The organism is Roseomonas sp. OT10 (assembly GCF_020991085.1).
Taxonomy (GTDB): domain Bacteria; phylum Pseudomonadota; class Alphaproteobacteria; order Acetobacterales; family Acetobacteraceae; genus Roseomonas; species Roseomonas cutis.
This window is the reverse complement of record NZ_CP087719.1, coordinates 3,275,638-3,503,108: the sequence shown is the minus strand read 5'-3', so window position 1 is coordinate 3,503,108 and position 227,471 is coordinate 3,275,638. Positions and strand designations below refer to the sequence as shown.

The following is a 227,471-nucleotide window of genomic DNA, read 5'->3' as shown; positions in this document are numbered from 1 at the left end:
GGCGAAGTCGTCGGCGGTCTCGGCGATTCGCACGATGCCGGGGAAGCGGCGCGCGGCGGGGACGTCGGCGCTGACCACGGCGCGGCCGCCAGCCAGGTATTCGTAGAGCTTCAGCGCGTCGCCGTTGCGGGTGATGTCGTTCAGCGGGAAGGGCATGATGCAGGCGTCCATCCCCTTCAGGTAGCCGGGGAAGTCCTCGTAGTCCTTCGGGCCGAGCACGTGGATGTTGGGCGTGTCGGCGAAGGTGGCGGCGTCGAAGCCGAACCAGACGTAGCCGACCAGGGCGATGCTGCGCTCGGGGAAGCGTCGCGCGATCTGCTTGAGCAGGTCGACGTTCATCTTCCACGGATCGACGCCGCCGAGGTAGCCGAGCACGGGCTTCGGCAGGCGGGCGATGTCGTCCGGCACCACCGTCTCGGGCAGCAGCGCGCGGCCGAAGAACTCCATGGCGGCGCCGCAGTACACCGCGTGGGTCTTCGGGTTGTGGGCGCGGCGCGGCTCGGCCAGCTCGTCGGTGACCGCGAAGACCAGGTCGGCGGCGCGGCAGGTGTCCGCCTCATGGGCGCGGACCATGCGCCGCTGCGCCTCGTCCCGCGCCAGGGCGGCGTCGTGGTCGCCGCATTCGTAGATGCTGAGCCGCGAGGGGAAGTGCCTCAGCACGGTCGCCGTGTTGTAGAGGTAGGACCACAGCAGCGGCCGGCGGAAGCCCAGCTCCTTCACCACGCCGCGCAGCAGCCGGTCGAGGATGCGGTCGTTCACGCGCGACGCCCAGCGCCAGCGCGAGATCCCGGGCAGGCCGATCGGCGGCGGGCGATAGATCCAGAGGTTCTCGTCCACCTGTTCCAGCCGCGGCTTCTTCTCCCGCTTGCGCTTCTGCCACCGCGCCATGCGGCGCAGCGTGATCCAGGAGCCGAAGGGCTCGACGAACAGCACGCGGTTGCTGCGCGCAAAGCCCTGCATCGTGTATTCGGCGACGCTGTGGACGACCAGCCACTCGACGGTGCCGAGGCAGATGATGTCCTGACCTTCCAGCCCCGGACCGTTCTCGTACATCGCCATCTCCCGGCATTCCCCCGCCGGTCGAGGCCCTGGGGCGCCGGCTGCCAGGACTTGTTACCATCGCGGACCGAGCGGGGACACCCACCAGACGGGTGGGCGCGGAGGGGCCCGGTTGGGGGGAGCCGGCGCCGCCCGGTTCCGCCGCGCCGCCTGGCCGTGGCGCGCGGCGGCCTTATGGCATGTCGACGTAGATCTGCCCCTCGCGTTCCTCCACCGGCACGGTGGTCGCGCCCAGGCTGGCCACGTCGGGGCGCGCCTCCTCCACCCCGACCGGGTAGGTGCGGGTGCGGAGCTTCCCGGGCTCGGCGCGTGACAGGCCGGTGCGGATGTCGAACTCCCAGCCATGCCAGGGGCAGCGCAGGATCTCCCCCTCCCGCGTGTAGCGCATCGCGCCGGGGCGGGCGGGATCGGCCTCCACCAGCCCGATGGCGGTTCCCTGGCACAGCTCGCCCCCCTGGTGCGGGCAGCGGTTCAGCAGGCCGAACAGCTCCCCGCGCAGGTTGAAGAGCACGATCTTCTTCCCCGCCGCCTCGACCAGCAGCCGCCCGCCCGGCGGCAGGGCGGAGGCGGGGGCGACGGGATGGCGCGCCACCTCAGCCCACCCCGTAGAGCGCCCGGGCATTGTCCAGGAACAGCCCGCGCCGCGCGGCATCGGGCAGGCGTACCGGCACGGACCATTCCGGGTCGTCGAAATCCCAGTGCGGGTAGTCGGTCGCGAAGAGCAGCCGGTCGATGCCGATCCAGTCGATCACCTCGTTCAGGTGGCGGCGCTTCTCCGGCTCCTCCATCGGCTGGGTGGTCAGCCAGACATGCTCCCGGATCACCTCCGAGGGGGCGCGGACGAGGTGCGGCACCTCCTCGCGCAGGCGCGACCAGTGCTTGTCCAGCCGCCAGGCGAGGGCGGGGAGCCAGGCGAAGCCCGCCTCGATCAGCACCAGGCGCAGGCGGGGGAAACGCTCGAAGACGCCCTCGATCACCATGCTGGTCAGCAGCGCCTGGCAGCACTGGGCATGGCCGACCATCTCCTCGATGTAGAAGGAGGGCCAGCCGCCGCCGGTCACGGGATAGCCGCCATAGCCGAAGGCATGCACGCCGACCGGCAGCCCCGCCTCCTGCGCCGCGGCGTAGACGGGCCAGTAGCGGCGCTGCCCCAGCGGCTCGGCGGTGCGGCTGAGCAGGAGGACCTGCACGAAGTCCGGATGCCCCGCCCAGTGCGCGATCTCCGCCGCCGCCGCCTGCGGGTCCTCGTAGGGGACGACGACGGAGGCCTTCAGCCGGCGGTCCTTCGCGGTCCATTCCGCCACCTGCCACTCGTTCAGCGCGCGGGAGAGCGCCGCGCTGAAATCCAGGTTCTGCGCCGCCGCGGCGGCCGGGGCGATCACGTTCAGCACGCCCAGCGCCACGTTGTTCGGGTCGAGGTGTTGCGCCTGCATGAAGCCCAGGTCGCTGCCGGGGCGGCCGCCGGGCGGCCAGGAATCCCGACGCGCGGCGTCCGGCTGCCCCTTGGGATAGGCCGGGCCCGACTGGTAGCCGTGGCGCGGCAGCATCCCGAAGGTGTCCATGTGCCGCCGCCAGCGTTCGGAGAGGTAGGGGTGGATATCGCTCGCCCGGGCCAGGCAGGGGTGGATGTCGCAATCGGCGATGGCCGGCTTGCTGGCCGGGACGGCCGCCGCCACCGGGTCGCGGAGCTCGACGTTCATGCGGAAGCCTCCTCCAGCCGGGGATAGGTGGCGCGCGGGTTCTCCACCGCAATCTTCCGCGCGAGGGATTCCGGCAGCGCCGCCGGCAGGGCGTCGTCGCCGTCGAACTGCCAGTGGGGATAGTCGGTGGAGAAGAGCAGGAGGTCCTCCGACCCCATCTGCTCGATCACCCGCAGCAGGTCGGCGGCCACGGGCGGCCCGTCCACCGGCTGGAGGGTGAAGCGCACCTGCTCGCGGATGATCTCCGGCGGCGGGCGGTCCACCCACGGGATCTCCATCCGCAGGCCCCGCCAGTACTTGTGCAGCCGCCAGAGATAGCCGGGCAGCCAGGTGAAGCCGCTCTCGATCATCACCACGCGCAGGCGGGGGAAGCGGCCGAAGACGCCCTCGCAGACCAGCGAGGTGAGCTGCGTCTGCATCCCCTGCGCCTGGTTCACGTAGTCCTCCGTGTGGTAGGAGGGCCAGCCGACCGGCGTGACGGGGTGGCGATAGGCGGAGCCGGCATGGATGCCGATGGGCAGCCCGTGCTTCTCGGCAGCGGCGTAGATCGGCCAGTGCTGCCGCTTCCCCCAGGGCGCGTCGTGCATCGCCGGCAGCAGCACCTGGACGAAGCGGCGGTCGGCGGCGCAGCGCTCGATCTCCGCCACCGCCAGCTCTGGGTTCTGCACCGGCACGACGATCGAGGCGCGCAGGCGTGAGTCGCGGTCCAGCCATTCCCGCGCCAGCCAGTCGTTCACCGCACGGGCGAAGGCGGCGGCCATGTCCTCGCTGAACAGCACGGTGACGCCGTAGAGCACGTTGCAGATGGCGAGGCTGGTGCCGAAGCCGTCCAGCGCCTGGGCCCGCACCTGCGCGAGGTCGGAACCCGGCTTGCCCGAGGCCGGCCGCCAGTCCGGCCGCGCGGTCAGCGGGCTCTTCAGCGGATAGGCGATGGTGTCCAGCTCGTGCACCCCGCGCTCCGCCACCATGTCGCGCCAGAGCGGGTCGAGATGCGGCAGCAGCGCCTTCAGCGACGGCACCGCCGGGTGGATGTCGCAGTCGACGGCCCCGTGGGGGAGCGGGATCATGCCTCCTCTCCCTCCAGCAGCAGCCAGATGGCCGCGGTCCAGGAGAAGGTGCCGCCGCCGATGCCCTGGCCGGTCAGCGGGTCGAAATACTCGCTGAACCCCTCCGCCGCGATCAGGCCACGCGTGTCGCCCGCCACCCGGTCGGCCATCGCCTCCTGCCCGCAGCGGCGGAGGCCCTCGGCGATCATCCAGTTCACCACCGCCCAGACCGGCCCGCGCCAGTAGCGCAGCGGCTCGAAGAGCGGGTGGCCGGGGTCGGTCGAGGGCACCAGGGCGCGCACCGACCGGCCCCACTCCTCCAGCCGCTCCGCCAGCTCCGCCGCATGCCGCGCCTGGCCCGCGAAGAGCGGCAGGAAGCCGGCGGAGCCGCGGAGGGGGATCGGCTCCCCCGCGATCAGGTCACGCGCGAGGTAGTGGCTCAGCCGCCCGTCCCAGAGGCGCTCCAGCGCCGCCTCCATCCGGGCGATCCGGCCGGCGATCTCCGCCGCCTCCTCGGGCGTGCCGAAGCGGATGGCAAGGTCCAGCAGGTCCTGCTCGGCCCGCAGCAGGATGGCGTTGGTGCCCACATCCGCCACCCGGAAGGGGGAGGCCGCCAGCATCCGCGCCGGGTCCCAGCCGGTGTCGCAGAACACCTCCACCAGATGGATGAAGCGCTGGTAGTCGATGGCGCGCGGGCGGAAGGCGGGGTCGACATGACCGGTGTCGCGGCGCCGGATGTCCGTGCGCGTGGCGGTCGGCACCCGGTCCAGCGCGCGGTCCCAGGCGGGGCTGTTGTCCATCCCCGTCTCCCAGGGATGCAGGGTCGCCACCAGCCCCGTCCCGTGGGGATCGCGCGCGGCGGCCCACCAGCGGTGGTTGTCGCGCAGCCGGGGGTAGATGGCCGCCATCCGCGCCTCGCCCTCCTCGTGGGCGGCAGCGGCCAGCACCCGGCGCGCGGCGGTGGCCAGCACGGGCGGCTGGGTGATGCCGGAGGTCGGCGGGCTGCGCCCGACTCCCCAGACCTCGGGGCCGGGGAAGTAGTCGTCGGAGGGCGCGTGGAAGACGATCTGCGGAATCAGCCCGTCCTCCCACTGGCCGCGCAGCAGCCACTCGATCTCCGACCAGGCGCGGGCCGGGTCGAAGGTGGCGAAGCCCATCGCGACGAAGGCGGAATCCCAGTTCCACTGGAAGGGGTAGAGCCGGTCGGTCGGCACGGTGTAGCCGCCCCGGTCATTCGCACGCAGGACCTGCCGCGCTTCCTCCCGCCGGCTCATCGCGCCTCCTCCAGCACCCGGCCGCTTTCCGCCGCCATCCAGTTCAGCCGGTCCGGGTGCGGCCGCAGATGCAGGACACGGCCGGGCGAGAGGTCCTCGGCCGGCGCATAGGGCACCACCACCCGGAAGACCTGGCCCGCCGTCCGTCCGGTCATCAGCACGTGCGAGCCGAGCGGCTCCGCCACGCGCAGCGTGAAGGCGAAGCCGTCGCCCGGGGTGGTGGGGGTGAGATCCTCGGCCCGCAGGCCCAGCAGGACCTCGCCCGCCGCACCGGGCGGGGCGGGCAGGGAGAGGCCGCCGAGATCGACAGCGCCGTCCTGCACCGCCAGGCGCAGGAAGTTCATCGGCGGGCTGCCGACGAAGCCGCCGACGAAGCGCGAGCGCGGATGGTGGTAGATCGCGGCCGGCGGGCCGATCTGCTCGATCCGCCCGGACTGCATCACCGCGATCCGGTCGGCGAGGCCCATCGCCTCCGTCTGGTCGTGGGTCACGTAGATCGTGGTGGTGCCCGCCTCGGCCAGCACCGCCTTCAGCTCCGCCCGCATCTCCAGCCGCAGCAGCGCGTCGAGGTTGGACAGCGGCTCGTCCATCAGCAGCACCTCCGGCTCCACCGCCAGGGCGCGCGCCACGGCGACCCGCTGGCGCTGCCCGCCGGAGAGCTGGCCCGGGTGGCGGGCGAGGTAGGGCTCGATGTGCAGCAGCGCGGCGGCGCGCTCCACCTGGCGCTGCACCTTCTCCTTCGGCGCCTTCGCCATGCGCAGGCCGAAGGCGACATTCTCGAACACCGTCAGATGCGGGAAGACGGCGTAGTTCTGGAACACCATGGCCAGCCCGCGCCGACGCGGTGGCAGGTCCGTCACGTCGCGCCCGCCGATCCGCACCCGCCCCGCCGTCTGCGTCTCCAGCCCCGCGATGATCCGCAGCAGCGTCGTCTTGCCGCAGCCGGAGGGGCCGAGCAGCGCCAGGAACTCGCCATCCTCCACGCGCAGCTCCACCGCCTGCAACGCCTGCACGGCGCCGAAGCTCTTGCGGATGCCGTCGATCTCGATCGTGGCCATTCAGGTCCTTCGTGTGGTCGTGCGTCGCAGGTGACACCGTCGGACCGGGGGGAGGCGCCGCCTCCCCGCCGGGCCCCCCTCCGCCGGGGCCACAAGCTGGCCCCGGACCCCGCTGGCGGTCTGGCTCTGCGTGGCGGGCGTCAGCCGGCGGGCTGAACCCAGGGAGCGTGTGGACAGGCGGGGCGCAGGGAAGGAATCGAAGGCTGCGCGCGGTGAGGCCGCAGTCGCCGGAGGCCGATAGCCTCCGGCGCGCGACGGATCGGTGAACGGGGGTCCAGGGGCTCTGCTCCTGGCTGATGGGGGGTACGGGGGGAAGGCAGCGCCTTTCCCCCGGGGGACAGCGACCCGTGTCATCGGTTCCCGATCCCCCACATCGCGAACAGCCGCCGGCGGACCAGGAAGATGAACAGGACGGACGGGACGATCAGGATCAGCCCGCCGGCGAACTGCACGTGCAGCGGCGATTCCGACAGCACGGAGAGCAGGTAGGCGGTCAGCGTGCGGTGCCGCACCGTCAGGACGGAGGCGGCGAAGACCTCGTTCCAGCTCAGCACGAAGGCGAAGATCGAGGCCGCCGCGATACCCGGCAGGGCCAGCGGCAGCACGACCTTCACGAAGCCCGTCAGGCGGGAGCAGCCGAAGACCCAGGCGGCCTCCTCCAGCTCCGCCGGGATGCCCTGGAACAGGCTGGCGCAGACCAGGGTGGCGAAGGGCGTGGCCAGCACCGCGTGCAGCAGCGCCACGCCGAAAGGCGTGTCGTAGACGCCCAGCCGGATGAAGCCCACCGTCAGCGGCAGGGCGAGGATCGCCACCGGGAAGGCGCGGGTCATCAGGATCAGCACGCGATAGGCCCCGGCGCCGCGGAAGCGGAAGCGCGCCAGCGCATAGCCCGCCGGCACGCCCAGCAGCAGGGCCATGGCCATGCACAGCGCCGCCGCCTGCACGCTGACCCAGGTGGCGGCCCAGACGCCATCGATGGCCAGGAAGGCGCGCAGCGTGTCCAGCGAGAAATCCCCGGCCACCAGCGATTTCGGCCAGCGCGTGGCGAAGGGCTGCCCGCCCAGCGCGCCCAGCGCCAGCAGGGCGATGGGGATCAGCGTCCAGGCGCAGAGCGCGGTGACGCCGCCCAGCACCAGGAAGCGGCGCAGCGGCCGCGCCGCGCTCACGCCCGCTGCTCCGGCGGCGAGCGCAGCGCCACGAGGTAGACGACGGTGGCGGCGAGCGAGATCAGCATCACCAGCACCGCATAGGCGGCGGCGACGCCGTAATCCTGGCTGGCGTACTGCCAGTTGAAGGCCTCGCTGACCAGGACGGGGAAGTTCCGCCCGCCCAGCGCCAGCGCCATGGCGAACATCTCGAAGGCCAGCACGGTGCGCAGGATCAGCGCCGTCTGGATGGAGGGCTTGAGCAGCGGCAGTGTCACCTTTAGGAAGCGCTGCCAGGGCGAGGCGCCGAAGACCTCCGCCGCCTCCTCGTACTCCTTCGGCAGGAGCTGCGCGCCGGCCAGGATCACGACGAAGACGATGGCGGTGGCGCGCCACAGCTCCGCCACCACGATGGCGGCGAGCAGCGCCAGCGGCGTCTCGTAGGTCAGCCAGCTCTGCGGCCCGGAGGTCAGCCCCAGGCGGAACAGGGCGGAGTTCACCCAGCCCAGGTCGGTCAGCAGCGCCAGCCAGACCAGCCCGGCGGCGAGGTCGGAGATGCCCAGCGGGATGGACCAGACCCACAGGATCAGGTCCCGCCCGCGCTGCACCTGGCGCAGCAGCATGGTCATGCCCAGCGCCGCGGCGAGCTGGAGCGGCACCACCAGCAGGACGACCGAGAAGGTGTTGCGCACCGCCTCCTCGAAGTTGATGTCGTCCGTCATGCGGCGGAGGTTGTCCAGCGACCACCCCCCGCCCCCTCCTGTCTGGAAGGCCAGCACCGCCGTCTGGAACAGCGGCAGCAGGAACAGCACCCCCAGGAAGATGACCGAGGGCGCGACCAGCAGGTAGGGCAGCGCGGCGCCGCGCCGGGCGGGCATGGATCGGCTCACCGGGCGTCAGATCACCTGGCACGCCCCGGTGGAGGCCGGGTCCGGCCGCCAGCACGGCGCGCCCGTCTCGGCCATGATGCGGCGCATCGCCTCCGCCTGGCGGTCCAGCGCGGCGCGCGGCGCCTCGCCGCGCAGCACGATGCGCTGGAAGGTGTCGATGAAGACCTTGTCGAACTCGCCGCCCTTCTGGTCGAGCCCCACGGGCAGCAGGCTGACCAGCGCGTCCGGCGCCGCCGCCATCCGCGCGATGGCATCCGCGGCCAGCTTCAGCCCCGGCTCCAGGTCGGCCGGCAACTCCGTCTGCACCACGGGGAAGAAGGCGGTGGCGCGCAGGGTCGCGATCTGCACCTCGGGCCGCGTCAGGTACTCGATCAGCGCGGCGGCGCCGGCGGCGTCGGGCGCATTCGCCGGGATGGCGAGGCCCGCCACCACGGGCATGAAGCCGCGCCCCTTCGGCCCGGCGGGGGCGGGGAAGGCGACGAACTCGTCCGGCTTCTGGTTCAGCGCGTCGATCACGCGCGCGACGTGGTCGAAGGCGATCCAGACCTCGCCGCTCAGCAGCGGCTCCTGCATGAAGCCGTACTTGGTCGAGTTCGGGTGGACGCTCTTCCACAGGTCGCGGAACTGCGTCCACATCGCCTCCGCCGCCTCGGAGCGGAAGGTCGTCACCACGCCCCCCGTGAAGGAGGGGTAGAGGTAGCCCTCGAAGAAGCGCGGCATCAGCCCGGTCGGGCCGGCGGGGAAGCCCAGGCGGCGCTGGCCGGTCTTCTCCTGGATCGCCGCCGCCCACTGGCCGAGCTGGGCATAGGTCAGCGCGTTGAGGTCGGCGCCGGCCGGCAGGAAGGGCAGGGCCTGCTTGTGCGCGACCATCAGGTAGGTCGCCTGCATCCAGGGAATGTAGCGCTGCTGCGTCCCGCCCAGCTTGCCGGATTCCAGCATCGCGGCGTTGAAGGTGCGGTTGGACAGGCCGGACAGCACCTCGTCCACCGGCGCCAGCGCGTTGGTCGAGAGCAGCGGCAGGATCTCGCCGTGCAGCCCGCCGATCAGGCTGGTGGTGCGTGCCCCCGCCTGCTGCTCCGCGCGCACCCGCACGCCGAGCTGCGGTGGCTGCTCGGTGACGAAGTTCACCGGGCGGCCGAAGCCCGCGAGGATCTTCTGCCGCATCGCCTGCGCGGATTCGATCGGACGCAGCTGGGTGGAGAGGAAGACCAGCTCCTGTCCTTGCGCGCGCGCGCCGGCGGCCGGCAGCGCCGCGGCGAGCAGCGCGCCCAGCCCCAGCCGCCCCGCGTCGCGGCGGGACAGGGTGGTGGAGTCAGCCTTCGGTATCGTTCCCATGGATCGCTTCTCCCTTGCTTGGCGCCTGCTTCCGGCGCTGCGTGCGGCGCATTCCGGCCGCGGGCGCCGGCCCGTCCGAGGAACGCGCCACCAGCTGCGCGGCCAGGATCTCCGCCATGCCGGCGGGCGGCGCGCCGCGCAGCAGGGCGACCAGCATCCCCACCATCCGCTCGGCCGCGTCGTCCACCCGGGGCTCGAAGGTGGTCAGCGGCGGATCGGTGAAGGTGCCGAAGGAGAGGTTGTCGTAGCCGAGGACGGAGACGTCGCGCGCCGCGCGCAGCTCCGCCGCGGCGAGGGCGTGCAGCACCCCGACCGCCAGCCGGTCGGTGGCGCAGAGCAGCGCGGTGGGCGCCGTCCGCCCCCGCAGCATCGCCTGCGCCAGGCGGAAGCCGTTCTCCTCCGTCGCCACCGCCTCGGCGCGCGGGCCGGGCGGCAGGCCGGCGGCCTCCAGCGCGCCGCGCCAGCCGGCCTCGCGCGCCTGGGCGAAGCTGTAGGTGCCCGGGGCGTTGATCAGCCCGATGCAGCGATGGCCGAAGCCCAGCAGGCGCTCCGTCGCCTGGCGGAAGGCGGCGGCGCCGTCCACGTCCACATAGGCGTAGGGCCGCGCCTCCTCGGTGCGACCATGCAGCACGAAGGGCACGCCGCGGTCGAGCAGGAAGCCGACGCGCGGGTCCTGCCGCCGCGCGCGTGCCACCAGGAAGCCATCCACCCGATGGTTGTCGACGAGGTGGCGGTACAGCGCCATCTCCTCCGCCCCCGGGCGTGCGGCGCCGACCATCAGGTCCAGCCCGGCCGCGGCGAGGCGCGGGCCGATGCTGCCCAGCAGGCGCAGGAAGAAGGCGTCCTCGAGCTGTCCGGGGCCGGTCGGCAGGATCACGCCGATCGCGTCGCTGACCCCCGCCCGCAGGCGCCGGGCCGAGGCGTTGGCGCGGTAGCCCAGCCGCTCCGCTTCCTCCCGCACGCGCTGGCGCGTGGCCGCCGACACGTCGGCATAGCCCCCCAGCGCCCGCGACACGGTGGTCACGGAGAGGCCGAGCGCGGCGGCGATGCGGGCGAGCGACACGGTCCTGGACGCGCTTCCTGCGGGTTGGCGGCAGGGTGATCCGAAACGTTTTGGGGGTCAAGGATCGGGAAGGGCCGGCGGGTTTCCCCTCCGTCGCGGCGGCCGGGCCCGGGTCAGCCGACCCGGTCGGTCTCCGGGATGGGCTCGCCGGCCGCGTGGCGGGCGATGTTGGCGAACATGCGCCGCACCGTCGGCTCGAAGGTATCGGCGGAGAGGGCGGCGATGTGCGGCGTGACCACGACGTTGTCCAGGCGCAGCAGCGGGTGGTCCGGCGGCACCGGCTCCGTCTCGTAGACATCCATGGCGGCGCCGAGGATGACGCCCTCCCGCAGCGCCTCCACCAGGTCGCTCTCCACCACCACGCCGCCGCGCGCGACGTTGACGAGGATGGCGGTCGGCTTCATGCGGCGCAGCGCGGCGGCGTCGATCAGGCCACGCGTCTGGGGCGTCAGGGGGCAGTGCAGGGAGACCACGTCGGCCTCGGCCAGGATCGTGTCCAGGCTGGCATAGGCGACGCCCTTGGCCGCCTCCTCCGCCGCCGGCAGGGGGCGGGTCTTGTTGTACAGGATGCGGCAGCCGAAGCCGGCGAGCAGGCGCGCCAGCGTCTGGCCGATCGCGCCGAAGCCGACGATGCCCACCGTCTTGCCGGAGAGCAGCAGGGCGGGACGGGCGGCGTTCAGCCCGCGCCACTCCCCCTGGCTCAGCCGCGCATGGGCGGAGGCGAGGTTGCGCAGCAGGGCGAGGGTCAGCGCCAGCGCGTACTCCGCCACCGGCACGGCGTTGCTGCCCGTGGTCCGGGCCACGGCGATGCCCTGCGCGCGCGCGGCGTCGAGGTCGAAATTGTCGACGCCGACGCCCCATTTGTGCAGCAGCCGGGCTTTCGGCGCGGCGCGCAGCAGCGCGGCATCCACCTCCCGCTGGCCGGAGATCAGGAAATCCGCGCCGGCCAGCAGCGCATGCAGATCCGCGAGGTCGCGCGTCGCCGGCGCCTCCAGCGTGAAGCCGGGCGGCAGCAGGGCGCGCAGGCGCTCGACCGTGGCAGCGGGCAGGGCATCGACGACGACGATCCGGGAAGGGGAGGGGGCGCTGGTCACGCGGGCGGGGCTCCGGAGGCAAGGCAGGGGCGGCGGCCAGGCCGCCGGCGGGTCAGGCGGGGATCTTCGCGGCGTAGTGCGCGACGAAGCGGGCGCCGAGATCGGTCAGCTTCTCCGCCAGCAGCACGCCCGTCTCGGCCGAGCAGAGCGTCGGATCGCCCTTCGCCACGCCCTGGTGGTAGGTGTCGTCGTACTCCATCGGCAGGCCGATCTCCGCCCCCTCGAAATCCGCGGCCCCCAGGCCGGTGTAGCGCAGGCCGAGCACGCTGTCGGACTTCAGCGGCTGCGCCTGAGGCACCAGGTCGGGGCGCAGCAGCTCCGGGAAGAGGTGCAGGCCCAGGCTGGTCAGCGGATCGGCGCCGTGGCCGGAGACGGCCTTCGCCTTCTCCGCCCCGATCAGCCCGGGCAGCAGCGCGTAGGCGATGCGCCACAGGTACAGGCTGGGGATCACCTGCCCGCGATCCTGCCAGATCTGGCGCGCCACCTCCGCGACCGGGCCGACATTGCCGCCATGGCCGTTGATGACGACGATCCGCGTCAGCCCGTTGCGCCCCAGGCTCTCCACCATGTCCGCCAGCACGGCGGTCAGCGTCGCCTGGCTGATGGCGATGCCGCCGATCATCGGGCCGAACCAGTCGGCGCCGCCGAAGGGCAGCACGGGGGCGACATAGGTGGGCGTGCCGGCGGCGGTGGCCCGCAGCGCGATCAGCTCGGCCATCTTCTCGGCCAGCAGGTAGTCGCCCATGGGCGCGTGCGGGCCCTGGTCCTCGTGGCTGCCGAGCGGCAGCAGGATCACCGGGTTGGCGGCATAGGCCTCCCGTCCCTCCCCGCCGGTCAGGGTGCCCATGTGGACCTTGGGGCTGGTCAGTGCAGCCATGTGCCTTCACTCCGTATCCGGGTCCCGCGCCACGCGGCGCCCCGCCCGCCCCCCTGCAGCGGCGGCGGGCCGGGCCCCGGGGCCGGCGACGGCACGGGAGCGTCGCGCCGACCCGGCCCCCACGGCAAGGGGGCGGGGCGGGCCTGGCAAGCGGCGGGCCAGGGAGCGGGCCAGGGGGCAGGCCAGGGGGCAGGCCAGGGGGCGGGGCGGCCCCTGGCCCGGCTCAGCCCATGCGGGCGCCGCTGGCCTTCACCGCTGCCGCCCACTTGCCGCGCTCGGCGGCCACGAAGCCGGCGAAGTCCTGCGGCGATTCCAGCGGCGCCACCTCCGCGCCGCGGGCGCGCAGCCGGTCCACCGTGTCGGGCTTGCGCAGCCCCTCGCGGAAGGCGGCGTTCAGGCGGCGGATCGCCGGCTCCGGCGTGCCGGCCGGCACGAAGATGCCGTCCCAGGCCGCGACCTCGAAGCCCGGCAGGACGGAGGCGAGGGTGGGCAGCTGCGGCAGGCTGGGCAGCGGCTGCGGGCTCGTCACCCCCAGGGCGCGGATCAGCCCACCCTCGACCAGCGGATAGGCGGCGGGGATCAGGTCGATCGCCATGTCCACCCGGCCGCCGCCGAGATCCGTCATGGCCGGGGCATTGCCGCGATAGGGCACGTGGACGATCTCCACCCCGGCCGCGACGCGGAACATCTCCGCCGCGATGTGGCCCGTGGTGCCGTTGCCGGCCGAGGCGTAGGTGACCTTGCCCGGATGGGCCTTCAGGTACCGGATCAGCTCCGGCACCGACTCCACCGGCAGGTCCTTGCGTACCACCAGCACCAGCGCGATCCGGGTCAGCGCGGCGACGGGGCTGAAATCCGCGTCCGGGCGGAAGGGCAGCCGGGGATAGAGCGCCTCGTTGATCCCGTGCGTGCCATTGGTCCCGTAGAGCAGGGTGTAGCCATCGGCCGGGGAGCGCGCGGCCGCCTCGGCGCCCAGGTTGCCGCCCGCCCCGGCGCGGTTGTCGATCACGAGGGTCTGGCCCAGGACCTCCTGCGCCGGCTGCGCGGCGAGGCGGGCCAGGGTGTCGCCGCCGCCGCCGGGCGGGAAGGGGACGATCAGCTTCACGGGACGGTCCGGATAGGCGCCCGCCTGGCCTCCTCCCTGGGCGAGCGCGCCGCGGCCGGACACCGGCGTGGCCAGCAGCGCGGCGCCGGCGCCGAGCAGGCGCCGCCGCGATGCCGCGGGCATGCGGGATGACGGCGCGCATGCGCCGGAACCATGGGACATTCTTCGGACTCCTCCACCCTTGCATCCGGCCGGCGGGCATGCCCCCGGCCTGCGCGCGGCTTCGGGGCCGCGCGCCATCCTGTCTGGCCGCGCCGGCCGGATCAGACCGGATAGGCCTCCAGCAGCTCCACCGGGTCGCCATAGGTCTCGGCCAGGGCGCGCACCGCCGGGTCGCGCAGGGACATCAGGTAGCCGTCCTCCACCATGGTGCGGTTCCCCGCCATCACCGTGCTGTCGAAGGTGACGAGGTCCATGTGGATGTGCGGCTCCTCCCAGTTCGGCATGACGCGGCGGAGGTACTCGGAGGGCTGCAGCGCGTTGATGCCGAAATGCAGCGCACCGGGCGAATTCGGGCCGGCGGGGTAGATGTCGAAGCGCGGGGCCTTCGGGTTGTGGCCGCAGCCCACCTCCTCCAGCGTGCCGCCGATCAGGTAGTCGCGCATCACCTGCGCCTCCCAGCTCTCGCCGTGGACGGCCTTCACCACGTCGTTCTCGAACTCGACGCCCAGCGGCTCCTGGAAGGGCTCGTCGAAGCCCACCGCCCATTGCGGCCAGATCGTGCCGGTGACGCCGATCTTCTCCTCCGGCTGCAGCCCGACCATGCTCGGCTCGAACAGGTTCGGCCCGTGCGTCGGCAGGTAGTGGACGTAGCAGCCATCCTGGTCCGCCACGTTCTGCCCGCGCCAGCGGTTGTGGCGGCGCAGGTGCTGCAGCATCCGCTCGCTGAACGGGACGCGGAAGTCCGTGCCGCGCGGGTCGGTGATGCGAAGCGTGAAGTCGCCGGCTTCCGGGAACATGCGGCCGGTGGCGCGGATGATCTCGCCCAGCAGCTCCACCGGGAACTGCGCCTGCGGCGTGTGCAGCAGGTCGAGGTCGCGGAAGAAGGTGATCTTCACCCAGCGCTGCCCCTTCTTGCGACGCAGGCCGATGCAGAACGGGTCGAGCACCGAGGCGAACCAGGTGGAGACGACGAAGGTCGCCCGCTCCAGCAGCGCCTTGGCCTCGTCCGGGACGGTCACGTAGCGGGTGGACTCCCCCATGTACGAGATGAAGCTCGCCCCCCGCCCGCGCGCCAGGCCCTGCACCGCCTGGATCACGCGCGGGTCGAGCAGCGGGTCGGTCAGCATCACCACGTGGTCGCCCGGGCGGATCGCCATGACGCGGCAGAAATTGTCGATCCCGCGCATGTAGCTGGCGGTGTCGGACGGCGTGATCTGCACCTTGCGCGGCAGGCCGCGGCGGGTGGACGAGGCGAGGATGTCCTCGACGCTGCTGTGGAAGCTTGGCACGGTTTGCGTTTCCTCCCTGGGTGATCGGTGGTCAGCGCCGGCCACGGCGCGGCGGCGGCGCGGCGGCGGCCTCCACCAGGTCGAGCCCGGGGATATCGCCGGCCGCCTTGCGCGCCTTGATCTCGGCGAAGTTGCGCCGCTTGTTGCGGATGTTGAGCAGCGCATGCTCGCGCAGCAGCGCCTCGGCACGGCTGCCCTGTCCCGTCGCGACGGCATCGAGGATGTCGGCGTGGTCGTCCTGGGCCCGGCGCAGCCGGTGCAGGTCGGCGGCGCGGTCGCCGGTGCGCAGCACGACGGCGGTGGGGGCAGTGAGGGGGATGCGGTTCAGCGGCTCCAGCGCCGCGGCGATGGCGCGGTTGCGCGCGGCGCCGACGAGGGCGGCATGGAAGGCGGCGTTGTTGCGGGCCCAGGCGCGGCCCCAGGCATCATCCGCGCGGGCCTCGTCCTCCCGCGCCTCGGCCAGCAGCGCCGCCCCCGCCTCCAGGCCTGCACGCAGGGATGCGGCATCGGCCGGGGACAGGCCGCGCTCGGCCAGGTGGCGCGCGGCCAGCCCCTCCAGCGCGCCGCGCGCCTCGATCGCCTCGAACACCTCCTCCAGCGAGAAGGAGTTCACCACGAAGCCGCGGCGCGGGCCGCCCGCCACCACCAGCCGCTCCGCCTGGAGCAGCGACAGGGCCAGGCGGATCGGCGTCCGGGAGGTGCCCAGCATCTCCGCCAGCGGCACTTCCATCAGCCGCTCGCCCGGTTCGAAGGCGCCGGAGAGGATATGGCCGCGAAGGAGGGCGGTGACCTGCTCGAGCTGGCTGGTGCCGGAATCCGGGGCGGCCAGGGTGTCGTCCATGCATGCATGATACGCAACCTGCTACCGCCTGCCCAGGGGCAATTAGACTTCTAAGGTCTTCTTTGCATGCATCGCCGGCCTCGGCCTCAGCGCCTGACCCCCAGCCGGACCTCCCGCCACCAGATATAGAGCCCCGAGCCGACCAGGACGGCGATGCCCGCGGCATCCCAGCCATCCGGCAGCTCTGACCACAGGATCGCGCCCAGCCCGGTGGTCCAGAGGATGGCGGAGTACTCGAAGGGCGCGATCAGCGTCGTCTCGCCGCTGCGATAGGCCGCCGTCATCATCAGCTGCGCCACGGCCGAGATCAGCCCGACGAAGAGCAGCAGCGCCCATTCCTGCGGCGAGGGCCAGACCCAGACGGGGATCGCCGCCAGCAGCGAGACGGCGAAGGCGCCCACCGCGAACCACAGCACGATCGTCACCCCGGGCTCGCCACGCTCGCCCATGCGGCGGATCGAGATCATCGCCATGGCCCAGCCGAAGGCCGCCGCCAGCACCCAGCCGGCGGCCACGAGGTCGATGGCCTCCTGCGCGCCGCTCCAGGGCCGCATCACCAGCACCACGCCCAGGAAGCCCGCCACCACGGCGGCCAGGCGGCGCGGCCCCACCGTCTCGCCCAGCAGGGGGATGGACAGGGCGGTGAGGAAGAAGGGCATGGTGAAGTTCAGCGCCGTCACCGTCGCCAGCGGCAGGTGGGCATAGCCGTAGAAGCTGCCCCACATGCCCAGCAGGCCCCAGGCGCAGCGCTGCGCATGGCCCCAGGGGTCGCGCGTGCGGAAGACCTGCCAGCCGCCCCCCTGCGCCAGCCCCATCGGCAGCAGCAGCGGCAGGGCCAGCAGGTTGCGGAAGACGATCACCTCCGCCACGGGGATGGTGCCGCCCAGCGCCTTGATCGCCGCCGCCGCCAGGGCGAAGGCCAGGGCGGAGCCGAGGACGCAGAGGATGGCGCGGCGGCGCGCGTCGCGCAGCGCCCCGGTGGGGGAGGGGGGTGTGTCGGGGGTCATGTGGACGGCGTTTCGGGGCAAGGGTAGGGTCCGCGCCGCATGAAGGCCAGACCGCCTGCCCCCGGCGATGCGGGGACGCCGCCCGCGGATGCCGGTTCCGCCCCGCCTGCCCTGCCGCGCCCCGGCCCGGCGCATCCCGATGCCCGTCCGCTGCCCACCCACCCGCTCTACCACCCGGAGGAGGAGGCGACGGTCCATGCCGGGCGCTTCGCGCTGCAACAGGTGCGCTTCCGCTACACGCGGCGCGACGGGGCGCTCTCCGGCGAGCTGACCTGGGAGCTGTGGCGGCGGGGCAGGGGCGGGGTGCTGATCCTGCCCTGGGACCCCTGGCACGACCGGGTGGCGCTGATCCGGCAGTTCCGCCTCGCCGCCCTGGCGGCGGGGGGCGAGCCGATCCAGACGGAGTTCCCCGCCGGCCTGCTGGACGGGGATGAGCCGCGGGAGGAGGCGGCCCGGCGCGAGCTGGCGGAGGAGACGGGGCTGTCGGCCGACCGGCTGGTGCCGATGGGACGCTGGCTGCTGATGCCGGGCGGCTGCGACGAGGTGCTGCACTACCACCTCGCGCGGGTACGGCTGGAGACGCTGGGCGAGGGGGCCTCGGCCGGGCTGGACAGCGAGCACGAGGAGACGCAGGTGGTGGTGGTCCCGTTGGAGGAGGCGCTGGCGATGGTCGCGGACGGACGGATCTTCGGCGCCCCCGCTGCGCTCGGGCTGCTCTGGTTGCAGGCGCATCGCGAGCGGCTGCGCCCCGAATGGCAGGCGGGGGAGTGGCAGGCATGAGCGGTGCCCTGTTCCGCGACGACGCCTATGCGCGCGACTGCACGGCGACCGTGCTCGCCGCCGGGCCGGAGGGCGTGGTGCTCGACCGCAGCGTCTTCTACCCGCGCGCCGGCGGCCAGCCGGGCGATGCCGGGACGCTGCGCTGGGAGGGCGGCGAGGCGATCGTCACGGAGGCGGTGAAGGGACCCGACGGCGCCGCGCTGCACGTGCTGGCGCCGGACTCGCCGCTGCCGCCCGTGGGCGCGGCGGTGACGGCGACGCTCGACTGGGAACGCCGGCACCGGCACATGCGGATGCACACGGCGCTGCACCTGCTGTGCAGCGTGATGCCCGGCATCGGCGTGACCGGTGGGCAGATAGGCGCCGACCGCTCGCGGCTGGACTTCAACATGCCGGAGCCGCCGACCAAGGAATGGTTGACGGAGCAGCTCAACGCCCTCGCCGCCGGCAACCACGCGGTGGGCGAGCGCTGGGTGGACGAATCGGAGCTGGACGCCAATCCCGGCCTGGTCCGCACCCTCTCGGTGCAGCCGCCGCGCGGGACGGGGCAGGTGCGGCTGGTCCGCATCGGGCCGGAGGAGGCGCCGGTCGACCTCCAGCCCTGCGGCGGCACGCATGTGCGCGCCACGGGCGAGATCGGGCGCATCGAGGTCACGAAGCTCGAAAGCAAGGGCAAGCAGAACCGGCGCGTCTACCTCGTGCTGGCGGAGGGACAGGGATGAGCATGGGACCGCTGGTTTCCACGGAATGGCTGGCCGGCAGCCTGGGCGCGCCGGACCTCGTGGTGCTCGACGCCACCTACTACCTGCCGACGGAGAAGAAGAACGGCGCGGAGGAGTTCGCCCGCGGCCACATCCCCGGCGCGCGCTACTTCGACATCAACGCCGTCGCGGACCAGGACACGGACCTGCCGCACATGGCGCCCACGGCCGGGCGCTTCGCGAAGCTGGTCGGCGCGATGGGCATCTCCAACGCCTCGCGCATCGTCTTCTACGACCAGACGGGCACGACCCGCGCGCCGCGCGGCTGGTGGCTGTTCAAGCTGTTCGGCCACGATGACGTCGCCGTGCTGGATGGCGGCCTGCCGAAGTGGCAGGCGGAGGGGCTGCGCGTCGAGAGCGGCGAGCCCCCCGCCCCCACCCCCGCCAGCTTCGTCCCCGACCTGCGCGCGCACCGGATGGTGGGCATCGGCGACGTGAAGCGCGTCGTCCGTCAGGGCGGCGGCGAGGCGCTGATCCTCGACGCCCGCGCCCGCGGCCGCTTCGACGGCACCGCGCCGGAGCCGCGCCCGGGCCTGCCCTCGGGCCACATGCCCGGCGCCGCCAACGTGCCGGCGACGGAGCTGATGGGCCCCGACGGCGGCTACCTGCCGCCCGAGCGGCTGCGCGAGATCTTCGCCGCCGCCGGGGTGGATGGCGAGCGCCCCGTCATCACCAGCTGCGGCACGGGCGTCACCGCCTGCGTGCTCGCGCTGGGGCTGGAGCGCGCCGGCCTGCCCGAGGCCGCCGTCTATGACGGCTCCTGGACCGAATGGGCCGCCCGGCCCGAGACCCCGAAGGTTTCCTGATGCCCGACGACCGCCATCCGCCCAGCACCACGATGGGCTTCTCCACCCGCATGTCGCATGCGGGCCGCCCCTCGGTGCGGACGCATGGCTTCGTCAACACGGGGGTGCATCGCGGCTCGACGGTGCTGTACCCCTCCTGCGAGGCGCGGCGGGAGCTGGCGAAGCACCGCTTCGAGCAGGTGATGACCTACGGCACCGCCGGTGGTCCCACCCACTACGCGCTGGAGGACGTGGTTGCCGAGATCGAGGGCGGCAGCCACGCGATGATCGTGGGCACCGGCCTCGCCGCCATCGCCGTGCCGCTGCTGGCCTATCTCAAGACGGGCGACCACATGCTGATGCCCGACAGCGTCTACGGCCCCGCGCGCGGCCTGGCCGAGGGGATGCTGCGCGGCTGGGGCATCGAGACGACCTTCTACGACCCGCTGGTGGACGAGGCGGGCACGACCGCGCTGATCCGCCCGAACACGAAGGTCGTCTTCACCGAGAGCCCGGGCTCGCACACCTTCGAGGTGCAGGACGTCCCCGCCATCGCCCGCGCCGCGCATGCCGCGGGCGCGAAGGTGCTGATGGACAACACCTGGGGCATCCACCACTTCCAGCCGTTCCAGCACGGGGTGGACGTGTCCATCCAGGCGCTGACCAAATACGTGGTCGGGCATTCCGACGTGCTGCTGGGCAGCGTCACGGTGAACGACGAGACGGACTGGCACATCGTCCGCTCCGTCGGCGCGGCGATGGGGCATTACGCCAGCCCGGACGATTGCTGGCTGGCGCTGCGCGGCGCGCGCACCATGCCCGTGCGGCTGAAGCAGCAATCGGCCAACGCGTTGCAAGTGGCGTCCTGGCTGGAGCGGCAGCCGCAGGTGCAGCGCGTGTTGCACCCCGCCCTGCCGTCGCATCCGCAGCACGCGCTGTTCCGGCGTGACTTCACCGGCGCGTGCAGCCTGTTCGGCGTGGTGCTGCGGCCGGGCGTGACGGAGGCGCAGATGTTCGCCGCCATCGACGGGCTGAAGCTGTTCGGCATCGGCGCCTCCTGGGGCGGCTACGAGAGCCTGGCGCTGCCGACCACGGGCTTCATCAGCCGCACCGCCACCAGCCCCGACCTGGGCGGCCCGGCCTTCCGCCTGCATATCGGGCTGGAGGACCCGGCGGACATCATCGCCGACCTGAAGGCGGCGCTGGCGACGCTGCCGGGCTGACCGCTCCGCGCCGCCGCGCTCCGGCCGCGGCGGCGCAGCCCCTCCATCCGGCTGCATCCGTTCGGAGGGTGTCACGATCCGGCGCGGCCGGTAGGAGCGCGGGCCCGGAGCGGCCGGCGGGTCCGGCAGCTCCCCCCAACCGGATCGATCCGCCACCGATGACCGCCACCCTGCGTCGCCTCCTGCCGCTCTTGCTGGCCGGGCTGCTCGCCGCCTGCGGCACCACCCAGGTCGCCCTGCCCTACGCGCCCACGGCAGTCCCCGCTCCCGTCGCAGGCGCGCGCCCCGTCGTCGCCGTGGGCAGCGTGACCGACAACCGCGAGGGCGGGCGCGAGGACCCGGCCTGGATCGCCACCATCCGGGGTGGCTACGGCAACCCCGTCAAGCGCCTCGATGCCGGGCAGCCGGTGCGCGAGGTGGTGGCGAAGGCCTTCGCCGACGCGCTGGCCGCGCGCAGGCTGCTGGCGGCGGGCGCGCCGCGCTACCGCCTCGCCGTGGTCATCGAGCAGCTCAGCGGCAACCAGTACCTCCGCCGCGAGGCCACGGCCGAGTTCCGCGTCACCCTGACCGATGCCGCCGGCGGCGCCACGCTGTGGAGCGAGACCGGCCGCGCGACCGTGGTGGACGGCAGCGTGCTGTCCCTCTCCGTCGGCGTCTTCGCCTCCACCGACGACATGCGCGAGGTGGTGCAGCGGGCGATGACCCAGGCGATCGACGAGGTGCTGGGCAAGCCGGGCCTCGTGGCAGCCCTGCGCTGACGCCTGGCCGCGTTCAGGCCGCCTCGGCGCAGCGCGCGCAGAGCCCCTCCACCTCCACCGTCGCATGCGCCGGGCGGAAGCCGGCGCGGGCGGCGGCGGCGGCCACGGCGCGGGTCACCGCCTCGTCCGCCATCTCCCGCGTCGTGCCGCAGCGGCCGCAGATCAGGAACTGGTGCGGGTGGTCGTGGCCATGGCCGTGGTCTGCCTCGACGCAGCCGACATAGGCGTTCAGCCGCTCGACCTTGTGGATGAAGCCCTGCTCCAGCAGGAAGTCCAGCGCGCGGTACACCGTGGGCGGCGCGGCGCCGGGGCGCTCCGCCTTCAGCCGGTCGAGCAGGGCATAGGCGCCGATCGGCTGCTCCGCCGCCAGCACCAGGGCCAGCACCTGCCGCCGCAGGGGGGTGAGCTGCGCCCCCCGCGCCTCGCAGGCCGCCGCCGCCCGGTCCAGGGCCGCCTCGCCCGTCGCTGCCGCCATCGCCCCCGCCTCTCCCGCCCTGCCGGTTCGGTCGTTATATAGTAACGCATGGCCGATCCCACACCGACCCTGGCACCGACCCCGGATGCCGTCGCCCGCTTCGCCGACGCCTTGCGCTTCGACGCGAACGGGCTGGTCGCGGTGGTGGCGCAGCAGCACGACACGGGCGAGGTGCTGATGCTCGCCTGGATGAACCGCGAGGCGGTGGAGGAGACGCTGCGCACCGGCCGGGTCACCTACTACAGCCGCTCCCGCAAGGCCCTGTGGCGCAAGGGCGAGACCTCCGGCCAGGTGCAGCGGCTGCGCGAGCTGCGGCTGGACTGCGACGGGGATGCAGTGCTGGCGCTGGTGGACCAGCTCGGCGTCGCCTGCCACACCGGCCGGCGCTCCTGCTTCTCCTGGGGGCTGCGCGACGGGGTGGTGGTGCCGCTGGCGGAGCCGCTGGCCGATCCGGATGCGCTCTACGGCGGGCACGCCCACCCGTGACGGGGGACCGCATCCCGGTCACCGTGCTGACCGGCTTCCTCGGCGCCGGCAAGACCACCCTGCTGAACCGGCTGCTGCGGCACCCGGACATGGCGGACACCGCCGTGCTGATCAACGAGTTCGGCGAGATCGGGCTGGACCACCTCCTCGTCGGCCGGCTGGACGAGGACACGGTGCTGCTGAACGCCGGCTGCCTCTGCTGCACCGTGCGCGGCGACCTGATGCGCGCGCTGGAGGATCTGGCGGCCCGCGACCGGCCGATCCGCCGCGTGCTGGTGGAGACGACGGGCCTCGCCGATCCGGCGCCCATCCTCCAGACCCTGCTGGGCGAGCTGCCCGCGCTGCGCCGCTTCGTGCTGGAGGGGGTGGTGACGGTGGTGGATGCGGTGAACGGCATGGCGACGCTGGATGCCCAGCCCGAGGCGGTGAAGCAGGTGGCCGTGGCCGACCGGCTGGTGCTGGCCAAGGCGGACCTCGCCCCCGACCATGCCGCGCTGCTGGACCGGCTGCGGGCGCTGAACCCCGGCGCGCCCGTCCTGGCGCCGGGGGCGGGGCCGGAGGCGCTGCTCGGCGCGGCAGGCGACGGCGGCTACGACCCCGGCCGCCGCATCGCGGAGGTGTCCGCCTGGCTGGCGGAGGAGGCGCGGCCCGGCGACCGCGCGGGGCACGGGCATCACCACCATCGGCATGACCACGACCGCAACCGGCACGATGCGCGCATCCACGCCTTCTCCGTGACCTTCGACGAACCGCTGCGCTGGCAGGGCATCGCCGCCTTCCTGGAGATGCTGACCGCCACGCGCGGGGATTCCGTGCTGCGGGTGAAGGGGCTGCTGAACCTCGCGGACGACGACCGGCCGGTGGCGATCCACGGCGTGCAGCATGTCTGGCACACGCCGGAACGCCTGCCCGCCTGGCCCGAGGGGGACGACCGCCGCTCCCGCCTCGTCTTCATCCTGCGCGACCTGGACCGCGCCACGGTGGAGACGGGGCTGCGCGCCTTCGCCGCGGCGGCGGGCTGACCTTCCCTGGTGACAAGGTTTGCCGGCCACGGTAACCGTCCCTGGAATGACCGTCCCGCGGCGCCCGGCGACCTGGATGCTTGCGCTCCTGCTCGTCCTGCAGTGGGGCGGCGGATTGTGGCCGCATCTCCAGGCCAGCTTCGGCGCGGGCGACATGGCGGTCATCTGCACGCCCGAAGGGATGAAGACCCTCCGGCTGGGCGCGGACGGCAAGCCGCTGGATGCGCCGGGCCAGGGCCTCGACTGCTGCCAGCTCTGCCAGGGACCGAACCTTGGCGGCGATCTGCCGGCGCCCGCCGGGCTGCCTGCGCCGCGCGAGGTGCAGCAGCCGGGCACCGCCGTCATGGCGGCGGTCGCCACCCTGTCCTTCCTGCCGCCGCCGCGCACGCGGCACTCGCGCGCCCCGCCCCTCTCCTGAAGCGCCGACCGACCGGAACCATCCCGGCCGGACCCCGCCCCCTTCCGGAGAATTTCCCGTGCCTGATCCGTCCCCTGGGCGGGACCGCGCCGCCGCGCGCCCGAACGCCCCTTCCGCCGAGCTGAAAGCCTTCATCGCCCGGCTGCATTTCTATATCGGCCTCTTCGTCGGTCCCTTCCTCCTCGTCGCGGCCGTCACCGGCCTGCTCTACGTACTGACGCCGCAGCTGGAAGCGATGCTCTACCGCGACAGCCTGCGGACCGCCTCGACCGGCTCGGCGCACAGCCTCTCCGCCCAGGCCGAGGCCGCCCGCGCCGCCATCGGGCCCGGGCCGCGCCTCTTCGCCATCCGCCCCGCCACCGGGGAGGGTGCGACGACGCAGGTGATGTTCCTCCAGCCGGGGCTGGCGGAATCCGAGAGCCGGGCGATCTTCGTCGACCCCGTCACCCTGGCGATCCGCGGGGACATGACCGTCTACGGCACCAGCGGAATCCTGCCCCTGCGCACCACGCTCGACTACCTGCACCGCAACCTGCTGCTGGGCGAGTTCGGCCGCCTCTACAGCGAACTGGCCGCCTCCTGGCTCTGGGTGCTCGCCCTGGGTGGCGTGCTGCTCTGGGCCTGGCGCCGGACGGGCGCGCTGTCGCGGCAGAACCCGAGGAACGCGCGGCTGCGCGCCCGGCGGCTGCATGGGCTGGCCGGCGTCGCCGTCTCGCTCGGGCTGCTCTTCCTCTCCGCCACCGGGCTGACGTGGTCGCAATGGGCTGGCGGGCGGATCGACGGGCTGCGGGAGGCGCTCGGCTGGGTGACGCCCGCCGTCGTGCAGGCGCTGAACGCCCCGGCGGACACCATGGGCGGGCATGACCACCATGGCCAGAACCACCACGGCGAGGCGCCGCGGGAGGCGGCCGCGCCCCGACCGGCATCCCCAGCGGACCCCGGCCTCCTGGCCCGGCCGCCGGAGGCGCAACTGGACGCGGTGCTGGCGGTGGCACGGGCCGCTGGGATCGACTCGCCGCTGGTGGAGATCCGGCTGCCGCGCCCGGGCCGCACCTGGCTGGTGCGGGAATACGACCGCTCCTGGCCCACGCAGGTGGACACGGTGGCGATCGACCCGCGCGACCTGGCGGTGACGAGCCGGGCGGATTTCGCGACCTTCCCGCTGGTGGCGAAGCTGATCCGCTGGGGCATCGACCTGCACATGGGCATCCTGTTCGGCTTGCCGAATCAGGCGCTGGTCGCGGCCATCGCGCTGGGGCTGATCGGGACCATCGTCTACGGCTACCGGGTCTGGTGGCAGAACCGCCCCGCCCCCGGCGCCTTGCCGCGCACCCTGGTCCAGGCGTGGCTGCGCCTCGGCCTGCCGCTGCGCCTCGTCGTGCTGCTGGTCCTGGCGGCGCTGGGCTGGGCCCTGCCCGTCGCGGGGGGCAGCCTGCTGGCCTTCCTGCTGGTGGACCTGGCCCGCTGGCAGCGGGCGAGCCGCCGGATGGCCACGCCCCCGCTGCCGGCGGAGTAGCGGAGCGCCCGCCGGGCGGGGCGTGCCAGGAGGGGAACGCCAATCCCGCCCGGCGCGCCCCAACGCTGCTTACGCCGCAAGCAGCGCGTCGGCCGGGCCGAAGAACTCGTGGTGGATGCGCCCGGCGGGCACGCCGGCCGCGGCGAGCCCGCCGACGAGGGAGCGGAGGAAGGGCACCGGGCCGCAGAGGTAGACATCCGCCTCCGCCGCCGGGGTGTGGCGCAGCAGCCATTCCGGGGTGATCAGCCCGGCGACGTCGTAATCCGCGCCCTCCAGATCCTCGGGACGCGGGCACTGGTAGAAGGTCGTGGCCGTGATCCCCGGCGCAGCCGCGGCCAGCGCCCTCACCCGCGCGCCCATGGCGTGGGTGGCACCGTCCTGGGTGCCGTGGACGTAATGGACCGGCAGGTCCGGGTGCCGCGCGGCGATCTCCTCCAGCATGCTGACCATGGGCGTCAGCCCGACGCCGCCGCTGACCAGCACCACCGGGCGGGCCGGCCGCTCCGCCAGGAAGAAGTCGCCTGCCGGGGGCGCGACCTGCAGCACGGTGCCGGGCGCGGCGTGGTCGTGCAGCCAGCCGGAGGCGACGCCGTGCGGCTCCCGCTTCACGCTGATCCGGTAGGTCTCCCCGCCCGGCACGGAGGAGATGCTGTAGTTCCGCTTCAGCCCCGGTACCTGGCCGGGGATGTCCAGCCGGAAGGTCAGGTACTGGCCGGCGCGGTGGCGCAGCACGGGGCCGCCATCCTGCGGGCGCAGGGTGAAGGAGGTGATGACGGCGCTCTCCCGCTCCACCCGCTCGACCACGAAGGGGCGCCAGCCGTTCCAGCCGCCGCGGGCCTCGGCCATGGCGCGGTAGATCTGCGCCTCGCGGCCGATCAGCAGCTCGGCCAGGAACCAGTAGGCCTCGCCCCAGGCGCCCAGCACCTCCGCCGTCGCCGCATCGCCCAGGACGTCGCTGATCGCGGGCAGCAGGGCGTTGGCCACGGCCGGGTAGTGCTCCGGCAGGATGTTCAGTCCGGCATGCTTCTGGGCGATCCGCTCGACGGCGGGGGCCAGCACCTCCAGCCGGTCGATGTTCTGCGCATAGGCCAGGATGGCATCGGCCAGGGCGCGCGGCTGGGAGCCGGCATCGCCATGGTGGGACTGGTTGAACAGCGCCGCGATCGCCGGGTCCTGGAACATCCGCTGGTACATGCGGCGGGTGATGGCCAGCCCGTGCTCCGCCAGGGCCGGGACGGTGGCCTTCACGGTGGCGATGGTCTGGGCGCTCAGGGGGGCGGGCATGGTGGCTCCAAAAGATGTAATTGAAATACACCTTATATCGCTGGCCTGATTCGAAGATGCATGGGAAATACATCTCTGCCATGCGCCTGACCCTGCACGCGGACTATGCCCTTCGCACCCTGATGTACCTGGGCCTGCGGCCGGACCGGCTCGCCTCCATCCAGGAGATCGCGGCGGCGCACCGCATCTCGGAGAATCACCTGACCAAGGTGGTGCACCGGCTGGGCAGGGCGGGCTTCATCGAGACGCTGCGTGGCCGCGGCGGCGGGCTGCGCCTTGCCCGGCCGGCGGAGGCGATCAACATCGGCGCCGTGGTCCGCGCCACGGAGGACGACCTGGCCCTGCTGGTCTGCTTCAACCCGGACGGCACGCCGGCCGGCGACGGGCTGGAGGGCGGCGGCTGCATCATCGCCGGCGCCTGCCGGCTGCGCTCCGTCCTGGCGGAGGCGCTGGACGCCTTCCTGGCCGTGCTGGACAGCAAGACCCTGGCCGACCTGCTCGGCCCCCTGCGCCGCCCGATGGCCGAGCGGCTGGGCGTGCCGCTGGAGCGGGCGTGACGGCCTTTCCGCGATCCCCCGCCGCCCCTATCAGACACGGATGCCCGACGCCGCCCCCCTGCCGGAGATCCGCCTCGTCACCCTGACCGGCGAGGCGCTGCAGCCTCACCTGCGCGACCTGGCGCGGCTGCGCAGCGCCGTGTTCCGCGACTGGCCCTACCTCTACGACGGCGACCCGGATTACGAGGGCGACTACCTGCGCAGCTATGCGAGGAGCCCTGGCGCGGCGGTGGTGCTGGCGCTGGCTCCGGGCGGGGAGGGCGAGCGCGCCGTGGGCGCCGCCACCTGCCAGCCGATGGCGGAGGCGTCGGAGCCCGTCCGCGCCGCCTTCGCCGCCGGGGGCATCGACCCGGCCACCGCCTGCTACTTCGGGGAATCGGTGCTGCTGCCGGAATACCGCGGCACCGGGATCGGCCTGGGCTTCTTCGCGCATCGCGAGGCGCATGCGCGGGTGCTGGGCGCGGCCACCGCCGCCTTCCTCGCCGTGCGGCGCGATCCCGGCGACCCGCGCCGCCCGGCCGATGCGGTGCCGCTGGACGGGTTCTGGCGCCGGCGCGGCTATGCCCCCCGGCCCGACATCGTCGCGACCTTCCGCTGGAAGGAGATCGACGGCGTGGGCGAGGTGGCGAATGCCCTCACCGCCTGGGTGAAGCCGCTGTGACCGGGGCTCCTCCGGGCGCCCCGCCCTCGGCCACGCTGCGCCTCGCCCTGCTGCAATATCCTGTGGAACGTCCGGAGGGCGTCGCCGCCTTCGCCGCCAGGCTGGACCGCTGGCTGGCGGAGGTCGCGGGCCGCGCCGACCTTGCCGTGCTGCCGGAATACGCCTGCGTCGAGTTGGGAGCCGGCCTCGCCGAAGCCGCCGGCCATGGCGCGGTGGACGAGGCGGGCGAACTGGCCGTGATGGTGGAGGCCGCCCCCGCCATCCTGGACGCCATGCGGGGCGCCGCGAGGCGGGCGGGGCTCTGGCTGCTGCCCGGCACCCTGCCGATGCGCGATGCGGAGGGCCGCGTGCGCAACCGCGCCCCGCTGATCGCCCCGGACGGGCGGATGGCCTTCCAGGAGAAGCGCATCATGACCCGCTTCGAGAAGGAGCGCTGGCTGGTCTCGCCCGGGGACCCGCCCGGGGTGTTCGACACGCCCTGGGGGCGGATCGGCGTCTCCGTCTGCTACGACGTGGAGTTCCCCCAGCACGTCCGCGCCCAGACGGAAGCCGGCGCCTGGCTGATCCTCGCCCCCTCCTGCACGGACACGATGCACGGCTTCCACCGGGTCCGGGTCGGGGCGGCGGCACGGGCGATGGAGAACCAGTGCTACGTCGCCATCACCCCCACCGTGGGCGAGGCGCCCTGGTCCGCCGCGCTGGACGTGAACCGGGGGCATGCCGCCGTCTTCGGCCCGATCGACCGCGGCTTCCCGGAGGACGGCGTGCTGGCGCGCGGCGCGCTGGACCAGCCGGGCTGGGTGCTGGCGACGCTGGACCCGGTGCGGCTGGAGACGGTGCGGCGCGACGGCGGCGTGCGCAACTTCGCCGACCGGCCGCGCGCGCCCATCCCGGACGCGCGTCCGGTTCCCTTCGCGTGAGCGGCGTCTACCTCGTCGCCGGCGAGGCCTCCGGCGACGTGCTGGGCGCGCGGCTGATCGCCCGGCTGCGCGAGCACCGGCCCGACCTGTCCTTCGCCGGCGTGGGCGGCGAGCGCATGGCCGAGCAGGGGCTGGAGAGCTTGTTCCCGATGCGGGAGCTGGCGCTGATGGGGTTGCTGGAGGTGCTGCCGAACATCCGCAGCCTGTCGCGCCGGCTGGACCAGACGGTGGCCGACATCACGGCCCGCCGCCCCAGCGTGCTGGTGACCATCGACAGCCCCGGCTTCGCCCTGCGCGTCGCGGCGCGGGTGAAGCCGCTGGGCATCCCCGTGGTGCACTACGTCGCGCCGCAGGTCTGGGCCTGGCGGCCCTGGCGCGTGCGCAAGATCGCGAAGCGGGTGGACCGCATCCTCGCCCTGCTGCCCTTCGAGGCGCCCTTCTTCGAGAAGGCGGGCATTCCCGTCACCTTCGTCGGCCACCCCGTGCTGGAGAGCGGCGCGGATGCGGGCGACGCCGCCCGCTTCCGCGCCGCCCACGGCATCGGCGGCGACGAGCGCGTGGTGCTGGTCATGCCCGGCAGCCGGCGCACGGAGATCGGCCGCCTGCTGCCCGTCTTCGGGGAAACCCTGCGCCGGCTGGGCGGGCGCATCCCCGGGCTACGGCCGGTGGTCCCGCTCGCCGGCCCGGTGGAGGAGGCGGTGCGCGCCGGCACCGCCGGCTGGGCCACGCCGCCGCTCCTGCTGACCGGCGTGGCGGAGAAGCACGACGCCTATGCCGCGGCCGAGGCGGGGCTGATCAAGTCCGGCACCTCCTCGCTGGAGGTCGCGCTGGCCGGGGTGCCGATGGCCGTGGGCTACAAGGTGAACCCGCTCACGGCGGAGATCGTGCGCCGGCTGATGACGGTGAAGCATGCTAGCATCGTGAACCTGCTAGCCGATGCGCCCGTCATCCCGGAGTTCCTGCAGGAGCGCTGCAACCCCACCCTGCTCTCGGCCGAGCTGGAGAGCCTCCTGACCGATCCGGCGGCGCGGGCGGCGCAGCGGGAGGGCTTCGCGCGGGTGATGGGCCTGCTGCGCCCGCCCCCGGAGGCGGCGCCCGACGGCCGCCCCAGCGAGGCAGCGGCGCGGGCGGTGCTGGCCGCCTTGCGCTGAACCCCCGGGGGGCGCCCACTCGTCCCGGTCGGGATCCGGTGGGAATCGTGGGGAGCCTTCGGCCATGGCATCCTGGCTGCACCTGAACCGTCGCCCCGGGCTGCGCGCGGCGCTGCTGGTCGGCCCGCTGGTCTGGACCGGGCTGGCGTTGCTGCTGCATCTGCGCGCCTCCACCGCGGCGCTGATCGCCTGGGACGCGGCGGTGCTGGCGCATCTGGGCTTCTCCCTCCACGCCCTGCTCGGCGTCAGCCCGGAGCGGACCCGCGCCCAGGCCGAGGCGCTGGACGAGGGACGCTGGGGCGTGCTGAGCGGCACGATCGCCGCGGTGCTGATGTCGCTGGTCGCCGTGGGCGTCGACCTGGCGGGCGCGAAGAACGGTGTCTCGCCCTGGAGCGCGGCACTGGCGATCGTGACGGTGCTGCTCTCCTGGACCATCGTCCACGTGCTCTTCGCCATCCACTACCTGCACGAGCACAGCCTGCGCGGCGGGATCGACTTCCCCGGCAACGACGATCCCGACCTGCTGGAGTTCCTCTACCTCGGCTTCACCGTCGGCATGACGGCGCAGGTGTCGGACGTCACCACCGCCTCCGCCGGGATGCGCCGGCTGGTCCTGGCGCATGGCATCGTCTCCTTCCTGTTCAACGCGGCGGTGGTGGCGGGGGCGGTGAACATCGCGGCCGGGCTGATCTCGTGAGGACCGGCGCGGCGCCTCCGTGATGCTGCAGCGCAAGAAGCCGCCGCCTTAGCCAGCCCCTATCGCCCCGAGAGGATTTCCCGATTGGACGCCCCCGGGGGCGGGTGCAATCATCCCGCGCAGCCCGATACCGAACGCACAGGACTGGGGGAAACATGAACGTCGAGAGCGGATGCCCGATGCACCAGGGCAAGGCGGAGAACCCCAAGATGGAGGGCGCCGCCGTCCTGTTCGAGATGACGAACCGGACCTGGTGGCCGAACCAGCTCGACCTGTCGATCCTGCATGCCAACCCGCCCGCGCTCGACCCGATGGGCCAGGGCTTCGACTATGCGGCGGAGTTCAGGACGCTCGACCTCGCGGCGGTCAAGCGCGACATCATCGCGCTGATGACGGTGTCGCAGGATTGGTGGCCCGCCGATTTCGGCCATTACGGCCCGCTCTTCATCCGCATGGCCTGGCACAGCGCCGGCACCTACCGCATCGGCGACGGGCGCGGCGGCGGCGGGGCCGGAACGCAGCGCTTCGCGCCGCTGAACTCCTGGCCGGACAACGCGAACCTGGACAAGGCGCGCATCCTGCTCTGGCCGATCAAGCAGAAATACGGGCGCAAGCTGTCCTGGGCGGACCTGCTGATCCTGACCGGCAATTGCGCGCTGGAATCCATGGGTCTCCAGACCGCAGGCTTCGGCGGCGGCCGCGCCGACGTGTGGGAGCCGGAGGCGGGCATCTCCTGGGGCCCCGAGCGCGAGTGGCTGGGCGACGAGCGCTACAGCGGCAACCGCGACCTGGCGCATCCGCTGGCGGCCGTGCAGATGGGCCTGATCTACGTGAATCCCGAGGGGCCGAACGGCAACCCGGACCCGCTCGCCTCGGCGCACGACATCCGCGACACCTTCGGCCGCATGGCGATGGGCGACGAGGAGACGGTGGCCCTGATCGCGGGCGGCCACACCTTCGGCAAGACCCACGGCGCCGCCGACCCGTCCCAGTACATCGGGCCGGAGCCGGAGGGCGCGGGCGTCGAGATGCAGGGCCTCGGCTGGGCCAACAGCTTCGGGTCCGGCAATGCCGGCGCGACCATCACCAGCGGGCTGGAGGTCACCTGGACCTCGAAGCCGACGCAGTGGAGCAACGACTACTTCGACAACCTCTTCGGCTTCGAGTGGGAGCTGACGAAGAGCCCCGCCGGCGCGCACCAGTGGGTCGCGAAGGACGTGCCGCCGGAGCGCATGGTGCCCGACGCACACGACCCGTCGAAGAAGCATCGGCCGACCATGCTGACCAGCGACCTCGCGCTGCGCTTCGACCCCATCTACGGCCCGATCTCCCGCCGCTTCCACGAGAACCCGGAGGAGTTCGCCAAGGCCTTCGCCGAGGCCTGGTACAAGCTGACCCATCGCGACATGGGCCCGCATGGCCGCCTGCTGGGCCCCGAGGTGCCGGCCGAGCCGCGCATCTGGCAGGACCCGGTGCCGGCGGTGGACCATCTGCTGGTCGACGCGGCGGACATCGCCGCGCTGAAGCGGAAGATCCTGGATTCCGGCCTGTCCGTCTCCCGCCTCGTCGCGACCGCCTGGGCCTCCGCCTCGACCTATCGCGGCTCCGACCGTCGCGGCGGGGCGAACGGGGCACGCATCCGCCTCGCGCCGCAGAAGGACTGGGCGGTGAACGAGCCGGCCGAGCTGGCCAAGGCGCTCTCCGTGCTGGAGCGCATCCAGGCGGAGTTCAACGGGGCGCAGGCGGGTGACGGCACGGGGGGCAAGAAGGTCTCGCTGGCCGACCTGATCGTGCTCGGCGGCTGCGCGGCGGTCGAGGCGGCGGCGAAGGCCGGCGGCCACGACGTCACGGTGCCCTTCACCCCGGGTCGCACCGACGCATCGCAGGAGCAGACGGATGCGGAATCCTTCGCGCCGCTGGAGCCCAGGATCGACGGCTTCCGCAACTTCGTGGGCGAGACCTCGATCCGCGCCGCCGAGGAGATCCTGGTCGACCGCTCGCAGCTCCTGACCCTCTCGGCGCCGGAGATGACGGTGCTGGTGGCCGGGCTGCGCGTGCTGGGCGCCAATGTCGGCGGCTCGAAGCACGGCGTCTTCACCGACCGGCCGGGCACGCTGAGCAACGACTTCCTGCGCAACCTGCTGAACACCAGCACCGCGCTGAAATGGGAGGCCTCGCCCGAGGCGGACGGCACCTACACGGCCAGGGACCGCAGGACCGGCGAGGCGAAGTGGTCCGGCACGCGGGTCGACCTGATCTTCGGGTCCAACTCGCAGCTCCGCGCCCTGTCGGAAGCCTATGCGACCGACGACGCCGGGCCGGCCTTCGTGGAGGCCTTCGTCAAGGCCTGGACCAAGGTGATGAACGCCGACCGCATCGACCTCGTCTGACGGTCGTCGGCGTCCGTGGCCCGGGGGAAAGGCGCTGCCTTTCCCCCGCTACCCCCTTTCCGCCAGGACCCTCTGATCCCCTTTGGGGGCCCTGGACCCGATCCGTGCTGCCGCGGGACAGCCTGCGTCGGGGTCGCGTCGCCGGAGGTCATCGACCTCCGGCGGGCCACGTCGCCCCGCCTGCTGACGGCTTCCTGATTCTTCCGCGACCCGCCTGACAGCGCGATCCTTGGGTGCAGCCCGCGGGCTGCACTTTCACCGCGGAGAACCAGCCGCCCGGCGGGGTCCGGGGCCAGCCTGTGGCCCTGGTGGAGGGGGCATCGGGGGGCCGACGCACTGCGTCGACAAGCCTCCCCCGGGAAACGGGCGCGACGCGGCGGCCCGCGACCGCCTCAGCTCTTCGGAATCTTCCGCACCGCGCCCTTGGCGGCGCTGGTCGCCAGCATGGCATAGGCCTGCAACGCCGTGCTGACCTTGCGCGCGCGCGGCGCCGCGGGCTTCCAGCCGGCGGCGTCGCGGGCGGCGCGGCGGCGGCCCAGCTCCGCCTCGTCCACCGCCAGGTGGATGCGGCGGTTGGGGATGTCGATCTCGATGCGGTCCCCCTGCTCGACCAGGCCGATCAGCCCGCCCTCGGCCGCCTCGGGCGAGACATGGCCGATGGAGAGGCCCGAGGAGCCGCCGGAGAAGCGCCCGTCCGTCACCAGGGCGCAGGCCTTCCCCAGCCCCTTCGACTTCAGGTAGCTGGTCGGGTACAGCATCTCCTGCATGCCCGGCCCGCCGCGCGGCCCCTCGTAGCGGATCAGCACCACCTCGCCCGCGACCACCTTGCCGCCGAGGATGCCCTCCACGGCCGCGTCCTGGCTCTCGAAGACATGGGCGGCGCCGGTGAAGGTCAGGATGCTCTCGTCCACCCCGGCGGTCTTCACGATGCAGCCGTCGAGGGCGAGGTTGCCGAACAGCACGGCGAGACCGCCATCCTTGGAATAGGCATGCGCCGCCTCGCGGATGACGCCCGTCTCGCGGTCCAGGTCCAGCGCGTCGTAGCGGGCGTCCTGGCTGAAGGCGACCTGGGTGGGGATGCCGCCCGGGGCGGCGCGGTAGAACTCCTTCACCGAGGCGCTCTCGGTGGTGCGGATGTCCCAGCGCGCCAGGGCCTGGCCCAGCGTGCCCTCGGCGACGTTGCCGACGGAGGTGTCCACGAGGCCCGCGCGGTCCAGCTCGCCCAGGATGCCCATGATGCCGCCGGCGCGGTGCACGTCCTCCATGTGGACCTGCGACACGGCGGGCGCGACCTTGCACAGCACGGGGACGCGGCGGGAGAGCCGGTCGATGTCCGCCATGGTGAAGGGCACCTCGCCCTCGTTCGCGGCGGCCAGCAGGTGCAGCACCGTGTTGGTCGAGCCGCCCATGGCGATGTCGAGCGTCATCGCGTTCTCGAAGGCGGCGAAGGAGGCGACGTTGCGCGGCAGGACGGAGGCGTCGTCCTCCTCGTAGTAGCGCTTGGCGAGATCGACGATCAGGTGCCCCGCCTCGACGAACAGCCGGCGGCGATCGGCATGGGTGGCGAGCGTCGAGCCGTTGCCCGGCAGCGCCAGGCCCAGCGCCTCGGTCAGGCAGTTCATCGAGTTCGCCGTGAACATGCCGGAGCAGGAGCCGCAGGTCGGGCAGGCGGAGCGCTCGATGACCTTCACCTCCTCGTCGGAGACGCGGTCGTCGGCGGCGGCCACCATGGCGTCGATCAGGTCGTACTTCTTCGTGACGCCCTTGGCGACGACCTTGCCCGCCTCCATCGGCCCGCCGGAGACGAAGACGACGGGGATGTTCAGCCGCAGCGCCGCCATCAGCATGCCCGGCGTGATCTTGTCGCAGTTGGAGATGCAGACCATGGCGTCGGCGCAGTGCGCGTTGACCATGTATTCCACGGAATCCGCGATCAGCTCGCGCGAGGGCAGGGAGTAGAGCATCCCGTCATGGCCCATCGCGATGCCGTCATCCACCGCGATGGTGTTGAACTCCTTGGCGACGCCGCCGACCTGCTCGATCTCCCGCGCGACGAGCTGGCCCAGGTCCTTCAGGTGGACATGGCCGGGGACGAACTGGGTGAAGGAGTTGACGACGGCGATGATCGGCTTGCCGAAATCGCCGTCCTTCATGCCGGTGGCGCGCCAGAGGCCGCGGGCGCCGGCCATGTTGCGGCCATGGGTGGTGGTGCGGGAGCGATAGGCGGGCATGGTCTGGCTCGTTTCCGTGGGGCGGCGGGGCCGTTTCCCTGGTCCTCTCCCACGAACCGGCGGGGCAGTTCAACGCATGGCACCCCCGCGATGGCCGGGGGGCTGGCCGGGGGGGCTGGCCGGGCGCCCGGTGGTGCCCCGTTACTTCCGCGCCTCCTTCCCGGCCCGCCGCCCACCCTCCCGCAGCGCCTCGATCCGCGCCGGCAGGCGGCGGGCGATGCCCGGCTGGGTCTCCGGCCGGCGCTTCCAGTCGCGGCATTCCCCGCGCGTGCGGCCGCAGGCCAGGCACCAGCCCGTGGCGGCGTCGAAGCGGCAGATGCTGGTACAAGGGCTCTTCATGCTGGCATCGTCCTGGCCTGGGCGTTCCTGGAATGATACATTATAACGCATCCTCCCTGGCTCAGGATGCCTTCATGCGCCGCCGCTCGCTGCTGACCGCGACCCTGCCGGCCCTGCTGCCCTGGCCGGCGTTGGCCGGACAGGTTCCGGAGCGGCCGCTGCAGATCGGGCAGGCCTTCCTGGCCGAAGGACTCGACCCGGTCCAGGGCAGCGCCGGCTGGGCGCTGCAGTCGCATGGCGTGGCCGAGACCCTGTTCACCGTGGACCGGCGGGGCACGGCGGTGCCGAATCTGGCGACCGGGGCGCGGGCGGAGGGCGAGTCCTGGCTGGTGAGCCTGCAGGCGGGGCTGCGCTTCTCCGACGGCACGCCGCTCGACGCCCAGGCCGCCGCGGCCAGCCTCTCCCGCGCCGTCCGGGGCAATCCCCGCGCCGCGACCGGGCTGGGGCGGGAGGCCGGGTTCGAGGCGGTGGATGCCACCACCCTGCGCATCCGCCCCGCCCGCCCGGTGGCCGCCCTGGCACCGCTGCTGGCCGAGTTCCCGCTGGTGATCCATCGCCCCACCGCCGCCGCCCCGGTCTTCACCGGGCCCTGGCGCGTCACCGGCTTTCGCGCCGGCGACCGCATCACGCTGGAGTCCAACCCGCACCACCGCGACGGCGTGGCGCGCCGCCCGGCGGTGATCCGGCGCGTGGCCGATCCGGCGGCCCTGGCGATCGGGCTGGAATCGGGGGAGCTGGACCTGGCCTTCGGCCTGGTGCCGGAGACGCTGGATCGGCTGCGCCGTGTCGCGGGGGTGGCGGTCCGCTCCTTCCCCGTCGCCTACCAGTACATGATCATGGCCAATACCCGCCGTCCCGCCCTGGCCGACCCGCAGGTACGCCGTGCCCTCTCCCTGGCGCTGGACCGCGGGCAGCTCGCCCGCGCCCTGCTGGGCGGGGCGCCAGCCAGCGGCCTGTTCCCCGCCTGGATGCCCTGGGCCCTTCCCGATCCCCTGCCGCATGATCGCGCCGCCGCCGCCGCGCTGCTGGACGGGGCGGGGTGGCCGTTGCAGGGCGGGCTGCGCCGGCGCGACGGCCAGGTGCTGGAGGTCACGCTCGCCGCCTATCCGCAGCGCCCGGACTTCCTCGCCCTGGCGCCCCTGGTGCGGGCGCAGTGGGAGGCGCTGGGCCTGCGCGTCGCGACGCGGGTGGTGGAGAACGGCACGGCGGCGCTGCAATCGGGGGATTTCGACCTTCTGTTCTGGACGACCCATGTCGCGCCCGGCGGCGACCCTTCCTTCGCGTTCGAGCAGTATGCCCGCACCGGCGCGCCGCTGAACGGGATGGGCTTCTCCGATCCGGCGCTGGACGGCGTGCTCGACCGCCTGCGCTCCGAGCCCGGCACCGAAGCCCGCGCCACCCTGGCCCGCGAGGCCGGGGCGCGGCTGAACGCGTTGGCGCCGGTCCTCTTCCTGCTCACGCCGGAATGGCACCTCGGCACCTCGGCGCGGCTCGGGACCTACGAGCCCTTCCCCTCCGACTACTACATCCTGCACGCCGGGGTGCGTTGAGCGCGGCGCTCCGCCTCGCGCTGCTGTTCCTGACCGGCAGCCTCGCCGCCTTCCTGGCCACCCGCGCGGCGCCGGGCGACCCCGCCCTGCTGGTCCTGGCCGAGGCCGGGCTGGGCGGCGAGGCCGCGCCCGCCCTGCGTGCCGCCTTCGGCACGGAGCTTCCCTGGCTGTCGCAGTATCTCCGCTTCCTGGGCGGGCTGCTCCGCGGCGATCTCGGCCTCTCCTTCCGCACCGGCCTGCCGGTGCTGCCGGAGCTGCTGGGGCGCCTGCCCGTCTCCCTCGGCCTGTCGCTCGGCGGGCTGGCCGTGGCGGCGCTGGGCGCCCTGCCGCTCGGCCTCGCCGCGGCGGCCCGCCCGCGCGGCGCGGCCGATCGCGGGCTCGGCCTGGCTACCCTGGCGAACCAGGCCCTGCCGGGCTTCTGGCTGGGCTCCGCCGCGCTCTGGCTGCTTTCCGCCCGGCTGGGCGCGTTCTCGCCGCTCACCGGCACCGCCTGGGAGCGGGCGGTCCTGCCGGTGGCGCTGCTGGCCTTCGCCGCGCTGCCGCCCCTGGCCGGCGCCGTCCGCGCCGCCTACCGGGAGGTGGCCTCCAGCCGCCACCTCCGGGCCGCACTGGCCCGCGGCGAGCCGGTCGGCGCGGTGCTGCGCCGCCAGGGCGCCCCGGCGGCCCGCCTCGCCCTGCTCGCGGCCGCGACCGGGGAGGCTGCCTTCGCGCTCGGCGGCGCGGCGGTGCTGGAGGCGCTGCTGGGCCTGCCCGGCCTGGGAAGCTGGGCGGTGGAGGCGGCGCGGGCCCGCGACTGGCCGGTGCTCCAGGCGACCATCCTGGCCGCCTTCCTCTGGGCGCTCGCGGTGCAGCTCGCCGCCGGCTGGCTGCGCGTCCGGCTGGACCCGCGCCTGCGGGCCCTGTGACGCGCCCCGCCGCCCGGCTGGCGCGGCGGGTGGTGCCGCTGCTGCTGCTGGCCGCCGCCGCGGCGCTGGCCCCCGCCGCCGACCGGCCCGACCTCGACCGCCGCCTGCTGCCCCCGGGCCTCGCGGCGCCGCTGGGGACGGATTCGCTCGGGCGCGACCTCCTCGGGCGGGTGCTGGCGGGGGGCTGGCCGACCATCGAGGCGACGGCGGTCGCGCTCGCCGCCGCGATCGCCCTGGGCCTGCCGCTGGGCCTGGCCGGGGCCCGGGCGGAGGGGGCCGGCGCCTGGGCGCGGGGGCTGGCCGCGCTGCTCTCCGCCCTGCCGGGCCTGCTGCTGGGCATCGTGGCCGCGGGGCTGCTCGGCGGGCTGTCCCCCGCCGGGGCGGGGCTGGCGCTGGCGCCGCCCGCCGCGGCACAGGTGGCGCTGGTCACGGCGAGCTGTGCCGCGGCGCAGCTCGCGGAGCCGCATGCCCGCGCCGCCGTGGCGCTCGGGGTGCCCCTGCCGCGCCTGCTCTGGCGCCATGTCCTGCCGATGCTGTCGGGGCCGCTGCAGGGCTGGGCGGCCGCGCGCCTGCCGCGGCTGGCCCTGGCCTATGGCGGGCTGGCCTTCCTGGGCCTGGGCGCCGATCTGGGGCGGCCGGACTGGGGGGCGATGGTCTGGGAGTACCGCACCCATGCCTGGACGGCGCCCTGGCTGCTCGTCGGGCCGGCACTCGGGCTGCTCGCCCTGGCCCTGGCGCTCCGGGCCCTGCTTGCCCCCTCTCCGGCCGCGTCGTAACCGCTGGGAGGCGCCGACCCGACCGAGGAGTACCCGCCCCGCATGGCCACCGACCTCGAGATCGCCCGGGCCGCCACCCTGCAGCCGATCCTCCGCATCGCCGAGCGGGCGGGCATCCCGGAGGCGGCGGTGGAGCCGCACGGGCGCTTCAAGGCCAAGCTGGACCCCGGCCGCATCCCGGATTCCGGCAGGACGGGCGCGCTGGTCCTGGTGACGGGCATCAACCCGACCGCGGCCGGCGAGGGCAAGACGACCACCACCATCGGGCTGGGCGACGCGCTGAACGCGCTGGGCACGCGGACCATGATCTGCCTGCGCGAGCCCAGCCTCGGCCCCTGCTTCGGGGTGAAGGGGGGCGCCACGGGCGGCGGGCGGGCGCAGGTGGCGCCGATGGAGGACATCAACCTCCACTTCACCGGCGACTTCCACGCCATCACCAGCGCCAACAACCTGCTCTCGGCCATGGTGGACAACCACCTCCACTGGGGCAACGCGCTCGGGCTCGACCAGCGGCGGATCACCTGGCGCCGCGCCATCGACATGAACGACCGCGCGCTGCGCGACGTGCTGGTGGGCCTCGGCGGCATGCCCAACGGCCTGCCGCGCGAGGACGGGTTCGACATCACCGTGGCGAGCGAGGTGATGGCGATCCTGTGCCTGTCGAACGACCTCGCCGACCTCCAGGCCCGGCTGGGCCGCATCATCGTCGGCCAGAGGCGCGACGGCACCAGCGTGACGGCGGCCGAGCTGAAGGCGCACGGCGCCATGGCGGCGCTGCTGCGCGAAGCGATGTTCCCCAACCTGGTGCAGACGCTGGAAGGCAGCCCGGCGCTCGTCCATGGCGGCCCCTTCGCCAACATCGCGCATGGCTGCAACTCCGTCGCCGCCACCCGGCTCGGGCTGCGGCTGGCCGACGTGGTGGTGACGGAGGCGGGCTTCGGCGCCGACCTGGGCGGCGAGAAGTTCTGCGACATCAAGTGCCGCCTCGCCGGCCTCTCGCCCGAGGCCTGCGTCGTCGTCGCGACCGTGCGCGCGCTGAAGCTGAACGGCGGCGTGGCGCGCGGCGAGCTGGACCGCGAGGACGTGGCCGCCGTGAAGCGTGGCGTGGTCAACGTCGTGCGGCACGTCGAGAACATGCGCCTCTTCGGCCTGCCGGTGGTGGTGGCGCTGAACCGCTTCACCTCCGACACGGAGGCGGAGATCGCCGTGGTGCGCGAGGCGCTGGCGCCGCTGGGCGCGGAGGTCGTGCTCTGCACCCACTGGGCCGACGGCGCGGCGGGGGCGATGGAGCTGGGCCGCGCCGTGCGACGGCTGATCGAGGACGGCACCGCGCGCTTCGCCCCGATCTACGAGGACTCGCTGCCGCTGGAGGAGAAGATCCGCACCATCGCGCGGCGGATCTACCGCGCCGCCGACATCGCCGTGCCGCCCTCCGTGCATTCCCGGCTGAAGCGGTTCGAGGAGGCGGGGTTCGGCCAGGTCCCCGTCTGCATCGCCAAGACGCAGTACTCCTTCAGCGCCGATCCCGCCGCCCTCGGCGCCCCCACCGGCCATGTCCTGCCGGTGCGCGAGGTGCGCCTCGCGGCCGGCGCCGGCTTCGTGGTGGCGATCTGCGGCGACGTGATGACCATGCCCGGCCTGCCGCGCAGCCCGGCCGCCGAGCGCATCGGCCTGGATGCGGAGGGCAACATCGAAGGGTTGTTCTGATCCCCGGGGCGGGCTCCGGGCCCGGCCATGCGGTGCGGGCGGGGCGCCACGGCTTTGGTCTGGGCCCCGTCGCGCCCGGGGCGGTATGCTCGGCCCGGTCCCCGGTCCGGCTCGGAACGGGCATTCCGATCGGTGGTTCTTTCGGCAACCGAATAGCGATGGCAGAACAGTCGCTTACAGGAAAGGTGTTCCCCGCGCTCGCGGGGATGAACCGACCTTCTTCGTGACTGACCTGTCCCTGGCCGTGTGTTCCCCGCGCTCGCGGGGATGAACCGCGTGTCGCCTGGGACTACCTCAAGGCGTTGTCGTGTTCCCCGCGCTCGCGGGGATGAACCGGCGGCGCTGCGCGAGGATGGCCGGCCCATCATGTGTTCCCCGCGCTCGCGGGGATGAACCGCGCCTCTTCCACCAGGTCGGTCGCGGTTCCGTGTGTTCCCCGCGCTCGCGGGGATGAACCGCGATAGGCGCTGCCGCTGTCCGTCGCGAGCACGTGTTCCCCGCGCTCGCGGGGATGAACCGCGTCGCTCATCCATCGCGCGAATGTGGCGCGAGTGTTCCCCGCGCTCGCGGGGATGAACCGGTCGGCGGGCCGCTGATCGGCATGCTGGTCGGGTGTTCCCCGCGCTCGCGGGGATGAACCGCCGGCGATTGTCTCCGGGCGGCAGGCGGAGACGTGTTCCCCGCGCTCGCGGGGATGAACCGTGCGCCCGGATGTCGTCATCCCATTCCGCATGGTGTTCCCCGCGCTCGCGGGGATGAACCGCTGCATCGCGAGGACGGCCCTGCCTACATCGAGTGTTCCCCGCGCTCGCGGGGATGAACCGTCGATGCGCATCGTGCAGGTGCCCGCCGACTGGTGTTCCCCGCGCTCGCGGGGATGAACCGGCGACGCGGGGCATCAGGCGGGCTCCCGCCGGGTGTTCCCCGCGCTCGCGGGGATGAACCGACCTGGCCGCCTGTCGCGCCGCCAGTGCTGATGTGTTCCCCGCGCTCGCGGGGATGAACCGTGGAAGAATCCAGGCGGCATCAGGCGGACAGCGTGTTCCCCGCGCTCGCGGGGATGAACCGGCGAGGGGATAGGGCGCGCAGGACTGGCGCGCGTGTTCCCCGCGCTCGCGGGGATGAACCGCACGAGGACTGGCTGCGCGAGCGCAGCGACGCGTGTTCCCCGCGCTCGCGGGGATGAACCGGCTGGACGCTTCCCTCCGCGCGCACGGCGCAAGTGTTCCCCGCGCTCGCGGGGATGAACTGGGGTCGACGACAAGATGTCCTGTGTCGCCGGCGTGTTCCCCGCGCTCGCGGGGATGAACCACGAGTTGGCCGCCGCTCACACGAGTCTCGTAGGTGTTCCCCGCGCTCGCGGGGATGAACCGATAAGCCAACGGCCGCCTGGCCGGGACCGGCCATGCGGCGCGGCGGCCGGCTCTTCGCGGCAAAGGCTCGCCCCGTCTAGCATGCCCGCCAGGAAAGAATGCCGGAGACACGTCCATGACCCTTCCGCTGCCGCGGCGCGCGGCCTTGCTGGCCCTGTCGGCACCCCTGGTCCTGCCGCGTGCGGCGGCCGCGCAGGGGGCGGGCTGGCCTGACCGGCCGCTGCGGCTGATCCTGCCCTATACCCCCGGCGGCGGCACGGATGGCGTGGCCCGCACCCTCGCGGCGCGCCTCCAGGCGGAGCTGGGCCAACCCGTCGTCGTGGAGAACCGCCCCGGCGCCGGCGGCAACCTGGCCACCGAGCTGGTCGCGACGGCGAAGCCCGATGGCTACACCCTGCTGATGGGTAACCAGGGGCCCATGACGGTGAACCCGACGCTGTTCGGCCGCACCCTGAAGACCGACCCGGCGACGGCGCTCGACCCGGTGGCGATGGTGGCGGAGACGCCGCTGGTGCTGGTGGTCGGCCCCGGCACCCGGGCGAAGACCCTGGCGGAGCTGCTGGAGGAGGCACGGGCGAGGAAGGGCGAGCTGAACTACGCCTCGCCGGGCAACGGCTCGGCGGGACACCTGGCCATGGCGCTGCTGCTGCTCCAGGCCGGCGTCACCGCGACGCACCTGCCCTTCCGCGGCGCGGCGCCGGGGCTGACCGACGTGGCGGCGGGGCACATGGCGGCGATGATCTCCACCCTGCCTTCCGTGCTGGGGCTGGTGCAGGGCGGCACGCTGCGGGCGCTGGCCGTCACCGGCCGCAGCCGCGTCGCCGCCCTGCCGGACGTGCCCACCGTGGCCGAGACCCTGCCGGGCTACGCCGTCACCGCCTGGTACGGCATCCTCGTGCCGCATGGCACGCCGGAGCCGGTGCGCGCCCGCCTCGCCGGGGCGATCGACACCGCGCTGGGCGCGCCGGAGCTGCTGGACCGGCTGCGCGCGGATGGCACCGAGCCCTTCCGCATGGACGCCGCCGCCTTCGGCCGCTTCATGGCGGAGGAGCGGACCCGCTGGGCGGAGGTGATCCGCAAGGCGGGGATCGAGGTGGACTGACCGCGCCCCGGCCCCGCGGCGCCCGGCCTATTCGTCGCGGGGCGGGCTCTCGATGATGCGGTCGGCGATGGCCATCAGCATGTAGCCGATGATGAAAACGACGTTGATCACCACCAGCCAGGTGAGCTGCGTCACGCTGACCGTGTCCTCCAGCTTCATCAGCCCCTTGGCCAGCGCGACCGCGGCGATGGCGGCGAGCGAGGCGAAGAGCTTCCGCTTCAGCCCGGAGAAATCCACCGTGGTCAGCCAGATCGGCCAGTTCGGCCGCTGCTCCGGGCTGATCCGGGTGACGACGTTCTCGTAGCCCGAGAAGATCACGATGATCACCAGCCCGCCGACGAAGGTCATGTCGACCAGCGACAGGATGCCCAGGATCACCTGGTGCTCGCTCAGCGTGCCGATGCTCGCCACCATGCGGAACAGCTCGATGGCGAAGGTCGCGAGCAAGACCACCAGCGCCACCACCAGCCCGAGGTAGAAGGGCGCCATGATCCAGCGGCTGGCGATGATCAGCCGTTCGACGAACTGGTGCACGCGAATCGCCTCCGAGGGTTCCGGCCGCCGTCCGGCCCCTGTCTGGCACGGCGCGGCCCGCCCCGTCCCGCCGGCCCGGCGCATGGCACGCTGCCGGGCCCGCGTGCCGGATTTTCCCGCATGCCGGGTGGTCCCATCTTCTCTTTCGCGCCATCCTGCGGAACGCCCGGAGCCGGCCCCCGCATGCGTCGCACCCTTCTCCTCCTGCTGCCCCTCTGCCTTCCCCTCGGGCTGGCGGGCTGCGGCGACACGCCGTTCAGCGACGTGCTGCGGATGAGCCTGCTCCTGCCGCCACTCGGCCCCTCGGGCCCGCCGCAGCCCGAGGAACTGGCGCCGCCGCCCGACACCCTGCCCCCGGCCACCGAGTCGGCGCCCGGCGAGCCGGCGCTGCTGGTCAGCATCGGCAGCCGCCGCGCCACCGCCACCCTGCTGCAGCAGAACGGCGAGCAGCGGCTGTGGCGAAGCGCCAGCGGGCTGGTGGTGGCGACCGACGGGGCGCGAGTGGTGGCGACGGCCGGGCTGCCGGTCTGGCTGACGGCGACGCGGCTGGACGGGCCGGACCCGCTGGACGATCCTGGCGCCCTGGCCGAGCGGCCGGCGGTGTTCCGACGCTCGGTGGACCTGATGCGCTCCAGCCGCTCGCCGGACGGGATGCGCTTCGGCGTCTCGCTGGAATGCCGCCTCCGCGCGGTGCGCCAGGAGGAGGCGCTGCTGATCGAGGAGCGCTGCGGCGGCGGTGCCTCCTTCACCAACCGCTACTGGGCGGTGCCGGAGACGGGTTCGATCTGGCGTTCCGAGCAGTGGGTCGGCGGCGACCGCGGGTTGATGGTGATCGAGGTGCTCACCCCGCCCGCCAGCTGAGCCCGGCCTGGCGCACGCGCCGCGCTACCCAGGCCAGCCAGAGCAGCTGCACGCATAGCGCCGGCACGACGACCAGCGGCTTCATCCAGGGCGAGAGCTCGCGGAACAGCAGCGCCAGGGCGAAGTGGAACAGCGCGAAGCCCCAGTGGATCGCGGCGACCCGCGCGGTCGGCACGCCGCTGCGCTGGGCCATCTGGTAGAGGTGGGTGCGGTGCGGCCTGCTGGCCCGCTCGCCCATGGCGATCCGGCGCAGCAGGGTGAAGCCGGTGTCGAAGAGCAGGGCGAAGAGCAGCAGCGGCACGATCAGGAACGACACCTGGTTCATGTCGAAGCGGGAGGCCGCGACCGCCAGCACCGCCATCATGAAGCCCAGGAACTGCGAGCCGACATCGCCCATGAAGATCCGGGCAGGGGGCAGGTTGAAGGGCAGGAAGCCCGCGAGCCCCGCGGCGAGGAACAGCGAGGCGGCGTAGACGAAGCCGCCCCCCTCCAGCGCCGCGATCAGGCAGAGCCCGGCGCAGGCGATCAGCAGCGTGCCGCCGACCAGCCCGTCCAGCCCGTCCATGAAGTTCACCGCGTTGGTGCAGGCCAGGATCCAGAACAGCGTCAGCGGCAGGCCGACCCAGCCGAGGCTGACGGGGCCGATCCAGGGCAGGGCCAGCCGGTCCACGACCAGCCCGCTGCCGATCGCGACCAGCGCCGCCCCGCCCTGGGCCGCGAGCTTCACCACGAAGCGGAAGTTCACCACGTCGTCGGCCAGCGACACGGCGGCGATCACCAGCGCGGCCAGGATCACGCCGACGAACTGCGGCTCGGCGATCCGGGCCAGGGCGGCGACGTGGTAGAGCACCAGCATCCCCGCCACGAAGGCGCCCACCACGCCCACGCCGCCGCCGCGGGGCGTCGGCACCGCATGCGCGCTGCGGGCGTTGGGCCGGTCGAGGATGGGGAAGGCGATCATCAGGCGCACCAGCGCGCCCGACAGCACGGTGAGCAGCAGGGCGAAGCCCAGATGCTCGAGGATGTTGGCGAACTGCATCGTCGGGTCAGGTCAGGGCTGCAACCGGTCGGCTTCGAGGCTGGCGTAGACGTCGCCGCTGTTCGCCCCGGCCGGCAGGGCGAGCAGCCATTCCGCCATGGCCGCGTGCCCGGCCGGGCGGGGCAGGGCGAAGGCCGGCGTCTCGCCCAGGCAGGCGTTGAAGCGGTAGGGCCCGAGCGCCGCCAGGCGGTCCAGGCAGGCCAGCGCCACGGGGCGCTGGATCGTCGTGAACTCGAAGGAGAGGGCGCGCAGCGGCTGCGACAGCCCGGCCAGCACCTGGGCCTCGTAGCCCTCCACGTCGATCTTGGCGAAGGCGGGCGCGCCGTGCCGCGCGACCAGCGCGTCCAGCGTGGTGACGCGCCGCGCCAGCCTGCCGTCCCAGACCTGCCCCTCCCAGCCCGGGGCGCCCTGCGCGGCGGCGACGAAATCATCCGAGGCGGTGGCGACGGTCGGGTTCGCGGTGTTCAGCCGCAGCACGCCCTCGCCCGGTGCGGCGCCCACCAGGGCGCAGACCACCCGCACCTTCGGATCGGACCGGAAGAGCAGGCGCAGCAGCCGCGCCAGCCGGGGCTGCGGCTCCACCGCCACGGCCCTGGCGCCGAGCCGCCGGAAGGAGGCCGTGCGGTCGCCGACATGGGCGCCGAGGTCGAAGCCGGTCTCGCCCGGCCCGAGGAAGCGGCCGAGCAGCGCATCCAGCCCCTCCGCCCGGCCGGGGGCGTAGTAGGTGCGGAGCGAGCGGCCGATGGCGGCGGCCGGGCTCGTCGGCGCCGCGTCCCCGGCCCCGGGCGCTGCGGCGCCCCTCCGCCGGGCGACGTGCGGACCGCTCACGCCGCGAAGGCCAGGGCCACGCCGCCTGCCCGGTCCGGCGGCACGGTCAGGCCCAGCGGCCCGTCCGCGGCGACGCCAGCCAGCAGCCGGCGCGCTGCCGCGTTGCCGTCGCCGGTGCGGACCACGATCCCGGCAAGGAAGGGGAGGGAGGGCGGGACGACGCCCGGCAGCACCGCCTCCAGCGAAGCGGGCGGCAGGATGCGGACGCGGCCGTGCCGCAGCGGCAGGGCGTAGCCGCCGGCCGGATCGGGCTCCAGCGGCAGGCCGGCGAGGCGGGAGAGGCGGGCGGCGCTTTCGGCCGGGGCCTCGCTGGCCAGCACCACCGTCTCCAGGGCGACGGCGTTGTTCGGGTGCTCCAGCCAGCGCGGCTGCCAGAGCAGTTCCGGCGTCAGGTGCTGGATGAGCTGGATGCGGCCCTCCGGCGCGTCGGGCAGGGGCAGGCGGGAGAAGGCGGCGCGCGGGCCGTCCGGCGCGTCCACCGGGCGCTCCAGATGCGAGACGCCGGGGATGTCGAGCCCGGCGGCGCGCAGCCGGGCCAGGTTGGCCCCCGCATCCGCGATGGCCAGGGCGAGGATGTGCATCCCCTCGTAGCGGTCCAGACGCTGGCCCATGCCGTTGTCCGGCAGGCTGGGGTCCAGGATCGCCAGCAGCTCCAGATAGCCCTGGCGCAGCATCGCGCAGCGGTTGCCGGTCGCCATCGGGACCGCCGGGCCGCCGGGCACGGCCGGGGCGGAATGGCGGGCCAGCGGCGTCAGGGCGAAGCCCAGCGCCTCCCACCGCGCCCAGAGGGCGGGGCCGTCGCGGGTGCAGACGCCGACATGGTCCAGCCCCGTGGCGACGCCCTCGGTCACGCGAGGGACTCGTATTTCGGGAGGAGCCATTCCTTTGGCTCGGCCGCGGCCTCCGCATACCAGCGCTCGACCAGCGGATGCGCCCGCACCGCCGCGCAGTAGCCCTGCGCCGCCGTGCCCAGCTCGGGGCGGTAGGTAAGGAAGCGGGCGACGACCGGCGCGTACATGGCATCCGCCGCGCCGAGCTCCGCGCCGAAGAGGAAGGGCCCGCCATGAGCGGCGAGGCATTCGCCCCAGATGGCCTCGACCCGCGCGATATCGGCCAGGCTCTCCGGGTTGCGGCCCAGCCCGGCATAGTCGCGGCCGAGGTTCATCGGCATGGCCATGCGCAGCGCGCGGAAGCCGGCATGCATCTCCGCCGCGACCGAGCGCGCCTGGGCCCGTGCGACGCGATCGGCGGGCCAGAGGGCGGGGGCGATCTCGGCGCAGTACTCGGCGATGGCCAAGCTCTCCCAGACCTTCGCGCCGCGGTGCTCGAGATAGGGGACGAGGCCCGCCGGGGTGGCGTCCCGGATCGCCGCCGTGCCGCCGCCGCCGGCCAGCGGGATCAGCACCTCCTCCACGTCCAGCCCGGCGAGATGCACGGCGAGCCAGCCGCGCAGGCTCCAGGAGGAGTAGCGCCTGTTGCCGATGATGAGGCGGCCTTCGGCCATGTCCCGCTCTCCTTGGTCGCGTCGCCCGGCGCCGCTCAGGCGGCGGGGACGCCCTTGCTGGTCGAGTACTCGAAGTGCAGCGCCACGTCGGGGAAGACGCGCGGGTGGATCGCATGGGCGGCCATCGCCGCCTCCGAGAAGCCCTGCAGGATCAGCTTCAGCTTGCCGGGATAGGTCGCCACGTCGCCGATCGCATGCACGCCCGGGACGTTGGTGGCGCAGGTCGCGGGATCGACGGTGACATGGTGCTTGTCCAGCCCGAGCCCCCATTCGGCGATCGGGCCCAGTTCCATCGACAGGCCGAAGAAGGCGAGGAGGTGGTCCGCCTCCACGTCCCGCTGCTCGCCCTTCAGCGTGGCGAGGGTGACGTGGGACAGGGTGGCGCCGTCGCCCTTCAGCCCGTGCAGCTGGTAGGGGATGGCCAGCTCGATCTCGCCGCGCGCGGCCGCCTCCTCCATCTGCGAGACGGTCTCGGGCGCCGCGCGGAACTTCGGCCGGCGGTGGACCACGGTGACCTGCGCTGCGACCTGCTTGAGCGAGAGCGCCCAATCGACCGCGGAATCGCCGCCGCCCGCGATCACCACCCGCTTGCCGCGGAAATCCTCGCGCCGCGCCACCAGGTAGCGCACGGCGCCGCTGGCCTCGTAGCTTTCCAGCCCCTCGAGCGGCGGGCGGTTGGGGCCGAAGGCGCCGGCGCCGGCGGCGAGGATCACCGCCTTGGCCACCACCGTGTCGCCCTGGCTGGTGGTGAGCGTCAGCGTGCCGTCCCCGTCCCGGGCCAGCGCCTCCACCCGGCGGCCGAGCAGCAGGATGGGGGCGAAGGGCTCGGCCTGGGCGCGAAGCTGGTCGATCAGCTCACCCGCCGGGATGCGCGGGTGGGCGGGGATGTCGAAGATCGGCTTCTCGGGGTAGAGCGCGGTGCACTGGCCGCCGAGGGCCTCCAGCGCGTCGATCACCACGCAGCGCATCTTCAGCATGCCGCATTCGAAGACGGCGAAGAGGCCCGCAGGCCCGCCGCCGATCACGGCCACGTCCGTCTCGATGCGCGCCACCATGCCGTCCTGCCCTCGCCGATCCGCCGGAGCGGGGGTGATACAGGCAAGCGGCGTCGGAAACAAAGCCGGGTCCCCCCCATGGCCTGGGCGGGCGGCCCGGGCGGGCCGGCGCGGCCGCCCTGCGCGTGGGGGAGGGTTGGGCCGCTCAGCCCACCATGTCGTGGATCAGCTGCCGGATCTCGGCGGCGGACATGGCCAGCGGCTCCGGCTGGCGCGGCAGGCCCTGGACCGGCGCGATGCCGGCGGGGCGACGCGGCGGGACGGGGTGGTGGGCGGCATGCGGCGCGCGGGCGCCGCGGGTATGTGTGTTCATGAGCTTATCGTTCCTTGGCCGGGGCGCGCCGTAGGACACCGTCGGCGTTGATATGGATGAGCGGCGGGTGGCCCGGGGGGGCCATCCGCTCCGCCAGGCTACGGTCCTGGAGGAAGGGTCTGCACCGGCTGCGCCCGCGGGACCCGCGTCGGCGGGCTGGTGCGGGGAAGTCCCGGTTGGTTGTCGTGGAGGGCCGGCCCTGCTGGTCTGCCGGCGGATGGTCCGGAACGCTATCCCGGACGGCCGGGCGCGCCGTGGCCCGAAGGCCGGGGCGCACCCGGACGGGGGAGGCGCGGAGGCGCCCCCGATGGCCGGGCCCGGCCGCTGTCGCGGCGGGCTGACCGGCCACAGATCAGGCGCGGCGGAGGTTGCCGGCCGAAACCTTGCCCTGGTTGCCCTTCTGGAGGTCGAACTCCAGCTTGTCGCCCTCGCGCAGATCACCCACGCCAGAGTTCTGGACGTCGGTGATGTGGACGAAGACGTCCTTGCTGCCATCCTCGGGCTGGATGAAGCCATAGCCCTTGGTCGCGTTGAACCACTTCACGGTGCCGATCGCCATGCGTCCGGACCCTTTCGTCGCAATAGGCCACCGGGCGACGCTGCCCGGCGGATCAAGGCTCGATGGGGGACGGTCACTCGGCTCGGCGCTCGAAGACGACGACGGAGCAGGCCGAAACCACGACTTGACGTGATCCAAATGGGCCCTCGGCGCCCGGAATGCAACCATTCCCTGTCGGAGGTGCCGCATGGCAGCCCCTCCTGGCGCCCCGGGGGAGGGGAAGCCGTGGCGTGGCGGGCACACCGGCCGGCGGGACGCAGGGCTGCGTCCGGACCGGTTCGGCCGCGCTTGTCCGGGCCGGCACCGCCGGGGCAAGGTGCGGCCGCGCCATGACTCCTGCCATCGACCTCGTGCTGCCCGACCTGGCGGCCACGGAAGCGCTTGCCGCCCGTGCCGCAGCCCTGTCGCGGCCGGGGGACACCTTGCTGCTGGAGGGGCCGCTGGGGGCGGGGAAGTCCGCCTTCGCCCGTGCCTTCCTGCGCGCCGCGGCGGGCGATCCGGGGCTCGAGGTGCCCTCTCCCACCTTCACCCTGGTCCAGGGCTACGCGCTGCCACGCGGCACGGCGCATCACTTCGACCTCTACCGCCTGGACGGCCCGGGGGGACTCGAGGAGCTGGGCTGGGAGGAGGCACGGGAGGGCATCGTGCTGGTGGAATGGCCCGACCGCCTGGGGCCGCATGCCCCCGCCGACGCGCTGCGGCTGCGGCTGGTGCCGGAGGGGGAGGAGCGGCGTGCCCTGCGCCTCGCCGGCTGGCCCGGCCGGCTGGAGCGCCTCGCCGCCGCGGGGGCCGCGGCGTGAGCGCGCCGCACCCCGTTGCCGAGTCCTTCCTCGCCCGCCACGGCTATGCCGGCGCCGCGCGGGAGGCGCTGCCCGGCGATGCCGGCCGCCGCCGCTACACCCGGCTGCGCGGCGGGCCGCGCCCGGCGCTGCTGATGGACTGCTCCGCCGAGCCGGAGGTCGACCTGCACCCCTTCCTGCGCCTCGCCGCGCCGCTGGCGGCGGGGGGGCTCTCCGTCCCCGCCATCCTGGCGCGGGAGGCGGCGGCGGGCCTGCTGCTGGTCGAGGATCTGGGCGAGGAGACCCACGCCGCCCTGCTGGATTCCGGTGCCGACCCTGTGCCGCTCTACGCCGCCGCCGGGGGGGCGCTGGCCGTCCTGCACGGCCTGCCGGTGCCGCCCGGCCTGCCGCGCTGGGGGGCGGCCGAGATGGCGAAGGCGGCCGCTGCGACCTTCCTCGACTGGTGGTGGCCGGCAGCGCTGGGCCATCGGCCCGATGCGGCCGCCCGTGCCGGCTTCGAGGCCGCCCTGCGCGAGACGGTCGCGCCCTTCGAGCCCGCCGGGGCGGCGGACGGCGTCATCGTCCACCGCGACTACTTCCCCGCCAACCTGACCCGCGTGCCGGGCCGCGAGGGGGTGGCGGCGGTCGGGCTGCTGGACTTCCAGGACGGCGCGCTGGGCAACGGGGCCTACGACCTGGTCAGCCTGGTCGAGGATGCCCGGCGCGATGTCGCCCCCGCCGCGCGGGAGGCCGCGATCGCCGCCTACCTCGCCGGCCGGCCGGGCGAGGAGCCGGCGCGGCTCGCCGCCGCCATGGCCGCGCTGGGGGCGGTGCGCCACCTGCGCGTCGCCTCCCTCTGGGTGCGGCTGGAGCGGCGCGACGGCAAGCCGCGCTACCTCGTCCACGGCCCGCGCTGCTGGGCGCTGCTGGCCCGCAGCCTGTCGCATCCCGCCGCGGCGCCGCTCGCCGCCTTCCTCGATCGTCACGTGCCGCCGGAGGCACGCCGCAACCCCCCGCCCGAAGGTCTGGCCGCGTGATCGCATTGCAGGACGCCATGGTGCTCGCGGCCGGCCTCGGCCAGCGCATGCGCCCGCTGACGGAAACCACGCCCAAGCCCCTGCTGACCCTGGAGGGGCAGTCGCTGCTGGATCATGTGCTGGACCGGCTGGCGGCCTCGGGCGTGCGGCACGTGGTGGTGAACGCCTTCCACCTGGCGCCGCAGATCGTCGCGGCCTGTGCGGCGCGGACCGATCTCGCCGTCGAGGTGGTCGTCGAGGACACGCTGCTGGAGACGGGGGGAGGGGTGCGCAACGCCCTGCCGCGGCTCGGCGGGGCGCCCTTCGCGGTGATCAATGGCGACGCCTTCTGGCTGGACGGGCCGACCCCCGCCCTGACCCGCATGGCCGGGGCCTTCGAGCCGGCGACGATGGACGTGCTGCTGCTGCTGGTCCGCACCTCCCTGGTCGAGGGCGATGTCGGGCGCGGCGACTTCCTGCTGGACCCGCTGGGCCGGGTGCGGCGGCCGAAGGAGCGGGAGGTGGCGCCCTACCTCTTCGCGGGGGTGCAGATCCTGCGGCCCGAGGCCTTCGAGGGCACGCCGGAGGAAGGGCCCTGGTCGCTCAACCGGCTCTACGACCGGGCGATCGAGGCGGGGCGCTGCTTCGCCGTGGTGCATGACGGGGCGTGGTTCCACCTCTCCACGCCGCCGGACCTGGAGCGCACGGAGCGCCGGCTGTCGCATGGGCTGGTGCGGCTGTTCTGAGCGCGGGGGCGCGGACCGGGCGATGTCGAAGGCCACCCGCGCGACGCAGGCCCTGGCCAGGGCCGGGGCGGACTTCACCCTGCACGAATACGCCTACGACCCGCAGGCCGACCGGATCGGGATGCAGGCGGCCGAGGCGCTGGGCGCCCCGCCATCCCGCGTGCTGAAGACGCTGATGGCGCTGGTGGACGGCAGACCGGTTTGCGTCGTTGTGCCGTCGGACCGCGAGGTGTCGATGAAGCGCCTCGCGGCCGCGATGCAGGGCCGGTCGGCCGCCATGATGAAGCCCGCCGAGGCGGAGCGGGTCACCGGCTACCATGTCGGCGGCATCTCGCCCTTCGGGCAGCGGCGTGGCGTTCCCGCCGTGCTGGAGGAGTCGGCGCTGCGGGAGGACAGGGTCTTCGTCAATGGCGGGCAGCGGGGGCTCCAGCTGGAGCTGAGCCCCGCCACGCTGCGCGACCTGCTCGGCGCCCGGGTCGCCGCGGTGGTGACCTGACGCGATGCCCCCAGCCGGGCTGGCCCGGTCAGCCCGCCTCCGCCGGGACCTCCTGGCACACATCCACCCATTCCGCCCCCACCAGCTCCGCCATCCGCACCGGCGCCACCCGCACCGCCGCATGGGTCCCGCCGGCCGCCGGGATGACCTCGGCGAAGTCGCGCAGCGACACGTCGCAATAGACCGGCAGAGGTGTCGCTAGGCCGAAGGGACAGACGCCGCCCACCGGATGGCCGGTGAGCGCCGCGACCTCCTCCGCCCCCAGCATCCGCGGCTTCGTTCCGAAGGCGGCCTTCATCTTGCGGTTGTCCAGCCGGGCGTCGCCCCGGGCCACCACCAGCACCACCCGTTCGCCCAGGCGGAGCGAGAGGGTCTTGGCGATCTGCCCCGGTTCCACCCCATGCGCGGCGGCGGCGAGCGCCACGGTGGCGCTGCTGGCCTGCGTTTCCAGCACGGTCAGCTCGGGCGCCCGCTCCGCCAGGAAGGCGCGGACGGATTCGACGGTCATCGGCGGGGGCACCTCCGGTTCGGGCAGGGGAGGGCGCCTTCTCTCACGGCCGCCGCCGCCCGCCCAGCGCTCCGCGCCCGGATCGCCTGAAGCAGGCCACCCCAGGGCTACCTCAAGCCGGGCCGCGCCCGCCGCGGGGCGGGGCGACGCAGGCGACGGGTGCGCGGCCCGGGCTTTTCCGGCTATGGGACGGAGGGTGAACCTCTACGAGATTCCCGCGCACCTGCCCTTCCTCGACGCGCTCGCGCGCGGGGTGGTGGCGCTCGCCGGCACCGGCCGCGCCGACCCGGCGGCGCTTGCGCGGACCACCATCCTGCTGCCGACCCGCCGCGCCGCCCGCAGCCTGCGCGAGAGCTTCTTGCGCGCTTCCGGGGAGACCGCGCTCCTGCTGCCGCGCATGCGCCCCCTGGCCGGGCTCTCCGTCGAGGATGCGGAGGAGCTGTCGCTGCCCGCCCTGATGGACATCCCCCCCGCCGTGGATGCCGCGAGGCGGCTCGCGGTGCTGACGGAGATGGTGATGCGCCTGCCGCCGCATTTCGGCGGTCCGTCCCACCCCGACCAGGCCTGGCGCCTGGCGCTGGAGCTCGCGACCCTGCTGGACGAGATGGCGCTGGAGGGCTGCGACCCGGAACGGCTCCCCGGGCTGGTGCCGGAGGGGCTGGCGCAGCACTGGCAGGTGACGCACCTCTTCCTCGGCGGCGTCATCCGGGAATGGCAGTCCTGGCTGGAGCGCCAGGGCCTGTCCGACATCGGCGCCCGCCGCGTCGCCGTCCTCCGCGCCCAGGCGGAGGAGTGGCGCGACGCCCCGCCCGCGCATCCGGTGATCGCCGCCGGGATCGGCGTCGGCGGCACCATCCCGGCCGCGGCCGAGCTGCTCCGCATCCTGGCGCGCACGCCCAACGGCCATGTCGTGCTGCACGGGGCGGGGGAGGAGCTGTCCCCCGAACTGTGGCCGGAGCTGTGCGGCAGCCACACCCACCCGCTGCACGGCCAGTGCCGGCTGCTCCAGGCGATGGACGCCACGGCCGCGGACCTGCGCCCCTGGCCGCACGGCCTGCCCGACGACCGGGGCGGCGAGGCCCGCGCCGCGCTGCTCTCCCGCGCCCTGCTCCCCGCCGCCGCCATCTGCTGCTGGCAGGAGAAGGAGCCCGGCCGCTGGGCGCCGGCGCTGGCCGGCCTCTCCCTGCTGACCGCCCCGGACGAGGCGGGCGAGGCCGCGGCCATCGCCCTGCTCCTGCGCGAAACCCTGGAGACCCCCGGCCACCGCGCCGCGCTGGTGACGCCCGACCGCGACCTGGCCCGGCGCGTGATCGTGGAGCTGGCCCGGCACGGCATCCTGGCCGATGATTCCGCCGGCCAGCCGCTGGGCATGACCTCGGCCGGCGCCTTCCTGCGCCAGATGGCCCGGATGGTGGCGGAGGATTTCGCCCCCGTTCCCACGCTCGCCTGCCTGAAGCACCCGCTCTGCGCCGCGGGGATGGCGCGGCAGGACTGGATCGGCGGCGTGCGCCTGCTGGAGAAGCACGTGCTACGCGGCCCGCGCCCCGCCGCCGGGCTGGCCGGCCTGCGCCTCGCCGCCCAGGCCGCCTTCGCGGCGGAGGAGGACACCCCGCGCGACGAGGCGGCGGAGGGCGACGCGCCCCCGGCCGATCCGCGCGGCGCGGCCGGGCGCGCCGCGCGCCGGCGCGACGGCGCCCGGGTGCTGGCGCTGCTCGACGCGCTGGGCACGGCGCTGGCCGGATTCGACTCGCTGCACGATACGGTGCGCCCGCCCGCCGACCTGCTCGCCGCGCATCTGGCCGCCGCCGAGGCCCTGGCCGCCACCGACGAGCGCCCCGGGGGCCTGCGCCTCTATGCCGGGGAGGAGGGGGAGCCGCTGGCCGTCCACCTCGCCGGGCTGGAACCGGCCATGGCCTGCCTGCCGCCGATCGCCGCCGCCGCCTGGCCCGGCCTGTTCGACGCGCTGCTGGAGGGGCCGCTGGCGCCGGGCGTGCGGCAGATGCGCGGGCGCAAGGGCGGCAGCCACCCGCGCGTGCAGGTGCTGGGCCTGCTGGAGGCCCGGCTGCAATCCTTCGACCGGGTGGTGCTGGGCGCGCTGGAGGAGAGCGTCTGGCCGATCGCGACCGACCCCGGCGCCTGGATGAGCCGGCCGATGCGCCGGGAGTTCGGCCTGCCGGAGCCGGAGGAGCGGATCGGCCGGGTGGCGGCCGACTTCCTCCTCTCCGCCCTCTCGGCGCCCGAGGCCATCCTGTCGCGCGCCCGCAAGCGCGGCGGCAGCCCGACCGTGCAGGCGCGCTGGCTGACCCGGCTGGAGACCTTCCTGGATGGCCAGTCCGGGGAGGGACGGCGCCTCGCCCTGCGCCCCTCGCCGGCCATGGGCTGGGCGGCGGCGCTGGACGTGCCGGTGGCGCCGCGGCCCTGCGCCCGCCCGGCCCCGGCCCCGCCCGCCGATGTGCGTCCGCGCCGGCTGACGGTGACCGACGTCTGGACGCTGAAGGCGGATCCCTACGCCTGGTACGCCAAGCGCCTGCTGAAGCTGAGCCGGCTGGACGAGCTGGATGCCGAGGCCAGCGGCGCCGATTACGGCAGCATCGTGCACGACGCCGTCGCCGCCTGGACCCGTCGCGCCGCTGGCCGCCTCGACGCGGACCAGGCCGCGGAGTGGTTCGAGGAGGCGGCGCTGGAGGCGCTGCGCCGGCACGCGCCGCGCCCGGGCCTCGTCGCCTTCTGGCGCCCGCGCCTGGCGCGCATCGGCGAGTTCCTGCGCGAGCAGGAGTTCCAGCGGCCGCATGTCGCCGCCCGCCATGCCGAGGTGGAGGGCGCGCTGACGCTGGCCTGCGGCGTGCGGCTGGAGGGACGCGCCGACCGGGTGGACGTGCTGGAGGACGGGCGCATCGCCCTGCTGGACTTCAAGACGGGCGCCTTGCCCAGCCACAGCGAGATCCAGGACGGGCGCAAGCCGCAATTGCCGCTGGAGGCGGCCATCGCCGCGCGCGGCGGCTTCGCGGGCATCGGCGGCGCGCCGGTCGCGGTGCTGGAGCACTGGAAGCTCTCCGGCGGCTACGAGGCGGGCGAGACGCGGGTCTTCCAGCCGGCCAAGGGCACGACGCTGGAGGCCCTGGCCGAGGACGCGCTGCACGCCGTGGACGACCTGGCCCGCGAGTTCCTGCTCGGCGAACGGCCCTTCCTCGCCCGGCCGCATCCGGGACGGGCGCCGCAGGGCAGCGACTACGACCACCTCGCGCGTCTGCGCGAATGGGGCGGGGCCGAGGAGGGGGCGGGCGAATGAACCTCCCCCTCTCCAACCGCGAGCGCGCGGCGCAGCTCCAGCGCCTCGCCTCCGATCCCTCGCTCTCCGCCTGGGTGGGCGCCTCGGCCGGCTCGGGCAAGACCAAGGTGCTGACCGACCGCGTCCTGCGCCTGCTGCTGCGCGAGCAGGCGGAGCCGGGGCGCATCCTCTGCCTGACCTTCACCAAGGCCGCCGCCGCCGAGATGGCGACGCGCCTCGCCCGCCGCCTGGGCGAATGGGCGGTGGCCGACGCGGCCGCGCTGCGCGGGAAGATCGAGGCGCTGACGGGCAAGGGCTGCACCGATGCGGAGCTGGATCGCGCCCGCGCCCTGTTCTGCCGCGTGCTGGAGCAGCCGGGCGGGATGCGGATCGCGACGATCCACTCCTTCTGCCAGTCGCTGCTGCGCTCCTTCCCGCTGGAAGCCAACCTGCCGCCGCAGTTCGCTTTGCTGGAGGACGCCGATTCCGCCACCCTGCTGGCGGAGGCGCGGGAGGCGGCGCTGGGCGGCGGCCGCGTGCCGCCCGAGAGCCTGGCGGCGCTGGCCCGCCTCGTCTCGGCGGATTCCATCGCCGGCGCCCTGCGCGAGCTGGCGCGGCACCGCGAGCGGCTGCGCCCGCTGATCGAGGCGCCGGGCGGCAGCATCGCCATCGCCGACCACCTGCGCGACGGGCTCGGCCTGCCCGATGGCGAGCGCGAGGAGGACATGCCGCGCCTCCTCGCCAGCCCGCCCGAGGGAATCCGTGCCGTCTGCGAGACGCTGCTGGGCCACAAGACCAAGACCCAGCGCGACCTGGGCCAGCGCATGCTGGACTTCCTCTCCCTCGACCCCGCCGCGCGCGCGCTGGAGGCGGAGGAGTGGTGGTCCTGCCTGCACACCGACAAGGGGGATCTGCGCAAGGCGCTGGCGGAATACGACGCCCTCGCGCGGGAATCGGAACGCCTCGCCGCGCTGCGCGAGCGCTGGAACGCGCACCGCCTGCTCGGCGCCACCCATGCGCTGCTGACCGCGACGAAGCCCACGCTCGCCGACTACGCCGCGCGCAAGAAGCGCCTCGGCGCGCTCGATTTCGACGACCTGATCCAGTACGCCCAGGCGCTGCTGCGCGATCCCGGCTCGGCCTGGGTGCTGTTCAAGCTCGATGGCGGGCTGGACCACCTGCTGCTGGACGAGGCGCAGGACACCAACCCGACGCAATGGGGCATCGCCGCCTCGCTGGCGGAGGAGTTCTTCGCCGGCTCCGGCACGCGCGCGGCGGGCGAGCGCACGCTCTTCGTCGTGGGCGACGAGAAGCAGTCGATCTACGGCTTCCAGGGCGCCGACGCGCGCGGCTTCGAGCGGTGGGAGCGCCGCTTCGCCGCCCAGGTGGAGCGCGGCGGCTCGCGCTTCGAGCGGGTGCCGCTGGACGTCTCCTTCCGCTCCTGCGCGCCCGTGCTGTCGCTGGTGGACGCCGTCTTCGCGGAGGGGCCGGCCTGCGCGGGCGTGGTGCGGCCGGAATCCCACCTCGCGCACTTCCCCGATCGCGTCGGCCAGGCGGGCATGGTCGAGGTCTGGCCGCTGCTGGAACGCGCCGCCACCGAGGACCCCGAGCCCTGGGTGGTGCCGAAGGAACCCGTCCCCGCCCAGGACCCGGATGCGCAGATGGCGGAGATCCTCGCCGCGCGCATCGCCCACATGATCGCCCGCGAGACCCTGCCGGCGCGCGGCGGCCGCCCGGTGCGGCCGGGCGACATCCTCGTGCTGGTGCGCCGCCGCACGCGGCTGACGGAGCTGCTGGTGCGCCACCTCAAGCGGCGCAACGTGCCGGTGGGGGGCGTGGACCGCATCGCGCTCGTCGAGCAGATCGCGGTGCAGGACCTGCTGGCGCTGTGCGACGTGCTGCTGCTGCCGGAGGACGACCTGCAACTGGCGGCGCTGCTGAAGTCGCCGCTGGTCGGGCTGGACGAGGAGGCGCTCTTCGCCCTTTGCCATGGGCGCGAGGGGCGGCTGTGGCACGCCCTGGTCAAGCACCGCGGCGAGGAGACGGCGCTGGGCCGGGCGGCGAGCTGGATCGCGGACCTCTCCGACCGGGCGGACATCGTCACCCCGCACGCGCTGCTGAGCGAGGTGCTGGGCGAGCATGGCGGCCGCGCGAAGCTGTTGGCCCGCCTCGGCTCCGACGCCATCGACGCGCTGGACGAGCTGCTGAGCGCGGCCCTTCGCCACGAGAACCGCCACCCGCCCTCGCTCCAGGGCTTCGTCCACTGGCTGCGGCGCGGCGGGGCGGAGGTGAAGCGCGAGGCGGAGAATGCAGGCGATGCCGTGCGCATCATGACCGCGCACGGCTCGAAGGGCCTCCAGGCGCCGGTCGTCATCCTGCCGGATGTGGGGAAGGGGGGGATGCGGCCGGTGCTGCTGTGGGACACGGCTGCAACGCCGGGTGGCACGCCGAACCGGCCGGACCTCCCGCTCTGGGCGCCGCGTAAGGAGTTCCAGGCGCCCGCCTGGAAGGAGGCGGACCGCCGCCGCCAGGAGGCCGAGGCGGAGGAGGAGAACCGCCTCCTCTACGTCGCGCTCACCCGCGCCGAGGACCGGCTTCTGGTCTGCGGCCAGGAGCCCAAGCAGCGCGCGGGGCGCGAGACCACCTGGCACGCCCTCGTCCGGCAGGGCATGGCCCGCTGCCCCGGCGTGGAGGAGGAGGCGTTCGACCCCGCCGGCTTCGGCGCCCCGGCCGGTGCGGCCTTCGCCGGGCCGCTGCTGCGCCTGCGCTCCGAGCAGACCGCGCCGCCGCGTGCCGAGCCCGCCCCCGCCCGCATCGACCCCGCCGCCCTGCCGGGCTGGGCGCACCGCCCCGCCCCGCCCGAGGCGTCGGAGGACCCGATCGCCCCCTCCCGCCTCGCCGGCGAGGAGGTGGAGCCGGCGGCCGCGCCGCACGGGGCGGGCGATCCCTCCGGCCGCCGCTTCCGGCGCGGGCTGCTGATCCATGGCCTGTTGCAGCACCTGCCGGACCACCCGCCCGCCGCCCGCGCGGCCCTGGCCCGGCGCCACCTCGCGCGACCCGGCCATGGGCTGACCCCGGAGGAGCAGGATGCGACGCTGGCCGAGGTGATGGGGGTGCTGGACCACCCGGCGCTGGCCGATGCCTTCGGCCCGGACAGCCTAGCCGAGGCGCCGCTCGCGGGCCGCGTGGACGGCATGCCCATCGCGGGGCAGGTGGACCGGCTGTGGATCGGCCCCGACCGGGCGCTGATCGTGGACTACAAGTCGAACCGCCCGCCGCCGAGCCGGGTGGAGGACGTCTCGCCCGCCTATCTGCGCCAGATGGCCGCCTACCGCGCCGTGCTGCGCGCCGCCTGGCCGGGGCGGACGGTGGGCTGCGCCCTGGTCTGGACCTGGTCGGGGCGGGTGATGGAACTGCCGGCGGCGCTGCTGGACGCGCACGCCCCGCGCCGGGAGGCACCGCCCTGACGGCCGCCGGGCCTTCCCTGCGCCAGCATCGGCCGCCTGGGCCAGGCTGCTCGGCGTCGGGCCGTCATCCGGTCGTGCTTGCGGGATGATGGCCGGGCGCGGCCAAAGCCGGGATGAGGGCCCGTCACGGGGAACGAGGCGGCCAATCGGCTCCGACTGAAGTTGCAACTGCAAGTGAGTTGCTTTAAGTTATTGATATAGCTTGATAATTATGGCGGGGCGTGAGAAGCCCGCCGTCATGCAGCGGTTCGACGACCTGACGGAGCGGGAGATCCTGGCCGTCGCCATCTCCAGCGAGGAGGAGGACGGGCGCATCTACCGCGACTTCGCGGAGACCCTCCGCCCGACCCATCCCGATACCGCCGGTGTCTTCGACGAGATGGCGACGCAGGAGGAGAGCCACCGCCGCGCGCTGCTCGACCTCTATGCCGGGCGCTTCGGCCACCACATTCCGCTCATCCGGCGCGACCACATCCACGGTGCCCCGCGGCGTGCCCCGGCCTGGCGTGTCATGGCCCAGGGCATCGAGGCGATCCGGCGCCACGCGCAGCAAATGGAGGCGGATGCGGGCCGCTTCTACCTCCAGGCCGCCGCGCGTTCCGGCGATACCGCCACCCGCCGCCTGCTGGGTGACCTGGCCGCGGCGGAGGGCGACCACCTCCAGCGCGCCGGCGCCATCGCCGACCGCCGCCTGGACCTGCCCGCGCGCCAGGCCGAGGACCAGGAGGCCCGCCGTCGGCTGGTGCTCCAGATCATCCAGCCCGGGCTGGTGGGGCTGATGGACGGCTCCGTCTCCACCCTCGCGCCGGTCTTCGCCGCGGCCTTCGCGACCCGCGAGCCCCGCGACGCCCTCGTCGTCGGTCTGGCCGCGAGCCTCGGTGCGGGGATCAGCATGGGCTTCGCCGAGGCCCTGGCCGATGACGGCAGGCTCTCCGGCCGCGGGGCGCCGCTGCTGCGCGGGCTGGTCTGCGGGCTGATGACGACGCTGGGCGGGCTGGGCCACACGCTGCCCTTCCTCATCCCGGACTTCCGCCTGGCCATCGGCCTGGCGGGCGCGGCGACGCTGGTCGAGCTGGCGGCTATCACCTGGGTGCAGGCCCGCTTCATGGGGACGCCGCCTCTCTCCGCCGCCGCCAAGGTGGTGCTGGGCGGGGCGCTGGTGGTGGCCGCCGGCATCCTGATCGGCAGCGGCTGACCCCGGGGGCGGGGCCGCCGTCCCGGCCCGGAAAGCGGGGGGCCGGGGGCAACGGGCACCGGGCGGCCCGCATCGCCGCCTCCGCCGGCCCTGGCGCTGGGCCGCGAAGCCGGGTAACCGCCCGCGGGATGCACGCGCACCGCTTCCCCATCCGGGTCTATTTCGAGGACACCGACGCGGGCGCCGTCGCCTATCATGCCAGCTATCTCCGCTGGGCAGAGCGGGCACGCACGGAATCCTTGCGCGACATGGGCTTGCCGCACCAACTTCTGATCGAACGTCACAATTTGTTCCTCGTGGTGCGGCGCATCGAAGTGGAGTATCTGCGCCCGGCCAGGCTGGACGACGCCCTGGTGGTCGAGACGCGGGTGACGCGGCTGGGCGGGGCGTCGCTCGATCTGGCGCAGGACGTGACGGATGAGGACGGCGGGGTGCGGGCGCGGCTCAGGGTGGGGCTGGTCTGCGTCAGCCGGGAGGGGCTTCGCGCGGCGCGCATCCCCGAGCCCTGGTCCTCCGCCCTGGCGGATGTCGTGGTCCGTCCGGCCTGATCGCCGGGGGATCGAGAGGGGAAGGATGGCCCGGTGGGTGACGGAGTGACGGCGAGCAACCTCGCCCCCATGGCGCACGACCTGTCGCTCTGGGGCCTGTTCCTGCAGGCCGACTGGGTGGTGAAGGCGGTGATGGTCGGCCTGCTGCTGGCCAGCGTCTGGGTCTGGGCGATCGTCTTCGAGAAGGTCACCTCGATCCGCCGCGCCAACCGCGCCGCCGATGCCTTCGAGGAGAAGTTCTGGTCCGGCGGCTCCCTGGAGGAGCTGCAGCGCAGCGAGGGCGACCGCCCGACCCATCCGCTGGCCGCCGTCTTCGGCGCCGGGATGCGCGAGTGGCAGGCGAGCACCTCCGGCTCCGTCGGCGCCGCCGTCGCCCTGATGGGGGTGAAGGAGCGCGCCGACCGCGCCATGGCCGTGACCATCGGCCGCGAGATGGAGCGGCTGGAGCGCTGGATGGTCTTCCTGGCCTCGGTCGGCTCGGTCGGCCCCTTCGTCGGCCTGTTCGGCACGGTCTGGGGCATCATGAACTCCTTCAGCGCCATCGCCGGCAACAACAACACCAACCTCGCCGTGGTGGCGCCGGGCATCGCCGAGGCCCTCTTCGCCACCGCCATCGGCCTCGTCGCCGCCATCCCGGCGGTGCTGGCCTACAACAAGATCAACACCGACCTGTCGCGCTACGCCGCGCGGCTGGAAGCCTTCGCCGCCGAGTTCGGCACCATCCTCTCGCGCCAGGCCGAAGAGGTCCCGGCCGCCAGCCCGGCCTGACCCCGTGGCCGTCTCGCTGAACGCGCCGGGCAAGGGGCGCTCCCGCTACCGCCCGATGGCGGAGATCAACGTCACGCCGCTGGTCGACGTGATGCTGGTGCTGCTGATCATCTTCATGGTGGCCGCGCCCCTGATGACCTCGGGCGTCGCGGTCGACCTGCCCAAGACCAGCGCCGCGCCGCTGAACCAGGAGCAGGAGCCGCTGACCGTCACCGTCGACCCGCAGGGCAAGATCTTCCTGCAGGACACGGAGATCGACCTTGCCGCCCTGGTGCCCAGGCTGGAGGCGATCCGCGCCGAGCAGCAGCCGGGCGCGCCGGAGCGGCGGATCTTCGTGCGTGGCGACCGCACCAACTCCTATGGCCGGGTGATGGAGGTCATGGGTGCCGTGGTCTCCTCCGGCTTCACCCGCGTCGCCCTGCTGGCGGAGCAGCCGGCCGGCGGCGCGCGCCCGGCGGGCCAGCCCGCATCCGGCAGCCGGCCGGCCGCCGCGCGCCCGCCGGCGCGCTGAGGGCCGCCGGGTCGGGGAGGGGATGCGAATGCGCTGGCCGCGCGGATTGCGCGCCTGGGCCTGGATCTCGGCGGGACTGCACGGCCTCGTCATCCTGGCGCTGCTGCTGAAGCTGCCGGGCCGCGAGCTGCCCGAACCGCAGGAGATGGGGATTCCGGTCGAGGTCGTCTCCGACCTGCCGACGCAGCTCGCCCACGCCCCGGCCCCCATCGCCGCCCCCAACCCGCCCAGCGAGGACCAGGCGCCGCCCGCGACCGCGCCCGTGCCGCTGCCGCCGCCCCCGGAGCCGCCGCGCGAGGCGCCGCCCGAACCGCCGCCGCCCCCACCCCCGCCGCCGCCCGCCCCGGCACCGACGCCGACCCCGCCGGCGCCGACCCCACCGCCGCCACGTCCCACGCCGCCCAGCCCGCCGCCCCCGCCGCCGGCGCCGACGCCGGAGCCGGTGCGCCAGCCCCCGCCGCCGCCGCCACCGCCCACCCCGCCGCCGCCCCGCCCGCCGGAGCCGCCGCGGCCGCAGACCCCGCCGCGCCCGACGCCGACCCCGCCGGCGCCGACCCCGCCGCCGCGCCAGCCGCCACCCCCGCAGCCCAGCCAGCAGGCCGGCACCGGGCGCACGCCGCCGGTGCAGCGGCCGGAGGAGCGAAGCAGCACGGTGCAGAACACGCTGGAGCGCCTGCGCGCGCAGCAGCAGGCGCAGCAGACGCCGCCGCGCGGCCGCCCGAACTCCGCGCCCGCCGCTGCCGCCGGCGCGCCCGCGGCCGGGGGCAGCCCGGGTGGCGGTGCACCCAGCGGAACGGCGGCGCTCTCTGCCGGCGAGCGCACGGCGCTGGCCAACACCATCAGCGAATGCTGGGCGGTGGACAGCGGCGCGCTGAACGTCTCCTCGATCGTGGTGGAGCTGCGGGTGGAGGTCGATGCCGGCGGCACGGTGCGCAACGTGCGCCCCAACGGCTCGGCGCCGAGCGAGCCGCGGGCGCGGGCCGTATTCGACGCCGCGCGCCGCGCGCTGATGGACCCGCGCTGCAACCCGCTGCCGCTGCCGCGCGAGCGTCTCGCGGCGTTGCGCGACACGGTCTTCCGTTTCAACCCGCGCGACTTCGCGCGCTGAGCGATGCCGGGCGCCACGCTTCGTGACACGCGCGGGGCTTGATTTGACGGGCGATCCGGGGATGTTCCCGTCGCTCATGGGATCTTGGGGGAACCACGGGATGGACAGCCGCGTGACACGACGCGCCGCACTTCTGGGCGCCGCCACGGTGGCGGCCGGCGTGCCGGGGCTGCGCGCCTTCGCCCAGCCGGCCACGCCGGGCGAGACCTCGGTGGTGGACGTCACCCGGGCGCGCACCGATCCGATCCCGATCGCCGTGCCGGCCCTGCCCGGCCCGCAGGGCGCGCAGATCGCCCAGGTGATCCAGAACAACCTGCGCAACTCGGGCCTGTTCCGCCCGATCCAGAACGCCGCCTTCGTGCAGAGCGCCGAGGCCGCCTCCGCCACGCCGCGCTTCCAGGACTGGCGCGTGATCAACGCCAAGGCGCTGGTCACCGGCCGCGTCGCCGACCAGGGCGGACAGCTGCGCGTCGAGTTCCGCCTGTGGGACGTGCTGCCGGAGCAGCAGATCCAGGGCACCGCCTTCACCGCGCCGGCCGCGCAGTGGCGCCGCATCGCCCACCTGATCTCGGACGTGATCTACGAGCGGCTGCTGGGCGAGAAGGGCTATTTCGACACCCGCATCGTCTATGTCGGCGAGAGCGGGCCGCGCGACCGCCGCACCCGGCGGCTCGCCATCATGGACCAGGACGGCGAGAACAACCGCTTCCTGACCGATGGCAGCTTCCAGGCGCTGACGCCCCGCTTCCACCCGAACGCGCGGCAGATCGCCTTCATGTCCTACTACCAGAACCAGCCGCGGGTGTACCTGTTCAACCTGGACAGCGGCCGGCAGGAGGTGCTGGGCCAGTTCCAGGGCATGACCCTGTCGCCGCGCTTCTCGCCGGACGGGCGCTCGGTGGTGCTTTCCTCGATGCGCGGCGGCGACGCCAACATCTTCGTGGTCGACCTCGGCTCGCGCCGGGAGCGGCAGCTCACCTCCGGCGGCGGGCTCGACGTCTCGCCCTGCTTCAGCCCGGACGGGTCGCAGATCGTCTTCAACTCCGACCGCGGCGGCGACCAGCAGCTCTACGTCATGGATGCCGGCGGCGGCGGGGCCCGGCGCATCTCCTTCGGCCGCGGCCGCTACGCCACGCCCGTCTGGTCGCCGCGCGGCGACCTGATCGCCTTCACCCGCTTCGGCGGCGGCCAGTTCGCCATCGGCGTGATGCGTCCGGACGGCACGGGCGAGCGCATCCTGACCGAGGGCTGGGGCATGGAGGGCCCGACCTTCGCCCCCAACGGCCGGGTCCTCGCCTATTACCGCGAGAGCCCGGCACGGGATTCCCGCGGCAACGGCTATGGCGCGCGGATGTCCATGATCGACATCGCCGGCTTCAACGAGCGGCAGGTCGTGACCCCCACCGACGCCACCGATCCTTCCTGGTCGCCCCTGCTCTCCTGATTCCGCTCGGCTCGTGCGCTTGACCGTGGCCAAGATGCAACTGTAGGGGCGCAGCGTGCTTGTGCCGGCGCCACGCCGCGTCGGATGGCCCTGAAAAGACCCCCCGCAAGACCAAGGAGATCGGGACATCATGCAGACCAAGCTTCTGGGCGCGCTCGCCGCCATTGCCTTGCTGGGCGCCTGCTCCAGCAACGACGACCAGGCCGGCGCCGCGACCGGCGCGGGCTCCTCCGCCGGTGCCGGCGGCATGGGCAGCGTCCGGCCGGGCAGCCAGGAGGATCTGGTGGCCAATGTCGGCGACCGCGTCTTCTTCGACTTCGACTCCAGCGCCGTCCGTTCCGACCAGCGCGACGTGCTGGTGCGCCAGGCCTCCTGGCTGGGCCGCTACCCGCAGGTCGCCGTGACCCTCGAGGGCCATACCGACGAGCGCGGCACCCGCGAGTACAACCTCGCCCTGGGCCAGCGCCGCGCCAATTCCGCGCGCGACGTGCTGGTGGCCTCCGGCGTGGCCGGCAGCCGCATCCAGACCATCTCCTACGGCAAGGACCGCCCGGCGGCCCTGGGCTCGGACGAGTCGGCCTGGGCGCAGAACCGCCGCGCCGTGACCGTCGTCCGCTGATCCGACGGACGGCCTGATGCGCGGCGCGCTGCTCGCCTTCCTCCTGCTGGCCGCCCCGGCCGTCATTCCCCCTGCGCAGGCGCAGGTGGAAAGCCGGGAGGGGATCATGCTGCAGAACCAGATCCTGCAGCTCCGCCAGGAGATGGAGATGCTGCGCCGCGGCGGCGTCGCCGCCCCCGTCGCCCCCCCGCCCGTCGCACGCGGCGGGGGAGGCGGGGGCAGCGAGCTGATCGGCCCGCTGCTCGACCGCGTGAATGCCCTGGAGGAGGAGGTCCGTCGCCTGCGCGGCCAGGCCGAGCAGGCGGACTACCGCCTCCGGAACCTGCAGCAGGTGGTGGAGAAGCTGCAGGGCGACATGGACTACCGGCTGCAGCAACTGGAGGCCGGGCGCGCCGGCGGCGGGGCGCCCGCCACGCCGCCCCCCGCCCGCCCCGCGGCGCCGGCCGCCAGCCCGGTCCCCACCCCGGCCCCGGCTCAAGCGGCCCCTGCCCCCCGCACGCCCGAGCGGGCCCTGTCGGATGGCCAGGCGGCGCTGGGGCGGCGGGACTACCCCGCCGCCGAAGCGGCGGCCCGGGAGGCGCTGGCCACCCGCAACTCCCCCCGGACGCAGGACGCGCAGCTCCTGCTCGGCGAGGCGCTGCTGGGCAGGCGCGACTTCCAGAACGCGGCGCTGGCCTTCGACGACGCCTATCGCCGCAACCGCCAGTCCAGCCGGGCACCCGAGGCGCTGGTCGGGCTGGCCAGCGCCTTCAACGGCTTCGGCGCGCGGCGGGAGGCCTGCCAGACCCTGGACGACCTGCGCAGCCAGTTCCCGCGCCTGTCCGGCGGGCTGAACGACCGGGCGACGCGGGCCCGGCAGCAGGCCGGCTGCCGCTGACCCCAAACGCCGCCTCGATCGGCGAGGCGGAGTTCGCGGCGCTGATGGCGCCGCTCGGCCCCTTCGGCCCGTCCCCTCGCCTCGCGGTGGGGGTGTCGGGCGGACCCCATAGCCTGGCCCTGCTGCTGCTCGCCGCCCGCTGGGCGACGGCCCGTGGCGGCGCGGCCACCGCGCTGGTCGCGGATCACGGGCTGCGGCCCGGCAGCGATGCCGAGGCGGCCGGGGTGGCGGCGATGCTGCGGGCCCGCGGGATGCCGGTGCTGTCCCTCGCCCTTGGCCTGCCCGGCGGCGGCGCCCTGCATGAACGCGCCAGGGAGGCCCGCTTGGCCGCCCTGGCCGACGCCGCAGGCCGGCTGGGGGCGCCCTGGCTGTTGCTGGGCCACCATCGCGCCGACCAGGCGGAGACGCTGCTGTTCCGCCTGCTGCGCGGGTCCGGCGAGGCCGGGCTCGCCGCGATGGCGCCCGCCCGCCCGGCCGGGCCGGTGCTGCTGCTGCGGCCCCTGCTGGGAATGCCGCCCGCCCGGCTGGAGACGGTGGTGGCGGAAGCGGGTCTGGTCCCCCTCCGCGATCCTTCCAACGATGCCCCGCGCTTCGCCCGTGCCCGGCTGCGCGCCGCCCTGGCCGACCCGGACGGCACCGGCCCGGGCATGGCCGCCCTGGCCGAGGCCGCCGCCGCCTTCGCCCGCCGCCGCGGGCGGGAGGAGGCGGCCGTGGCGGAGCGGCTGGCCGGCTGCGCCGTCTTCCGTCCCGAGGGCTGGGTGCGGCTGGACCCGGCGGCGCTGGGGCGGGACGCCGTGGCGCGGGCGGCGCTGTCGCGCCTGCTGCGTGCCGTTTCCGGCGCCCGGCACCCGCCGCCGCGGGCGGGGGTGGCGCACCTGCTGGAGCGGGGCGGCGGCACCCTGGCCGGAGCGTTGTGGCGGGGCCGGGTGCTGGGCCGGGAACCGGCGGCCTGTGCCCCGGCGGTGCCGGCGCGGGCGGAGGCGGTCTGGGACGGGCGCTGGCGCGTCCCGCCCGCCCTGGCCGCCGCCCTCCCGCCCGGCGCGACGATCGGCGCGCTCGGGGAGGGCCGGGTGGGGGAACCCTCCGGCCTGCCCGCCCTCGTGCGGCGGGGGCTGCCGGCGCTGCGGGTCGCGGAGCGCCTGCGCCCCTGGCCGCAGCCCGGCCCCGAATTCGCCCCTCTCGGGGGCGCCGTGGCCTAGAATCCCTCGGTTACATGGCGAAATGGTCAGGTTGAGGTTCCAGAAGGCGCCTCTTGTCCCTATCTTGTGCACCGTGCCGGGTCTGCCCGGCGGCAGGACGGAAACCCCCCAGTGAACAATTTCGGCCGGAACCTCGCGCTCTGGGTCATCGTGGCGCTGCTGCTGGTGGCGCTGTTCAACCTGTTCCAGCCTTCCACCGGCAGCCAGGCGCGTGGTCAGCAGGTCGCCTATTCCGACTTCCTGAACGAGGTCCAGGCCGGCCATGTGCGGGACGTGCGCATCCAGGGACGGATCGTCTCCGGCCAGCTCTCGGACGGGCGGACCTTCCAGACCTACACCCCCGAGGATCCGCAGCTGGTCCAGCGCCTGACCGAGAAGGGCGTGCGGGTGGAGGCGCGGCCGGAGGAGAGCGACATCAACCCGCTCTTCCACTACCTGCTGTCCTGGTTCCCGATGCTGCTGCTGATCGGCGTCTGGGTCTTCTTCATGCGCCAGATGCAGGGCGGCGGCGGCCGGGCCATGGGCTTCGGCAAGTCCCGCGCCAAGCTGCTGACCGAGAAGCAGGGCCGCGTCACCTTCGACGACGTCGCCGGCATCGAGGAGGCCAAGGGTGAGCTGGAGGAGATCGTGGAGTTCCTCCGCGACCCGCAGAAGTTCCAGCGCCTGGGCGGCAAGATCCCCAAGGGCGTGCTGCTGGTCGGGCCCCCGGGCACCGGCAAGACGCTGCTCGCCCGGTCGGTGGCCGGCGAGGCCAACGTGCCCTTCTTCACCATCTCCGGCTCCGACTTCGTCGAGATGTTCGTGGGCGTGGGCGCCTCGCGCGTGCGCGACATGTTCGAGCAGGGCAAGAAGAACGCCCCCTGCATCATCTTCATCGACGAGATCGACGCGGTGGGCCGCCACCGCGGCGCCGGGCTGGGCGGCGGCAATGACGAGCGCGAGCAGACGCTGAACCAGATGCTCGTCGAGATGGACGGCTTCGAGAGCAACGAGGGCGTCATCCTGATCGCCGCCACCAACCGCCCGGACGTGCTGGACCCGGCGCTGCTGCGCCCCGGCCGCTTCGACCGGCAGGTGGTGGTGCCGAACCCGGACGTGAACGGGCGCGAGAAGATCCTGCGCGTGCACATGCGCAAGGTGCCGCTGGCCTCCGACGTCGATCCGAAGGTAATCGCGCGCGGGACCCCGGGCTTCTCGGGTGCCGACCTCGCCAACCTCGTGAACGAGGCGGCGCTGCTGGCCGCCCGCACCGGCCGCCGCACCGTGGGCATGCTGGAGTTCGAGCAGGCCAAGGACAAGGTGCTGATGGGCGCCGAGCGCCGCAGTCTGGTGATGAGCGAGGCGGAGAAGCGCATGACCGCCTATCACGAGGCGGGCCATGCCCTGGTCGCGCTGAACGAGGAGGAGTGCGACCCCGTCCACAAGGCGACCATCATCCCGCGCGGCCGCGCGCTCGGGCTGGTGATGTCCCTGCCGGAGGGCGACCGCTACTCCAAGCACAAGTCCAAGCTGAAGGCCGAGCTGGCCATGGCCATGGGCGGGCGCGTCGCGGAGGAGATCATCTTCGGCGCGGACAAGGTGTCCAACGGCGCCTCGGGCGACATCAAGATGGCGACCGACCAGGCGCGCCGGATGGTCACCGAATGGGGCATGTCGGACAAGCTGGGCATGATCGCCTATGGCTCGAACGACCAGGAGGTCTTCCTGGGCCACAGCGTCACCCAGTCCAAGAACCTGTCCGAGGCGACGGCCCAGGCGATCGACAACGAGATCCGCTCGATCATCGATTCCGCCTATGCCCGCGCCACGCACATCCTGACCGAGAACATCGAGGGGCTGCATGCCCTGGCGAAGGGGCTGCTGGAATACGAGACCCTCTCGGGCGACGAGATCCGGCAGGTCCTGCGCGGCGAGACCGTGGTGCGCGACCGCCCCGACGAGCCGGTGAACCAGGGCCGCGGTTCCGTCCCGACCTCCGGCCGGCCCAATCCCCGGCCCAGCCCGGGTGGGCTGAACCCGGCGCCCTCCGGCGCCTGAGGCCGGACGGCCGGTCTGATCGCACGGGGGCCCTCGCGGCCCCCGTATCATGTTCGGGGGGTGGGATGGCGGAACGCTGGCTGGAGCCGCTGGCGCTGCTGCACGGTCATGGCGCGGCGCTCGCCGTGGCGGCAGGGGCGGCAGTGCCGCTGGGCGGGGAGGGCGCGGCCTTCACCCTCGCCCGGCTGGTCGAGGAGGGCCGCACCATCGCCGTGCTGCCCCCCGACCGGCTGCCGCCCGGCTGGGATGGCGCCCTGGCGGCGCTGGCCCGGCCGCTGCCGTCCTTCGCCGGGATCGTCCCCCGTGCACCCGGGATGCCGCTGGTCATGGGCATCCTGAACGCCACGCCGGACAGCTTCTCCGATGGCGGCCGCCATCTGCGGGCCGAGGCCGCGGTCGCCGCCGGCCATGCCATGCTGGAGGCGGGCGCGGACATCCTGGACGTGGGCGGGGAGAGCACCCGCCCCGGCGCCGCCCCGGTCACGCCGGAGGAGGAGGCCGCGCGCATCCTGCCGGTGGTCCGCGCCCTGGCGCCGCACGCCCCGGTCAGCATCGACACCCGCCATGCGGCGGTGATGCGGGCGGCGCTGGAGGCGGGGGCGGCCATCGTCAACGACGTCACGGCCCTGCGCCACGACCCGGCGGCGCTGCCGCTGGTGGCGCAGGCACGGTGCCCGGTGGTGCTGATGCACATGCCCGGCACGGACCCGCGCACCATGCAGGCGCAGGCCCGCTACGGCGACGTGGCGCTGGAGGTGGCGCGGCACCTGGCCGGACGCCTGGAGGATTGCGCAGCCGCCGGCATCCCGCGGGAGCGCATCGCCCTCGATCCCGGCATCGGCTTCGGCAAGACGCTGGAGCACAACCTGGAGCTGATCGACCGCCTGCCGCTGCTGGCCGGGCTGGGCTGCCCGGTGCTGGTCGGCGCCTCGCGCAAGCGCTTCGTCGGCACCCTGTCCGGCGTGGCGGAGGCGGGACGGCGCGGGCCCGGCAGCATCGGCGTGGCGCTGGCCGCCGCTGCCCGCGGCGCCGCGATCCTGCGCGTGCACGACGTGGCGGAGACGGTGCAGGCGCTGCGCGTCTGGCACGCGGCCGACCGGGGCGCGGCCTGACCCTCGCCGCCGTCCGGCGCGGCGGCCCCACCCCATGGACCCACCCGCCGCCGCCGCGCTACAGCAGCGGTTTCTGCCGGCGGCCAGCCCGCCCCTGAGCGGAGCCGTTCCCGATGTCCCATGTCGCCGCGACCCCTGCCCGCCGCCTGTTCGGAACCGACGGCATCCGCGGCGTGGCGAACCGCAGCCCGATGGATGCGGGGACGGCGCTGCGCCTCGGCCAGGCCGCCGGGGGCTACTTCAACCGCGGCACCCACCGCCACCGGGTGGTGATCGGCAAGGACACGCGCCTGTCCGGCTACATGCTGGAGCCGGCGCTGACCGCGGGCTTCATCGGGGCGGGGATGGATGTGGTGCTGGTCGGCCCGCTGCCGACACCGGCCATCGCCATGCTGACGCGCTCGCTGCGCGCCGATCTAGGCGTGATGATCAGCGCCTCGCACAATCCCTTCGAGGACAACGGCATCAAGCTGTTCGGCCCGGACGGGCTGAAGCTCTCCGACCAGCAGGAGGCGGAGATCGAGGCGTTGATGGCGGGCGACCCCGGCGCCGGCCTCGCCGCACCGAAGAAGCTCGGCCGCGCCAGCCGGCTGGACGACGCCCCCGGCCGCTACATCGAGGCGGCCAAGCAGACCTTCCCCAAGGGCTCCACCCTGGCCGGGCTGCGCATCGTCGTCGACTGCGCCAACGGCGCCGCCTACCGCGTCGCGCCCACGGTGCTGTGGGAGCTGGGGGCGGAGGTGGTCTCGCTCGGCGTCGCGCCGGACGGGTTCAACATCAACAAGGATTGCGGCTCGACCGCGCCCTCCCGCATGGCGGAGCTGGTGCGCGAGCGGCGCGCCGACCTGGGCATCGCGCTCGATGGCGATGCGGACCGGCTGGTCCTGTGCGACGAGCAGGGGGCGATCATCGACGGCGACCAGATCCTCGCCCTGGTCGCCGAGACCTGGGCCGCGCAGGGACGGCTGCGCGGCGGGGCGGTGGTGGCGACGGTGATGTCGAACCTGGGGCTGGAGCGCCGGCTGAAGGCGAAGGGGCTGGAGCTGCTGCGGACCAAGGTGGGCGACCGCTACGTCGGCGAGCGGATGCGGGAGACGGGCTGCAACCTGGGCGGCGAGCAGTCGGGCCACGTCATCCTCTCCGACCACGGCACCACCGGCGACGGGCTGGTGGCCGCCCTGCAGGTGCTGGCGGCGCTGGTCGAGGAGGGGCGGCCCGCCAGCGAGGTCTGCCGCCGCTTCGAGCCGCTGCCGCAGAAGCTGGTGAACCTGCGCCATGCCGGCGGCGACCCCCTGGGCGACGAGGCGGTGCGCGCCGCCATCGCCGAGGCCGAGGCGAGGCTGGGCCGCCGCGGCCGCGTGCTGATCCGTCCCAGCGGCACCGAACCGGTGATCCGGGTCATGGCCGAGGCGGAGGAGGAATCCCTGGTGGAGGAGACGGTGGCGGGGCTGGTGGAGGCCATCCGCGCCGCCGTCGCGCCGAAGCGCGAACTGGCCGGAGCCGGGGCGTGAAGGGCCGCGTCCTGATCGTTGCCGGCTCGGATTCCGGCGGCGGGGCCGGGATCCAGGCGGACATCAAGGCCGTCACCGCGCTCGGCGCCTACGCGGCCACGGCCATCACCGCCTTGACCGCGCAGGACACGCGGGGGGTGCATGGCGTGCACCCCGTGCCGCTGGACTTCCTCCGGCAGCAGATGCGGCTGGTGCTGGAGGATATCGGCGCCGACGCGCTGAAGACGGGCATGCTGGCCGATGCCGGCACCATCGAGGCGGTGGCGGAGGTGCTGGGCACCCATGCGCGCGGCATCCCGCTGGTGGCCGACCCGGTGATGGTGGCCAAGGGGGGCCACAAGCTGCTGGCGGAGGAGGCGGTGGAGACACTCAAGCGCGCCCTGCTGCCCTTCGCCGCGGTGATCACGCCCAACCTGCCGGAGGCCGAGGTGCTGTCCGGCATGGAGATCCGCGACCTGGACGACATGCACCGCGCGGCGGAGGCGCTGTTGACGCTGGGCGTGCCGGCGGTGCTGCTGAAGGGCGGCCACATGCCCGGCGTGGTGGTGCATGACCTTCTCGCCACGCCCGACGGCACGGAGGTCTTCCACAGCCCGCACATCGACACGCGCCACACCCACGGCACGGGTTGCACCCTGGCCAGCGCCCTCGCCGCCGGGCTGGCGCAGGGCCTGCCGCTGCGCGACGCCGTGCTCCGCGCCCGCGCCTATGTCCGGGCCGCGATCCTCGCCGCGCCCGGCTACGGCCATGGCCACGGGCCGCTGGATCACGGCGTGACGATCGATCCGGCGCGCCTGGCCGCGCTGCGCTGACGCGCGCCGGAAGATCGACGCGCAGCGCCGACGCGCCTCCGGAGGGCACGGCACGGCGCGGGGTCATACGGACGGCAGGATGCCATGATCCGTGTCGGCGTGGTGCCCGTGGCCCGGGGGCGAGGCGCTGCCTCGCCCCCGTACCCCCACTCCGCCAGGACCCTGCGGGCCCTGGACCCGATCAGCGCTGCCGCGCGGCTGGCTGTGACGGGGTCGAGGCGCCGAGGAGCCATGCTCCTCGGCGGGTACGGCCGCAGCACTTGCTGACGCCCTCTGACGCTTCTTCAGAGTCCCACCTGTCCGCGCGCCGTCAGGGATCAGCTCGCAGGCTGACGCCCACCGGAAGCACCAGACTCCCAGCGGGGACCGGGGCCCGCTTGTGGCCCCGGCAGGGGAGGGTCCGGGAGGGGACGGCGTCCCCTCCCGGTCCACCGCCGGAACACGGCAGCACCAAGGGTCAGGTCATCCCGCCGTTGGTGTCACCCCGTCCGGGCCACGCCTTCCGCCGGGGTTTCCGGGCCGGCGGGTGGGGTGCTGGGTCCATCCGGGCCGGCCATGCCAAGCCGCCCCAGCCCCGGCAGCTTGATGGCGGGGCGGCGCAGGTCCAGCCCGGCGACGCCGCCCAGGATGTTCAGCTCGATCCCCTCCACCCAGGCCAGGGTGAGGCCGCCATAGCCGCCGAGGGTAAGGCGGAAGCCCGTCCCGGACGGGGTGGGGCGCAGCCAGCGCCCGTCATAGGGGTAGTCCTTGCCGATGGCGGTGGGCGGCAGGACGGCGCCGGCCTCGGGGATCGCATCCAGCACGGCGGCGACGAAGGTGTTGGAGTTCGGCCCGGGCCAGGCGCGGTAGTCGCCCTGGTTCCTCCAGGCGTAGTCGGCAATGGCCGCCTGCATGCGGGGGATCATCGCCTCGGCGGCCGGGCCATCCACGGCCAGCACCACCTGCGGCGCGTGGCCGAACCAGCGCCCGTCCGGCTCGAAGCCGTCCATCCGGATCGGGTCGCCCCAGGCGGTGTAGTCGTAGCGCGTGTAGCGCCGTGCGCCGGCCGGCTTGAAGACGATCCAGCAATGGGTGGCGAAGATGCCGCGCCAGCGCACCGTCTGCGCGGAGAAGACCCGCACCGCCGCCTGAGGCGTCGAGGCCGCGGGCGGCAGCAGCCCGGCCGAGGAGCGGTCGGCGGTGCGCCACCCGGCGCCGACGCCGCTGGACTGGTAGCGCAGGGCCGAGACGCCCAGGGGCAGCAGGAAGAGAACCACGAAGAGCAGCAGGCCGAGCTTGAGCGGATAGGGCATGCGGAACAGATTTGTTGCGCCGCAGCGTGCCGCAAGCGTCCGGCGCTTGCGGCACCGGTCACTCCGCCTCGAGCTTGCCCTCCACATAGGCGGTCTTGACCACGGTGACGGCCACCGCCGCGAGCGGCGCCGCGAGGGCGATGCCCAGCATCCCGCTCAGCAGCCCCATCACCGTCTGCGCCATCAGCAGCAGCGCCGGGGAGAGGTCCGCGGTGCGCCGCTGCACCATCGGGGTCAGCACGTTGCCCTCGATGGTCTGGCCCAGGAAGTAGACCCCCAGCGCCCAGGGCAGCAGCGAGGGATCGTGGCCCAGCGTCACCAGCGCCGCCGGGACCGCGGCGATGACCGGGCCGATATAGGGGATGAAGCCCAGCAGCGCCGAGATCGCCCCGAGCAGCGGCGCCAGCGGCACGCCCAGCAGCCATAGGCCCAGCCAGGTGATGGTCCCGGTGAAGGCCATGGCGCAGAGCGCCCCCACCAGCCAGCCGCGCAGTGTCACCCCCGCCATGTCGAGCACGTACATGGCGCGGGGGCGCAGGTCCGGGGCGAGGAGGGCGGTGAAGCCGCGCCGGTACTGCGAGGGCTCGGAGGCGAGGTAGAGCGCCAGCAGCAGCACCAGCACCAGGTCGCCCAGCACGCCGAAGGTGCCGGTCAGCCCGCTCGCGGCCATGTTCGCCGCGTCGCCGGCGCTGGGCAGCATCTGCTCCGGGTTCAGCCTCTCGAAGGCGGCCTGGGCCCAGGGGTAGTCGACCAGGCGCTGCTGCAGGCCGCGTAGCGTCTCCGGCAGGCTGGCGGCGAATTGCCGCGCCTGCTCGGTCAGCGGATCGGCCGCCACCCAGATGCCCAGGCTGAACAGCACGGCGATGGCGGCCGCAACCACCAGCACCGCCCAGCCGCCGGTCAGCGGCGTGTGCAGCACCAGCGGCGCGGCCAGGGCGCGCAGCCCCACGGCGATCAGCGCGCCGGCGAAGCCGATCAGCAGCGCATGCGGCACGAACCAGACCGCCAGCGCGACGACGACGAGCAGGACGACCAGGGAGAGGGTATGGCGGCTCATGGTGACCGTGGGGTTGTCTCGCGTCATCTCATGCGCAGGACAGGCGAGGCCGGGCAAGACGGCGGCCGGTCAAGAGGTCGGGGGCAGGGGCCCCGGCCCGGCTTCGGGGGGGAGCAGGCGCCCGCGCGCCTCGACCCAGCGGCGGACATAGCCTTGCTGTCCCAGCACCAGCAGGATCGCCGCCAGTGGCGCCGCCACGGCCAGGCCGAGCAGGCCGAACACCGCCCCCATGAAGAGCTGCGCCGTCAGCAGCAACCCCGGCGGCAGGGCGGTGACGTGGGACTGGATCATGGGGGTGAGCACGTCGCCCTCGATCACGTGCAGCGCGACGTAGAGCGCCACGACCCAGAGCGCGACGTCCAGCCCCTGCGAGGCCGCGAGCAGCACCGCCGGCACCGCCGCGATGATCGGGCCGATGATCGGGATGAAGCCCAGCAGCGCGGAGAGCGCCGCGAGCAGCCCGAAGAGCGGCACGCCGAGCAGCCAGAGGCCCAGGGCCACGAAGCTGCCGATGAAGGCCATCGAGAACAGCTGCCCGCCGAGCCAGCCGCGCAGGGTCGCGCCGACCTCGTGCAGCAGGCGCACCGCCTCCGGTCGCAGTTCCGGAGCGAGCAGCCGCAGCAGGCCGCCGAGGTAGGTCTCCGGATGCAGCGCGAAGTAGATGCCCAGCAGCACGGTGAAGAGCGTGCTGCCCAGCCCGCCGAAGACGCCGCCGACCGCCGCGACGGTCAGCCCCGCCGCGCGGCCGCCGCCCTGCAGCAGTTGGCCGAAGGACAGGTTGCGCAGGGCATCCGTGTCGAGGTTGCCCAGCAGCCAACGGCCCCAGCCCCGGGCCTGCAGCCGTTCCTCCAGCTCTGACAGTGAGCTGGGCAGGAGCTTCCCGAGCTGCTCGGCCTGGGCCGCCAGCGGACCGCTGGCCAGGCGGGTGCCCAGCCCCAGCAGCAGCAGCAGCGCCAGCACCACGAGCAGCACGGCGGCGACCTCCGGCAGGCGCAGCCGGCGGTGCAGCGGGTCGGCCAAAGCACGGATGGCGACGGCGATCAGCGCGGCGACCAGGACGGTCAGCGGGACGCTGGGGGCCAGGATGAGCGCGGCCAGGATGGCGCCGAGCAGGAGGAGCAGCGTCAGCCGCGCGTGATGCGTCATGGCCGCGCAACGGACCCCTGGCGGTGCGGGTTGCTTGGCGCCGCCCGCCTGTCCCGAGGCGGACGCATGGCCGCCCCGCCCCGCCGTGGCATTTCCCTTCCCGCGCCCTCCTGTTGCATATCGCTTCCCGCGGCCGGCCCCGACCGGGCCGCCGACGACGCACAGGAGCGCCCTCGCCATGACGGCCCCCGCGAAGCCCGCCCCCCGGAAGCCCACGCGGCGGCCGGCCAACCCGTGTTTCTCCTCCGGCCCCTGCGCCAAGCGGCCCGGCTGGTCGCTCGCGGCCCTGGAGGGCGCGCTGGTCGGGCGCAGCCATCGCGCGACGGACCCGAAGGCGCGGATCGCCGAGGTGATCGAGCGGTCGAAGGCGGTGCTGCGACTGCCGCCGGGCTGGCGGCTGGGCATCGTGCCCGCCTCCGACACCGGCGCGGTGGAGATGGCGCTGTGGTCGCTGCTCGGCCCGCGCCCGGTGGACGTGCTGGTCTGGGAGTCCTTCTCGAAGGAATGGGCGACAGACATCATCGGCCAGCTTCGCCTGGACGGGGCGCGGGTGCTGGAGGCACCCTATGGCAGCCTGCCCGACCTCGCCGCGGCCGACTGGTCGCATGACGTGGTCTTCGTCTGGAACGGCACCACCTCCGGCGTGCGCCTGCCGCACGGGGACTGGATCCCGGCCGACCGGCAGGGGCTGGCGATCTGCGACGCGACCTCCGCCGCCTTCGCCATGGACCTGCCCTGGGACCGGCTCGATGTCGTGACCTGGTCCTGGCAGAAGGTGCTGGGTGGCGAGGCGGCGCACGGGATGCTGGCGCTGTCGCCGCGCGCGGTGGCGCGGCTGGAGGGCTTCCGCACCGATCGGCCGCTGCCCAAGATCTTCCGTCTCACCAAGGGCGGGAAGCTGATCGAGGGCATCTTCCAGGGCGACACCATCAACACCCCCTCGATGCTCTGCGTCGAGGATGCGCTGGACGGGTTGCGCTGGGCCGAGTCCGTGGGCGGGCTGCCGGGGCTGGTCGCGCGATCCGAGGCGAACCTGGCCGCGGTGGCGCGCTGGGCGGAGGCGAGCGGCTGGGCGGCGTTCCTGGCCGAGGCACCGGAAACCCGTTCCTGCACCTCCATCTGCCTTCGCATCAAGGCACCCTGGTTCACGGCGCTGGACGCCGCCGCCCAGGCCAGGGCAACGAAGGAAATGGCGGCGATGATCGAGGCGGAGGGCGCGGGCTTCGACCTCGCCCCCTATCGCGATGCGCCGCCGGGCTTCCGCCTCTGGGGCGGGGCAACGGTGGACACGGCCGATGTCGAGGCGCTGCTGCCCTGGCTGGATTGGGCAGTGGCCCAGGTCGAGGCACAACAGGCGCGCCGCGCGGCCTGATACGGACGGCGGGATGCGCCGGTCCATGCCCGCGTGGGGTGCGCCCGTGGCCCGGGGGCAAGGCTCTGCCTCGCCCCCGATACCCCCACTCCGCCAGGACCCTGCGGGCCCTGGACCCGATCGGCGCTGCCGCGGGACAACCTGCGACGGGGTCACAGCGCCGAGGAGCCATGCTCCTCGGCGGGTACGGCCTCTACACTCGCTGACGCCCTCTGAAGCTTTTTCAGAGTCCCGCCTGTCCGTGTTCCGTCAGGGTTCAGCCCGCAGGCTGACGGCAGCCACGAAGAGCCAACTCCCAGCGGGGACCGGGGCCCGCTTGTGGCCCCGGCAGGGGAGGGTCTGGGAGGGGACGGCGTCCCCTCCCGGTCCGACGCCGGAACACGGCAGCACGACAGGCCAAGCTATCCCGAGGGGCGGGCTCCGTGCGGCGGTTTCCCTGCCCGGGCGTCTGGAGGCTGCGCCCGGCCTACGGTTTCGCCGTGCCGTTGACCCGGCGGCCGATCTCCTGTGCCGCCTGTGCCTGCTCCGCCACGAAGGCGGCGAAGCGGTCGGGCGGCATGGCCACTCTCTCCAGCCCCAGCGTGTCGAACTGCTGCCGCACCTCCGGCCGGGCGACCGCCTCGGCGACGGCGCCATGCACCCTGGCCACGATCTCCGCCGGCGCGCCGGCGGGCATCCAGAGGCCGAACCAGTTCACCACCTCGAAGCCCGGCAGCCCCGACTCCTCCATGGTCGGCACCTCCGGCATGCCCTTCCAGCGGCGCCGGCCGGTCAGCGCCAGGGCGCGGAGCTGGCCGCTCTGCACGAATTGCAGCGCGATCTGCGTGCCGACGAAGAACATGTCCACGCGGCCGCTGAGCAGGTCGCTGGTCGCCTCCGCCACGCCGCGATAGGGCACGGAGAGGATGTCCGTCCCCGTCATGCTCTTCATCACCTCCGCGGGGATGTGGCTGGCGGTGCCGTTGCCCGCATTGGCGTAGGTGAGCTTCCCCGGCTCCTGCCGCGCCAGCGCGACCAGCTCCCCGACGCTGCGCGCCGGCAGGTCCGGGCGCACCACCAGCGCCTGGCCGAAATTCTGCGCGGCGAGGGTGACGTGGGTGAAGTCGCGCACGGGGTCATAGCTGACGTTGTCGTTGAAGGGCGGGATGTTGGTGTGCGAGGCGGTGGTGAAGAGCCAAGTGTAGCCATCCGCCGGCTGGCGGGCGACGAAGGCGGTGCCGACCAGCCCGCCGCCGCCCGCGCGGTTCTCCACCACGATGGGCTGGCCCAGCGACGCGGTCATCGCCGGGTTGATGGCGCGCAGGATCAGGTCGGGCGGCCCGCCGGGCGGGGAGGGGACCACCACCCGGACCGGGCGGCTGGGATAGGCCGCGGCGCCGGGCGCCTGGGCCCGGGCGGCGGCCCCTCCCGATGCGGCGGCGGCCATGGCCAGCAGCCAGTGCCGCCGTCCGGCGCGCGGCATCGCGGGCGCCTCGGACGCGGGGGCGGAGCGCGGCGGCATGTCGCGCATCAGCCGGCGACGGCCTGGACGCGCACGGGCGCCTGCGCCGTGGCGGAGGCGAGGATCGCCTCGAGCACCGCCACGTTGTGCACGGCATCGCCGCCCGGTCGCACGATCGGCCGGCCTGCCGCGACCTCGCGCGCGAAGTGCTCCAGCTCCGCGCGCTCCGTGCTGGTCTTCGGGAAGCTCCGAACCTCGGGCCGCTGCTTGTGCCCGATATTGTCGCGGTCGATCCGGCAGAGCCGCAGATCCCAGGTGTGCAGGTGCTCGACATCGCCGACCTCGGCCCAGCCCTCGCTGCCGAAGACCTGCAGCCGCCAGGTTTCCGCCGTGGCGATCACCGTGCCCAGGTAGCCGGTGGCGCCACCGGCGAAGCGGAAGAGCATCGAGGTGGTGTCGTCCATCCCGAAATCCTGCACCAGCCGGACGCTCTGCGCCGTGACCTGCTCGATCGGCCCGGCGAGGTAGAGCATCGCATCCACCACATGCACGCCGCGCCCGGTCATGCCGCCGGCCGGTCCCTCCCGCCGGTCGTGGCGCCAGTGCCCCTGGGGAAAGCGATAGGCGCTGGGGCCGCAGAAATTGCCCTCGATGTGCAGCACGCGGCCCAGCGTGCCGTCGTCGATCAGCCCGCGGATCGCCTGCAGCGCCGGCTGGAAGCGCCAATTGTAGCCGACGCCCAGCGTCACCCCCGCCTCGGCGCAGGCCCGGGCGGCGCGCTGCGCCTCCGCCGCGTTCACGCCCAGCGGCTTCTCGCTGAAGACGGGCTTGCCGGCCCGCGCCGCGGCGACGATCTGCTCCGTGTGCTGGGTGTGCGGGGTGGCCAGCACCACCGCGTCGATCCCGGGATCGGCCAGCACGTCCTCGTAGCGCGGCAACAGGCGCAGGCCGTTCGCCTCCGCGAAGTCCCGCGCCTTCTCCGGCGTGCGCGTCGCGCCGGCGACGAAGCGGATCTCGGGACTGACGCCCTGCACGCTGCGGACCAGGTTCTGCCCCCAGGTGCCGAGGCCGATGATGGCTGCCCGGATCATGTCGTCACGCCGTCCTCCTGCCCGGCCCCGGCAGCTGATTCGCATGGCCGTCGCGCAGCTTGGGGCAGGGTGGCGGCGCTGTCATCCCGTCGCCCCGCCGCGCGGCGCCGTTCCGTTGCGCGTCACGCCATCCCCGGCTGCCGTGCCAGCCGGGGCACGGGCGAGGCGAGCAGGATCGCCGCCTGCGCCGCGAAGCCCGCCGCCGCGGCCCAGAGACAGGCTTCCGTCCCGAAGCGCGCAGCCAGCAGCGCGCCCAGCGCGGCGCCGAGCGGCCGTGCGCCGAAGGTGGCGGTCATGACCACCGCCGAGACGCGCCCCAGCAGCCGGATCGGCGTCACCGACTGCCGCAGCGTGGTGGTGGCGATGGTCCACAGGATCGGTCCCGCGCCGAAGAGCAGGAAGGCCACGCCCGCCAGCACCGCGGCGATGCCGGGACAGGCGAGCGTGGCCAGCATCAGCAGCGCCGCCGCCAGCGCGCTGAGCGGCCCGGCGGCGACCAGCGCGCCGAAGGACAGGCGGCGTGCCAGCACCGGCGCCAGCGCCGCGCCCGCCACCATGCCGACGCCGTAGAGGCCCAGCGTGGCGCCGATTCCGGCCGCGCCCAGCCCCAGCCGCTCCACCGCATAGGCGACGTAGACGGCCTGCAGCACGAACCAGGCGGCGTTGAAGCAGACGGCCGTGGCCAGCACCGGCCGCAGCAGCGGATGGCCGAGCACGAAGGCCGCGCCCTCGCGCAGCGCCGCCGCCACCGGCTGGCGCGGGCCCGCGGATGCGGGTGGCTCCGGCAGGCCGGACAGCAGGCCCGTCGCCAGCAGCGACAGCCCGGCCGCCGCGGCATAGGCCGGCGCCGCGCCGGCCCAGCCGACCAGCGCACCGCCCAGTGCGGGACCGGCGGCAAAGGCGGTGCTGCGCGCCAGCTCCAGCCAGCGGTTGGCCTCGGCCAGCCGGTCCCGCGCCACGATGGTCGGCAGCAGCGCCGGGGCCGCGATGCTGTAGGCCACCGTCCCCACGGCCCCCAGCGCGCCCAGCCCCGCCAGCAAGGCCAGGTCCAGCCCGCCCGTCAGCAGCAGCGCCAGGAGCAGCAGCAGCGACAGCGCCCGCAGCGCTTCCGCCCCCGTCATCAGCCGCCGCCGCGAGGAGCGGTCCGCCAGCACCCCGATGGGGAGGGAGAGCAGCAGGAAGGGCAGGGTCTGCGCCGTCTGCAGCAGCCCCGTCTCCGTCGCCCCGGCGCCCAGCAGCAGAACTGCCGCCAGCGGCGCCGCCGCCAGGGCGAGCTGCTCGGAGAGCTGCGCGGCCAGGTTGGAGGCGGCAAGGCGGCGGAAGGGGGCGGGAAGGGGCGGCACGGGGCGGTCCTCGGCGTTGGGGGCCGCAGCCTTAGGCGCTCCGTCGCCCCGCCGCTTTCCGCGGGTTGCGCCGGCATCCCTGACCCGGGGCCGGCCCCGCCGCCGCGCATCGCTCCCCGATGCCCCTCATCCGGGAGGAGGGGAGCCCCGGCCCCCTCCGTCGCGGCTGCGGCGGCGCCTACTCCTCCGTCCCCGTCAGGAAGTCGAAGTCGCAGCCCTGGTCGGCCTGCAGCACCGTGTCGTGGAACAGCTTCGCATAGCCCCGCTTCGGCGCCGGCCGCGCCGGGCGCGGCTCGGCCCGGCGGCGTTCCAGCTCCGCCTCATCCACGAGCAGCTCGATGCGTCGCGCCTCGACGTCCAGGCGGATCCTGTCGCCGTCCCGCACCAGGCCGAGCGGTCCGCCCACCGCGCTTTCCGGCGTGACGTGCAGCACGATGGTGCCGAAGGCGGTGCCGGACATGCGCGCGTCGGAGATGCGGACCATGTCCTTCACCCCCGCCTGGGCCAGCTTCTTCGGGATGGGCAGGTAGCCCGCCTCCGGCATGCCCGGCGCCCCCTTCGGCCCGGCGTTGAGCAGGACCAGCACGTCGTCGGCCGTCACGTCCAGATCGGGGTCGTCGACACGGCTGGTCATGTCCTCGATGCTCTCGAAGACCACGGCGCGGCCCGTATGCTGCAGCAGCGCGGGCGAGGCGGCGGCGTGCTTGATGACCGCCCCGCCCGGCGCGAGGTTGCCGCGCAGCACGGCCGTCCCGCCCATGGGCTTGAGCGGCGCCGAGCGCGGGCGGATCACCGTCTGCCCCGGCACCTCCTCGGCCGCGTCGGCATAGTCGCGCAGCGTGCCGCCGGTGACGGTCGGCGCGTCGAGGTCGAGGAAGGGCGCCAGTTCCCGCAGCAGGCGCGGCACGCCGCCGGCATGGTGCAGGTGTTCCATGTAGTGGTCGCCGGAGGGCTTGAGGTCCACCAGCACGGGCACCTCGCGCCCGATGGCGTCGAACGCCTCCAGGTCGAAGGGAAGGCCGACGCGCCCGGCGATGGCCGCGAGGTGGACGATGCCGTTGGTGGAGCCGCCGATCGCCTGGAGCACGACCATGGCGTTGCGCAGCGAGGCTTCGGTGATGAGCTGCGCCGGGCGCGGCCCCTGGCGCAGGGCCATGGCGACGGCGGCCTTGCCCGTGGCCTCGCCGCAGCGGAAGCGCTCCGCATGCGGGGCCGGGATGGCCGCGCTGTTCGGCAGCGACAGCCCCATCGCCTCGATCAGGCAGGCCATGGTGGAGGCGGTGCCCATCACCATGCAGGTGCCGACGGAGGGCGCCAGCCGGCCGCTGATCACCTCGATCTCCGCCGCGTCGATCCTGCCGGCGCGGTGCTGGCCCCAGAGGCGGCGGCAGTCGGTGCAGGCGCCCAGCACCTCGCCGCGGTGGTGCCCCACCACCATCGGCCCCACGGGGATGACGATGGCGGGGATGCCGGCCGAGGCCGCGCCCATGATCGCCGCCGGCAGAGTCTTGTCGCAGCCGCCCAGCAGCACGGCGGCGTCCATCGGCTGGGCGCGGAGCATCTCCTCCGTGTCCATCGCCATCAGGTTGCGCAGGTACATGCTGGTCGGGTTGGCGAAGGATTCCCCGATGGAGATGGTGGGGAAGTTCATCGGCAGCCCGCCCGCCAGCATCACCCCGCGCCGCACCGCCTCGATCAGTTGCGGCGCGTTGCCGTGGCAGGGGTTGAAGTCGCTGGCCGTGTCGGTGATGCCCACGATCGGCCGGTCCAGCGCGTCGCCGGAATAGCCCGCCGCCTTGATGAAGGCCTTGCGCAGGAACAGCGAGAACCCCGCATCGCCGTAGCTCGTGAGACCCTTGCGCAATCCGCTGGCCATCCCCTGTCCTCCCCGTGGCGCCGGCACGATGGGCCGGGGAGGGCGGGGCCTGTCAACCGCTGCCCCGCCCAGGAGCGTGGGGTCAGGACAGCATGCGCGTGTCGCCATCCACCGCGATGGCCTGGCCGGAGATCGTCCGGCCGCGTGGCGAGCAGAGGAACAGCACCTGGTCCGCGAGCTGCCGGGCGGTGACGTACTCCTTGATCGAGGTGAAGGAGAAGGCGGTCCGCTCCATCTCGGCGAAGCTGACGCCCTTCTGCTGGGCCTTGGCCTCCAGCACGCGGCGCTGCCGGTCGCCCGCGACCAGCCCGGGCAGGATGGCGTTCACCCGGATGCCCGCCTCGCCCAGCTCGATGGACAGCGACTTGGTGAAGCCGATCACCCCCCATTTCGCCGCCGCATAGGGCGAGCGCAGGGCGAAGCCGAAGCGCCCCGCCGCGGAGGAGAGGTTCACGATCGACGGGTTGGCGCTCTGCCGCAGATGCGGCACCGCCAGGCGGGCGCAGTCGAACTGGCTGGTCAGGCAGACCTGCAGGCAGCGGTCCCAGTCCTCCGGGTTCAGCTCCTCCACCCGGCCGGTGGGCCCGGCGATGCCGGCATTGTTCACCAGCACGTCCAGCCCGCCTAGGAAGCCCAGCGCCGCGTCGAACAGCGCCGCGACCTGGGCGCGGTCGGCCACGTCCACGGCCATGCTCCCCACCCCCTCCGGCAGGGTGGCGAGCGAGGCGGCGTCGATGTCGCAGGTGAAGACCTTCGCCCCCTCCTCGACGAAGGCGTCCACGATGCCGCGGCCGATGCCCGCGCCTCCGGCGGTGACCAGCACCCGCAGCCCGGCGATTCCCATGTCCATGCGTCGTTCCTCCCTGTTCCGTGTCAGTTCCCGCCGGGGGCCTCGTCGGGCAGCCCGCCGCGCGAGACGATGAAGGCGGCCGCATCGGCGATGTCGGCGGCGATGGCCGCGCGCGCCGCGTCGCCGTCGCCGGCCTCGATCCCGGCCAGCGCCAGCGCATGCCAGCGCAGCGCCGTGCCCTGGCGCAGCCGTTCCGGATGCTGGCGCAGGTCCAGGTTCAGCACCGGCCCGATCTTCAGCCACAGCCCGGCGATGATGTCGCGCAGCGGCGGCAGGCCGCAGGCCTCGTAGATGCGGAAGTGCACGTCGCGATTCAGCGCGACCGCGCGCCGCCGGTCCGGGCGCGGGCGCGCGGCCATGGCGCGGAAGGCGGCCTCCGCCCGGCGGATGGCGTCGAGCTGCGCGGGGCTGCGGTGCGTGGCGGCGCGGGCGGCGGCAAGGCCCTCCACCTCCGCGCGGGTCTCGGCGAGGGACAGGAAGCGGCCCGCCGTCATCACCGGAACCCTCACGGCGCGGTTGGGTGCCACCTCCAGCGCGCCATCGGCCACCAGCCGCGCCACCGCCTCGCGCACCGGCATGACGGAGACGCCCAGCGCCGCCGCGGTGTCGCGCAGGGAGAGCCGCTCCCCCGGGGCGAGCCGCCCGGAGATCAGCAGCTCCGCCAGATGGCCGTGCACCGTCTCGCCGAGGGTGCGGCGTTCCAGCAGCGGCAGGGATTCCAAGGCTTCGGCGGCGGTCATGGCGTGCGGTCTGCCGGGGGTGGTCGTTCCGGGGGCTGGACAGGGGCGGGTCGGCCCTGGCATCGTGCCTGTGATCACAGATCACGACAAGGCCGCATGACCGGCCGCGCCGTGACGCAGGGGTCGCGACACAGAGCCGTTCAGGCCGGTTGGGAGGACGTATCAGACCATGATCCATCGCCATGCGCTGTCGCGCCGCGGCCTGCTCGCCGCGGGCGTCGCGACGCTCGCCACGCCCGCCCTGTCCCAGGGGCAGCCCGACGTGCTGAAGATCGGCCACCTGACGCCGCGCACCGGCTTCCTCGGCCCGCTGGGCGAATTCGCGGTCCAGGCGGTGCAGCTCGCCACCGAGGAGATCAACGCCGCCGGCGGCATCAACGGCCGCAAGGTCGAGGTGATCTACGAGGACAGCGTGAACCCGCAGACCGCCTCGCAGAAGGCGGAGCGCCTGGCGCAGCGCGACCGCGTCGCCTGCATCGTGGGCGAGATCAACTCCGCCTCCGCGCTGGCCATCGGTCAGGTGGTGCAGCGCGAGCGGGTGCTGTTCTTCAACACCGGCGCCAACTCCGACGCGCTGCGCGGCTCCGACTGCAAGCGCTTCATGTTCCACACGGAATCGCAGAACAGCATGATGGTGCGCGCTGCCGGCCGCGCCCTGCTGGACCAGGGGCTGGTGAAGGGGAAGAAGTACTACGCCCTGACGGCCGACTACGCCTTCGGCCACGACCTGCTGCGCGTGGCGAAGCAGTTCCTGGGCGCCAACGGCGCGACGGTGGCGGGCGAGGACCTGATCCCGACGGAGCTGACCGACTTCTCCCCCTTCCTGCTGAAGCTGCGGCAGGCGCGGCCGGACCTCGTGATCTGCAACCTCGCGGGGGCGCAGATCACCAACTTCCTCAAGCAGTACAGCGAGTACGGGCTGCGCTTCCCGGTCGGCGGCTTCGGCTTCGACACCGCCCTGGCCTGGGGCGCCGGGCCGGGCAACTTCCTCGGCACCTGGCCGGTGGTCTGGCACCACCTGGTCGAGGCGCCCTCCGCGAAGGCCTTCGTCGCCGCCTACCAGAAGAAGTTCAACCGGCCGCCGGAGAACCAGGCCTGGGGCGACTACACCACCATGAAGGTGATCGCCGCCTCGATGAACGAGCTGCGCTCGGTCGAGCCGGCCAAGGTGGTGGAGCACCTGGAGAAGGGCGCGCGGTTCGACATCGCCAAGGGCCGCGAAGGCTTCTACCGCGCCCGCGACCACCAGCTGATCGGCGAGATGTACGCCATCACCGCGCTGCCGGCGGCGGAGGTGAAGAACCGCTGGGACATCTTCCGCTCCTCGCCCCCGATCCCGGGCCCGAACGAGGACCCGGAGGTGCTCGCCGCCACCGCGGAAGAGAACGCCTGCGTCTTCCGCGACTGAGGGAGCTGGCCGCGCCCGGCAGGTCCGGGCGCGGCCGCGTGGGAGGGAGCGCCGTGGAGCTTGTGTTCATCCTGGAGCAGGTCCTGAACGGGCTGCTCATCGGGGCCTACTACCTGCTGATCGCCCTCGGCCTGTCGCTGATCTTCAGCCTGGGCGGCATCGTCAACCTGGCCCATGGCGCCTTCTACGCGATCGGCGCCTACCTGACGGTGGCGCTGTCGCCCAGCATCGGCTTCGGCGGCGCGCTGATCGCCTCGCCCCTGCTGGTGGCGCTGCTGGGGCTGGTGATCGAGCGCGTCCTGCTGCGCCGCTTCTACCGCGGCGATCCCATCCTCAGCCTGCTGCTGACCTTCGGCCTCGCCATGGTGGCGGAGCAGACGCTGCGCATGGTCTTCGGCGCGGCGCCGGTGCCCTTCTCCATTCCGACCTGGCTGCGCGGGCAGGTCTTCGTGGGCGAGTTCATCTACTCGCAATACCGGCTGATCATCCTGGCCGTGGCCGTGCTCTGCGTCGCCGGGCTCTGGGTGCTGCTGACGCGGACCGCCTTCGGCCGCGTGGTGCGGGCGGGGGTGCAGAACCCCGACATGGTGGCGGCGCTCGGCATCTCGCTGCGCCCCTACATGACGGCGGTGGTGATGATCGCGGTCGGGCTCGCCGCGCTGGCCGGGACGATGATGGCCCCGGTCACCGGCGTGACCCCCACCATGGGGGCGGAGATCCTGACCTTCGCCTTCGTCGTGGTGGTGATCGGCGGGCTCGGCTCCTTCTGGGGCGTGGTGCTCGCGGCGCTGATCGTGGGCGTGGTGCGCGGCCTCGCCGCCTATGCCTATCCCCCCGCCACCGAGGCCGCCGTTTACCTGCTGATGGTGCTGGTCCTGCTGCTGCGCCCGCGCGGCCTGCTGGGCGAGCGCATCCAGCGTTTCGAGTGAGGCGCCCCGTGCCGCTGGACACCTCTTCCCCCCCGTCGCCCGGCGAGGCGCTGCGCCGTCCCGGCGCGCTGCGCCCGGTGCAGCCGCTGCTGGTCGCGCTCGGCGCGCTGCTGCTGCTGCCTCTACTGCTGGACGCGCTGGGGCTGACGCTGACCACCGCCACCGACGTGGTCATCATGGCGATCGCCGTGATGGGGCTGAACATCCTGGTCGGCTGGACGGGCCTCGTCTCCTTCGGCCACGGCGCCTGGTTCGGCATCGGCGCCTATGCCGCGGCCCTGCTGCAGCGCCATGTCCTGCCGGGCGGCATGGTGCTGCCGCTGCTGGGCGCCCTGCTGATCGTCGCCGCCGCCTCGCTGGTGGCGGGCGCGCTGATCCTGCGGCGGCGCGGCGTGTACTTCTCGCTGCTGACGCTGGCCTTCACCGCCATGCTCTTCGCCATCGCCTTCCGCTGGACGGACCTCACCGGCGGCGAGAACGGGCTGGGCGGCGTGGCACGCTGGGCGGTGCTGGACGATCCGCGGTTCTTCTACGGCGTCGTCGCCGCCATCGCCTTCGCCGTGGTGGCGGGGCTGTGGCGGCTGCACCGCTCGCCCTTCGGCACCACGCTGGTGGCGATCCGGGAGAACGAGCAGCGCGCCGGCTTCCTCGGCTACGACACCAACCGCTACAAGCTGCTGGCCTTCGTGGTCTCGGCCACCGTCACCGGCCTCGCGGGGGCGCTGGGCGTGTTCAACCACCGCTTCGCCTCGGCCGACCCCATCACCATCGCCTTCTCCGGCGAGCTGCTGGCGATGGTGGTGATCGGCGGCATGCGCTCCTTCCTCGGCCCGGCGCTGGGCGCGCTGTTCTACATCCTGTTCCGCGAGTTCCTGTCCATGTGGACGTCGAACTGGCTGCTGATCTTCGGTTTGCTCTTCGTCGGCTTCATCGTCTTCTCGCCCGACGGGCTGGTGGGGGTGGCGCGGCGCGTGCTGGCACCCTTCCGCCCGAAGCCGCCGGCCGAGGGAGCCGCCATGGCCGCGCGCCGGACCGGGGCCAGCGGCCGCATCCCGTCGCGCTTCATCCGCGAGGGCACGGCGGCGGGGCCGGTGCTGGCGGCGGAGGCCATGCGCAAGAGCTTCGGCGGCGTGAAGGCGGTGCGCGGCGTCTCCTTCGCCGTGGAGGACCGGCGGCTGCATGCGCTGATCGGGCCGAACGGCGCGGGCAAGACCACCGCCTTCAACCTGCTCTCCGGCATGTTCCCGCTGGACGAGGGGCGGGTGACGCTGGACGGGCAGCGGGTGGACGGGATGGAGGCGCACGCCATCACCCGGGCCGGGCTGGGCCGCAGCTTCCAGATCACCAACCTCTTCGCGGGGCTGTCGGTGGAGGAGAATATCCGCCTGGCCGTGCAGGCGCGGCACCCGCACCGCTTCGCCCTGTTCCGCGACGCCCATGCCATCCCGGAGCTGCGCGCCGACACGGCGGAGCTGCTGCGCTGGACCGGCCTCGCGGGCGTGGAGCAGGCGGAGGCGGGCAGCCTCTCCTATGGCGGGCAACGCCTGCTCGACATGGGGCTGGCGCTGGCGACGCGGCCGCGCATCCTGCTGCTGGACGAGCCGCTGGCCGGCCTCGCCGCCGCCGAGCGCGAGCGGGTGGGCGACCTCATCAAGACCCTGTCCGCCGACATCCCCGTGCTGCTGGTGGAACACGACATCGACCGCGTCTTCCGCCTCGCCGACCGGGTGACGGTGATGGCGGACGGGCAGGTGCTGGTGGATGGCAGCGTCGCCGACGCGCGCGACGATGCGGGGGTGCAGGCGGTCTACCTCGGCTCCGGCGCCTCCGCCGTCGCCGCAAAGCCGCGCGCCAGCGCCGCAGTGGACCGCGACCTGCTGGTGATGGAGAAGGTCAACACCTTCTACGGCAAGTCGCACATCCTGAACGACGTGACCCTGGCCGTGCGGCAGGGCGAGATCGTCGCGCTGCTGGGGCGCAACGGCGCGGGCAAGTCCACCCTGCTCAAGACGCTGATCGGCACGGCCCGCCCCGCCTCCGGGCGGATCGCCCTGGGCGGGGACGAGATCGCCGGCCTGCCGCCCGACCAGGTGGCCCGCCGCGGGGTGGGCTTCGTGCCCCAGGGGCGGGGCCTCTTCGCCGGGATGACGGTGGCCGAGAATCTCGGCCTGGGCCGGCTGAAGCGGATCACCGGCGCCGGGGTGCACTGGGAGGAGGAGCGTATCCTGCAGTTCTTCCCCCGGTTGCGGGAGCGCTGGAACGTCGCGGCCGACCGCCTCTCCGGCGGCGAGCAGCAGATGGTGGCCGTCGCCCGGGCCCTGTCCGGCGACACGCGGCTGCTGCTGCTGGACGAGCCCTTCGAGGGCCTCTCGCCGGCCGTGACCGAGGAGCTGTTCGAGACCTTCGACCTGCTGCGGCGGGAGGTGTCCATCATCATCGTGGACCACCACCTCGACCTCGCCCTGGCGCTGTCGGACAGGACCGTCGCGCTGGAGCGCGGCGCGGTGCAGTGGACGGGCGAGTCCCGCCTGCTGCGCGAGGATGAGGAGCTGCGTCGGAAGGTGCTGTGGCTGTGAGCGAGACCGTTGCCATCGTCGGGTCCGGGCTGATCGGCCGGGCCTGGGCCGCCATCTTCGCGCGGGCCGGCTGGACCGTGCGCCTGTGGGACCCCGCCGAGGGGGTGGCGGGGAAGGCCGTGGGCCTCTGCGCCCAGGGGCTGCGCGACCTCGCGGAGCAGGGGCTCTGCGACGACCCGGAGGGCGCCGCCCGCCGGATCGCCGCCGTCGCCACGCTGGAGGAGGCGCTGGCCGGCGTGGATTTCGTGCAGGAGAACGGACCGGAGACGCTGGAGGTCAAGCGCGACCTCTTCGCCCGGATGGATGCGGCGGCGCCCCCCGGGGCGATCCTGGCCTCCTCCTCCTCGGCGATCCGGGTCTCGCTCTTCGCCGGGGCGCTGCCGGGGCGGGCGCGCTGCCTGATCGGGCATCCCGTCAACCCGCCACACCTGATCCCGCTGGTGGAGCTGTCGGGGGCCGAGTGGACGGCGCCGGAGACCATCGCCCGGGCGCGCGCGGTCTACGAGGCGATCGGGCAGGTGCCTGTCACCGTGCTGAAGGAGGTGGAGGGGTTCATCCTCAACCGCCTCCAGGGCGCGCTGCTGGCCGAGGCCTTCCGGCTGGTGGCGGAGGGCTACGTCACGCCGCAGGACCTGGACCGGACCGTGGCGGACGGGCTCGGCCTGCGCTGGAGCTTCATGGGGCCGTTCGAGACGATCGAGCTGAACGCGCCCGGCGGCATCCCGGACTACTGCGCCCGCTACACGGGGTTCTATAAGCGCCTTGCCGCCGCGCCGGCGGCGCCCGAGGTCTATGGCGAGGCGGCGGTCCGGGCCATCCTGTCGCAGTGGCGGGCCGCCCCCGACCTGCCGGCGAAGATGGCCTGGCGCGACCGGCGCCTCGCGGCGCTGCGGGCGCACAAGGTCCAGCAAGAGCGGGCGCAACAGGAGAAGGACGTTTGAGCATGGCGAGCAAGCGCAAGGTCATCATCACCTGCGCGGTGACGGGGGCGATCCACACGCCGTCCATGTCCCCACACCTGCCCGTCACGCCGGAGGAGATCGCCGACGCTGCCATCGGCGCGGCGGAGGCCGGGGCGGCCATCGTTCATCTGCACGCCCGCGACCCGCGGGACGGGCGGCCCGACCAGTCGCCCGAGGCCTTCGCCAAGTTCCTGCCGGTCATCAAGCAGCGATCCGACGTGGTGGTGAACCTGACCACGGGCGGCGCGCCCACCATGACGATCCAGGAGCGCGTGCGCCCCGCCGCGACCTTCAAGCCGGAGGTGGCGTCGCTGAACCTCGGCTCGATGAACTTCGGCCTGTTCGGGATGCTCGACCGCTTCAAGGAGCTGAAGCACCCCTGGGAGCGGGAGTACCTCGCCAACAAGGACATCATCTTCCGCAACAGCTTCGGCGACATCGAGCACATCCTGACCACCTGCGCCGGGAACGACACGCGCTTCGAGTTCGAGTGCTACGACACGGCGCACCTCTACAATCTGAAGTACTTCTTCGACCGCGGGCTGGTGAAGGCGCCGCTGTTCATCCAGACCGTCTTCGGCCTCCAGGGCGGCATCGGGGCGCATCCGGACGACGTGATGCACATGAAGCGCACCGCGGACCGGCTGTTCGGCGACCAGTACAAGTGGTCCGTCCTCGGCGCCGGGCGGAACCAGCTCCCCATCGCGGCCATGTCGGCGGCCATGGGCGGCAATGTCCGCGTCGGGCTGGAGGACAGCCTCTGGGCCGGTCCCGGCCGGCTGGCCGAGACCAATGCGGAGCAGGTGCGCTCCGCCCGCCAGATCATCGAGGGGCTGGGGCTGGAGGTCGCGACGCCGGACGAGGCGCGGGAGATCCTGTCGCTCAAGGGCGGGGACAAGGTCGAGTTCTGACCCGGGGGCGCCGGCCGGGGCAGACCGGCCGGCGCCGCCCATCGCCCGCCGGCGCCAGGACCTGGCCGGGCGCGGCCCCGGCATTGCGTCCGGGTGCGGGATCCACCCGATTCGGGGTCGCCCCAACTTCATGAGGGACCGTGTCGCCGGAGGCACGGCAGACGCAGTATTGCGCCGTTTGGCCCGAAACTTGCCTTCCATTCCCTGCGGGCTTCGTTGGACGCAAGGGTGTTGCGCCGCGCCATGGCGCGCACGATCCTGCGAGCCAACATCACCGAATGTATCGAGGTTCCCGTAATCAAAGGAATTCCGTGCAGCCCCGGGGTGTGTAGGCTACAGTCCCAGAGGTCGCCGAGGATGAGGGAAGCAGATGGAGCCGGGAGGATCGTAAGTATTGCGCCCCGGATCGCTCATGGGTGCGACGCTTACATTTGACCGGGTTTGCGCCGACATCACCGGCTCTTTCGGAGAGCATGCTGGATGGATCGACCGGACGACGTCTTCGAGCTGCATGCGAGCCTTCACGACCGCACACGCGAAGTGGAGATGAGCCTCGCCGAGTATCTGGAAGCGTGCCGCGACGACCCGCAATGCTATGCCAGCCCGGCGGAGCGCATGCTCCGCGCGATCGGCGAGCCGGAGGTGATCGACACCTCCCGTGATCCGCGGCTGGGGCGGATCTTCATGAACCGCACCGTCCGCATCTATCCCGCCTTCTCCGAGTTCCACGGCATGGAGGAGACGATCGAGCGGATCGTCGGCTTCTTCCGCCACGCGGCGCAGGGGCTGGAGGAGCGCAAGCAGGTGCTCTACCTGCTGGGGCCGGTCGGGGGCGGCAAGTCGTCGCTGAGCGAGCGGCTGAAGGCGTTGATGGAGCGCGAGCCGATCTTCGTGCTCAAGGCGGGCAAGGACCTCAGCCCCGTCTTCGAGAGTCCGCTCGGCCTCTTCGATCCGGAGACGATGGGGGAGGCGTTGCAGGGGCGCTACGGCATCCCCCGCCGCGTGCTGACCGGCATCGCCAGCCCCTGGGCGCTGAAGCGGCTCGCCGAGTTCGACGGCGACATCTCCCGCTTCCGGGTGGTGAAGCTCTACCCCTCCCGCCGCCGCCAGATCGCCGTCGCCAAGACGGAGCCGGGCGACGACAACAACCAGGACATCTCCGCCCTGGTCGGCAAGGTCGATATCCGCAAGCTGGAGATGTACAGCCAGAACGACCCGGACGCCTACAGCTTCTCCGGCGGGCTGAACCGCGCGAACCAGGGCATCCTCGAATTCGTCGAGATGTTCAAGGCGCCGATCAAGATGCTGCATCCGCTGCTGACGGCGACGCAGGAGGGCAACTACCTCGGTACCGAGAACATCGGCGCCATCCCCTTCCAGGGCATCCTGCTGGCCCATTCCAACGAGGCGGAGTGGCAGTCCTTCCGCAACAACCGCACCAACGAGGCCTTCCTCGACCGCGTCAGCGTCATCAAGGTTCCCTACTGCCTGCGCGTGACGGAGGAGCGGAAGATCTACGAGAAGCTGCTCTCCGGCTCGGCCCTGGCCGATGCGCCCTGCGCGCCGCACACGCTGGAGATGCTGGCGCGCTTCGCCGTGCTGTCGCGCCTGAAGCCGCACGCCAACTCGCGGCCCTTCGCCAAGATGCGGGTCTATGACGGGGAGAACATCCGCGAGACCGATCCCAAGGTGAAGACCATGCAGGAGTACCGCGACGCGGCCGGCGTGGACGAGGGGATGGACGGCATCTCCACCCGCTTCGCCTACAAGGTGCTCTCGGCGACCTTCAACCACTCGCCCAGCGAGGTGGCGGCCGACCCGGTCCACCTGATGTACGTGCTGGAGCAGGCGATCCGGCGCGAGCAGTTCCCGCCGGAGACGGAGGCTGCCTACCTCACCAGCATCAAGAGCGAGCTGGCGACGCGCTACGCGGAGTTCATCGGCAACGAGATCCAGAAGGCCTATCTGGAAAGCTACGGCGACTACGGCCAGAACCTGTTCGACCGCTACCTCGACTATGCCGATGCCTGGATCGAGGACCAGGACTTCAAGGACCCCGACACGGGGCAGATGCTGAACCGCGAGCTGCTGAACGCGGAGCTGACCAAGATCGAGAAGCCCGCGGGCATCGCCAACCCCAAGGACTTCCGCAACGAGGTGGTGAAGTTCGCCCTCCGCACCCGGGCGGCGAATGGCGGGAAGAATCCCTCCTGGACCAGCTACGAGAAGATCCGGGAGGTGATCGAGAAGCGCATGTTCAGCCAGGTCGAGGACCTGCTGCCGGTCATCAGCTTCGGCTCCAAGAAGGACAACGAGACGGAGCGCAAGCACAACGAGTTCGTCGCCCGCATGGTCGCCCGCGGCTATACGGAACGGCAGGTGCGGCGGCTCGTCGAGTGGTACATGCGGGTGAAGCAGTCGGCCTGAGGACGCCCCTTGGACATCATCGACCGAAGACCGAACCCGCACGGCAAGAACCTCGAGAACCGGCAGCGCGTCATCGCCCGCGCCCGTGCCGCCGTCACCCAGGCGACGCGGGACGCGGTGGCGAAGGGCACGCTGCGCGAGGTCGGGCGCGACCAGGCGGTCACCATCCCCGCCGACGCGCTGAACGAGCCGAGCTTCCACACCGTCTTCACCGAGGGAAAGCGCCACTTCGTCCTGTCCGGCAACCGCGAGTTCTCGGTGGGCGACCGGATCAACCGGCCGCCCGGCGGCGGTGGCGGCGGGTCCGGCAGCGGCGACGGCCAGGGGAGCGGCAGCGGCGAGGAGGGCTTCCGCTTCGTCCTGACGCGGGAGGAGTTCCTCGACTTGTTCTTCGACGACCTGGAGCTGCCGGACTTGGTGAAGGGCCAGGTCATGTCCACGGAGATCAGCGCGCCGATCCGCACGGGCATCAGCGTGGACGGCACGCCGTCGCAGATCGACATGGCGCGCACGATGCGCCAGTCCATGGCCCGCCGCATCGGCCTTCGCCGCCCCAAGAGCGAGGAGGTGCTGGCGCTGGAGCTGGAGATCGCGGCGCTGGAGCAGGCGGGCGAGGAGCCGGAGCGGCTGCGCCTCCTGCGGCTGGAGCTGGAGCAGGCGATGCGCCGCATGGCCCGCGTTCCCTGGGTCGATCCGGTCGACCTGCGCTACCGCCGCTTCACCCAGCTTCCGAAGCCGTCGCCGCGCGCGGTGATGTTCTGCCTCATGGACGTCTCCGGCTCCATGTCCGAGACGATGAAGGACCTGGCCAAGCGCTTCTTCCTGCTGCTGCACGTCTTCCTGGAGCGGCGGTACAAGCGCGTGGAGCTGGTCTTCATCCGCCACACGGAAACCGCGGAGGAGGTGGACGAGAACACCTTCTTCACCGACCCGCGCACCGGCGGCACCGTCGTCTCCACCGCGCTCGCCGAGATGGCGCGCATCCAGAAGGAGCGCTACCCGGAGGACAGCTGGAACATCTACGCCGCCCAGGCCTCGGACGGAGACAACTCGCTCAGCGACACGCAGCAGGCGGTGTCGATGCTGGAGAAGGACATCCTGCCGCTGGTCCAGCACTTCGCCTATATCGAGGTCTCCGCCTCGGCGGCGATGATCCGGGGCGAGACGGACCTCTGGCGCGGCTACGAGCCTCTGTCGCGACGCGCGCCGAAGCTGGCGATGAGCCGGGTGGGCGACAAGCGCGACATCTTCCCCGTCTTCCGCCAGCTCTTCGGCCGCAAGCCGGCCGCCGCCGCGGGGGCCGCCCCGGCATGAGCGACGGGCTGATCTACCAGGGCACGGACTGGGATTTCGGCACGCTCCGCCGCAGCTACGACGCGATCGAGGAGATCGCGGCGAAGGAGCTGGGGCTGGAGGTCTATCCCAACCGGATCGAGGTCATCACCGCCGAGCAGATGCTCGACGTCTACGCCGCGCACGGCATGCCGATCACCTACCGGCACTGGTCCTACGGCAAGCGCTTCCTGCAGAACGAGACCAGCTACCGGCGCGGGCACATGTCCCTCGCCTATGAGGTGGTCATCAACTCCAACCCCTGCATCAGCTACCTGATGGAGGAGAACACGGCGACGATGCAGGCGCTGGTGATCGCCCACGCCGCCTTCGGCCACAACCACTTCTTCCGCAACAACCACCTGTTCCAGCAATGGACGGATGCCGCCTCCATCCTCGACTACCTGGAATTCGCCCGCCGCTACATCGCCGCCTGCGAGGATCGGCACGGCGTCGTCGCGGTGGAGCGGGTGCTGGACGCGGCCCATGCCCTCTCGCGCCACGGCGTTCACCGGCACGGCGGCGCGCGGCCGCTGAACCTCAAGACCGACCAGAAGCGCGAGCGCGAGCGGCGCGAATACGACGAGCGCATGTTCGACGACCTGTGGCGCACCTTGCCCACCGCGAAGACGGACACCGGCCCGGACCAGGTGGCGGAGCGGCGGCGCCGGCTGGGGCTGCCGGAGGAGAACCTGCTCTACTTCATCGAGAAGGTCTCGCCGCGCCTGCGCTCCTGGGAGCGCGAGATCGTGCGGATCGTGCGCCAGATCGCACAGTACTTCTACCCGCAGATCCAGGCCAAGCTGATGAACGAGGGCTGCGCCACCTGGGTCCACCAGCGCATCATGACGCGGCTGCACGAGACGGGGCGGATCGACGACGCCGCCTTCCTGGAGGTGCTGCACTCCACCAGCAACGTCATCCTCCAGCCCGGCTTCGACGAGCCGGGGGGCGGGCCGGCCTTCAACCCCTATGCGCTCGGCTACGCCATGATGAACGACATCGAGCGGCTCTGCACCGATCCGACGGAGGAGGACCGGAGCTGGTTCCCCGACATCGCCGGCAATGGCGACCCGGTCGGCACGCTGCGCCACGCCTGGGCCAACTACCGTGACGAGAGCTTCGTGCTGCAGTTCCTGTCCCCCGCTGTCATGCGGCGCTTCCGCATGTTCCGGCTGCTGGACGACACCTCGGACACCGCCCTGGTGGTGGATGCGATCCATGACGATGCGGGCTACCGCGCCATCCGCCGCAGCCTGGCCCAGACCTACGACCCGTCGGAGGCCGATGCGGACGTGCAGGTGGTGGATGTGGACCTCTCCGGCGACCGCCGGCTGATGCTGGAGCACCGCACCCGCCCCGGGCAGCGGTTGGCCCGCAAGGATGCCGAAGCCACGCTGCGCTACGTCGCAGCCCTCTGGGGCTACGAGGTGCGGTTGCAGGAGATCGACGCGGAGACTGGAACGGTCCTGGGCAGCCACAGCGCCGGACCCGCCGCCGCCGCGGCATGATGCGTTGACGCCTGCCGGGTGGTGCCCGTGTCCCGGGGGCAAGGCTCTGCCTCGCCCCCGTACCCCCACTCCGCCAGGACCCTGCGGGCCCTGGACCCGATCAGCGCTGCCGCGGGACAGCTTTCGACGGGGTCGTGGCGCCGAGGAGCTTGGCTCCTCGGCGAGCACGGCCTCCGCACTCGCTGACGCCCTCTGAAGCTACTTCGGAGTCCCGCCTGTCCGCGCGCCGTCAGGGTTCAGCCCGGAGGCTGACGCCCACCGGAAGCACCAGATTCCCAGCGGGGACCGGGGCCCGCTTGTGGCCCCGGCAGGGGAGGGTCTGGGAGGGGACGGCGTCCCCTCCCGGTCCGTCGTTGAACCGCCAACCGCGCCTGGACGTCAGCGCGCGGGGATTCCTGCCACCATCCGTGGCCGCGCCACGCGGCGGAGTCGGTCGGCGGCGACGGTGGCGATGCCCACCAGGGTCACGCCTGCCACGTAGTGGGCCGGCCCCATGCGGTCCACCGCCAGCAGGGCGGAGACGACCATCGGCGTCACGCCGCCGAAGATGGCGTAGGCGACGTTGTAGGAGAAGGACATGCCGGTGAAGCGGATCGCCGCCGGGAAGGAGCGCACGATCACGTAGGGCGTCACGCTGATGACGCCGACGAACAGCCCGGCCAGGGCGTGCAGCGGCAGCAGCAGGGCGGGGTTGGCGGCGGTGCCGATATAGAGCGCGTAGGTGCTGGCGATCAGCCCCAGGCCGCCCAGCACCATCACGGGCAGCGGACCGAAGCGGTCGATCGCCACCCCGGCCAGCGGCGCGGACAGGCTCAGCACCAGGGTCGCGGCGACGCTTGCCATCAGCGTATCGGCCGCCGGGATGCCGTGCAGCTTCTGCATCAGGGTGGGCGTCATCAGGATGACCACCACGATGGCCGCGGTCAGCATCCAGGTGATCAGCATGGAGATCACGGTGCCGCGGCCGTGGCGGTGCAGCACCTCCTTCAGCGGCATCTCGCTGGTTTCGGCGCGGGCGCGGATCGCTTCGAAGACGGGTGTCTCCTGCAGCCAGCGGCGCAGGATCATGGCGATGAAGCCCGCGATGCCGCCGACGACGAAGGGAATGCGCCAGGCCCAGCTGGCGATCTCGGCGGGGGTGTAGATCAGGTTGATGGCGGTCGCCATGATCGAGCCGAGCAGGATGCCGGCGATCAGCCCACCCGCCAGCAGGCCGCAGGCGAAGCCGACATGCCGGTCGGGCACGTGCTCGGACACGAAGACCCAGGCGCCCGGCGCCTCGCCGCCGATGGCCGCGCCCTGTAGCAGGCGCAGCGCCAGCAGCATGACGGGGGCGGCATAGCCGGCCGTCGCATAGGTGGGGATGACGCCCATCAGCAGCGTCGGCACGGCCATCAGGAAGACCGAGAGGGTGAACATGCGCTTGCGGCCGAACAGGTCGCCGAAATGCGCCATGACGATGCCACCCAGCGGACGGGCGAGGTAGCCCGCGGCGAAGATGCCGAAGGCCTGTGTCTGCTGCAGCCAGTCCGGCATGCCGGGCGGAAAGAAGAGGTGCGCGATGACGGAAGTGAAGAAGACGAAGATGATGAAGTCATAGAATTCGAGCGCCCCGCCCAGCGAGGCGAGGGCCAGGGTGCGCGCGTCCTGACGGGTCAGCGGGCGATGGGCGTCGGGATCGGCGCGTGTGGTCATGGTGGTCCAGCTTCCTGCACGGGGTGCCCCCTATGCAGTTCCTTTCTCCATGGGGGCCGGCTGCGACAGATTGCATCGCGACCCCTCGGCCACCAGCCGGCGCTTCTCATCCCAGCCTTGTGCACAGGACGTGGCAATCCGGCGCAGGTCTTGTGCATGACGCAAGACCATGTGCCTTGTCATTGGGCATACGGCATCAACGCCCCTGCTGCGGCGGATCAGCGGAATGCGATCGGCGGATGCCGGGGCGCGCGGCAGCCTGCGGGGCCGTGCTGATCGATCCCGCCCTGCTGCTTGCCGATCTCGCCGCCTGCGAGGCTCTAGGCGGGCTTCCTGACGTCCCAGAAGACGGGCATCGGCGCCGAGACGATGCCGTCCATCCCGTTGCGCCAGGCATGCTTGTTGAGGAACAGGCCGGTCGGCACGAACACCACGTCCTCCATCGCATGCGCGTTGATGCGCTGCGCGATCGCCTTCTCCGCCTCCAGGTCCGGCGCATCGAACCAGTCGCGGATGTCCTCCTCGACGCGCGCGCTGTCAGGCCAGCCGAACCATGCCCTGTCCCCATTCGCGCGAAGCCCGAAATACGCGGCGGGATTGATGCAATCGATCCCCGAATGGGTGGCCGAGAAGGCGCTCCAGCCTCCCTGCGATACGGGGCCCTTGTTGCCGCGCCGGACCTGGATGGTGGCGAAGTCCGTGGCGACCAGCTCGACATTGAAGCCCAGCTGCCGGAACAGCTCGGCCGAGACGTCGCTGGCGGCACGCATGTTGTGGATGTCCTGGGCCGACAGCAGGACCAGGGGCTCGCCCTTGTAGCCGGCATCGACGATCGCCTTCCGTGCGGCCGCGAGGTCGCGCGGCCGCTTCAGGAGGTCGGACCCCGCCTCGGTGTAGAGCGGGGTGTCGGGGGTGAAGAAGCTCATCATGCGCTTGCGCATGGCGGGGTCGTCGCCCGCGATGGAGATCGTGTAGTCGTCCTGGTCGATGGCCATGAGCAGGGCGCGGCGCAGGGCGGGGTTGTCGAAGGGCGGTTGCTTGTGATTGAGCCGGATGGCCGTCACGGTCCCCAAGGGATTGGAAATCCCCGTCCGCACCGCGCGGTTGCCGGCCAGCAGCGGCAGGAGATCCGGCTGCGGGCTTTCGACCCAGTCGACCTCGCCCGTCATGAGCGCGTTCGCGGCGGTCGCGGCGTCCGGCAGGACGCGCCATTCGATGCGGTCGAAATGGATGCGCTTTCCCCCCGCCATCCACGATCCCGGCTCGTCGCGCGGAACGTAGTCGGCGAAGCGCTCGAAGGCCGCGCCGGAGCCGATGACCCACTCGTCCTTCACGAAGCGCATCGGACCGCTGCCGACGAACTCGGTGATCATCTTGAAGGGGTCGGTCTGGGCGACCCGTTCGGGGAAGACGAAGGTGCAGGGCGTGTTCGACTTGGCCAGGGCGAACAGCATCTTCGGGAAGGGCCGCTTCAGGGTCCAGCGGAAGGTGCGGTCGTCGAGCGCGGCCAGGCTGTCCTGGATCGATGCGATGCGTTGCCCCATGGTATCGCGCACGGCCCAGCGCTTGAGGCTGGCGACGGCGTCCTGCGCGCGGACCGGGGCGCCGTCATGGAACCGCAGGCCGGGGCGCAAGGTGAAGGTCCAGCGCAGGCCGTCCGGCGAGACCTCCTCATGCCCGACCATCTGGCGCTGCGGACGCATCTCGCTGTCGACGCCGTAGAGCGTGTCCCAGACGAGAAGTCCCGCGTTGCGCACGACGAAATTGCTGGACCACACGGGATCCATGTTGGAGAGGTCGCTCTGCGGGACGAAGCGCAGCACGCGCGAGGCTGGATAGGTCGCTGCCCTCGACGCCTTGCCCTGCAGCATGGCGGCGGCTGCGGCCGCCGTTCCGGCAAGCATGCTTCTACGCTTCATCAACACCGTCCCCGATCGCACCTTGGACAAGGCCGCAGGCCTGCCGCCATCCTGAGTCGGAGAGCCGGTCTCGACCAGCCGGAAAGCGCTCGCTCCGTGGCCACGGATGTCCCCGCGCTTCCGGCTGGAGGCGAGTTGTTGTGCAGGTTGCACTCGCGGGTGCAAGGCCGCGGCCGTCACCGGGAAGCCCCGGGCTTCGGCCACGAGGTGTCGCGTCCGGTCGCCTCATCCCGGACTCGGCACACGACGTCCCGACCGGCTGGCGAATCCGCCCCTGCCGCACGGCCGAACAGCGTGCGCTTCCCGCGAAGCCGATGTCGGGCTTCAGTCTCCCGGCGCACGTCCGCGGGGACGTGAAGCGGTTCAGGCGTCGAAGCCGGCCATCTCCCGCCAGTCCGCCTCGCTCAGCACGCGCAGCCCCAGCTCCGCCGCCTTGGTCGCCTTGGAGCCGGCATCGGTGCCGACCACCACGAAATCCGTCTTCTTCGACACGCTCTTCACCACCTTGGCGCCCAGCACCTCGGCGCGCGCCTCCGCCTCCTGCCGCGTCATGGTCTCCAGGCTGCCGGTGAAGACGACGGATTTCCCGGACAGCACGCCCTCCGCCACCGCCTCGGCCGGCTCGGGCGTCACCTCCGTCAGCAGGTCGTCGAGCGCGTCGAGGTTGCGCGGCTCGGCGAAGAACTCCACCAGCTCCTGCGCGATGGCGGGGCCGATGCCCTGGATGCTGCCCAGCGCCTCCCGCGCCTCGGAGCCGACGACTCGCGCGGCCAGCATCGCCTCCCGCCACGCCTCCACCGTGTGGTAATGGCGCGCCAGCAGCTTGGCGTTCTGCTCGCCGATGCGGCGGATGCCCAGCGCGAAGAGGAAGCGCTCCAGACTCGGCCTCCGACGCGCCTCGATCGCCTTCAGCAGGTTCTCCACCTTGCGCGAGGCGCCGCCCTTGGTCTTGGCGCCCCAGCCGGGCCAGGCGCGCATCGCCTCCGCCTTCGGGGCCAGGCGGAACAGGTCGGCCGGCGTCGCGACCAGCCCCTCGCGGTGCAGCTGCTCGACGTTCTCGATGCCCAGGCCGTCGATGTCCATCGCGTTGCGGGCGGCGAAGTGGATCAGCCGCTCCACCTGCTGCGCTGGGCAGATCAGCCCGCCGGTGCAGCGCCGCACCACCTCGCCCTCCGGCCGCACCGCGTGGCTGCCGCAGGCGGGGCAATGGGTCGGCGGCACCCAGGGCACGCCCCGGCCGGGGCGGTCGGGATCGACCACGCACAGGATCTGCGGGATCACGTCGCCCGCGCGTTGCAGCTCCACCGTGTCGCCCACGCGCACGTCCTTGCGGGCGATCTCGTCCTCGTTGTGCAGGGTCGCGTGGCGGACCAGGACGCCGCCGACGCCGACCGGCTCCATCACCGCGCGCGGGGTCAGGGCCCCGGTGCGGCCGACCTGGATCTCGATGGCGAGCAGCCTGGTCGTCGCGACCTCGGCCGGGAACTTCCAGGCGATGGCCCAGCGCGGCGCGCGGCCGACGAAGCCCAGCCGGGCCTGCCAGTCCAGCCGGTCCAGCTTGTAGACGACGCCGTCGATGTCATAGGCGAGGCCGGAGCGCTCCCGCCCCATCTCCGCCTGGAACCCCGCCGCCGCCGCCTCGTCCGGCAGCAGGCGGGAGAGCGGGTTCACCTGGAAGCCCCAGTCGCGGAGGCGTTGCAGATAGCCGGAATGGGTCTCCGCCACCGGCTCGCTCGACTCGCCCTGGGCATAGGCGAAGAGGCGCAGCGGCCGCTTTGCCGTCACCGCCGGGTCGAGCTGGCGCAGGGAGCCGGCGGCGGCGTTGCGCGGGTTGACGGGCACGCGGATCGCCTCGCCCACGCGCTCGCCCGCCTCGCGCCGGCGCTCGCGCTCCTCGAACAGCCGGGTCTGCTCGGCATGGAAGGCGAGGAACTCCGCCTTGGTCATGAAGACCTCGCCGCGGATCTCGATCCGGGCGGGGTAGGGGGCGGGGAGGGTTTGCGGCAGCTCGTCCAGGGTGAGCAGGTTGCGGGTGATGTCCTCCCCCACCGTGCCGTCGCCGCGCGTGGCGCCGCGCACGAAGCGCCCCGCCTCGTAGAGCAGGTTCACCGAGAGCCCGTCGATCTTGGGCTCCGCCACGAAGCGCAGCACCTCCTCGGCCGGCAGGCCCAGGAAGCGGCGGATTCGGGCGGCGAACTCGGCGAAGTCTTCCGCGCCGAAGGCGTTGTCCAGCGACAGCATCGGCGTGAAGTGGCGGGACTTGGCGAAGCCGGCGGCGGGCGGGGCGCCGGGGGCCGCCTCGGTCGGGCTGTCGCCGCGCTTCAGCTCGGGGAAGCGTGCCTCGATGGCGGCGTTGCGGCGGCGCAGCGCATCATAGGCCGCGTCCGTCATCACCGGCGCGTCGTGCTGGTGATAGGCGATGTCGGCGGCGGCGATCTCCCCGGCCAGGGCAGCCAGCTCGGCGGCCGCCTCCTCCTCGGTCAGGCTGGCCGGGTCGGCGGCGCGGAGGTGGTCGGCGCGGACGGCCTCGCCGGTGATGGCGGGCTCGTCGGCGGAGGGAGTCTCTGGCGGGCGACGCATGGGCCGAGGCTTAGCCGGGCCGGGCGCGGGCGCGCCAGGGGGGCGGCGGCGCCGGCTTCCGTCTCAGCGGCCCTCGCCGCGCAGATGCGCCAGCATCGTCTCTGCGTCGGAGACGGTCAGGCTGACGCCTTCCGGACTGTCGCGGATGCCGGGCTCGGCGAAGAACGCCGTGATGGCGCCGTCCTCCACCAGCATCGCGTAGCGCCAGCTCCGCATCGCCATGCCCTGCTGCGAGCGGTCGACGAGCATGCCCATGCGCCGCGTGAAGTCGGCATTGCCGTCGGGCAGCATGAAAACCTTCTCGATGTTCCGGCTCCGCGCCCACTGGAACATCACGAAGGCGTCGTTCACCGCAAGGCAGATCACCTGGTCGATGCCCAGGTCGCGGAAGTCGTCGTGGTGCCGCTCGTAGCCCGGCAGGTAGCTGTCCGAGCAGGCGGGGGTGAAGGCGCCGGGCAGGGTGAAGAGCACGATCCGCCGGCCGCCGAAGACCTCCTGGCTGGTGAGGCGCTTCCACGCATAGGGGTTGGGGCCGCCCAGCGCGTCGTCCCGGACGCGGGTGTGGAAGACGGTGTCGGGGACACGGTTCGGGCTCATCGGCTCGGCTCGGTCCGGCGTGGTCTGAGGGTGGGGCGCCGCGCGGGGAAGGCCCGGCGCGGCGTCCCTGGCCGTGCTCAGGCGCGGGTGGTCGTCTGGACGTCCACGCTGGCCTTGATGGCGTTGGAGTAGGGGCAGATGCCGTGGGTCGTCTCGACCAGCTTGCGCGCCTCCTCCTCCGCCAGCCCGGGCAGATAGACGTCGAGCGCGGCGGTGATGCCGAAGCCGCCCTCCGAGCGCGGGCCGATGCCAATGGTGGCGGTCACCGTCGTGCCCTCGGGGACCTTGATCTTGGTCTGGTTCGACGCGACCCGCATGGCGCCCAGGAAGCAGGCGGAATAGCCGAGGGCGAACAGCTTTTCCGGATTGGCGCCATCGCCGCCGGGGCCGCCCAGCTCCTTCGGCACGGTCAGTTGCAGGGACATGGTGCCATCGGCCAGCGCGGTCTTGCCGTCGCGGCCGCCGCCGCTCGCCGTGGCCGTCGTCTTGTACTTCGCGTCAACCGGCATGATCAGTTCCTCACCTTCAGCCAACAATATCGTGCGCGATATTGTTGGGCACTATTTAGAAGACGGGCGCGGTGGTGTCAACGCTTGCGACACGGTCGCGTGCGACATATTTCCGGCCCATGCCCGAGCCTGATCCGCCCCCCGATCTCGACGCGATGCTGTGCTTCGCGATCCATTCCACGGGCTTCGCCTTCAACCGCCTGTATAGGCGCCCGTTGCAGCGCCTCGGTCTCACATACCCGCAGTACCTCGTGATGGTTGCGCTCTGGCGCGAGGACGGGGTGACGGTCGGGCGGTTGGGCGAGCAGCTTTCGCTCGACACCAGCACCCTGACCCCGCTGCTCAAGCGGCTGGAGGCGCTGGGTCTGCTCACGCGCCGGCGCTCGGAGGCGGATGAGCGGCGGGTGATCGTCAGCCTGACGGAGAGGGGGCAGAGGCTGCGGGAGGAGGCCGCGGCGGTGACGCGCTGCGTCGCCGAGGGCACCGGCCTGCCCCTGGACCGGCTGGTGCGGCTGACGCGGGATATCCGCGACCTGCGCACCCGGCTCGAACGCGCGGCCGCCGAAGGAGCCTGATGCGGCCGGCCGCGCCGCCACGGCGTTTCCCGGACATGGAGGCGACCGTCATGACCGACCCCCCGCGCGACTGGCTGCAACCCGCCACCCTGGCTGAGGCCACGGTCGCCCAGCGCGAGATCGCGGAGCGGGTGGTGGCGGAGGACCGCCCGCTCTCCGGCGCCCCGCCGGGCCTGGTCGCGGGCGTGGACTGCTCCGGCGCCCCGCGCGGCGGGCCGGACCGGGTGCGGGCGCTGGCCGTGCTGCTCCGGCCCCCCGCCGGCGGCCGCCCCGTCGCGCACGGGCTGGCGGCGGGCGTGCCCGCCTTCCCCTACGTCCCCGGCTTCCTGGGCTTCCGCGAGGTGCCCTTCGTGCTGGAGGCCCTGTCCCGCCTGCCGCAGCCGCCGGACCTGGTCTTCGTGGACGGGCATGGCATCAGCCACCCGCGCGGCTGCGGCATCGCGGCGCATCTGGGCGTGCTGATCGACCGGCCGACCATCGGGGTGGCCAAGTCGATCCTGGTCGGCCGTCCGGAGGGCGAGCTGGGCGAGGCGCCCGGCAGCACGGTGCCGCTGGTCTGGAAGGGGCGCCGGATCGCGACCGTGCTGCGGACGAAGCGCGGGGTGCAGCCGGTCTACGTCTCGGTCGGGCACCGGGTCTCGGAGGAGGGCGCGGTGCGGCACGTGCTGGACTGGCTGGCTGGCTACCGCCTGCCGGAGCCCACGCGCTGGGCGGACAAGGTGGCCGGCGAGGCCCGCCGGGCCGGCGCCGAGCCGTCGTTGCTGTAGCCCGTGAGGGTGGCAGGGGCCCGGCGCCTGCCGGGCCGGGGGCAGCGACGGTCAAAGGCGTACCGCGATGGCAGCGCCTGTGCCCGGCGCCATCCCGCACCGGGCTCCCGCTCTGGACGAGGCGCGCCGCCTCAGCGACCCAGCACGCGGGCCCGGGCAGCCTCCTCCTGCATCCGGTTGGCAGCGTCGATGTCTTCCTGCTGACGCCGGGTCTGGTCCTGCATCTGCTGGAAGCGCCGCTGGGCCATGTAGTCATCCGTGGCGCGGCTGCCGGCGGCCGTGTTCATGCACTGCGCCATCGCCATGGAGCCCGGTGCGAAGCCGGCGGCGGCACAGCGCTGGGCGTCGTGCTGCATGGGATCGCCCGGGCCCGCGCAGCCCCCCAGTACGGCAGAGAGGCCCAGGAGGGCGGACAGAAGGCGCATCGGGCGATTCCGGACCTGACGCGCAACGATACGTTCGCATCCGGGGCGGGACAAGCGCGGGGGCTGCCCCGGCCGGAGGGGCGGGGCCGGGAGGAAGGCTGCGCCTTCCTCCCAGATCGCCCTAGCCCACCGCCTCCAGCTCCCGCGCCTCCACCCCCGGCAGGGCGGCGGCGAGGGCGTCCTCCACCGTCTCCAGCCAGACGAAGCGCAGCTTCTCGCGCGCGCTGGCCGGGATGTCGTCGAAGTCGCGGCGGTTGCGGGCGGGCAGCATCACCGTGGTGATGCCGGCGCGCGCCGCCGCCACGACCTTCTCGCGGATGCCGCCCACCGGCAGCACCAGCCCGCGCAGGCTGATCTCGCCGGTCATGGCGATGGCCGGATCGACCGCGCGCCCCAGCATCAGCGAGGACAGCGCCAGGAACATCGCCACCCCGGCGGAAGGCCCGTCCTTCGGCGTCGCCCCGGCCGGGACGTGGACGTGGATGTCGCGCTTCTCGAACAGGGAGGGGTCGATCCCCATCGCCTCGGCGCGGCCCTTCACCAGGGACAGCGCCGCCTGGGCGCTCTCCTTCATCACGTCGCCGAGCTGGCCGGTGAGGATCAGCCGCCCGCTGCCGGGCATGCGGCTCGCCTCGATGAACAGGATGTCGCCGCCCACGGGCGTCCAGGCCAGGCCGGTCACCACGCCGGGGAGGGGGGCGCGCCCCGCCACCTCCGGATCGAAGCGCGCCGGGCCGAGGATGGCCGGCAGGTCGGCACGGTGGATGCGCAGCGGCGGCGTGGCGTCCTCGGCCAGGCGCACCGCGGCGTGGCGCATCACGCCGCCGATCTCCCGCTCCAGCGAGCGCACCCCCGCCTCCCGCGTGTAGTCCTCGATCACCGCCGGCAGCACGTCCGGGTCCAGCGCGACCTCCGCCTCGCCGATGCCGTTCTGCTTGAGCTGGCGGGGCAGGAGGTAGCGGCGGGCGATCGCCTCCTTCTCCTCGGCCGTGTAGCCGGAGAGGGCGACGATCTCCATGCGGTCGCGCAGCGGCCCCGGGATCGTGTCGAGCTGGTTGGCCGTCGCGATGAACAGCACCCGGCTGAGGTCGAAGGGCACGCCCAGATAGGCGTCGCGGAAGGTGCCGTTCTGCTCCGGGTCCAGCACCTCCAGCATCGCGGAGGCCGGGTCGCCCTGGAAGCCGCCGCCGCCGAGCTTGTCGATCTCGTCCAGCATCATCACGCAGTCCCGGGCGCCGGCGCGCCGGATGCCCTGGATGATGTTGCCCGGCAGCGCGCCGATATAGGTGCGCCGGTGCCCGCGGATCTCCGCCTCGTCGTGCACGCCGCCCAGGCTGACCCGGACGAAGGGCCGCCCCAGCGTGTGCGCGATGGACTGGCCGAGCGAGGTCTTGCCCACGCCCGGCGGGCCCACGAAGCACAGGATCGGGCCGCGCCCCTCCGGGTTGCGCCGCCGCACCGCCAGGAACTCCAGGATGCGGCGCTTCACCTTCTCCAGGCCGAAATGCTCGTCGTCGAGGATCTTCCGCGCCTCGGGGATGCTGATCTCCGGCGCGTCGCCCAACTGCCAGGGCAGCTCGGAGAGCCATTCCAGGTAGGTCCGCACCATGCCGGATTCCGGGCTGCCCTCGGGCATCCGCTCCAGCCGGCGCAGCTCGCGCCGCGCCTGCTTCTCCACCTCCTCGGGCAGCTTCGCCTTGTCGAGGGCGGCGCGCAGGTCGTCCAGCTCCGGGCCGCGCTCGTCGCCCTCGCCCAGCTCCTTCTGGATGGTCTTGAGCTGCTCGCGCAGCATGAACTCGCGCTGGCGGCCCTCCATGGTCTCGCGCGTCTGCCGGCCGATATCGGCCGAGAGGCGCAGCACCTGGAGCCGGTAGGCGAGCTGCCACAGCACGCGGTCCAGCCGCGCGCGGATGTCCAGCGTCTCCAGGATCTCCTGCTTCTGCGCCAGCGGCAGGTCCAGCAGCCCGGCCACCATGTCTGCCAGCACGCCCGGCTGGTCGATGGACTGGACGGAGGCCAGCAGCTCCTGCGGCACCTGGCCGATCAGGCGCAGCGCCTCCAGCGCCTGCTCGCGCAACTGGTGCATGCGGGCGTCCAGCTCCGGCCCGGCGCCGCCGGCGGGCTCGGCCAGGCGCTCCACCCGCACGGTCAGCGGATCGGTGCCGGTGCGCTCCAGCAGCCGGACGCGGCCGGTGCCCTGGACGATGGCGGTGTGGTTCTTCCCGTCGGGCGAGGTGACGTAGCGCAGCAGCCGCGCCTCCACCCCGATGGGGTACAGCTCCTCCAGCTCCGTGCCGCGCGCGGCCGGGTCGCGCTGGAGCACGACGGCGACGGGACGGCCCTGGCGCGCGGCCTCCTGCAGGCCGGCCAGGGGCTCGGGCCGCTCGGCGGCCAGGGGGACGACCATGCCGGGGAAGAGCACGGCCTCGCGCAGCGGGACGAGGATCAGCTCGTTGGGAGAGGTCTCGTTGATCACGGGGTCGTTGTCCGGGGTGCCGGTGCCGGCACCGCTATTCTGGATGTCCATCAGCCGAGCTTCCTCAGGATGACGGTGAGACAGCCCTCGGTGAGGTCGCGTCGGGCGAGTTCGTAGGTGCCGGCGGGCAACCGCACGCGGCGTTCGAAGCGGCCGTGCGGCAGCTCCAGCCGGTGGACCCGGGCATTGCGGAGGGCGGGCGGCAGGCGGCGGTGGCCTGCCACCACCAGCTCCCCGCCACCGATCACCAGCTCGACATCCGCGGCGCGGACGCCGGGCAGGGCGGCGACGAGGATCAGCTCCTGCGGGGTCTCCAGCAGGTCGACGGGCGGTTCCCAGCCGGCCTGGACGGGCTGGAAGAAGCTGCGGTGCAGCTGTTCGGTACGGGCGAGAAGCGCGAGGGCATCGGCCCACATGAGGTTCGTGGCATGGCGCGGCACGGGCGAAGTTCCTGAAGCGTCGCGGATTGGCGCTCCATGTCGGGTCGTCGCCGGCCCCGCCCGATACACAAGCCCGTGCGAGCCGCCCCGCGCCGGCCGCATGACGGAATTCCTATCAGCTACCCTATATGCGGAAGAGGTGCGCCCGCTTTACAGCCCCAGCCGGTCCGCCAGCCCGGTGAGGCTGTCCGCCACCACCTCCCATTCCTGCTCCGGGTGCAGGTCGGTGGTCTGTCCCGGCCCGTGCTCCATGGGGCGGGGGATGAAGGCGGTGCGCAGGCCGCAGTTCCGCGCGGCGGCCAGGTCGCTGTTATGGGCGGCGACGAGGCAGACCTCCTCCGGCGCCATCGCCAGGATCTCGGCGGTGCGGAGGTAGGCATCCGGCGTCGGCTTATAGGCCCGCGCCACCTCCGCCCCCAGGATCGCGTCCCAGGGCAGGCCGGCGCGCTTCGCCATGTCGATCATCAGCACGATGTTGCCGTTGGAGAGCGGCGCCACGATCGCCCCCGCCTTTAGCCGCGTCAGCCCCTCCACCGCATCCGGCCAGGGGTCCAGCCGGTGCCAAGCGAGGTTCAGCGCGTCCAGCTCCTCCCCTGGCACGTCCATCGCGTCCAGCCCGAATTCCGGCAGCACGCCCTCCAGGTTCTCCCGGTGCAGCACGTCCAGCCGGGTGAAGGGGCGGCGGCCGCTGCGCACCTCCTCCATCGCGGGCTGGTAGCGCTTCCGCCAGGCATCGGCGAAGCGCGCCGCCTCGGCCGGGTCGGCGCCGTGGTTGGCGAGGAAGGCCGCCGCCTCCCGCGCCACGCCGCCGCGCCAGTCCACCACCGTGCCGAAGACGTCGAAGACCAGCGCCCGCACCCCCGCCAGTGGCTCGCCCAGCGCCATACCCGTTCCTCCTGCCCAAGCCGGCCCAGGCAAGCGCGGCACGGGTTGGGCAGCAAGGGGCGGCATGTTGCCTGTGGCCACGTCCCGGGAAAGGCTCCGCCTCTCCCGGACCCTCTCCGCCGGGGGCGAGCCGGCCCCCGGACCCCGGCAGGAGTCTGGCTCGGGGTGGGGGGGGGGTCGGTCTGCGGGCTGAACCCTGAGAACGCGCTGTCGGACGGGATTCAGAGAAGCGGGAGGCCGTCAGAGAGCGTGTCGGCCGAACCCGCCCGAGGTCCAGGACCTCCGGCGCATCGACCCCGACACAGGCTGTCCCGCGGCAGTGCCAAACGGGTCCAAGGGCCCCCGAAGGGGATCAGCGCGTTCTGGCGGTTAGGGGGTATCGGGGGCGAGGCAGCGCCTTACCCCCGGGTCACGGGCAGGTCCGCCATGCCGTACCCGTCATGCCTGCGGCGGCTGGCCGTTGGAGGCGCTGAGCCCCCCATCCACCGGCAGGATCACGCCGTTGACGAAGCGCGCGTCGTGGCTGGCCAGGAAGGCAATGACGTCCGCGATCTCCTCCGGCTCGGCGCCGCGGCCCAGGGGGATGCGCTCGGCGAACTTCGCCAGCAGTGCGTCGTCCGACTTCATGTCCCGGGTCAGCCCGGTGAAGGTGAGGGACGGCGCCACCGCGTTCACCCGCACGCCCTGCGGGCCCAGCTCCAGGGCCAGGGAGCGGGTGAAGTTGCTCACTGCCCCCTTGGCGGCGTTGTAGAAGCTCATGTTCCAGTCCCCGCCCAGCCCGGAGACGGAGGAGGTGTTGACGATGCACCCTCTGGTCTTCAGCAGGTGCGGCAGGGCGGCGCGGGTGCCGAAGAACACGCCGTCCACATCCACCGCCATCACCCGGTGCCAGTCCTCGACCGAGGCTTCCAGGATCGGTCCGGTGGGGGCGATGCCCGCATTGTTCACCAGCACGTCCAGCCGGCCGAAGCGGCCGATGGCGGCCTGGACCATCCCCTCCACCTGCTTCAGGTCGGAGACGTCGGCCACATGGCCCAGCGTGCGGTCGGCCGGCAGGCTGGCCACCACCGGGTCGAGGTCGCCGTGGTGATGGGCGACGAGCACCACCGCCGCCCCGTCCCGCGAGAAGCGGCGCGCGGTCGCCTCCCCGATGCCGGAACTCGCGCCGGTGACGAGGACGACCTTGCCGTCGAACTGGGCCATGGCGGGCCCTCCCTTGCTGAGGATGCCCTCCTGCAACGCCGCAGACGGCGCCGGGTCGCCTCCGGCTACGCCGCCCCGGCCAGCAACTCGTCCGCCGCGGCGCGGGCGGCCTCGGTGATGCGCTCGCCGGCCAGCATGCGGGCGATCTCCTCGCGCCGGGCCTTGCTGTCCAGCGGCTCCACCCGGGTCTCCGCGCGCTCGGCCCGCACGCCCTTGGCGACCCGGAAATGCGCCGCCCCCCGCGCCGCCACCTGCGGGCTGTGGGTGACGACCAGCACCTGCAACCGATCCGCCACGCGCGAGAGCCGGTCGCCCACCGCGGCTGCCGTGGCGCCGCCGATGCCGCTGTCCACCTCGTCGAAGACCAGGGTCGGCACGGGCGAGCCGCGGGCGAGGACCACCTTCAGCGCCAGCATCAGCCGCGACAGCTCGCCGCCCGAGGCGATCTTGGCGAGCTGCCCGGGCTGCTGCCCCGGATTGGTCGAGACGAGGAAGGTCACCCGGTCCATGCCGTCCGCCGCCCAGCCCGCCTCCTCGCGCGGGGCGATCTCGATGTGCAGCCGGGCGCGGTCCAGCTTCAGGGGCGCGAGCTCCTTCGCCACCGCCTTCTCCAGCGCCCGGGCGGCGTCGGTGCGCGCCTCGGTCAGCGCCACGGCCTCGGTGGCATAGGCCTCGCGCGCCGCCTCGGCGGCCTGCTCCAGCGCCGCGACCCGGCCGGTGCCGGCATCCAGCGCGCCGAGCCGCTCCCGCAGCCGGGCGAGCAGCCCGGGCAGCTCCACCACCGGCACGGCATGCTTGCGGGCGGCGGCGCGCAGGGCAAAGAGCCGCTCCTCCACCTGCTCCAGCCGGCGCGGATCGGGGCCGAGATCGGCGGTCAGGCGTTCCAGCAGCGTCTCCGCCTCGGCCAGCGCGTCCTGGGCGGCGGCGATGGCGGCCAGCGCGGGCGCGGCCTCCTCGTTCGGCGGCGGCAGGCGCTCCAACGCGCGCGCGGCGTTGCGCAGCGCGGCGGCGGGGCCGGTGGAGCCGCGGCGGTCGCGCGGCTGCAGCTCGGAGAGGGCGGCGGCGATCGCCTCAGCCCGGCGCTCGCCCTGCTGGAGGCCCTGGCGCTCGCGGGCCATCTCCTCCTCCTCGCCTTCCTCGGGGGCGAGGTCGGACAGCTCGCCCACCGCGTGGCGCAGCCATTCCTCGTCGCGCTGGGCGGCGGCGATGGATTCGCGCGCCTCGGCGAGCGCCCGGGCGGCGGCGCGCCAGGCGCGGTAGGCGTCCCCTACCTTGGCGCGGCGCCGCTCCAGCCCGCCGAAGGCGTCCAGCAGCCCGCCATGGCTCGCCGGGTCGGCCAACCCCACCTGGTCGTGCTGTCCCTGCACCTCGACCAGCAGCGTGCCGAGGCGGCGGAGGAGCGAGACGCTGACCGGCTCGTCATTGACGAAGGCGCGGGAGCGGCCGTCGGCCGAGACGACCCGGCGCAGCACGATCTGGTCCTCCGCCTCCATCCCCTGCTCGGCCAGCAGGGCATAGGCCGGATGGTCCGGGGCGGGGGCGAAGGCAGCCACCACGCTGGCCTGGGCCTGGCCGGCGCGGACCATGCCGCTTTCCGCCCGCTGCCCCAGGGCGAGGCCCAGGCTGTCGAGCAGGATGGACTTTCCCGCACCCGTCTCGCCCGTGAGGACGGTCAGGCCGGGGCCGAAGCGGAGATCGAGGCGCTCGATGAGCACCACGTCGCGGATGAGGAGAGAGGCGAGCACGGGGCTCCCCGAGATGGTCACGGCACCGGGTTCATACCAGCGGCCGAATCCCCCGTCCGCCGGTATTCCCGTTTTGTACACGTAAACCGGCGCCGCGATAGGGTGGCAGGTGCCGTGTGATTGTCGGGCGGGGGAGGCGCCGCCTCCCCCCGGGGTACGGGGGGCCGTACGCCCGCGGCGTCAGAACACGGCGTTCCAGGCGCGACGGAAGAAGCCGGGACGGTCCTGCGCGGAGGGTTCGGCGCCCGTCTCCAGCAGGGCGTAGCTGTCCTGGTACCAGGGGCTGCCCGGGTAGTTGTGGCCCAGCACGCTGGCGGTGCGGCGGGCCTCCTCGGTCAGTCCCATGGCCAAGTAGATCTCGGTCAGCCGGTGCAGCGCCTCGGGGACGTGGTTGGTGGTCTGGTAGTTGTCCACCACGGTGCGGAAGCGGTTGATCGCCGCCGCGTAGAGGCCGCGCTGCTGGTAGAAGCGGCCGATGTTCATCTCCTTGCCGGCGAGGTGATCGCGGGCGAGATCCATCTTCAGCCGGGCGTCGCGGGCATAGGTCGTGTTGGGGAAGCGGTTGATCACGTCCTGCAGCGCGGTCATCGCCTGCTGCGTGCTGGTCTGGTCGCGCTGCGCGTCGTTGATCTGCTCGTAATAGCTGAGCGCCCGCAGGTAGTAGGCATAGGCGATGTCGCGATGCGCCGGGTGGAGCTGGATGAAGCGGTCGAGCTGCGCCAGCGCCTCGGTGTAGCGGTTGCGCGAATACTCGGCATAGGCCCCCATCAGCCGCGCGCTGGTGGCCCAGGTCGAATAGGGATGCTCGCGCTCCACCGCGTCGAACAGATCCACCGCCTGGCCGTAGCGCTCCGCCTTCAGCGAGTCGATGCCGGCGGCGTAGAGCGCCTCCGGGCTCTGGGTCGAGGGATCGGTCCGGGCCCCGAGCGAACTGCTCTTCCCGTCCCAGCTTCCGAGGCCAAGGCTCTCGCAGCCGGGAAGCAGGAGCAGCGGCGCCAGCAACAGGACGGCGAGCCGGGCGGGGGAGGAGGTGCGCATGGTCGCCCCTTATATCACGGGCTCGGGTGGCCGGCAGGGGCCGGAAGCCACCGAAGGGCAGGGAAGGGAATGCGGTCCGGACCGGGACCTTCCGGGCGGCGCCCCGGCGGGTGGCCGGTCAGGCCCCGAGAGGCAGGGGCCAGGGGAAGGGGAGCGGGAGGAAGGGGGTCGGCGCGGGCGGCACGGCGCGGGGGAGCGCCGCCGATACGCGGGGGGACGCGACCGGGGGGAAGCGCGCCCGCGCCGGGCCGTGGGCCGCCTCAGGCGGCGACGGGCAGGGCGTGCTCGATGGGGCCGGTCTCGGCGACCAGGCCATCCTGGACCCGCCACGCCATGGGGTCGGCGAAGAGGGCGCGGAGCAGGCGGTTGTTCAGCGCATGGCCCGAGCGGTTGCCGGCGAAGCGGGCCTTCAGCGGGGCGCCGGCCAGGGCCAGGTCGCCCACCACGTCCAGCAGCTTGTGGCGCACGAACTCGTCCGGGTGGCGCAGGCCGCCCGGGTTCAGCACCAGCGGGCCGTCCACCACCACCGCATTGGCCAGGCTGCCGCCGCGGGCGAGGCCGGCCGCGCGCAGCCGAGCCACATCCTCGGCCAGGGTGAAGGTGCGGGCATCGGCCAGCAGGGCGCGGAAGCTGTCCTGCCCCACCACGACCGACAGGCTCTGGCGGCCGACGGCGGTGCCGGGGAAGTCGATGGACAGGCTGGCATCCAGGCCGGGGCGGGTGGCGGGATGCAGCTCCGCCCAGGCTTCGCCATCCTCGACCCGGACGGGGCGCAGAACCTCGATCACCTCGCGGGCGGTTTGGGTGGCGGTCACGCCGGCGCAGTCGATCAGGAAGACGAAGGGGGCGGCAGAGCCGTCCAGGATGGGGATCTCGGGGCCGTCCACCTCGATGATGGCATCATCGACGCCGCAACCGGCCAGGGCGGCCATCACGTGCTCGATGGTGCCGATCCGTGCCGCGCCCTCGCCGATGGCGGTGCAGAGCCGGGTGTCGGTGACCAGGTCGTAGCGGGCGGGGATGTCCACGCCCAGATCGGTGCGGCGGAAGACGATCCCGTCGCCGGCCGCCGCCGGGCGCAGGGTGAGGGACGTCCGGGCACCGGAATGCAGGCCGATCCCGACGCAGCCGATCGCTGCCTTCAGGGTCCGCCGCCGTCCCGTGCTCAAAGGAAGAAACCCATCCATCGCCTGTATCCCATCAGCGGCAGGGCACCGCCTCACCGGCAAAGTGACACCCGCCCAGGCAAGGGGCCAGTCAAGCGTTATTTCCCGATGTTTCGTTCCAAGCTATTGTTCTTCAAGGAAATTCGCACCGCAAAACACAACCCCCGCCCAGGGACCTGGGCGGGGGTTGCGCAGACTCGGCAGGCTGGGCGGGGCCTGGCCCCGCGCCCGTCAGTTCTTCTGGCGGCGCAGGAACGCCGGGATATCCAGGCCGGTTTCGGCCGGGGCGGCGGCCCGCGGCGCGGCCTGCGGCTCCATCGGACGGGCCAGCGGCGCCGTCTGCGGCCCCGCATCGTCGCCCAGCTGACGCTTCATCAGCCCGGTCGCCTGCCGGAACAACCGGTTCAGGCTGCCGCCCGCGGCCGTGGGCTGGGAGCCCATGGCCGAAGGCCGTGGCGCGGCGGCCGGGCCGCGCAGCACCGGGTCGGGGGTGGGGACGGGGTCGTGCCCCGTCTCCTCCCGCCCCACCGGCTCGTCATGCACCAGCGGCGCCTCCGTCACCGTCGCGGCGCGGCGGATCGGCAGACGGACGGGGGCGGGGGAGACGGGGTGGCCCGCCACCGGGGCGCCGATCGTCACCGGGCCGCTGGGCGTGGCCGGCATGGGGGCGCCGGCCCCCGGGCCGGTGGGGGTCAGGCCGACGGGACGGCCGAAGCCGGGCCGCAGGAAGCCGCCCGCCGTGGCAGGCTGGGCAGCCGGGGCGGCATGGGCGGACACGGCCTGGACCGGCGCGCCGCCGCCGATGGCGACGACCTTCGGCGCCTCGGCCTCGGCTTCCTCATGGGCCGCGTCGATGCCCGTCGCCACGACGGAGACCCGCAGCCGGCCGTTCATCGTCTCGTCGACCGAGGAGCCGAAGATGATGTTCGCTTCCTCGTCCACCTCGCGGCGGATGCGGTTCGCGGCCTCGTCGACCTCGAACAGCGTCATGTCCCAGCCGCCGGTGATGTTGATCAGCACGCCGCGGGCGCCGCGCATGGAGGTGTCCTCCAGCAGCGGGTTGCTGATCGCGGCCTCGGCCGCCTTCACCGCGCGGTCGTCGCCCTCCGCCTCGCCGGTGCCCATCATCGCCTTGCCCATCTCCGCCATCACGGTGCGGATGTCGGCGAAGTCGAGGTTCACCAGGCCGGGGTTGACCATCAGGTCGGTCACGCCGCGCACGCCCATGTAGAGGACGTCGTCGGCCATCTTGAAGGCCTCGGCGAAGGTCGTGCGCTCGTTCGCCTTCCTGAACAGGTTCTGGTTCGGGATGACGATCAGCGTGTCGACGTACTGCTGCAGCTCCTCGAGGCCCATATCGGCCGCGCGCTTGCGCTTCGGGCCCTCGAAGTCGAAGGGCTTCGTCACCACGCCGACGGTCAGCACGCCGCGCTCGCGCGCCATGCGGGCGATCACCGGCGCCGCCCCCGTGCCGGTGCCGCCGCCCATGCCGGCGGTGATGAAGACCATGTGCACGCCTTCGAGGTGGCGCGCGAGGTCCTCGGTCGCCTCCTCCGCCGCGGCACGGCCGATCTCGGGCTTGGCGCCGGCGCCCAGGCCCTGCGTCAGGTGCGGGCCGAGCTGCACGCGGCGCTCCGCGCGGCTGTTCACCAGCGCCTGCGCGTCGGTGTTCGTCACCAGGAACTCGACGCCGTCGAGCCCCATCGCGATCATGTTGTTGACGGCATTGCAGCCCGCGCCGCCCACGCCCACCACGGTGATCCGCGGCGAGAAATCGGTATGCTGCTGGCGCGGCATGGTCAGGTTCAATGTCATTGAGCGTGGCCCCCCTCTGGCAACGCGAAGCGTTCCGATCGACACAAGGCAGAAAGTCCCCCGGCCGGACTTTGCCTCAGACTCGATCCCTTAGCCAGTTCACGAATCGCGCAAATCGACCGCGCGGCAACGAAGCGCCCATATCGATGTCGAGCACGGGCCGCCCCTCGCCCGCACCCCAGGCGAGAAGTCCCAAGGTCGTGGCGAATCCCGGCCCATGCGCCGCCTCGGGCAGGCCGCGCACCGGATGCGGCCGCGCCAGGCGCACCTGGCGCTCGAGGATCCGTGCCGCCAGCTCGCGCACGCCGACGAGCTGGCTGGCGCCGCCGGTCAGCACGACGCGCGAGCCCACCTGCTGCCCCAGCCCCGCCGCGTCCAGCCGGTCCCGCACCATCTCCAGCGTCTCCTCCAGCCGCGGGCGGATGATGTTGACCACCATGGCGCGCGGGACGCGGGCGAGCTGCTCCTCGTCCTCGCCGACCTGCGGGACGTGCAGCATCTCCTTCTCGTCCTCGGCCGTGCCCAGGACGCCGCCGTGCAGCGTCTTGATCCGCTCCGCCTGGGCGATCGGGGTGGCGAGGCCGCGGGCGAGGTCGTTGGTCACCTGCCAGCCCCCCACCGGCACCTGCGCCGTGTGCAGCAGGTGTCCCTCCTGGATCACGGCGAGGCTGGTGCAGCCGCCGCCCATGTCCACCACCGTGGCGCCCAGCTCCTTCTCGTCGTCCACCAGCACCGCCAGCGCCGCGGCGAAGGGGGAGGAGACCAGCTCCTCGACCTCCAGGTCGCAGCCGGCGAGGCAGGCGCCGAGGTTGCGCAGCGAGGCGCTGGCCGCGCCCACCAGGTGCAGCCGCGCCCCCAGCGTCTCGCAGACCATGGCGCGCGGGTCGTCCACCCCGGGCGTCGCGTCGATGGTGAAGCCCAGCGGGACGGCGTGGACGCTCTCCCGCCCCTCCTCCGCGGCACGCCTGCGGCCGTCCACGATCACCGCGCGCAGGTCCGCCTCGGTGACGGCGCGGCCGCCGATGGTCCATTGCAGGTTCTGCACCCGGCTCTCCGGCTGGCCGCAGGAGAGGTTGCAGATCACGCCGGAGAGCTTGTGGTCCGCCATCTCCTCGGCCTGGGCGACGGCGCCGCGCACCGCATGCTCCGCCTCCACCAGGTCGACGACGTTGCCGCCCTTCACCCCGTGCGAGCGCTTCCAGCCATAGCCGAGCACGCGCGGCCGCCCGTCGCCCTCGATGCGCGCGATCAGGCAGACGACCTTGGTGCTGCCCAGGTCGAGCACCCCGAAGGTGCCGCTGCGCGCCCGCCGCCGCCGCGCGCCGGGCGAGGGCGGATCCAGCGTGACGGGCAGGCGGATCATCTCGTTCATCCGCGACCGCTCCCGCGCCGGTTGCCGGCATTCTCCGCCGGCTGGGCCGAGGGCAACTGCCGCAGCACCAGCCGGTCCGGCAGGCGCAGGTCCACTGCCGCCAGCGGCCGGTCGAGCAGGGCGTTCTGCTTCTGCAGCTGCTTCAGCCGGGCGATGGCCGGCGCCTCCTGCCCCTCGGGCAGCAGCACGTCGGCGCCGTTGTGCAGGTGCAGGTTCCAGCGCCGCTCGCCCACCCGCACCAGCGCCTGGGTGCGGGCCAGCACCTCCGGCGCGTCGCGCAGCAGGTCGTAGAGCTCGGCGGCGGCCTTCTCCGCCCCCTGGCCCACGATCAGCGGCAGCGGGCCGAAGGCGTCCAGCCGGTCGGTGGTGACCACCCGGCCCTCGCGGTCCACGATGGCGAAGCGGCCCTGGTTCTGCCAGATCGCGAAGGGCCGGCGCTCGGTGACGCGGACCAGGATGGTGCCGGGCAGGCGGCGCTCCACCTCCGCGCTCTCCACCCAGGCCAGGGTTTCCAGCCGCTCCCGCGCCGCCTGGGGCGAGAAGGCGAGGATGGGATCGCCGAGCTTCGTGCCCAGGGCCGTGCGTATCATCGGGCGGGGGGTGTTGGCCGCGCCCTCGATCTGGATCTCGCGCACCATCAGCCCCGCCTCGGCGGCGTCCCCGGTTAGCCCGTCCGCGACATGGTAGAGGCGGCTGGCCGGGTCGAAGGCGGCGACGCCGGCCAGCACCACGCCGAACAGGCCGAAGGCCACCAGCACGCGCACGGCCGGACGGACCAGCCCGCGCCGGCGGCGAAGCCAGAGCCGCAGCGCCGAGGGGCGCCTGGCCTCACGCGGCATGGCGCGACTCGGGGCTGGCCGCGGGGCGCAGCCCGTCGTGCCGGGCGTGGCGCACCATCCAGTCGCACAGGGCGGGGAAGGCGATGCCGCAATGCGCCGCCTGCTCCGGGACCAGGGAGGTGGGGGTCATGCCGGGCTGGGTGTTCACCTCCAGCAGCACCAGCCTTCCGTCGCCGCCGGCGGTATCGTCGCCCGAAGGGGCGCCGGTATCGTCGTACCGGAAGTCGGAGCGGGAGACGCCGCGGCAGCCCAGCGCCTGATGTGCCTTGAGCGCAACCGCCATCGCCTGCTCGCGGATCGCGGCCGGGATCGGGGCCGGCAGCACGTGGTGCGAGCCGCCCTCGGCATACTTCGCGTCGTAGTCGTAGAACTCGCCCCGCGCGGCGATGATCTCCGTCACCTCCAGCGCGCGGTCGCCCATCACGCCCACGCTCAGCTCGTGGCCAGGGATGTAGGGCTCCGCCATGATCGCGCCGAAGCGCCAGCCCCGCGCGATCTCGGCGCGGCGGTTGTCACCCGCGCGCAGGATGTGGACGCCGACCGAGGAGCCCTCCTCCACCGGCTTGACCACATAGGGGCGCGGGAAGGGGTCGGCCGCCGCCAGCGCCTCCGCCTCCAGCAGCGCGTGCGGCGCGACCGGCAGGCCGGCGGCGGTGAAGATCGACTTGGCGACGGCCTTGTTCATGGCCAGCGCCGAGGCGCGCAGCCCGGAATGGGTATAAGGCAGGCCCAGCCAGTCCAGGATGCCTTGCACCGACCCGTCCTCGCCGAAGCGGCCGTGCAGGGCGTTGAACGCCACCTCCGCCCGGCACTCGCGCAGGGCGGCGATCAGCGCCGCCGGGTCCGCGCCCACGTCGATGCGGGTGACGGCATGCCCCGCCTGCTCCAGCGCCGCGGCGCATTGCGCGCCGGTCGCCAGGGACACCTCACGCTCGGACGACACCCCGCCCAGCAGCACCGCGACGCGCATTCAGACCCCCCGTTCCCCGATCCGGCGGATTTCCCAGGCCAGCGACACGCCCGTCTCCCGCAGGACACGCTCGCGCACCGCTTCCCCCAGCCCTTCGATCTCCGCAGCGGTTGCCGTACCCAGATTGAGCAGGAAGTTGCAATGCTTCTCGCTCACCTGCGCGCCGCCCATCGTCATGCCCCGGCACCCCGCCGCGTCGATCAGCGCCCAAGCCTTGTCGGCGGGCCGCGTCCCGGCGGGCGGGTTGCGGAAGGTGCTGCCGCCCGTGCGGGCGCGGACCGGCTGGGTCGCCTCGCGGCTTTCCCGGATCCGGGCCATGCGCGCGGCGATGGCGTCCGGATCGCCTGGTGCGGCATGGAAGCGGGCGCGGGTGACGACCCCCCCCGGCGGCAGGCTGGCGTGGCGGTAGCGCAGGTCGAGCCCCGCGGCGTCCAGCCGGACCAGCCCCTCGGGGGTGGCGACCTCCGCCCAGTCCAGCACGTCCTTCACCTCGGCCCCATAGGCCCCGGCATTCATCGCGACGGCCCCGCCGATGCTGCCGGGGATGCCGGAGAGGAACTCCAGCCCCGCCAGCCCGGCGGCGGCGGCGTGCTGGGCCAGCGTCGCATCCAGCACCGCCGCCCCGGCCACCACCCCGTCCGGCTCCACCGCCACCTCGGCGAAGCCACGGCCCAGCCGGATGACGATGCCGCGCACCCCGCCGTCGCGGATGATGAGGTTCGAGGCCGCCCCGATCGCCGTCACCGGCATCCCCGCCGGCGCGTCGCGCAGGAGGAGGAGCAGGTCCGCCGCATCCGCCGGCCGCACCAGCCACTCCGCCGGGCCGCCCACGCGGAACCAGCTCTGCGGCCCCAGGGCCGCGCCGCGCTGCACCCGCCCGCGCAGGGGGGGCAGCACGGTCGGGGGCAGCGCGGCCTCCGGCAGGGTCGCGGCATGGCTCATGCGCGGCGGCTCAGCTCCCGACCGCGAGGCGGCGCGGGCCGGACTTCGCCTGGAGGGCGGCGAGCTGCTCCGGCAGGGCATGCGCCCAGCCGGTGATGGAGCCCGCGCCGAGGCAGACCACGTAATCCCCCGGCCGGGCGATGGCGTGCACCATCTCCGCGAGGCTGTCCGGGCCGGGCAGGGGGACGACGCTGCGGTGGCCATGGGCGCGCAGCCCCTCCACCAGCCCGTCCTTGTCCATGCCCTCGATCGGCGCCTCGCCGGCCGCATAGACGTCGGCCACGATCACCGTGCCCGCGTCGTTCATGCACTTGCAGAACTCGTCGAACAGGCTTTCCAGCCGGGTGAAGCGGTGCGGCTGCACCACCGCCACCACGTCCCGCGCGCCCGCCTGCCGCGCCGCCTTCAGCACGGCGGCGATCTCCACCGGATGGTGCCCGTAATCGTCGATCACCTGGATGCCGCCCGCCTCGCCCACCCGGGTGAAGCGGCGCTTGACGCCCTTGAAGCCGGCCAGCGCGGAGCGGATCGTCTCCTCCGGCACCTCCATCTCCACGCCGATGGCGATGGCGGCCAGGGCGTTCTGCACGTTGTGCTGGCCCAGCATCGGCAGGCGGAAGGGCTTGAGCTGGCGGGTGCGCTTGTTCAGCCGGTCCTGCACCACGACCTCGAAGGTCGCGCCCATGCGGTCGGTGATGACCCGCTCCGCCCGCACATCCGCCTGGGGGGAGAAGCCGTAGGTCACGATGCGCCGGTCGGACAGGCGCGGGATCATCGCCTGCACGTCCGGATGGTCGGCACAGAGCACGGCGAAGCCGTAGAAGGGGATGTTGCCGACGAACTGGGCATAGCCCTCGCGCATCGCATCGCCCGTGCCCCAGTGGTCCAGGTGCTCCGGGTCCATGTTGGTCACCACCGCGACCACCGCCGGCAGCTTGAGGAAGGAGCCGTCGCTCTCATCCGCCTCCACCACCATCCAGTCGCCCTCGCCGAGCCGGGTGTTGGTGCCATAGGCGTTGATGATGCCGCCGTTGATGACGGTGGGATCGAACTTCGCCGCCTCCAGCACCGCGGCGACCAGGCTGGTGGTGGTGGTCTTGCCGTGCGTGCCACCGATGGCGACGGACCACTTCAGCCGCATCAGCTCGGCCAGCATCTCCGCGCGCCGCACCACCGGCAGCAGCCGGGCGCGGGCGGCGGCCAGCTCCGGGTTGTCGCGCTTGATGGCGGAGGAGACGACGACGACCGCCGCCTGTCCCAGATTCTCCGCATCGTGGCCGATGGCGACATGGACGCCGGCCTTGCGCAGGCGGGCGATGTTGGTGCCCTCGGCCACGTCGCTGCCCTGAACCTGGTAGCCCAGGTTGTGCAGCACCTCGGCGATGCCGGACATGCCGATGCCGCCGATGCCGACGAAGTGGATGGGACCGATGTTGAGCGGCAGGGCACGCATCAGGCGGCCTCCCCCTGAAGGTGTGACTGCGAGAGGCGGGACCGGGCCAGCGCCTGCACCCGGTCGGCCAGCCGCATGGCGGCGTCGGGGCGGGCGAGGGAGGCGGCGGCCGAGGCGGCGCGAAGCAGCAGCACGGGCTCCTGCAGCCGTTCGGCCAGCGCCTCGGCGAGGGCCGCCGGGGTGAAGGAGGGCTGCGGCATCACCAGCGCCCCGCCGGCCCGGGCGAGGGCGGCGGCATTGGCGCTCTGGTGATCGTCGATGGCGTGCGGCAGCGGCACCAGGATGGCCGGCCGGCCGGCACAGGCGATCTCCGCCACGCTCGACGCCCCGGCGCGCGAGACCACCAGATGGGCCGCGGCATAGAGCGCGGCGACGTCCGTGAAGAAGGGCGAGAGCTCCGCCGCGACGCCGGTCGCGTCATAGGCGGCGCGGGTGCGCTCCAGATCCTCGGCGCGGCACTGCTGCGTGACCGAGAGCCGGGCCCGCAGCTCCGCCGGCAGGGCGGCGACGGCCGCCGGCACCACGTCGGCGAAGACCCGGGCGCCGAGGCTGCCGCCCAGCACCAGAAGCCGGAAGGATTCGGCCGGGGCGGTGTAGATGGCGCGGGAGAGCTCGGCCAGCGCCGGGCGGACGGGGTTGCCCACCACCTCGGTCGCCACCTGCTCGGGCACGCGCGCCGTGCCGGCGAAGCCCAGCGCCAGCAGGTCCACCCGGTCCGCCAGGAAGCGGTTCGCCCGGCCCAGCACCGCGTTCTGCTCGTGCAGCAGCAGCGCCGGCCGGCGGGCGGCGGGCAGGCTGCGCGCGGCCAGGATCGGCGGCACGCAGGGGTAGCCGCCGAATCCCACCACGGCGGCCGGATGCAGCTCGGCCAGCAGGGCACGGGCGCGCCAGGTTCCCCGGGCCAGGGCCAGGGCGCCCCTGGCCGCCCGCAGCACCCCGCGCCCCGCCAGCCCGGCGCCGGGCAGCACGAAGCGCTCGGCCCCCGCGAAGGCGGCCGAGCGCAGCGCGCCGGAGCGCGCATCGGTCATCAGCACCACGCGCTCGCCGCGCGACACCAGCGCCGCGGCCAGCGCCTCGGCCGGGAAGACGTGGCCGCCGGTGCCCCCGGCGGCGATGACGTAGGGTCGGACGGCCGGTCCCCTCATGCGGTCTCCTCCATCCGCCCCATCCGCCGCCGGGTCAGGGCGAGGAGCATGCCCATCCCCATGGCGATGGCGATCACCGAGGAGCCGCCATAGGAGACGAAGGGCAGGGTCATGCCCTTGGTGGGGATCAGGTGCAGCGAGGAGGCCATGTTGATGAAGGCCTGCAGCCCGAACTGGGTCAGCAGCCCGGCCGAGGCCAGGACGATGAACATGTCCGTCTCGGCCAGCAGCTTCAGCAGCCCGCGCACCACGATGAAGACGAAGACGGCGATCAGCGCCAGGCAGAGCACCATGCCGAACTCCTCGCCCATCACGGCGAAGACGAAGTCGGCATGGGCGTCGGGCAGCACCGTCTTGATCCGCCCCTCGCCCGGGCCGACGCCCAGCAGCCCGCCATTGCCGAAGGCCTCCAGCGCCACGTCCACCTGGTAGCTGTCGCCCGAGGCGGGGTCGAGGAAGCGCTCCACGCGGGAGCGGACGTGGGGGAGGGTGATGTAGGCGCCGATCGCCCCCAGCACGCCCAGCCCCGCGAGGCCGCCGACCAGGATCATGTTCAGCCCGTTGACGAAGAGCTGCGCCAGGAAGACCGCGGTCACCACCAGCAGCATGCCGATGTCCGGCTGGCTCTTCAGCAGCACCCCGATCACCGCCCAGAGCCCGATCGCCGCCCCCCAGCCGAAGACCTTCGCCCCGAAGGGGCCGCGCGCCTCGCTCAGCAGCTTCGCCGCCACCACCGCGAAGCAGGGCTTGAGGAACTCCGAGGGCTGCAGCGACATGCCGGGGACGGAGATCCAGCGCCGGGCGCCCTTGACCTCCGCCCCCACCACCAGCGTCGCCGCGGTCAGCAGCAGCCCGACGGCGCAGCCGAGCAGCGCCAGGCGCCAGATCTGCCGCGGCGAGAGCAGCGAGACGAGGACCATCACCAGGGTGGCGGCGCCGAGATAGAAGATCTGGCGCGCGAAGAACATGTTGCGCGAGGAGGCGCCAATGCGCTCCGCCACCGCCGGGGAGGCCGCGAGCATCATCATGTAGCCGCAGAAGACGAGGACCAGCAGCGCCCCCAGGGTCCAGCGGTCCACCGTCCACCACCAGCGCCCCAGAACCGAGGAATCCGCGCGCGAGAGCGCCATCAGCCCGCCTCCCCCTGATCCGGCAGAGATCGCACCAGGGCGCGGAAGGCATCGCCCCGCGCCTCGAAGCCGGTGAACTGGTCGAAGGAGGCGGCCGAGGGGCTGAGCAGCACCACCGGCGCCCCCGCCTGCCGCGCCGCGGCCAGTGCCGCGGGCACCGCCGCCGCCAGCGTGCCGACCGTCTCGTTGGCCACCCCGGCGGCATCCAGGGTCGCGGCGAAGTCCGGGGCGCAGCGGCCGATCAGGACCGCCTTCGCGACATGGCCGAAGAGAGGGACCAGCGGCTCGATCCCGCCCTCCTTCGGCACGCCGCCGGCGATCCAGACGACCTTCGGCCAGGTGGCCAGCGCCCAACGGGTGCTGTCGGCATTGGTGGCCTTGCTGTCGTTGATCCACAGCACGCCGCCCGCCTCGCCCACCCGCTCCTGCCGGTGCGGCAGGCCGGGGAAGGAGCGCAGCCCGGCCGCGGCCTCCTCCCGCGACAGGCCGAGCGCCAGGGCCAGCGCCACGGCGGCGGCGGCGTTCTGGGCATTGTGCTCGCCGGCCAGGGCAGGGGCCCCGGCGAGGTCCAGGATCGGGCCGGCCTCGTCCTGCAGCAGCCCGGCCTCGGCCCAGACGCCGTGGCGCTGCCGCCGCTGGCCGGAGATGCGGACCAGCCTCCCCTGGGTCCAGGGCTCCAGCGAGCGCGAGGCGGTGTCGTCCATGCCCAGGACGGAGACCTCCACGCCGCGGAAGATCCGCGCCTTGGTGGCGACGTAGCCCTCGAAGCCGCCATGCCGGTCCAGGTGGTCGGGGCTGAGGTTGAGCATCGCCGCCATGTCGAAGCGCCCCGTCTCCAGCCGGTCCAGGCTGTAGGAGGACATCTCCAGCACCATCGTCCCCTCGGCGATCAGCGGCAGGGACAGCGCGGCGGGGCCCAGGTTGCCCCCCACCTCCGCCGGGCGCCCGGCGGCGGCCAGCAGGTGGTGCAGCAGCGCCGTGGTGGTGGACTTGCCGTTGGTGCCGGTGATGCCGACCACCTTCGCCTTCGAGCCGGAGGCGCGCAGCGCGAGCAGCAGGAACTCCACGTCGCACAGCACGGGCGCCTTCGCCGCCGCCGCCCGCGCCGCCGCCGGGTGGGGCTTGGGCAGCCGGTGCGGGATGCCGGGGGAGAGCAGCAGCGCGTCGTAGGGGAAGGCCTCGGCGCCCACGTCGCGCACCGACAGGCCGGCGGCCGCGGCCTCGGCCCGGCGCGGCTCGGCATCGTCCCAGGCGATGACCTCCGCGCCCCACTCCCGCAGGCGCAGCGCGGCCGGCAGCCCGGCCTTGCCCAGCCCGACCACGGCGACGCGCCGGCCCTCGAAGGGCAGGAAGGGGGCGGCGCCGCTCATCGGATCTTCAGCGTCGAGAGCCCGACCAGGGCCAGCACCATCGCCACGATCCAGAAGCGGATCACGATGGTCGGCTCCGACCAGCCCTTCTTCTCGTAGTGGTGGTGCAGCGGCGCCATCAGGAAGACGCGGCGGCCGGTGCGCTTGAACCAGAAGACCTGGATGATGACGGAGACCGTCTCCACCACGAAGAGCCCGCCGACGATGGCCAGCACCACCTCGTGCTTGGTCGCGACCGCCGTGGCGCCCAGCGCGCCACCCAGGGCGAGGCTGCCGGTATCCCCCATGAAGACCGCCGCAGGCGGCGCATTGAACCACAGGAAGCCAAGGCCCGCCCCCACCAGCGCTGCCAGGAAGACCGACAATTCGCCTGTTCCGGGGACATAATGCAACTGCAGGTAGTCAGCGAACACCCTGTTGCCGACGAGATAGGCAATCAGCGCGAAGACGCCGGCCGCGATCATCACCGGCACGATGGCCAGCCCGTCCAGGCCGTCGGTCAGGTTCACGGCGTTGGAGGCCCCCATCATCACCAGCATGGCCACGATCGGGAAGAGCATCCCCAGCGGGACCAGCGCCTCCTTGAAGATCGGCATGGCGAGGCCCTGGCTCAGCCCGGCCGGCATCAGGGACGACAGCCAGAACGCCGCCCCCAGCCCGATCCCCGCCTGGACCAGCAGCTTCATCTTCCCCGAGACGCCCTTGGTGTTGCGCTTGGTGACCTTCAGCCAGTCGTCCCAGAAGCCCAGCGCGCCATAGCCCAGGGTCACCGTCAGCACCGCCCAGACGATCCCCGAGCGCAGGTCGGCCCAGAGCAGGGTGGACAGGCCCAGCCCCAGCAGGATCAGCACCCCACCCATGGTGGGGGTGCCCTTCTTCTCGATCAGGTGGCGCTGCGGCCCGTCCGCGCGGATCGGCTGGCCCCCGTTCTGGAAGCCGCGCAGCCAGGCGATCACCCGCGGGCCCAGCAGCATGGCGACGAGGAGGGCCGTCATGCAGGCCGCCCCGGCCCGGAAGGTCGTGTAGCGGATGAGATTGAACAGGATGAACTGCTCGCCCAGCGGTGCGACCAGATTGTAGATCACGCAACCATTCCCTTCAGCGCCGCCACCACCACCGCCATGCGGCTGCCGAGCGAGCCCTTGACCATCACCGTGTCGCCGCCGCGCACCGCCCCCGCCACGATCGGTGCCAGGGCGGCGGAATCCGGGGCATGGGCGCCGCGTTTCCCTTGCGGCAGCGCCTCCATCAGCCCCCGCGTCAGCGGGCCGCAGCCATACACCACATCGGCGGCCGTCGCCGCCTCCGCGGCCAGCCCGGCATGCAGGGCTGGCCCGTGTTCGCCGAGCTCCAGCATGTCGCCCAGCACGGCCACCCGCCGTCCAGGCTGGAGCGCCAGCACCGCCAGCGCCGCCCGCACCGCGGCGGGGGAGGCGTTGTAGCTCTCGTCCAGCAGCAGCGCCTCGCCCCCGTCCGGGGTCCGCAACACCTGTCGCTGCCCGCGCCCGGCCCCGGCGGCGAAGCCCTCCAGCGCCCTGGCCACCACGGCCGGGTCGGCCCCCAGCGCCTCGGCCGCGGCCAGGGCGGCGAGCGCGTTCATCGCCATGTGCCGCCCGGGCTGGGCCAGGCGCAGGGTGAAGGGCCGGCCGTGCAGCGCGACCTCCGCCACCGAGCCTGTGGCGTCGCCGGACCAGGAGAGCAGCCGTGCCTCGGCCGCGGCCGCCTCGCCGAAGCGGATCGTCCGCGCGCCGGCCTGTCGCGCGCGCTCGGCCAGCCGGGGCGCCATCTCCCCCTCCGCCGGGATCACCGCCGCGCCGCCCGGCTCCAGCCCCGCCAGGATGTCCGCCTTCTCCTCGGCGATCGCCTCGATCGAGCCGAGGAAGCCGACATGCGCCGGCGCCACGGTGGTGATGACGGCCACATGCGGCCGGGCCATGCGGGCCAGGGGGGCGATCTCGCCCCGGGCGTTCATGCCGATCTCGACCACCGCGAAGGCCGCGTCGCGCGGCTGGCGGGCGAGGGTGAGCGGCACGCCCCAGTGGTTGTTGTAGCTCGCCACCGCCGCATGGGTCGGGCCGCAGGCCGCGAGGCCCCGGCGCAGCATCTCCTTGGTGGTGGTCTTGCCGACGCTGCCCGTCACGGCCACGACCCGGGCGGCGGAGCGGTCCCGCGCCGCCCGGCCCAGCGCCGCCAGCCCGGCCAGCGTGTCCGCCACGCGCAGCAGCGGCGCCGCCTCGGCCACCTCCGGCGGCTGGCGGTCCACCATCGCGGCGGCGGCGCCGGAATCCAGCGCGGCGGCGACGAAGTCATGCCCGTCGCGCTGGTCGCGCAGCGCCACGAACAGGTCGCCCGGCTGGAGCGTGCGCGTATCGATGGACAGGCCCGCGACCGCGACCCCCTCGGGCAGCGTCCCCCCGGTGGCCGCGCGCAGCTCCGCGGAGGTCCAGAGCGGCGGGACGGTCACGCCCCCACCCCGGCCCCGATGCCGGCGAGCCGGCGCACCACCGCCACGTCGTCGAAGGGGGTGGTCACCCCGCCGACGGTCTGGCCGCTCTCGTGTCCCTTGCCGGCCACGGCCAGCACGTCGCCCTCGCGCAGCTCGCCCAGCGCGGCGGCGATGGCGGCCTCGCGCGCGCCGGCATCCACCACCCGCGCCCCGCCCTCCCGCGCCCCGGCCATCACCGCCCTGCGGATCGCCGCCGGGTCCTCGGAGCGCGGGTTGTCGTCCGTCACCCAGGCCACGTCCGCCAGCCGCGCGGCGGCCTCGCCCATCAGCGGCCGCTTGCCCGGGTCGCGGTCGCCGCCGGCGCCGAAGACGACGTGCAGCCGCCCCCAGGGGCCGACATGCGGGCGCAGCGCGGCCAGCAGCCGCTCCAGCGCATCGGGGGTATGGGCATAGTCGACATAGGCCGCGGCCCCGTTCGGCAGGCGCGCGGCCAGCTCCATCCGGCCGCGCACGCCGGTCAGGCGCGGCAGCAGGGCGAGCGCCCGGCCGGCCGCCATCCCCGTGGCGGCGGCGAGCGCCAGCGCCATCAGCACGTTGTCCGCCTGGTAGCGGCCGGGCAGGGCGAGGCGCACCTCCTCCCGCCGGCCCCAGGCGTCCAGGGTCAGCACCTGCCCCTCCGGCAGGGCGGCATGGGAGAGCAGGCGCACCGCCTCCCCCGCCTCGCCCACGGTGGACAGGCGCAGCCCGCGCCTGGCGGCGATGGCGCGCAGCATGGCCAGCGTCGCCATGTCCATGTCCGCATTGGCCACGGCCGGCGCGCCCTCGGGCAGCACCACGTCGAACAGGCGCAGCTTGGCCGCGCGGTAGGGGTCCATCCCGCCGTGGTAGTCCAGGTGGTCGCGCGTCAGGTTGGAGAAGCCCGCCGCCGCCAGCCGCGCGCCGTCCAGCCGGCGCTGCTCCAGCCCGTGGCTCGACGCCTCCATCGCCGCATGGTCCACGCCGGCCTGGGCCAGCGCGGCGAGGCTGGCGTGCAGCGTCACCGGATCGGGCGTGGTCAGCGACGGGCCGGGCGGGAAGCCCTCCGCCCGCAGCCCCAGCGTGCCCAGCGAGGCCGCGCGCATCCCGTCCAGCGCCCAGAGCTGGCGCAGGAACTCCACCGTGCTGGTCTTGCCGTTGGTGCCGGTGACGGCGACCAGCGTCGCGGGCTGGGGGCCATGGAAGGCCGCCGCCGCCAGGGCCAGGGTCCGGCGCGGGTCGGGAACGGCGATCAGCGGCCGGGCCGGCACCCCCTCCGGCCAGGCGGTCCCCTCGGGCGCCAGCACCGCCGCCGCCCCGCGCGCCACCGCCTCGGCGATGTGCGCCCGGCCATCGGCGCGGGCCCCGGGCAGCGCGGCGAAGAGGAAGCCGGGCGCGACCTGCCGGCTGTCGGCCGTCAGGCCCCGGATGTCGGGAAGCGGGGCGCCGTCCGGGCGCGGGAGGGACAGGTCGCGCACGGGCTCATCGGGCCTCGGCGAAGGCGGGGCCTCGCGTGGCCGGGGCCGGGGCCTCGGTGACGCGCAGCGGGACCGGCGGCGGCAGGAAGCCGGGGGCAGGTGCCGGCACGGGGGCGGGTGCCGCCGGTGGCCGGGCCGCCGGGACGTGCGGGCGCGTGGGGGTGGAGGCCGGGCGGGTGGTCGCCGCCGGTGGCGTCGCATCCGCCTGGCTGGGGCGGGCGGGGGCGGCGGGCGCGGCCGCCTGGGCGGGGCGCGGGGCGCGGCCGGGCTGCAGCGGCACGGTGATGGCGGCGTTGATCGCCGGGTCGCGCGGGTCCTCCGGCACCAGCCCCAGGATCGGGGCGATGCGCGAGATCACGCTGCCGGCAGCCGGCGCCGCCACCCAGCCGGCGGTGGCATAGCCGTGGGAGCGCGCATTCGGCCGCGGCTCGTCTACCATGACGTAGATGGCGTAGCGCGGCGCGTTGATCGGGAAGGCGCCGACGAAGGCGGCGATGCGCTTGTCGGCCAGGTAGCCGCCGCGCGGGCCGGTCTTCTGCGCCGTGCCGGTCTTGCCGCCGACGAAGTAGCCGGGCACGTCCGCGCCCTTGGCCGAGCCTTCGGTGACGACCAGGCGCATCAGCTTGCGGATGTTGTCCGAGGTGGCGCGGCTGACCACCTGCCGCCCCTCGCGCTGCGCCCCCGGGGGCTGCGCCAGCAGCGTCGGCTGGCGCAGGATGCCGCCATCGGCCAGCGCCGCGACGCCGGTGACGACGTGCAGCGGCGTCACGCTGATGCCGTGGCCGAAGCCGATGGTGAAGGTGTTAATCTCCTTCCAGGCCGAGGCCGGGGGGGACAGCGTCCCCGCCGTCTCGGGCAGCTCGATCTGCAGGCGCGAGAGCATGCCCATCCGGCCCATGAACTCGCGGTGCCGGGTCGGGCCCACGGCGGCGGCCATGTGCGCGGCGCCGAGGTTGGAGGAATAGGCCAGGATCTCGGGCACCGTCAGCCAGCGGTTCTTGCCCTTGAAGTCGCTGATGGTGAAGCGGCCGTAGCGGATGGGACGGGAGGCGTCGTAGCCCCCGTTCATCGTCGTCGTCCCCGCCTCGAAGGCCATCGCCGCCGTCAGCAGCTTGAAGGTCGAGCCGGGCTCGTAGGTGCCGACGGTGACGCGGTTGAAGCGCTGCTCGGGCGCGGCGGCGCCGATGTCGTTGGCGTCGTAGTCGGGCAGGGACACCATGGCGATCACCTCGCCGGTGTTGATGTCCAGCACCACCCCCGCGCCGCCGATGCCGTTGTAGTCCGTGATCGCGGCCTGCACCGCGTCGCGCATGGCGATCTGCACGCGCACGTCGATGGACAGGCGCAGCGCGTCCTCGGGCCGCAGCCGCAGCCGCTCCTCGAAATAGCGCTCGACGCCCGAGATGCCCTCGCCGTCCACGTCCACGTTGCCGAGGATGTGCACCGCCGCCCGGCCCTGGGGGTAGTAGCGGCGCTCGGCGTTGCGGAACTCCAGCCCGGCCACGCCCAGGTCGTTCACCTGCTGCGTCTCGCGCGGCGTCAGCCCGCGCGAGATGTAGGCGAAGGAGCGGTCGCCCGAGAGGCGCTGGATCAGGCGCTCGCGGTCCAGGTTCGGCAGGATGCGGATCAGCCGGTCCGCCAGCTTCGCCGGGTCCTCGATCACCCGCGGGTTGGCGACCAGCGCGGTCACCGGCAGGGAGACGGCCAGGATCTCGCCGTTGCGGTCGGTGATGGTGCCGCGCGTCGTGCTCGCGGTGGCGTGCTGCACCGTCGCGGAGGTCCGCACGGCGATCCGCCGTGGCTCGCGCGGGTCGATCAGCGTGGCGAAGGTCAGCTTGGCGGCGACGGCGGTGAAGAGCAGGCCGAAGCCGGCGGCCGCCAGCACCAGCCGGCCACGGGAGCGCTCGAGCGCCGCGCGCCGCGCCAGGTCGGGCTGCCCGGCGCGCGGGTCGCCGGCGCGGACGGCCTGCCGGCCGCGCGGCAGCGGCGGCGCGACCGGCCGATCCGCCGGCAGGTCATCGGAGAGCGGGGGGCGGGGCGGCCTCATCGGGTGCCGTACCCGGGCGGGAGGGTGCCGGCATTGGCCGAGGAGACCGGCACCGGCGGGGCCAGGAAGCCGCGCGATCCGCCCAGGGCGGAGCCTCCCAGCGCCGAACCGCCCAGGACGGAGCCTGCCGCGCCCGAGGCCGGGGGCGGCGGGGCGGCGGTCGCGACCACGGTGCGGGCGGGGCGGTAGACTGCCGGGGCCTGCGCCACCGCGCGCGGCGGCTCCACCAGGCGCGGGCGGGCTTCGGCGACAGGCCGGGGTTCGGGCACCGGGCGGGCGGCGAGGACGCGCGGCTCGGCCTGGTGCGTTTCCGTGGGCCGGCTGTCGGCGAGGTGGCTCTCGGCCGGGCGGGGCGTCGGGCGCGGCGCCGGGGCGGCGAGCTGCGCCGGGGCCGGGCGGGCGGCGGGGCTGGGGCGGGCGGGCTCGGCCGCGGCCACCGCGGCCGGGCGGCCGGACGCGGCGGGGGGCGGGAAGGGCGCCGGCTCCGGCGGCAGCGGCAGGTCGTCATCCACCGCGGCGAGGGCCTGCGGCGGCGGGGCGGCCAGGGTCGGGTTCGCCGCGATCGCCGCGGGCGAGGGAGCGGCCGGTGCCTCGGCGGGTTCGGCGCTCGCCACCGCGGTGCGCGGCGCGAAGAGGCTCACCGGGCCGGCGAAGGCCACCGCCTGCGGCAGGCGGCGGTCGAGCTCGGCCAGGCGGATGAACTGGCCCGGCTGCATCTGCTCCAGCGGCAGATACATCTGCGCGTGGCGACGCAGGCGCTCCGGATCGTTCAGCAACTGCCATTCCGCCCGCAGCACCCCGGTGCGGGCCCGGGCCGCCTCGGTCTGGACCCGTACGTCGCGCAGTTCCTTGTCGAGCAGCGAGACGGAGTGCTTGAGCTGGTAGAGGTGCAGCCCGGCCCCCCCGGCCGCGATCAGCGTGAGCAGCGTCAGGGGGCGGATCATGCGGCGAGCCTCTCCATGGCGCGCAGCCTCGCGGAGCGGGCGCGCGGGTTGGCGGACGTCTCCGCCGCGCCGGGGCGCAGGGCGGAGCCGGTGAGCAGTCGGAAGGCCGCCGGGCGCCGATCCGGCCGCAGTGCGGCGGGATCGTGGCGCGAGGCGCTCGGGGCGCGGCCGGTGGCATCGCGCAGGAAGCGCTTCACGATCCGGTCCTCCAGCGAATGGAAGGAGACGACGACCAGCCGCCCGCCGGGGGCCAGCAGGCTGGCCGCGGCGGCCAAGCCGCGCTCCACCTCGCCCAGCTCGTCGTTCACCTTCAGGCGCAGCGCCTGGAAGGAGCGGGTGGCGCCGTCGATGCCCGAGGGGTCGCGCGGCACGGCGCCGCGCACGATCTCGGCCAGCCGCCCGGTGGTTTCGATCGGCGCCTCCGCGCGGGCGGCGACGATGGCGCGGGCGACGCGGCGGGAATGCCGCTCCTCCCCCAGCTCCCACAGGATGTCGGCCAGCTCGCGCTCGGGCAGGGTGTTGACCAGCTCGGCGGCGGAGGGGCCGGCGCGCTCCATGCGCATGTCCAGCGGCCCGTCGAAGCGGAAGGAGAAGCCGCGCTCCGGCTGGTCGATCTGGAAGGAGGAGACGCCGAGGTCGAAGACGATGCCGTCCAGCGGCGGTGCGTGCCCTTCCCCCCGGGGGCCCTCCAGCAGGGCGAGCAGGTCGCCGAAGCGGCCCTCGACCAGGTGCAGGCGGCCGGGAAAGCGCGCGGCCAGCGCCGCGCCGCGGGCGATCGCGTCGGGATCGCGGTCCACGGCCCAGACGGTGCAGGCGGCCGCCTCCAGGATGGCCGTGGTGTAGCCGCCGCCGCCGAAGGTGCCGTCCAGGTAGGCGCCGCCGTCGCGGGGCGCGAGCGTCTCCAGCACCTCGGCCAGCATCACCGGACGGTGGCCGGCCGGCACTGGGCGGATGGCCGCATCCTGGGGCGCGCTCATGCGCCGGGCCCCGCGGCGGGCCCGGCCGCGCGCCGGGCGGCGAGATCGGCCTTGTAGCGGGCGAGGGCCGCCGTCTCCCAGATGCGGAACTTCGCCCCCATGCCGACGAACTCGACCGTGTCGGTCAGCCCGGCCTTGGCGATCACCTTGGCGGAGAGGACCACGCGCCCCTCCACGTCGGGGCGCAGCGGCTCGGCATCGCTGAACAGGTCCATCAGCAGCGCGTCGTTCTCCGCCTCGAAGGGCGAGGCGGGGTTGGCGGTGGCGGCATAGGCCTCGAAGGAGGTCTGCGGCCAGCCTTCCACGCAGGGCAGGGTGTGGTGCGGGTTCAGGATGAGGTCCTGGGTGCCGAGGCGTTCCAGGGCGGCCCGGAAGGAGGCGGGAATCGAGACTCGCCCCTTCTTGTCCAGCTTGTTGGAATGGGTGCCGAGGAAGTGGGTCATGCGCCGGCAGAGCGTCCCCCTCCCCCCAGAGGTCACCGGATGCGATGGCGCCCTGGCCATCGAACCCTCTGTCCGGCCGGGCAGCGGCCGGTAGGACCCCCCGATCCCACCGGCTCGCCCGACCACCCCGTGTGCCCCTTGCCCCCCTCAGAGTTCCGGGCCTCACGGGATAAGGCGGGATATCATGGGCGGAAGAGCCACAACAAGGGAGAAGAGCAGGGTTGCGCGGGTGATCGTGACGCATCGTGACGGTGTTGCCGCAGCGCCACGCAAGCCATATCAAGGCCTTGTGCCGCATTTCTCAGGCGTGAGGCCAGGAAAACAATGCCTTAGGGGTTAAGGTGCCAGACGGCCTGTAAGCCGGGTTCTGTCAGCCCGAATGACTTCGGACCGGACGACCATTCCTCTGCGGCACGCCTTGCGGCGTGCCTGACGCGGCCAACCCGGGCGATGGGGCGGAAAAACCCCTGCGTCCGGCCGGGACTCGGCCCACGCTGATCGCCCCTATTCGGCCTTGCTCCCGGTGGGGTTTACCGTGCCGCCCCTGTCGCCAGGGGCGCGGTGCGCTCTTGCCGCACCCTTTCACCCTTGCCCACCGCCGAGTCCCGGAAACCCGGGGTCCCGGGGGCGGGCGGTCTGCTCTCTGTGGCACTGTCCCTGGGGTTTGACCCCCGCCGGCCGTTAGCCGGCACCGTCTTCCCGTGGAGCCCGGACTTTCCTCGACCCCGGGCTCTCGCCCCGGGCCGCGGCCGTCCGGCCGTCTGGCCGGCGGCATATGCGCCTCCCGGAACGGCGGGGCAAGCGCAAGGCGGCCGATTCAGCCGGCGCGGCGCGCCACATCCTCCAGCCCGTCCAGCGAGTCGCAGAGCCGGGCGACCGCCTCCAGCCGGGCCAGGGTGCCGGCATCGGCATGGCCGGTCACCGCCTCCTGGCGCCAGTGGCGCTGGAAGGCGGCCAGGGCGATGTCGGGGCGGGCGGGGTCCAGCGGGTAGCCGATGGCGCCGAGCAGCGGCAGGGCGCGGGCGGCCCCGTCCGGCACCGGCTCCAGCGAGCCGCCCGGCACGCCGTCCGGCCAGAGCCCGACGCCGTTGGCCGCCAGCCCCTCCCAGTCGAACAGCTCCCCCGGGTCGCGCTTGCGGTCCGGCGCCACGTCGGAATGGGCGACGACGTTGCGGGCGGGGATCGGCCAGCGGCCCAGGATCTCCAGGCAGAGGTCGCAGACGGCCGCCATCTGCAGCGCGGGGAAGGGGCGGTAGCCGCAGGAATGGCCGGGGTTCACCACCTCGATGCCGATGCTGCGGGCGTTCAGCAGGCTGTGGCCGCGCCAGGAGGAGATCCCGGCATGGAAGGCCCGCCGCTCCTCGGGGACCAGGCGGAAGACCGCGCCATCCTCCTCCACCACGTAGTGGGAGGAGACGCGCGCCACCGGGTCGCGCAACCGGTCGATGGCCGCCTGGCCGGTCTGCATGTCCGTGTAGTGCAGGATCAGGATGTCCACCGGGACGTCGCCGGGCCGGTCGTCCTGGTTCGGGCTGGGCAGGTCGCGGATGCGCAGCCCGCCGCTCATGGTGCCCGCCGCCCCGCGCCCGCCGTTCCGCTCACAGCCCGCGCTCCCGCTTGATCCGGTCCCAGGCGGCGTTGATCTCGGCGACCCGGCGGGTGGCGCGCTGCACCAGCTCCGCCGGCACGCCGCGCGCCGTCAGCCCGTCCGGATGGTTCTCCCGCACCAGCCGCTTCCAGGCGGCGCGGATGTCCTCGTTGCTGGCCCCGGCGGTCAGGCCGAGCGTGGAGTAGGCATCGGCCGTCCCGACGGCCGTCGTCTCGGCCCGGGCCCGTGTGCCGCGTGCGCGTTCCCAGGCGGCCGTCTCCAGCCCGAGCAGGCGGTGCACGGTGCCGAGGTAGTTCAGCTCCGCCCGGTTGGCCGGACCGTCCGCCTCGGCGATGCGGAACAGGGCGCCGAGCACCTCCTCCAGCATGCCGCGGTTGTCGGCGAAGGCCTCGCCCAGGCGCTGGGCATAGGGCTCGAAGCCTTCCATCGAATCGCGGGCGCGGTCGAAGAGCTCCGCCACCTCCTTCATGTTGGCGGGCGGGATGCGGAAATGCGTCTTGAAGGCGTCGATCTCCGCGCGCCGGACCGGCCCGTCGCACTTGGCCAGCTTGGCGGAAAGCACCACGACGCAGACGGCGAAGACCGTCTCCCGCGAGCCGATCATGGCGGCGATGCTGGCGCCGTTCGGCAGGGCGCCCTTCACCGCTCCCTCGTCGGCGGCATGGCCCAGGGAGGCGCCGAGAACCGCGCCGAACGGCCCGCCCATGGCGAAGCCGACGGCGCTGCCGATGATCTTGCCCCAGAAGCCCAAGGGAGTTCCGCGCGTCCTCATATGGCCGGCCGGCCCGGCGGGCGGCGGTGCGGCGCAGTATGGCGCGTCGGCGGCCGGGACGCGACTCTGCCGGAGCGGGCGCTGCCCCGGTGGCCGGGGCGGCCCGCCGTCCGGCTGGGACAGCGTTCTGCTCTGCAACACCGTTCCCGGAGCAGACCCACGCCTCCGGGCGCGTCTGCTCCCGGCGAGCTGCGCTAGCCGTCCAGTTCCGGGTAGTGGCGGAAGATGCCCTGCTCGTTGAAGGGAAGCCGGCGCGGGCTGTCCAGATAGGCCCGGATGCGCGGCCGCCCAGCCACGGTGGCATGCAGCGCCGCCACCTTCGGCGCCGTGGCCAGGACGCGGGCGGTCGCGACGGGGAAGGCGTGGTGCAGCCCCGCCACCACCTGGAACAGCGACAGGTCGGCATAGGTCAGGGCGCCGCCGACCAGATGCCCCGGACCGGCGGGATTGACCGAGAGCACGCGCTCCACCCAGCCGAGGAACTTGGGCAGGCGGGTCTCGCGGAAGTCCTTGGCCCGGCGGGCCGCCTCCTGCTTCTGGTCCTGGTAGTAGAGGGCGGCGGCGATGGGGTGGTGGGTGTCGTGCACCTCGCCCACCAGGTCGCAGAGGGTCAGCTGGATCTGGTGCGTCCAGATCCGGTCCGCCTCGTCCTCCGGCGCCAGGCCGTGCGTCGCCCCGAGGTAGAGCAGGATCGCGGCGGTCTGGCCGATCGTCCGCGTGCCGGTGCGGAGGAAGGGTGGCGCGAAGGGCGGGTGGGGCTCGTGCCGGTCGCGCAGCGCGGCGGCGAGGGCGGAGATGCCCTGGCCCTGGGCATCCTGGCCGCGCGCGACGTCCACATAGGGAAGGGCCGCTTCCTCCAACGCCAGGCGCACGAACTCTCCCCGTCCCGGGATCTCCGGCCAGTAGTAGAGCTCATAGGTCATCACCGGCTCCCGTCCGCCCTGCCGGTGCAGAACGCCGCCGGGGGGAGGCGGCTGCGCGGCGCCGCCCCCCCCTGGCGGGATCGGGAAGTGGCCCCGGGGCGGGTTGCCGCCGCCCGCGCCGCCGCGCATCGTGCCGCGACCCCGCGGGATCGGGTCTGCAATACGGGAACAGGCATGGCGGGCTGGCAGTTCTGGATCGATCGAGGCGGCACCTTCACCGATGTCGTCGCCCGGGACCCCGAGGGCCGGCTTTCCACCCGCAAGCTGCTGTCGGAGAACCCGGAGCATTACCGTGACGCGGCGGTGGCGGGCATCCGCGCCTGCCTCGGCCTCGCGCCCGATGCGCCGATCCCGCCCGGGACCGTCGATGCCGTGAAGATGGGCACGACCGTCGCCACCAACGCCCTGCTGGAGCGCAAGGGCGAGCGGGTGCTGCTGCTGGTCAACCGGGGCTTCGCGGACATGCCGCGCATCGGCAACCAGGCGCGGCCGCGTCTCTTCGACCTCGACGTGCGCCTGCCCTCCCTGCTGCACGAGCGGGTGGCGGAGATCGGCGGGCGGCTGGACGCCACGGGGGCGGAGATCGAGCCGCTGGACGAGGCGGCCGCCCGCGCGGCGCTGCGCGAGGCGAGGGCGGCGGGCATCCCGGCCGTCGCGGTCGCGCTGCTGCACGCCTGGGCGAATCCGGCGCATGAGCGGCGGATCGGCGAGATCGCGCGGGAGGAAGGCTTCGCCCAGGTCTCCCTCTCCCACCAAGCCTCGCCGCTGCCGCGCCTCGTGCCGCGGGCGGATACGGCGGTGGTGGACGCCTACCTCTCGCCGATCCTGCGCCGCTACGTGGAGCAGGTGGCGGGCGAGCTGCCGGGGGTGCGGCTGTTCTTCATGCAGTCCAGTGGGGGGCTGGCCGAGGCCGGCTCCTTCCAGGGCAAGGACGCCATCCTCTCCGGCCCGGCGGGCGGCATCGTGGGGGCGGCACGCACGGCGGCGATGGCCGGGCTCGACCGGATCATCGGCTTCGACATGGGCGGCACCAGCACGGACGTCGCCCTCTATGCCGGTGCCTTCGAGCGCGCCTTCGAGACCCAGGTGGCGGGCGTGCGGATGCGCGCGCCGATGATGGCGATCAACACCGTGGCGGCCGGCGGCGGTTCCATCCTGCGCTTCGACGGCGCCCGCTTCCGGGTGGGGCCGGAAAGCGCGGGCGCCGTGCCCGGCCCCGCCTGCTACCGGCGCGGCGGGCCGCTGACGGTGACGGATGCCAACGTCATGGTGGGCAAGGTGCAGCCGGCCCACTTCCCGGCGATCTTCGGCCCTGGCGGCGACGAGCCGCTGGACGCGGCGGTGGTGCGGGAGAAGTTCGCCGCCCTGGCCGGGGAGATCGCGGCCGCGACCGGCGAGGCGCCGATGGACCCGCGCGCCGTGGCGGAGGGCTTCCTCCGCGTCGCGGTCGCCAACATGGCGCATGCGATCCAGCAGGTCAGCCTGCAGAAGGGCCACGACCCGTCGCGCCACGCGCTGCAATGCTTCGGCGGCGCGGGCGGGCAGCATGCCTGCCTGGTGGCCGATGCGCTGGGGATGGAGACGGTGTTCCTGCACCCCTTCGCGGGGGTGCTGTCCGCCTATGGGATGGGTCTGGCCGACCAGAGCGTGATCCGCGAGGCCCCGGTGGAGAAGCCGCTCTTGCCAGACCTCATGGTGGAGCTGGCGGCGCGGCTGGACGCGCTGGCGGCGGAGGGCCGCGCGGAGCTGGAGCGCCAAGGGGCGGAGCCGGGCCGGATCGCCGCGAAGCGCCGCCTGCACTTGCGCTATGCCGGGACGGACAGCGCCCTGCCGGTGGAGTTCGGCGGGTTCGAATCCGTGCGGGATTCCTTCACCGAGGCGCATCGCCGCCGCTTCGGCTTCGCCACCCCCGACCGCCCGGTGATCGTGGAGGCCGCCATCGCCGAGGCCATCGCGGCCGGCGAGGCGGTGGAGGAGCCGGCCCTGCCGCCCCGCCCGGCGGGCGAGGCGCCGGAGGTGCTGGACAGCGTGTCGCTCTGGACCGGCGGCGAGGCGCGGGAAGCCCCCGTGCTGGACCGCGACGCGCTGCTGGCGGGCGACCGTATCCCCGGCCCGGCGCTGATCCGCGAGCGCACGGCGACCACGGTGGTCGAGCCCGGCTGGACGGCGGAGGTGACGGCGCTGAACCATGTGATCCTGCGCCGGACGGAGCCGCGGCCGGGCAGCGTGGCCGCCGATTCCTCCCGCCCCGACCCGGTGATGCTGGAGCTGTTCAACGCGCTGTTCATGAGCATCGCGGAGCAGACGGGCACGGTGCTGCAGAACACCTCGCTGTCGGTGAACATCAAGGAGCGGCTGGACTTCTCCTGCGCCCTCTTCGACGCGGAGGGGCGGCTGGTGGCCAATGCCCCGCACGTGCCGGTGCATCTGGGCGCGATGGGCGAGAGCGTGCGGACGGTGATCCGCTCGCGCGGCGCCGCGCTGCGGCCCGGCGACGTGGTGGCGCTGAACAACCCCTACAATGGCGGCACGCACCTGCCGGACGTGACCGTCATCACGCCGGTCTTCGACGAGGCGGGAGCGGAGATCCTGTTCTTCGTCGGCTCGCGCGGGCACCACGCGGATATCGGCGGGCTGACCCCGGGCTCCACGCCCCCGAACTCCGCGACGCTGGAGGAGGAGGGGGTGGTGATCGACGACGTCCTCCTCGTCGAGCAGGGCCGCTTCCGCGAGGCGGAGTTCCGTGCCCTGCTGGCGGGCGCGAGGTATCCCGCGCGCAGCCCGGACGTGAACGTCGCCGACATCAAGGCCCAGGTCGCGGCCAACGAGACGGGCGTGCAGGAGCTGCACCGCGCCGTGCGCGAGTTCGGCCTGGGCACGGTGCGCGCCTACATGCGCCACGTCATGGACAATGCGGAAGCCGCGGTGCGGGCGGTGATCGACCGGCTGTCGGACGGGGCCTTCGACTACACCATGGACGATGGCAGCCCGCTGCGCGTCGCGGTGCGGGTGGACCGGGCGGCGCGCTCGGCGGTGGTGGACTTCACCGGCACCGGGCCGCAGCGGGCGGACAACTTCAACGCCCCCCCGGCGGTCACGCGGGCCTCGGTGCTCTATGCCTTCCGCTGCCTGGTGGGCGAGGAAATTCCGCTGAACGACGGCTGCCTCGTGCCGCTGGAGATCGTCGTGCCGGAGGGCACCTTCCTCTCCCCCCGCCCCGGCGGTCCCGGCGGCGGCCCCGCCGTGGTCGCGGGCAACACGGAGGTCTCCCAGGCGGTGGCGAACGCGCTGTTCGGCGCGCTGGATGCCTGCGCCTGCGCCCAGGCGACGATGAACAACGTCATCTTCGGGAACGCGACGCTCCAGTACTACGAGACGGTCTGCGGCGGCACGGGGGCAGGTCCCGGCTTCCACGGCACCGGCCCGGTGCAGACGCACATGACCAACACGCGCATGACCGATCCCGAGATCCTGGAGATGCGCTACCCCGTGCGGCTGGAGGAGTTCTCCATCCGGCGCGGCTCCGGCGGCGAGGGCCAGTGGCGCGGCGGCGACGGCGCCCGCCGCCGCATCCGCTTCCTGGAGCCGATGCAGGCGGTCATCGTCTCCTCCCGCCGCGCGGTGGCGCCGCACGGGATGCATGGCGGCCAGCCCGGCGCTCGCGGCCGGCAATGGGTCGAGCAGCTCGACGGCATCCACCAGGCGCTGAAGGGCTGCGACAGCGCCCAGCTCCGGGCCGGCGAGGTTCTGGGGCTGGAGACGCCGGGCGGCGGGGGCTGGGGCGGGTGACGTCGCGCGCGTGGCCTCCCAGGGGGCTCTGCCCCCTGGATCCCCGCCAGGAGCAGAGTCCCTGGGCCCCCGTTCATGATCGCGCTGGCAGACAGGGGGTATCCTCGACGGCGGAGCCGCGTCGAGGATACCCCCTGTCTGCCAGCGCCACTCTTTTACGAATGGAAGGTCCAGGAAACTCAGTGTCCTGGCGGGGGGTCCCAATGGGGAACTGGGGGGGCGGAGCCCTCCCTGGGGCCACGCGCGCGACGCCACGACCATGACCCGTTCCACCCGCTTCGGCCTCGCCGCCGCCGCGCTGCTGCTGGCGCTGCTGGCCGCGCTCTATGCCGCGCCGCGGCTGACGGACTGGACGGCGCGGCGGGACCAGCTCGCGCTGATCGCCAGCGGCTGGCTGGGCATGCCCGTGTCGCTGAGCGGGCCGGTGCGGCTGGAGCTGCTGCCGCGGCCGATGCTGGAGGCGGAGGGGGTCGCGGTCGGCGGGCCGGAGGATTCGCTGACCTTCGGGGCGCGAGCGCTGCGGCTGCGCCTCGACGGCTGGTCGCTGCTGCTGGGCCGGCTGGCGCCGCGCGAGGTCTCCGTGGTGGGGGCGGACATCCGCCTGCCCTGGCCCCCGGTGCCGAGCCTGGACCTCGCCGCCAGCCTGTCCTCCTTCGCCGCCGAGGTGGTCGAGGGGCGGGTCACCATCGGGAGCGTGGTGCTGGAGCAGGTGCGCGCCCGCCTCTCCGCCGGCGCCTATTCCGAGGCGCTGCGGGCGGAGGGCACCTTCACGGCGCCGGGGGTGCTGCCGGGGCGGGAGGTGCGCTTCAGCACCACCCTGGGCCGGCCGGGTTTCGACGGCGCGGTGCCGCTGGACCTGACCCTGACCTCGGGCGGCGCCAGCCTCTCGACGCGCGGGCTGCTGCCGGCGGGCGGCGGGCTGGAGGGCATGGCGGAGGCCTCGGGGCCCGACCTGTCGCTGCTGCTCCCGGGGCCGCCGGGGCCGTTCCGGGCACAGGGCCGGCTGACCGCGAGCAGCGAGCTGATCGTCGCCGACGAGCTGAACCTGGACGTGGCGGGCAGTCCGGCGCGCGGGGCGCTGACCCTGCGGCTGCGTCCCGCGCCCCGGCTGGACGTGGCGCTGGCGGCGGGGCGGCTGGAGCTGGAGCCCTGGCTCGCCAACCTGCGCGGCGGCAGCGGCATTCCCTTCGGGCTGGACCTCTCGGCGGAGGCGGCGTCCTGGCGCGGCATCGCGCTGCGCCGGCTGCGCGCCTCGGTCTTCCGCGAGGGCGACCGGCTGAGCCTGACCGACGGCTCCGCCATCCTGCCGGGCGACACCACGGTGGAGATGTCCGGCGCCACGGCGGCCGGCCGCCTGGAGTCGGTGTTGCATTTCGAGGGCGCGGACCTGCGGACCACCCTGGCGGCGCTGGGCTACCCGCTGCCGAGCCTAGCGCCCGGCCGGCTGCGGCGGGGCGAGGGACGGGCGCGGCTGGTGCTGGAGGAGGGGCAGGCGAGCCTGCCGGAGCTGGCCGCGACGATCGACGGCACCCGGCTTTCCGGGGCGGGGGTGCTGCGGCGCGGGGCGCGCCCGGCGCTGGGCCTGGGGCTGACGCTGGATACGCTGGACCTGGACGGGCTCTGGGCGCCGGGGCGGTCCTGGGAGGATCTCTCGGCGGACCTCGCCGCCTTCGATGCCAACCTGCGTCTCTCGGCGGATGCGGTGCGGCTGCATGGCCTCCTGGCGGAGCGGACCAACCTCGACGCCGCGCTGGAGAATGGCCGGCTGACGGTGCGGCAGGCGGCCGGGCGGCTGGCGGGGCTGGAGGCCACGGCCTCGGGCGGCGTGCTGCTCGGGCCCAGCCCGCGCCTGGCGGACCTGTCGCTGGAGGCCTCGGGCCCGGATGCGCATGGCCTGCTGGAGCTGCTGCCCGGAAGCTGGCCGGACGACACCAGCCTGGCGGGGCAGCCGGTGACGCTGTGGCTGACCGGCAACGGCGCGCCCGATGCCCTGGCGCTGCGGCTGGAGGCGGATTGGGCGGAGGTCCGGCTGGAGGGCACGGCGGCCCTGAACCTGCCGGCGCGGCGCGGGACGGGGGCGCTGACGCTGCGCCATCCCGGGGCGCCGCGGCTGCTCTCGGCGCTGCTGGGGCCGGGCAAGGCGGGCTGGCTGGGGGATGGCTCGCTCTCCCTGGTGCTGGGCTTCGCCGCCAATGCCGCACCCGGTGCGCTGGGCCTGGCCGCGGACCGGTTCGAGCTGGTGGCCGGCACGCTGCGGGGCGGCGGGCAGCTGGCGCTCGGGCTGGGGGGCGACCGCCCGCGGCTGACCGGGCGGCTGGCGCTGGAGAGCCTGCCGCTGCTGCTGCCAGACTGGCGCGACCCGGCGCCGCTGCCGCTGGGGCTGCTGCGTGCGATGGATGCGGAGCTGGCGCTGGGCATCGGGCGCGCCGGGCCCTGGGGCCTGCCGGTGCTGGAGGAGGCCGAGGGCGCGCTGGTGCTGAAGGATTCGGTGCTGCGCATCGGGCTGAGCCAGGGCCGGCTCGGCGAGGGGCAGCTGGAGGGGAGCCTGGCGCTGGATGCCTCGGGAGCGCTGCCGCGTCTCAGCGTCTCGGGGCAGCTGGCCGGCGCGGCGGTGACGGAGGCGCTGCAGGGGCCGGGCCTCACGCTGAGCGGCGGGAGGCTGGGGCTGCAGCTGGATGTCGCGGCGACGGGCAACAGCCCGGCGGCCATGCTGGCGACGCTGGGTGGCACGGCGCGGCTTTCGGCGGTGGACGGGTCGCTGGCCGGGCTTGACGCCCGCGGCGCCGTGGAGGCGGCACGGACCGGCGGGGGCGAGGCCGAGGCGGCGCTGCGCGCGGCGCTCGGCGGCGGCGAGACGCACTTCGCCACGCTGGATTCGGAGCTCCGCCTGGAGCAGGGGCGCGCCGTGCTGGGCCCGACCCGGCTGCTGGGGGAGGGGGTGGACCTCTCCGCCCAGGGCGAGGTCGACCTCGCCCGCGCCGTGCTGGATCTGCTGCTGTCGCTGCATCCGGCCCAGGGGCCGGAGATCGGGCTGCGGCTGACCGGCTCCCTGGCCCAGCCGCGCCGCGTGCCGGAGCTGGCGCCCTGGCTGCGCTGGCGCGCGGAGCAGGGGGGATAGGGCCGGCAGGCCGTCCCTTCCTTGGGGTGGCCTACCGCGGCGCGGAGGCGTGGATCGGCCCTAGCGGTCGGCCATCCAGGTGCCGAGGCGTTCCAGGATGGCCGGGTCCACCGGGCCGTCCGGGCCGGTGCCGGGGGCCTTCAGCCCGTGCCCGACGCCCGGCACGACCAGGGAGGCGCTGCCGTCGCCGCGCCCGGCCAGGGCCGTGGCGATGGCCGCGGCATCGCGCGCCGCCGTCACCTGCACGTCCTCCGCGCCGGAGAGGGCCAGGACGGGCACCGGCACGCGGCGCAGCAGCGCCGCCGGATCGAGCGCCAGCAGCGGCGCCAGGAAGGGACCGAGCCAGGGCTGGTACAGGGCCCGCAGTCCCGGCGGCACGTCTCGCGGAACCCGGCCGGTCGCGAGGATGGCGGCCCGGATGCGGCGGTCCTCGGCCAGGAAGCCCTCCGCCACCTCGGGCGGGGCGCCTTGCAGCGCCAGCAGGCGGCGGAGCTGGTCCTCGATCACCTCGCCCAGCGGGCGACCGGTCGTGGCCAGCAGGACCAGATGCGCCGGCCGGACGCGCCCGGCGGCGGCCAGGGCCAGGGCGACAACCCCGCCCTCGCTGTGGCCCAGCAGGCCGAGCCGGCCGGGCTCGACCTCCGGGCGGGCCGCCAGGGCGCGGAAGGCGGCCTCGGCATCCGCCAGCGTGTTCTCCCAGGCGAAGAAGCGGTCCCATTCGGCGCGGGCCGGCAGGGTGGCGGCATTGCCGTGCTGGCCACGCTTGTCCAGCCGCAGCGACGCCACGCCCCGGACGGCCAGGAATTCCGCCAGCAGGCGCAGCAGGGCACCGGCATCGTGCGGCGGCTGGCTGCCGTCGCGGTCCGTGGGGCCGCTGCCCTGGACGAGCAACAGGGCCGGGACGGGACCGGGGCCGGCCGGCAGGCGCAGGGAGCCGGCCAGCGGCACGCCCCCCGCGCCGGTCACGACCATGGGCTCGTCGGCGCGCTCCAAGGGGCCTTCCGAGGGGCTGGCGGCCGGGGTGAGGGCGGTGGCGGCCAGCCGCAGCGCCTCGCGCCGGGTCATTCCCAGCAGGGCTCCTCGGGGTAGCGGACGAAGCGCAGGCAGAGGCCGTCCGGCGGGGCGGTCTGGCCGGCGAGGGTGCGGTCGCGCGAGTCGAGCACCGCGCGCGGCCATCCCACCGGCTGCTTTCCCAGCCCCACCTGCACCAGCGTGCCGACGAGGTTGCGCACCTGGTGGTGCAGGAAGGAGCGGGCCTCGGCCACGATCTCCACCACCTCGCCGTCGCGGGTCACCTCCAGCCGGTCCAGCGTGCGCCAGGCGTCCCGCGCCTGGCAGGAGGAGGCGCGGTAGGCGGAGAAGTCGTGCCGCCCCAGCAGCCCCTGCGCGGCCGTCGCCATGGCCCCGGCATCCAGCGGGCGCGGGACGTGCCAGGCGCGCCCTCCCTCCAGCGCCGGACGGGCGTGGCGGTTCAGGATGCGGTAGCGGTAGCCGCGCAGCACGGCCGAGAAGCGGGCGTTCCAACCCTCCGGCGCAAGGGCGGCGCCAGTCACCGAGACCGGCAGCGGCCGGGTGCGGACGTTGATCGCCTCCCGCACCCGGACCGGCGGCAGGGTGGCGGCCAGCTCGACCTGCGCCACCTGCCCGGAGGCATGCACCCCCGCATCGGTGCGGCCGGCGACGATGCTGCCGGGCACGGTGCCGCCGTTCAGCGCGGCGGCCGCCTCCTCGATCGTCTGCTGCACCGTGCGCTGGCCGTCCTGCCGCTGCCAGCCGGCGAAGGGGGCGCCGTCATACTCGATCCGCAGGGCGTAGAGCGGCATCAGCCCAGCCGCGTGCCGGGCGGCAGCGGGAAGCCGCGCAGGAAGGCGTCCGCATCGAGCGGCCCGCGCCCGGCCCGCTGCAGCCGCAGCAGGCGCAGCGCGGTGCCGCCGCCGCAGGCCACGCGCGGCTGCCCGTCCAGCACCGTGCCGGGCGGCGAGGACTCGTCGCCACGCGCGACCTCCGCCGCGAGCACGCGGATCGCCTCCGTGCCCAGGCGGCACTGCGCGCCGGGCCAGGGGGTCATGGCCCGCACCCGGCGCTCCAGCGCCGCGGCCGGCTGGCTCCAGTCCAGCGCCGCATCCGCCTTGGTCAGCTTGGGGGCGTAGGTGACGCCGTCCTCCGGCTGCGGCACGGCGGGCGGGTCCTCCTCCAGGGCGCGCAGGACCAGCCGGGCGCCGATCGCGGCCAGCCGGTCGTGCAGGTCTGCGGTGGTGTCGCGGGAGCCGATCGGCGTCGCCTCGCGCAGCAGCATCGCGCCCGTGTCCAGCCCCGCGTCCATCCGCATGATGGTGATGCCCGTCTCCGCATCGCCCGCCAGCACCGCGGCATGGATCGGCGCCGCCCCGCGCCAGCGCGGCAGCAGCGAGGCGTGGATGTTCAGGCAGCCGCGCCGGGGGGCCGCGAGCATCTCCGGCGGCAGGATCAGCCCATAGGCCGCGACCACGGCGGCATCGAGATCGAGCGCGGCGAAGGCGGCATGCTCGGCGGCGTCCCGGCGGACCCGCGCCGGGGTGCGGACGGGCAGGCCCAGCTCCAGCGCCGCGCGGTGGACGGGGCAGGGGGTCTCGCGCTGGCCGCGCCCGGCGGGACGGGGGGGCTGGGCATAGACCGCCGCCACCTCGTGCCCGGCCGCCACCAGCGCGCGCAGCGCCGGCACCGCGAAATCCGGGCTGCCCATGAAGGCGAGGCGCAGGGGGCGGGTCACCGGGGTTCAGTCCTCGCGCCGCTTGTTCTTCTGGTCCTTGTTGTACCGGCGCAGCAGCATGTTCCGCTTCAGCGGCGTCAGGTGGTCGATGAACAGCACGCCGTCGAGGTGATCGATCTCATGCTGCAGGCAGGCGGCGAGCAGCCCGTCCGCGACCACCTCGCGGCGCGCGCCCTCCAGGTCGTGCCAGCGCACCTTCACCACCGCCGGGCGCTCGACATCCGCATACTGGTTGGGAATGGAGAGGCAGCCCTCCTCCCGCACCGCCTGCTCGGCGCTGGCCTCCACGACCTCCGGGTTGACCAGCACCAGCGGGGCGCGCTGGTCGTCCGGCTGCAGGTCCACCACCACCAGGCGCAGCGACTCGCCGACCTGGGGCCCGGCCAGGCCGATCCCCGGGGCGGCGTACATCGCGGCGAGCATGCGCGGCGCCAGGGCGCGGACCCGGTCGGCGTCGCCCGGACCCACTGGGCGGGCCTTCGCGCGCAGCTTGGGGTCGGGCAGGAGCAGGATCGGCAGGGAGGGGGTCGCCATGGCGCGGCCCATCTAGGGCCCCGCCCTGCCGCTGTCCATGCAACGGGGCCATGCGCTGTCCGCGCGGAGGCCCCCGCCGTGCCCCACCCCTTGCATCGGCCCGGCGCAGACCCGAAATTCGCCATGCGTTCCGGTGCTTCGGGCCGGGGCGCGCGTCTCGCTCATCCACGAGGAGGCACCTGAACCGTGTCCCGTTCGCCCGTCTTCGGCTCGCCCCTGTTCCTGGGCTTCGACCACCTCGAGCAGATGCTCGACCGGGTGCAGAAAGGCGCCGACGGCTACCCGCCCTACAACATCGAGCAGATCGCGGCCGACCGGCTGCGCATCACCCTGGCGGTCGCCGGCTTCTCGATGGAGGACCTGCAGATCACGCAGGAGGGCGAGCAACTGGTGATCCGCGGGCGGCGGGAGGATGACGGCGACGGCCGGGTCTTCCTGCACCGCGGCATTGCGGCGCGCCAGTTCCAGCGCGCCTTCGTGCTGGCGGAGGGCATCGAGGTCGAGGGCGCCTGGCTGGACAACGGCCTGCTGCACCTGGACCTGCGGCGCCCGCAGCCCGAGACCAAGGTCCGCACCATCCGCATCAACGGTGCAGGCCGCCCCGTGGTGGACGGGGACCGCGCCTGAACCCGCACGCCGGATGGCGATGCAACTCTAGGAGGCTTCCCGCCTTGGAAAGGGGGAGCCCGGGAGAGATACCCATGCCCCAGACCCCTGAAGTATCCGGACTGCGCGGCCTGTCCCCGGCCGACTGGGCCAGCTTCGGCGCCGAGCAGATCGCCTATATCCGCCCCGTCGTGGTCGATGGCGTCCGCACGGTCGCCATCCATTCCGCCGACGGCACGCCCATCGGCGCGGCGCCGACCGAGGCCCTCGCGGTGGCGGCCATCCTCCAGCACGACCTCGCGCCCGCACGCGTGCACTGACGCTACGGCGTCGGCCGGGCGGCCCGCCGCGCGGTCGACACCGGTCGGAACCGCTTCCTTTCGTTCCCTGTGATGGAACGGAGATAAGGCGGGCGAGCGGCCTTGTCTGGATCGAACAGTGCCGAGGCGCAGCCGGTGCGGATACGCCACAGGATCACCAGGGCGGAAAGGGGCGGCACGCCGCCCCTCCCGCACGGGCCGTCAGTTCCGGGTCAGGCGATCCTCGGCCAGCAGGGCGTCCGCCTCGGCGGATTCCTCGGGTGTCAGCTCGGCTCCGCCATTCAGCACCGTGCCTTCCGTCACCCGGCCTTCGGCCAGGCTCCGGCCATGCTCGCTCATCCTGCGCCGGGTGCGCCGCAGCCGTTTCGCCATGTGTTCCGCCGCCACGCTGAAGGCGCGGTGCGCATCCGTGCTCTCGCCCTCGGCCTGCATCGACAGGCCCCGGGCCGCATGGAGGTTGATGTCACAGGCGAAGAAGCCACGGTTCCGGCGGAAGGTGACACGCGCCTCGATCGCATGATCGAAGTACTTGCGGGCGATCTCGGACAGCCCATCGGCCACGTGGACCTTCAGGGCCTCTCCGGTTTCCACCTGCTTGCCGGCGACGGTGATGTGCATGATCGGAGCGAACCTCCTCTGCTGGCGCGGGAGGGACCGTTCCGGGGCGTTCAGAAGGCCGGAACGGCCTTTTCCCGCTTGCGCTGCACGGAACTCGGTATCCGCAGCGCCTCCCTGTATTTGGCCACCGTCCGCCGGGCGATGTCCACCCCTTCCGAACGCAGGCGCTCCACGATCGCGTCATCGGAGAGGATCTCCTCCGACCGCTCCGCCCCGATCATGTCGCGGATGCGGTGGCGGATCGCCTCCGCCGAGAAGGTCTCGCCGGTCGTCCCGGCGATGGCGGTGGTGAAGAAGAACTTCAGCTCGAAGGTGCCGCGCGGGGTGGCGATGTACTTGTTGGCGGTGACGCGGGAGACGGTGCTCTCGTGCATCTCCACCTCCTCCGCCACGTCGCGCAGGATCAGCGGCCGCAGATGCGCGATGCCGTGGCGGAAGAAGCCGTCCTGGCGACGCACGATCTCGGCCGAGACCTTCAGGATGGTGTTCGCGCGCTGCTCCAGCGACTTCACCAGCCAGTTCGCGCTCTGCAGCCGCTCCGCCAGGAAGGCGCGATCCTCGCGGGAGCGCAGGGTCGTGTGCGCCGCAGCATGGAAGCCGCGATTGACTAGCACCCGCGGCAGCGTCTCGGGGTTCAGCTCCAGCAGCCAGCCGCCATCGGGGCCGCGGCGCATCAGCACGTCCGGCACCACCGTCGGGGCGGGGTTGCCGTCGAAGGACGCGCCGGGCTTGGGATCGAGGCGGCGGATCTCCGCCACCATCTCCGCCAGGTCCGCCATGTCCACGCCGCAGATCCGCAGCAGCGCCGGCATGTCCCGCCGGGCCAGCAGCTCCAGGTTCTGCAGCAGCGCCTGCATGGCGGGGTCCAGGCGGTTCTTCTCGGCCAGTTGGGCGGCGAGGCATTCCGCCAGGTCGCGGGCGAAGAGCCCCACCGGCTCGAAGCGCTGCATCCGGGCGCGCACCGCGGCGACGTCCGCCTCCGCGCAGCCCAGCGCGCCGGCGATGGCGGCATCGGGGAGCGACAGCCTGCCGGCGGGGTCGAGCAGGGCGATCAGCTGTCCGGCGATCAGGCGCTCCTGCGGCGTGTGGAAGCTCAGCCGCGCCTGCTCCGCCAGCTCCTCGCGCAGGGAGCGCGGGCGCTCGACGGCCAGGTCGTCGATGCCGCGCTCGTCCTCCTCGAAGCTGCCGCCGCCGCGCGGGCCCTGCGGCGCCTCGGACGCCTCGTAGAGGTTCTGCGTATCATGCAGGTCGAGCGGCGCCTCCGCCCCGGTGGGCATCAGCAGGGCGAGGTCGGCAGCCGCCTCGCCGCCCGGGCCCGCCGTGGCGATGCCCGGTTCCTCCCCGGCCTCGCCGGGACGCTCGCGCTCCCCCTCGTCGCGCTCCAGCAGCGGGTTGCGCTCCAGCTCCTCCTCGACGAAGGCGACGACCTCCATGTTCGATGACTGCAGCAGCTTGATGGCCTGCCGCAGCTGCGGCGTCATCACCAGCGACTGGGTCTGGCGGAAGTCGAGCCTGGGACCGAGGGAGAAGGACATCTAGAGGCTGAACCGCTCCCCGAGGTAGACGCGGCGCACGCCCTCATGCGCCACGATGTCGCGGGGGCTGCCCTCCATCAGCACCTGGCCGTCGTGCAGGATATAGGCGCGGTCGATGATCTCCAGCGTCTCGCGCACGTTGTGGTCGGTGATCAGCACGCCGATGCCGCGGTTCTTCAGGTGCTTGACCAGATCACGGATCTCGCCGACCGCGATGGGGTCGATGCCCGCCAGCGGCTCGTCGAGCAGGATGTAGTCGGGATGCGTCGCCAGGGCGCGCGCGATCTCGCAGCGCCGCCGCTCGCCGCCCGACAGGGCCAGCGCGGGCGCGCGGCGCAGGTGGCTGATGCCGAACTCCGCCAGCAGCCCGTCCAGCATCTCCTCGCGGCGGTCGCGCTTGGGCTCCACCACCTCCAGCGCGGCGCGGATGTTGTCCTCCACCGAGAGGCCCCGGAAGATCGAGGCCTCCTGTGGCAGGTAGCCCAGGCCCAGCCGTGCCCGCCGGTACATGGGCAGCAGCGTGACGTCGTGGCCGTCGAGGAAGACCTGGCCCTCGTCCGGGCGGACGAGGCCGGTCATCATGTAGAAGGTCGTGGTCTTGCCCGCGCCGTTGGGGCCGAGCAGCCCCACCGCCTCGCCCCGCCGGAGGTTGAGCGAGACGTTCCGCACCACGGGCCGCTTCTTGTAGCGCTTGCCCAGCCCCTTCGCGACGAGGCCGCCTTCCGCGACCACGCGCAGGTCCTTCTCCCTCGCCGCGGCGGCACTCATCGCGTGGCTCCCCCGCCGCGGTTCTGGCCCTGGCCGCCCTGCTGGCCCCGTCCGCCGGGTGGCGCCTGCCCCGACTGCGGCAGCACCAGCCCCTGCACCCGGCTGCCGGGCGCGGAGACGAGGCGGGAGATGCCGCTGCGCAGGTTCACGATCGCCTCGGAGCCGTTGAGCTGGTTCTCGCCGCGGGTGATGCGGACATTGCCCAGCAGGCGCGCCACGCCGGTCACGGGGCTGTAGACGCCGCGGTCGCCGCGCACGACCTCGTCGGCAGTGCGGATCTCGACATTGCCGAAGATCTCCACGCGGTCGAGCTTCGAGCCCTCGCCGGGCACCGCGCGCGCCGCCGGAGCGGGCGCGCCGGGGCGGGCCGCCGGCCGCGCGGCGGCGGTCTGCGGCGCCGGCGGGTTCTCCAGGAAGTAGCCGACCAGCGTGTCCGCCTGGATCCGGCGGTTGTCCTCGGTGGTCACGGTGGCGGCGCCACGGGCCACGGCCATGCGCTTCTGCGGCCAGTATTCCAGGCTGTCGCGGGCGCGGATCGTGTCCTGCGGCGTGTTGAGCTGCAGGTTGCGGCCGGTCAGCACCATGACCGCCTGGTCCATGTCGTAGATGGCGCGGTCACCTTGCGCCCGGTCGGTGGCGGTGGAGATGCGGACGTTGCCCTCCGCCTCCAGGCGCCAGATCTCGCCGCCCGACATGGGATTCTCGCCGGGCTGGGCCGCGGTCGGCTGCGCCCCGCCTCCCCCCGATCCACCACGGTTGCGGTAGCGGGCGATCAGCCGGTCCGCCTCCAGCGTCACGCCGTCGCGGATGGCGCGGGCGTTGCCGCGGGCGATCACCACCTGCTCCTGCTGGCGCCATTCGATGCCGTCGGTGGAGGTGACCTCGGTGGGGCCGCCTTGGGTCATGTCCAGCGACTGCGCCGCGGCGGGACGCGGCGGCGGGCCGGCCAACAGCACCGCCAGCAGGGCGACGGCGAGCCGCGGGGCGCCCTTCCGCGGGATGCCGGGGGAGGGGGAGCGGGTCATCGGCTGCCTTCCAGCATGGCATGGGCATTGCCGGTGAAGACGACCACCTTGCCGCGGTCCTCCAGCCGGAAGCCATCGGCGGTCAGGGTTCCGAAGGGGCCCTGCGCCGCCACCGGCCGGTCGCCCTCGGCCCGGCCCTGGTCGATGCGGATCTGCGCCGCCTCCGTGCGCAGGGTGGAGCCGTTGTCGTGCCAGAGGGTCACGTTGCCCTCCAGGTCCAGGCGGGCGGCGGCCTTGTCGTACACGCCCCGGTCGCTCTCCAGCAGCACCCAGGCGCCGTCGGACATCAGCACGTCCGCTCGCGGCTGCTCCAGCGCGATCGGCGAATCGGCGACGGCCTGCGTGGCGGTCGCGGCGGTGACGTTGTAGGGGCGGCCCTGCTCGTCGATCCCCTGGTAGCGCGGCGAGACCACCCGCGCGCTGCCCGCCACGTCGCGGGTGACGCGGCGGAAGGAGAGCCGGGCGCGGTCCTCCGCCCGGTCGAATTCCGGCCAGAGGGCGATGGCGGAGAGCAGCGCCAGGGCCGCGAGCGGCAGCAGCCACTTCACCCCGCGGATCAGCCAGCGGCGGCGCAGCATGGCGCCGCGGCTGTAGCGCCGCCGGACGCGCGAGGGCTCCGGCAGCGCCCCGGCCGCCGGGCCGCGGCCGGGGAAGGGCACGGGGTCGGCGGTGCCGCTCATGCGCGGGGTGCCGGCCTCGGAGCGGAGCGGGTCTGGGGTGCCCATGGCGTGCGGATCGCTCCGGCCATTCACGCGATGCCGGCGCGCAGCAGGTCGTGGACGTGCAGGATGCCCAGCGGCGCCCGCGCCTCGTCCACCACGAACAGGGTGGTGATCGGCCCCTCGTTCATCTGCCGCAGCGCCTCGGCGGCCAGCGCCTCCGGCCCGATGGTGCGCGGGCCGCGCGTCATCACCTCTCCCGCGCTGAGGGAGAGCAGGTCGGCACGGCCCGAATCGAGGGCGCGGCGCAGGTCGCCATCCGTGATGATCCCGGCGAGGGCTCCGTCCTCCACCACGCCCAGGCAGCCGAAGCGCTTGGCGGTCATGGTGACCAGCGCGGCGTCCATGCGGGTTTCCGGGGTGGTCAGGGGGATGTCCGCCCCCTTGTGCATCAGCTCGCCGACCCGCAGCAGCCGGGCGCCGAGCTTGCCGCCCGGGTGGAAGACACGGAAATCGGCCGCGGTGAAGCCGCGCCGCTGCAGCAGCGCCACCGCCAGCGCGTCGCCCAGGGCAAGCTGCAGGGTGGTGGAGGTGGTGGGGGCGAGGCCCATCGGGCAGGCCTCGGGCGCGGGCGGCAGCACCAGCGCCACGTCGGCGGCGCGGGCGAGGGTGCTCTCCGCCCGGCCGGTGATGGCGACGAGCGGCAGGGCGAAGCGGCGGGTGTGGCCGACGAGGTCGGCCAGCTCGCTGGTCTCGCCGCTGTTGGAGAGCGCCAGCACCGCGTCGCCAGGCAGGATCATGCCCAGGTCGCCATGCGACGCCTCGGCCGGATGGACGAAGAGGGCGGGCGTGCCGGTCGAGGCGAGGGTGGCGGCGACCTTGCGCCCGACATGGCCGGACTTGCCCATGCCGGAGACCACCACCCGCCCCGTGGCCTGTGCCAGCAGCGAGACGGCGGCCCGGAAGCGGTGGTCCAGGGCGGCGGAGAGGGCGCGCAGGCCCTCGGCTTCGGTCTCCAGCACCCGCCGGGCGGCGGCCAGGTCGGTATCGGGGTGTGGAGCGTTCACCGCCCCGTTATGGGGTGCCCCGCCCTGGGGGTCAACGTGAGCCTGCGACGCCTTAACAAGAAGCATGCCACAACCTCCGGGGCATCCCAGTGGCCTGCGAGGATCAGTGCGCGAAGATGTCGGGCGCGTCGTAGCCCAGCAGGTCCAGGCGGCCCCGCGCGGGCAGGAAGCGGAAGCAGGCCTCGGCCAGCTCCAGGCGCCCCTCGCGGCGCAGCAGGGCCTCCAGGCGCTCCCAGAGCGCATGCAGGTACAGCACGTCGGAGGCGGCATAGGCGAGCTGCTCGGCGCTCAGATCCGGCGCGCCCCAGTCGCTGGTCTGCTGCTGCTTCGAGATCTCCACGCCCAGAAGCTCGCGGCAGAGGTCCTTCAGCCCGTGCCGGTCGGTGAAGGTGCGCACCAGCTTGGCGGCGACCTTGGTGCAGCGGACCGGCGCCACCTCGACCCCCAGCGCCTGGTAGAGGATGGCGACGTCGAAGCGGGCGAAGTGGAACAGCTTCACCGTCGCGGGATCGGCAAGCAGCCGCTTCAGGTTCGGGCAGTCGGCGCCGCGGCCGCCCAGCGCGTCCGGCACGATCTGCACGCAATGCGCGGTGCCGTCGCCGGAGGAGAGCTGCACCAGGCAGAGCCGGTCGCGATGCGGGTTCAGCCCCATCGTCTCCGTGTCGATCGCCACGACGGGGCCGAGCGACAACCCGGCCGGCAGGTCGCCGCGATGCAGGCGGATGGTGGCGTTCGGCATGAAGAGGGTGCTCCCCATCAGGGTTCTCTCGGTCGTCGGGGGAGCGGAGGAGAAATGCCCAGGAAAGGACTCGAACCTTCACGACCTTGCGGTCACTGGCACCTGAAGCCAGCGCGTCTACCAATTCCACCACCTGGGCACAGGCTGCGGTCTCGTTGGCGCGGCTTCTACGGGCCCCCGCAGAGGTCGTCAAGACACCCCCGGACGGGGTTCCGCAACGGTCCCCTGCGGCGGCGAGGAGCCCGCCGCGGGGGGCATGCCTTGGCGCCCGCGGGGCCGCCCCATATGGTCCGGCGTAGCACGATACCGGGCCGCCTGGCGGCGCCGGCACGGATGCAACAGGCGGAGATGGCGATGCGGCGCGTGGCGACGGTCTTTGGCGGCAGCGGCTTCATCGGGCGCTACGTCGTCCAGCGCCTGGCGCATCGCGACATGATCGTCCGCGTCGCGACGCGCGACAGCGAGGCCGCGCGCCAGCTTTCCACCCAGGGGCGGGTGGGACAGATCGTGCCGCTCTCCGTCAACCTGGCGGAGGAGGCGGCGGTGGCCCGCGCCGTGGCGGGCGCCGGGATGGTGGTGAACCTGGTGGGCATCCTGGCCGAGAGGCGGGAAGGCGACTTCCGCCGCGTGCATGTCGAGGATGCGGGCCGCGTCGCCCGCCTCTCCGCGGCTGCCGGCGTGTCGCGGCTGGTGCACCTGTCCGCCATCGGCGCCGACCCGCAGGCGGCGAGCCTCTACGCCAAGACCAAGGGGGAAGGGGAGGCGGCGGTGCGCGCGGCCTTCCCCGGCGCCACCATCCTGCGCCCCTCGGTGGTCTTCGGGCCGGAGGACCATTTCTTCAACCGCTTCGCCGGCATGGCGCGGATGCTGCCCTTCGTCCCGGTGATCGGCGGCGGGACGAAGTTCCAGCCGGTCTATGTGGGCGACGTCGCCGACGCGGTGCTGGCGGCGCTGACGCGCGAGGACGCGGTGGGCCAGACCTACGAGCTGGGCGGGCCACGGCAGGCCAGCTTCCGCGAGCTGATGGAGTACATGCTGGAGGTGACGCGCCGCCGGCGCCGGGTGGTGGAGCTGCCCGAGGGCCTGGCGCGGCTGCAGGCCCGGCTGGGCGAGTTGCTGCTGGGCCAGCCGCTCACCCGGGACCAGCTCCTGCTGCTGAAGCGGGACAACGTCGTCTCGGGCAGCCTGCCCGGGCTGGCGGAGCTGGGTGTCAGCCCGCATTCGCTGGAGGCGATCCTGCCCCGCTACCTCACCCGCTTCCGCCCCGGCGGCGGAAGGCGGGCGGTTCCAACCTGAAAAGTCCGTATCGGACCTATTCAGCGGCATGGATGAGAGTTGAAAATCAATCGCAACTAGAGAATGGGGGATAAAGGACAGCCAAACTGTCCTAGCGGTAAAATTTGCCCTCGCCATACCCATTACGGCATGTCATCTAGCGGTCGAACAGCCGCATAGCCCCGCCTTGCCTGCGGGTTTGCCAGGGGATCCGCGATGGCCGAACGCATGCTCCAGTTTGTCCGCCTCCAGCAGCAGCAGCCGGACAAGCGCTCGGCCAACCAACGCCGCGAGGATTTCGACGAGATCTACAAGCGTTTCGAGCCGTCGCGGGCCGCGTCCCAGGCCAGCCGCTGTTCGCAATGCGGCGTGCCCTTCTGTCAGGTGCACTGCCCGCTCAACAACAACATCCCCGACTGGCTGAAGCTGACCGCCGAGGGGCGGCTGGAGGAGGCCTATGAGATGGCCGCCTCCACCAACACCTTCCCCGAGGTCTGCGGCCGCGTCTGCCCGCAGGACCGGCTGTGCGAAGGCAACTGCGTCATCGAGGCGGGCTTCGATTCCGTCACCATCGGCGCGGTCGAGAAGTACATCACCGACACCGCCTGGGAGCGCGGCTGGGTGAAGCCGCCGAAGCCGTCGCGGGAGCGCGAGGCGAGCGTGGGCATCATCGGCGCCGGCCCCGCCGGCCTCGCCGCCGCCGAGCGCCTGCGCCGCCGCGGCTGGCAGGTCACCGTCTACGACCGGCACGACCGCGTGGGCGGCCTGATGATCTACGGCATCCCGAACTTCAAGCTGGAGAAGGAGGTCGTCCTCCGCCGCTGGAAGTCCTTCGAGGAGGCGGGCATCCGCTTCGAGCTGGGTGTGGCCATCGGCAAGGACATCTCCTTCCACGAGCTGCGCGCCCGCCACGACGCGGTGCTGGTCGCCACCGGCGTCTACCGCGCGCGCGACGTGAAGGTGGACGGCAACGAACTGGCCGGCGTCGTCCCGGCGCTGGACTTCCTGATCGCCTCCAACCGCAAGGGGCTGGGCGACGAGGTGGCGGAATTCGAGAGCGGCGCGCTGAACGCCGCCGGCAAGCGCGTCGTCGTCATCGGCGGCGGCGACACGGCGATGGACTGCGTGCGAACCTCGATCCGCCAGGGCGCGGCCTCCGTCACCTGCCTCTACCGCCGCGACAAGGCGAACATGCCCGGCTCGATGCGCGAGGTCTCCAATGCGGAGGAGGAGGGCGTGCACTTCGCCTGGCTCTCCGCGCCCGACGCCTTCGAGGGCAAGGATGGCGTGGTGACGGGCGTGCGCGCGGTGAAGATGCACCTGGGCCTGCCCGACGCCACCGGCCGCCAGCAGGTCGAGCCGATCGCCGGCAGCGAGTATGTCGAGGGCGCGGACCTGGTCATCAAGGCGCTGGGCTTCGACCCGGAGAACCTGCCGGCGCTGTTCGGCGAGAGCGCGCTGACCGTCACCCGCTGGGGCACGCTGAAGGTGGACCACCGCACGATGATGACCTCCATCCCGGGCGTCTTCGCGGCGGGCGACATCGTGCGCGGCGCCTCGCTGGTGGTCTGGGGCATCCGCGACGGCCGCGACGTGGCCGACCGCATCGAGCGCTGGGTCGCCGAGCGCGACGCGGTGCCGGCGGCGGCCGAGTGAGGGAGCGAAGGAGGATGGACGAGATGATGCACGAGACCGGTTCCGCCTTCGCCGCCTCCTATGTCACGGAGGCGGCGCGCCTGGCGCGCGAGGCACAGATCGACCTGACCGAGCACGATGCCTGCGGCGTCGGCATGGTCGCGGCCCTGGACGGCGTCGCCCGCCGCTCCGTGGTGCAGGCGGGGATCGACGCGCTGCGCGCCGTCTGGCACCGCGGCGCGGTGGACGCGGACGGCAAGACCGGCGACGGCGCCGGCATCCATGTGGAGATTCCGCAGGACTTCTTCGCCGAGGTGGTGGAGCGCGGCGGCGACCGGGTCCGCCCCGGGCGCCTCGCGGTCGGCATGGTCTTCCTGCCCAAGACCGACCTGGGCGCGCAGGAGCGCTGCCGCCAGATCGTGGAGACGGAGATCCTGGCCGGCGGCTATGCCATCTATGGCTGGCGGCAGGTGCCGATCGACGTCTCCTGCATCGGCGAGAAGGCCAACGCGACCCGCCCCGAGATCGAGCAGATCCTGATCTGGGACCCGGAGCAGCGCGAGGCGGCGACGGTGGAGCGCGACCTCTACGTGATCCGCCGCCGGATCGAGAAGGAGGCGATCGCCGCCCAGGTGGCGGAGCTGTACCTGTGCAGCCTCTCCTGCCGCTCGGTCATCTACAAGGGCATGTTCCTGGCGGAGAGCCTGACGCAGTTCTACCCGGACCTGCTGGACGAGCGCTTCGTCTCCCGCTTCGCCATCTTCCACCAGCGCTACTCGACCAACACCTTCCCGACCTGGCGGCTGGCGCAGCCCTTCCGCATGCTCGCCCATAACGGCGAGATCAACACGATCCACGGCAACATCAACTGGATGAAGAGCCACGAGACCCGGCTCGCGCATCCGTTGCTGGACCCCTACATGGCCGACCTGAAGCCGATCGTGCAGGCCGGCGGCTCCGACACCGCGACGCTCGACAACGTCTTCGAGCTGCTGGTGCGCGGCGGCCGCGACGCGCCGATGGCCAAGTCGATGCTGATCCCGGAGAGCGTGAGCAGCAACGCGACGATGCCCGAGACACATCGCGACCTGTTCATGTACTGCAACGCGGTGATGGAGCCCTGGGACGGGCCGGCCGCGGTCTGCGCCACCGACGGGCGCTGGGCCGTGGCGGGGCTGGACCGCAACGGGCTGCGGCCGCTGCGCTACACCATCACCGCCGACAAGCTGCTCTTCGTCGGCTCCGAGACGGGCATGGTCCGCATCGCCGACGAGCAGGTGGTGGCCAAGGGCCGTGTCGGCCCGGGCCAGTGCATCGGCGTGGACCTGGACGAGGCGAGGTTCTTCACCGACCACGAGCTGAAGGACGTGCTCGCCGCGCGCAAGCCCTTCGGCCAGTGGGTGAACCGCACCACCCGCATCGACGGCATCGTCCGCGCCGACCAGGGCGAGCCGGCCGCGCCGGCGGTGGAGGGGCTGCGCCGCCGCCAGCTCTCCGTCGGCTACACGCTGGAGGAGCTGGAGCAGATCCTGCACCCGATGGTGGAGGACGCGGCCGAGGCGATCGGCTCCATGGGCGACGACACGCCGGTCGCCGTGCTGTCGGAGCAGTATCGCGGCCTGCACCACTACTTCCGCCAGACCTTCAGCCAGGTCACCAACCCGCCGATCGACAGCCTGCGCGAGACGCGGGTGATGACGATCAAGACCCGCCTGGGCAACCTCGGGAACATCCTCGACGAGGACCCGACCCAGTGCGACATGCTGATGCTGGACAGCCCCGTGCTGTCCAACGCCGAGTTCGCGGCGATGCGCGGCTACATGGGCGGCACCGCCTGCGAGGTGGACTGCACCTTCCCCGCGGCCGAGGGCGAGGCGGGGCTGCGCCGCGGCCTGGACCGCATCCGGCGCGAGGCGGAGGAGGGCGTGCGCTCCGGCTGCGCCCATGTCGTCCTGACGGACGAGGCGCAGGGCTCCGAGCGCTGCGTGATTCCCGCGATCCTCGCGGTGGGCGCCGTGCACACGCACCTGACGCGCCACTCGCTTCGCACCTTCACCAGCCTCAACGTCCGCACCGCCGAGTGCGTGGACGTGCACACCTTCGCCGTGCTGATCGGCGCAGGGGCGACCACGGTGAACGCCTATCTGGCGCAGGACAGCATCGCCGACCGGCACCGGCGCGGGCTGTTCGGCGAGCTGACCCTGAAGCAGTGCATCGAGCGCTACCGCAAGGCGGTGGACAAGGGCCTGCTGAAGATCATGGCCAAGATGGGGATCGGGGTCCTCTCCTCCTATCGCGGCGGCATGAACTTCGAGGCGATCGGCCTCTCCCGCGCGCTGGTGGCGGAGTTCTTCCCCGGCATGCAGTCGCGCATCTCCGGCATCGGCCTGCACGGCATCGCGCGCCGCCTGCTGGCCCTGCACGAGAAGGCCTGGGCGCCCGAGGCGGTGATGCTGCCGGTGGGCGGCCTGTACAAGCTGCGCCGCCGCGGCGAGGCGCATGCCTTCGACGGGCCGCTGATCCACACGCTGCAGAAGGCGGTGGACACGGAGAGCTACTCCACCTTCAAGCGCTACACCGAGGCCGTGCGGCGCCAGCCGCCCGTGGCACTGCGCGACCTGCTGGACTTCCGCACCGAGGCGGCGCGCCCCGTGCCGCTGGAGGAGGTCGAGAGCGTGACCGAGATCCGCAAGCGCCTGATCGCGCCCGGCATCTCGCTCGGCGCGCTGAGCCCCGAGGCGCATGAGACGCTCTCCATCGCCATGAACCGGATCGGCGCGCGCTCCGATTCCGGCGAGGGGGGCGAGGACCCGGAGCGCGCCAAGCCGCGCCCGAACGGCGACAACGCCTCCTCCGCGATCAAGCAGGTCGCCTCGGGCCGCTTCGGCGTCACGGCGCAGTACCTGAACGACTGCCGCGAGCTGGAGATCAAGGTCGCCCAGGGCGCCAAGCCGGGCGAGGGCGGCCAGCTTCCGGGCTTCAAGGTGACGCAGCTGATCGCGAAGCTGCGCCACTCCACCCCCGGGGTGACGCTGATCTCGCCGCCGCCACACCACGACATCTACTCGATCGAGGATCTGGCGCAGCTCATCTACGACCTGAAGCAGATCAACCCGGATGCCTCCGTCTGCGTGAAGCTCGTCTCCCGCTCGGGGATCGGCACCATCGCGGCGGGTGTCGCCAAGGCCAAGGCGGATGCGATTCTCGTCTCCGGCCATTCCGGCGGCACGGGTGCGTCCCCGCAGACCTCGATCAAGTATGCCGGCCTGCCCTGGGAGATGGGGCTGACCGAGACGCACCAGGTGCTCCAGCTCAACCGGCTGCGGCACCGGGTGAAGCTGCGCACCGATGGGGGCCTGAAGACGGGGCGCGACGTGGTGATCGCCGCCATGCTGGGCGCCGAGGAGTTCGGCATCGGCACGGCGAGCCTCGTCGCCATGGGCTGCATCATGGTGCGGCAGTGCCACTCCAACACCTGCCCGGTGGGGGTGTGCAGCCAGGACGAGGCGCTGCGCGCCAAGTTCACCGGCACGCCCGAGAAGGTGATCGCCCTCTTCTCCTTCGTGGCGGAGGAGGTGCGGGAGATCCTGGCCTCGCTCGGCTTCCGGCGGCTGGCCGACGTCATCGGCCGCACCGACCTGCTCAAGCAGGTCAGCCGCGGCGCCGAGGACCTGGACGACCTCGACCTCAACCCGCTGCTGGTGCAGGCCGATTCCGGGGGGCAGAAGCCCTACTGCACGATCGAGGGCCGCAACCCCGTCCCCGACACGCTGGACGCGGACATGGTGCGCGACGCCGCGCCGCTCTTCGAGCGGGGCGAGAAGATGCAGCTCCAGTACACCGTCCAGAACACGCACCGCGCCATCGGCACCCGCACCGCGGCGATGATCGTGCGCCAGTTCGGGATGACCGGCCTCCAGCCGGGGCACCTGACGGTGCGGCTGCGCGGCTCGGCCGGGCAGTCGCTGGGCGCCTTCGCGGTGCAGGGCCTCAAGCTGGAGGTGCGCGGCGACGCCAACGACTATGTCGGCAAGGGCCTGTCGGGCGGCAGCATCGTCGTGCGGCCGCACGCCGTCTCGAACCTCGTCTGGAACGAGAACTCCATCATCGGCAACACCTGCCTCTACGGCGCGACGGCGGGCGAGCTCTTCGCGGCGGGCCAGGCGGGCGAGCGCTTCGCCGTGCGCAACTCCGGCGCCGACGCGGTGGTGGAGGGCGTGGGCGCCAATGGCTGCGAGTACATGACCGGCGGCACGGTGGTGATCCTGGGCCAGGTCGGCGACAATTTCGGCGCCGGCTTCACCGGGGGCATGGCCTTCGTCTGGGATGCCGACGGCAGCTTCGAGCAGCGGCTGAACCCCGAGACCCTGCTCTGGGGCCGCCTCGCCTCCGCCCATTGGGAGGAGGTGCTGCGCAGGCTGATCGGCCGGCACGTGAAGGAGACGGATTCCCGCCTCGCCGCGCGGCTGCTGAACGACTGGGCGGTGGAGCGCGGCGCCTTCTGGCACATCGTGCCGAAGGACTACGCCAAGCTGCTGCCCCGCCCGATGTCGGAGATGGCCGCCGCGGCGGAGTGATCCGGCCCGGGCGGGCCCCTCCCGCCCGGCCGCTCCCCTGCCCACCGGCGCGCTGGCGCCGTTGCGGGGCCACGCGACACGCCGTGGCCCTGCCGCATCGCGGCAGGGTTAAGGTCGCGCAATGCGGTGTGCGGGCCGGCTCAGGTGGTTGGCGTGTCTCACCGCGTGACGTAAGGGACGGGTCGTGCGTGTCCTGTATCACCTCCCCCTCTCGCCCCATTGCCGCAAGGTTCGCCTCGCCCTGCAGGAGAAGCGGATCCCCTTCGATCTGCGTGCGGAACGTGTATGGGAGAGACGCGAGGACTTCCTGGCGCTGAACCCGGCCGGCATGGTGCCGGTGCTGACCGAGGAGAACGGGCTGGTCCTGGCGGATTCCTATGTGATCTGCGAGTACCTCGACGAGGCCTACCCGGATACGCCGCTGCTTGGCCGCACCCATGCGGAGCGGGCGGAGGTCCGGCGCCTGGTCGCCTGGTTCGACGGCAAGTTCGACCAGGAGGTGACGCGCAACCTGCTGCACGAGAAGCAGTTCAAGCGCCTGCTCAGCCGCGGCAACCCGGATGGCGGAGCGCTGCGCGCGGGCTACGCCAACCTGAAGCCGCACCTGGACTACCTCGGCTGGCTGGCCGAGACCCGCACCTGGCTGGCCGGCAGCCACCTGTCCCTGGCCGACCTGGCCGCGGCCGCGCATCTCTCGGCCCTGGACTATATCGGCGACGTCGACTGGTCGACGAACGAGAGCGCCAAGGACTGGTACGCCCGGATCAAGTCCAGGCCGTCCTTCCGGCCGCTGCTGGCGGAGCGGGTCAGCGGCGTCACCCCGCCGTCGCACTACGCCGACCTGGACTTCTGAACGGCGCGGTCCCGGGTCTCCGGGGCCGGCGGCGTCAACGCCGTGTCGGCCCGGCCTCGCTCAGCTCCAGGTTCTGCTGCGCCAGATCGGCCGCGGCGCTGTCCGGCGCCACCTCCATGGCGCGGGTCCAGTCCAGTCGTGCGCCCTCCAGGTCGCCGTTGAGCTGGCGGAGGATGCCGCGCTCCAGCAGCGCCTCGGCATTGTCCCCGTCCAGCGCCAGGGCGCGCTCGATGTCGCGCAGCGCCTCCTGCGCCCGGTCCAGGTGGCGCAGCGCGGCGGCGCGATAGACCCAGGCATCGGGGCGGTCGGGATCGATCTCCGTGGCCTGGCTGGCATCCGCCAGCGCCTCCGTGAAGCGGCCCAGGGCGCCGGCGGCCACGGAGCGGTCCACCAGAAGGTCCGGGTCGTTGGGGGTGATGGCGAGGCCGAGGGTCACGGCGGCATAGGCGCGCTGCGGCTGGCCTGCCGCCATCCAGGCCTGGGCCGCCTGGTCGTAGACGGCGGCGCGGGCGGCCGGCCCGGCGGCGGATTGCGCCGCCAGGGCCTCCAGCCGCGGCGCCGCGCGCTCCGGCTCGCCCATGGCGGCCATCGCCAGGGCCTGGCAGTGGCGCGCCCCCTCGCCGCCGCCACGGCCCTGCCAGCCCTCGGCGAAGGCCAGAGCGGAGGCCGGGTCCTCGCGCAACTGGTCCAGGCAGGAGGCGTATTCCGGGCTTTCCAACAGCCGTGGCGATTCGGGTGGCAGCGGCAGCGCCTCCTCGATCCCCTCCAGCGGAGCGACCGGCCGGTGCAGCAGGTACCAGGCGCTGCCCCCGGCCGACGCGGCCAGCAGGGCGGCCGCGAAAGCGCCCAGCAGGGTCCGGCGGAGGGGGGAGCCACGCATCGCGCGCAATCTACTCCCGTTGTCGCCGCCGCGGGAATCCCGGCCTGCGCGGGGAGGTCGCCCGGCGGTGGACGCGGCGCGCCCGACGGGCCACATCGCGGGGATGAGCGACAGGATGCTGGTGATCGGCCTGGGCTACAGCGGCGCGGCCATCGCCCGGGCGGCGGCGGCGGGCGGCTTCGACGTCACGGGCACCTGTCGCGACCCCACCCGCGTGCCGGCAGGGACCCCCGCCATCGCCTTCGAGGAGGCGGCCGCGGCGATCGCGGCGGCCACGCACCTGGTCGTCACCGCCCCGCCCGGCCCGGAGGGCGACCCGGTGCTGGCCCGGCATGGGGCGGCACTGGCCCGCGCCGGGGCGCTGCGCTGGATCGGCTACATGTCCACCACCGGCGTCTACGGCGACCATGACGGAGGCTGGGTGGACGAGACGACGCCGGCGATGCCGGCCAAGGGCCGGTCCCTGACGCGGCGCGCGGCGGAACGGGGCTGGGAGGCCGTGGCCGCGGCGCGGGGGGTGGCGCTGGACCTGTTGCGCACCGGCGGCATCTACGGGCCCGGCCGCAGCGTGGTGGAGGACCTGCTGGCCGGACGGGCGCGACAGGTGGTCAAGCCGGGCCACGCCTTCTCCCGCATCCATCGCGACGACATCGCCGCGGCCGTGGTCGCCGCGGCCCGGCGCCCGGGCCCGGCCGGCGTGGCGCGGGTGCTGCACCTCGTCGACGACGAGCCGGCGGAGAGTGCCAGCGTGGTCGAGGCGGCGGCGGAGCTGCTCGGCCTGCCCGTCCCGCCCGCGATCCCTTATGCCGAGGCGGTGGAGGCCATGTCGCCCATGGCCCGCTCCTTCTGGTCGGAGAGCCGGCGGGTGGCGAATGGCCGGACCCGGGCGGCCCTCGGCCTGTCCTGGCGCTATCCGACCTACCGCGAGGGCCTCCGGCAGATCGTGGCGGAGGCGGGCCGCTGACCGCCGGCCGTGGGATGCGGCCGCGCCGTCAGCCCGGCAGGCGCGGCGGCTCCGCCCGCACCACCCGTACCGGGACAGACTTCGCCGCCGGGGTCTTGCTCTCCTCCGCATGGTGCCAGACGGGGATCAAGGGGTTGCATTCCGGGTAGTAGCCGCCGAGGCAGCCCTCCGGGATCTCGTAGGGGGTGACGCGGAGCCCCGGCACCTCCCGCCGGATCTGGTCGTGCGCATGGGCGGCCAGGGTGACCTCCTCGCCCTCCTTCAGCCCCATCCGGTCCATGTCGGCCGGGTTGATGAACAGCACCATCCGCGTGCCCTCCACGCCGCGGAAGCGGTCGTGGTAGCCGTAGATGGTGGTGTTGAACTGGTCGTTGCTGCGCAGGGTGACGAGACGGAAGACATCCGCCTCGTCCGCGAAGCCCGTGGCGTTCAGCCTTGGCGGCGTGCGGAACTCCGCCTTGCCGCTCCTGGTCTTCCACTCCCGCTCGCGCGCCGCGTTGCGGCGGTGGAAGCCGCCGGGGACGAAGAGCCGGTCGTTGAAGGCGGCGAACTGGTCCGGGTAGGTCTGCTCGATCGCATCGCGGACCCGCGCGTAGTCGCCCACCCAGGCATCCCAGTCGAGCTTCGGGTTCGGCGGCAGCGTGGCCTTGGCGATGCCGGCGACGATCGCGGGCTCGCTCCGCAGGTGCGGGCTGGCGGGCTCCCGCTGCCCCACCGAGCCGTGGATGCAGGAGGTGCTGTCCTCCACGCTCACCGCCTGGTCGCCGCCGGCCTGGGTGTCGCGCTCGATGCGGCCGAGGCAGGGGAGGAGGAAGGCCACCTCGCCGTTGACCAGGTGGCTGCGGTTCAGCTTGGTCGCGACCTGCACCGTCAGCCGCATCCGCCGCCAGGCCTCCTCCATGCGCTTCGTGTCGGGGATGGCGCGGACGAAGTTGCCGCCGAGGCCGATGAAGCCCCGCACCTCGCCGGACAGGATGCCTTCGCAGGCCTCGACCGTGGTGCGGCCCTTGTGGCGCGGCGGCTCGAAGCCGTACTGCTCGGCCAGCTTGTCCAGCGGCACCAGCTCCGGCTTCTCCGAGATGCCGACGGTGCGCTGGCCCTGCACGTTGGAATGGCCCCGCACGGGGCAGAGGCCGGCGCCGGGCTTGCCGATGTTGCCGCGCAGCAGCATCAGCGCCGTCAGCATGTACAGGTTCTGCTCGCCCAGCACATGCTGCGTCAGGCCCATGCCGTAGATGGCCATCACCGCCTTCGAGCGTGCGTAGACGCGCGCCGCGTCCTCCAGCGCCGCGCGCGGCAGGCCGGACTGGGCCTCGATCTCCGCCCATGGCGTGGCGCGGGCGGCGGCGGCGAAGGCCTCGAAGCCCGTGGTGTGCGCGCTGACGAAGGCGTGGTCGATGACGGGGGCGCCGCCTTCGGCCCGGGCCCGGTCGTCCGCCTCCACCACCCACTTGCACAGCCCCATCAGCGCCGCGATGTCGCCGCCTGCCTTCACCTGGTGGTACTGGGCGGAGATCACCGTCTCCTGCCCCGTCATCATCTCCACCGGGTTCTGCGGGTTGGTGAAGCGCTGCCAGCCCCGTTCCTTGAGGGGATTGAAGGTGATCACCGTGCAGCCGCGCTTCACCGCCTCCTGCAGTTGATGCAGCATGCGCGGGGCGTTGGAGCCGACATTCTGCCCGAAGGACAGGATGCAGTCGGTATGCCCGAAATCCTCCAGCACCACCGTGCCGACCGGCGAGCCGATCACGTTCTTCAGCGCCACCGAAGTGGTCTCGTGGCACATGTTGGAGCTGTCGGGCAGGTTGTTGGTGCCGTACATCCGCGCGAGCAGCGCGTACATGTACGAGGTCTCGAGCGAGCCGCGGCCGGAGGCGTAGAAGATCACGCCGTCGGGATCGAGCGCCTTCAGCTCCCGCCCGATCTCGGCGAAGGCGTCGTCCCATTCCACCGGCACGTAGCGGTCGGTGCGTGCGTCGTAGCGCATGGGATGGGTCAGGCGGCCATGCTGCTCGAGAGCGTGATCCTCCCAGCCGAGCAGCTCGCCCACCGTGTGCTGCGCGAAGAACTCCGGCGTGGTGCGTTTGGTGGTCAGCTCCCAGGCCGTGGCCTTGGCGCCGTTCTCGCAGAACTCCAGCGGATGCGGCCGGGCCGGCTTGGGCCAGGCGCAGGAGACGCAGGCATAGCCTTCGGCCTTGTTCTGCTGTGCCAGCCCGGCGACCGTGGCGGGCGTGACCTTCTCCTTCAGCAGGATGCCGCTCACCGAGCGGGCGGAACCCCACCCGCCGGCCGGGCCCTCATAAGGTTCGATCCGGACCGTACGTCCCATGGCCACTCTCCCGCCCGCTGAAGGAGACGGAACGCGGGGGGAGGGGGAGGGTTGGCGGACGCCGCCCGTCCCGGGCTCCGTCCGGCCGGCACGGCCCTCGTCAGACGGCCGCCTCGGCGAAGATGCGGGACAGGTCGCCGTTCCAGGCGCCCTCGTAGCGGTTCAGCCAGTGCTGGGCCTGGGTGATGCCGGTGGCGGCAACCTCCTCGGCGGGGGCGAGGAAGCGTTCCTCGCCCAGGCCGCGGGCGCGCAACCCGTCGCGGGCGATGGCCAGCGCGTCCGCCGCCACCGCGCGCAGGGGGCGGCCGGCGATGGTGGCGGAGAGGCCCTCGACCGGCACGGCGCGGCGCAGCGCCTGCATCGCCTCCACGCTCCAGCCGCGCACCAGCTCCAGCCCCGCCTTCTGCGCCGCGTCGTCGTAGAGCAGCCCGGCCCAGAAGGCGGGCAGGGCCAGCATCATCGCCGGGCTGCCGGCATCGGCGCCGCGCATCTCGAGGAATCGCTTGAGGCGGACGTCGGTGAAGACCGTGGTCACGTGGTCGGCCCAGTCGCCCATGGTGGCACGGATGTCGGGCCGCCCGGGCAGGCCCTCGGCCATGAAGCGGCGGAAGGTGGTGCCGGTGGCGTCGACGAAGGCGCCCTCGCGCATCACGAAGTACATGGGCACGTCGAGCACGTGCTCGGCGAAGCGCTCGAAGCCGAAGCCCGGCTCGAAGACCACGGGCGGGATGCCGGTACGGTCGGGGTCGGTGTGGGTCCAGACCTCGCCGCGCAGGGTGAGCGCCCCGGTCGGCCGGCCCTCGCGGAAGGGGGAGTTGGCCCAGAGCGCGGTGGCGAGGGGTTGCAGCGCGAGCGAGAGGCGCAGCTTCTCGACCATGTCCGCCTCGTCGCCGAAATCGAGGTTGGCCTGCACGGTGCAGGTCCGCAGCATCATGTCGAGGCCCATCTCCCCGACCCGCGGCATGTAGGCGCGCATGATCGCGTAGCGCTGCTTGGGCATCCAGGGCATGGCGTCGCGGGTGGCGAGCGGATGGAAGCCCAGCGGCGCGAAGGCGATGCCGAGCGGCCCCGCCACGTCGCGCAGCTCGGCCAGGTGGTTCTCCAGCTCCGCCGCCGTCTCGGCGATGTCGGCCAGCGGCGCGCCGGACAGTTCCGTCTGCCCGCCCGGCTCCAGCGAGACGGAGGCGTCGCCGCGGGTCAGGCCGATCGGGTTGCCGCGGTCCAGGATGGGCTCCCAGCCGCGGGGCTCCAGCCCCTCCAGGATGGCGCGGATGCCGCCGCGCGGGTCGTCATAGGCGGGGGCGGAGAGGTCGTCGCGGCGGAAGCCGAACTTCTCGTGCTCCGTGCCGATCCGCCAGGCGTCGCGCGGCTTGCTGCCGGCGGCGAACCATTCCGCCAGCTGGCGCAGGGAATGGATCGGCGTCGGATCGGCCTCGCCGGGATTGGACATGCGCTTCGCTTCCGACGCTCAGGGGGCGCGCAGGGGCGCGCGCCGTTCAGGACCTTCCCTTGACCCAGTCGCCGCAGACGGCCTGCAACACCGCGAGTCCCGAGACCGCCGCCGTCTCGGCCCGCAGGATGCGGGGCCCGAGGGCAGCCGGCACAACAAAGGGACGACGTTGCAGTGCGTCAAGCTCTGCAACGGTGAAGCCGCCCTCCGGCCCGACCAGCAGGCCCACGGGGCCGGCCCGGCCGGCCGCCGCCGCGGCGAGGCCCGGGGCGGCGCCCCGCTCGGCGGCCAGGAACAGCGGCACCGCCGGGTCCCAGGAATCGAGCGCCGCGTGCAGGGCCAGGGCGGGCTCCAGCACGGGCAGGTCCAGGCGCTCGCACTGCTCGGCGGCCTCCCGGGCGATCAGGCCGAGGCGGTCGAGGTTGGGTCCCTGGGCGACGCAGCGGGCGGTCAGCACCGGGCGGAGGGTGGCGACGCCCAGCTCGGTCGCCTTCTCCACCGTCCACTCCATGGCGTCGCGCTTCAGCGCGGCGAGGAGGAGACGCGGGCCGGCGGGGGTGTCCTGGGCGCGCAGCCGCCGCCCCACGGCGAAGCGGGCGGCATCCTTGCGGATCGCGGCCAGGGTGGCGGCGAACTCCCCGTCCCGCCCGTTGAACAGCACCACCGCATCCCCCACCCCCTTGCGCAGCACGGAACCGAGGTAGCGGCCCTGGCCGGGGAGCGAATCCGCCTCCGCCCCCTCGGCGAGCGGCGCGTCGACATAGAGGCGGGGCGTGGTCATGGGGGCATGGTCTGGACAGGAGGGGGCTGGCCGGGGAAGTAGCATGCATGGCCGGCCACACCGATATCCGGACGGAGGGCTGGGTGGCGCGCCTGCCCGCCGCCTTCCTCCCCTATGCCCTGCTCGCCCGGCTGGACCGGCCGATCGGCTCCTGGCTGCTCTTCCTGCCCGGCCCCTGGGCCTTCGCCCTCGCCGCGCCGGACTGGGCGACCGGCATCCGGCTGACCCTGCTGTTCGGCATCGGCGCGGTGGCGATGCGCGGGGCAGGCTGCGTGGTGAACGACCTGTGGGACCGCGACCTGGACCGCAAGGTGACGCGCACCGCCGGGCGGCCGCTGGCCTCGGGCGCGGTGACGCCGAAGCAGGCGCTGGCCTGGCTCGGCATCCTCTGCCTGGTCGGGCTGGTGGTGCTGCTCCAGCTCAACGGCCCGGCGATCCTGTTCGGGCTGCTGTCGCTGGTGCCGATCGCCCTCTACCCGCTGGCCAAGCGGGTGACGGACTGGCCGCAGGCGGTGCTGGGCTTCGTCTTCTCCTGGGCGGCGCCGACCGGCTGGCTGGCCTGCACCGGGCAGCTCTCGGCGCCCGGGCTGCTGCTGTGGCTGGCGGCCTTCTTCTGGATCCTGGGCTACGACACGATCTACGCCCACCAGGACCGGGAGGACGACGCGCTGGTCGGCGTGCGCTCCTCCGCCCGGACGCTGGGCGAGCGGACGCGGCCCTTCCTGGCGGCAGTCTATGGCGTCGCGCTGGTGCTGCTGGCGCTCGCCGGGTGGCTGGCCGGGCTGCGCTGGCCCTTCCTGCCGGCGCTCGCCCTGCCGGCGGCGCTGCTGGCGCGGCAGGTGATCCGGCTGGACATGGACGACCCCGCCGGCTGCCTGCGCCTGTTCAAGTCGAACCGCGAGGTGGGCATCGCGATCGCCCTGGCCTTCCTGCTCGGCCGCGGCTGATGGACGCGCCAATGGGGGCGCCCGACGCGGAAGCCTTCGTCGCCGCCCACACCGCGCCGGACCGGCCCGTGCTGGTGCCGGAGATCGTCCTGCACCTCGCCACCGAGATCACGCCCATCTGGCAGGCGACCGAGGCCTGGCTGGACCGCGCGGGGATCGAACCGCCCTTCTGGGCCTTCGCCTGGCCGGGCAGCCAGGTGCTCGCCCGGCTGGTAATGGACGAGCCCGCCCGCGTCGCCGGCAAGCGGGTGCTGGACTTCGCCGCCGGCGGCGGGCTGGCGGCCATCGCCTGCCTCCGCGCCGGGGCGGCGGGCGTGGAGGCGGCGGAGCTGGACCCGCTCGCCTGCGCCGCCATCGCGCTGAACGCGCGCGCCAACGGCGTGGCGGTCACGGCCACCTGCGGCGACGTGGTGGGGCAGGCCCGCCGCTGGGACGTCATCCTGGCCGGCGACGTCTGCTACGAGGCGCCGATGACCGGCCACATCCTCCCCTGGCTGCGGCGGATGGCGGCGGAGGGGGCGGAGGTCTGGCTGGCCGATCCCGGCCGCGCCTACCTGCCGAGGACCGGGCTGGAGCCCATCCTGCGCCGCGCCGTGCCGGTGACGCGGGAGCTGGAGGACCGCGAGGTGCGGGAAGTCACGGTCTACCGGGTGCTGGGCCCCTGACGCGCATGGAACGCGCCGCGAGCGATCCGCCGCCGGGGCGGGACTTCGAGATCTTCCTGGCCGCCGTGCCGGGGCTGGAACCCGTCCTCTGCGACGAGGTGCGCGGCAAGGGCTTCCGGCAGCCCCGGCCGGTGCCGGGCGGCGTCGTCCTGCGCGGCGGCTGGCCGGAGGTCTGGCGCGCCAACCTGTGGGTCCGCGGCGCCGGGCGCGTCCTGGCGCGGCTGGATTCCTTCCGCGTCACCCACCTGGCGCAGCTCGACGCCCGGGCGCGCCGCGTGCCGTGGTCCGCCGTCCTGCGGCCGGACGTGCCCGTCCGGGTCGAGGCGAGCTGCACCGCCTCGCGCCTCTACCACAGCGGCGCCGTGGCCGAGCGGATCGGGACGGCGATCCGCGAGACGCTCGGCGCGCCCGTCTCGCCTGAGGCCGGCATCACCGTGATGGCGCGCCTGGACCACGACCTCTGCACCCTCAGCGTCGACACCTCGGGCGAGCCGCTGCACAAGCGCGGCTACAAGCAGGCCGTCAACGCGGCCCCGATGCGCGAGACCATGGCCTCGCTCTTCCTGCGGCAATGCGGCTACGACGGCACCGAGCCCATGCTGGACCCCATGTGCGGCTCCGGCACCTTCGTCATCGAGGCGGCGGAGATCGCGGCCCGGCTCAACCCCGGCCGTGCCCGCGCCTTCGCCTTCGAGCAGCTCGCCACCTTCGATGCGGAGGCGTGGCAGCGCATGCGCGCGGTGCGGAGCGCGCGCGTCCCGGCCGCCCGCTGCCACGGCCGGGACCGGGATGCCGGGGCGATCGCCATGAGCCTTGCCAACGCGGCCCGTGCCGGCGTCGCCGAGCACACGGAGTTCCGGCAGGGCACGATCGGCGAGCTGCTGCCGCCCGAAGGCCCCCCCGGCCTGGTCATCCTCAACCCGCCCTACGGTGCCCGCCTGGGCGAGAGCGGGGCCCTCGCACCCCTCTACCGCGCACTGGGCCAGGTGCTGCGGGGCCGCTTCGCCGGCTGGCGCGTCGGGCTGGTCACCAGCGAACCCCGCCTGGCCCACCTCACCGGCCTGCCCTTCCTGCCCAACGGCCCGCCCGTCCCGCATGGCGGCCTGCGCGTGTCCCTGTTCAGGACCGGCCCCCTGCCCTGATCCCGGTAGGGCCCTGTTGCCTCGCCGGCCAGGGGAAAGGCGCCGCCTTCCCCCTGGACCCCCGTCCACGGACGCCGTCGCGCGCCGGAGGCCAGGGGCCTCCGGCGACTGCGGCCTGTGTGCGATCATCCTGTGCCTTGGCGCCCCGCCTCCCACCCCGGACCAGCCTCCCGGCGGAGAGGGAAGGAGGGAGGCGGCGCCTCCCCCGGTCAGGCCGGCTCCAGCGCCCGCAGCCGGGTGAGGGCGGCGCGGACCAGGGGCAGGCCGATCTCCTCCGGCCCGGTCATCAGGCTCTCCGGGTGGAACTGCACGGCGGCCAGGGGCAGGCGGGCGTGTTCCACCGCCATGACCACCGCGTCCTCCTCCGTCTCCGCCGTGACCACCAGCTCCGCCGGCAGGACGACGCGGCGGGCGTGCAGGGAGTGGTAGCGGCCGACGGCGAAGCGCTCCGGCAGCCCGTCCAGCAGCCTCCCGCCCAGGCGGCGGATGGTGGAAGGCTTGCCGTGCATCGGCTGGGCGAGGACGTCCAGCGCGCCGCCGAAATGCTCCACCATGCCCTGCAGCCCGAGGCAGACGCCGAAGGCCGGCAGGTTGCGGCGGGTGATGAGGTCCAGCGTCTCGGACATGGCGAAGTCCGAGGGGCGGCCCGGGCCGGGGGAGAGCACCACCAGATCCGCGGCACGGCCCTGTCGCAGCTCCTCCCGCGCCAGCTCGGGGCGCAGGGTCGTCACCTCCGCGCCGGCGGCGCGGAAATAGCCGGCCAGGGTGTGGACGAAGCTGTCCTCGTGGTCGACCAGCAGCACGGCGGGGCGCCCGCCCGCGGGCAGGGCGGCCACGGCGGGGGCGGGGGGCTTGCGGGGGCCCTCGCCGCGGATGGCGGCGAACATGGCGCTGGCCTTCAGCCGGCACTCCGCCTCCTCCGAGGCCGGGTCGCTGTCGTGCAGCAGCGTGGCGCCCGCGCGCACCTCGGCCACGCCGTCCTTCAGCCGGATGGTGCGCAGCGTCAGGCCGGTGTTCATGTTGCCGTCGAAGGTGACGCGCCCGATGGCGCCGCCGTACCAGCGGCGGGCGGAACGCTCCTCCGCCTCGACATGGCGGATCGCCCAGGTCTTGGGCGCGCCCGTCACCGTGACCGCCCAGGCGTGGGAGAGGAAGCCGTCCAGCGCGTCGAATTCGGGGCGCAGGGTGCCTTCCACATGGTCCACCGTGTGGATCAGGCGGGAGTACATCTCGATCTGGCGGCGGCCGATGACCTGGACGCTGCCCGGCTCGCAGACGCGCGACTTGTCGTTGCGGTCCACGTCCGTGCACATGGTCAGCTCGCTCTCCTCCTTGGCGGAGTTGAGCAGGGTGCGGATGTTCTCCGCATCCTCCAGCGCGTCGCGGCCGCGCCGGATGGTGCCGCTGATCGGACAGGTCTCGATGCGCCGGCCCTCGACGCGGACGAACATCTCGGGGCTGGCCGCGACCAGGAACTCGCCCTCGCCCAGGTTCATCAGCGCACCATAGGGGGCGGGGTTCACGCGGCGCAGGCGGTCGAAGACCTCGCTGGGCGCGTCCGGGCAGGCGGTGGCGAAGGTCTGGCCGAGGACCACCTCGAACAGGTCGCCGCGGGCGAAGGCCTCCCGCGCGCGCTCGACCATGGCGGCGTACTCGCCGGGGCCGTAGTCGCTCTCCGGCGGCGCGGCGCCGGTGCCGGGGCGGAAGGGGTCGGGCGCCGTGCCGCGCGGCAGGCCGACGGTGCTGCCGGCGTCGTGCGAGACCTCGTAGCGGTGGATCTCCGCGACCTGGCGGACGTGGTCCACCACCAGGATCTCGTCGGGCAAATAGAGCACCAGGTCGCGCTGGTCCGCGCCGCGCGGCAGGCGGAGCGCCATCGGCTCGAACTGGAAGACGAGGTCGTAGCCGAAGGCGCCGTAGAGGCCGAGATGCGGGTCCGCCTCGCTGCCGAACAGCTCGCCGATGGCGCGCAGGACGGAGAAGGGGGAGGGCTGGCGCGAGCGCTGCTCCTCCGGGAAGCGGGTGGAGGGGCGGGCCATGGTGACCGTGGCGCGGGTGGCGCCGCCTTCCAGCGAGGCCACCTCCGGCAGCTCGGCCAGCACGGGCAGGATGGCGGAGAGCAGCACCTCGCCCCGGGCGTTCAGCGCCTCCAGCGTCACCACGCCGCCGCGCGAGGTCAGCACCAGCGGCGGGTCGGAGAAGCCCATGTCCCAGCGGGTGTAGCGGCCCGGGAACTCGAAGGAGGAGGAGCACAGCACGCCGCGCTGGCGGTCCAGCTTCGCCGCCAGCAGGGTGGCCCCGTCCGCATAGGGGTTGCGCGTCGTCCCGCGCTGGACGGTCAGGCCGCCGCGCGTTCGGTACGTGGTGCTTTCCGGGGCTTCGGGGCGGGTCATCGGGACATCTCCAGGGATCTTGGGGCCTGGGAGGTCCGGGTCAGCGTGGGTGCAGGAAGAACGACCGCCCGGAACTCCGGGGCGGCGCTGCGAACAGGGTTACGCGGGCCGCCCGTGTGAGACGGGCCGCCACCAGCGGACGGTGGGGGTTGGGCGCGGAACCATACCGCAAGCTTAGGGGAGCGGAACCCGCCAGGCAAGCGGGCGCTCCGGCCGGATGCGGCGATGGTGACACCACCCCGCGGTAGGGGTATGGTTTCGAAATCGGATCGAAATGCCGCAGTGTCCGCGGAGGGGCAAGGCCATGCGCTACCACGTTCCGTTGATCGGGCAACTCACGCCCATGTCGTGCTGGGCGGCGTCCATCGCCATGATCCTCTCCTGGGCGCAGCGTGCCTCCGTATCGCCGGACAGCGTGCGGCAGCGCATCGGCTACGACGCCCAGTACGTCCAGTCCGGCATCACCATGCAGGACAAGACGCCTTTCGATTCGGTCGGCATGGTGGCGGAGCCGGCGCAGAACTACACGGTCGAAGGCTTCATGCAGCTGTTGCAGCACTATGGCCCGCTCTGGGTCCGGCGCGGCTTCCGGCAGAACGTCACGGGCAACATCCGGGGCGGCTTCCATGCCGTGGTGGTGACCGGCTTCGACCCGCATCCCGATCCGCGCCGGGCCATGGTGCACGTGAACGACCCCTGGGCCCGCGGCATGACCACGTTCAGCCTGCCCAACGCCGGGTCGCGCCACCAGTACAACTACCACGACTTCGTCCGGAACGCCCTGGAGGTGCCGGAAATGGTGCGGCAGGTCATCAGCCGGGCCCAGACGGCGCAGACCGGCGTCGCCACCGATTTCCAGCCCGACGCCTTCTACATCGTCCATCTGCGCCAGCGGCCCCACACCGACTGATGCGAGCGGTGCTTCCGGCGGCTCGTCGACCGCCACTGCGGCCCCGTCCCGGCTCCGCCAAGTCCGGCCGGTACGGCCGCGCGCCGGGCCGGGCCATGCCGGCCCGCCGCGGACGGGTTCTGCTTCCGCCGGCCGGCATGACGGCGCCCACCGCTTAGCCGTTCCGATCCTCCCGCGCGAAGAGGTAGCCCAGCAGGCCCAGCCCGAGCGTCGCCCCCAGCGCCAGGAAGCCGAGGCGATAGGCGCCTTCCGGGCGGATGCCCTCGGCCGCGGGGACCGCGCCCACGACCGCCCCGACCAGCAGCGGCAGGGTGGCGGAGCCCACCACCTGGGCCAGGTTCATCGTCGTCGCCCCACGTCCCATGAGATGATCCGGGAACAGGCCCCGCGCCTGGGCCATCAGCACGGTGGGGATGCAGGAGGCGAGGCAGAGCAGGATCAGCAGCGTCACCGCCAGCCACAGGGGTGGGTGCGGGAGGGCGGCGAGGGCCAGCAGGCTGGTCACCGCCAGCCCGGCGCAGGCGATGGCAAGGGGCTTGCGGCGGCCCAGGGTCCGTTCCAGCGGCGCCACCGCCAGCAGGCCCAGTGGGAAGGCCAGGGACATGGCGGTCAGCACCCAGCCGCGGCCTTCGGCGCCCAGGCGATGGATGTCGGCGAGGTAGGGCCCGGCCCAGATGGTGGAGAGCGTCGCCGCCCCCGCATAGCCGACCGAGAAGAGCGACAGGATCGGCAGCAGGCCAGGGGTGCGCCAGATCCGTGCCTGGCCGAGCAGGGCCTCGCCCAGGCTCTCGCGCCGGTGCTGCGGCACCGGGCCGGGCGGGCGGTCGCGCACCCAGCCCCACCAGAGCACGCCCATCGCGCCCGTCAGCAGGGCGGAGCCCAGCAAGGCGCCACGCCAGCCCAGCGCCGCGGCGGCCGCCCCCATCGGCCAGGCAGCCAGCACCAGCCCGAGCTGCGAGAAGGCGGTGATGCGCGACAGCGCCCCGGTCAGCGAACGCCCGGCGAACCAGCGGCTGCACAGCACGACGCTGGCCATGAAGGAGGCGCTGCACCCCAGCCCGAGCAGGAAGCGTGCGGCGAGCAGGGAGGGCCCGTCCCAGGCCAGCCCCTGCGCCGCCGCCCCCAGCACGGCGAGGCCGGTCAGCCAGCCCACCGTCACGCGCGGCCCCACCCGGTCCAGTGCCAGCCCGACGGGGATCTGCGCCACGCCGAGGGCCAGGAAGAAGGCGCCGGTCAGCGCGCCGGTCTGCCCGGGGGTGAGCGAGAGCTCCGCCGTCAGCTCGGGCGAGACCACCGCCAGGGCGGCACGGTGGAACTGGCTGAGCGTCACCGCCGCCGCGAGGGCGGCGAGCATCCGCCACATGCGTCAGCCGTTCCCCGGCGTCCCCCTGGCCTGGTCGCGCAGCCGGACCTTCTGGATCTTGCCGGTGGAGGTCTTGGGCACCTCGCCGAAGACCACCCGCTTGGGCGCCTTGAAGCTGGCGAGCTGCGTGCGGGCGAAGGCGATCAGCTCCGCCTCGGTGGCCGCCGCGCCCGGCTTCAGCTCGACGAAGGCGCAGGGCACCTCGCCCCATTTCTCGTCGGGCAGGGCCACCACCGCGGCGATGGCGACGGCCGGGTGGCGGTACAACGCCTCCTCCACCTCGATGGAGGAGATGTTCTCGCCGCCGGAGATGATGATGTCCTTGGCCCGGTCGCGCAGCTGCACATAGCCGTCCGGGTGCTTCACGCCGAGGTCGCCGGTGTGGAACCAGCCGTCGGCCAGGGCCTTCTCCGTGGCGGCGGGGTCCTTGAGGTAGCCCTTCATCACCACGTTGCCGCGCATCGCCACCTCGCCCATGGTCGTGCCGTCGGCGGGGACGGGGCGGCCCGTCCCGTCCAGCACCTCCAGGGCTTCGAGCACGATGTAGCGCACGCCCTGCCGCGCCATCAGCGCCGCGCGCTCGGCCGGCGGGCGGGCGGCATGGGCGGCGGTGAACTCGTTCACCACCGAGGGGCCGTAGCATTCCGTCAGGCCGTAGAGGTGCGTCACCTTCACCCCCGCCGCATCCGCCGCGGCCAGCACCGCCTCGGGCGGCGGCGCCCCCGCCACCATGAAGCGCAGCGTCCCGCCGGTGTCCTCGCGTTCCGGCGCCTGCAGCAGGGTGGAGAGGACGATCGGCGCGCCGCACATATGGGTGACGCCGTGGCGGGTGATCGCCTCCCACATCGCCGCGCCGCGCACCGCGCGCAGGCAGACATGGGTGCCCGCCTTGGCCGCGACGGTCCAGGGGAAGCACCAGCCGTTGCAGTGGAACATCGGCAGCGTCCACAGGTAGGTCGGCGGCTCGCCCATCGCGCAGGACAGCACGTTGCCCATCGCCAGCAGGTGCGCGCCGCGATGGTGGTAGACCACGCCCTTCGGCCGCCCGGTGGTGCCGGAGGTGTAGTTCAGCGCGATGGCGTCCCATTCGTCGCGCGGCCAGGGCCAGGCGAAGCCGGGGTCGCCCTCGGCCAGGAAGGATTCGTAGTCCTGGCCGCCCAGCGTGCTCTCCGACGGCGCCTCGGGATCGTTCACCTCGATGACGAAGGGTTGGCTCGTGCTGATCTCCAGCGCACGGCCCAGCAGCGGCGCCAGCTCGCGGTCCACGATCACCGCCTTCGCTCCCCCATGGTCGAGGATGTAGGCGACGGTGTCCGGATCGAGCCGCGTGTTCAGCGTGTTGAGCACGCCGCCGGTCATCGGGATGCCGTAGTGGCATTCGATCATCGCGGGCGTGTTGGGCAGCAGCGCCGCCACCGTGTCGCCGCGCCCGATGCCGCGCCGCGACAGCGCCGAGGCCAGCCGCACGCAGCGATCGCGGTGCTGCTTCCAGGTGTAGCGCAGCGCGCCATGCACCACGGCGAGGCGGTCCGGGAAGACCTGGGCCGCGCGCTCCAGGAACAGCAGCGGCGTCAGCGGCTGGTGGTTCGCCGGGGTCTGCGGCAGGGCGTCGTAATCGGCGGCGGCCATCAGCGGTGGCTCCAGACGGGGGGTCGCTTGCCCAGGAAGGCGCCGATCCCCTCCGCCGCGTCCTGCGCCAGAAGGTTCTCGACCATCGTCTCGGACGCCATGCGATACGCCTCCTCCAGAGGGGCCCCGTATTGCCGCACGAAGCCGCGCTTGCCCAGGCGGATGGCGACGGCGGAGCGCGCGGCGATTCCCCCGGCCAGGGCACGGGCCGCCGACAGCGCCTCGCCGGCCGAGACCACCCGGTTGACCAGCCCGAGGCGATGCGCCTCGGCGGCTCCGATCATCTCTCCGGTCAGCAGCATCTCCATCGCCGCCTTGCGCGGCACGGCGCGGGAGAGCGCCACCGCCGGGGTCGAGCAGAACAGGCCGATCTCCACCCCCGGCGTGCAGAAGCGCGCGGCCTGCCCCGCCACGGCGAGGTCGCAGGCGGCGACGAGCTGGCAGCCCGCCGCGGTCGCGACGCCCTCCACGGCGGCGATCACCGGCTGCGGCAGGGCGGGGATCGCCGTCATCACCCGGGCGCAGGCCTCCATCGTCTCCGCGAAGACGCCGCGCCCGCCATCGGCATCGGCGAAATGCGCCGCGATCTCCTTCAGATCGTGCCCGGCGCAGAAGGCGGGGCCGTTGGCGGCGACGATCACGCAGCGCACGGCATCATCGGCCGCGAGACCGGCCAGCTCCTCGCGCAACCGGCCGAGCAGGGCGAGGGAGAGTCCGTTGCGCGCGGCGGGGCGGTTCAGCGTCAGGGTCGTGACGCCGTCCGCGTCGTCGCGCAGCAGGACGGGGGTGGCGGCGTCCACGCTCAGCGCTCCGCCGACCGCAGCACGTCCGCGATCTCCTCCAGGCTCAGCGGGTCGTCGATCGTCGCCGGCATGGCCCAGTCGTCGCCATCGGCGATCTTGCGGATGGTCGCGCGCAGGATCTTCCCCGAGCGCGTCTTCGGCAGGCGCGCCACCACCCGCGCCTCCTTGAAGGCCGCGACCGGCCCGATGCGCTCGCGCACCATCGCCACCAGCTCGGCGGAGAGCACCTTCTCGGTCGTGTCCACGCCGGATTTCAGCACCACCAGCCCCAGCGGCACCTGGCCCTTCAGGCTGTCGCGCACCCCCACCACGGCGCATTCCGCGACGGCGGGGTGGGAGGCCAGCACCTCCTCCATCGCGCCCGTGGAGAGGCGGTGGCCGGCGGTGTTGATGATGTCGTCCGTGCGCGACATCACCCAGACATCGCCCTCCGCATCCACCATCCCCGCATCGCCCGTCTCGTAGAAGCCGGGGAAGGTGGCGAGGTAGGAGGCGCGGAAGCGCTCCTCGTCGCCCCAGAGCGTCGGCAGGCAGCCCGGCGGCATCGGCAGGCGGATGGCCAGCGCCCCGATCCGGCCGCGCGGCAGGTCCTGCCCCTGCTCGTCCAGCGCCACGACGTCGTAGCCGGGGGAGGGGCGGCCGCCCGAGCCGGGCTTGGTGGGGAACAGGCCCAGGCCGCGGAAGTTCGCGGTGATCGGCCAGCCGGTCTCCGTCTGCCACCAGTGGTCGATCACCGGCTTGCCGAGGAGGTCGGCCGCCCAGACCGCCGTGTCGGGGTCGCAGCGCTCGCCGGCCAGGAACAGCGCCTCCAGCCGCGAGAGGTCGTGGCGGGCCAGCAGCGCGCCCTGCGGGTCCTCCTTCTTGATCGCACGGATCGCGGTGGGGGCGGTGAACATCGCCTTGACGCCATGCTGCGCGCAGACGCGCCAGAAGGCGCCGGCATCGGGCGTGCCGACGGGCTTGCCCTCGTACATCACGGTGGTGCAGCCGGCGAGGAGAGGGGCGTAGACGATGTAGGAATGCCCCACCACCCAGCCGACATCGGAGGCGGTGAACATCACGTCGCCGGCTCCGAGCCCGTAGATCATGCCCATGGAGGCGTGCAGCGCGACCGCATAGCCGCCCGTGTCGCGCACCACCCCCTTGGGCTTCCCGGTCGTGCCGGAGGTGTAGAGGATGTAGAGCGGGTCGGTCGCCGCCACGGTCACGCAGGGATGCGGCGCGGCGGCCGCCTCGGCCTCCGCCCAGTCGGCATCCAGGCCCGGCGTCAGCGCGCAGGGATGCTGCGGCCGTTGCAGGATGAGGCAGAACTCCGGCCGGTGCGGCGACAGGCCCAGCGCCGCGTCCAGCAGCGGCTTGTAGGGGACGATCCGCCCCGCCTCGATCCCGCAGGAGGCGGCGAGGATCGCGCGCGGCTTCGCATCGGCGATGCGCGCCGCCAGCTCCGCCGCCGCGAAGCCGCCGAAGACGACGGAATGGATCGCGCCCAGCCGCGCGCAGGCCAGCATGGCGATGGCCGCCTCCGGCACCATCGGCATGTAGACCACCACCCGGTCGCCCTGGCCGACCCCGCGCGCGGCGAGCGCCCCGGCCAGCCGCTCCACCCGCGCCAGGAGCTGCGCGTAGGTGAGGGTGGTCACGCTTCCCGTGACGGGGCTGTCGTGGATCAGCGCTGGCTGCGCCCCGCGCCCGGCGGCCACGTGCCGGTCCAGCGCGTTGTGGCAGAGGCTCAGCCGCCCGTCCGGGAACCAGCGGCCATAGGCGCCCTGGTCAGGGTCGAAGGCGCGGGCGGGCGGGGTCTGCCAGTCGATGCCGCGCGCGGCGCGCAGCCACCAGCCCTCCGGGTCGCTCCGCCATCCGGCATAGGCGGCCTCGTAGCCGCCGGCTTCGCCCGCCATGATCCGTCTCCCCACCCTTTCCGGGGCAGGGTGGCAAGTCGGGCGGCAAAGGCAAGGGCCGTCCGTCCCACAGGAAAAAAGGCGCCGGGGGATGGTCCCCCGGCGCCCGGCCCGCATTCCCTCCGGTGCGGAGGGGGCGGCGGCTCAGCGGCGTCCCACGCCGAGGTCGTCGGCGAAGATGTCGCGGTCCTTGGTCTCCGGGACGAACAGCGCCCCGATCACCACCGTCATCAGGGCGATCACGATCGGGTACCAGAGGCCGTAATACACGTCGCCCGTCTGCGCGATCATCGCGAAGGCCGTCGCCGGCAGCAGCCCGCCGAACCAGCCGTTGCCGATGTGATAGGGCAGCGACATGGAGGTGTAGCGGATGCGGGTCGGGAACAGCTCCACCAGCGCGGCGGCGATCGGGCCGTAGACCATGGTGACGTAGATCACCAGGATCGTCAGGATGCCGATCAGCACCGCCGGCTGCTCGCGGAAGATGTCGAAGGGGTGCGCGATCTTCACCACCGTCGGGTTCGACGCCGCCGGATAGCCCGCCGCCGTCAGCGCCGCGCCGAGCTGCGCCGCGAATTCCGGCGTCCCGGCGGTGATCGGCGCCCCGCCCGCGATGGTCACCGTGGTGGGCGAGCCCGCCGGCGCGCTCTCGACCCGATAGTTGACCGAGGCCCGCGCGAGCGCCGCCTTGGCGATGTCGCAGGGCTGGGTGAAGCGCGCCGTGCCCGTCGGGTTGAACTGGAAGGAGCAGGTGCTGGTGTCGGCGTGCACCACCACGGGGATGTTGGTGTGGGCGGCGTGCAGCGCCGGGTTGGCCTCCGCGCTCATCAGCTTGAAGAGGGGGAAGTAGGTCAGCGCGGCGATCAGGCAGCCGCCCAGGATGATCGGCTTGCGGCCGATCTTGTCGGAGAGCCAGCCGAAGAGGACGAAGCCGCCCGAGCCCAGCAGCAGCGACCAGGCGATCAGCAGGTTGGTCGTATAGGCATCGACCTTCAGCACCGAGCCCATGAAGAACAGGGCGTAGAACTGGCCCGTGTACCAGACCACCGCCTGGCCGGCGACGAGGCCCAGCAGCGCGAGCAGCGCGATCTTCGCGTTCTTCCACTGGCCGAAGGCTTCCGACAGCGGCGCCTTGGAGCCCGTGCCCTCGTCCTTCATCTTCTGGAAGGCGGGGCTCTCCTGCATCTGCAGCCGGATCCAGACGGAGACGCCGAGCAGCGCGATGGAGACCAGGAAGGGAATGCGCCAGCCCCAGTCGCGGAAGGCGGCGTCGCCCAGGGCGAGCTGGGTGAAGAGGATCACCAGCAGCGAGAGGAACAGGCCCGCCGTCGCCGTGATCTGGATGAAGGAGGTGTAGAAGCCGCGCCGGCCGTTGGGCGAGTGCTCCGCCACGTAGGTCGCGGCGCCGCCGTACTCCCCGCCCAGCGCCAGCCCCTGGAGGCAGCGCAGGAGGATCAGGATGACGGGGGCGGCGAGGCCGATGCTGTCGGAGGTGGGCAGGATGCCGACGACGAAGGTGGAGATGCCCATGATCAGGATGGTGACGAGGAAGGTGTACTTCCGCCCCACCAGGTCGCCGAGCCGGCCGAAGACCAGCGCGCCGAAGGGCCGCACCAGGAAGCCGGCGGCGAAGGCCAGCAGCGCGAAGATGTTGCGGGTGGTCTCGTCGAACTGGCTGAAGAACTTCACCGCGATGATGGCGGCGAGGCTGCCGTAGAGGTAGAAGTCGTACCACTCGAAGACGGTGCCGAGGGAGGAGGCCAGGATGACCTTCCGCTCCTCCCGCGTCATGGGCGGGTGAGCCGCCCGTGTCCCTGGCGGCGCGGTGGTCGCGCGGGTGCTGCTCATCGTCCTTGGTTCCCAGATGGCCGCTCGGGCCGGGTTGCTTCCTCGTGTCTCGGCGGGGCTTGCCGCTCGCCTTGCGGAGCAGCCTGCCCGGACGTGCCGCAGCGTGGAAGGGGATTCTCCCAACTTCCCCGGGCCGGGGCATTCCCCCCGCCCCGCCCCGATGCGAAAGCGGTGCGGCAGCCGAGGGACGCCGCCGCCGATGACCGCCGCTACCCCAGGAGGCGCCTCTCCCCCGGCCGGTGGTGCGGCCGCCGTGCCCGGCTGGATGGCGGCGCTGGCCTTCGTCGGCCTGGGCGGGGCCCTCGCCCTCTCCGATCCCGGCGGATGGGTCCTGCCGCTCGGCTGGTGCGCCGGGCTGTGGCTGGCCGGCCTGTCCCGGCGCGGCTGGCCCGCGGGCTGGCCGGCCCGGCTGGCGCAAGGCTGCGGCGCGCCGGCCGCCCGCGCGGCCTGGCTGGTGCGGGCCGTCGCCGCGCTCTTCCTGACGGCCGGCCTCGTCTCCGTGGCCGCGCTGGCGGTGCAGCGGGCGCTCGAAACCTCCCGCCTGCTCTGGGGGCTGCCGCTGGGTGCCCTGCTCCTGCTCGCCGGCATGCCGATGGCCCGGCGCGGCGGCTGGCTGCTGCTGGCAGCGGCGGTGCTGCCGTTGCCCTTCCTGGCCGTCGCGGGGGGATGGTCCTGGCCCGCCCCATCCGCCCTGCTGCGTCCGCCGGCCGCGCCGGAGCTGTCCTCCGGCCTCCTGGCCGGGCTGATCGCGGCGCTCGGCGCGGCGATCCTGGCGCCGGCCGGCCCTCAGGCAGGCGAAGGGCATGGCCGCGGGCCGCGCCGGCTGCTGGCGGCCGTGCTCCTGGGCGGGCTGGCCGCCGCCATGGTGGGGGCAGGGGAGCTGCGACGGCTGGAGGGGGCGGCCATCGCCCCCCTGCCGGCCTGGATCGAGGCCTGGCGCCTGGACGGGGCGCGCGGCCATCCCTGGGCGGAGCCGGTGGATGTCGACGGCGACGGGCGGCTGGGGACGGGCGAGCTGATCCTGCACCCGGACGCCCTGGCCCTGGCGGCGCCGCAAATCGCGGGGCTGCCCTGGCCCTTCACCGTCCTGGCCCTGGCCGGCGCGCTGGCGGGGGCCTGCGCCGCGATGCGGGGCGTCGCCCGGCTGGCCGGTGGACGCCGGATGGCCCTCCTCCTGGTCCCGCCGGGGATGGTGCTCGCCTTCGTGACCGGGGGCGGGGTGCTGGCCTTCGCCGAATGGGCGGGGGCGGTCGCCGCGGCCGGGCTGGGGCCCGTGCTGGCGCTGCTGGCCTGGGGTCGACCGCCGCCGCCACGGCAGGCGGCGGCGGCCATGCTGGCGGGGCTGCTGGTGGCGGTCGCCTGGCTGGCCGCGGCGGAGCGCAACGGGGTGGACCTGCTGCGCTGGGGTGGAACGCGCGAGGCGGTGGCGGAGGCGGCCCGGCTGACCCTGGCGCTGCCGCAGGCCGGGCTATGGGACAAAGCGGAGGCGCAGCGCCTGCTGGCCGCCCCCCCGGCGGAGGACGGGCCGCTGGCCGGGCTGCTCGACCTGCGCCCGGCGATCGCGCGGCAGCGGGTGGCGGCGCGGCTGCACGGGCTGGGCAGCGGCGCGGCGGCGGGGGCGCTGGGCCTGGGGGCGGGGGTGCTGGTGCTGCTGCCGGGTGTCCTGGCCCGGCGCCGGGCCGCCGCGGGGCCGGCTACTTCTCGACGAAGGCCTTCTCGATGACGTAGTGGCCGGCCGCGTGCTGGCTGCCCTCGACGAAGCCGCGGCCTTCCAGCAGGACCTTGGCGTCCGCCAGCATCTCCGGGCTGCCGCACAGCATCACCCGGTCATGCTCCGGCGACATCGCCGGCAGGCCGAGATCGGCGAAGACCTTGCCGCTGGCGATCAGGTCGGTGATGCGGCCCTGGTGGCGGAAGGGCTCGCGCGTAACGGAGGGGTAGTAGACCAGCTTCTCGCGGACCATCTCGCCCAGGAACTCGTGCTCCGGCAGCTCGCGCTCGATCAGGTCGCGGCAGGCCAGCTCCGCCACCTGGCGCACCGTGTGGCACAGCACGATCCGGTCGAACCGGTCATAGGCCTCCGGCTCGCGGATCAGCGACAGGAAGGGCGCGAGGCCGGTGCCGGTGGAGAGGAACCACAGGGTCTTCCCCGGCAGCAGGTTGTCGAGCAGCAGCGTGCCGGTCGCCTTGCGCCCGACCAGCAGCGTGTCCCCCTCCTGCAGGTGCTGGAGGCGGGAGGTGAGGGGACCGTCCTGCACCTTGATCGAGAGGAACTCCAGCTCCTCCTGCCAGGGGGCGGAGGCCATGGAATAGGCGCGCAGCAGCGGCCGCCCCTCGACCATCAGGCCGATCATCGCGAACTGCCCCGCCTGGAAGCGGAAGCCCGGGTCGCGGGTGGTGCGGAAGGAGAAGAGCCGGTCCGTCCAGTGATGCACGGACAGCACCGTCTGCTCGAAGAAGGCGGTGTTGGGGCGGGCGGGGGCGTTCATGGCGCAACGGCTATGGGCATCATTTCTCGCAGGTGCAACAGGCGATGCGGGAAAGGACCCCTGCGCCCGCGTCGGGGCGGCGGGGAGGGCAGCCGCCCGGCGCGGCTCCGTTCTCGCGGGCCGTTCCGGCGGCATGGCGCCGCCGTGCCGGGCCGGCGGGACGGGGGCCGTTCCGGACACCCCCTTGGACCTGGCGCGCAAAGGCGCCAGCCTGGGCCGCATGAGCGACCGATACGTCCCGCCCGCCGATCCGGCGACCAGCCCGCCGGTGGGGCCCCTGGTGGACTCCACCCCTCGCCCGCTGCCGGCCCGGGTGCCGCATCGCGGCGCCTCCGTCACCCTGGAGCCGCTGCACCCGCGCCATTCGGAGGAGCTGTTCGCGGCCACCCGCGGCGCGGACGGTTCCTGGGCCTATCTCGGCTACGGCCCCTTCAGCGATGCCGGGGCGATGCGGCGCCACGTCGCGACCTTCTCCACCCAGCACGACCCGATGGCCTGGGCCGTCCGCCAGCACCGCACCGGCACGGCCGACGGCTGGCTGACGCTGATGGAGATCCAGCCGGCCAACGCGCATATCGAGCTGGGGCACATCTGGTTCGGCCCGCGCCTGCAACGCACGCGCGCCGCCACCGAGGCGATGTTCCTGCTGATGCGCCACGCCATGGACGATCTCGGCTACCGGCGGCTGACCTGGAAGTGCAACGCGCTGAACGCGCCGTCCCGCGCCGCCGCCGCCCGGCTGGGCTTCACCTACGAGGGCACGCTGCGCAACGTGATGGTGGTCAAGGGCCGCTCCCGCGACACCGCCTGGTTCTCCATCCTGGAGGATGAATGGCCGGCCCGGCGCGAGGCCATCGCTGCCTGGCTGGACGATGCCAACTGGGACCCCTCCGGCCGGCCACGCCGCTCCCTGGTCCGGCCTGGCGGATAGCGCGGGCGCCCCGCCGGTCGGCCCGGCGGCTCAGATCACCGCGGTCTGGCGGGGATTGCCGATCATCGCCAGGAATTCCTGCCGGGTGCTGCGGTTGTCGCGGAAGGCGCCGAGCATGCGGCTGGTGACCATGGTGACGCCCGGCTTGTGGGCGCCGCGGGTGGTCATGCACTGGTGGGCCGCCTCGACGACGACGGCAACGCCCAGGGGCTGGAGCACGTCCTGGATGGCGTTGGCGATTTGCGCCGTCAGCTTCTCCTGGATCTGCAGGCGCTTGCCGTAGGCGTCCACCACCCGGGCGAGCTTGCTGATGCCCACCACCCGGCCGCTGGGCAGGTAGCCGACATGGGCGCGGCCGATGATCGGCGCCATGTGGTGCTCGCAGGTGCTCTCCAGCCGGATGTCGCGCAGCACGACCATCTCGTCATAGCCCTCGACCTCCGAGAAGGAGCGCTGGAGGAGGGCCATCGGATCCTCCTCGTAGCCGGAGAACCACTCCCGGTAGGCGCGGGCCACGCGCTTGGGGGTATCGGCCAGCCCTTCGCGCCGAGGGTCGTCGCCCGCCCAGCGCAGCAGGGTGCGGATCGCATCCTCCGCCTCCTCGCGGGTCGGCCGCGGCGGCTCCCCGGCGACGGTTGGGGGGACGGCAGGCTCGGTGGGCACGGAGGCGGGATCCTCTCTCGGCGGTGGAGGGGTCATCTGGTCGACAAGGGTGCGGCGCACAAGCGGGAGGGTGGGAGACCGGAACTCTTGTCTTATAGAATTTACAGATGTATGGCTTGGCCTGGGACGGATCGCTGGCCGGGAGCATCGGCGGGGCGGGAATCCGCTCCCCGGACATCGGCCGGGCGCCGGCGCGGCATCGCACCGCCGAACGGACTCGCCCAGGCCGCAGGTTGCACGGGGCTGCCGACGCTGTGACCAAGGCTCTCTACCTGCACGGGGCGCATGATGCCCGGGTCGCTCCCTTCAACCTGCGGGAGGGGCGGCCGGACGAGGCATTGCTGGAGGTGGCGGCGGTCGGCCTCTGCGGCAGCGACCTGCACTACTACAAGGATGGCGGCATCGGCTCGGCCCAGATCAAGGCGCCCTTCGTGCCGGGGCACGAGTTCGGCGGCTGGCTGGCGGAGGACGTGGCGGAGCGGGGCCTGCGGCGCGGCACGCTCGTCGCCGTCGATCCGAACAAGGCGTGCGGCGACTGCCCCTATTGCCATGCCGGCCATCCGAACCTCTGCCCCCATGTCGAGTTCATCGGCGCCCCGCCCTTCGACGGTGCGATGACGCAGCGCATCTGGGTGCCGCGCAGCCAGATCGTCGCCATCCCGCAGGGCTTCACGCCGCTGGACGCGGTGATGCTGGAGCCGCTGGGCGTGGCCATCCATGCCGTGGACCTGGCCAAGCCGCGCCTGCTGGAGCGCGTGGCCGTGCTCGGCTGCGGCCCGATCGGGCTGCTGCTCCTCCAGGTGCTGAAGGCCGCCGGCGCGGGCGAGGTACTGGCGGTCGACCCGCTGGAGCACCGCCGCGCCATGGCCGCCCGGCTCGGCGCCGACCGGGCCGGCAGCTCCGTGGGGGACATCCAGGGCTGGACCGGGGGCGAGGGCGCGCCGCTGGTGATCGAGGCGACCAACAACCCGCTGGGCTTCCGCGACGCGGTGCTCTCCGCCCGGATCGGCGGGCGAGTCGTGCTGGTCGGCATCCCCGATGGCGACACCTACACCCTGCCGGCGGCGGATGCGCGGCGGCGCGGGCTGAAGATCAAGTTCTCCCGCCGGATGGGCGAGGTCTATCCGCGCGCCATCGCCCTGGTGGCCGCGGGGAAGGTGGACGTGGCCGCGCTGGTCACGCACCACGTCGCGCTGGAGGAGGGGCCCGAGGCCTTCCGCCGCCACGCCGCCGATGCGCCGGGGGTGATCAAGACGCTGATCTATCCCAACGGGGGCGGGGCCGCGCCGCACGGGACAGGGCGGCCGTAGCGCCGCGCGCGCCGGCGTCGCGATCTGAGATACCCCCCCTCTGTAATCGCCATGCCCGCCGCTACCGCGTCCGGCGACAAGCTGTGGCGCGAGAGGGCAGCACCACGGTGGCGGACAGGTCGGGACGGGCCGGTCCGCGCCGCGGGGGCGACCCGGATCGGGCGGCAAGCCCGGCCGGGGCAGGGGAGGAACGAGGACCGCCGTGACCATGCGGATGCTGACGCCCGACGGGATCTCCTTCGTCGGCCAAGACCTGAACCGCGCCGAATGCGTGATGACGACCCGCTCCGGCGACCTCTTCGTGCCGGACGGGCGCGGCGGCATCTCCGTGATCGCAGCGGATGGCGGCATCACCCGCCTCCTGGCCCGCGACGCGCCGGAGGGCTTCCTGCCCAACGGCATCGCCCTGCTCCCCGACCGTAGCGTCCTGATCGCCAATCTCGGCCCCGCCGGCGGCGTCTGGCATCTGGCGCGGGACGGCGCGCTGACGCCCCGGCTGCGCGAGGTGGACGGCCGCGCCCTGCCGCCCACGAACTTCGTCGGCATCGACCGACAGGGCCGCACCTGGGTGACGGTCAGCACCTGGGCGGTCCCGCGCGAGCAGTCCATGCGCAAGGGCTACGGGGACGGCTTCATCGTGCTGATGGACGGGCGCGGCGCGCGGATCGTGGCGGAGGGCATCGGCTTCACCAACGAGGCGATCGTCGATCCCTCCGGCGAATGGCTTTACGTCAACGAGACCATCGGCCGCCGCACCAGCCGCTTCCCGATCCGCCCCGACGGCTCGCTGGGAGAGAAGGAGGTCTTCGCGCAGTACGGCGCGGGCACCTGGCCGGACGGCTTCGCCTTCGACGAGGAGGGCGGCGTCTGGATCGTCAGCGTCATCAGCAACCGCGTCATCCGCGCCACGCCGGACGGGCGGCAGGAGCTGATCCTGGAGGATGCGGACGCGGCGGATGTCGCCGCGGCGGAGGCGGCCTTCCAGGAGGGGCGCTTCGGCCGGCCGCAGATGGACCTCGGCCGCAGGCGCGGGCTGCGCAACCTGTCGGGCATCGGCTTCGGCGGGCCGGACCGGAGGACGGTCTACCTCGGCTCGCTCTTCGGCGAGAGGCTGGCGAGCTTCCGCTCGCCGGTCGCCGGGGCGCCGCCGGTCCACTGGAATTTCTGATGCGCCGGGAGTTCTGATCCCGGACCGGGCGGCCCCTGGCGGGACCGCCTCCCGCGGACCACAGTTCGGATGACGGGCCAGAGAGCCCGCGCAGGAGGACGACGTGAAGAGAAGGCAGCTTCTCGCCGCCGGGCCGCTGGCCCTGGCGGCCATTCGCACCACCCCGGCCCGGGCGCAGCAGCGCACCATCCGGCTAGCGACCATCGCGCTGAACAACAGCCCCTGGCACCACGCCATGATGCGCTTCAAGGAGGTGGTGGAGACCGAGAGCCAGGGCCGGCTGGAGGTCAACCTCTACACCGACGGGCAGCTCGGCGACATCGGCGGGCTGATGTCGGCCATGCAGCTCGGCACCGTCGAGCTGTCCTACTACGGCGCGCCCTCCATCGTGCAGCTGCGCGGGGCGGAGGCACTGAACATCATGTACATGCCCTACCTGTTCCGCAGCGCGGAGTGGGCGGAGCGCATCCAGAACAGCGACGAGTTCCGCGCCATCTACGACCGCATCGCCGGCACGGCCGGGGTGCGGCTGGTCGGCGCCTGGGGCCAGCGCTCGCCGCGCGCGCTGCAGACCATCCGGGGGCCCGTCACCAGGCCCGAGGAGGTCCGCGGCATGCGGATCCGCGTGGCGCCGATCCTGATGCTGCGCGCCACCTTCGAGCGGCTGGGCGCGCAGATCACCCCGATGGGGATGCTGGAGATCTACAACGCCCTCTCGCGCGGCGCGATCGATGGCCAGGACAACGGCTTCGACCTGTCCATCCCCGCCCGCTTCCACGAGGCGGCGAAGTTCTGGTCCGCCACCGACCATGCTTACGAGCTGGTGGGCCTCTTCGCCTCCGAGCGCTTCTGGAAGGGCCTCTCCTCCGCCGACCGCGAGCTGATGGAACATGCCGGCAAGCAGACGGGCGAGGTGACCACCCGCCTGACCCGCAAGCTGGACGGGGAGGGGGTGGAGCTGCTGCGCAATGCCGGGGCGAGCTACGTCGTGCCCGACCGTGACGCCTTCCGCGCCGCCCTGGCCGGGCTGGAGCAGGAGCATGACGGCAAGTCCTGGCCGGCGGGCATGGCCGCCCGCATCCGCCGCGCGCAGGAGGCGGGGTGAGCCGCAGCGTCCCGGCGGTGGCCGGGCGGCAGGCCGAGCCCGCGGCGGGCCGCCTGCTGCGCGGCTTCGCGCGGGGGCTGGCGTGGGTGGCCCGCGCCTGCGTCATCCTGGCGATGGTGGCCCTGGTGGTCCTCTCCGTGGGGCAGGTGGTGGACCGCTACCTCGTCAAGAGCACCTTCGACGCCTATGACCAGCTCTCCCGGCTCTGCCTGGTCTGGCTGACCTTCATCGGCATCGCGCTGGGCATCCGCGAGCGGGCGAACATCCGCATCGAGCTGCTGGAGCATCTGCTGCCCGGCATCGGCACCCGCGCGCTGGCGGGGCTGCTGGACGTGGTGGTGCTGCTGACCTCCGCCTACCTGGTCTGGAGCGGCTGGGTGCTGCTGGAGGTCGGCGCCTACCAGGCCATCATGAACACGCCGCTGAGCTACGACGTGGTCTATGCCGGGCTGCTCGCGGGGCTCGCGCTGCTGGCCGTCTTCCTGCTGCTCCGCCTCTGCGGCGTCGGCGGGGAGATGGAGGGGCGCGGGGAGCACGGGCCATGATCCTGCTCAGCGCCGTGCTCTTCTTCGGCCTGCTGCTGCTGGGCCTCGATGTCGGCTTCTCGATGATCCTCGCGGCGCTGGCCGGGCTGCTGCTGCGCCACGATGGCGGCGGGGATGTGGTGATGGCGCCGCTGACCCTCGTCTCCAACGTCGACACGGCCGTGCTGATCACCGTGCCGCTCTTCGTCCTGGCGGGGGAGCTGATGAACCAGGGCGGGCTGACGCATCGCCTGATCGGCTGGTCCTCCGCCATGGTCGGGCACATGCGCGGCAGCCTGGGGCAGGTCGGCATCCTGACCAACCTGGTGATGTCGGGCATCTCCGGCTCGGCGGTGGCGGATGCCACCGCGACCGGCGGGCTGCTGATCCCCGCCATGAAGCGGGAGGGCTACCGGCCCGGCTTCGCCGCCGCGGTGATCGCGGCCGGCGCCATGCTGGGGCCGATCATCCCGCCCTCCATCCCGATGATCGTCTATGCCGTCACGGCCAACGTCTCGATCGGCAAGCTGTTCCTGGCCGGCATCGTCCCCGGCCTGCTGATGGCCGCGGGCTACATGGTGCTGTGCGCGATCATCGCGCGCCGCCGCGGCTACGCCGCCCGGCCACGGTCGAGCTGGGGCGAGCGGATCACCGCCACGCGCACGGCGATCTGGGCGCTGGCGATCCCCGTGCTGATCATCCTGGGCATCCGCTCCGGCATCGTGACGGAGACGGAGGCGGCGGGGGTGATCTGCGCCTATGCGCTGGTGGTCGGCTTCCTGGTCTACCGCGACCTGAAGGGGCGCGAGCTGGGCCAGGTGCTCTACGCGGCCGGGCGGACCTCGGCGGTGATCCTGTTCCTGCTGGCCGCGGCCGGTCCCTTCGCCTGGCTGCTGAACGAGGCGCATATCGCCACCGCCATCTCCGGCGCGATCCTCTCCCTCTCCTCGGACCCGCTGGTGATCCTGCTGGTGGTGAACCTGGTGCTGCTCGCGGTGGGCATGATCCTGGAGCCGCTGCCGGCCCTGGTGATGTTCGTCCCGACCCTGCTGCCGATCCAGGCCCAGCTCGGGCTCGACCCGGTCCACTTCGCCATGGTGGTCATCATGAACCTGATGATCGGCATGCTGCACCCGCCGATCGGGTTGCTGATCTTCGTGACCAGCGCCGTCGGGCGCGTGCCGATCTGGCCGGTTGCCATGGAGGCGCTGCCGTTCCTCGGCTGGTCGCTCGCCGTGCTGGGGCTGATCACCCTCTTCCCGGCCCTGGTCACCTGGCTGCCGGGGGTCGCCCTCTGAAGGCCGCATGGTCCGGATGCGCGACGCGCAGCGTTTCCGTCCGGCCGGGGACCAGGGACCGGGCGCGAAGGTGTTCGACGAAGTCGCGGGCGGCGCAGGACAGGCTATCGACGTCGCGGACCATGATGCAGATCTGCGGCCGGGCCCAGTGGTCGGTCAGCGGGATGAAGCGCAGCCCGTACCGCCCGCCCAGGCTCGCCTCCATGACCGAGGGGGCAAGCCCGATGCCCATGCCCGCGCCGACCATGCGGCAGAGCGTGTCGAAGCCGCGCACGCGGATGCGGGTGCGCTTCATGACGGAGGCCTGGCGGGCGACGCCGTCCATCAGCTGCGCCAGCACGCTGCCGGTGGTCTGCTCGACCTGGTCGTATTCCAGCGTCTCCAGGTAGGAGACGCTGGGGCGCTGCGCCAGCGGGTGCCCCTCCGGCACGGCGACGCAGAGGTCGTAGCTGCGGTAGGGAAACAGCTGCAGCGTCCCCGGGATGAAGAGGTTCGGGCCGATGCCGATATCGGCCCGTCCCTCCGCCACGTCGCGGACGATGCCGGGGGTCTCGATCTCCTCGAGGTCGAGCCGCAGATGCGTCCGCTCGCGCAGGAAGTCGCGGATGTCGGCGGGCAGGCCGGCGGTGAGGGAGGACGCGCTGGCGCGGACCCGGACATGGCCGCGGACCCCTTCCGCATAGTCGGACATCTCGTCCTCCATGCGGTCGAGCATGCGCAGGACCATGCGGGCATGATGCTCGAAGGCCTCGCCGGCGGGGGTGGGACGCACGCCCCGCAGGCCCCGCTCGAAGAGCGGCGTGCCGACCAGCGCCTCCAGCTCCGACAGCCGCTTGCTGACCGCGGAGGGGACGATGTGCTCCCGCTCCGCCGCCTTGGCGATGCTGCCCGTCTCGATGGTGGCCACGAACAGCCGGGCCGAGACCGGGTCCATCCGGCGCGCCATCCTGCCGTCCCTGCTCACCGGTCCTCCTCCCTGATCCGCTCTTCCCGGGGCCGGCGGGCCTACGCCGCGGCCGCGCCCCTTCTAGAGCAGATTGCCGGCGGACGGACACGCCCGGGGGGCGTGAATCGCCCCGCGAACAGGGGTCTGGACCAGGACGCGGCCCCAGGCGGACGGCATCCTGCCCCAGTCTCCCCGGCCCGGCCGGCCCCGGCCGCACGGCACCGTGCCGCCCGGCATCCGGGCCGGACCGCCCATCTCCGCCCAAGAGGGGGGGAGGCGCCATCCAGCGCTTGGCCTGGGCGCTGCCAGGCGCCAGCCTGCGGGCAAAGGGCCGCCGCATCCCGGCGGGGCCGCTGACGGCCCCGCAGGCAGGTCGGCCCGGCCACGGGAAGGAAACCGTCCGATGCTGCGCCGCTCGCTCCTCGCGCTCCTGGCTGCCCCGCCGCTTCTTTCCGGCGCGGCGCGGGCGGAGACCTTCCCCTCCCGCCCGATCCGCATCGTCTCGCCCTTCCCGCCGGGCGGGGGCACCGACCTGCTCTCCCGCGCGGTCGGGCAGCGCCTGGCGGAGGCGAAGGGCTGGACGGTGGTGGTGGAGAACCGCGCCGGTGCCAACGGCACGATCGGCCTGGGCGAGGTCGCCCGCGCCGCGCCGACCGGCTACGACCTGGTGCTGGCGCAGCAGGACAACATGATCCTGTCGCCGCTGCTGACGAAGGTGCCCTTCGACCCGGCGCAAGACTTCAGCCCCGTGGCCTTCATCGGCACCACGCCGCTGATCCTGCTGGTCGCGGCCAACTCGCCCTATCGCAGCATGGCGGACCTCGTCGCCGCCTCGAAGGCGCGCAAGGGCGAGCTGAGCTTCGGCAGCTCCGGCGCCGGCAGCAACTCCCATATCATCCTGGAGATGCTGCGCCGCCGCGCGGGGCTGGAGATGCAGCACGTGCCCTATCGCGGCTCCGGCCCGGCGCTGGCCGACCTGCTCGGCGGGCATGTGGCGGCGATCGGCACCTCCATCGCCTCGGCCAAGGGGGCGCTGGATGCCGGCACCGCCCGGGCGCTGGCGGTCAGCGGGCCGGCGCGCAGCCCCTCGCTGCCCCAGGTGCCGACGCTGATGGAGGGCGGGACGCAGGTGAACGTCACCACCTGGTGGGCGATGCTGGGGCCGAAGGGCCTGCCGGAGCCGGTGGTGGGGCAGCTCAACGAGGCGATCAACGCGCTGCTGGCCCAGCCCGGCCTGATGAAGGTCATGGCCGACAGCGGGGTGGAGCCCAACGCGATGACGCCCGCCGCCTTCGACGCCTTCCTCAAGCGCGAACTGGCGACCTGGAAGGGCATCATCGCCGAGATCGACCTGAAGCTCGACTGAGAACGGAATTCCCATGAGCACTCCCGAATCCGACCCGCGCTTCGTCGAGGTCGTCGAGGTCGGCACCCGCGACGGGCTGCAGATCGAGCGCACCATCCTCTCCGCGCGCGACAAGATCGACCTCGTCGACAGCATGCTCGACAGCGGCATCCGCCATGTCGAGGTGACCTCCTTCGTCTCGCCCAAGGCGGTGCCGCAGCTCGCCGATGCGGAGGAGGTGCTGCGCGGCATCCGCAAGCGGCCCGACACCAACCTGATGGCGCTGGTGCCCAACCTGCGCGGGGCGGAGCGCGCGTTGACCACGCCGGTCGATGGCGGCGTGCTGCTGATCTCCGCCTCGGAGACGCACAACCGCAAGAACCTGAACCGCGGCGTCGGCGACAGCCTGGAGGCCTTCCCGGCCGTCGCCGCCCGGCTGCGCGAGGGCGGCAAGGAGGTCCTGGGCGCCATCGCCGTCGCCTTCGGCTGCCCTTTCGAGGGCGACGTCCCGGTGGAGCAGGTGGTGCGCATCGCCCGCGCCTATGCGGAACTCGGCGTGGGGCATGTGACGCTGGGCGACACCACGGGCATGGCCACGCCCAACAACATCCGCGCCACGCTGCGCGCCCTGAAGGCGGCGCTGCCGGGAATGGGATTCACCCTGCACCTGCACAACACCCGCGGCGTCGGGCTGGCGAACGTGCTGGTCGGGCTGGAGGAAGGCGTGCGGCGCTTCGATTCCGCCGCGGGCGGGCTGGGCGGCTGTCCCTTCGCGGCCGGGGCCACGGGCAACATCTGCACCGAGGATCTCGTCTACCTGCTGGCCGAGAGCGGCTGGGAGACGGGGGTCGACCTGGAGAAGACCATCGCCATCGCCCACCGCATGGAGGCGCTGCTGGGCAAGCCGCTGGCGGGGCAGGTGATGCGCGCCGGGCCGCGGCTGCGCCTGCATCCGGTGGATGCCGTGCCCACGGCGGCGGGCTGAGGCGCATGGGCGCACCGCCGCTCGCCGGGATCCGCGTGCTCGACCTGACGCGGATCCTCTCCGGCCCCTTCTGCACCATGATGCTGGGCGACATGGGCGCCGACGTGGTCAAGCTCGAGGACCCGCGGGAGGGCGACCCGATCCGTCACATCGGCGCCGGGCGCGAGGGGCTGAGCTGGTACTTCGCCTCCTTCAACCGTAACAAGCGTTCCGTGGCGCTGGACCTGCGCTCGCCGGAAGGGCTGGAGACGCTGGCGCGCATGATCGGGCGCGCCGACGTGCTGGTGGAGAACTACCGCCCCGGCGTGCTGGCGAAGATGGGCTTCGACGAGGCGCGCCTGCGCGACCTCAATCCCCGCCTGGTCGTGGCCAGCATCAACGGCTATGGCGCCACCGGTCCCTATGCCGGCCGCCCGGCCTTCGACTTCGTCATCCAGGCGATGAGCGGCTTCATGAGCGTGAACGGCGAGCCGGAGGGCGTGCCGCTGCGCAGCGGCCTGCCGATCACCGACCTGGTGGCCGGGCTCTATGCCGCCTTCGGCGTGGTCAACGCGCTGCGCGCCCGCGACCGCGACGGGGTGGGGCAGCGGGTGGAGGCGGCGATGATGGACGGCATCATGAGCATGTTCGCCTACCTCGCCTCCGACCACCTCGCCACCGGCGCCCTGCCGCCGCGCACCGGCAACGACCACCCGATCGCCTCGCCCTACGGGCTGTTCCGCACGCGCGACGGGGCCATCGCCGTGGCACCCAGCACGGATGCCATCCTGCGCCGCCTGCTGGGCGAGCTGAGGCTGGGACACCTGCTGCAGGATCCGCGCTTCGCCACCAACAGCGACCGGGTGCGGCACCGGGCCGAGATCAACGCGCTGATCGAGGAGCGGCTGGCCGAGGACAGCCAGGAGAATTGGGTGCGCCGCCTGAACGCCGCCGGCGTGCCCTGCGGGCTGGTGCAGGACATGCGCCAGGCCCTGTCGGACCCGCAGGTGCTGCACCGGGAGATGGTGATGGAAGTGGAGCATCCGGGGCACGGCACCGTGCGCATGCTGGGCTTCCCGGTGAAGCTGTCCGGCACGCCCTGCGCCCTGCGCCACCCGGCGCCGGACCATGGCGCGCAGACGGCGGAGGTGCTGGCGGAGTGGGGCGTCGCGTTGCCCGCCCACGGCGCGGAGCGCGGCGTCGCGCCGGCCGCGGAGTAGCGCCGCGGACAATGCCGTCCGGGGGCCCGTGCTCCCGGCAGCCGACACCGCGCGATCCGGCCGCGCGCCGGGGAAAGGCGACCTCCACCGGACGCGCGGCCGGCATCGGCGCGACATGCCCGCCCCCCGCGTCGCCGCCTCGTTCCCGCGGGACGGATCTTCACGAGTCCGTAACGCCTCTCCGTTACGATCTTGCGGATGCAGCGGCGATGCCGGAGCGGTGCGCCGTCGGGAACAGCCTGAATCGTGCCATCATCGAGGAGGAAGATGCTGGCCGTCCGCATCGTGACGCGATGTCCGGTGCAAACTTTCCGGCGTCACGGGGTTGACCAGACGGAGGGTGCCGCGCGGCGCCGCGAAGCGCAGAAGCCAGGGATCAGAGGATGAGCGTTGCTTTCAAGCCGATTCACCAAAGCCTGCGCGTCCTGTTGCGTGACGTCCTGAAGCGGTTCGGCCTCCGGCCGGGTCTGACGCGGTACCGTCCCGAACGCGCCTACATGCGCGGCGGCCGCCCGGGACCGGTGCCGGCCCGGCACGATCCATCGGCGCCGCAACGACGCGGCTGAACCCGCGTCGTCCGACTGCCGCCTCGCGCTACGCCTTGGGCCAGGACTGCACGCGCGTGGTGCGGGCACGGATGGCCTCCCAGTCATAGGCGACGCCGAGCCCGGGGCTATCGGGCACCCCGAAGCAGCCATCCTCCCCCACCGACTCCAGCTCGTCGGCGTAGCCACAGGCGAAGACCTGCGGGATCGGGTTCCGGACGCCGGGTCCGACCAGCGACAGCTCATAGAAGTTGGTGTTTCGGATCGCCGCCATCAGCTGTCGCTGCGCCGGGCCGGCGGCGTGCAGCTCGATATCCAGCCCGAAGGCCTCGGCGAGGTGCGCGGTCTTCATCACCCCGGTGATGCCCATGTCGTATTCCGGGTCGGCGCGCAGGAAATCCGTGCCGCCTTCCGTGATCCAGGGCACCTTCGCCTCCAGCGTGCGCACGTGCTCGGTCAGCAGCAGCGGCGTGCGCAGCTTCTCGCGCAGGCGACGGTGCGCGAGCGGCGCGGTGCCCGTGTCCAGGAAGGGGTCCTCGTACCAGAAGTACCCCGCCTCGTCGCAGGCACGGCCGACGTAAAGCGCGTCGGCGAAGCTGCGCAGCTCGCTGGCCGGGTCAATCATCAGCGCCATCTCCGGCCCGACGGCGGCGCGCACGCCCAGGAGGTTCTCCGCCTCGTCGCGCGGATCGGCTTCCTCCCAGCCATGGATCTTGAAGCCGCGATAGCCGAGCGCGCGGCAGTGCTGCGCGAATTCGGCGAAGGCGGCCTTATCGCTCAGCGCGCCGTTGCGGTCGCCATGCACCGTGCTGGCATAGGTCGGCAGCCGTGTCCGCATGGTGCCGAGCAGCCGGTGGATGGGTTGCCCCGCGGCCTTGCCCGCCAGGTCCCACAGCGCAACGTCCAGCGCCGAAAGCCCCACCGCGCCGAGATGGCGGGCGGCGCGGCGCAGATCCGTCCAGATCGCCTCGCGCGCGAAGGGATCGCGGCCGAGCAGCTTCGGCGCCAGCGCCGCCACCTGGCCGAGGATGGCCGGGTTCTTGGCGCTGTGCATGGGGATGTACTCGCCCCGCAGCCCGTCATCGGTGCGCAGCACGACGCAGAAGGACCCGATCGTCTGCATGCCGCCGGGCCGGCAGACGAGCTGGCCGGAATGGTCGCGCCCGAAGCCAGGGGCGTCATAGGCGAATTCGTGGAGCTCCACGCGGTCGATGGCGGTCATGGGCGGGTCCTCATTCCACGCGGATGCCGGCGTCGCGGATCACCGCGCCCCAGCGCTCCAGCTCCGATCGCACGAAGGCGGCGAACTCCGCCGGGGGGATGCCGGAGGGCACGGCGCCCAGCTCGCGGATGCGCGCCGTGACCGCCGGCTTGCGCACCGCCTCGCCGGCCACCTGGCCGAGCCGGTCCACGATGGGCTGTGGCGTGCCGCCGGTGACGAACAGCCCGTACCAGGTGACCGCCGCGGCGCCGGGCAGGCCGGCCTCGGCCATGGTCGGCACCTCGGGCAGCATCTCCGTCCGCTGCGCGGAGGTGACGGCCAGGGCCCGCAGCTTGCCCTCGCGGATCGTCGGCAACAGGGAAAGCGGGTCGCCGAAGGTCATGTTCACCCGGTTCTCCAGCAGGTCCGGGATCACCGTCGCGAAGCCGCGGGCGTAGTGGATGATGTCGAGCCTCACCCCCGCCGCCCGCTCGAACAGCACGGCCGAGAGGTGCTGGGAGGAACCCAGCCCGCCGGTGGCGGAGGTCAGCATCCCCGGCCGCCGCCGCGCCGCATCGATCAGCCCGGCGACGTCGCGCAGCCCCGTGGCGGGGTTGACCGCCAGCACCATGGGGACGGTGGCGACGAGCGTGACGGGCGCGAAGTCGCGCACCGGGTCGTAAGGCGTGTTGGCATAGATCTGCGGGTTGGTGGCATGGGTGCTGAAAGTGCCCATGAGCAGGGTGTGGCCGTCCTTCGGGGCACGGGCCACCAGCTCCGCGCCGATGGCGCCGTTCGCGCCGGTGCGGTTCTCCGCCACGAAGGGCTGGCCCAGCGCCTCGCCCAGTTGGGCCGCCATCAGCCGCGCCAGGATATCGGTCGCCGCCCCGGGGGCGAAGGGAATGACCACCCGGCCGGGATGCGTGGGAAAGTCCTGCGCCTGCGACGGGCTGGGCAGGGTCGCGAGGATGGGCAGCAGCGACAGTGCGCGCCGTGTGAGCATGGTTCCACTCCCCAGGGCCGGCTCTCCGTCCGGCAGAAGTAATATAGCTGTCTGACAGCATGACTGCCAAGCCCATTGCGTGTCCGGTGGCGGGATGGCACGTCAGGCCCATGCCCGCATCCTTCCCTCCGGCCCGTTTCCGGCGCCCCCGGCTCTATGAGGAGATCGCCGCCCGGATCATGGACTTCATCCGGGAGCAGGGCGTGCCGGTGGGGGGGCGCCTGCCGCCCGAGGCGGACATCGCCCGCAGCCTCGGCGTCAGCCGCCCGGCGGTGCGGGAGGCGATGGTGGCGCTGGAGACGGCGGGAATCGTGCTGGCCCGCAGCGGCGGCGGCACCTTCGTGCTGCGTCGGCCCAGGCGTGGCCCGCTGCCCTGGGCCCGGCGTGGCGACCCCGGCCCCGGCCCGCGCGAGCAACTGCGCGCCCGCCAGCTGATCGAGCCGGAGATGGCGGCGGAGGCGGCCCGGGTCGCCACCGCCGGGCAGATCGACGCGCTGGACCAGCTCGGGCGCGAGGTCTCCGCCCTGGCCTCCGCCGGCCTGCCCTTCGCCGAGCGGGCCGTGGAATTCCACATCGCGCTCGGCGTCGCCTCCGGGGTGGCGCCGCTGGCCGACTTCCTGCCCAGCCTGCTGGACAGCGAGCAGCACGACATGTGGACCCTGCTGCGCGAGCGCTACGGCAGCGGGGAGGGGGCGTCCGCCCGCACGGGGCTGCGCGAGGCGCTGGTGGACGCGCTGCGCCGGCGCGACCCGGAGCGGGCGCGGCAGCTGATGCGCGCCCATCTGGCGGCCGCGGAGCGCACCTGCTTCGGCACCGTGGCGGAGGAGGAGGCCGCGGCGCCGCCCTGCTAGGGCCTGTCCGGTTCACACGCCCGCGGCGGGAGCGCCCCGGCCCTTTGTCTGCGGCGGCGGCTCGCCGGCCCGGGACGTCCGCGCGCCTCCGCCGCGTCGATGGCGGTCTGCACCAGCGCCGGGGCGGCAGCCGCGCCGCCGCCCCGGAGGCCGTCAGCCGGCCTCGATCAGGGCCAGGGCGGCGTTGGTCGTCCCCTCGTCGCTGACCAGCACCTTGGGGATGCCGCCGCGCAGGGCGGCGGCGATCACCGCGCTCTTGTGGCCGCCGCCCGCGGCCAGCACCACGTGCCGCACCCCGGCCAGGCCGGCGGAAGGCAGGCCGATCACCCGGTCGTTGATCGGGTGGTCGATGGGCCGGCCCCGCGCATCGAGGAACTGCCCCAGCACGTCGCCCACCGCGCCGGCCGCGCGCAGCTCCTCCACCGGGACGTCGCGCGGCAGGCCATGGCGGATGAGCAGCGAGCGCGGGCTGAGGTCGCCCAGGCTGAGCAGGGCGAGGTCCACGGCGCGGATGCGGGCGAAGGCCTCGGCGAAGACGTCCTGCGCCACCAGCGTGTCGCGCGAGGCGGCGCTGCCGGCATAGATCGGCGCCGCGAGGTAGGCGCATTGCGCGTTCAGCCGCCGCGCGAGCTCGCCCGCCGTCTCGAAGCTGTTGAGGTCCAGCCCCTGGGTCAGCCCGCCCATCATCGAGGTGACGAGGAGGTCCGGCAGGTCGGCCGGCACGATGTGGCGGATCGCCTCGCGCAGCGTCGCGCCCCAGCCGACGCCGAAGACGGCGACGGCCGTGCGCGCGAGGAACTGCGACAGGTAGTCCCCCGCGGCGACGCCCAGCAGCGGCGCGACCTTCTCCGGATCCTCGGGCGTCGGGATGATGACCGCATCGGCCAGGCCGAACTCGCGGATCAGCCGCTGCTCCAGCGCGACGCAGCTTTCCAGCCGGGAGGTGAGGGAGATGCGGACCAGCCCGCTGGACCGCCCCTCCGCCAGGATGCGGTTGACGCGCAGCCGCGTCAGGCCGAGCCGGGCGGCGATCTCCGCCTGGGTCAGGTCCTCCATGTGGTAGAGCCAGGCGACGCGCACCGACAGCTGCTCATCCGAGGCGCTCACGCCGGCTTCCCCCTTTTGCTCCCGGCTGCGCCGGTGGTCGATATTACAATTGTGCGAATGGATTTACACCTGCTCAAAGGCTGGTTACGGTGCCGTGCAAGCCGAGGAGGGCAGACTGCCCTGCCGCGGGACTTCCGGCCATGCCGGCGGGCGCGGCGCAGCGGCGGGAACGGACGACCCGGTCGCGACAACGCACGGGCGGATGAGGAGGGGACACGAGATGGGCCAGCACGTCTCTCGTCGCACGATCCTGGCGGCCTCCGGCGCCGCCCTGGCCGTCCCGCTATCCGCCCCCTGGGTGGCGCGCCCCGCCCATGCGGCGCCGCGCGAGATCCGCTTCTGGCACGCCATGGCCGGGGTGAACGGCGAGCGGCTGGAGGAGCTGACACGCCGCTTCAACGCCTCCCAGGCGGAGTACAACGTCGTGCCCGTCTTCAAGGGCACCTATGACGAGCTGATCAACGGCACCGTCGCCGCCTACCGCACCCGCACCCAGCCGCAGCTCGTGCAGATCTACGAGCGCGGCTTCATGACCATGCTGCTCTCCAATGCCATCATGCCCGTGCAGGAGCTGATGGCGGCGCAGAAGCAGGCGGTGGACTGGGGCGACTTCATCAAGCCGATCGCCGGCTACTACACCTACAAGGGCCAGCTCCAGGCGATGCCCTTCAACTCCTCCACGCCGATCCTGTACTTCAACAAGGCGCATTTCGCGAAGGCGGGGATCGAGCGGCCGGCCGAGACCTGGCAGGGGCTGGAGGAGCAGCTGCGCCGCGTCAAGGCGGCCGGCGGCCCGGGCAGCATCATGGCCGACGACTACCACTGGAGCTGGTTCGAGAACTACAGCGCCATCAACGACCTCTCCTACGCCACCCGCAGCAACGGCTTCGAGGGGCTGGACACGGAGTTCGTGTACAACCGCACCGGGCTGGTGAGCCAGGTCGGACGGATGAAGCGCTGGCTGGATGACGGCCTCCTCCAGATCGCCGGCCAGGGCGTGGCGCCCACCGCCGTCTTCACCGCCGGCCGCTCCGCCACCTTCATGGCCTCCACCGCCGCGCATTCGGCGATGATGGCGGCGAACGACCTGGACTGGAGCGCGGTGCCGCTGCCCTGGGAGGAGGGGCGCGAGGCGCGCAACAGCGTCATCGGCGGCGCCGTCCTCTGGGTGCTGAAGGGCCATGCCGAGCCCGACTATGCCGGCACCGCCGCCTTCCTCGCCTACCTGGCGAAGCCCGAGACGCAGGTCTGGTGGCACAAGGCGACCGGCTACGTCCCCGCCACCAACGCCGCCTATGCGATGGCGAAGCAGGAGGGCTGGTACAGCCAGCGCCCGACGCAGGAGATCGCCGTGCAGCAGCTCAGCCGCGGCACGCCCACGGCGAACTCGCTGGGCTTCCGCTTCGGCAACTTCACCCAGACCATGCTGGCCCAGCGCGAGGAGGCGGAGCGCGCCTTCGGCGGCCAGAAGCCGCCGCAGCAGGCGATGGACGACGCCGTCAGCCGCGGCAACGACATCCTGCGGCGCTTCGAGCGGCTGAACGCCGGCCGCTACTGAGGCCATGAGCGAGACGGTCCTGCCCGCCGTCACGGACCGTCGCCGGCGTCGCCTGCCGGGCTTCTTGCGCGCCCGCCACCCGGCCAGCCGGGTGGGGGTGAAGGCCTCCGGCTTCGAGGGGCAGCTCGTGCCCCTCCTGCTGCTGGCACCGCAGTTGCTGATCCTGCTGGTCTTCTTCTTCATCCCCGCGATCCGGGGGCTGGCACAGGCCTTCCTGCTCCAGGACCCCTTCGGCGAGACGGTGCACTTCGTCGGGCTGGAGAACATCCGGGCCCTGCTCGCCAGCGCGGAATACCGCGAATCCCTGCGCCTCTCGGTGGTCTTCACCCTGGCCACCGCGGCGCTGACCTTCGGCGTCGGGCTGGTGCTGGCCTTCGCCACCGACCGCGTGCTGCGCGGCCGCGCCGCCTACCGCGCCGTGCTGCTGCTGCCCTATGCCATCGCGCCGGCGGTGGCGGGCTATGTCTGGGCCTTCCTGTTCAACCCGCTGGTGGGGCCCATCGCCAGCCTGCTGCACGCCGTCGGCATCGCCTGGGACCCGAACCGCAACGGCCACGACGCCATGCTGCTGGTGATCCTGACCGCGTCGTGGAAGCACCTGTGCTACAACTACATCTTCCTCGTCGCGGCGCTGGGCGCGGTGCCGCGCGCGGTGGTGGAGGCGGCGGCGGTGGACGGCGCCGGTCCCTTCCGCCGCTTCGTCCACGTCACCCTGCCGATGATCGCGCCCACCATCTTCTTCCTGACCATCATGAACATGGTCTATGGCCTGTTCGAGACCTTCGCGATCATCGACGCGACCACCAAGGGCGGGCCGGCGGCGGCGACCAACATCCTCGTCTACAAGGTCTATGTCGACGGCTTCGTGAACCTCGACCTCGGCTCCTCCGCGGCGCAGTCGGTGCTGCTGATGGGCTTCGCCATCGCCCTGACGGTGGTGCAGTTCCGCCTCATCGACCGGCGCATCAGCTACGAGGTGTCGCAGTGATCGAGCGCACGCCCTGGCTGAACGCCGCCTGCCACCTCGTCCTGGTCGCCGCCGCGCTGGTCACCTGCCTGCCCGTCTACTACGCCGTCGTCGCCGGCTCGCTGAGCGCCGAGGCGGTGCAGCAGGTGCCGCCGCCGCTGCTGCCGGGGGGCGAGTTCGTCGCGAATGCGGAGGCGGTGTGGGCGCGCATCGGCTTCGGCCGTCTGTTGCTGAACTCGGTCATCGTCGCGGTGGGGATCGCGGCGGGCAAGCTGGCGATCTCGCTGCTCTCCGCCTTCGCCATCACCTATTTCCGCTTCCGCTTCCGCCAGGCGGCCTTCTGGCTGATCTTCCTCTCCCTGATGCTGCCGGTGGAGGTGCGCATCGTGCCGACCTTCGAGGCGATGACGGACGTGCTGATGCCGCTGCGCCTGCTCGTGGAGGGCCTGGGCATCGGCCGGCTGTGGCAGGGGCTGACGGGCTGGCGGCTGGAGGTCTCGGCCAACTGGAGCCTGCTGAACAGCTATGGCGGGCTGATCTTCCCGCTGATGGCCTCGGCCACCGCGACCTTCCTGTTCCGGCAGTTCTTCCTGACCATCCCGGACGAGCTGTGCGACGCCGCCCGCATCGACGGCACCACGCCGCTGCGCTTCCTGTGGAGCATCCTGCTGCCGCTGTCGCTGCCCAACCTCGCGGCGCTGTCGATCATCTTCTTCCTGTTCGGCTGGAACCAGTACCTCTGGCCGCTGCTCTTCACCACCGAACCGTCGATGACGACCGTGGTCGTCGGCATCAAGCAGCTCGTGCCGCACGGGGACAGCATCCCCGCCTGGAACCTGGCGATGAACGCCGCCGTCCTGGCCATGCTGCCGCCGCTGCTGGTCGTGCTGGGGCTGCAGCGGTGGTTCGTGAAGGGGCTGATCGAGTCCGGGAAGTAGGCCCGGCGGGTGAGCGGGGGACACATGGACAAGCGGATCATCGGCCATCGGGGCGCGCGCGACCTGTGGCCGGAGAACGGGCTGGACGGCTTCCGCCGGGTGCTAGGGCTCGGCGTCGTCTCCGGCGTGGAGTTCGACGTGCATCCGACGCGGGACGGCGACCTCGCCGTCATCCACGATCCCACGCTGGACCGCACCACCGACGCCACGGGCCCGGTCGCGGCGCGCTCCATGGCGGAGCTGCGCGCGCTACGGCTGAAGGGCGGCGAGGAGGGGGTGCCCTCGCTGGACGAGGTGCTGGACGTGCTCGGCCCCTCCGGGACGGAGCTGCATGTCGAGCTGAAGGTGGATGCGGAGGGCCGGCCCTATCCCGGGCTGGAGGCGGAGGTCGCCGGCTGCATCCGTCGCCGCGGCCTGGCCGGACAGGCGGTGCTGACCTCCTTCTGGCTCGACGTGCTGGACCGGCTGCGGGCCGCCTGCCCCGAAGGGCGGCTGCTCGCCTCGCTGAACGACGCCTCCGTGCGGAAGCAGGGCGGACTGGAGGCGGTGCTGGCCAGGCTGGAGGCCGCGCGTGTGGACTACGTCGCCGTCCACCACGAGCTGCTGGAGCGGGATCTGGATGTCTTCCTCGACCGCATCGGCACGCCGCGCCTCGGAGCCTGGGTGATCAACACGCCGGACCAGGTGGCCCACTGGCTCGCAGCCCCGGTCACCCTGATCACCACCGACCGCCCCGACCTGTTTCCCGCCACGCGCTGATACGGACGGCGGGATGCGTTGACGTCTGCCAGTTGGCGCCCGTGGCCCGGGGGCAAGGCTCTGCCTCGCCCCCGTACCCCCACTCCGCCAGGACCCTGCGGGCCCTGGACCCGATCAGCGCTGCCGCGGGACAGCCGGACACGGGGTCGAGGCGCCGAGGAGCCATGCTCCTCGGCGGGTACGGCCTCCACACTCGCTGACGCCTTTGAAGCTTTTTCGGAGTCCCGCCTGTCCGCGCTTCGTCAGGGTTCAGCCCGCAGGCTGACGGCAGCCACGAAGCACCAGACTCCCAGCGGGGTCCGGGGCCCGCTTGTGGCCCCGGCAGGGGAGGGTCTGGGAGGGGACGGCGTCCCCTCCCGGTCCGACGCCGAAACACCACAGCCTGACGGACCAGGTCATCCCGACGTAGGTATGGGGCGGCGCGGCGGTGCCAACTGGCCGGCGGCGGCGCGGTTTCCATCTCCTGGCAGGGGGAAGGTCACGCCCCGACCCCGGGGCCGAGGAGGAGGTACGGAGCATGGAGATCAGGCGAGCGGGCTCGCAGCCATCCGGGCGCGGCCCGGCGGAGTACTTCACCGGGGCGGTCCGCATCGACCCGCTGTTCAGCCCGCCCGACCCGGCACGGGTGGCGATGGCGCTGGTCACCTTCGAGCCCGGCGCGCGGACGGCCTGGCACACCCACCCGCTCGGCCAGACCCTGATCGTCACGGCCGGCTGCGGCTGGGTGCAGCGGCAGGGCGGGCCGGTGGAGGAGGTCCGCCCCGGCGACGTGGTCTGGTTCCCGCCGGGCGAGAAGCACTGGCACGGCGCCACCGCCAGCACGGCGATGAGCCACATCGCCATTCAGGAGAAGCTGGACGGCTCTCCGGTCGAGTGGATGGAGCAGGTGAGCGACGCCCAGTACCGCCCCTGACCGGCATGGTGCCGGGCGACCGGGTCAGGAGGCCGGCCCGGCCGCCTCCCGGGACGGTGCCGCCCTGGCCGCCTCGCGGATGGCAAGGAGGAGGGCCTGGGCGGGGTGGGGCAGCGCGATGCCGTCGAGGCGATCGACCTGCGAGCGGCAGGAGTAGCCCGTGGCGAGCAGGTGCCGCGGATCGGGGGCGGCGTCGACGTGGCGCTTCCAGCTCAGCCCGTAGAGGTGCTCAGACATCGCCCGGTGCTGCGCCTCGTGGCCATAGGTGCCGGCCATGCCGCAGCAACCCGAGGGCAGCACCTCCAGCGCCAGACTGTGCCGGCGGAACACCGTCTGCCAGTCGCGCAGGCTGGCCGTGGCGTTGGTGCGCTCCGTGCAGTGCGGCAGCAGGCGGTAGGTGGCCGCGGATGCAGCGCGCGGCGCCTCCCCCTCGCGCTGCGCCAGCCATTCCTGCAGCAGCAGCACGGGCGGGACGGCGGCGCCCGCCTCCTTGTACTCGTTGCGGTAGGTCAGGGTCATGGAGGGGTCGATGCCGACCAGCGGCACCCCCGTCTCGGCGAGCGCGCGCAGCATCGCCGCATTCGCCGCCGCCGTCCGTCCGAAGGCGCCGAGGAAGCCGTGCACGTGCAGCGGCTTGCCGTTGGGCCGGTAGGGCGCGACGAAGGGCCGTGCGCCGATCGCCAGCAGCAGGTCCAGCACGTCCAGCACCAGCGGCGTCTCGTTGAAGCTGGTGAAGGCGTCCTGCACCAGCACCACGGAGCGGGCGCGCTCCGCCTCGTCCAGCCCGCGCAGCGCCTCCGGCGTGGCCAGTGCGATGTCGCGCCGGCGCAACTCCGCGCCCAGGTCGATGCTCGAGACGGGCGGGCTGTCCACCAGGCCCAGGGCGCGCAGCGCGGCACGGCCGGGGGCGCTGCCGGTCAGCCCGTTGTAGAGGCGAGGGAAGCGCGCGGCGCGGGGCAGGGCATGCTCGACGGTCGCGACCAGGTGGTCCTTCAGCGGCCGCAGGTAGCGGCCGTGGTACAATTCCAGGAACCTCGCCCGGAAGCCCGGCACGTCCACCTTGATCGGGCAGCCGCCGGTGCAGGACTTGCAGGCGAGGCACTCGTCCATCGCCGCCTTCACGGCGTGGGAGAAGTCCGCCTCGCCCCGCCGACGCGCGAGCGTGTTGCGGAGCCGCGCGGCCATCCCGGCAAAGGGAGAGGCGGCGCGCAGGGCCCTGGCCTCCGCCACCGGGTCCACCCCCGCCTCGGTCAGGCGCTTCAGCCATTCGCGCACCAGCATGGCGCGGCCCTTGGGCGAGTGCCGCCGTTCCCGCGTGCCCTTCCAGGAGGGGCACATCGGGTCGTCGAAGTTCCAGTCGAAGCAGGCGCCGTTGCCGTTGCAGTGCATCGCCGTGTCGTAGGGCGCGCGGACGTGCTCCGGAATGATCCGGTCCGCCTCGCCGCGCGTCGGCACGCCGTCCACCCGCAGCAGCGCGGCGCCGCTGCCGGGCTGGCCCTCGGGCGGGGTGGCGATCTTGCCGGGATTGAGCTGGTTGCGCGGGTCGAAGGCGCCCTTCACCGCCTGCACCAGCGGGTAGAGGTCGCCGAAGAAGCCCGGCGAGTATTCCGAGCGCACGCCCTTGCCGTGCTCGCCCCAGAGCAGCCCGCCATAGCGGTGCGTCAGCGCGGCCACGGCGTCCGAGACCTCGCGGATCATCGGCGCCTGGGCCGGGTCCTTCATGTCGATGGCCGGGCGGACGTGCAGCACGCCGGCATCGACATGGCCGAACATGCCATAGGCCAGGCCGCGCGCGTCGAGCAGGGCGCGGAACTCGGCGATGTAGTCGGCCAGCGCCTCCGGGGGCACGGCGGTGTCCTCGACGAAGGGGATCGGCCGCCGCTCGCCCGCCATGTTGCCCAGCAGCCCGACCGCGCGCTTGCGCATGGTCCAGATGCGCGTGACCGGCCCCTCGCCATACGCGACGGTGTAGCCCAGCCGGCGCCCCGCGAAGCCCTCGGCGTCCAGCATGGCGGTCAGGCGGGCGAGGGGGGCGGCCACCGCATCCTCTGTGTCGCCGACGAACTCCACCAGCAGGATGCCCGCCGACTCGCGCTCCGGATCGGCCGGGAAGAACTCGCGGACCCCTTCCCAGACGATGTCGTTGCGGGCGAGGCCCAGCACCTTGCTGTCCACCGTCTCGATCGAGGCGGCGCCGAATTCCATCAGCGCCCCCGCGTCGCGCAGCGCGGCGTCGAAGCTGTCGTAGCGCAGGTTCACCAGCGCGCTGTGCTTCGGGATGGGCAGGATGTTCAGCGTGGCCTCGACCAGCACGCCCAGCGTGCCCTCCGAGCCGCAGAGCACGCTGTTCAGGTCGAAGCGCCCGGCGCCGTCGCGGAGATGGGCGAGGTCGTAGCCGGTGAGGCAGCGGTTCAGCTTCGGGAAGCCCGCCGCGATCGCCGCGGCATGGTCGCGGGCGATGCTGCCCACGGTGCGGTGGATGGCACCGACCAGGTCCGTGCGGCGCTGGATCGCCCGCAGCGCCTCCTCCCCCAGCGGCGCGGAGTCCCACACCGTGCCGTCGGTCAGCACGGTCTTCAGCCCCAGCACGTGGTCGCGCGTCTTGCCGTAGAGGCAGGAGCCCTGGCCGGAGGCGTCGGTGGAGATCATGCCCCCGATGGTCGCGCGGTTGGAGGTGGACAGCTCCGGCGCGAAGAACATCCCGTGCGGCGCCAGGGCGGCGTTGAGCTGGTCCTTCACCACCCCCGCCTGCACCCGCACCCGCCCCGCCGCGGCGTCGATTTCCAGGATGCGGTTCATGTGCCGGGAGAGGTCCAGCACGAGGCCGGCGGTCAGGGACTGGCCGTTGGTGCCGGTCCCGCCCCCGCGCGGGGCCAGCACCACGCCGTGGAAGCGCTCCTCCGCCAGCAGGCGCAGCACCCGGGCCACATCCGCCTCGTCCCGCGGGAACAGCACCGCCTGGGGGGGAACCCGGTAGATCGAGTTGTCCGTCGCGAAGACCGTCCGCGCGGAATCCGACAGGTCGATCTCGCCGCAGAAGCCGGCCCCCGCCAGCGCCGCCGCGAAGCTCCGCGTCAGGGCCTCGGGGGCGGGGGTCTCAGCGATGCGCGGGATCATGGGCTGTGCGGTCCGCCAGGTCCTCGGAGCCTGCCGACGGGGGGCGGCAAGGCAGGGGACGGGGGGTTACCACGCAGCCCGCCGGGGCGGAATGCCGGCGGCGCGGGGCTTCCCCGCGACCGGCCCGATCACGGCGGCCCGGCCGCGGGAAGCGGCGGTCAGCGGTTGCTGCCGCCGGCCCCGCCGCCCCCGCTGCTGGCGGCCCCGCTGCTGCCGCTGCCGCCGACGCCCGACGCACCGCCCGTCCCGCCGCCCGAGGCGCTGCCCGTGCTGTTGCTGCTGCCGCTGCCGGCGCCGGTCCTCGCGGACGAGCCCGTGGTGCTGACGCCGCCGCAGGCCGTCAGGAAGAAGGCGGCGGCCAGGGCCGCGGCGCCAAGGATCCTCGTCATCTCATGCACTCCCGGTCGATCCGGCCGGAACGCCCGGCCTGCCGAAGGAGCGTCCGGCGCGGGCGGAGGTTCCGCCGTCCTCTCGGTCCCCGACGCCTTGGACCGGGCTGGCGGGACCGGTGCGGCATCCCCGGTGCCCCGTGCCGGGCCGCCGCCCGATCCGACACGCCCGGACGGGGCAGGGCCGCCATGCGGCCTGCCCGCCCCGGGGCCCTGCCGCCGCCCCCGTGACCCAGGCGCCGGACCGTACCATATAACACGCCGAACCTTGTCCCTGCCTCCCCAGAGGGAAGTCCCCATGTCCGAAGCCCAGCCCCGCCCGCCCGTCCCCGTCACCGTCCTCACCGGCTATCTCGGCGCGGGCAAGACCACCCTGCTGAACCGCATCCTGACCGAGAACCACGGCAAGAAGTTCGCCGTGGTGATCAACGAGTTCGGGGAGCTGGGGGTGGACAACGACCTCGTCGTCGATGCGGACGAGGAGGTGTTCGAGATGAACAACGGCTGCGTCTGCTGCACCGTGCGCGGCGACCTGATCCGCATCCTGGGCGGGCTGATGCGCCGGCGCGACCGTTTCGACGGCATCATCGTGGAGACCACCGGCCTCGCCAACCCCGCCCCCGTCGCCCAGACCTTCTTCGTGGACGAGGACGTGAAGAAGGCGACCCGGCTGGACGCCATCGTGACCGTGGTCGACGCCAAGCATCTGCTCCAGCGCCTGGGCGACAGCCCGGAGGCGGAGGAGCAGGTGGCCTTCGCCGACCTGATCGTGCTGAACAAGATGGACCTGGTGACGCCGGAGGAGGCGGCCGAGGTCGAGCGCCGCATCCGGGCCATCAACCCCTCCGTGGAGATCCGCCGCGCCACCAAGTCCGACGTGCCGGTGGAGAGCGTGGTCGGCCGCGACGCCTTCAGCCTGGACCGCATCCTGGAGCGCGAGCCGGACTTCCTCTCCGGCGAGGACCACCACGAGCATGACGGCGAGGTCTCCTCGCTGGCCTTCGAGGTGGACAAGCCGATCGACCCGGAGCGCTTCAACGCCTGGATCAGCGAGGTGCTGGCCACCCAGGGCCAGGACCTGCTGCGGACCAAGGGCATCCTGCACTACAAGGGCGAGGACCGGCGCTTCGCCTTCCAGGCGGTGCACATGATCGCCGATGGCGACTTCATCGGCCCCTGGCGGGAGGGCGACCCGCGCAGGTCCCGCATCGTCTTCATCGGCCGCAACCTGAACCGCCCCCGCCTGCGCCGCGGCTTCGAGTCGACGGTCGCCGGCTGATGTCCGAGACGGTGGAGGGCGCCGACTTCCTGATGGACAGCCGCGGCACCGGGCAGGAACTCGGCGCCTGGGTGGTCGGCGCCGGTTTCGGGCGGGAGGGCCGGTCCGCCGCCTTCGCGCTCGGCGACGGCACGCTGCGGGTCGTGGACCTCGCCGCGCCAGGGGAATGGAAGGCGGTCGAGGCGCATGACGGCGCGGCGCTGTCCCTGGTGCCGGACGCGGCGGAGGGCTTCCTCTCCGGCGGGGATGACGGCCGGCTGGTCCGCACCGCGCCGGACGGGACGGCGGGCGAGGTCGCTGCCTTCGGCGCGATGAAATGGGTGGAGCACCTGGCCACCCACCCTTCCGGCCTGCGCGCGGCGGCGGTGGGCAAGGCCATCCACCTGTTCGACGGCAAGGGGGCGAAGCTCAAGACCCTCGCCACCCCCTCCACCGCCGGGGGCGTGGCCATCGACGGCAAGGGCAAGCGGGTCTTCGCCAGCCACTACAACGGCGCCTCGATGTGGTTCGTCGCCGCGAAGGAGGACAAGCCGCGCGTGCTGGAGTGGAAGGGCAGCCACCACGCCATCGCCGTCTCGCCCGACGGCACGCATGTGGTGACGGCGATGCAGGAGAACGCGCTGCACGGCTGGCGCCTGACCGACGGGCAGCACATGCGCATGTCCGGCTATCCGGGCAAGACGCGCTTCCTCTCCTTCAGCCCCAAGGGCCGCTGGCTCGCCACCTCGGGCAGCGAGGCGGTGGTGCTCTGGCCCTTCTTCGGCGGTGGCCCGATGGGCAAGGCGCCGGAGGAGATCGCGGGCGGCGACGGCGTGCTGTGCTCGGCCGTCGCCTGCCACCCGCAGCAGGAGGTCTTCGCCGCCGGCTTCAACGACGGGCTGGTGCTGATGGCCGAGATCGCCTCGGGCAAGATCGTGCCGATCGCCGCCCCGGGGCGGGGGGCGGTCTCCGCCCTGGCCTGGAACGCCGCCGGCACGCAGGTCGCCTTCGGCACCGAGACGGGCTTCGCCGCCCTCATCGACCTGTCGCGGCGATAGGCCGGCCACCCCGCCGCCAGCCCGTGGGGGCGGGGATCGCCTCCCGGGTGCAGGAATGGCGTCCCGGGTGATACCGCCCCGGCCGATCGTGCTCTAGCCTTGCCGCATGCACGACCTGTCCCGCCGTCTCCTGCTGGCGCTCGGCGGCGCCACGGCCCTCGCCGGGCCGGCCCTGGCCTTTCCGGACCGGCCGGTGACACTGCTGGTCGGCTATGGGGCCGGCGGCGCCACGGACGTCATCGCCCGCGCCCTGGCCGAGGCCGCGGCACCCCTGCTCGGGCAGCCCATGGTGGTGCTGAACGCCCCGGGCGCCGGGGGGACCATCGCCTCCGACCGGGCGGCCAAGGCGGCGCCTGACGGGCACACCATCCTGCTGATCGCCAATGCCCATGTGGTGGCGCCGGGCCTCTACGCCCGGCTCCCCTACGATACGGTGGGCGACTTCGCCCCGGTCGCCTTCGTCGGCCAGTCGGCCAACGTGCTGGTGGTGCCGGCGGATTCGCCCGATCGCGACCTCGCCGGGCTGGTGCGCCGGGCGCGGGAGGCCGGGCGCCCGTTGCAGACCGGCTCGGCCGCGCTGGCCGGCTTCCAGCCCGCGCACCAGATCATGCGCGAGGCGCTGGGCATCGCCATGGAGACCATCCCCTACCGCAGCGGGCCGCAGGGCCAGGCGGATCTGATCGCCGGCCGGCTGGACCTGATGGTGTCGAACGTGCTGGAGGTGGCGGAGCATGTGAAGGCCGGGCGGCTGCGCGCCCTGGCCGTCACCAGCCCCGGCCGCAGCCCCCTGCTGCCCGACGTCCCGACCTTCGCGGAGCTGGGCGTGCCCGACCTGCAGGCGGATAGCTGGTTCGGCATCCTGGCGCCGCGTGGCACGCCGGATGCGGCGCTGGACCGGCTCCATGCGGTGCTGACGGAGGCCATGGCGCAGCCGGCGATGCAGGCGCGGCTGGTGAGCATGGGGCTGATCCCGCAGGCGATGACGCGGGCGGAATGGGGCGGCTTCCTGGCCACGCAGACGGAGACGTGGTCCGCGGTGCCGCGCCGGGCCGGGGTCCGGATCGAATAGGCCGGCCGGGGGAGGGGCCTCCCTCCCCCGGGGGCGTCCGCGCTACTTCTGCAGCGCCTGGACGATCTGCTGGGTGACCTTCTTGGCGTCGCCGAACAGCATCATGGTGTTGTCGCGGAAGAACAGCTCGTTCTCCACGCCGGCATAGCCGGAGGCCATGCCGCGCTTGACGAAGAACACCGTCTTCGCCCGCTCCACGTCCAGGATGGGCATGCCGTAGATGGCCGAGGACTTGTCCGTCTTGGCCGCCGGGTTGGTCACGTCGTTCGCCCCGATCACATAGGCCACGTCGGCTTCCGCGAATTCGGGGTTGATCTCCTCCAACTCGTGCACGTCGTCATAGGGCACGTTGGCCTCGGCCAGCAGGACGTTCATGTGGCCGGGCATGCGCCCCGCCACCGGGTGGATGGCGTATTCCACCGTGGCGCCTTCCTTCTTCAGCAGGTCCGCCATCTCGCGCACCACCTGCTGCGCCTGGGCCACCGCCATGCCGTAGCCGGGCACGATGATGATCTTGCCGGCGTTCTTCATGATGTAGGCCGCGTCCTCCGGGCTGCCCGACTTCACCGGGCGCGCCGGCTGGGCCGCGCCGCCCCCGGCGGAGGCCGTGGCCGCGTCCGCGCCGAAGCCGCCCAGCAGCACGTTGACGATGCTGCGGTTCATGCCCTTGCACATGATGTAGGACAGGATCGCGCCCGAGGCGCCGACGAGGGCGCCGGTGACGATCAGCAGCAGGTTGCCCACGGTGAAGCCGATGCCCGCCGCCGCCCAGCCGGAGTAGCTGTTCAGCATGGACACGACCACGGGCATGTCCGCGCCGCCGATCGGGATGATGAGCAGGAAGCCCAGCCCGAAGGAGAGCAGCGCGATCAGCCAGAACAGCAGCTCGTTGCCGGTGGAGACGAAGGCGATGACCAGCACCAGCAGCAGCAGGCCGAGGCCGGCATTGAGGTAGTGCTGCCCCTGGAAGGTGATGGGCTTGCCGCTCATCAGCCCCTGGAGCTTGGCGAAGGCGATGACCGAGCCCGAGAAGGTGATGGCGCCGATGGCGAGGCCCAGCGACATCTCGACCAGCGACTGGCCGTGGATGTTGCCCGGCACGCCGATGCCGAAGCTCTGCGGCGCGTAGAGCGCGGCGGCCGCGACGAAGACGGCCGCCATGCCGACCAGCGAGTGGAAGGCGGCGACGAGCTGCGGCAGCGCCGTCATCTCGATCTTCTGGGCGAGGTAGGCGCCGATGCCGCCGCCGATGACGAGGCCGGCAAGCACGATGGCAATGCCGCCGCCGGACATGCCCGGGGTGGCCAGCGTGGCGATCACGGCGATGGCCATGCCGACCATGCCGAACAGGTTGCCGCGCCGGCTGGTCTCCGGGTGGCTCAGCCCCTTCAGCGCCAGGATGAACAGGACGGAGGCGACGAGGTAGGCGAGGGTGGAGAGGGTGTGCGACATGGTCCCGCTCAGCCCTTCCGCTTGAACATCGCGAGCATGCGCCGCGTGACCAGGAAGCCGCCGAAGATGTTCACGCTCGCAAGCGTGACGGCGAGGAAGCCGAAGATTTTGGCGGCGACGGAATCGCCCAGGCCGGTGGCGAGGATGGCGCCCACCACGATCACCGAGGAGATGGCGTTGGTCACGCCCATCAGCGGCGAGTGCAGGGCCGGCGTCACGCTCCACACCACGTGGTAGCCGACGAAGCAGGCGAGCAGGAAGATCGTCAGCAGCAGCAGGAAGGGCTCGGCCGCGGCGGCGCCGTGGCCCACCGCCTCGATCACGCCGGGGGCATGCGCCTCGGCGGCGAGGCGCGCCTCCCGGGCCAGGGCCAGGGCCTGCTGGGCGACGCCGTCGGCCCGGTTGGCGAGTTCGTTCGGGGTCATCTCGGGCGTCCCTCTCAGGCGGCCTGGAGCTGCGGGTGGACGGTGCGGCCGCCGCGGGTCAGCAGCACGCCGCGGACGATCTCGTCCTCCTCCGGCAGCTTCGGCGCGCTCGCGTCCTTGTCCCAGAAGGTGGTGAGGAAGGTCAGCAGGTTGCGGGCGTAGAGGCTGCTGGCCGCCGCCGCGATGCGCCCGGGCCAGTTGTGCCAGCCCAGGATCTTCACGCCGTTCGCCGTGACGACCATCTCGCCCGGCCGGGTCAGCGCGACGTTGCCGCCGGCGTCGGCGGCGATGTCCACGATCACGCTGCCCGGCTTCATGGCGGCGACCATGGCCTCCGTCACCAGGATCGGCGCCTTGCGGCCCTGCACCAGGGCGGTGGTCACCACCACGTCCTGCTTGGCGATGTGCGCGGCCACGACCTCGGCCTGCTTCGCGTAGAATTCGGCCGAGAGCTGCTTGGCGTAGCCGCCCGCGGTCTGGGCCGCCTTGCTCTCCTCATCCTCGTAGCCGACGAAGGTGGCGCCGAGGGACTTGATCTCCTCCTTGGCGGCCGGTCGCACGTCGGTGGCGGAGACGCGGCCGCCCAGCCGGCGGGCGGTGGCGATGGCCTGGAGGCCGGCGACGCCCGCGCCCATGACGAAGACGTTCGCCGCCGGGATGGTGCCCGCCGCCGTCATCAGCATCGGGAAGCCCCGGTCGAAGGCGGCCGCGCCCTCGATCACCGCGCGGTAGCCGGCGAGGTTCGCCTGGGAGGAGAGGATGTCCATGCTCTGCGCGCGGGTGATGCGCGGCAGCATTTCCATCGCCGCGGCCTCGATGCCGCGCCCGGCATAGGCCTTCACCCGGTCGGGGCTGGTCATGCCCTCCAGCGTGCCGATCAGCAGCGCGCCGGCCGGGATCAGGGAGAGCTCGTCCACCTCGCCCTCGCCCTCGGCGAGGGGCGCGCGGACCTTCAGGACGATCCCGGCACCCGACAGAGCGGCGGCGGCATCGGCGGCGATCTCCGCACCGGCCTCGGCATAGGCCGCGTCCGGGATGCCGGCCGACAGCCCGGCCCCCGTCTCGACCGCGATCGTGTTGCCCAGGCCGATCAGCTTCTTCGCCGTCTCGGGGGTCGCCGCGACACGCGTCTCCCCGCCCCGGCGTTCCTTCAGCACAGCCACCCGCATGCAGGCCCCTCCCCGCAGAAAGCATGTCGCACTCGGCGATGCCGCCGCTATGCGGGCAAGTCCGGCCTGCGGCAATCCCTTTCGAAACGATGGGTGGGCGGCCCAGGGATGCGGATCATCGGGTCCGGCGCGTCCGGCTGGGGCCGGGACATGGGCAAGGCGATGGCAGCAGGCCACCCGGGCCATCCCGGCGGGTGCGCGGCGGGCCGCCGCGAACCACCCGCGCCGGGGTCATGCCGCATCGCCCAGTCGCGCCGCCGTCTGCAGGATCACCTCCTCCAGTGCCGTCGCCACGCGGTGGTGCGGGCCGGGGCCGATCACCACGAACTCGATCTCCGACAGCTCCGGCAGGGAACGCGAGGCGGGCAGGACCGCGAGGCCCGGCGGGATCAGCCGCGCGGAATGCGGCGCGACCCCCAGCCCCGCGAGCGCCGCGGCGCGCAGCCCGCTGAGGCTGCCGCTGGTGCAGGCGAGCCGCCAGGAACGGCCCGCCGCCTCCAGCGCGGACAGTGCCAGGGCGCGGGTGATGCTGGGCGGTGGGTAGAGCAGCAGCGGCAGCGGCAGGTGCGGATCGGGCCGGATGCCGGGGCGCCCGACCCAGGCCAGCCCTTCCCGCCAGGCGAGGCGGCCGCGCGGGTCGGTGCCGCGCCGCTTGGCGAAGATCACGTCCAGGTCGCCCGCGTCGAAGCGCTCGTAGAGCAGGCCGCTCAGCCCCACCGTCAGGGCCAGATCCACCGAGGGATGCCGCCGGGCGAATTCCGGCAGCACCTCCTGCAGGCCGGAGAGGACGAAATCTTCCGACAGCCCCAGCCGCAGCCGGCCGCGCAGCTCCGTCCCCGCGAAGTGCCGCTCCAGCCGCTCATGCGCCTCCAGCACCGGGCGGGCGAAGGCCAGCAGCGCGTCGCCCTCCGGGGTGGGGGAGACGGAGTGGGTGTCGCGGGCCAGGATCGTCCGGCCCAGCGTCTCCTCCAGCCGGCGGATGTGCTGGCTGACGGTGGACTGGCCCAGGCCCAGCCGCTGCGCCGCCAGGGTGAAGCTGCGCGCCTCCGACACGGCGACGAAGCTGCGCAGCCATTCCGCCTTCGGCATCCGCATGCCGCCCCTCCATGGTTATCGCGGTTCGCGATTGCTCTTATCGATAGCATCATGATGCGGGATCACGCCGCCCTGCCTATCCTCCGCGCGTCCTTTCCCGCCGGAGCCCCCATGTCGCTCGCCACCCTCCGGAGCAGGCTGCGGATCGACCCCTACCTGCTCGCCCTCCTCGCCACCGTGGCCGTCGCCGCGCTCCTCCCCGCCCGGGGCGTGGGGGCGGAGGTGCTGGACGTCGCCGTCTCCGTCGCCGTGGCGGGGCTATTCTTCCTCTACGGCGCCCGGCTCGCGCCGCAGGCGGTGCTGGCCGGGCTCGCGCACTGGCGGCTCCAGGGGCTGGTCGCCGGCAGCACCTACCTCCTCTTTCCCGCGCTGGGGCTGCTGGCCGGCGCGCTGCTGCGGCCTTGGGTGGCGCCGGAGCTGGCGGCGGGGCTGCTCTTCGTCTGCCTGCTGCCCTCCACCGTGCAGTCCTCGATCGCCTTCACCTCCATCGCCCGCGGCAACGTGCCGGCGGCGCTGTGCAGCGCCTCCGTCTCCAACCTGCTCGGCGTGGTGCTGACGCCGCTGCTGGTCGCGCTGCTGCTCGGGGCGCAGGGCGGGTTCAGCCTGGAGGCGCTGGAGAACATCGCCCTCCAGCTCCTCCTCCCCTTCGCCCTGGGCCAGGCGGTGCGCCCCTGGATCGGCGCCTGGCTGACCCGGCACAAGCCGATCACCTCGGTCTTCGACCGCGGCTCGATCCTGCTGGTGGTCTATGCCGCCTTCAGCGAGGGCATGGTCGCCGGCATCTGGTCGCGCATCAGCCTGGGCGGGCTGGGCCTGATCCTGCTGGCCGACGCCGTCATCCTCGCCCTGGTGCTGGCGGTCACCACCCTGGTCAGCCGCCGCGCCGGCTTCTCCACCGAGGACGAGATCGCCCTCGTCTTCTGCGGCTCCAAGAAGAGCCTCGCCAGCGGCATCCCGATGGCGAACATCCTCTTCCCCGCCTCGGCCGTGGGCCTCGCCGTCCTGCCGCTGATGCTGTTCCACCAGCTGCAGCTCTTCGCCTGCGCCGCCCTGGCCCGTCGCTACGCCCGCCGCGCCGAGCCTGCCCCGGCGCCGGACGGCGCGCTGGCGATCGGCTGAACCACGGCGCCGTTCCCATGGGCCCCCGGGCCACGCGTCACCCCGGCAGCAGGCCCGGCCGTCCGGCCTCCACCACGAAGCGCCGCGCGGTCTGCATCCCCGTGGCGGGATCGGCCGGATCGTCGAGGGTGCGCAGCGACGCCTCCGCCCGGTCCGGCGTCAGGAGGAGGGAGACGTAGCCACGCCGGTCGCCATTGGCATAGGCGATGTGGGGCTCGTCCGGGAAGCGGTCGGGGTAGTGGCTGCCCTGGCTGGTGATGGAGGTCCCGGTGAACTCCACGGCCACGGGCGGGGTCTCGGGACGGTCGAAATCGGGGCGCAGCTCCGCGACGAGGTGGGCGTGGATGTCGCCGCCCAGCACGATGGGGTTGGGCGCGCGGCGTTCGGCCAGGGCGCCGAGCAGGCGGCGGCGGGCAGGGGCGTAGCCGTCCCAGCCATCCGTCCAGTAGGCGGGCTCCGCCTCCGGCCCCATCCCTCGCGGGCGGGAGCCGAGCCGGGCCATGCGGGTCTGCTGCGCCAGCAGGGTCCAGCGCGGGCCGTCGGCGCGCAGCCCTGCGGCCAGCCAGTCCTCCTGCGCCTGGCCGAGCAGGGAGCGGGCGGGGTCGTCCAGCTCCGGGCAGGCGGAGCGGGTGACACGCCCGGCGCCGCCGCGGTCCGGCCGCTGGCATGCCTGGTGGGCGCGGTACTGCCGGTCGTCGAGCAGGTGGATGGAGGCCAGCGCCCCGAAGCCGCCGCACCGGTAGACCTGCGCCGAGGCGCCGCGCGGCCGGGCGGCCTCGGGCAGCGGCATGTGCTCCCAGAAGGCGCGGTAGGCGGCGGCGCGGCGCTCCAGGAAGGGCGCGCCGCGCTCCGTCTCGCCGCGGTCGTCGGCGTAGTCGTTGCTGACCTCGTGGTCGTCCCAGGTGACCAGCCAGGGGCAGGCGGCGTGCATCGCCTGGAGGTCCGGGTCCGACTTGTACAGCGCGTAGCGTGCCCGGTAGCCGGCGAGGTCGCGCGCGGTGGGGGCGTCGTGCGAGCGCACCAGCCTCCGGCCCCAGGACGCCTCGTAGATGTAGTCGCCGAGGAAGATCACCGCGTCCGGCTCCTCCGCCCGCATGTGGCGGTAGGCGCCGTAGAAGCCGTGCTCGTACTGCTGGCAGGAGGCGACGGCGAGGCGCAGCGCGGCCGGCATGGCGCCCGGCGCCGGGGCGGTGCGGGTGCGGCCGAGGGGACTCTCCGCGCCCAGGGCGGTGAAGCGGTACCAGTAGGGCCGGCCGGGGCGCAGCCCGGACAACTCCAGATGGACGGAGTGCGCGTCCTCCGGCACGGCCAGGGCCTGGCCGCTTCGCACCACCCGGCGCAGCGCCGCGTCCTCCGCCACCACCCAGTCCACCGCCACCGGCTCCGGCGGCATCCCGCCATCCGGCTGGCGCGGCGCGGGGGCGAGGCGGGTCCAGAGCACCACGGCATCCGGCCCCGGCTCGCCCGAGGCGACGCCGAGCGTGAAGGGATCGCCGGGCAGCCCGGCGGCGAGGGCGCGCAGCCCGCCCGTCAGGGTCAATCCCGGAAGGGCCAATCCGGCGCGGAGCAGTTGGCGGCGGGAGGGTGCGATCGTCACGGGACGTCCTGGCGGCGGGGCGGCCGGCGCGGGGCCGGGCCTTGGAGGCGGCGGGGCGGTCCCGTCCCGTCGGGCGCCCCGCCGCCACAGGTTACGCCCGCCCGGCCTCCACGCAACCGGGGCGGCTGGACCGGCGGCCGGGCCGGGCCGATCATCGCCCCCCATGGAAGCCGGGACGATGCAGCAGCGCTGGCACAGGCTGGAGGTCGCGACCCGCGGCCGGTCGCTGGTCGAGGTGACCACGCCCGTCCGCCGCTGGCTGGCCGAGGCGCCGCGCCTCACCGGGCTGCTGACGGTGTGGTGCCGGCACACCTCCGCCTCGCTGCTGGTGCAGGAGAATGCCGATCCGGACGTGCGCCGCGACCTGGAGAGCTTCCTCGCCCGCCTCGTTCCTGACGGCGACCGCCACGCCTATGTCCACGACGCCGAGGGGCCAGACGACATGCCCGCCCATATCCGCGCGGCGCTGACCCAGACCCAGCTTTCCATCCCCGTCCTGGCGGGCGAGCCGGTGCTGGGCACCTGGCAGGGCCTCTACCTGTGGGAGCACCGCACAGTGCCGCACCGGCGCGAACTGGTCCTGCATCTGCTGGGCGAGGCGGGCTGATCCGGGCCGCGCCCTTTCCCCCGGCGGGTGCGGGGCGTCAGGCGACCCCGGCCTTCGCCTTCATCGCGTGGCCGGCGAGGGTGCGGCCCAGGCTCCAGGCGGCGCCGGGGAAGCGGTGGCTGTCCGCCACCACCGCCTCGAAGCCGCGCTCGATCCAGTCGCAGTCGGCGTCGGAGAGGGTCAGCGCCGGCAGCAGCTTGATCGTGTGGCTGGCATGGCCGGAGACCTGGCTGAGGATGCGATGTTCCTTGAACAGCGGGATGGTGATGAGCTGGCAGAACAGCCCGGCATTCACCGTCTCGATCATGTTCCAGGCGGTCCTGAGGCCCATCGAACGCGGCTTGCCGAACTCAATGCCGATCATCAGCCCCTGGCCGCGTACGTCCTTCACGAACTCATGCCGGCCGAGCATGCCGCGGAAGAAGGCCAGCAGCCGCTCGCCCTGGCGTGCCGCGTTGGCGGCGACGCCTTCCGTCTCCATCGCCTCCAGCACGGCGAGGCCGGCGGCCATGGCGAGGTCGTTCTTCGAGAAGGTGGAGCCGTGCACCACCGCGCGGTCCATGCGGTCGAAGATCTTCGCGAAGATCCAGCGCCGCGCCAGCACCGCGCCCACCGGGACATGCCCGCCCGAGAGCGACTTGGCGAGCAGCACCATGTCCGGCTCCACCCCCCAGTGCTCCACCGCCAGGAAGCGCCCGGTGCGGCCGAGGCCGGTCTGGATCTCGTCCGCGACGAACAGCGTGCCGTGCTTCCGGCACAGCGCCGCCACCCCGGCCAGGTAGCCCTCGGGCGGCATGTTCACGCCCTTGCCCTGGATCGGCTCGACGACGAAGGCGGCGATGTCCTTGCCGGCCAGGGCACGGTCCAGCGCGTCCAGGTCGCCGAAGGGCACCGAACGGCAGCCGGGCAGCAGCGGGCCGAAGCCGTCGCGGAAGTTGTCGTCGCCGTTGAGCGACAGCGCGCCGTAGGTCAGCCCGTGATAGGCGTGTTCGGCGAAGAGGATGCCCGGCCGGCCGGTGGCGCCGCGGGCGAACTTCATCGCCGCCTCCACCGCCTCTGTGCCGGAATTGCAGAAGAAGGCCTTGTCCAGCCAGGGCACCTGCCGCAGCAGCCGCTCCGCCAGCACGCCGGCGAGGACGGAGACGTCCATCTGCACCAGGTTGGCGAGGTCGGCGTCGATCACCCCGTGCAGCGCGCGCCGCACCCCCGCATGGTTGCGCCCCAGCGCGAAGACGCCGAAGCCGCTGAGCAGGTCGAGGTACTGATGCCCCTCGCGGTCCCACAGATAGGGCCCCTGGCCGCGCCGGAAGCCGACGTCGTAGCCGATGGTCTTGAGGACCCGCACCATCTGCTCGTTCAGGTGGCGGGCGTGCAGCTCGTACCGATCCGCCTCGCGCTCGGCGACGAGGGCTGCGATGTCCATGCGCTTCCTCGATTCCGCCCGGCCGGTCAGGAGAGGGCGCGGGTTCCGTGATGGGTGGACGGTGCCCGGCCGGGAGGCCCGGATGGGGAAGCCCGGATGGGGAAGCCCGGATCGGGCGCCCCGGTTCGGCCGTCCCGGGACGAGCGGCCCGGGTCAGCCTTCGCGGCTCACCAGCGGCGCGGCTGGCCGCAATCGAGATGGACGAAGCCGTCGCGGCGATAGAGTCCCACGCCGCCCATCTGCATCTCCGCGGCAAGGCGCGCCATGCCGTAGGAATCGCGGTCCGGTAGGCGGCAGTCGGCGGCCATGCCCGACATGTGCAGCGAAACGGTCGAGACCCGGCGCGAGCGGGAGCGCAGGCTGGCGTTGTATTCGGGCGAGCGGTAGCCGCTGATCACCTGGAAGGATTCGTGCGATTCCAGCCGCTGCGCCACGCTGTGCAGCACGTCGAAGAGGCGCGGGTCCATCGGCGTCACCTCCTCGGCCGAGAGGTCGCGGAACACCCAGTCCAGCTTCTGCAGCGCGTCGCGGTTGTAGCGGCCGTTCTCCCAGTAGACGCCGTGGAAGCTGTCCTCGGTATAGGCGCGCTTCACGTTCAGCCGGCGCGGCGCGCCGGGGGCGGCGAGCACGGGGGAGGGCAGGGCGGCGCAGGCGAGCCCGCCGGCGGCCAGGCCGAGCGAGGCGCGGATCACCTCGCGCCGGCCGAGGGCGGAGGGCGCGCAGCAGGGGCAGTCCTGATGGGGACGGCGGCCGGCGAAGCGGTTCTGGAACAGGCTCATCGGGCGGCGATCCGGGCGGTTGCGATGCGGTCCATCTCCCGCGCATAGGCGGCGTCGAGGCCATAGATGTCGGGGCGCAGCCGGACGCGGCCCTCCTCCACCACGGCGGTGGTGTAGTGCAGGTTCACCGGCAGGCTGCGCTTCAACGGCACGAAGCGCGTCTGCTTACTGTCGAAGATCTGCTGGCTGCGGGCACGGTCCCAGCCCATGCCGTCCAGGGCGATGTCGAGCAGCTCCATGGGTCGCTCCAGTCGGATACAGCCCGAGGAGAAGGCGCGGTCCGGTCGGTTGAACAGCGCGCGCTCGGGCGTGTCGTGCAGGTAGATGTCGTCGTTGTTCGGCATGATGAACTTCAGCCGGCCCAGCGCATTGGCGTCGCCCGCGTCCTGGCGGATGAAGTAGGGGAAGTTGGTGGGCGTCATGCTCGCCCAGTCCACGGTGGCCGGGTCCACCTCCACCCGTTCGCCCCCCACCACCGTGTAGAGGCGGAAGCCCTTCGCCGCCATCCCCCGCGGGTCGCGGCGGAACTTCGGCAGCAGATCCTGCCGGGCGTTCCGCTCCGGCACGCCCCAGGGCGGGTTGAACTGCACCGTGGTCATGCGCACGCGCAGCAGCGGCGTGGCGCGGGACGGGCGCCCCACCACGACGTTCATCCGCAGCAGCACGCGCGGCCCGTCCACCACCCGGAGGGTGAAGTCGGGGATGTTCACCTCCACCCGCGGCCCGGCGGGCGGCGTGGCGGCGGCGCGGCGCATGTCCAGCGCCACGCGCAACTGGTCCACCCGCGCCTCGGCCGGGCGGTTCAGCGCGGCCAGCGTCAGGGCCCCGACGCGGCCATCCGCCTCCAGCCCGTTCGCCTCCTGCCAGCGGCGCACCACGTCCAGCAGCGCGTCGTCGTACAGCTCCCCCGCATCCGGCGCCGCCGCCAGGGCGGGGTCCTCGGCCCGCAGCCGGGCCCGCAGCGCGGGCACGCGCGCCGGGTCCGTGCTGCCCGGCTCGATCGTGCCGCCGGTGGCGGGGATGGGCTGCCAGCCCCCGGCCGCGACCAGGGCCCGGGCGCCCGCCAGCGCGGCCTTCAGCGCCGGGGCGTCGGGATGGCGGCGGGCCGCCCGGTCGATCACCGCCGCCGGGTCGGGGGCCGAGGCCAGCTCCGCCTGCCAGCGCGGCAGCGGCACGGCGGCGGGATCGCGGAGGATGTCGGGGCGGCTGGCCGGCAGGCGCAGGCGCCCGAGCAGCAGGTCGGACAGCGCGGCGGAGGCGGCGCGCTGCATCCCCTCGGCGAAGCCGCGCGGGTCGGTCAGGGCCAGGGCGTCCGCAGGCAGGGCATAGGCGGCCGGGTCCAGCCCGTCCTCCTCCAGCCGGCGCAGGCGGTCGGCCAGGCGGCGCAGCGTCGCGGGGTCGCGCGCGGCTAGCGCCTCGGCCGGATAGGGCGCGGGCGATGGAGGAACCGGTGGCGGAAGCCTCTGGGCCAGGGTGTCCCGGACGGTTCCGGGCAGCGGGGCAGCACCCGCCGTCAGGGCGAGGCAGAGGTCGCGGCGGCGCATCCCCTACCGATAGCCGCCGGGGGGTGGGGCTGCCAAGCGGCAAGCCGGCCGGGCTGCGTCCCGGGCGGCCTTCCCGCCCGTCAGGAGAGGCCCAGGGCCTGGTACAGGCGCTGGGCCGGCGGCCAGGCCTCCATGATCGCCCCGCGGTAGATCACGGCGACGACCGCGGCACAGCCCAGCAGCAGCAGGGAGGCCAGCCAGCCGATCATCAGCCCGCCGCGGGGTTCCGCGACGGCCGCCGGCGGCCGCGTCGCCACCGGGGTGGGGCGGGGCGGGGGCGGGGGCGCCAGCGCCGGCGCGGGCGGCATTCTGCCGGGCGGGGGTTCCGTCCCGGGCGACCCGGCGGGGGCGGCCGTTGCCGGCGGGGCGGCCGCCGGTGTGCCGGTTGCCGGTGCGGGCGTCGCCGGCGTGGCCGTGGCCAGTGCGGGCGGGACCGGTGCGGGCGGGACCGGTGCGGCGGCCGCCACGGGGCCGGAGTGCGCCGCCGCGGGGGGCGCGGCGAGCGGTGCCCAGCTCTGCCCGCAGCGGGCGCACCGTACCTCCCGGCCCGGCGCCAGCATGGTCTCCGGTACCTCGTAGGCGGCTCCGCAATGGGGGCAGGCGATGCGCATCGGTTTCCTCGGCCCTCGCCCCTGGGGCACCCCGGCCGCGCGGCCTCGGCTACCGCGAATCGGCCGGCCGGGCGGAGCCCCGGGGCAGGGGATTGTGACTCCACAAGACCCTGTCATTGCTAGCGGTTCCGTTACCGGGCGGAAACCGCCGGGCGAATGAATTCGCGGGTCGTGGCATGCAGGCCATATAACCGCCGGGAAGTGCCTGCGGCCTCTGGCCCGACCGGGACTGGCGTGGCACATCCTGGCGGCATGGTGCGCTTCAGCGATGCGGGCCTCCGCTACCCCGATCCCGGTGGCGGAGCAGGGGAGCAGGCGCTGCACAGCCTGACCTTCACCCTGCCGGAAGGATCCTTCACCTGGCTCACCGGCGAATCCGGGGCGGGGAAGACGACGCTGCTGCGCCTGATGCAATGCGGCCTGCGCCCGACCTCGGGCGAGGTGGAGGTGCTGGGCACCCGCCTGTCCCGCGCGCCGCGCAACGCCCTGCCGCGCCTGCGCCGGCGGATCGGGTCGGTGTTCCAGGACTATCGGCTGCTGCCCTACCTCAGCGCCTTCGACAATGTCGCGCTGCCCCTGCGCCTC

General features: G+C 73.5%; 195 protein-coding genes, 1 tRNA gene, 1 other RNA gene and 1 CRISPR repeat array (2 of these 198 only partly in view). Of the genes, 87 read left to right on the top strand and 110 right to left on the bottom strand.

Annotated elements, in window-relative coordinates:
• The 16 genes from LPC08_RS16020 to LPC08_RS15945 all read right to left on the bottom strand — a co-directional run.
• Positions 1-1,053: the 5' portion of a glycosyltransferase gene (locus LPC08_RS16020; protein WP_230449237.1), read on the bottom strand. Its footprint begins 147 nt before the window's first position; 1,053 of the gene's 1,200 nt are visible here — the first part of the coding sequence; the start codon lies at positions 1,051-1,053; its stop codon lies off the left edge, out of view.
• A gap of 178 nt (positions 1,054-1,231) precedes the next feature.
• Positions 1,232-1,651, bottom strand: a complete 420-nt coding sequence (locus LPC08_RS16015) for a Rieske (2Fe-2S) protein (RefSeq protein WP_230449236.1) — start codon at positions 1,649-1,651, stop codon at positions 1,232-1,234.
• Between the two features lies 1 nt (position 1,652).
• Entirely contained in the window at positions 1,653-2,759 is a 1,107-nt protein-coding gene (locus tag LPC08_RS16010) for an amidohydrolase family protein (RefSeq protein ID WP_230449235.1), read from the bottom strand.
• Positions 2,756-3,826 (bottom strand): amidohydrolase family protein, encoded by a 1,071-nt coding sequence (locus tag LPC08_RS16005; RefSeq protein WP_230449234.1) that lies wholly within the window; start codon positions 3,824-3,826, stop codon positions 2,756-2,758. The genes LPC08_RS16010 and LPC08_RS16005 overlap by 4 nt, the downstream gene beginning before the upstream one ends.
• Positions 3,823-5,079, bottom strand: coding sequence for an MGH1-like glycoside hydrolase domain-containing protein (locus LPC08_RS16000; protein WP_230449233.1), 1,257 nt, complete (start codon positions 5,077-5,079; stop codon positions 3,823-3,825). Before LPC08_RS16000 ends, LPC08_RS16005 begins: the two co-directional genes overlap by 4 nt.
• On the bottom strand, positions 5,076-6,137 hold the full coding sequence (locus LPC08_RS15995) for an ABC transporter ATP-binding protein (protein WP_230449232.1): 1,062 nt from the start codon (positions 6,135-6,137) through the stop codon (positions 5,076-5,078). The genes LPC08_RS16000 and LPC08_RS15995 overlap by 4 nt, the downstream gene beginning before the upstream one ends.
• A 350-nt stretch (positions 6,138-6,487) precedes the next feature.
• Positions 6,488-7,303: a carbohydrate ABC transporter permease gene (locus LPC08_RS15990; RefSeq protein WP_230449231.1), complete on the bottom strand. Its 816-nt coding sequence runs from the start codon at positions 7,301-7,303 to the stop codon at positions 6,488-6,490.
• Positions 7,300-8,172, bottom strand: coding sequence for a carbohydrate ABC transporter permease (locus LPC08_RS15985; RefSeq protein WP_230449230.1), 873 nt, complete (start codon positions 8,170-8,172; stop codon positions 7,300-7,302). The genes LPC08_RS15990 and LPC08_RS15985 overlap by 4 nt, the downstream gene beginning before the upstream one ends.
• 6 nt (positions 8,173-8,178) lie before the next feature.
• On the bottom strand, positions 8,179-9,507 hold the full coding sequence (locus tag LPC08_RS15980; protein WP_230449229.1) for an extracellular solute-binding protein: 1,329 nt from the start codon (positions 9,505-9,507) through the stop codon (positions 8,179-8,181).
• The gene (locus tag LPC08_RS15975; RefSeq protein WP_230449228.1) at positions 9,485-10,570 is read right to left on the bottom strand and encodes a substrate-binding domain-containing protein; all 1,086 of its coding nucleotides are present in this window, start codon (positions 10,568-10,570) and stop codon (positions 9,485-9,487) included. The genes LPC08_RS15980 and LPC08_RS15975 overlap by 23 nt, the downstream gene beginning before the upstream one ends.
• Before the next feature lie 113 nt (positions 10,571-10,683).
• Entirely contained in the window at positions 10,684-11,664 is a 981-nt protein-coding gene (locus LPC08_RS15970) for a 2-hydroxyacid dehydrogenase (protein ID WP_230449227.1), read from the bottom strand.
• A 52-nt stretch (positions 11,665-11,716) separates the two neighbouring features.
• Entirely contained in the window at positions 11,717-12,541 is an 825-nt protein-coding gene (locus LPC08_RS15965; protein WP_230449226.1) for a creatininase family protein, read from the bottom strand.
• Between the two features lie 223 nt (positions 12,542-12,764).
• Positions 12,765-13,769: a Bug family tripartite tricarboxylate transporter substrate binding protein gene (locus LPC08_RS15960; protein WP_230449225.1), complete on the bottom strand. Its 1,005-nt coding sequence runs from the start codon at positions 13,767-13,769 to the stop codon at positions 12,765-12,767.
• Between the two features lie 140 nt (positions 13,770-13,909).
• On the bottom strand, positions 13,910-15,097 hold the full coding sequence (locus LPC08_RS15955) for a hypothetical protein (protein ID WP_230449224.1): 1,188 nt from the start codon (positions 15,095-15,097) through the stop codon (positions 13,910-13,912).
• A gap of 31 nt (positions 15,098-15,128) precedes the next feature.
• Positions 15,129-15,938 (bottom strand): GntR family transcriptional regulator, encoded by an 810-nt coding sequence (locus LPC08_RS15950; RefSeq protein ID WP_230449223.1) that lies wholly within the window; start codon positions 15,936-15,938, stop codon positions 15,129-15,131.
• 86 nt (positions 15,939-16,024) lie between these two features.
• Positions 16,025-16,945: a DMT family transporter gene (locus LPC08_RS15945; protein ID WP_230449222.1), complete on the bottom strand. Its 921-nt coding sequence runs from the start codon at positions 16,943-16,945 to the stop codon at positions 16,025-16,027.
• A 39-nt stretch (positions 16,946-16,984) separates the two neighbouring features.
• On the opposite strand from LPC08_RS15945, the gene LPC08_RS15940 reads away from it, so the two are divergent.
• The 5 genes from LPC08_RS15940 to LPC08_RS15920 all read left to right on the top strand — a co-directional run bounded on the left by LPC08_RS15940 (position 16,985) and on the right by LPC08_RS15920 (position 21,252).
• Entirely contained in the window at positions 16,985-17,725 is a 741-nt protein-coding gene (locus LPC08_RS15940) for an NUDIX domain-containing protein (RefSeq protein ID WP_230449221.1), read from the top strand.
• On the top strand, positions 17,722-18,447 hold the full coding sequence (locus LPC08_RS15935) for an alanyl-tRNA editing protein (RefSeq protein ID WP_230449220.1): 726 nt from the start codon (positions 17,722-17,724) through the stop codon (positions 18,445-18,447). Before LPC08_RS15940 ends, LPC08_RS15935 begins: the two co-directional genes overlap by 4 nt.
• A gap of 2 nt (positions 18,448-18,449) precedes the next feature.
• Positions 18,450-19,292, top strand: coding sequence for a sulfurtransferase (locus LPC08_RS15930; RefSeq protein WP_230449219.1), 843 nt, complete (start codon positions 18,450-18,452; stop codon positions 19,290-19,292).
• On the top strand, positions 19,292-20,494 hold the full coding sequence (gene metC / locus LPC08_RS15925; RefSeq protein WP_230449218.1) for a cystathionine beta-lyase: 1,203 nt from the start codon (positions 19,292-19,294) through the stop codon (positions 20,492-20,494). Before LPC08_RS15930 ends, metC begins: the two co-directional genes overlap by 1 nt.
• Before the next feature lie 158 nt (positions 20,495-20,652).
• Positions 20,653-21,252 carry a hypothetical protein gene (locus tag LPC08_RS15920; RefSeq protein WP_230449217.1) on the top strand — a complete coding sequence of 200 codons (600 nt, stop codon included), beginning with the start codon at positions 20,653-20,655 and terminating at the stop codon, positions 21,250-21,252.
• Positions 21,253-21,265: 13 nt separating this feature from the next.
• Here the strand turns inward: LPC08_RS15920 and LPC08_RS15915 are convergent, their stop codons facing one another.
• Positions 21,266-21,727 (bottom strand): transcriptional repressor, encoded by a 462-nt coding sequence (locus LPC08_RS15915; RefSeq protein WP_230449216.1) that lies wholly within the window; start codon positions 21,725-21,727, stop codon positions 21,266-21,268.
• A gap of 48 nt (positions 21,728-21,775) precedes the next feature.
• Between LPC08_RS15915 and hisI the strand changes: the two genes are divergently transcribed.
• The 4 genes from hisI to LPC08_RS15895 all read left to right on the top strand — a co-directional run bounded on the left by hisI (position 21,776) and on the right by LPC08_RS15895 (position 25,169).
• Entirely contained in the window at positions 21,776-22,213 is a 438-nt protein-coding gene (gene hisI, locus LPC08_RS15910; RefSeq protein WP_230449215.1) for a phosphoribosyl-AMP cyclohydrolase, read from the top strand.
• Positions 22,210-23,235 carry a CobW family GTP-binding protein gene (locus LPC08_RS15905; RefSeq protein WP_230449214.1) on the top strand — a complete coding sequence of 342 codons (1,026 nt, stop codon included), beginning with the start codon at positions 22,210-22,212 and terminating at the stop codon, positions 23,233-23,235. Before hisI ends, LPC08_RS15905 begins: the two co-directional genes overlap by 4 nt.
• Positions 23,236-23,311: 76 nt before the next feature.
• The gene (locus LPC08_RS15900) at positions 23,312-23,653 is read left to right on the top strand and encodes a hypothetical protein (protein WP_230449213.1); all 342 of its coding nucleotides are present in this window, start codon (positions 23,312-23,314) and stop codon (positions 23,651-23,653) included.
• A 58-nt stretch (positions 23,654-23,711) separates the two neighbouring features.
• Positions 23,712-25,169 (top strand): PepSY-associated TM helix domain-containing protein, encoded by a 1,458-nt coding sequence (locus tag LPC08_RS15895; RefSeq protein WP_230449212.1) that lies wholly within the window; start codon positions 23,712-23,714, stop codon positions 25,167-25,169.
• A gap of 69 nt (positions 25,170-25,238) precedes the next feature.
• On the opposite strand, the gene hmpA is transcribed toward LPC08_RS15895, so the two are convergent.
• Entirely contained in the window at positions 25,239-26,453 is a 1,215-nt protein-coding gene (gene hmpA / locus LPC08_RS15890; protein ID WP_230449211.1) for an NO-inducible flavohemoprotein, read from the bottom strand.
• Positions 26,454-26,533: 80 nt separating this feature from the next.
• Here hmpA and LPC08_RS15885 point away from each other — a divergent pair, with 80 nt between their 5' ends.
• From LPC08_RS15885 to katG, 6 genes are all read left to right on the top strand, one after another.
• Positions 26,534-27,010, top strand: a complete 477-nt coding sequence (locus tag LPC08_RS15885) for an RrF2 family transcriptional regulator (protein WP_230449210.1) — start codon at positions 26,534-26,536, stop codon at positions 27,008-27,010.
• 40 nt (positions 27,011-27,050) lie between these two features.
• On the top strand, positions 27,051-27,671 hold the full coding sequence (locus tag LPC08_RS15880; RefSeq protein ID WP_230449209.1) for a GNAT family N-acetyltransferase: 621 nt from the start codon (positions 27,051-27,053) through the stop codon (positions 27,669-27,671).
• Entirely contained in the window at positions 27,668-28,591 is a 924-nt protein-coding gene (locus LPC08_RS15875; RefSeq protein WP_230449208.1) for a carbon-nitrogen hydrolase family protein, read from the top strand. Before LPC08_RS15880 ends, LPC08_RS15875 begins: the two co-directional genes overlap by 4 nt.
• Positions 28,588-29,742, top strand: coding sequence for a lipid-A-disaccharide synthase (gene lpxB / locus LPC08_RS15870; protein ID WP_230449207.1), 1,155 nt, complete (start codon positions 28,588-28,590; stop codon positions 29,740-29,742). Before LPC08_RS15875 ends, lpxB begins: the two co-directional genes overlap by 4 nt.
• 64 nt (positions 29,743-29,806) lie before the next feature.
• The gene (locus LPC08_RS15865; protein ID WP_230449206.1) at positions 29,807-30,439 is read left to right on the top strand and encodes a DUF1345 domain-containing protein; all 633 of its coding nucleotides are present in this window, start codon (positions 29,807-29,809) and stop codon (positions 30,437-30,439) included.
• Positions 30,440-30,648: 209 nt separating this feature from the next.
• Complete coding sequence (gene katG, locus LPC08_RS15860) at positions 30,649-32,829, top strand: catalase/peroxidase HPI (RefSeq protein WP_370643359.1); 2,181 nt, start codon at positions 30,649-30,651, stop codon at positions 32,827-32,829.
• A gap of 392 nt (positions 32,830-33,221) precedes the next feature.
• Here katG and ilvD read toward each other — a convergent pair whose 3' ends face one another.
• Both ilvD and LPC08_RS15850 read right to left on the bottom strand, forming a co-directional pair.
• On the bottom strand, positions 33,222-35,060 hold the full coding sequence (gene ilvD / locus LPC08_RS15855; protein ID WP_230449205.1) for a dihydroxy-acid dehydratase: 1,839 nt from the start codon (positions 35,058-35,060) through the stop codon (positions 33,222-33,224).
• 141 nt (positions 35,061-35,201) lie between these two features.
• Positions 35,202-35,399 carry a DUF1289 domain-containing protein gene (locus LPC08_RS15850; protein WP_230449204.1) on the bottom strand — a complete coding sequence of 66 codons (198 nt, stop codon included), beginning with the start codon at positions 35,397-35,399 and terminating at the stop codon, positions 35,202-35,204.
• Positions 35,400-35,473: 74 nt separating this feature from the next.
• Between LPC08_RS15850 and LPC08_RS15845 the strand changes: the two genes are divergently transcribed.
• From LPC08_RS15845 to LPC08_RS15825, 5 genes are all read left to right on the top strand, one after another.
• Positions 35,474-36,949, top strand: a complete 1,476-nt coding sequence (locus tag LPC08_RS15845; protein ID WP_230449203.1) for an ABC transporter substrate-binding protein — start codon at positions 35,474-35,476, stop codon at positions 36,947-36,949.
• Positions 36,946-37,854, top strand: coding sequence for an ABC transporter permease subunit (locus LPC08_RS15840; RefSeq protein WP_230449202.1), 909 nt, complete (start codon positions 36,946-36,948; stop codon positions 37,852-37,854). Before LPC08_RS15845 ends, LPC08_RS15840 begins: the two co-directional genes overlap by 4 nt.
• Entirely contained in the window at positions 37,851-38,630 is a 780-nt protein-coding gene (locus LPC08_RS15835; protein WP_230449201.1) for an ABC transporter permease subunit, read from the top strand. Before LPC08_RS15840 ends, LPC08_RS15835 begins: the two co-directional genes overlap by 4 nt.
• 42 nt (positions 38,631-38,672) lie before the next feature.
• The gene (locus LPC08_RS15830; RefSeq protein ID WP_230449200.1) at positions 38,673-40,337 is read left to right on the top strand and encodes a formate--tetrahydrofolate ligase; all 1,665 of its coding nucleotides are present in this window, start codon (positions 38,673-38,675) and stop codon (positions 40,335-40,337) included.
• A gap of 185 nt (positions 40,338-40,522) precedes the next feature.
• Positions 40,523-41,710: a CRISPR direct-repeat array (repeat unit 29 nt; unit sequence GTGTTCCCCGCGCTCGCGGGGATGAACCG).
• 115 nt (positions 41,711-41,825) lie between these two features.
• Positions 41,826-42,812, top strand: coding sequence for a Bug family tripartite tricarboxylate transporter substrate binding protein (locus LPC08_RS15825; RefSeq protein ID WP_230449199.1), 987 nt, complete (start codon positions 41,826-41,828; stop codon positions 42,810-42,812).
• Between the two features lie 27 nt (positions 42,813-42,839).
• Here the strand turns inward: LPC08_RS15825 and LPC08_RS15820 are convergent, their stop codons facing one another.
• Entirely contained in the window at positions 42,840-43,346 is a 507-nt protein-coding gene (locus LPC08_RS15820) for a YqhA family protein (protein ID WP_230449198.1), read from the bottom strand.
• 183 nt (positions 43,347-43,529) lie between these two features.
• Between LPC08_RS15820 and LPC08_RS15815 the strand changes: the two genes are divergently transcribed.
• The gene (locus LPC08_RS15815; RefSeq protein ID WP_230449197.1) at positions 43,530-44,207 is read left to right on the top strand and encodes a YjbF family lipoprotein; all 678 of its coding nucleotides are present in this window, start codon (positions 43,530-43,532) and stop codon (positions 44,205-44,207) included.
• On the opposite strand, the gene LPC08_RS15810 is transcribed toward LPC08_RS15815, so the two are convergent.
• The 7 genes from LPC08_RS15810 to LPC08_RS15780 all read right to left on the bottom strand — a co-directional run bounded on the left by LPC08_RS15810 (position 44,188) and on the right by LPC08_RS15780 (position 49,505).
• On the bottom strand, positions 44,188-45,246 hold the full coding sequence (locus tag LPC08_RS15810) for a glycosyltransferase family 4 protein (protein ID WP_230449196.1): 1,059 nt from the start codon (positions 45,244-45,246) through the stop codon (positions 44,188-44,190). The two genes, LPC08_RS15815 and LPC08_RS15810, sit on opposite strands and share 20 nt — an antisense overlap.
• A 12-nt stretch (positions 45,247-45,258) precedes the next feature.
• Positions 45,259-46,074 carry an FkbM family methyltransferase gene (locus tag LPC08_RS15805; RefSeq protein ID WP_230449195.1) on the bottom strand — a complete coding sequence of 272 codons (816 nt, stop codon included), beginning with the start codon at positions 46,072-46,074 and terminating at the stop codon, positions 45,259-45,261.
• Positions 46,071-46,925: a VOC family protein gene (locus LPC08_RS15800; RefSeq protein WP_230449194.1), complete on the bottom strand. Its 855-nt coding sequence runs from the start codon at positions 46,923-46,925 to the stop codon at positions 46,071-46,073. The genes LPC08_RS15805 and LPC08_RS15800 overlap by 4 nt, the downstream gene beginning before the upstream one ends.
• Complete coding sequence (locus LPC08_RS15795) at positions 46,922-47,578, bottom strand: glutathione S-transferase family protein (protein ID WP_230449193.1); 657 nt, start codon at positions 47,576-47,578, stop codon at positions 46,922-46,924. The genes LPC08_RS15800 and LPC08_RS15795 overlap by 4 nt, the downstream gene beginning before the upstream one ends.
• A 35-nt stretch (positions 47,579-47,613) precedes the next feature.
• The gene (locus LPC08_RS15790) at positions 47,614-48,633 is read right to left on the bottom strand and encodes an NAD(P)/FAD-dependent oxidoreductase (protein ID WP_230449192.1); all 1,020 of its coding nucleotides are present in this window, start codon (positions 48,631-48,633) and stop codon (positions 47,614-47,616) included.
• A 145-nt stretch (positions 48,634-48,778) separates the two neighbouring features.
• Positions 48,779-48,946, bottom strand: a complete 168-nt coding sequence (locus LPC08_RS15785; protein ID WP_230449191.1) for a hypothetical protein — start codon at positions 48,944-48,946, stop codon at positions 48,779-48,781.
• Between the two features lie 352 nt (positions 48,947-49,298).
• Positions 49,299-49,505, bottom strand: coding sequence for a cold-shock protein (locus tag LPC08_RS15780; RefSeq protein WP_230449190.1), 207 nt, complete (start codon positions 49,503-49,505; stop codon positions 49,299-49,301).
• Between the two features lie 329 nt (positions 49,506-49,834).
• Between LPC08_RS15780 and tsaE the strand changes: the two genes are divergently transcribed.
• Genes tsaE through ybaK form a run of 4 tightly spaced genes read left to right on the top strand, consistent with a single transcriptional unit; the run spans position 49,835 to position 52,542 of the window.
• Positions 49,835-50,305, top strand: a complete 471-nt coding sequence (tsaE, locus tag LPC08_RS15775; RefSeq protein ID WP_230449189.1) for a tRNA (adenosine(37)-N6)-threonylcarbamoyltransferase complex ATPase subunit type 1 TsaE — start codon at positions 49,835-49,837, stop codon at positions 50,303-50,305.
• Complete coding sequence (locus tag LPC08_RS15770; RefSeq protein WP_230449188.1) at positions 50,302-51,321, top strand: aminoglycoside phosphotransferase family protein; 1,020 nt, start codon at positions 50,302-50,304, stop codon at positions 51,319-51,321. Before tsaE ends, LPC08_RS15770 begins: the two co-directional genes overlap by 4 nt.
• Positions 51,318-52,046, top strand: coding sequence for a nucleotidyltransferase family protein (locus LPC08_RS15765; RefSeq protein WP_230449187.1), 729 nt, complete (start codon positions 51,318-51,320; stop codon positions 52,044-52,046). Before LPC08_RS15770 ends, LPC08_RS15765 begins: the two co-directional genes overlap by 4 nt.
• 22 nt (positions 52,047-52,068) lie before the next feature.
• Entirely contained in the window at positions 52,069-52,542 is a 474-nt protein-coding gene (ybaK, locus tag LPC08_RS15760; RefSeq protein WP_230449186.1) for a Cys-tRNA(Pro) deacylase, read from the top strand.
• A gap of 28 nt (positions 52,543-52,570) precedes the next feature.
• Here ybaK and LPC08_RS15755 read toward each other — a convergent pair whose 3' ends face one another.
• Positions 52,571-53,050 (bottom strand): YbaK/EbsC family protein, encoded by a 480-nt coding sequence (locus tag LPC08_RS15755; protein ID WP_230449185.1) that lies wholly within the window; start codon positions 53,048-53,050, stop codon positions 52,571-52,573.
• Between the two features lie 196 nt (positions 53,051-53,246).
• Between LPC08_RS15755 and addB the strand changes: the two genes are divergently transcribed.
• The 15 genes from addB to thiD all read left to right on the top strand — a co-directional run bounded on the left by addB (position 53,247) and on the right by thiD (position 73,526).
• Complete coding sequence (addB, locus tag LPC08_RS15750; RefSeq protein WP_230449184.1) at positions 53,247-56,339, top strand: double-strand break repair protein AddB; 3,093 nt, start codon at positions 53,247-53,249, stop codon at positions 56,337-56,339.
• Positions 56,336-59,785: a double-strand break repair helicase AddA gene (addA, locus tag LPC08_RS15745; RefSeq protein ID WP_230449183.1), complete on the top strand. Its 3,450-nt coding sequence runs from the start codon at positions 56,336-56,338 to the stop codon at positions 59,783-59,785. Before addB ends, addA begins: the two co-directional genes overlap by 4 nt.
• 238 nt (positions 59,786-60,023) lie before the next feature.
• Positions 60,024-60,980, top strand: coding sequence for an iron exporter MbfA (gene mbfA / locus LPC08_RS15740; protein ID WP_230449182.1), 957 nt, complete (start codon positions 60,024-60,026; stop codon positions 60,978-60,980).
• 128 nt (positions 60,981-61,108) lie between these two features.
• On the top strand, positions 61,109-61,528 hold the full coding sequence (locus LPC08_RS15735) for a YbgC/FadM family acyl-CoA thioesterase (RefSeq protein WP_230449181.1): 420 nt from the start codon (positions 61,109-61,111) through the stop codon (positions 61,526-61,528).
• 69 nt (positions 61,529-61,597) lie between these two features.
• The gene (tolQ, locus tag LPC08_RS15730) at positions 61,598-62,296 is read left to right on the top strand and encodes a protein TolQ (protein WP_370643358.1); all 699 of its coding nucleotides are present in this window, start codon (positions 61,598-61,600) and stop codon (positions 62,294-62,296) included.
• A 55-nt stretch (positions 62,297-62,351) separates the two neighbouring features.
• Positions 62,352-62,807 (top strand): protein TolR, encoded by a 456-nt coding sequence (tolR, locus tag LPC08_RS15725; protein WP_441295843.1) that lies wholly within the window; start codon positions 62,352-62,354, stop codon positions 62,805-62,807.
• 28 nt (positions 62,808-62,835) lie between these two features.
• Positions 62,836-63,915, top strand: coding sequence for a cell envelope integrity protein TolA (gene tolA, locus LPC08_RS15720; RefSeq protein WP_230449178.1), 1,080 nt, complete (start codon positions 62,836-62,838; stop codon positions 63,913-63,915).
• A 100-nt stretch (positions 63,916-64,015) separates the two neighbouring features.
• A complete protein-coding gene (tolB, locus tag LPC08_RS15715) occupies positions 64,016-65,359 on the top strand; it encodes a Tol-Pal system beta propeller repeat protein TolB (RefSeq protein WP_230449177.1) in 1,344 nt (447 codons plus the stop codon).
• A 130-nt stretch (positions 65,360-65,489) separates the two neighbouring features.
• Positions 65,490-65,978, top strand: coding sequence for a peptidoglycan-associated lipoprotein Pal (gene pal, locus LPC08_RS15710; RefSeq protein ID WP_230449176.1), 489 nt, complete (start codon positions 65,490-65,492; stop codon positions 65,976-65,978).
• 16 nt (positions 65,979-65,994) lie between these two features.
• Positions 65,995-66,855 carry a YbgF trimerization domain-containing protein gene (locus tag LPC08_RS15705; protein WP_230449175.1) on the top strand — a complete coding sequence of 287 codons (861 nt, stop codon included), beginning with the start codon at positions 65,995-65,997 and terminating at the stop codon, positions 66,853-66,855.
• 44 nt (positions 66,856-66,899) lie between these two features.
• Positions 66,900-68,054: a tRNA lysidine(34) synthetase TilS gene (gene tilS / locus LPC08_RS15700; protein ID WP_230449174.1), complete on the top strand. Its 1,155-nt coding sequence runs from the start codon at positions 66,900-66,902 to the stop codon at positions 68,052-68,054.
• 111 nt (positions 68,055-68,165) lie between these two features.
• Positions 68,166-70,091, top strand: coding sequence for an ATP-dependent zinc metalloprotease FtsH (ftsH, locus tag LPC08_RS15695; protein ID WP_230449173.1), 1,926 nt, complete (start codon positions 68,166-68,168; stop codon positions 70,089-70,091).
• A gap of 65 nt (positions 70,092-70,156) precedes the next feature.
• On the top strand, positions 70,157-71,203 hold the full coding sequence (folP, locus tag LPC08_RS15690; RefSeq protein WP_230449172.1) for a dihydropteroate synthase: 1,047 nt from the start codon (positions 70,157-70,159) through the stop codon (positions 71,201-71,203).
• A gap of 113 nt (positions 71,204-71,316) precedes the next feature.
• A complete protein-coding gene (gene glmM / locus LPC08_RS15685; protein ID WP_230449171.1) occupies positions 71,317-72,714 on the top strand; it encodes a phosphoglucosamine mutase in 1,398 nt (465 codons plus the stop codon).
• Positions 72,711-73,526 (top strand): bifunctional hydroxymethylpyrimidine kinase/phosphomethylpyrimidine kinase, encoded by an 816-nt coding sequence (gene thiD / locus LPC08_RS15680; RefSeq protein WP_230449170.1) that lies wholly within the window; start codon positions 72,711-72,713, stop codon positions 73,524-73,526. Before glmM ends, thiD begins: the two co-directional genes overlap by 4 nt.
• Positions 73,527-74,005: 479 nt before the next feature.
• On the opposite strand, the gene LPC08_RS15675 is transcribed toward thiD, so the two are convergent.
• From LPC08_RS15675 to LPC08_RS15665, 3 genes are all read right to left on the bottom strand, one after another.
• Entirely contained in the window at positions 74,006-74,818 is an 813-nt protein-coding gene (locus LPC08_RS15675; protein WP_230449169.1) for a DUF3750 domain-containing protein, read from the bottom strand.
• A 58-nt stretch (positions 74,819-74,876) separates the two neighbouring features.
• Positions 74,877-75,875: an AI-2E family transporter gene (locus LPC08_RS15670; RefSeq protein ID WP_230449168.1), complete on the bottom strand. Its 999-nt coding sequence runs from the start codon at positions 75,873-75,875 to the stop codon at positions 74,877-74,879.
• 69 nt (positions 75,876-75,944) lie between these two features.
• Positions 75,945-77,021 carry an AI-2E family transporter gene (locus LPC08_RS15665; protein ID WP_230449167.1) on the bottom strand — a complete coding sequence of 359 codons (1,077 nt, stop codon included), beginning with the start codon at positions 77,019-77,021 and terminating at the stop codon, positions 75,945-75,947.
• 178 nt (positions 77,022-77,199) lie between these two features.
• On the opposite strand from LPC08_RS15665, the gene LPC08_RS15660 reads away from it, so the two are divergent.
• Complete coding sequence (locus LPC08_RS15660; RefSeq protein ID WP_230449166.1) at positions 77,200-78,393, top strand: phosphoserine transaminase; 1,194 nt, start codon at positions 77,200-77,202, stop codon at positions 78,391-78,393.
• 466 nt (positions 78,394-78,859) lie between these two features.
• Here the strand turns inward: LPC08_RS15660 and LPC08_RS15655 are convergent, their stop codons facing one another.
• The 6 genes from LPC08_RS15655 to LPC08_RS15630 form a co-directional block, all read right to left on the bottom strand.
• Positions 78,860-79,903, bottom strand: a complete 1,044-nt coding sequence (locus LPC08_RS15655; protein ID WP_230449165.1) for a tripartite tricarboxylate transporter substrate binding protein — start codon at positions 79,901-79,903, stop codon at positions 78,860-78,862.
• Entirely contained in the window at positions 79,903-80,925 is a 1,023-nt protein-coding gene (locus LPC08_RS15650) for a Gfo/Idh/MocA family protein (protein WP_230449164.1), read from the bottom strand. The genes LPC08_RS15655 and LPC08_RS15650 overlap by 1 nt, the downstream gene beginning before the upstream one ends.
• Positions 80,926-81,047: 122 nt before the next feature.
• Positions 81,048-82,268, bottom strand: a complete 1,221-nt coding sequence (locus LPC08_RS15645) for an MFS transporter (protein WP_230449163.1) — start codon at positions 82,266-82,268, stop codon at positions 81,048-81,050.
• Between the two features lie 178 nt (positions 82,269-82,446).
• A complete protein-coding gene (locus LPC08_RS15640; RefSeq protein WP_230449162.1) occupies positions 82,447-84,144 on the bottom strand; it encodes an IlvD/Edd family dehydratase in 1,698 nt (565 codons plus the stop codon).
• Positions 84,145-84,226: 82 nt separating this feature from the next.
• Entirely contained in the window at positions 84,227-84,994 is a 768-nt protein-coding gene (locus tag LPC08_RS15635; RefSeq protein WP_230449161.1) for an SDR family oxidoreductase, read from the bottom strand.
• Between the two features lie 23 nt (positions 84,995-85,017).
• A complete protein-coding gene (locus LPC08_RS15630; RefSeq protein WP_230449160.1) occupies positions 85,018-85,734 on the bottom strand; it encodes a GntR family transcriptional regulator in 717 nt (238 codons plus the stop codon).
• Positions 85,735-85,903: 169 nt separating this feature from the next.
• On the opposite strand from LPC08_RS15630, the gene LPC08_RS15625 reads away from it, so the two are divergent.
• The 8 genes from LPC08_RS15625 to LPC08_RS15590 all read left to right on the top strand — a co-directional run bounded on the left by LPC08_RS15625 (position 85,904) and on the right by LPC08_RS15590 (position 97,790).
• Complete coding sequence (locus LPC08_RS15625) at positions 85,904-87,142, top strand: ABC transporter substrate-binding protein (RefSeq protein ID WP_230449159.1); 1,239 nt, start codon at positions 85,904-85,906, stop codon at positions 87,140-87,142.
• A gap of 53 nt (positions 87,143-87,195) precedes the next feature.
• Positions 87,196-88,071, top strand: a complete 876-nt coding sequence (locus LPC08_RS15620; protein WP_230449158.1) for a branched-chain amino acid ABC transporter permease — start codon at positions 87,196-87,198, stop codon at positions 88,069-88,071.
• Positions 88,072-88,079: 8 nt separating this feature from the next.
• Positions 88,080-90,647, top strand: coding sequence for a branched-chain amino acid ABC transporter ATP-binding protein/permease (locus LPC08_RS15615; protein WP_230449157.1), 2,568 nt, complete (start codon positions 88,080-88,082; stop codon positions 90,645-90,647).
• On the top strand, positions 90,644-91,588 hold the full coding sequence (locus tag LPC08_RS15610) for a 3-hydroxyacyl-CoA dehydrogenase (protein WP_230449156.1): 945 nt from the start codon (positions 90,644-90,646) through the stop codon (positions 91,586-91,588). The genes LPC08_RS15615 and LPC08_RS15610 overlap by 4 nt, the downstream gene beginning before the upstream one ends.
• Before the next feature lie 2 nt (positions 91,589-91,590).
• Positions 91,591-92,520, top strand: coding sequence for a 3,5-dioxohexanoate:acetyl-CoA acetone transferase (kce, locus tag LPC08_RS15605; RefSeq protein ID WP_230449155.1), 930 nt, complete (start codon positions 91,591-91,593; stop codon positions 92,518-92,520).
• 480 nt (positions 92,521-93,000) lie between these two features.
• A complete protein-coding gene (locus LPC08_RS15600; RefSeq protein WP_230449154.1) occupies positions 93,001-94,947 on the top strand; it encodes a PrkA family serine protein kinase in 1,947 nt (648 codons plus the stop codon).
• A 9-nt stretch (positions 94,948-94,956) separates the two neighbouring features.
• Positions 94,957-96,261, top strand: coding sequence for a YeaH/YhbH family protein (locus LPC08_RS15595; protein ID WP_230449153.1), 1,305 nt, complete (start codon positions 94,957-94,959; stop codon positions 96,259-96,261).
• A complete protein-coding gene (locus LPC08_RS15590; protein ID WP_230449152.1) occupies positions 96,258-97,790 on the top strand; it encodes a SpoVR family protein in 1,533 nt (510 codons plus the stop codon). Before LPC08_RS15595 ends, LPC08_RS15590 begins: the two co-directional genes overlap by 4 nt.
• Before the next feature lie 378 nt (positions 97,791-98,168).
• Here the strand turns inward: LPC08_RS15590 and LPC08_RS15585 are convergent, their stop codons facing one another.
• From LPC08_RS15585 to LPC08_RS15565, 5 genes are all read right to left on the bottom strand, one after another.
• Complete coding sequence (locus tag LPC08_RS15585) at positions 98,169-99,485, bottom strand: MFS transporter (protein WP_230449151.1); 1,317 nt, start codon at positions 99,483-99,485, stop codon at positions 98,169-98,171.
• A gap of 320 nt (positions 99,486-99,805) precedes the next feature.
• Positions 99,806-101,389, bottom strand: coding sequence for an ABC transporter substrate-binding protein (locus tag LPC08_RS15580; protein WP_230449150.1), 1,584 nt, complete (start codon positions 101,387-101,389; stop codon positions 99,806-99,808).
• A 378-nt stretch (positions 101,390-101,767) separates the two neighbouring features.
• Complete coding sequence (ligA, locus tag LPC08_RS15575; protein WP_230449149.1) at positions 101,768-103,984, bottom strand: NAD-dependent DNA ligase LigA; 2,217 nt, start codon at positions 103,982-103,984, stop codon at positions 101,768-101,770.
• A 63-nt stretch (positions 103,985-104,047) separates the two neighbouring features.
• Complete coding sequence (locus LPC08_RS15570; protein ID WP_230449148.1) at positions 104,048-104,581, bottom strand: peroxiredoxin; 534 nt, start codon at positions 104,579-104,581, stop codon at positions 104,048-104,050.
• A gap of 77 nt (positions 104,582-104,658) precedes the next feature.
• The gene (locus LPC08_RS15565; RefSeq protein ID WP_230449147.1) at positions 104,659-105,090 is read right to left on the bottom strand and encodes an organic hydroperoxide resistance protein; all 432 of its coding nucleotides are present in this window, start codon (positions 105,088-105,090) and stop codon (positions 104,659-104,661) included.
• Between the two features lie 119 nt (positions 105,091-105,209).
• Here LPC08_RS15565 and LPC08_RS15560 point away from each other — a divergent pair, with 119 nt between their 5' ends.
• Positions 105,210-105,665: a MarR family winged helix-turn-helix transcriptional regulator gene (locus LPC08_RS15560; RefSeq protein WP_230449146.1), complete on the top strand. Its 456-nt coding sequence runs from the start codon at positions 105,210-105,212 to the stop codon at positions 105,663-105,665.
• Positions 105,666-105,715: 50 nt separating this feature from the next.
• Positions 105,716-106,432: an endonuclease V gene (locus tag LPC08_RS15555; protein WP_230449145.1), complete on the top strand. Its 717-nt coding sequence runs from the start codon at positions 105,716-105,718 to the stop codon at positions 106,430-106,432.
• Between the two features lie 131 nt (positions 106,433-106,563).
• Here LPC08_RS15555 and LPC08_RS15550 read toward each other — a convergent pair whose 3' ends face one another.
• The 28 genes from LPC08_RS15550 to LPC08_RS15415 form a co-directional block, all read right to left on the bottom strand.
• Positions 106,564-106,857, bottom strand: a complete 294-nt coding sequence (locus LPC08_RS15550) for a hypothetical protein (RefSeq protein WP_230449144.1) — start codon at positions 106,855-106,857, stop codon at positions 106,564-106,566.
• 121 nt (positions 106,858-106,978) lie between these two features.
• On the bottom strand, positions 106,979-109,384 hold the full coding sequence (gene lon / locus LPC08_RS15545; RefSeq protein WP_230449143.1) for an endopeptidase La: 2,406 nt from the start codon (positions 109,382-109,384) through the stop codon (positions 106,979-106,981).
• Positions 109,384-109,773, bottom strand: coding sequence for an Hsp20/alpha crystallin family protein (locus tag LPC08_RS15540; protein ID WP_230449142.1), 390 nt, complete (start codon positions 109,771-109,773; stop codon positions 109,384-109,386). The genes lon and LPC08_RS15540 overlap by 1 nt, the downstream gene beginning before the upstream one ends.
• Before the next feature lie 150 nt (positions 109,774-109,923).
• The gene (locus tag LPC08_RS15535) at positions 109,924-110,658 is read right to left on the bottom strand and encodes a haloacid dehalogenase type II (protein ID WP_230449141.1); all 735 of its coding nucleotides are present in this window, start codon (positions 110,656-110,658) and stop codon (positions 109,924-109,926) included.
• Positions 110,659-111,096: 438 nt separating this feature from the next.
• A complete protein-coding gene (gene budC / locus LPC08_RS15530; RefSeq protein ID WP_230449140.1) occupies positions 111,097-111,861 on the bottom strand; it encodes a meso-2,3-butanediol dehydrogenase in 765 nt (254 codons plus the stop codon).
• A 65-nt stretch (positions 111,862-111,926) separates the two neighbouring features.
• The gene (recN, locus tag LPC08_RS15525; protein WP_230453095.1) at positions 111,927-113,606 is read right to left on the bottom strand and encodes a DNA repair protein RecN; all 1,680 of its coding nucleotides are present in this window, start codon (positions 113,604-113,606) and stop codon (positions 111,927-111,929) included.
• A 180-nt stretch (positions 113,607-113,786) separates the two neighbouring features.
• Entirely contained in the window at positions 113,787-114,644 is an 858-nt protein-coding gene (locus LPC08_RS15520; protein ID WP_230449139.1) for an outer membrane protein assembly factor BamD, read from the bottom strand.
• 260 nt (positions 114,645-114,904) lie between these two features.
• Positions 114,905-115,831, bottom strand: a complete 927-nt coding sequence (lpxC, locus tag LPC08_RS15515) for a UDP-3-O-acyl-N-acetylglucosamine deacetylase (protein WP_230449138.1) — start codon at positions 115,829-115,831, stop codon at positions 114,905-114,907.
• 210 nt (positions 115,832-116,041) lie between these two features.
• Positions 116,042-117,625 carry a cell division protein FtsZ gene (ftsZ, locus tag LPC08_RS15510; protein ID WP_230449137.1) on the bottom strand — a complete coding sequence of 528 codons (1,584 nt, stop codon included), beginning with the start codon at positions 117,623-117,625 and terminating at the stop codon, positions 116,042-116,044.
• Positions 117,626-117,701: 76 nt separating this feature from the next.
• Complete coding sequence (gene ftsA, locus LPC08_RS15505) at positions 117,702-118,997, bottom strand: cell division protein FtsA (protein WP_230449136.1); 1,296 nt, start codon at positions 118,995-118,997, stop codon at positions 117,702-117,704.
• The gene (locus LPC08_RS15500; protein WP_230449135.1) at positions 118,994-119,836 is read right to left on the bottom strand and encodes a cell division protein FtsQ/DivIB; all 843 of its coding nucleotides are present in this window, start codon (positions 119,834-119,836) and stop codon (positions 118,994-118,996) included. The genes ftsA and LPC08_RS15500 overlap by 4 nt, the downstream gene beginning before the upstream one ends.
• Positions 119,826-120,806 (bottom strand): D-alanine--D-alanine ligase, encoded by a 981-nt coding sequence (locus LPC08_RS15495; protein ID WP_230449134.1) that lies wholly within the window; start codon positions 120,804-120,806, stop codon positions 119,826-119,828. Before LPC08_RS15495 ends, LPC08_RS15500 begins: the two co-directional genes overlap by 11 nt.
• Positions 120,807-121,748 (bottom strand): UDP-N-acetylmuramate dehydrogenase, encoded by a 942-nt coding sequence (murB, locus tag LPC08_RS15490; protein WP_230449133.1) that lies wholly within the window; start codon positions 121,746-121,748, stop codon positions 120,807-120,809.
• Positions 121,749-121,758: 10 nt separating this feature from the next.
• Complete coding sequence (gene murC / locus LPC08_RS15485; RefSeq protein ID WP_230449132.1) at positions 121,759-123,201, bottom strand: UDP-N-acetylmuramate--L-alanine ligase; 1,443 nt, start codon at positions 123,199-123,201, stop codon at positions 121,759-121,761.
• A complete protein-coding gene (gene murG, locus LPC08_RS15480; RefSeq protein WP_230449131.1) occupies positions 123,201-124,346 on the bottom strand; it encodes an undecaprenyldiphospho-muramoylpentapeptide beta-N-acetylglucosaminyltransferase in 1,146 nt (381 codons plus the stop codon). Before murG ends, murC begins: the two co-directional genes overlap by 1 nt.
• Positions 124,343-125,479 carry an FtsW/RodA/SpoVE family cell cycle protein gene (locus tag LPC08_RS15475; RefSeq protein ID WP_230453094.1) on the bottom strand — a complete coding sequence of 379 codons (1,137 nt, stop codon included), beginning with the start codon at positions 125,477-125,479 and terminating at the stop codon, positions 124,343-124,345. The genes murG and LPC08_RS15475 overlap by 4 nt, the downstream gene beginning before the upstream one ends.
• On the bottom strand, positions 125,476-126,846 hold the full coding sequence (murD, locus tag LPC08_RS15470; RefSeq protein ID WP_230449130.1) for a UDP-N-acetylmuramoyl-L-alanine--D-glutamate ligase: 1,371 nt from the start codon (positions 126,844-126,846) through the stop codon (positions 125,476-125,478). The genes LPC08_RS15475 and murD overlap by 4 nt, the downstream gene beginning before the upstream one ends.
• Complete coding sequence (mraY, locus tag LPC08_RS15465) at positions 126,843-127,931, bottom strand: phospho-N-acetylmuramoyl-pentapeptide-transferase (protein WP_230449129.1); 1,089 nt, start codon at positions 127,929-127,931, stop codon at positions 126,843-126,845. Before mraY ends, murD begins: the two co-directional genes overlap by 4 nt.
• Complete coding sequence (gene murF / locus LPC08_RS15460; RefSeq protein WP_230449128.1) at positions 127,928-129,310, bottom strand: UDP-N-acetylmuramoyl-tripeptide--D-alanyl-D-alanine ligase; 1,383 nt, start codon at positions 129,308-129,310, stop codon at positions 127,928-127,930. The genes mraY and murF overlap by 4 nt, the downstream gene beginning before the upstream one ends.
• Positions 129,307-130,785, bottom strand: a complete 1,479-nt coding sequence (locus LPC08_RS15455; RefSeq protein WP_230449127.1) for a UDP-N-acetylmuramoyl-L-alanyl-D-glutamate--2,6-diaminopimelate ligase — start codon at positions 130,783-130,785, stop codon at positions 129,307-129,309. The genes murF and LPC08_RS15455 overlap by 4 nt, the downstream gene beginning before the upstream one ends.
• 4 nt (positions 130,786-130,789) lie before the next feature.
• A complete protein-coding gene (locus tag LPC08_RS15450) occupies positions 130,790-132,832 on the bottom strand; it encodes a peptidoglycan D,D-transpeptidase FtsI family protein (RefSeq protein ID WP_230449126.1) in 2,043 nt (680 codons plus the stop codon).
• Positions 132,829-133,776, bottom strand: a complete 948-nt coding sequence (gene ftsL / locus LPC08_RS15445) for a cell division protein FtsL (RefSeq protein ID WP_230449125.1) — start codon at positions 133,774-133,776, stop codon at positions 132,829-132,831. The genes LPC08_RS15450 and ftsL overlap by 4 nt, the downstream gene beginning before the upstream one ends.
• A complete protein-coding gene (gene rsmH, locus LPC08_RS15440) occupies positions 133,773-134,753 on the bottom strand; it encodes a 16S rRNA (cytosine(1402)-N(4))-methyltransferase RsmH (protein ID WP_370643247.1) in 981 nt (326 codons plus the stop codon). The genes ftsL and rsmH overlap by 4 nt, the downstream gene beginning before the upstream one ends.
• Entirely contained in the window at positions 134,750-135,196 is a 447-nt protein-coding gene (locus tag LPC08_RS15435) for a division/cell wall cluster transcriptional repressor MraZ (RefSeq protein WP_230449124.1), read from the bottom strand. Before LPC08_RS15435 ends, rsmH begins: the two co-directional genes overlap by 4 nt.
• Positions 135,197-135,536: 340 nt before the next feature.
• An RNA gene (gene rnpB / locus LPC08_RS15430) (RNase P RNA component class A) lies at positions 135,537-135,961 on the bottom strand.
• Between the two features lie 52 nt (positions 135,962-136,013).
• Complete coding sequence (locus LPC08_RS15425) at positions 136,014-136,763, bottom strand: N-acetylmuramoyl-L-alanine amidase (protein WP_230449123.1); 750 nt, start codon at positions 136,761-136,763, stop codon at positions 136,014-136,016.
• A gap of 31 nt (positions 136,764-136,794) precedes the next feature.
• Positions 136,795-137,556, bottom strand: coding sequence for a TerB family tellurite resistance protein (locus tag LPC08_RS15420; RefSeq protein ID WP_230449122.1), 762 nt, complete (start codon positions 137,554-137,556; stop codon positions 136,795-136,797).
• Between the two features lie 215 nt (positions 137,557-137,771).
• Entirely contained in the window at positions 137,772-138,500 is a 729-nt protein-coding gene (locus tag LPC08_RS15415) for a glutathione S-transferase (protein WP_230449121.1), read from the bottom strand.
• Positions 138,501-138,674: 174 nt separating this feature from the next.
• Here LPC08_RS15415 and LPC08_RS15410 point away from each other — a divergent pair, with 174 nt between their 5' ends.
• Both LPC08_RS15410 and LPC08_RS15405 read left to right on the top strand, forming a co-directional pair.
• Positions 138,675-142,289: a hydantoinase B/oxoprolinase family protein gene (locus LPC08_RS15410; RefSeq protein ID WP_230449120.1), complete on the top strand. Its 3,615-nt coding sequence runs from the start codon at positions 138,675-138,677 to the stop codon at positions 142,287-142,289.
• Positions 142,290-142,548: 259 nt separating this feature from the next.
• Positions 142,549-145,407 carry an AsmA family protein gene (locus LPC08_RS15405; protein ID WP_230449119.1) on the top strand — a complete coding sequence of 953 codons (2,859 nt, stop codon included), beginning with the start codon at positions 142,549-142,551 and terminating at the stop codon, positions 145,405-145,407.
• A gap of 60 nt (positions 145,408-145,467) precedes the next feature.
• On the opposite strand, the gene LPC08_RS15400 is transcribed toward LPC08_RS15405, so the two are convergent.
• The 4 genes from LPC08_RS15400 to def are packed head-to-tail and all read right to left on the bottom strand — an operon-like array spanning position 145,468 to position 148,690.
• Entirely contained in the window at positions 145,468-146,472 is a 1,005-nt protein-coding gene (locus LPC08_RS15400) for an alpha/beta hydrolase family protein (protein ID WP_230449118.1), read from the bottom strand.
• Positions 146,469-147,230, bottom strand: coding sequence for a tRNA pseudouridine(38-40) synthase TruA (gene truA / locus LPC08_RS15395; protein ID WP_230449117.1), 762 nt, complete (start codon positions 147,228-147,230; stop codon positions 146,469-146,471). Before truA ends, LPC08_RS15400 begins: the two co-directional genes overlap by 4 nt.
• The gene (gene fmt / locus LPC08_RS15390; protein ID WP_230453092.1) at positions 147,230-148,144 is read right to left on the bottom strand and encodes a methionyl-tRNA formyltransferase; all 915 of its coding nucleotides are present in this window, start codon (positions 148,142-148,144) and stop codon (positions 147,230-147,232) included. The genes truA and fmt overlap by 1 nt, the downstream gene beginning before the upstream one ends.
• 18 nt (positions 148,145-148,162) lie before the next feature.
• Positions 148,163-148,690: a peptide deformylase gene (def, locus tag LPC08_RS15385; protein ID WP_230449116.1), complete on the bottom strand. Its 528-nt coding sequence runs from the start codon at positions 148,688-148,690 to the stop codon at positions 148,163-148,165.
• Positions 148,691-148,936: 246 nt separating this feature from the next.
• Between def and LPC08_RS15380 the strand changes: the two genes are divergently transcribed.
• Positions 148,937-149,317 carry an Hsp20 family protein gene (locus LPC08_RS15380; RefSeq protein ID WP_230453091.1) on the top strand — a complete coding sequence of 127 codons (381 nt, stop codon included), beginning with the start codon at positions 148,937-148,939 and terminating at the stop codon, positions 149,315-149,317.
• Positions 149,318-149,391: 74 nt separating this feature from the next.
• The gene (locus LPC08_RS15375; protein ID WP_230449115.1) at positions 149,392-149,616 is read left to right on the top strand and encodes a DUF1150 family protein; all 225 of its coding nucleotides are present in this window, start codon (positions 149,392-149,394) and stop codon (positions 149,614-149,616) included.
• A 201-nt stretch (positions 149,617-149,817) separates the two neighbouring features.
• Here LPC08_RS15375 and hpf read toward each other — a convergent pair whose 3' ends face one another.
• The 8 genes from hpf to LPC08_RS15335 form a co-directional block, all read right to left on the bottom strand.
• A complete protein-coding gene (gene hpf, locus LPC08_RS15370; RefSeq protein ID WP_230449114.1) occupies positions 149,818-150,234 on the bottom strand; it encodes a ribosome hibernation-promoting factor, HPF/YfiA family in 417 nt (138 codons plus the stop codon).
• A 50-nt stretch (positions 150,235-150,284) separates the two neighbouring features.
• On the bottom strand, positions 150,285-151,769 hold the full coding sequence (rpoN, locus tag LPC08_RS15365; RefSeq protein ID WP_230449113.1) for an RNA polymerase factor sigma-54: 1,485 nt from the start codon (positions 151,767-151,769) through the stop codon (positions 150,285-150,287).
• A complete protein-coding gene (lptB, locus tag LPC08_RS15360; protein WP_230449112.1) occupies positions 151,770-152,537 on the bottom strand; it encodes an LPS export ABC transporter ATP-binding protein in 768 nt (255 codons plus the stop codon).
• A complete protein-coding gene (locus LPC08_RS15355) occupies positions 152,534-153,562 on the bottom strand; it encodes an LptA/OstA family protein (RefSeq protein WP_230449111.1) in 1,029 nt (342 codons plus the stop codon). Before LPC08_RS15355 ends, lptB begins: the two co-directional genes overlap by 4 nt.
• Entirely contained in the window at positions 153,559-154,242 is a 684-nt protein-coding gene (lptC, locus tag LPC08_RS15350) for an LPS export ABC transporter periplasmic protein LptC (RefSeq protein ID WP_230449110.1), read from the bottom strand. The genes LPC08_RS15355 and lptC overlap by 4 nt, the downstream gene beginning before the upstream one ends.
• A gap of 68 nt (positions 154,243-154,310) precedes the next feature.
• Entirely contained in the window at positions 154,311-155,354 is a 1,044-nt protein-coding gene (locus LPC08_RS15345) for a KpsF/GutQ family sugar-phosphate isomerase (protein ID WP_370643246.1), read from the bottom strand.
• Between the two features lie 37 nt (positions 155,355-155,391).
• Entirely contained in the window at positions 155,392-156,045 is a 654-nt protein-coding gene (locus LPC08_RS15340; RefSeq protein ID WP_230449108.1) for a ribonuclease D, read from the bottom strand.
• 37 nt (positions 156,046-156,082) lie between these two features.
• Positions 156,083-156,166, bottom strand: a tRNA-Leu gene (locus LPC08_RS15335).
• Between the two features lie 209 nt (positions 156,167-156,375).
• On the opposite strand from LPC08_RS15335, the gene LPC08_RS15330 reads away from it, so the two are divergent.
• From LPC08_RS15330 to fzlA, 4 genes are all read left to right on the top strand, one after another.
• On the top strand, positions 156,376-157,323 hold the full coding sequence (locus LPC08_RS15330) for a complex I NDUFA9 subunit family protein (RefSeq protein ID WP_230453090.1): 948 nt from the start codon (positions 156,376-156,378) through the stop codon (positions 157,321-157,323).
• Between the two features lie 195 nt (positions 157,324-157,518).
• Positions 157,519-158,958 (top strand): NAD(P)-dependent oxidoreductase, encoded by a 1,440-nt coding sequence (locus LPC08_RS15325; protein WP_230449107.1) that lies wholly within the window; start codon positions 157,519-157,521, stop codon positions 158,956-158,958.
• A gap of 23 nt (positions 158,959-158,981) precedes the next feature.
• On the top strand, positions 158,982-163,514 hold the full coding sequence (gene gltB / locus LPC08_RS15320; protein WP_230449106.1) for a glutamate synthase large subunit: 4,533 nt from the start codon (positions 158,982-158,984) through the stop codon (positions 163,512-163,514).
• Between the two features lie 184 nt (positions 163,515-163,698).
• Complete coding sequence (gene fzlA, locus LPC08_RS15315; RefSeq protein ID WP_230449105.1) at positions 163,699-164,367, top strand: FtsZ-binding protein FzlA; 669 nt, start codon at positions 163,699-163,701, stop codon at positions 164,365-164,367.
• A 34-nt stretch (positions 164,368-164,401) separates the two neighbouring features.
• Here the strand turns inward: fzlA and LPC08_RS15310 are convergent, their stop codons facing one another.
• Positions 164,402-165,247, bottom strand: coding sequence for a tetratricopeptide repeat protein (locus LPC08_RS15310; protein WP_230449104.1), 846 nt, complete (start codon positions 165,245-165,247; stop codon positions 164,402-164,404).
• Positions 165,248-165,350: 103 nt separating this feature from the next.
• Here LPC08_RS15310 and LPC08_RS15305 point away from each other — a divergent pair, with 103 nt between their 5' ends.
• On the top strand, positions 165,351-166,211 hold the full coding sequence (locus LPC08_RS15305; RefSeq protein ID WP_230449103.1) for a Rossmann-fold NAD(P)-binding domain-containing protein: 861 nt from the start codon (positions 165,351-165,353) through the stop codon (positions 166,209-166,211).
• 28 nt (positions 166,212-166,239) lie between these two features.
• Here LPC08_RS15305 and LPC08_RS15300 read toward each other — a convergent pair whose 3' ends face one another.
• The 3 genes from LPC08_RS15300 to LPC08_RS15290 form a co-directional block, all read right to left on the bottom strand.
• A complete protein-coding gene (locus LPC08_RS15300; protein ID WP_230449102.1) occupies positions 166,240-168,540 on the bottom strand; it encodes an FdhF/YdeP family oxidoreductase in 2,301 nt (766 codons plus the stop codon).
• Positions 168,541-168,640: 100 nt separating this feature from the next.
• Complete coding sequence (locus LPC08_RS15295) at positions 168,641-169,990, bottom strand: glutamate--cysteine ligase (protein WP_230449101.1); 1,350 nt, start codon at positions 169,988-169,990, stop codon at positions 168,641-168,643.
• Between the two features lie 46 nt (positions 169,991-170,036).
• On the bottom strand, positions 170,037-170,771 hold the full coding sequence (locus LPC08_RS15290; RefSeq protein WP_230449100.1) for a 16S rRNA (uracil(1498)-N(3))-methyltransferase: 735 nt from the start codon (positions 170,769-170,771) through the stop codon (positions 170,037-170,039).
• A gap of 47 nt (positions 170,772-170,818) precedes the next feature.
• Here LPC08_RS15290 and ubiA point away from each other — a divergent pair, with 47 nt between their 5' ends.
• Genes ubiA through LPC08_RS15275 form a run of 3 tightly spaced genes read left to right on the top strand, consistent with a single transcriptional unit; the run spans position 170,819 to position 173,525 of the window.
• Positions 170,819-171,718, top strand: coding sequence for a 4-hydroxybenzoate octaprenyltransferase (ubiA, locus tag LPC08_RS15285; protein WP_230449099.1), 900 nt, complete (start codon positions 170,819-170,821; stop codon positions 171,716-171,718).
• A complete protein-coding gene (locus LPC08_RS15280; RefSeq protein ID WP_370643244.1) occupies positions 171,718-172,383 on the top strand; it encodes a class I SAM-dependent methyltransferase in 666 nt (221 codons plus the stop codon). Before ubiA ends, LPC08_RS15280 begins: the two co-directional genes overlap by 1 nt.
• Positions 172,384-172,388: 5 nt before the next feature.
• Entirely contained in the window at positions 172,389-173,525 is a 1,137-nt protein-coding gene (locus LPC08_RS15275; protein ID WP_230449098.1) for a THUMP domain-containing class I SAM-dependent RNA methyltransferase, read from the top strand.
• Between the two features lie 209 nt (positions 173,526-173,734).
• Here LPC08_RS15275 and LPC08_RS15270 read toward each other — a convergent pair whose 3' ends face one another.
• On the bottom strand, positions 173,735-175,918 hold the full coding sequence (locus tag LPC08_RS15270; protein WP_230449097.1) for an anthranilate synthase component I: 2,184 nt from the start codon (positions 175,916-175,918) through the stop codon (positions 173,735-173,737).
• A gap of 304 nt (positions 175,919-176,222) precedes the next feature.
• On the opposite strand from LPC08_RS15270, the gene LPC08_RS15265 reads away from it, so the two are divergent.
• Positions 176,223-176,828, top strand: coding sequence for a papain-like cysteine protease family protein (locus LPC08_RS15265; RefSeq protein WP_230449096.1), 606 nt, complete (start codon positions 176,223-176,225; stop codon positions 176,826-176,828).
• 154 nt (positions 176,829-176,982) lie between these two features.
• On the opposite strand, the gene LPC08_RS15260 is transcribed toward LPC08_RS15265, so the two are convergent.
• The 5 genes from LPC08_RS15260 to LPC08_RS15240 all read right to left on the bottom strand — a co-directional run bounded on the left by LPC08_RS15260 (position 176,983) and on the right by LPC08_RS15240 (position 184,369).
• Positions 176,983-178,191 carry an MFS transporter gene (locus tag LPC08_RS15260; protein WP_230449095.1) on the bottom strand — a complete coding sequence of 403 codons (1,209 nt, stop codon included), beginning with the start codon at positions 178,189-178,191 and terminating at the stop codon, positions 176,983-176,985.
• A gap of 3 nt (positions 178,192-178,194) precedes the next feature.
• Positions 178,195-179,820, bottom strand: a complete 1,626-nt coding sequence (locus tag LPC08_RS15255; RefSeq protein WP_230449094.1) for an AMP-binding protein — start codon at positions 179,818-179,820, stop codon at positions 178,195-178,197.
• Complete coding sequence (locus LPC08_RS15250; protein ID WP_230449093.1) at positions 179,820-180,620, bottom strand: enoyl-CoA hydratase; 801 nt, start codon at positions 180,618-180,620, stop codon at positions 179,820-179,822. Before LPC08_RS15250 ends, LPC08_RS15255 begins: the two co-directional genes overlap by 1 nt.
• Positions 180,621-180,622: 2 nt before the next feature.
• Positions 180,623-182,521 (bottom strand): AMP-binding protein, encoded by a 1,899-nt coding sequence (locus LPC08_RS15245; protein ID WP_230449092.1) that lies wholly within the window; start codon positions 182,519-182,521, stop codon positions 180,623-180,625.
• A 144-nt stretch (positions 182,522-182,665) separates the two neighbouring features.
• Positions 182,666-184,369, bottom strand: coding sequence for an MFS transporter (locus LPC08_RS15240; protein WP_230449091.1), 1,704 nt, complete (start codon positions 184,367-184,369; stop codon positions 182,666-182,668).
• 199 nt (positions 184,370-184,568) lie between these two features.
• Here LPC08_RS15240 and LPC08_RS15235 point away from each other — a divergent pair, with 199 nt between their 5' ends.
• A complete protein-coding gene (locus tag LPC08_RS15235; RefSeq protein WP_230449090.1) occupies positions 184,569-186,092 on the top strand; it encodes a hypothetical protein in 1,524 nt (507 codons plus the stop codon).
• Here the strand turns inward: LPC08_RS15235 and LPC08_RS15230 are convergent.
• Positions 186,064-186,858 carry a ferredoxin--NADP reductase gene (locus LPC08_RS15230; protein ID WP_230449089.1) on the bottom strand — a complete coding sequence of 265 codons (795 nt, stop codon included), beginning with the start codon at positions 186,856-186,858 and terminating at the stop codon, positions 186,064-186,066. The two genes, LPC08_RS15235 and LPC08_RS15230, sit on opposite strands and share 29 nt — an antisense overlap.
• A 220-nt stretch (positions 186,859-187,078) precedes the next feature.
• Here LPC08_RS15230 and LPC08_RS15225 point away from each other — a divergent pair, with 220 nt between their 5' ends.
• A complete protein-coding gene (locus tag LPC08_RS15225; RefSeq protein ID WP_230449088.1) occupies positions 187,079-187,789 on the top strand; it encodes a GNAT family N-acetyltransferase in 711 nt (236 codons plus the stop codon).
• Positions 187,790-187,819: 30 nt separating this feature from the next.
• Here the strand turns inward: LPC08_RS15225 and folE are convergent, their stop codons facing one another.
• The gene (gene folE / locus LPC08_RS15220; RefSeq protein ID WP_441295817.1) at positions 187,820-188,488 is read right to left on the bottom strand and encodes a GTP cyclohydrolase I FolE; all 669 of its coding nucleotides are present in this window, start codon (positions 188,486-188,488) and stop codon (positions 187,820-187,822) included.
• A 218-nt stretch (positions 188,489-188,706) separates the two neighbouring features.
• On the opposite strand from folE, the gene LPC08_RS15215 reads away from it, so the two are divergent.
• From LPC08_RS15215 to LPC08_RS15195, 5 genes are all read left to right on the top strand, one after another.
• On the top strand, positions 188,707-189,762 hold the full coding sequence (locus LPC08_RS15215; protein ID WP_230449086.1) for a zinc-dependent alcohol dehydrogenase: 1,056 nt from the start codon (positions 188,707-188,709) through the stop codon (positions 189,760-189,762).
• 208 nt (positions 189,763-189,970) lie between these two features.
• A complete protein-coding gene (locus LPC08_RS15210) occupies positions 189,971-190,930 on the top strand; it encodes an SMP-30/gluconolactonase/LRE family protein (RefSeq protein ID WP_230453088.1) in 960 nt (319 codons plus the stop codon).
• 103 nt (positions 190,931-191,033) lie between these two features.
• Positions 191,034-192,035, top strand: a complete 1,002-nt coding sequence (locus LPC08_RS15205) for a TRAP transporter substrate-binding protein (protein ID WP_230449085.1) — start codon at positions 191,034-191,036, stop codon at positions 192,033-192,035.
• Positions 192,032-192,580, top strand: a complete 549-nt coding sequence (locus LPC08_RS15200; protein ID WP_230449084.1) for a TRAP transporter small permease — start codon at positions 192,032-192,034, stop codon at positions 192,578-192,580. The genes LPC08_RS15205 and LPC08_RS15200 overlap by 4 nt, the downstream gene beginning before the upstream one ends.
• Positions 192,577-193,857, top strand: a complete 1,281-nt coding sequence (locus LPC08_RS15195) for a TRAP transporter large permease (protein WP_230449083.1) — start codon at positions 192,577-192,579, stop codon at positions 193,855-193,857. The genes LPC08_RS15200 and LPC08_RS15195 overlap by 4 nt, the downstream gene beginning before the upstream one ends.
• Here LPC08_RS15195 and LPC08_RS15190 read toward each other — a convergent pair.
• A complete protein-coding gene (locus tag LPC08_RS15190; RefSeq protein WP_230449082.1) occupies positions 193,829-194,791 on the bottom strand; it encodes a LysR family transcriptional regulator in 963 nt (320 codons plus the stop codon). The two genes, LPC08_RS15195 and LPC08_RS15190, sit on opposite strands and share 29 nt — an antisense overlap.
• 415 nt (positions 194,792-195,206) lie before the next feature.
• On the opposite strand from LPC08_RS15190, the gene LPC08_RS15185 reads away from it, so the two are divergent.
• From LPC08_RS15185 to LPC08_RS15170, 4 genes are all read left to right on the top strand, one after another.
• Complete coding sequence (locus tag LPC08_RS15185) at positions 195,207-196,169, top strand: Bug family tripartite tricarboxylate transporter substrate binding protein (protein ID WP_230449081.1); 963 nt, start codon at positions 195,207-195,209, stop codon at positions 196,167-196,169.
• Positions 196,170-196,182: 13 nt separating this feature from the next.
• Positions 196,183-197,133: a hydroxymethylglutaryl-CoA lyase gene (locus LPC08_RS15180; protein ID WP_230449080.1), complete on the top strand. Its 951-nt coding sequence runs from the start codon at positions 196,183-196,185 to the stop codon at positions 197,131-197,133.
• A 5-nt stretch (positions 197,134-197,138) separates the two neighbouring features.
• Positions 197,139-198,332 (top strand): CaiB/BaiF CoA transferase family protein, encoded by a 1,194-nt coding sequence (locus LPC08_RS15175; RefSeq protein WP_230449079.1) that lies wholly within the window; start codon positions 197,139-197,141, stop codon positions 198,330-198,332.
• A gap of 383 nt (positions 198,333-198,715) precedes the next feature.
• Entirely contained in the window at positions 198,716-198,898 is a 183-nt protein-coding gene (locus LPC08_RS15170) for a hypothetical protein (RefSeq protein WP_230449078.1), read from the top strand.
• 28 nt (positions 198,899-198,926) lie between these two features.
• On the opposite strand, the gene LPC08_RS15165 is transcribed toward LPC08_RS15170, so the two are convergent.
• Positions 198,927-200,099, bottom strand: coding sequence for an enolase C-terminal domain-like protein (locus LPC08_RS15165; protein WP_230449077.1), 1,173 nt, complete (start codon positions 200,097-200,099; stop codon positions 198,927-198,929).
• 10 nt (positions 200,100-200,109) lie between these two features.
• On the bottom strand, positions 200,110-201,081 hold the full coding sequence (locus LPC08_RS15160; protein WP_230449076.1) for a Bug family tripartite tricarboxylate transporter substrate binding protein: 972 nt from the start codon (positions 201,079-201,081) through the stop codon (positions 200,110-200,112).
• A 59-nt stretch (positions 201,082-201,140) separates the two neighbouring features.
• On the opposite strand from LPC08_RS15160, the gene LPC08_RS15155 reads away from it, so the two are divergent.
• Positions 201,141-201,932, top strand: coding sequence for a FadR/GntR family transcriptional regulator (locus LPC08_RS15155; RefSeq protein WP_441295816.1), 792 nt, complete (start codon positions 201,141-201,143; stop codon positions 201,930-201,932).
• Positions 201,933-202,085: 153 nt separating this feature from the next.
• Here LPC08_RS15155 and LPC08_RS15150 read toward each other — a convergent pair whose 3' ends face one another.
• Positions 202,086-203,039, bottom strand: a complete 954-nt coding sequence (locus LPC08_RS15150; protein ID WP_230449074.1) for a sugar-binding transcriptional regulator — start codon at positions 203,037-203,039, stop codon at positions 202,086-202,088.
• A 220-nt stretch (positions 203,040-203,259) separates the two neighbouring features.
• On the opposite strand from LPC08_RS15150, the gene LPC08_RS15145 reads away from it, so the two are divergent.
• The 5 genes from LPC08_RS15145 (at position 203,260) to LPC08_RS15125 (ending at position 208,174) form a co-directional block, all read left to right on the top strand.
• Complete coding sequence (locus tag LPC08_RS15145; protein WP_230449073.1) at positions 203,260-204,597, top strand: extracellular solute-binding protein; 1,338 nt, start codon at positions 203,260-203,262, stop codon at positions 204,595-204,597.
• A gap of 4 nt (positions 204,598-204,601) precedes the next feature.
• Positions 204,602-205,585: an ABC transporter permease subunit gene (locus LPC08_RS15140; RefSeq protein WP_230449072.1), complete on the top strand. Its 984-nt coding sequence runs from the start codon at positions 204,602-204,604 to the stop codon at positions 205,583-205,585.
• Entirely contained in the window at positions 205,582-206,502 is a 921-nt protein-coding gene (locus LPC08_RS15135) for an ABC transporter permease subunit (protein WP_230449071.1), read from the top strand. Before LPC08_RS15140 ends, LPC08_RS15135 begins: the two co-directional genes overlap by 4 nt.
• 24 nt (positions 206,503-206,526) lie before the next feature.
• Entirely contained in the window at positions 206,527-207,261 is a 735-nt protein-coding gene (locus tag LPC08_RS15130) for a glycerophosphodiester phosphodiesterase family protein (protein ID WP_230449070.1), read from the top strand.
• A gap of 517 nt (positions 207,262-207,778) precedes the next feature.
• Positions 207,779-208,174 (top strand): (R)-mandelonitrile lyase, encoded by a 396-nt coding sequence (locus tag LPC08_RS15125; protein ID WP_230449069.1) that lies wholly within the window; start codon positions 207,779-207,781, stop codon positions 208,172-208,174.
• Positions 208,175-208,198: 24 nt separating this feature from the next.
• Here LPC08_RS15125 and ydiJ read toward each other — a convergent pair whose 3' ends face one another.
• On the bottom strand, positions 208,199-211,291 hold the full coding sequence (gene ydiJ / locus LPC08_RS15120; protein ID WP_230449068.1) for a D-2-hydroxyglutarate dehydrogenase YdiJ: 3,093 nt from the start codon (positions 211,289-211,291) through the stop codon (positions 208,199-208,201).
• 158 nt (positions 211,292-211,449) lie between these two features.
• Positions 211,450-211,680: a hypothetical protein gene (locus LPC08_RS15115; RefSeq protein WP_230449067.1), complete on the bottom strand. Its 231-nt coding sequence runs from the start codon at positions 211,678-211,680 to the stop codon at positions 211,450-211,452.
• Positions 211,681-211,978: 298 nt separating this feature from the next.
• Here LPC08_RS15115 and LPC08_RS15110 point away from each other — a divergent pair, with 298 nt between their 5' ends.
• The 3 genes from LPC08_RS15110 (at position 211,979) to LPC08_RS15100 (ending at position 215,065) form a co-directional block, all read left to right on the top strand.
• A complete protein-coding gene (locus tag LPC08_RS15110) occupies positions 211,979-212,959 on the top strand; it encodes a CobW family GTP-binding protein (RefSeq protein WP_230449066.1) in 981 nt (326 codons plus the stop codon).
• The gene (locus tag LPC08_RS15105; protein ID WP_230449065.1) at positions 212,959-213,996 is read left to right on the top strand and encodes a WD40 repeat domain-containing protein; all 1,038 of its coding nucleotides are present in this window, start codon (positions 212,959-212,961) and stop codon (positions 213,994-213,996) included. The genes LPC08_RS15110 and LPC08_RS15105 overlap by 1 nt, the downstream gene beginning before the upstream one ends.
• A 106-nt stretch (positions 213,997-214,102) precedes the next feature.
• On the top strand, positions 214,103-215,065 hold the full coding sequence (locus tag LPC08_RS15100; protein ID WP_230449064.1) for a Bug family tripartite tricarboxylate transporter substrate binding protein: 963 nt from the start codon (positions 214,103-214,105) through the stop codon (positions 215,063-215,065).
• A 42-nt stretch (positions 215,066-215,107) separates the two neighbouring features.
• Here the strand turns inward: LPC08_RS15100 and LPC08_RS15095 are convergent, their stop codons facing one another.
• The 4 genes from LPC08_RS15095 to LPC08_RS15080 form a co-directional block, all read right to left on the bottom strand.
• The gene (locus LPC08_RS15095; protein ID WP_230449063.1) at positions 215,108-216,517 is read right to left on the bottom strand and encodes an NAD(P)(+) transhydrogenase (Re/Si-specific) subunit beta; all 1,410 of its coding nucleotides are present in this window, start codon (positions 216,515-216,517) and stop codon (positions 215,108-215,110) included.
• An 8-nt stretch (positions 216,518-216,525) separates the two neighbouring features.
• Positions 216,526-216,942, bottom strand: coding sequence for an NAD(P) transhydrogenase subunit alpha part 2 (locus LPC08_RS15090; protein WP_230449062.1), 417 nt, complete (start codon positions 216,940-216,942; stop codon positions 216,526-216,528).
• A gap of 14 nt (positions 216,943-216,956) precedes the next feature.
• Positions 216,957-218,111, bottom strand: a complete 1,155-nt coding sequence (locus LPC08_RS15085; RefSeq protein WP_230449061.1) for a Re/Si-specific NAD(P)(+) transhydrogenase subunit alpha — start codon at positions 218,109-218,111, stop codon at positions 216,957-216,959.
• Positions 218,112-218,342: 231 nt separating this feature from the next.
• Positions 218,343-219,206, bottom strand: a complete 864-nt coding sequence (locus LPC08_RS15080) for a LysR family transcriptional regulator (RefSeq protein WP_230449060.1) — start codon at positions 219,204-219,206, stop codon at positions 218,343-218,345.
• A gap of 111 nt (positions 219,207-219,317) precedes the next feature.
• Between LPC08_RS15080 and LPC08_RS15075 the strand changes: the two genes are divergently transcribed.
• Positions 219,318-220,325, top strand: coding sequence for a bile acid:sodium symporter family protein (locus tag LPC08_RS15075; RefSeq protein WP_230449059.1), 1,008 nt, complete (start codon positions 219,318-219,320; stop codon positions 220,323-220,325).
• A gap of 37 nt (positions 220,326-220,362) precedes the next feature.
• Here LPC08_RS15075 and LPC08_RS15070 read toward each other — a convergent pair whose 3' ends face one another.
• Positions 220,363-221,865 (bottom strand): alkaline phosphatase D family protein, encoded by a 1,503-nt coding sequence (locus LPC08_RS15070; protein ID WP_230449058.1) that lies wholly within the window; start codon positions 221,863-221,865, stop codon positions 220,363-220,365.
• 235 nt (positions 221,866-222,100) lie between these two features.
• Here LPC08_RS15070 and LPC08_RS15065 point away from each other — a divergent pair, with 235 nt between their 5' ends.
• Positions 222,101-222,529: a secondary thiamine-phosphate synthase enzyme YjbQ gene (locus LPC08_RS15065; RefSeq protein WP_230453087.1), complete on the top strand. Its 429-nt coding sequence runs from the start codon at positions 222,101-222,103 to the stop codon at positions 222,527-222,529.
• A gap of 37 nt (positions 222,530-222,566) precedes the next feature.
• On the opposite strand, the gene LPC08_RS15060 is transcribed toward LPC08_RS15065, so the two are convergent.
• The 4 genes from LPC08_RS15060 to LPC08_RS26390 all read right to left on the bottom strand — a co-directional run bounded on the left by LPC08_RS15060 (position 222,567) and on the right by LPC08_RS26390 (position 226,886).
• The gene (locus LPC08_RS15060; RefSeq protein ID WP_230449057.1) at positions 222,567-223,952 is read right to left on the bottom strand and encodes an aspartate aminotransferase family protein; all 1,386 of its coding nucleotides are present in this window, start codon (positions 223,950-223,952) and stop codon (positions 222,567-222,569) included.
• Positions 223,953-224,119: 167 nt separating this feature from the next.
• A complete protein-coding gene (locus tag LPC08_RS15055; protein ID WP_230449056.1) occupies positions 224,120-224,731 on the bottom strand; it encodes a YcbK family protein in 612 nt (203 codons plus the stop codon).
• Entirely contained in the window at positions 224,728-226,275 is a 1,548-nt protein-coding gene (locus tag LPC08_RS15050) for a L,D-transpeptidase family protein (RefSeq protein ID WP_230449055.1), read from the bottom strand. The genes LPC08_RS15055 and LPC08_RS15050 overlap by 4 nt, the downstream gene beginning before the upstream one ends.
• 80 nt (positions 226,276-226,355) lie before the next feature.
• Complete coding sequence (locus tag LPC08_RS26390; RefSeq protein WP_502592167.1) at positions 226,356-226,886, bottom strand: zinc-ribbon domain-containing protein; 531 nt, start codon at positions 226,884-226,886, stop codon at positions 226,356-226,358.
• 234 nt (positions 226,887-227,120) lie between these two features.
• Here LPC08_RS26390 and LPC08_RS15040 point away from each other — a divergent pair, with 234 nt between their 5' ends.
• Positions 227,121-227,471: the beginning of a cell division ATP-binding protein FtsE gene (locus tag LPC08_RS15040; RefSeq protein WP_230449053.1), read on the top strand. The gene runs 654 nt beyond the window's last position; only the first 351 of its 1,005 coding nucleotides appear in the window; its start codon is at positions 227,121-227,123; the stop codon falls past the right edge of the window.

Bases quoted from the DNA above. Each gene is read 5' to 3' on its own strand.
- LPC08_RS15585 (WP_230449151.1), bottom strand. From the start codon at position 99,485: ATGACCACACGCGCCGATCCCGACGCCCATCGCCCGCTGACCCGTCAG.
- LPC08_RS15380 (WP_230453091.1), top strand. From the start codon at position 148,937: ATGCTCGACCGGGTGCAGAAAGGCGCCGACGGCTACCCGCCCTACAAC.
- LPC08_RS15655 (WP_230449165.1), bottom strand. From the start codon at position 79,903: ATGCGCGACATGCCGCCGCGCTCCGCCCCCGCGTCCGAGGCGCCCGCG.
- LPC08_RS15785 (WP_230449191.1), bottom strand. From the start codon at position 48,946: ATGAACACACATACCCGCGGCGCCCGCGCGCCGCATGCCGCCCACCAC.
- LPC08_RS15660 (WP_230449166.1), top strand. From the start codon at position 77,200: ATGACGGCCCCCGCGAAGCCCGCCCCCCGGAAGCCCACGCGGCGGCCG.
- LPC08_RS15180 (WP_230449080.1), top strand. From the start codon at position 196,183: ATGAGCACTCCCGAATCCGACCCGCGCTTCGTCGAGGTCGTCGAGGTC.
- LPC08_RS15935 (WP_230449220.1), top strand. From the start codon at position 17,722: ATGAGCGGTGCCCTGTTCCGCGACGACGCCTATGCGCGCGACTGCACG.
- LPC08_RS15735 (WP_230449181.1), top strand. From the start codon at position 61,109: ATGCACGCGCACCGCTTCCCCATCCGGGTCTATTTCGAGGACACCGAC.
- LPC08_RS15145 (WP_230449073.1), top strand. From the start codon at position 203,260: ATGGGCCAGCACGTCTCTCGTCGCACGATCCTGGCGGCCTCCGGCGCC.
- LPC08_RS15280 (WP_370643244.1), top strand. From the start codon at position 171,718: ATGGACGCGCCAATGGGGGCGCCCGACGCGGAAGCCTTCGTCGCCGCC.
- LPC08_RS15555 (WP_230449145.1), top strand. From the start codon at position 105,716: ATGACCGACCCCCCGCGCGACTGGCTGCAACCCGCCACCCTGGCTGAG.
- lptC (WP_230449110.1), bottom strand. From the start codon at position 154,242: ATGAGCGGCACCGCCGACCCCGTGCCCTTCCCCGGCCGCGGCCCGGCG.
- LPC08_RS15590 (WP_230449152.1), top strand. From the start codon at position 96,258: ATGAGCGACGGGCTGATCTACCAGGGCACGGACTGGGATTTCGGCACG.
- folE (WP_441295817.1), bottom strand. From the start codon at position 188,488: ATGACCCCTCCACCGCCGAGAGAGGATCCCGCCTCCGTGCCCACCGAG.
- LPC08_RS15880 (WP_230449209.1), top strand. From the start codon at position 27,051: ATGCCCGACGCCGCCCCCCTGCCGGAGATCCGCCTCGTCACCCTGACC.
- LPC08_RS15940 (WP_230449221.1), top strand. From the start codon at position 16,985: ATGAAGGCCAGACCGCCTGCCCCCGGCGATGCGGGGACGCCGCCCGCG.
- LPC08_RS15300 (WP_230449102.1), bottom strand. From the start codon at position 168,540: ATGGGACGTACGGTCCGGATCGAACCTTATGAGGGCCCGGCCGGCGGG.
- ilvD (WP_230449205.1), bottom strand. From the start codon at position 35,060: ATGCCCGCCTATCGCTCCCGCACCACCACCCATGGCCGCAACATGGCC.
- LPC08_RS16005 (WP_230449234.1), bottom strand. From the start codon at position 3,826: ATGATCCCGCTCCCCCACGGGGCCGTCGACTGCGACATCCACCCGGCG.
- LPC08_RS15670 (WP_230449168.1), bottom strand. From the start codon at position 75,875: ATGAGCCGCCATACCCTCTCCCTGGTCGTCCTGCTCGTCGTCGTCGCG.
- LPC08_RS15550 (WP_230449144.1), bottom strand. From the start codon at position 106,857: ATGCGCCTTCTGTCCGCCCTCCTGGGCCTCTCTGCCGTACTGGGGGGC.
- kce (WP_230449155.1), top strand. From the start codon at position 91,591: ATGGCGAGCAAGCGCAAGGTCATCATCACCTGCGCGGTGACGGGGGCG.
- murD (WP_230449130.1), bottom strand. From the start codon at position 126,846: ATGAGCGGCGCCGCCCCCTTCCTGCCCTTCGAGGGCCGGCGCGTCGCC.
- murC (WP_230449132.1), bottom strand. From the start codon at position 123,201: ATGCGTGCCCTGCCGCTCAACATCGGTCCCATCCACTTCGTCGGCATC.
- tolQ (WP_370643358.1), top strand. From the start codon at position 61,598: ATGGCGCACGACCTGTCGCTCTGGGGCCTGTTCCTGCAGGCCGACTGG.
- murG (WP_230449131.1), bottom strand. From the start codon at position 124,346: ATGAGGGGACCGGCCGTCCGACCCTACGTCATCGCCGCCGGGGGCACC.
- LPC08_RS15945 (WP_230449222.1), bottom strand. From the start codon at position 16,945: ATGACCCCCGACACACCCCCCTCCCCCACCGGGGCGCTGCGCGACGCG.
- tolR (WP_441295843.1), top strand. From the start codon at position 62,352: ATGGCGGAGATCAACGTCACGCCGCTGGTCGACGTGATGCTGGTGCTG.
- LPC08_RS15170 (WP_230449078.1), top strand. From the start codon at position 198,716: ATGAGCGTTGCTTTCAAGCCGATTCACCAAAGCCTGCGCGTCCTGTTG.
- LPC08_RS15245 (WP_230449092.1), bottom strand. From the start codon at position 182,521: ATGGCGGGCGAAGCCGGCGGCTACGAGGCCGCCTATGCCGGATGGCGG.
- LPC08_RS15100 (WP_230449064.1), top strand. From the start codon at position 214,103: ATGCACGACCTGTCCCGCCGTCTCCTGCTGGCGCTCGGCGGCGCCACG.
- LPC08_RS15915 (WP_230449216.1), bottom strand. From the start codon at position 21,727: ATGGCGGCAGCGACGGGCGAGGCGGCCCTGGACCGGGCGGCGGCGGCC.
- folP (WP_230449172.1), top strand. From the start codon at position 70,157: ATGGCGGAACGCTGGCTGGAGCCGCTGGCGCTGCTGCACGGTCATGGC.
- LPC08_RS15920 (WP_230449217.1), top strand. From the start codon at position 20,653: ATGACCGCCACCCTGCGTCGCCTCCTGCCGCTCTTGCTGGCCGGGCTG.
- gltB (WP_230449106.1), top strand. From the start codon at position 158,982: ATGATGCACGAGACCGGTTCCGCCTTCGCCGCCTCCTATGTCACGGAG.
- LPC08_RS15155 (WP_441295816.1), top strand. From the start codon at position 201,141: ATGACTGCCAAGCCCATTGCGTGTCCGGTGGCGGGATGGCACGTCAGG.
- LPC08_RS15185 (WP_230449081.1), top strand. From the start codon at position 195,207: ATGCTGCGCCGCTCGCTCCTCGCGCTCCTGGCTGCCCCGCCGCTTCTT.
- LPC08_RS16000 (WP_230449233.1), bottom strand. From the start codon at position 5,079: ATGAGCCGGCGGGAGGAAGCGCGGCAGGTCCTGCGTGCGAATGACCGG.
- LPC08_RS15095 (WP_230449063.1), bottom strand. From the start codon at position 216,517: ATGTCGCACACCCTCTCCACCCTCGCCTACCTCGTCGCCTCCGTCCTG.
- ligA (WP_230449149.1), bottom strand. From the start codon at position 103,984: ATGCGTCGCCCGCCAGAGACTCCCTCCGCCGACGAGCCCGCCATCACC.
- lptB (WP_230449112.1), bottom strand. From the start codon at position 152,537: ATGAGTGCCGCCGCGGCGAGGGAGAAGGACCTGCGCGTGGTCGCGGAA.
- LPC08_RS15065 (WP_230453087.1), top strand. From the start codon at position 222,101: ATGCAGCAGCGCTGGCACAGGCTGGAGGTCGCGACCCGCGGCCGGTCG.
- LPC08_RS15780 (WP_230449190.1), bottom strand. From the start codon at position 49,505: ATGGCGATCGGCACCGTGAAGTGGTTCAACGCGACCAAGGGCTATGGC.
- LPC08_RS15110 (WP_230449066.1), top strand. From the start codon at position 211,979: ATGTCCGAAGCCCAGCCCCGCCCGCCCGTCCCCGTCACCGTCCTCACC.
- LPC08_RS15050 (WP_230449055.1), bottom strand. From the start codon at position 226,275: ATGCGCCGCCGCGACCTCTGCCTCGCCCTGACGGCGGGTGCTGCCCCG.
- glmM (WP_230449171.1), top strand. From the start codon at position 71,317: ATGTCCCATGTCGCCGCGACCCCTGCCCGCCGCCTGTTCGGAACCGAC.
- tilS (WP_230449174.1), top strand. From the start codon at position 66,900: ATGGCGCCGCTCGGCCCCTTCGGCCCGTCCCCTCGCCTCGCGGTGGGG.
- LPC08_RS15790 (WP_230449192.1), bottom strand. From the start codon at position 48,633: ATGGTGGCGCGCATCGAGACGGACGTGGCCGTGATCGGCGGCGGGCCT.
- LPC08_RS15055 (WP_230449056.1), bottom strand. From the start codon at position 224,731: ATGAGCCTGTTCCAGAACCGCTTCGCCGGCCGCCGTCCCCATCAGGAC.
- truA (WP_230449117.1), bottom strand. From the start codon at position 147,230: ATGCCGCTCTACGCCCTGCGGATCGAGTATGACGGCGCCCCCTTCGCC.
- LPC08_RS26390 (WP_502592167.1), bottom strand. From the start codon at position 226,886: ATGCGCATCGCCTGCCCCCATTGCGGAGCCGCCTACGAGGTACCGGAG.
- LPC08_RS15830 (WP_230449200.1), top strand. From the start codon at position 38,673: ATGGCCACCGACCTCGAGATCGCCCGGGCCGCCACCCTGCAGCCGATC.
- LPC08_RS15425 (WP_230449123.1), bottom strand. From the start codon at position 136,763: ATGAGCGGCGGGCTGCGCATCCGCGACCTGCCCAGCCCGAACCAGGAC.
- LPC08_RS15965 (WP_230449226.1), bottom strand. From the start codon at position 12,541: ATGGCTGCACTGACCAGCCCCAAGGTCCACATGGGCACCCTGACCGGC.
- LPC08_RS15755 (WP_230449185.1), bottom strand. From the start codon at position 53,050: ATGACCGTCGAATCCGTCCGCGCCTTCCTGGCGGAGCGGGCGCCCGAG.
- LPC08_RS15665 (WP_230449167.1), bottom strand. From the start codon at position 77,021: ATGACGCATCACGCGCGGCTGACGCTGCTCCTCCTGCTCGGCGCCATC.
- LPC08_RS15825 (WP_230449199.1), top strand. From the start codon at position 41,826: ATGACCCTTCCGCTGCCGCGGCGCGCGGCCTTGCTGGCCCTGTCGGCA.
- LPC08_RS15260 (WP_230449095.1), bottom strand. From the start codon at position 178,191: ATGTGGCGGATGCTCGCCGCCCTCGCGGCGGCGGTGACGCTCAGCCAG.
- lon (WP_230449143.1), bottom strand. From the start codon at position 109,384: ATGGACATCCAGAATAGCGGTGCCGGCACCGGCACCCCGGACAACGAC.
- LPC08_RS15255 (WP_230449094.1), bottom strand. From the start codon at position 179,820: ATGGCCGCCGCCGATTACGACGCCCTGCCGCAGACCCCGGCGAACCAC.
- LPC08_RS15130 (WP_230449070.1), top strand. From the start codon at position 206,527: ATGGACAAGCGGATCATCGGCCATCGGGGCGCGCGCGACCTGTGGCCG.
- budC (WP_230449140.1), bottom strand. From the start codon at position 111,861: ATGGCCCAGTTCGACGGCAAGGTCGTCCTCGTCACCGGCGCGAGTTCC.
- LPC08_RS15085 (WP_230449061.1), bottom strand. From the start codon at position 218,111: ATGCGGGTGGCTGTGCTGAAGGAACGCCGGGGCGGGGAGACGCGTGTC.
- LPC08_RS15580 (WP_230449150.1), bottom strand. From the start codon at position 101,389: ATGCTTGCCGGAACGGCGGCCGCAGCCGCCGCCATGCTGCAGGGCAAG.
- LPC08_RS15195 (WP_230449083.1), top strand. From the start codon at position 192,577: ATGATCCTGCTCAGCGCCGTGCTCTTCTTCGGCCTGCTGCTGCTGGGC.
- LPC08_RS15560 (WP_230449146.1), top strand. From the start codon at position 105,210: ATGCCCGAGCCTGATCCGCCCCCCGATCTCGACGCGATGCTGTGCTTC.
- LPC08_RS15075 (WP_230449059.1), top strand. From the start codon at position 219,318: ATGTCGCTCGCCACCCTCCGGAGCAGGCTGCGGATCGACCCCTACCTG.
- rsmH (WP_370643247.1), bottom strand. From the start codon at position 134,753: ATGAGCGCGCCCCAGGATGCGGCCATCCGCCCAGTGCCGGCCGGCCAC.
- LPC08_RS15850 (WP_230449204.1), bottom strand. From the start codon at position 35,399: ATGAAGAGCCCTTGTACCAGCATCTGCCGCTTCGACGCCGCCACGGGC.
- LPC08_RS15225 (WP_230449088.1), top strand. From the start codon at position 187,079: ATGAGCGACCGATACGTCCCGCCCGCCGATCCGGCGACCAGCCCGCCG.
- LPC08_RS15230 (WP_230449089.1), bottom strand. From the start codon at position 186,858: ATGAACGCCCCCGCCCGCCCCAACACCGCCTTCTTCGAGCAGACGGTG.
- LPC08_RS15240 (WP_230449091.1), bottom strand. From the start codon at position 184,369: ATGAGCAGCACCCGCGCGACCACCGCGCCGCCAGGGACACGGGCGGCT.
- LPC08_RS15345 (WP_370643246.1), bottom strand. From the start codon at position 155,354: ATGCTTCTTGTTAAGGCGTCGCAGGCTCACGTTGACCCCCAGGGCGGG.
- LPC08_RS15930 (WP_230449219.1), top strand. From the start codon at position 18,450: ATGGGACCGCTGGTTTCCACGGAATGGCTGGCCGGCAGCCTGGGCGCG.
- tsaE (WP_230449189.1), top strand. From the start codon at position 49,835: ATGACTCCTGCCATCGACCTCGTGCTGCCCGACCTGGCGGCCACGGAA.
- LPC08_RS16010 (WP_230449235.1), bottom strand. From the start codon at position 2,759: ATGAACGTCGAGCTCCGCGACCCGGTGGCGGCGGCCGTCCCGGCCAGC.
- LPC08_RS15305 (WP_230449103.1), top strand. From the start codon at position 165,351: ATGAGCGACAGGATGCTGGTGATCGGCCTGGGCTACAGCGGCGCGGCC.
- mbfA (WP_230449182.1), top strand. From the start codon at position 60,024: ATGCAGCGGTTCGACGACCTGACGGAGCGGGAGATCCTGGCCGTCGCC.
- LPC08_RS15500 (WP_230449135.1), bottom strand. From the start codon at position 119,836: ATGCCGCGTGAGGCCAGGCGCCCCTCGGCGCTGCGGCTCTGGCTTCGC.
- LPC08_RS15995 (WP_230449232.1), bottom strand. From the start codon at position 6,137: ATGGCCACGATCGAGATCGACGGCATCCGCAAGAGCTTCGGCGCCGTG.
- tolA (WP_230449178.1), top strand. From the start codon at position 62,836: ATGCGCTGGCCGCGCGGATTGCGCGCCTGGGCCTGGATCTCGGCGGGA.
- LPC08_RS15640 (WP_230449162.1), bottom strand. From the start codon at position 84,144: ATGGCCAGCGGATTGCGCAAGGGTCTCACGAGCTACGGCGATGCGGGG.
- def (WP_230449116.1), bottom strand. From the start codon at position 148,690: ATGGCGACCCCCTCCCTGCCGATCCTGCTCCTGCCCGACCCCAAGCTG.
- LPC08_RS15375 (WP_230449115.1), top strand. From the start codon at position 149,392: ATGCCCCAGACCCCTGAAGTATCCGGACTGCGCGGCCTGTCCCCGGCC.
- LPC08_RS15060 (WP_230449057.1), bottom strand. From the start codon at position 223,952: ATGGACATCGCAGCCCTCGTCGCCGAGCGCGAGGCGGATCGGTACGAG.
- hmpA (WP_230449211.1), bottom strand. From the start codon at position 26,453: ATGCCCGCCCCCCTGAGCGCCCAGACCATCGCCACCGTGAAGGCCACC.
- LPC08_RS15105 (WP_230449065.1), top strand. From the start codon at position 212,959: ATGTCCGAGACGGTGGAGGGCGCCGACTTCCTGATGGACAGCCGCGGC.
- LPC08_RS15535 (WP_230449141.1), bottom strand. From the start codon at position 110,658: ATGGCGCTGGGCGAGCCACTGGCGGGGGTGCGGGCGCTGGTCTTCGAC.
- LPC08_RS15675 (WP_230449169.1), bottom strand. From the start codon at position 74,818: ATGCCCTATCCGCTCAAGCTCGGCCTGCTGCTCTTCGTGGTTCTCTTC.
- LPC08_RS15275 (WP_230449098.1), top strand. From the start codon at position 172,389: ATGGAACGCGCCGCGAGCGATCCGCCGCCGGGGCGGGACTTCGAGATC.
- LPC08_RS15295 (WP_230449101.1), bottom strand. From the start codon at position 169,990: ATGTCCAATCCCGGCGAGGCCGATCCGACGCCGATCCATTCCCTGCGC.
- LPC08_RS15625 (WP_230449159.1), top strand. From the start codon at position 85,904: ATGATCCATCGCCATGCGCTGTCGCGCCGCGGCCTGCTCGCCGCGGGC.
- ydiJ (WP_230449068.1), bottom strand. From the start codon at position 211,291: ATGATCCCGCGCATCGCTGAGACCCCCGCCCCCGAGGCCCTGACGCGG.
- LPC08_RS15565 (WP_230449147.1), bottom strand. From the start codon at position 105,090: ATGCCGGTTGACGCGAAGTACAAGACGACGGCCACGGCGAGCGGCGGC.
- ftsZ (WP_230449137.1), bottom strand. From the start codon at position 117,625: ATGACATTGAACCTGACCATGCCGCGCCAGCAGCATACCGATTTCTCG.
- LPC08_RS15635 (WP_230449161.1), bottom strand. From the start codon at position 84,994: ATGGACATGGGAATCGCCGGGCTGCGGGTGCTGGTCACCGCCGGAGGC.
- pal (WP_230449176.1), top strand. From the start codon at position 65,490: ATGCAGACCAAGCTTCTGGGCGCGCTCGCCGCCATTGCCTTGCTGGGC.
- LPC08_RS15290 (WP_230449100.1), bottom strand. From the start codon at position 170,771: ATGACCACGCCCCGCCTCTATGTCGACGCGCCGCTCGCCGAGGGGGCG.
- LPC08_RS15795 (WP_230449193.1), bottom strand. From the start codon at position 47,578: ATGGCCGAAGGCCGCCTCATCATCGGCAACAGGCGCTACTCCTCCTGG.
- LPC08_RS15410 (WP_230449120.1), top strand. From the start codon at position 138,675: ATGGCGGGCTGGCAGTTCTGGATCGATCGAGGCGGCACCTTCACCGAT.
- addA (WP_230449183.1), top strand. From the start codon at position 56,336: ATGAACCTCCCCCTCTCCAACCGCGAGCGCGCGGCGCAGCTCCAGCGC.
- ubiA (WP_230449099.1), top strand. From the start codon at position 170,819: ATGGCCGGCCACACCGATATCCGGACGGAGGGCTGGGTGGCGCGCCTG.
- LPC08_RS15090 (WP_230449062.1), bottom strand. From the start codon at position 216,942: ATGACCCCGAACGAACTCGCCAACCGGGCCGACGGCGTCGCCCAGCAG.
- LPC08_RS15705 (WP_230449175.1), top strand. From the start codon at position 65,995: ATGCGCGGCGCGCTGCTCGCCTTCCTCCTGCTGGCCGCCCCGGCCGTC.
- LPC08_RS15325 (WP_230449107.1), top strand. From the start codon at position 157,519: ATGGCCGAACGCATGCTCCAGTTTGTCCGCCTCCAGCAGCAGCAGCCG.
- LPC08_RS15570 (WP_230449148.1), bottom strand. From the start codon at position 104,581: ATGAGCCCGAACCGTGTCCCCGACACCGTCTTCCACACCCGCGTCCGG.
- LPC08_RS15845 (WP_230449203.1), top strand. From the start codon at position 35,474: ATGCGCCGCCGCTCGCTGCTGACCGCGACCCTGCCGGCCCTGCTGCCC.
- LPC08_RS15885 (WP_230449210.1), top strand. From the start codon at position 26,534: ATGCGCCTGACCCTGCACGCGGACTATGCCCTTCGCACCCTGATGTAC.
- LPC08_RS15950 (WP_230449223.1), bottom strand. From the start codon at position 15,938: ATGGACGACACCCTGGCCGCCCCGGATTCCGGCACCAGCCAGCTCGAG.
- LPC08_RS15960 (WP_230449225.1), bottom strand. From the start codon at position 13,769: ATGCCCGCGGCATCGCGGCGGCGCCTGCTCGGCGCCGGCGCCGCGCTG.
- katG (WP_370643359.1), top strand. From the start codon at position 30,649: ATGGAGGGCGCCGCCGTCCTGTTCGAGATGACGAACCGGACCTGGTGG.
- LPC08_RS15405 (WP_230449119.1), top strand. From the start codon at position 142,549: ATGACCCGTTCCACCCGCTTCGGCCTCGCCGCCGCCGCGCTGCTGCTG.
- LPC08_RS15520 (WP_230449139.1), bottom strand. From the start codon at position 114,644: ATGCGCACCTCCTCCCCCGCCCGGCTCGCCGTCCTGTTGCTGGCGCCG.
- LPC08_RS15495 (WP_230449134.1), bottom strand. From the start codon at position 120,806: ATGCGCGTCGCGGTGCTGCTGGGCGGGGTGTCGTCCGAGCGTGAGGTG.
- rpoN (WP_230449113.1), bottom strand. From the start codon at position 151,769: ATGTCCTTCTCCCTCGGTCCCAGGCTCGACTTCCGCCAGACCCAGTCG.
- LPC08_RS15600 (WP_230449154.1), top strand. From the start codon at position 93,001: ATGGATCGACCGGACGACGTCTTCGAGCTGCATGCGAGCCTTCACGAC.
- ftsA (WP_230449136.1), bottom strand. From the start codon at position 118,997: ATGAACGAGATGATCCGCCTGCCCGTCACGCTGGATCCGCCCTCGCCC.
- murB (WP_230449133.1), bottom strand. From the start codon at position 121,748: ATGAGCCATGCCGCGACCCTGCCGGAGGCCGCGCTGCCCCCGACCGTG.
- hpf (WP_230449114.1), bottom strand. From the start codon at position 150,234: ATGCACATCACCGTCGCCGGCAAGCAGGTGGAAACCGGAGAGGCCCTG.
- LPC08_RS15235 (WP_230449090.1), top strand. From the start codon at position 184,569: ATGACCGCCGCTACCCCAGGAGGCGCCTCTCCCCCGGCCGGTGGTGCG.
- LPC08_RS15650 (WP_230449164.1), bottom strand. From the start codon at position 80,925: ATGATCCGGGCAGCCATCATCGGCCTCGGCACCTGGGGGCAGAACCTG.
- LPC08_RS15140 (WP_230449072.1), top strand. From the start codon at position 204,602: ATGAGCGAGACGGTCCTGCCCGCCGTCACGGACCGTCGCCGGCGTCGC.
- ybaK (WP_230449186.1), top strand. From the start codon at position 52,069: ATGTCGAAGGCCACCCGCGCGACGCAGGCCCTGGCCAGGGCCGGGGCG.
- LPC08_RS15435 (WP_230449124.1), bottom strand. From the start codon at position 135,196: ATGACCCACTTCCTCGGCACCCATTCCAACAAGCTGGACAAGAAGGGG.
- LPC08_RS15450 (WP_230449126.1), bottom strand. From the start codon at position 132,832: ATGAGGCCGCCCCGCCCCCCGCTCTCCGATGACCTGCCGGCGGATCGG.
- LPC08_RS15340 (WP_230449108.1), bottom strand. From the start codon at position 156,045: ATGGGGAGCACCCTCTTCATGCCGAACGCCACCATCCGCCTGCATCGC.
- LPC08_RS15190 (WP_230449082.1), bottom strand. From the start codon at position 194,791: ATGGACCCGGTCTCGGCCCGGCTGTTCGTGGCCACCATCGAGACGGGC.
- LPC08_RS15900 (WP_230449213.1), top strand. From the start codon at position 23,312: ATGCTTGCGCTCCTGCTCGTCCTGCAGTGGGGCGGCGGATTGTGGCCG.
- hisI (WP_230449215.1), top strand. From the start codon at position 21,776: ATGGCCGATCCCACACCGACCCTGGCACCGACCCCGGATGCCGTCGCC.
- lpxC (WP_230449138.1), bottom strand. From the start codon at position 115,831: ATGGATGGGTTTCTTCCTTTGAGCACGGGACGGCGGCGGACCCTGAAG.
- LPC08_RS15265 (WP_230449096.1), top strand. From the start codon at position 176,223: ATGCGCTACCACGTTCCGTTGATCGGGCAACTCACGCCCATGTCGTGC.
- ftsL (WP_230449125.1), bottom strand. From the start codon at position 133,776: ATGATCCGCCCCCTGACGCTGCTCACGCTGATCGCGGCCGGGGGGGCC.
- LPC08_RS15210 (WP_230453088.1), top strand. From the start codon at position 189,971: ATGCGGATGCTGACGCCCGACGGGATCTCCTTCGTCGGCCAAGACCTG.
- LPC08_RS15270 (WP_230449097.1), bottom strand. From the start codon at position 175,918: ATGACCCGCCCCGAAGCCCCGGAAAGCACCACGTACCGAACGCGCGGC.
- LPC08_RS15980 (WP_230449229.1), bottom strand. From the start codon at position 9,507: ATGGGAACGATACCGAAGGCTGACTCCACCACCCTGTCCCGCCGCGAC.
- LPC08_RS15125 (WP_230449069.1), top strand. From the start codon at position 207,779: ATGGAGATCAGGCGAGCGGGCTCGCAGCCATCCGGGCGCGGCCCGGCG.
- tolB (WP_230449177.1), top strand. From the start codon at position 64,016: ATGGACAGCCGCGTGACACGACGCGCCGCACTTCTGGGCGCCGCCACG.
- LPC08_RS15310 (WP_230449104.1), bottom strand. From the start codon at position 165,247: ATGCGTGGCTCCCCCCTCCGCCGGACCCTGCTGGGCGCTTTCGCGGCC.
- LPC08_RS15355 (WP_230449111.1), bottom strand. From the start codon at position 153,562: ATGACCCGCTCCCCCTCCCCCGGCATCCCGCGGAAGGGCGCCCCGCGG.
- LPC08_RS15175 (WP_230449079.1), top strand. From the start codon at position 197,139: ATGGGCGCACCGCCGCTCGCCGGGATCCGCGTGCTCGACCTGACGCGG.
- LPC08_RS15160 (WP_230449076.1), bottom strand. From the start codon at position 201,081: ATGCTCACACGGCGCGCACTGTCGCTGCTGCCCATCCTCGCGACCCTG.
- LPC08_RS15330 (WP_230453090.1), top strand. From the start codon at position 156,376: ATGGCGATGCGGCGCGTGGCGACGGTCTTTGGCGGCAGCGGCTTCATC.
- LPC08_RS15865 (WP_230449206.1), top strand. From the start codon at position 29,807: ATGGCATCCTGGCTGCACCTGAACCGTCGCCCCGGGCTGCGCGCGGCG.
- LPC08_RS15115 (WP_230449067.1), bottom strand. From the start codon at position 211,680: ATGACGAGGATCCTTGGCGCCGCGGCCCTGGCCGCCGCCTTCTTCCTG.
- LPC08_RS15165 (WP_230449077.1), bottom strand. From the start codon at position 200,099: ATGACCGCCATCGACCGCGTGGAGCTCCACGAATTCGCCTATGACGCC.
- LPC08_RS15415 (WP_230449121.1), bottom strand. From the start codon at position 138,500: ATGACCTATGAGCTCTACTACTGGCCGGAGATCCCGGGACGGGGAGAG.
- LPC08_RS15080 (WP_230449060.1), bottom strand. From the start codon at position 219,206: ATGCGGATGCCGAAGGCGGAATGGCTGCGCAGCTTCGTCGCCGTGTCG.
- LPC08_RS15400 (WP_230449118.1), bottom strand. From the start codon at position 146,472: ATGACCCGGCGCGAGGCGCTGCGGCTGGCCGCCACCGCCCTCACCCCG.
- LPC08_RS15630 (WP_230449160.1), bottom strand. From the start codon at position 85,734: ATGACCGCCGCCGAAGCCTTGGAATCCCTGCCGCTGCTGGAACGCCGC.
- LPC08_RS15810 (WP_230449196.1), bottom strand. From the start codon at position 45,246: ATGCAGTTCGCCAACATCCTCGAGCATCTGGGCTTCGCCCTGCTGCTC.
- metC (WP_230449218.1), top strand. From the start codon at position 19,292: ATGCCCGACGACCGCCATCCGCCCAGCACCACGATGGGCTTCTCCACC.
- LPC08_RS15815 (WP_230449197.1), top strand. From the start codon at position 43,530: ATGCGTCGCACCCTTCTCCTCCTGCTGCCCCTCTGCCTTCCCCTCGGG.